We start from the raw sequence: 224,744 nt of genomic DNA, 5'->3' as shown, positions 1-224,744 counted from the left end.
CCCCGATTGCAACGCCTGGCCGCCGCCCGCAAAAGGCACCTGCAGCGCGCCACTCGCAGCGGGGGCGCCCGCGCCCAGGCTTGCGCCAGCTGGCACCGCCGCCGCACCCGCAGCGGCAGGCGGCGCCTGGGCCGCCAGCCAAGGCACCGGGGCACGCAGGGTGAGCGCCAGCCCACGCGGCCCCTCAGGCGTCGCCACCACGCCCTGGCGCACCAGCCAGGTTTGCAGCGGCGGCTGGTCCGCATCCAGCGCGCCACTCTCCAGCGCCTGCGCCATGCCCATCGGCCAGGGCTGCGCGGCCACCACGCGCTGCGGCACCCCGGCCTGCGCGGTGACCTGTGCCACCAGGGCACTCACCATCCGCAGCAGCGGTGCGCTGAGGCCCGACGCGGGCCAGGCCGTGCCACTTGTGGCGGAAGCTGCGGACGCCGCTGCATTGGCGGGCGCAGCCGTGGTGGCACCACGCGGCAGCAGCGCCGACGCCCCTGCTGACGCAGCCCGCCCGGCGCCCTCGCCCCTTGCGCCCGGCCAATTGCCATCGGCCCCACCCGCCCGGCGCGGGTCAAAGCCCGCCGCCAACTGCTCGCGTGCCTGGGGCGAGATGCTGGCCTGGTCTGCCGGTGTAGGCAGCGGCCCGCCGGGCGGGCTGGGTGAGGTGACCGAGGGCGGCGGGGCGCTGGGGTCTGCGGTGTGCAACGGCGCGGGGGCGTTGGGTGCAGCGGGTTTGGGCTTGTCCAGCCCCAGCAACGCCGTCTGCCGCTGCAGCGCCGCCTCGGCCAGGAACTGGGCCACGGGCGGCAATGCCGTGCGGGAAGGATCGATGGGGAGGGTCATGCCGTGCTGCCTGGGGAAGGGATGCCCGATTCTGTAGTGATTCGTGCGGCGTGAACAGGCCATGGTGCGAGCAGGCCTGCCACGCGCATCAGCTATCAACTACATAGCAAAAGGTGCAATAAATTCCGACGCTACCGGCATTTTTTGCCCACAATTCGGCTCCACCACCTGCCCTGCAGCCCCTCGGCGCGCAGCCGCCGCCCCACCATGCCCCCGCACACCACTGCCCGCCCCCGCCCTGTTGATCGCCACCCCACGCCCCACACGGGCGTTGCGGCCGCCCTGCTGACGGCCGTGCTGGGCTTCCTGCTGATCAGTGTGTGGATGTATGCGCCGCAATGGGAGCGCGCCTTCCGCTCGGACGGCTCGCCGGTGTCATGGCTGTCGAGTGCGCTGCTGCTGGCGCTCAGCATCACGGCCCTGCGGATGGTGGGGGACCGCGCCCTGCCCCGACTGCTGGGCGCCTGGCTGGCACTTGCGTTTTTTGTGCTGGCGCTGGACGAGCAGTTCATGCTGCACGAGCTGTGGAAGTTCCGCTGCCACGAATGGACCGACGCCTGCCGCTGGGCCCCCGTGCGCGAAGCCCCCATGCTCGCCGTGGCGGTGGTGGGCCTGTTCACCATGGCCTGGCTGCACCGCGCCTTGTGGCACACCGGCACCCGCGCCCTGCTGTGGGCGGGCCTGGCCGCAGGCTGGCTGGCGATTGGCGTGGACCAATGGCCCGAAGTGCAAGCGCACTGGCCCAGTCTGCCCGAGCTGCCATCCCTTCTGGCCACGCTGGAAGAAGGGCTGGAAGTGGTGGCCGAGGCGCTGGTACTGGGGGCGTTGTTGCGTCAGCCAGGGCAGCGATAAGGGGGAGACGCCGTGCAGATCCGCTGGCAGACGGATGAGAGCCATGCCCGACGTTCAGCAGTACTCAGCTGAACTGCTCATAAAACACATCAATCGGGCTCGCGGCGACCTTGGCCTGGAGCGGAAAAATCTCCCAGGGATTTTCAACGCTCATGTCATCAAGGCGAGCCAACAATTGATCCCGCACAGCCGCTTTCACTTCCTGTCGCCAGTTCAAGACCTGGCCCCAGGTTGAACTCCCATTCAAATGCAATGGAAACCGCACGGCTTGCACTGATGCGCTATAGGCCAGAGGAAAGAGTCGCCTGTAGGCGTGAAGGTTGTAGAGCCACGAAACGCCACGCACTGTTGTAGCCATTGGCGCACTTCGCTGAACATGTGCAAACAAGTCGCGCAGGTCTGACATCCTCGCGCCGACGTTCTCAACGGCCAATGGACTGGACTTGAGTCCACTTGGCGGTAGAAAGTGGATGCGCAAGGTACCGGTGGCATCGGGCGGGTCGTACGAGAAGCAGCCAAACGACCGTTCGAGTTCGGGGTAGGAGTGGGGCCGCTGGTACTCGGCACACAAGGCGAGTTGGGCAGCATGGTCACTGCCTGTGCTTTGAACTCTGGCCAAGAAGCGATGCCATTGAGTCTCGCCGGCGTTGCCCCAAAGGTTCAGCCTGCGTCGCAGGTTAGTACAACGGTCAATGGCCACGTCAATTGGAACCGCCGCTTTCACCGCATAGTGCGCGGCAAACTTCAATTGAAGAGAAAAATAACATTCAAGCATTGAATTGGACGGTGACACTGGCTCGCCGACTGCTGCTCCCAGCCGAACGTTGTCCGGCAGCCTCCCCTCACGTGCACTCCTGATCCACCCAATATCCCGCCGGAAACCACTGGCCGTTGATATTGAGATACCAGCGCCATTCAAAGATGGGCTCAAAGCTCATGCCGCCCGGCGAAGGGGTGTCGATGCGCAGGATGTCCGCCACGCCGTCGCGGTCCAGGTCCATCTCATGCACCATCACGGCGGTGTTCTTGCGCTGGGGCTTGTCCCGAATGGGCGGGTCGGCGGGCTGCATCCAGCTCGTGGCGTAGCGCCGGGTCTTCACCTTCACCGCGTCCGGCGGAAGCTTTGCGGGCAGCACCAGGCGGGTCAGTACCTGGGCACTGTCGGACAGCTTGGCATAGCCGCGCACAGGTTGGGCTTCTTCACCAGGGTCCTTGAACCCACGGCCGGGGTAGTGGCCGCCGCAGTAGTGGTCTTCGTTGCTGATGTCCCAATAGCGCTTGCGGACGGTATGGGCACCCACCAGACCCTTGTGGGTGATGGCATAGAGGGTCAGCGCGGGTGCGAAGGCCTGGTCGGCAGTGCCCACGTCCCAGAAGCCGGTGATGTACTCGATTTCGGGACCACTGTGGCGATTGAACCGCCCCACGGGCACACCGGTAGGGATGACGCTGATGCGGGTGCCCGCCACGGCAGCCAGGCCGTCGGCATCGGTCTCGTGCAGCAGGGCCACGCTGGCGTGGGAGCGAAAGTACGAAGGGGCGATGGCTGGCAGCGTGGGCGGGGCGGCCAGGGGTGCCACGGCAGGGATGTGGTCCACGGCACGGGTGGCCAGCTTCAGGTCATCCAGCGGGTTGACGGGGCGGCCCCGGTCGATTTCCTGCTCGGGCCGCAGCACCACGCCAGCGCGCATGAGCTTCTTGGCGGCTTCCCACTCTGCTCGGGTGGGGTACTGCACCGGCATTTCATGCGCGTGGCTCTTGGCCAGCGCGGGCAGCTGCAGGGCCGGCGGGCGCGGCAGAGCGTTGCCGTAGGCACGCAGGCGATTGGGTGACGGTGCGACCCAGAAGGCTCGGGCGGCGTCCTTGCCTGCCTGGGCCAGGGTGAGGGGCTGGTCGGCCAGCAGGTTGCAGGCCACATGGGCTTGCAGGGGCTCCGCCAAAGGCGGGCCCAGCCGGGCATCGCCTGCGTAGAGCACGGCACACCAGCCGTCGCGCTCGGTGAGCTGTTGCAGCGCGGTGTTGGCGGGCACCTGGGCCACGATGCGGGCCGAGGACTGGGCCGACTCGCGCAGGTTGACCCAAGAGCCCTGCACGTAGCGCTGCTTGGCAGGAGCGACGGCTGGGGCCTGGGCGCTGGCACCGCCAGACAAAGCCACACCAAGCACAGCAGCCGCAACCACCCGGTGGGGGCTGCATTCAAAAAGAGTTGTCATGCGGGAGCCCCGGGGCGTTCTCAACAGAATCAGACTGCCAGCGCAGGCTCTGGCTGGGCGGCAGGCGGTTGCGATTCGATCACCCGCGCCAGCAACGCGCCGCTGTAGCGGGCGGGCAGCGGAATCCACACGCGCACGGGGCTGCCCTGGGCGACCTGCACGGGCTGGCCTTCCACATTGCGCATTTCTTGCAGGCGCACGGTGGTGTTGCCGCTGGGGTGCACGACCTCGATCAGGTCGCCCACGGCAAAGTGGTTCTTGGTTTCCACCTGCACCCAGTCGCCTTGCAGGCCCACATCCGCCAAGCCCTCGGTGCCCAGCACCTCGCCGACGTACTGGCTGCGCTGCGTGACGGAGTGGCCGCTGAGGTAGTTCTGGTAGTCGTTGCTGGGGCGGCGCTCCAGCAGGCCGCCGGTGTAGCCGCGGTTGGACAGGCCTTCCAGCTCGATCAGCAGCTCGGGATTGAAGGGGCGGCCCGCCACGGCGTCGTCGATGGCGCGGCGGTAGACCTGGGCGGTGCGGGCCACGTAGTACAGGCTCTTGGTGCGGCCTTCGATCTTGAGCGAGTCCACACCGATCTGCGTCAGGCGCGCCACATGCTCCACCGCGCGCAAGTCCTTGCTGTTCATGATGTAGGTGCCGTGCTCGTCTTCCATGATGGGCATGAGCTGGCCGGGGCGACCGGCCTCTTCGATCAGGTAGACCTTGTCGGCCTTGGGGTGGCGCTGGCCGCTGCCGGTGGTGGAGGCAAAGGCCTGCTCGGCCTTCTGCTGCGCAGCCTCGAAGTTGAAGTCGCCTTCCATCTTCTGCGCGATGGCTTCGCCGGTGGTGGGGTCGATGTCGGCGTCGTGCGTCGCGTAGTTCCAGCGGCAGGCGTTGGTGCAGGTGCCCTGGTTGGGGTCGCGGTGGTTGAAGTAGCCGCTGAGCAGGCAGCGGCCCGAGTACGCGATGCACAGCGCGCCATGCACGAACACTTCCAGCTCCATGTCGGGGCATTCCTGGCGGATTTTTTCGATCTCGTCCAGGGCAAGCTCGCGCGAGAGGATGATGCGAGACACACCCATCTTCTGCCAGAACTTCACCGTGGCCCAGTTGGTGGTGTTGGCCTGCACAGACAGGTGGATCTCCGTCTCCGGCCACTTCTCCTTCACCATCATGATGAGGCCTGGGTCGGCCATGATGAGCGCGTCAGGCTTGCAGTCGATCACGGGCTCGATGTCGCGCAGGTAGGTGCGGATCTTGTCGTTGTGCGCGATCAGGTTGCTGGTGACGAAGAACTTCTTGCCGCGCGCGTGGGCCTCGTCAATGCCTTGCTTGATCTGCTCCAGGCGGAACTCGTTGTTGCGCGCGCGCAAGGAGTAGCGCGGCTGGCCGGCGTACACCGCGTCGGCGCCAAAGTCGTAGGCGGCGCGCATCTTGTCGAGCGAGCCAGCGGGCAGGAGGAGTTCGGGGGCTTTGAGCGTGGTCATGGGGTGGCCCAATCAAAAAATCGTCGAGGGTCGGGTTCAGCGGGGCATCAGGGGCAGGCCGCCGAGCATGCCCACGGCCTGGGCTGGAAACTCTTCGGCATCAAACGCCTTGTCGCCATCGGCGTCCTGCACACCGTTGGGCACCAAGCCCTTGAAGTCGAACTGGCGCGGGTCCATGAAGTGCGAGGGCACCAGGTTGCGCAGCGCCACGGCCATGTTCTCGATGCGGCCGGGGTACAGCTGCTGCCAGTCGCGCAGCATTTGGCCGATCTGCTTGCGCTGCAGGTTCTCCTGGCTGCCGCAGAGCGTGCAAGGGATGATGGGGAACTGGCGGATCTCGGCCCAACGCGTGAGGTCATCCTCGGCCACATAGGCCAGCGGGCGGATGATGAGGTGGTCGCCCCGGTCGCTCTGCACCTTGGGCGGCATGCCCTTGAGCTTGCCGCCGAAGAACATGTTGAGAAAGAACGTCTGCAGCATGTCGTCGCGATGGTGGCCCAGCGCGATTTTGGTGCAGCCCAGTTCGTCGGCCACGCGGTACAAAATGCCCCGGCGCAGGCGGCTGCACAGGCTGCACATGGTCTTGCCTTCGGGGATGTGCTCCTTGACGACGCTGTAGGTGTCCTGCGTTTCGATGTGGAAGGGCACGCCCACCTGCGTCAAATACTCGGGCAGCACATGGGCCGGAAAACCTGGCTGCTTCTGGTCGAGGTTGACGGCGATCAGCTCGAAGCGGTTGCCGTTGCGTTGCTGCAGCATGCGTAACACGTCCAGCATGGCGTAGCTGTCTTTGCCACCCGACACGCACACCATCACCTTGTCGCCGTCTTCGATGAGGCCAAAGTCGCCAATGGCCTGGGCCACCTGGCGCACCAGGCGCTTTTCGAGCTTGAGCGCGGCGTGGGCGGCGGCCTTGGCGGCCGCTGCGGCTGCGTCGTCGCCCTCCACAGAGGAGGGTGCGGGCGGGGTGGCGGTATCAAGCATGGGGTGGACGGACCAGACGGCGAAACGGGAAGGCGCAATGAAGTGGGGATTGCAAGGTTGCCGCACCCGGCGGCGCCTTGCAATGGGCTGCCGCACTGCGCTGGTACGGCAATCACTACATTTTTTATAGCTTCTTGCGCTTATTGAATAAGCGCTAGAGGCCGATTTGACTCAAATTCAGGCTTCTGCGGGGTAGAACATCTTGCGCGTGGGCACATCGGCCACCGCCTTGGCAATGGCGCCGATGTGGTCTGGCGTGGTACCGCAGCAACCGCCCAGGATGTTGACCAGCCCCTCGGCCGCGAACTCGTGAACCAGGCGGCTGGTGATCTCGGGCGTTTCGTCAAAGCCGGTGTCGCTCATCGGGTTGGGCAGGCCGGCGTTGGGGTAGCAGCTGATGAAGGTGTCCTCGGCCACCCGGTTCAGCTCCTGGATGTAAGGGCGCATCAGCGTGGCACCCAGCGCGCAGTTCAGGCCAATGGCCAGCGGGCGCGCGTGGCGCACGCTGTGCCAGAAGGCGGTCACGGTCTGGCCCGACAGGATGCGGCCGGAGGCATCGGTCACGGTGCCGCTGATGATGAGCGGCAGGCGCTCGCCGCTCTTTTCAAAGAATTCGTCAATGGCGAACAGCGCGGCCTTGGCGTTGAGCGTGTCGAAGATGGTCTCGACCAGCAGCACGTCAGCACCGCCTTCGACCAGCGCTTCGGTCTGCTCGTAGTAAGCAGCGCGCAGGGTTTCAAAGTCGATGTTGCGGGCGCCCGGGTCGTTCACGTCGGGGCTGATGCTGGCCGTCTTGGGTGTGGGGCCGAGGGCTCCGGCCACAAAGCGAGGCTTGTCGGGCGTCGAATACTTGTCGCAGGCTGCGCGCGCCAATTGGGCGGAGCGCAGGTTCATCTCGCGCGCCAGATGGGCCATGTGGTAGTCCTCCTGCGCCACGGTGGTCGCGCCGAAGGTGTTGGTTTCGATGAGGTCGGCCCCGGCCGCCAGGTAGCGCTCGTGGATGTCGCGGATCACGTCGGGCCGGGTGATGCTGAGCAGCTCGTTGTTGCCCTTCACGTCGTACGCAAAGTCCTTGAACCGGTCCCCCGCGCCATCCGGCCCGGTGTAGCCCTCGCCCCGGTACTGCGCCTCGCCCAGCTTGAAGCGCTGGATCATGGTTCCCATGGCGCCGTCGAGGATGACGATGCGTTGGGCGAGGATGTCGGGCAGTTGCGCAGCGCGCGTGTAGTGGAGGGCTTGCATAGGCCCCTATTGTAGAAAGTGCGGCCCCTGCGCCCTTGCAGCGCACAATATGCGCCTGCCGCGCTCAGGGCCAAGCCCTGGCGCGCCAGAAAATACTGGCCTTATCGGCACCAAGCGCTTGATTTATATGCGCTTGCAGCTATCCATTTCAGAGTATCCGCTTGTCCTCTCGCCCGTCTCCCGCGCTGTCCCCTGCCCATGCCGTTTTGCAGGACGTTTTTGGCTACGAGCAGTTTCGCGGCCCGCAGCAGGCCATTGTTGAGCACGTGATCGCCGGTGGCGATGCGCTGGTGCTCATGCCCACCGGCGGCGGCAAGAGCCTGTGTTACCAGGTGCCGGCCATCGTGCGCCAGCGACAGGGGCGCGGGGTGACCATCGTGGTCTCTCCGCTGATCGCACTGATGCACGACCAGGTGGGCGCGCTGCACGAGGCGGGGGTGGATGCCGCCTTTTTGAACTCCACGCTGAGTTTTGACGAGGCGCAGGATGTGGAGCTGCGCCTGCAGACTGGCGACATCACCCTGCTGTACGCCGCGCCCGAACGGTTGAACACGCCGCGTTTTCTGGGCCTGCTCGATAGCCTGTACGAAGGCGGTCACCTCTCGCTGTTTGCCATCGACGAGGCGCACTGCGTGAGCCAGTGGGGCCACGACTTCCGCCCCGAATACCGCGCGCTCACGGTGCTGCACGAGCGTTATGCGGGCGTGCCCCGCATTGCACTCACGGCCACGGCCGATGCGCTGACGCGCGCCGACATCGTGGAGCGGCTGCAGCTGGAGGGTGCGCAGCACTTCGTGAGCAGCTTCGACCGGCCGAACATCCGCTACCGCATCGAGGAAAAGAAGGAACCGCTGGCGCAGCTACTGCGCTTCATCGAGCGCGAGCACCCGGACGACGCGGGCGTGGTGTACTGCCAGTCGCGCAAGCGCGTGGAGGAGATGTCGGCCGCACTGGTGGACGCGGGCCTCAAGTCCCTGCCCTACCACGCAGGCCTGCCTGCTGAGGTGCGCCAGCAGAACCAGGACCGCTTCCTGCGCGAGGAAGGCATCGTGATGGTGGCCACCATCGCGTTCGGCATGGGCATCGACAAGCCCGATGTGCGCTTTGTGGCGCATGTGGACATGCCCAAGAACATCGAGGGCTACTACCAGGAGACGGGCCGCGCAGGCCGCGACGGGCTGAACGCCGACGCGTGGATGGCCTACGGCCTGCAGGATGTGGTGAACCAGCGCCGCATGATCGACGAGAGCCCCGCAAGCGAGGAGTTCAAGCAGGTGATGCGCGGCAAGCTCGATGCACTGCTGGCCCTGGCCGAGGCCACCGATTGCCGGCGCGTGCGGCTGCTGGGCTACTTTGGCGAGCACTCCACGCCCTGCGGCAATTGCGACAACTGCCTGAACCCGCCCGCCGTGTGGGACGGCACGGATGCCGCCCGCAAGCTGCTGTCCACCATCTACCGCGTGCAGCAGGCCAGCGGCCTGAGCTTTGGCACCGGCCACATCATGGACATCGTGCGCGGCAAGGACACCGAGAAGGTGAAGCAGTTTGGGCACGAGAAGCTGTCCACCTTCGGCGTGGGCAAGGACTATTCCGAAGCGCAATTGCGCGGCGTGCTGCGCCAACTGCTGGCCACCGGGGCCGTGGGGCTGCAAAAAGTGATGCTGGAGAGTGGCCACAGCTTCGACACGCTGAGCCTCACCGACGGCTCCCGCCCCGTGCTCAAGGGGGATGTGCCCGTGCTGTTGCGCGAATCCACGGCCAGCGCGCCCGCCAAGCGCACGCGCCGCAGCACGGCACCGCCAGCCGCTGCCGCCAACCTGGGGCCCGATGCCCAGGCGCGCTTCATCAACCTCAAGGCCTGGCGCGCCGAGGTGGCACGCGAGCACAACCTGCCCGCGTATGTGATCTTTCACGACGCCACACTGGCTGCGATTGCAGAGCGCAACCCCGCGTCCCTGGACGACCTGCAGGGTATCAGCGGCATGGGGGCGAAGAAGCTGGAGGCTTACGGGGCGGAGGTGCTGAGGGTGTGCCAGCATGGCTGACGCTCTGCGCTAAAGACCGAGTCCGCAACAAAAAAACCGGCCTCTGGGGCCGGTGAAGGGAGGTGCCCTCAGGCCCTACCGATGGATGGGGAACGGCTGGAGCGCCCAGCCATTGGGCCTATCAATGGCAATCAGCGGTTTCTTCCTCTTCGATGCGTGGATAAAAGTCGTGGTCCTCGCGCTGCATGCGTTCAAACACGCGGCGCAGCACCACATTGGCTTCGCTGCGAAAGCCCTCGGCATTGCGCCGCACGCTGTCGGCCGTGTTCCAGCGCCGCGCGAAGGCGTCGTAGGCGCTGGCGATCGATGCCATCTCGCTCTGGTACTGGCGCCCCATGCGCGCCAGGTCTGCATTGCCGCCGCGCTGCAGTGCGGGGTACAGCACCTGGTCTTCCACGGCCAGGTGCAGCTTGATGGTGCCGCTCATCGCAACGATGCCCTGGGCAATGGCCGTGGCGTTGGCCTCCACACCGGCATGGGCCAGGGCGCGCAAGGTGGCGATGCTGCGCAGGATGTCGGTGTGCTGGTGCTTGAATTTGTCGAGGTTCATGTTCGCTCTTTGTGGGATGAATAAGGGCCTGCGCTGCCGCCGGGGATGGTGGTGGCAGCGCATGGCGCGGGTCAGCGACGGGTTTCCGCCAGGGTGGCGCCCGCAGGGACGGCCGGTGCACGCGAGCCCAACACGCCGCTCACCACTTGCCAGGCCACGGCCAGCGCGCCGACGATGAAGACCACGTCGCCGAAGGTGCGCACCCACCGCAGCGTCTGGATGAAGGGCTGCTGCATGAAGGCCTCGCCCCGGGCGTACCAAAGGCCTTCGCTCACGCTGGCATGGAACTGGAACAGGCCGATGGGCAGCAGGCTGGTGGCAATCATCAGCACCAGGCCCGCGTTGAGCCACCAGAAGCCCGTGGCCATGAGCCGGTCGCTGAACACCAGCTGCGGCCGGATGTAGCGCAGCACCAGCAGCGTGAAGCCCAGCGCCAGGAAGCCGTAAACACCGAACAGCGCGGCATGCGCATGCACGGGCGTGGTGTTCAGTCCCTGCACGTAGTACAGCGAGATGGGCGGGTTGATCATGAAGCCGAAGACGCCCGCGCCCAGCATGTTCCAGAAGGCGACGGCGACGAAGCACATCAGCGGCCAGCGCAGCCGCGCCATCCAGGGCGCGCGGTGCTGCAGGCGCCAGTGTTCCCAGGCCTCGTGGCCCAGTACCACCAGGGGCACGACTTCAAGCGCACTGAAGGCTGCGCCCACCGCCATCACCGGCGTGGTGGTGCCGGCAAAGTACAGGTGGTGGAAGGTGCCAGGCACGCCGCCCAGCATGAAGAGCGAGGCCGAGGCCAGGCTGGCCGTGGTGGCCATGCGCACCGACACCAGCCCCAGCGTGGAGAAAATGAAGGCCAGTGCCGTGGTGGCGAAGACTTCAAAGAAGCCCTCGACCCACAGGTGCACCACCCACCAGCGCCAGTACTCCATCACCGACAGGTGCGTGCGCTCGCCATAGAAGAAGCCGGCGCCGTAAAACAGGCCGATGGCGATGACCGATGCAGACAGCAGCGCCAGCAGGTTCTTGTCGCCAGGCTGGCGGAACGCGGGCAGGATGCCGCGCAGCATCAGCACCAGCCAGAAGGCCACGCCAGTGAACTTGCCGATCTGCCACAGGCGGCCCAGGTCCACGTATTCATAGCCCTGGTGGCCCAGCCAGAAGTTCCACTCGGGCGGCATGATCTGCGCAATGGCCAGGTAGTTGCCCGCGAACGAGCCCACCACCACGACCACCAGCGCCCAGAACAGGATGTCCACGCCCAACTTCTGGTACGACGGGTCTTTTCCGCCGTTGATGAGCGGTGCGAGGAACAGGCCGGCCGCCAAAAAGCCCGAGGCGATCCAGAACAGCGCGCTCTGGATGTGCCAGGTGCGCACCAGCGAGTACGGGAACCACTGCGACACGTCGATGCCGTAGAACTGCTGGCCTTCCACCGTGTAGTGCGCCGTGAAACCGCCCAGCAGCACCTGGAAGCTGAACAGCGCGACGATGAGGAACAAATACTTGCCCAGAGCACGCTGCGAGGGCGTTAGCGGCACGCGCGACAGCGGGTCGTGCTTCGGGGGCGTGGGGTCCTCGTCGTGCTTGCGCAGAAAGGCCCAGCCCCATACGAGAAAGCCCACGCCCGCCATCATCACGACCACGCTCATCACCGACCACACCATGTTCTCTGCGGTGGGCTTGTTGCCGATGAGCGGCTCGTGCGGCCAGTTGTTGGTGTAGGTGGCTGTGGTGCCGGGGCGCTCGGTGGCGGCGGCCCAGGCCGTCCAGAAGAAGAAGCCCATCATCTGCGCGCGCCGCTCGGCGCTGGGCAGGGTGTTCTCCTTCATCGCGAAATGCTCGCGGGTCTTGTGCAGCGCGGGTGCATCGCTGAAAAGCTGGTCGTAATACAGCGCGGTCTTCGCGATCGCATCGGCCCGCGTGGACGACACCATGGCCACGCCCGTTTCGGGGTTGTAGGTGTTGGTACGGTACTCGGTCTTCATGCGGTCGCGCAGCACAGCCTGGGCGGCGGCGTCGATGTCGGCAAACGGTTTGCCGTGCGCGCGCTCGGCCGCGACGTCGAGCCAGTTGAGAAGCTCGCGGTGCAGCCAGTCAGCCGTCCAGTCGGGCGCCTGGTAGGCGCCATGGCCCCAGATGGAGCCCAGCTGCATGCCGCCCACCGACTGCCAGGCGGTCTGGCCGTCCAGGATGCTGTCGTGGGTGTAGAGGACTTCGCCCCCGGCCGTGACGATCTTGTCGGGAATGGGTGGCGCGGTGCGGTAGACCTCGGCGCCGTAGTAGCCCAGCAGGCTGAAGGTGACGATGAGCACGCCGATCAGCGTGAACCAGAGCTTGCGGTAGTTACCCATGGGGGGCCTCCTGCTTCGATGAGACGGCGAACGGGCGGGGCCAGCGAGGGCGGGCCACAGCGAGACAGGCGGCGTGATGGACCGCCCGGAGGGCCAGGCAGGCCGCAGGTGGACAAGATGTGATGATCATGGTGAGGTGACGAGTGAGTCGATCCACCCCCCCTATCGCAAGCGCCGGGCCAACGGCGGGTCCCAATAAAATCAAGTGCTTACGAAGTTCATGGTATTTATTACCCCAACGGATTGGGGTTAAATTCACCCATACGAGGTAAAAATCACCATGGATCACCAATCCCTGCTGGCCGACCTGTCCACCGATCTGCCCCAGGCCGTGCGCCTGCAGCGGCTGGTGGACCACCTGCGTGCCCGCTTTCACTGCGGTGCTGTGGCGCTGCTGCAGCTGGAACAGGACCACCTGCGACCCTTGGCCGTGGACGGCCTGGTGCGCGAGGCGCTGGGGCGCCGCTTTGCCGTCAGCCAGCACCCTCGGCTCGCGGCCATCCTGGCGCGGCGGGAGGTGACCTGCTTTGACCACGACAGCACCCTGCCCGACCCCTACGACGGCCTGCTCGACACCCTGGTGGGCGAGCCCCTGCCCGTACACGACTGCATGGGCGTGAGCCTGCAGGTGGACGGTCAGCCCTGGGGCGTGCTCACGCTCGACGCCCTGCAGACCGGCACCTTTGGCGAGGCCGCGCGCGCTGCGCTGGCCGACTGCAAGGTGCTGGTGGAGGCCGCCGTGCGCATCTCACGGCTGGAGCGCGAGGTGCAGGCGCTGCGCAGCGCCCCCCACACCCGTGGTGCCGAGGATGAGCGCACCACCCGCGCGGGCGAGGGCGACATGGAGATCGTCGGCCAGAGCGAGCCCCTGCTGCGCCTGCTGCACGAGCTGGAGGTGGTGGCGGGCTCGGACCTGCCCGTGCTGCTGCTGGGCGAAACCGGCGTGGGCAAGGAGCTGTTTGCGCGCCTGCTGCACCGCCAGTCGCCGCGCGCTGCACGCCCGCTGGTGCATGTGAACTGCGCGGCGCTGCCGGAGTCGCTGGCCGAGAGCGAGCTGTTTGGCCACGTGCGCGGCGCGTTCTCGGGTGCGGTGACCGACCGGCCAGGTCGCTTTGAGGCCGCCGAGGGCGGCACGCTGTTCCTGGACGAGGTGGGCGAGCTGCCGCTGGCCGTGCAGGCCAAGCTGCTGCGCACGCTGCAGAACGGCGAAATCCAGCGCCTGGGCGCCGACCGGCCACGCCGTGTGGACGTGCGGGTGGTCGCCGCCACCAATCGCAACCTGCGCGAGCAGGTGGCTGCGGGCGACTTTCGCGCTGACCTGTACCACCGGCTCTCCGTGTACCCGGTGCCCATCCCGCCGCTGCGCGAGCGGGGCAACGATGTGCTGCTCATTGCGGGCCGGTTTCTGGAGTTGAACCGTGCGCGCCTCGGTCTGCGCAGCCTGCGGCTGTCGGCCAGCGCGCAAGAGGCGCTGCGCCGATACCCTTGGCCCGGCAATATCCGCGAGCTGGAGCATGTGATCAGCCGGGCCGCCCTCAAGGCGCTGAGCCGGGGTGTGAGCCGCACCGACATCGTGACGCTGGAGCCCGTGCTGCTGGACCTGGACGCCCACGCCGCCAGCGCAGCCCCTGCCCCGCTGGACGCGAGTGCTCCCGCTCAGGCCACAGAGCCACCCGCGACTGCCTCCACGACGGACACAGCCGGCAGCCCGCTTCGGGACGCCGTGGATGCTTGCCAGCGGCACGCCATCACCCAGGCGCTGGCGCGCCACCAGGGCAACTGGGCCCAGGCCGCGCGTGCGCTGGAGGTGGACGCGAGCAACCTGCACAAGCTGGCGCGCAGGCTGGGTCTCAAATAGATCATCAAAATTGATAGCTGCTAACGCATGATCCTCTAGCGCTTGGCGTACTTTTCAGGCTCTTCTAGCGAATAGTAGTGATGGAAATCGCCGCACGTCTGTAAACGACGATTTCGACGTACGACATTTATCGAGTGCATCACTAGCATTCGCTAGAAGAGCCACTTTTCACTCCATTTTTCGGCCTGCACCCGCCGCCGCGCTCCAACGGCGCGCATTGCGCCACAATCGGCCCATGCTGACCCTTCAAGACATCCGCGACGCCGCCACCCGCTTACAAGGCCAGGTGCTGGACACCCCCTGTGTCGAATCCAAGACGCTCTCGCAGATCGTGGGTGCGCAGGTGTTCCTCAAGTTCGAGAACCTGCAGTTCACCGCGTCCTTCAAGGAGCGCGGCGCCTGCAACCGTCTCACGCTGCTGACCAACGAGGAGCGTGCGCGCGGCGTGGTGGCCATGAGCGCTGGCAACCACGCCCAGGGCGTGGCCTACCACGCACAGCGCCTGGGCCTGCGCGCAGTCATCGTGATGCCGCGCTTCACGCCCGGCGTGAAGGTGGAGCGCACGCGCGGGTTCGGCGCCGAGGTGGTGCTGCATGGCGACACGCTGGAAGAAGCCCGCGCCCATGCCTATGCGCTGGCAGACGCGCAGGGCCTGACCTTTGTGCACCCGTATGACGATGAAGGCGTGGCTGCAGGCCAGGGCACGCTGGGCCTGGAGATGCTGCAGGCCGTGCCCGACCTCGATACGCTGGTGATTGCCGTGGGCGGCGGCGGATTGATCTCTGGAGTTGCCACGGCCGCCAAGGCGATCAAGCCGGGCATCGAAATCATCGGTGTGCAGACCGCGCGCTTTCCGGCCATGGTCAACGCCGTCAAGGGCACGCACCACCCGCAGGGCACGTCAACAATAGCCGAGGGCATTGCCGTGGGCACGCCGGGCAAGATCACGCAAGAGATCGTCAAACGCCTGGTGGACGACCTGGTACTGGTGGACGAGGGCGACATCGAGCAGGCGGTGCTGATGCTGCTGGAGATTGAAAAAACCCTGGTCGAAGGCGCTGGGGCTGCTGGGCTGGCGGCGCTGCTGCGCTACCCCGAACGCTTCAAGGGCAAGCGCGTGGGCTTGGTGCTGTGCGGCGGCAACATCGACCCGCTGCTGCTGGCCGCCATCATTGAGCGGGGCATGGTGCGCTCGGGTCGCCTCGCGCGCATCAAGGTCAGCGCGCGCGATGTGCCCGGCGTGCTGGCGCGCATAACCGCCACGGTGGCCGACGCAGGCGCCAACATCGAGGAAGTGCACCACCAGCGCGCCTTCACCATGCTGGCCGCGCAGAACGTAGAGATTGAGCTGGTGCTGCAAACCCGGGGCAAGACCCATGTCGATGAGGTGCTGGGACAGCTGCGCACGGCGGGCATGCAGGCCGACCTGATCTGAGAGCCTGTGCATAGAGACCACAGGGTTTTGCCCCTGTGCAGGTTCTCGCGGCTAGAATTGTGCAAGTTTTAAGCATCTGGAGCTCACCATGTCTGACCACAACACTTCGCACGCCTCTGCAACGCCATCGAACGACCCCGTGGAAAACGTCGTTCACGTGGTCCCCGTGGTGCTGCCAGTGGTGGGCGGCATCATGATGTTCCTGCTGGCGTTCATCGCCGTGATGATGGCCTGACCGCTCCGGCAGGCATCACCCCCACAGCCCCGCAGTGCGGGGCTTTTTTTCGTCCCGCCCCCACATCCCATCCTCGTTTGACCTGGAGAACCCCATGAGACTCGGACACGCACTCGTCCTCTTTTCCGGAGGCCAGGACTCCACCACCTGCCTGGCCTGGGCCCTGGAGCACTTTGCCCATGTGGAAACTATCGGCTTTGACTACGGCCAACGCCACCACATCGAGCTGCAGGCGCGGCAGACGGTGCTGGCGTCGCTGCGCGCGCAGTTTCCGCAGTGGAACGCCCGGCTGGGCGACGACCACATGCTCGACCTGGCGGTGCTGGGCCACATCAGCGACACAGCGCTGACCAGCGACGCCGAGATTCAGATGACCGCGGCCGGCCTGCCCAACACCTTTGTGCCGGGGCGCAACCTGCTGTTCTTCCAACTGGCGGCCGCCGTGGGCTACCGGCGCGGGCTGCACACCCTGGTGGGCGGCATGTGCGAGACCGATTTTTCAGGCTACCCCGACTGCCGTGACGACACGCTCAAGGCGCTGCAAGTGGCGGTGTCGCTGGGGATGGGCCAGCGGTTCACGTTCGAGACGCCCCTCATGTGGCTGGACAAATCCGAGACCTGGGAGCTGGCGCGGACCCTGGGTGGGCAGGCACTGGTCGATCTGATCGTGAACGACTCGCACACCTGCTACCACGGCGTGCGTGACACGTTGCATGCCTGGGGGTACGGATGTGGCACCTGCCCGGCCTGTGCGCTGCGCAAGGCGGGCTTTGAGCGCTGGAGCGGTGCGGCGGCCCGGCCCTAGCGCCACAGCCCGGCGCCCGCCGGGCGTCGGATTACATGCATAACCCTATGTTTTTTTTGCATGGTTTTGAACCCTGTCTGACAGACAAATGGGCGGCAGATTCATAAAATTGACATCCCAGCCGACCCGCGGAATCCGTGGAACTAGCCTCCACCCGTGGGGCTGACACACGCTCCCGCCCGCCGACTGAGCACGAAAGCCGTTTTTTCAAAGGCAGCGCTCAGCACCGCAATTGCGCCAGGCCTCGCCGTGACCCGTTCGGTCCGCTTCCTTTGGAAAAACGTTTTTTCAACTTAGGAAGCTCCCCGATGAACGCACCCACGATGCAGGGCCTGAATCTCAACGCCCCCGCTTACGTCAAAAACGCCCGGCTGCTCGCCTGGGTGGCCGACATGGCCGCCCTGTGCAAGCCCGACAGCATCTACTGGTGCGATGGCTCCCAGGAAGAGTACGACCGCCTGTGCCAGCAACTGGTCGATGCCGGCACCTTCAAGAAGCTGAACCCCGCCAAGCGCCCTGGCAGCTTCCTGGCCTGGTCCGACCCATCGGACGTGGCCCGTGTGGAAGACCGCACCTACATCTGCTCGGCCGCCAAGGAAGATGCCGGCCCCACCAACAACTGGATGGCCCCCGCTGAAATGCGCGCCACGCTGCAGCCGCTGTTTGACGGCTGCATGAAGGGCCGCACCATGTACGTGGTGCCCTTCAGCATGGGCCCGCTGGGCAGCCACATTGCCCACATCGGTGTGGAGCTGACCGACAGCGCCTACGTGGCCGTGAACCAGAAGCTCATGACCCGCATGGGCAAGGCCGTATACGACGTGCTGGGCGTGGAAGGCGAGTTCGTGCCCTGCATGCACACCGTGGGCGCGCCCCTGGCCGAAGGCGAAAAGGACACGACGAGCTGGCCTTGCAACCCCAAGGTCAAGTACATCGTGCACTACCCCGAAACGCGCGAAATCTGGTCCTACGGCTCGGGCTACGGCGGCAATGCGCTGCTGGGCAAGAAGTGCCTGGCCCTGCGCATCGCCTCCACCATGGGCCGCGACCAGGGCTGGCTGGCCGAACACATGCTCATCCTGGGCGTGACCAACCCCGAGGGCAAGAAGTACCACGTGGCTGCGGCCTTCCCCAGCGCCTGCGGCAAGACCAACTTCTCCATGCTGGTGCCGCCCGAGGCGGGCTTTGCCGGCTGGAAGGTCACCACCATCGGTGACGACATCGCCTGGATCAAGCCCCATGCCGACGGCAAGATGTACGCCATCAACCCCGAGGCTGGTTACTTTGGCGTGGCCCCCGGCACCAACATGCACACCAACCCCAACTGCATGCGCAGCCTGGACAAGGACGTGATCTTCACCAACGTGGCCCTGACGGACGACGGCGACGTGTGGTGGGAAGGCATGGAAAAGGACACCGGCAAGCTGCCCGACCACCTGATCGACTGGCAAGGCAAGGACTGGACGCCCCAGATCGCCAAGGAAACCGGCGCCAAGGCTGCCCATCCGAACTCGCGCTTCACCGTGGCTGCCACCAACAACCCGGCGCTTGACCCCCAGTGGGACGATGCCAATGGCGTGGCCATTGACGCCTTCATTTTCGGCGGCCGCCGCTCCACCACCGTGCCGCTGGTAACCGAAGCCCGCACCTGGACCGAAGGCGTGTACATGGCAGCGACCATGGGTTCCGAAACCACCGCCGCCGCCTTTGGCGCCCAGGGCGTTGTGCGCCGTGACCCCTTCGCCATGCTGCCGTTCTGCGGCTACAACATGAGCGACTACTTCCAGCACTGGCTGAACATGGAAGGCCAAATTGCCGCCACCGGCAAGGCGCTGCCCAAGGTGTTCTGCGTGAACTGGTTCCGCAAGGACGAAGCCGGCAAGTTCGTCTGGCCCGGTTATGGCGACAACATGCGCGTGCTCAAGTGGATGATCGACCGCATCGAAGGCCAGGCCGCCGGCCAGGAAACCATGTTCGGCGTAGCCCCGCAGTACGCCGAGATCAACTGGACCGGTCTGGATTTCAGTGCCCAGAAGTTCGACGCCGTGACCAGCATCGACAAGGCCGCATGGACGGAAGAGTTCAAGCTGCACACCGCCCACTTTGAGCAGCTGGCCTACCACCTGCCCCAAGCGCTGCTCGATACCAAGGCGCAACTGGAAAAGCGCCTGGCGGCCTGATACGCCCATTCGATCCAGGAAGCTCCCCCACTCAAAGCCGTCTCGCACTCGCGGGACGGCTTTTTTTCGCCTCCGCGCTGCAGCTACAGCAGCGGCCTGGAGCACCAGGAATGGGGCATGTGGGGCATGACAAACGCAGACACAAAAAAAGCCGTGGCGTCTGCCACGGCTTAAATTCGCTGGATTGCGCAGCGTGTGCTGCGCTAAACCCTCAGTTCAGTAGTACTTGCGAATGCTGTCCACGGTGGGAATGCCCATTGCGTGGTTCAGCTCGGCCATGATGCGGGGGTCCTTCATAGCGACTTGCCAGGTGCGCTGGTCTTCAGCGGCGCGGCGACGGCTTTCGGCCCAAGCCAGCGCGGAACCGCGCAGCGCCACACCGGCGCGACGGGCAGGGCTGGTCAGCAGGGCCAGCGCGGCGAAGGCCACGAGCCACAGCACCATCCAGGCAGCCAGCAGGTGGCCTTCGGTCCAAGTGTCGATCACCTGGTTGGCAACCACCAGCAGCGCGGAGACCACGGCGGCCAGCAGCAAGGAGGCTGCGCCACGCGCGCCGTCAAAATGGGCGGCAGCGCTCTTCAGGGCGGCGGCAGCGTTTTCGGCGCGGACAACGCCGGGGTGTTCGGTGGGGTACTCAACGTGTGCAAAGGCGGTCATTTCGGTTTCCCTTTTCTAACGCTTGTGGCGAGATTGCCGGGCGATGGGGTGATATTAGGGTTTACCCTTTGCATGTTCAAGTTTATATTTTGAATCATTGATATTCATATCAGTGATGAATATGCTGTAGGGTCACCATGACCCCTTTGAACTTCCGCTCCCTGGACCTGAACCTGCTGCGCGTCTTTGACGAGGTGATGGCCGAGCGCAGCCTTACCCGGGCCGCGCACAAGCTCTCCATCACCCAGCCAGCCGTCAGCAACGCCATGCGGCGCCTGCGGGACGTGGTGGGCGATGAACTGGTGGTGCGCAGCGGCCAGGGGGTGGAGCCCACGCCGCGCGCACTGGCCCTGTGGCCGCCGGTGCGCGAGGCCCTGGCCCATTTGCAGGAGTCCCTGGCGCCCGGTCACTTTGACCCGGCAACGGCCGAGTCCACCTTTGTGCTGGCCATGGCCGATGCCACGGCGGCGACGCTGGTGCCCGCCCTGGTGGAAATCATCGAGCGCGAAGCCCCTGGCATCTCCATTCGCGTGCTGCCGCTCACCACGCGCGACCCCCGGCGCCTGCTAGAGGAAGAGGCGGCCGACATGGCCGTGGGCTACTTTCCCGCAGCGCTTGCCGACCTCACCGCGCGGGCGCAATCAGGCGGCGTGGTGGCCTTTGAAAGTCGCCGACTGTACGACGGCGAATACGTGTGCGTGATGCGCCAGGGCCACCCTTTGGCCGACGCCCCGCTGACGCTGGACACCTACTGCGCCGCGCGGCACATGCTGGTGAGTTTTTCGGGCCGCCCTTTTGGCTTCATCGACGAAGCCCTGGCGTCGCTGGGCCGCGAGCGTAAGGTGGTGATCACGGTCAATCAGTTCTTCACGGCAGGGCGGGTGGTGTCGGGCTCGGACCTGCTGACCGTGCTGCCACGCCACTTTGTGCCGGTGACCGGCATTGCCGACGCCCTGGTGCAACGGGCCCTGCCGCTGGACGTGCCCGCCGTGCACGTAGATGCCCTGTGGCGCCGGCGCGGCCCCCAGCAGGCCGCGATGACCTGGCTGCTGCAGGCCCTCGCGCAGTCAGCGCGACGCACCTTCCCCGGGCAGGACCTGCACGGCACGCCGTAGACTGCACCCATCTGCGCCCAATCTGATGAATATCCAGCTTCTCTCCGACCTCCATCTGGAGGCTCACCCGCACTTTGTGCCCGAACCCGCCCCCGGCGCCGATGTGCTGGTGCTGGCGGGGGACGTGGGCTCCTACCAGCAGGGCTCTCAACTGGACGACGACGACTTCGGCCTGGCCCGGTTTTCGACGTTGCCCCAATATGCAGGCTGGCCGACCCCCGTGCTGTTTGTGCCCGGCAACCACGAGTACGACGCCCAGGACTTCGATGCCGCGCACCTGCGCCTGCGCCAGACCTGCGAGCGACTGGGCATTGTGTGGCTGGAGCGCGAAACCCTGGTGCTGCAAGGCGTGCGTTTTGTCGGCACGACGCTGTGGAGCGATTTCGACGCACTGGCCGACCATGAGGGCACGACCGACCTCACGCGCCGGCTCAAGCTGCGGGACAAGGCCTTTCGCGCGGCCAACTTCTACCTGCGCAAGACCGGGGGCACGCGCCACACAGAGCCGTTTCTGGCCGAGCCCATGCGCGAGCAGGCGCTGGTGTGCCAGCAGTGGCTGCGCGATGTGCTGCAGCAGCCTTTTGACGGCCCCACCGTGGTCGTCACCCACTTTGCGCCCAGCCTGCGCAGCGCCGACCCCCGCTACGGTCTGGTGCCTGGCACAGCAGGGTTTTGCAACGCACTGGACGACCTGCTGATGCACACCCCGCTGTGGCTGCATGGCCACCTGCATGCGCCCAGCGACTACACCGTGCAGGGCCAGCGCAGCGACGGATCGCCCTGGCAGTGCCGGGTGGTGGCCAACCCGCTCGGTTACGCACGCAAGGGCGAGCAGGCAGCGTTTCAGCCGCGCTGCGTGGTCACCGTATGATCAGCATGCGGTTCGCACGAATCCGCCACGCGCCGAACAGAACAACATGACCCAGGTCAAGACAACAGGCACCCGCGCAGAGTAGTCTGCCCCATCCATTTTCGGAGAACACCATGAACATCCTGCTTGCTGTCGATGGCAGCGCCTACACCAAGAAAATGCTGGCCTACCTGGCCACCCACGAAGAACTGCTGGGCGGCACCCACACCTACACCGTGCTGACGGTGCAGGCCCCGCTGCCTCCCCGCGCCCGTGCCGCGCTGGGCAAGGAAGTGGTGGACAACTACCACGCCGAAGAAGCCGAAAAAATCCTCGCACCGGTGTGCAAGTTCCTCGGCCGCCATGGCGTGGATGCCAAGCGCAGCGTCAAGGTCGGCGCGGTGGGCGAAACCATCGCCAAGGTGGCAGACACCGGCAAGTTCGACCTGCTGGTTATGGGTTCGCACGGCCATGGTGCCATCGCCACGCTGGTGATGGGCTCGGTGACCACCCAGGTGCTGGCGCACAGCAAGGTACCGCTGCTGATCGTTCGCTGAACTGCCAGCTCCGCTGCGCAACTGCGCAACACCATCCAAAAGCCCTGCCTTGCAGGGCTTTTTTTCATCTCGTTACGACTAAATGGTTATTGAATAACCAATCAGTTTACTTTCGTACCAAATGGTTATACATTCGCGCCACGCCCATCTTGGCGTGTCAATTCCATCGAAACCGAGAGGAACGACCCATGAAGAAGACTCTGATTGCACTCGCTCTGACCGCTGGCGCCACCTTCAGCGCCATGGCGCAAGACATCGTCGATACTGCTGTGAAGGCGGGCAACTTCAAGACCCTGGTGGCCGCCGTGCAGGCCGCCGGTCTGGTGGACACCCTCAAGGGCCCCGGCCCATTCACGGTGTTTGCGCCCACCGACGAAGCCTTCGCCAAAATCCCCAAGGCCACACTGGACGGCCTGCTGGCCGACAAGGCCGCGCTGACCAAGGTGCTGACCTACCACGTGGTGCCCGGCAAGGTCATGGCCAAGGATGTGAAGGCGGGCAAGGTCAAGACCGTGCAAGGCCAGGAACTCACCGTGAGCACCAGCATGGGCGTGATGGTCGACCAGTCCAAGGTCATCGCCACCGACGTGGCCGCCAGCAACGGCGTGATCCATGCGATCGACACGGTGCTGATGCCCAAGTAAGCCACCGGCACCACCGCTCTTTTCACCCACCATCCATTCACGAGGAGAAGCCGCTATGAACACCGTATTCAATCGCCGCACCGTCCTGATGGCTGCCGCCCTGGGCGCCAGTACCACCCTGCTGCAAGCCTGCGGGGGCGGAGACGACGAGCCCCAGCGCAACATTGTCGAGCTGGCACAAAACACCCCCGAGCTGAGCATCCTGGTCGAAGCCGTGGTCGCTGCGGGCCTCGCGCCCACGCTGAGCACGGGCACGCTCACCGTGTTCGCTCCCACCAACGCAGCGTTTGCCGCGTTGCTGACCGAACTGGGTGTGACCAAGGAAGCGCTGCTGGCCAACAAGCCCCTGCTGACTGCCGTGCTCACCTACCACGTGCTGGGCAGCAAGGTGATGCGGGCCGATGTGCCCTTGGGCAAGGCGATCACGCCGGTGTCGGGCGGCTTCTTCAAGATCGAGTCGAACAACGGCCTGAAGATCACCGACGGCCGCAATCGCGTGAGCACCATCACCAGCACCGACATCCAGGCCAGCAACGGCGTGGTGCATCTGGTGGACAAGGTGCTGCTGCCCGCCGACAAGGACATCGTGGCCACGGCCTCGGCCCTGCCGGACTTCAGCATCCTCGTCGAGGCCGTAGTGGCCGCGGGCCTGGTGAGCACACTGCAAGGCGCTGGCCCTTTCACTGTGTTTGCCCCCACCAACGCCGCGTTTGCTGCGCTGCTGACCGAGCTGGGCGTGACCAAGGACGCGCTGCTGGCCAACAAGACCCTGCTGACCCAGGTGCTGACCTACCACGTGGTGCCCGCGCGCGTGCTCAAGGCCGAAGTGCCCGTCAATACCGCCATCACCACCGTGCAGGGCCAGACCTTCACCATCAACGCCAGCTTGGTGATCACCGACCAGAACATGCGCACCAGCAGCATTGTGGCCACCGACGTATTCACCAGCAATGGAGTGATCCACGTGGTGGACAAGGTGATCCTGCCCAAGTGACAGGACCGCAGGTGCTGCCTGGCCCCACCGGCGCAGCACCCACACAGCAAAAAGCCCGGCATGCCGGGCTTTTTGCTGTGTGGCCTATGAAGCTGCCTGGCTCAACGCGCCGCCAGCCCGTCAAAACAGGTGCGCACCACCAGGTCCACGATTTCGGCGTCCGAATACTGCCCGCCTTCCTTGAGGAAGCTCACCACCGGGTCGCACGCACGCGCATACAGGGTGTACAGCACGACCAGCGGTGGCAGCGTGGGGCTGATCACCCCCTGGGCCTGGGCCTGGGTGATCCATTCGCCGATCTGGTCGCTCACAGCCACCAGTCCGTTCAGGTAGTCCTTGTTGGCCATGAGCACCGCACGCAGCGTGGAGTTGCGGCTGGGCAGCAGGGGCATCTCGTTGGTCAGCAGCCGCTCCAGCGACCAGCGCACCAGCGCATGCAGCTTTTCCAGCGGGGGCATGTCGGCCGGCAACCCTGCCAGATAAGCCTGTACGCGCCCCAGGATCTGCACCATGGCGGCGCTGCACAGCTCTTCCTTGCTGCAGAAATGCTTGTACAGGCTGGCCTTGGCGATACCGACGGCGTTGGCCACGTCGTCCATGGTCATGGCGTCGAAGGCTTTTTCGCCCAGCAGGCGGCAAGCGGACTGGAGGATGGCATCCTCGCGGGCCTGATGCATCTGCTCCTTGAAAGAGACTTTGGGTTGCGGCGTTTGCATGGCGTCTATTTTATACATTGCAGTAAAAAAATAAATGACTAAGTTGCAATGCAACTACGTCGTTCACGTTTTTGACAGCACAAACCGTGCCTTGTGCCCCGCATGTGGCGAACAGCAAGGCCGTGTCAGGACACCAGCGCCTGGGCCGCGGCGCCCGTCAGCGCTGCCGACAATGCATCCAGCAGTTCGGACTCCAGGTTCCAGCAATGCCAATAGAGCTGGATCGGCAGTGAGCGGCCTGGGGCCAGGTCAACCATGCTGCCGTCGGCCAGCGCCTGCCGCGCCATCAGCTCGGGCATCACCCCCACGGCCCAGCCAGCGGCCACCGCGCGCATCTGCGCCTCGGAGCCCGGCACAAACAGGTGGTTGAGCGCCACGCGCTTGAGCCCGAACGCACGGGCCACAAACTCGGCCGCCATGTCGTCCTTGCGGTTGAACGACAAAAACGACACATCGCGGAAGTTGTGGGGCGTCAGCCCCTGCGGCAGGTACTGCTCCGCATAACTGGCCGACGCCACCGCCACATAGGGCATGGCCCCGAGCGGCACCATCTTGCAGCCACGCAGTGCCTGCTTGAGCGTGGTCACGCAGCCCAGCACCTGGCCGGAGCGTAGCCATTCCTGGGTGAAGTCCTGGTCGTCCACGATGATTTCGAGCGGCAGGCGCTGGCGCACCAGATCGTGCAGCGCGCCCATGGCCCAGGTGGCGATGCTGTCGGCGTTGATGGCGATCGAGATGCGCTCGTCCTCGCGCGAGCCCCCCGGGGCACTGGGCGCCAGCTCCTGCAGGTCGCGCTCCAGGTCGGCGCGCAGCAGGCGCATCTGCTTGGTGTGCTTGAGCAGTAGCTGCCCGGCCGACGTAGGCCGCAGCGGGCGGCTGCGCACGATAAGCACCGAGCCCACCTGCGCCTCCAGCGCACGCAGGCGCTGCGAGACGGCCGACTGCGTGACGTTCAGGCGCTGCGCAGCGCGCTCGAAGCCGCCCTCTTCAACGATGGCGGCAAGGCATTCCAGGGCGGCGGGATCGTAGGTGCTCATGGTCTCGGACTCGAACAAAAGAGGGTTGTCTCCGCAGCGCTATTCATTAGGTGCGCTGATGTTTTTGGAGTAAGTTTAATTTTGCTTTTAGTTGAATGCAATGTCGCGCACACTGCGCCCCATCGTGTCCCGCACTGGGGCGTGTGGCACGCAAAGGCTCACAAGGCATTCCGCATATGAAAACCATTGTTCTCGGCGCCGGCATCATCGGCATCAGCACAGCGTGGCACCTGCTGGAACGCGGTCACGAAGTCATCGTGATCGACCGCCAGCCCGATGCAGCACTCGAAACCAGTTTTGCCAACGCGGCGCAGATCTCGGTGAGCTACTGCGAGCCCTGGGCCAACCGCGAGGCGCCGCTCAAGGCGCTCAAGTGGATGTTCGACAAAGAGGCGCCGCTGCTGTTTCGCCCGCAGATGGACTGGCAGCAATGGCGCTGGGGCCTGCAGTTCCTGGCGCAGTGCAACGATGCGGCCTTCGAGCGCAATGTGCAACAGATTGTGGCGCTGGGCGCCTACAGCCATGCCGCACTGAAGGACCTGGTGAAAACCACCGGCATCGAATACAACCGGCTCGAACGCGGCATTGCCCACTTCTACACCGACCAGAAATCGTTTGACGCCGCAGGCCATGCCGTGGAGCTGATGCGCAAGCACGGCGTGCAGCGCCGCCTGGTGAGCCGCGATGAGCTGCTCAAGATCGAACCGGCCTTCAAGGCCTACGGCGACAAGATCACCGGCGGCACCTACACCAGCACCGACGAAAGCGGCGATGCACGGGTCTTCACCCAGGAACTGGCCCGCCGCTGCGCGGCACGGGGCGTGCAGTTCCTGTACGGCCACGATGTGCTGCGTCTGAACAAGATTGGCAATGCTATTGATTCAGTAGCAGTCATGCCAAATTCCACTAGCGCAAGCGGCAAAAAAGACTTCATATTGAAGGCGGACGCCATTGTGGTGGCCTGCGGCTCGTACAGCGCGCCGCTGCTGCGCAGCGTGGGCGTGGACCTGCCGATCTACCCCGGCAAGGGCTACAGCGCGACCTTCCCGCTGCTCAAGCCCGAGGGTGCACCCATGGTCTCCACCATCGACGACGGCAAGAAGATCGCCATGAGCCGCCTGGGCAACTTCCTGCGCGTGGCGGGCACCATCGAGCTCAACGGCTGGGACCTGACCCTCGATAGCTCGCTGGCCCGCGCCCGCTGCCACATGCTCTCGCGCCGCATCGAGGCCATCCTGCCCGGCGTGTGCGACACCCGCACGCCCGAGGAAGGCGGCAACCCGCAGTACTGGACCGGTCTGCGCCCCGCCACGCCCACCAACATCCCGTTCATCGGCCGCACCCGCGTGGGCAAGCTCTGGGTGAACGCGGGCCACGGCACACTGGGCTGGACGCACGGTGCGGGCTCGGGCAAGGCCCTGGCCGAGCTGATCAGCGGCGAGCAGCCTGCGATGAACTTCGGCTTTCTGGGGGCCGAAGCCGTGCGCGCGCCGCGCACCGTGGTCGCGGCCTAAGATCGTGAACACGTTCTAAGGGGCGGCTCCCACAGCGCGCCTGCAGACAAGGGCCGGTCCCGCTACGATGCCGGCCATGTCTGCACCCCATTACCTCTTCCTCACCACCTCCACCCGCGAACCCGGCCACCTCGGCAACACCGAATGGCTGGCAAGGCAGGCCGCAGCGGCTCTGCCTGCGGGCACGGAGCAAACCTGGCACCACCTCGCGCGCATGCAGTTGCCGCCCTTTGTGGACCAGCGCCACACCACCGGCACCTACGCACCGCCTGAGGGCGACATGAAAACCCTGCTGGACGCCACGCTGGCCGCCAGCCACATCGTTTGGGTGGCGCCGGTGTACTGGTACAGCATCCCCTCGCCGCTCAAGACCTACCTTGACCACTGGAGCGCCTGGATGCGCGTGCCGGGCCTGGACTTCAAGGACGCCATGGGCCGCAAGACGCTGTCGCTCATCACCACCAGCGGCGACCGCACCAAGGCCCAGCCCATGATCGATTCGGTGGCGCTGTGCGCGCAGTTCCTGTCCATGACCTGGGGCGGTGCGCTGTGGGGCAAGGGCGGCCCCCCGGGCGCCGTGCAGGCCGATGCGCAGGCGGTGGAGGCGGCCAGCCGCTTCCTGGTGGCCCCCGCCGCAGGCTGATTTCAGAGCGTGTTGGCGATCTAGCAGGGGATCGTCCACAGGCTCTCACCGGTCCAGCGAAGCACGCTGAGCCAAAATGCCCAGCCACTCATGCAGCGCCAGGCTGCTGTCGGACAACGCCGAGGCGCGCGGCAGCACGCGATACAGCTTGCGCGCCTGCCCCCCTTTGAAGCCCATGGGCGCCGGCAGCACCTGCAGCCCGGCCTGCTCAAAGTCCCGGGCGGCACGCACCATGTGCCAGCCGTGGGTGACGAGCGCGATGCGCTCGATGCCTGCGGCCTTGAGCAGGACGGCCGACCTGGTGGCGTTGTTGCGGGTGTCGAGGGACTCCACTTCGGTCCAGCGCACCCGGCCCTTGAACTCCCGCTCCACCACATCCTTCATCACCAGGGCCTCGGCCCGTGTGCCGCCCGTGGAGCCCCCCGTGGCCAGGATGGGCAAACCCGTCTGCTGCTGCAGGTAGGCGGCATAGCGCACCCGTTCGCGCGCACCCCGGCTGAGCACGTCCACCCCGTATTCAGGTGCCACGGTGTCGGCACCGCCGCCCAGCACCACGATGGCCTGCACCTTCGCCTCGGGCAGCTGGCGCGGCGTGATGGCGGGGTAGCGCTCCAGGCTGCGCACCAGCGCGTCCGACACCGGCGGCCAGGACAGCACCAGCACCGACAACAGCGACAACACCACCAGCGTGTTGCCCGTGCGGCGGTGGTAGCGCGCCAGCCACAGGCCAAACAGCGCCAGCACGATGCTGGACACCGGCGGCAGCAGCAGCGCAGACAGAATTTTCTTGAGGGCAAACAACATGGAGAAAAAAGGCAGCGTTCATGCCCCGGCGCGGCGGCCGGGCAAAGCGGGGTCCAAAGGGTCAGTGCAGCGTGCGCCGCTGGGCCAGAAAATCGAGCAGCGCTGCGTCAAACCCTTCGGGGTCTTCCAGCTGGGGCCAATGCCCCACATGCGGCAGCAGCACCGTTTGGGCATCGGGCAACACCTGGGCCAGCGCCTGCAGGGCTGCCGGAGGAGTGCACCGGTCCTGATCGCCGCCCACCAGCAGCACCGGCATGGTCAGGTGCGCCAGCGCGGCAGCGCCCCGGTCAAACGTGGGCAGGGCCTCCAGGGCGCGGCGGTAGGCGCCCGGGAACACCTGGCCCAGCGCGTGGCCCGCCAGCCGCACGCCTTCGGGCAGGGCGCCGGTGCCGATGCACCGCGGCACCAGGGTCTGGGCCAGTTGCTCCATGCTGCCGCCGGTATCCAGGGCCTTGAGGGCCTGCTCGCGCGGTGCCACCCAGTCCTGCACGGCCTGGGCATCGAGCGCCGGACCGCCCGCGCACAGCACCATGCGGCGCACCTGGGACGCGTCCCGCACGGCGGCCTCCAGCGCCACCATGGCGCCCATGCCGTGGCCGACCAGCGTGACGGGGCCGCAGCGCAGCGCATCGATCAGCGCCAGGCAGCTTTGTGCCAGCGCCTTGAAGGTGTAGGGCTCCACAGGCGCGCTGCGGCCATAGCCGGGCATGTCCCAGGCCACGGCCCGGTAGCCAGCGGTGGCCAGGGTCTCCACCTGGGGCGCAAAGGTGAGGTGGTCGCCGTCCGCGTCGTGCAGCATAAGCACGGTGGGGCCTGAGCCGAGGGTGGTGAAGGTGGGAAGCAATGCGGCCATGCGGTGAAAAGCAGATGTAAACCCCGCAACAGCGCGGCGGAGGGTGGCGCCTGATAATAGGTCCTGTCGCTTGCCCCCACGCCGCCACCGCTGGCGCCGCTTTTGTGAACCCTTCGCTCCCCCGCCCCGCCCTCGCCCTGCCGCCGAGCTTTTCGACCCGCGAATTCCGCAATGCGCTGGGCATGTTCGCCACGGGTGTGACCATCGTGACCGCCCGCAATGCGGCGGGTGAACTGGTGGGGCTCACGGCCAGCTCGTTCAATTCGGTGTCGCTGGAGCCCCCGCTGGTGCTGTGGAGCCTGTCGCACGGCGCCAGCACCATGCCGGCGTTTGCCAACGGCTCGCACTACGCCATCCATGTGCTGGCAGCGGACCAGAAGGACCTGGCCGAACGGTTCGCCACCCGCGGCATTGACCGCTGGGCCGGCCTGGAGCACCGTCCCGGTATCAGCGGCGCGCCGCTGCTGGCCGGTGCCGCCGCCACGTTCGAATGCTTCAACCGCAGCCAGTACAAGGAGGGTGACCACACCATCTTCGTGGGCGAGGTGGAGCGCTGCGAGCACCGCGAGGGCGCATCGCCCCTGCTGTACCACGGCGGCAAGTTCTACACCGAGCACCCGCTGTGACGGCGCCCGCCGTCGTCGTGCGCCACGTGAACGTTGGCACCGCCCGGCGCCTGAAGGTGGGCGAGCGGTCGGTGCTCACCGCCATCGGCAAAACCTCCGTCACGGGCCCCGTGGCCGTGGGCCCGCTGGGGCTTGCGGGGGACGAGCAGGCCGACCTGAGCGTGCATGGCGGCCTGGCCAAGGCGGTGTATGCCTACCCCGCCGCGCACTATGCGTTCTGGCAAGCCCAGCGCCGCGAGCGGGGCGTGAGCCTGTTCGACGAAGCGCTGCCGCCGGGCTTCATGGGCGAGAACCTCACCATTGACGGACCGCTGGAGCATGAGGTGTTTGTGGGCGACGAGTGGCATTTCCCCGACTGCGTGCTGCGCGTAGCGGCGCCTCGCGAGCCCTGCTTCAAGTTCAATGCCGTGATGGGTTTTGCCCAGGCCGGCCGCGCCATGGCGCTGGCGGGCTGCTGCGGCTACTACCTGGCGGTGGACCGGCCCGGCACCATCGCCGCCGGGCAGACCGCGACGCTGGTCGCAGGGCAACGCGGGCTGAGCATTGCCCAGGCATTTGCGGGCAAGTTCGCCAAACACGCACGCTGACCCGGCTGCGGCAGCATTCGCGCGCCGCACTCCACCCAGGTTATTCCGTGGTCACCAGCTGGCGCGCCTGCGCCTGCAGCTGTGGGAACACCTTGCCCACCAGCTGCAGCTGCGCCGCCATGAGGCTGTGCGCACTGGGCGCTGCCGGTACCGTGCCCCACTCGCGCAGCACCTGGGCCACTGCCGGGGCGCTGTGGGACTTGCGCACCCGGCCTGACTGCTGCGCGCGCTCCAGCTCCAGCGCCAGTTGCTGCAGGGATGCCAGCAGGCTTTGCGCCAGTTCGCGCGTGGCCTCGTCCATGGGCTGGGCCGCCGCACCGCCGCGCTGGGCACCGAGTGCCGACAGGTAGTTGAGCTGGGTGTGCGACAGGCACAGGAAATGCCCCACCACCTCGGCGTTGCCACGTACATGCAAGGGCTCCTTGAGCATGGCGCTGTACGAGTTGGACAGTGCGGCATCCGCATTGTGGGCATTGCGCCGGGCCAAGCGGTAGGCCAGGTGGTCGCACTTGCCACCCTGGTACTGCGCCAGGATCTCCCGCAGGTACAACGCCTGGGTCTGCAGCACCTGGGCGGCCAGCCGGGGCCAGTGGCGCGACTGCCACGACGGCAGCACCAGCCATGAGGCGATGGCGGCGATCATGCAGCCGACCACGGTATCGAGCAGGCGCGCGGAGATCACGCCGCTGGCCGCGCCCATCTGGTGAAAGCTGAGAAGCAACAAGGTGGTGACAGCCGCCGTAGCCAGGGTATAGCGGGTGTGCCGCGCCCCAAAAAACACAGCGCCCCCCAGCACCAGCAAGGCGGCCTGCACCAGCTCGCCCGGAAACAGCTGGATCACCGCCCACCCCAGCGCAAGCCCCATGGCAGTGCCCTTGGCGCGCTCCATCAGCCGCGTCTGCGTGGCCGCGTACTGCGGCTGGCTCACGAACACGATGGTCAGCAAGATCCAGTACCCGTGCGGGTCCGCCGTGGCCTGCATGAGCGCAAAGCCCACCATGAGGGACAGGCTCAGCCGCAAGCTGTGGCGCAGCCAGGGGGACTGCAGCTGCCAGTGCGAGCGCAGGCGCGCCCAGGCATCGCGCAGGCTGCGGGGCTCACGGTCAAACAGGGCGTAGTCCACCGCCGCTTCAGCGGTGTGGGCGGGCAGCGCCAGCGCACCGGCAAACACCCCGGCCAGTGCGGTCAGGTTGTCGGCCAGCGCCTGCAACGACCGCAATGCCCGGGACTGGGCAGGCAGGGACGCAGCACCAATGGACTGCGGCTGGGACGCCAGGTGCGCCACGGCGGCCTGCATGTCCTCGATGGCGCGGGCCGTCACGCCCCAGTGCTGGGGCACCGTCTGCGCCTCGATCGCCACCGACAGCTTGAGCGCCTGTTCACCCAGCAGCGTGAGCACCCGCTGGCAGCGGTACAGCACGTCGCTGTGAAAGAACGACTGGGCAAGCAGGTCGTAATGCTCGTGGGACGAACTCACGCGCTCGTGCACGTCCTGCGCCGCCAGGTACTGGTGCATGGCCGTTTGCAGCCACAGCGGGGGTGCGCCCGCACCCATTCGGCTGATCAGGCTTTCCTTGGTGGCGTTGAGGGCGTCCACCACGCGGCCGTTGTGCAGCGCCAGCGCCATGCGGCGGCGTTCCAGGTCCACATCGCGCACCGGCTCCAGCAACAGCGCCTTCAGGCGCAAGTATTCGCCCAGCATGGCGTAGAGCTTGGCCAGGCGGTAACGCACTGGCGCGCGCGGCAGCACGGCATGCCACAGCACCGACACCACGCCGTACCAGGCTGCGCCCGCAAGCATGCGGGGAATGGCATCGCCCGCGCCCGCACGGCTGCTGTGGGCGGCCAGCCCCGCATAGATGAACAGGATGAGCGACCCAAAGGCAATGGCGCGGTAGCGCTCGCTCAGCGCCCCCAGCATGGTGATGCCAAAGGCCAGCAGCGCCATCACCCCCATCAGCACCCAGGGCCAGGACACCGCCGCCCAGACGGCCCCGGCCATGAGGCCAAAACACGCCAGCGCCAGGCACTGCGCCCGCAGGCGCCCGCGCCAGCTGTCGTCGGTTTCGGTGAGTGCGCTGGCGATCACACCCAGCAGCACGGGCATCAGCTCGGCCCGCCAGTCAGCCCACCAACCATAGGCCAGCACGGCGGCCAGGGCGACCAAGGCACGCGCGCCGCGCGTGACGCCTTCGTGGTTGCGTGCACGCTGCCAGCTGAGTTTCCAGGTTGTGTCCACAGGAGCCTTGTTGCCGAGAGATTAGGGATTACCCTAGTACATCTAGCAATTGTCAGGCCAAATCAGGCCCCACCAGCCCAAAAAAGAAACCCTGCCGCGCAGGTTGCGGGGCAGGGTCTGGGGCGACGCGGGGCGCGACGGGAGTGCGCGGCCCGGTGGCCGTGGCGGCCTATCGCACGGTATCGGGCAGCTCGATCTTGACTTCCAGCACTTCCAGGTTGTCCTGGCGCTCCAGGTGCACCTTGAGGTCGTCGGGGTTGATCTTGACGTACTTGGAGATCACCGCCACCAGCTCGCGCTGCAGTGCGGGCAGGTAGTCGGGCTCGGAGGCATTGCGCCCATTGCGCTCGTGCGCCAGGATGATCTGCAGCCGCTCCTTGGCAACGCTGGCGGTTTTTTTCTTCTCGCCGAGCAGGAAGGACAGGAAAGAAGCCATGGCTATTTGCTCCCGAACAGGCGTTTGAAGAAGCCGGGCTTTTCGGCGTCAATGAAACGCAGCGGCTTGTCCTGCCCCAGGAAGCGGTCGATCACATCCATGTATGCCTCGCTCACATCACTGCCCTGCGCGTGGATGGCGGGCGTGCCCTGGTTGGACGACTGCAGCACCACTTCGGATTCGGGAATCACGCCGATCAGCTTGATGCGCAGGATGTCCTGGATGTCTTCCAGGCTCAGCATCTGGCCGTCCTGCACGCGGCTGGGGTTGTAGCGCGTGATGAGCAGGTGTTCCTTGATGGGCTCGCCGCCTTCAATGGCGCGCTTGGTCTTGCTGCCCAGCATGCCCAGGATGCGGTCGGAGTCGCGCACGGAAGACACCTCGGGGTTGGTCACCAGCAGCGCCTCGTCGGCAAAGTGCATGGCCATCAGCGCGCCGCTTTCGATGCCCGCGGGGGAATCGCAGACAATGTATTCAAAGTCCATCGCGGCCAGGTCCTTGAGGACCTTTTCCACGCCGTCTTGCGTCAGCGCGTCCTTGTCGCGCGTCTGGCTGGCAGCCAGCACGAACAGGTTGTCGCACTGCTTGTCCTTGATAAGCGCCTGGTTCAGGTTGGCCTCGCCCTGGATCACGTTGATCAGGTCGTACACCACGCGGCGTTCGCAGCCCATGATGAGGTCCAGGTTGCGCAGGCCGACGTCAAAGTCGATCACGGCGGTCTTGTGGCCGCGCAGGGCGAGGCCGGTGGCAAAGCTGGCGCTGGTGGTGGTCTTGCCCACGCCACCTTTGCCGGAGGTCACGACGACGATTTTGGCCATGTGTTGCTGATTCTCTGTGGGTTGGTACGAATGAAATGGGGGCTCAGGCGAGCGGCTCGATCAGGAGCTTCTCGCCTTCCAGGCGCACCTGAGCCGGCTTGCCACGCACCTCGGCGGGCAGCTCGGTCTCGGTGGTGCGGTAGATGCCTGCGATGGAGACCAGTTGCGGCTCCAGGCAGGTCGAAAAAATGCGGGCTTCGGTGTTGCCCCGCGCACCGGCAATCGCGCGGCCGCGCAGCGGGGCGTAGACGTGAATGTTGCCATCGGCAATCACCTCGGCGCCAAAGCTCACCACGGCCATCACCACCAGGTCGGCGCCGCGCGCGTACACCTGCTGGCCGGAGCGCAAGGGCTTGTCCACCACAACGGTGCCTGGGCCGGGCATGGGCACTTCGCGTACCACCTCGACCTCGCGGATCACCTCGCGCACCACTTCCTGCACCGGCGCGGGCGCCTCGGCACGCGCGGGGGGCGCATCGGGCGCTGCGGCCAGGCCTGCAGCACGCGCCGCCTCCATCTGGGCGGGGCTGCCGCCGCGCACGGCCACAGGCAGGGTGTTGTGCTGGCGCAGCGCGGCTGCGATGGCGGCAAAGTCGATGGGCGCTTCGGCCTCGCGCACGGGCGCCAGGTCGATCAATACGGGGTCGTTGTCAAAAAAGCCCGGGGCATCGGCCACGCGCTCGGCCAGATCGGCTAAGAACTGGGCGGCGTCGGTGGTCTTGAGCAACACCGCCACCACTGGTAGCGAGGCGCTCTTGAGGTCAAAGCTGGAGCGGGACTGCGCCGCCGTCGTAAGGGCCATGAGGGGGTGTTGAGCAGCCACGCCACCGGGCGCAGCCAAAAGCCCTGAGTGTAGCGGCAGCGTCCGGCCAAGCCGCTACCAGCGGGGCAAACGCTCACATTCGGTGACATGAGGCAGGCCTCTGCGGCCCACGCAGCAGCCCCCCTCGAATTGCAAACGGTACGCAGTTTTGAATAGGTGGCCTTCGTTCGGTCAGATACTTGTGGCAAGTGCGGGTGATTGGCACGGGCGCTGCGAGGTCATCTCGGCGATGACGATGCCCATGCGCACCCCCATAGCGCAACACTCCAGTAACCTCCGCACCGAGGCGATGAAGCACCTCAGATCGGCTTCAAAAACAACGGTGTACAAACGCAAACGCCAACCCGCCGGGGACACTTTGGCAAGTGATATGGCTCGCTTACGTGGAGCCCAACAAAGCGACATCACGTAAGGTCACCGCAATTTGAGAGCCTTCCGAGGGAAACCCATGAGGTTCATGTCGCAAATTTACAAAAACAAACAAGCACAATTCTCGGAAACTACTAGCTGGGAAATCGAGGGAGAAAATCCAATGCGCCTGTTTAAGGGAGCCGCTTGTGCGATCTTGGGACTTGCAAATGCTGGAGCAATAGCCTATCCAGCCGACGCTTGACCGTCAGGGATTCCTGCAGCGCACACTTGGTTTATGTGCAGCAATCCACAAGGTGGCGCGTTTATCGCTTGGGTTGGACGCACACCATACGGTCACTGCAGTGGGGACCTGCGAGACGATATGCCAGCACCCAGCATGGTTTTTCCGATGCTCCAAGACCCCACGGGAAACCGCCATCACATCCAGCGCACAAAAACGGGCCTTCATCTCCGACCTCTGGGCACTACAGAGCCCGTGTTTTAGACCATGCGTGTCGAAACGACGGACCTCATCTGCAGTCATGCAAGGGACGAGTAGTAAGGCGTTGCCCAAGCTGCTTGAGGCGATCCTCCCTTCACGGCCCACCGACAACAGATTCGAGCAGCAACACGCACGCGCTCGTGAGGCACACAGCCACAACAGCCTGGAGACACCAAGCGGCATTAATGCCAGCCCAACCACGTGATTTGCATCACGCTGCAGCCTTGCAGTACCTGGTCATCGCCATTTTTACACAGGAGGATCCATGAAGTTCTTGAAAACAATCTCCACAGCAGCACTCGCCTTGGCGCTGGTCGCATGCTCCAACGGCCCTTCAGACGCTGACGTACAGGCGGTCACTCAACAATCCGTGCAACAGGTGGACCAGCAATTGGCACCGCTAGGATTGCGCTGGAACGACGTTTTCGATACCCAGGTCAAAATCAAGAACAAGGCCAAACAAGAAGATGGTCGCTGGCTTATTGAGGCAGAAACTACCGTCACAGCCAAGAAAGATCTCAAAGAACTCCCAGAGACTGCTCAGGTGCTGGTGTTTACGTTTGCCGGTGATATGAAAAAAGGCCAAGCGATAGGTGGTGGGGCGGTCACCGACAAGTTCTATCTCCAAAAAGGCGATGCGGGCTGGATGGCTGTGCGCTAACACAAGCAGCACGCCCAACATTATTTCAGCCATGCGCATCTACGAGTTCGTCAAAGAGCACGTCATCCCGTTCAACTCGGTGATTGCCATGGCTGTCACCGTCGCAGCGGTACTGGACTTTCTTGCGCCCCAGGCCGCCTATTTGGCATGGCTCAGTTATGCACTGGCGGGTTTGGTGCTGCTGGCCATTGGCATCGAAGTACGCTGTCAACGCACTGCAGCCTCGAGCGATTCCTGGGGTGCCAGTGTCTTGAATCGTTTGCGCGCACCTCCAGGGCCGCTATGGAAGTCTCCTGCATGGCAGGTCATCGGAATCATTGCACTCCTGGCGTTAGCGCTAGGGCAGGCATCCAAAGCCCATTCGAAAACCGGCGGACTGATAGCCAGCGCAATGCCAAATCTGCGCAATGTCCAAGTTTTGCTTTTGGATTTGCGCAGCGATACCCAGCGCATTCAAACCACGCTGGACGGCGTCGACAGCAAAGTGGCTGCCCTTCAAACCTCGCTGGACTCCGCCCTGGACGATCCACTGGAGCGCCTCATGCAAGGGGACTATCCCTATTTCGAGAAAAGGGTGCAGGCGGGCAAAAGTCTCCCCCAGCACAAGCTGACCCTGCTCTGGGGGCTGAACAAAAAAAGAGACGATCGCATTGCACTGCTGCAGCTCTACCAGCGCCAAGGCATGGATCTCCGCGCCGGACTGCCACTTTCAGGTCTGGAATCTGGAGTTGCTATCGATGATGCCCTGACGCTGAAGAACCTGGAAACATTGAGCGCCTACGCCAAGAAGCGCTTTCACAACCCTGTGGTTCAGTTTCTGAGCTTGTGTGCGGACATGGATTTACTCGTCTACGCGCACATTGCCGGCGATGACTTGCTGGCACGCTGGCTCATCGAGCAAGGACTCAATCCGAGCGCAAGTTACGCCTGCGAGTTTGGCGGCCAACGCTGGACCACCTCGGCCCGCGACATCCAAGCCATTCTTGCGCGATGACTTTAAAAGAGCCTGCAGTTCTGTTGCACTACCCATAGTTCCCATGCGGAGCATCCAACCCCGAGCCCGGTAACACCATGCACATCCAACGCAACGCCCACCTCATATTCGTCTTTGTAGCGGCCATCGGGTTTGCCAGCACCAGCTATGGCCAGAGCAGACGAGCACCCGCACCTGCCGCCGCACCCGCACCGATGGTGGAGGAAGCTCCCGCTCCCGCAGCCCCCATGGCGCCCGCCCCAGCAGCTTCACCAGTGGGGCAGGATCTGTGGACAAGCGCTTCCATCGATGGCGCATACAAAGGCGCTTGCGGACGCATACAAGTGCGCGGGGACAACCAATTCATCAGTTATCAGCGAGAGCTGTCCATTGCAGGGGCTGGGACACGGTTTCAAACCACCGACTATTTTTTTCGCAGCCCCGACTGCACCGGCAGTCTGTACGCTGCGTACCAATTCCCCCAACGCACAACCCAGGCTGTAGGCCGCCGCACCGCAGCGCTTCCAGAAAGCGGACAGCCTGTCCAGGGCATTTTGTTGATCCAACCTTCTTCAGCGGGGCAGGTGCAGTACGTGGGGGCCGTCATACCCGCGCCCAACAGCCCGGACTCCATAGGAATCGCCGCGAATGGTGCATTGGTTGCGTTGATTGCACTCAACCAGCATCAGGATGAAGACCGGCTGCTGCTACACCCATCTCGCGAGGGGCTGCACATGGTCAGCCACCGCGAGGCGGGTGCGGCCAACGACAGCCAAGGCATGCCGACGCGGTTCGTGCGCCCCATGGCGATGGTGCGCGTACGCTAAGAGCAGCCCCATCACCCCAACGGCAGGAAGCCCTCTATGTACAACACACAAGACGATGAGCGCCGCCGGTATGACGAGCAACGCCAAGAACAACAGCGCCGTGACGACGAGCAAAGGCGGCTCGACGAAGGGGCCCACTGGCGCAAAAAACAGGCAGAGGAACAGGAGAACGAGAGACTGAGACACACAAAACAAGAAAACGATGCGGCATATGACCGCATTCAACAACAGAAAGATGCAGACGACCGGGAGTGGGACGAGCGACGCAACAGCCAAGCAACGCTAACTCCGTCTTATCCCAGCTACTCGACTCCACACGACAGCGCCCCGGTACCCTACGCATCGCCCGCTTCTCAAAAGCAAGGTCAACAAGACAAGGGTAGTGAAGCACTCGGGCTGCTCATTTGGAATTTGTTAGTTTTCACACTGCCTCTTGTCCTGATCGGTGCTGCCGCTGAGTTGTTGGTCACAAAATTCCCGAAGTTTTCCGCCGATCCTTCGTTTGCAGGGCAGATTGCCAAAGCTTTTGTGCAATGGACGGGAGACTGGCCTAAAGCACTTTATGAAGTGCTGGACAAGGCATTTCAAAGCAAGAGCTACTGGACCCTGTTGCTCTATTGCCTGATCACGTCGGTACTCATTGGCGTTTGCAAATGGCTTTTGGCGCGCTTATTTCGCCTGCATTGGACTTTGGGCTTGACCGTCAGCCTGGGCTTGGCAGGTGTGGTCGGTCTGTTCATCTACGTGGTCGTGCACTTTCAGCGCTAGCGCGGATGTGTGCACCGCATGGCCTTTCATCAGCCGCCCTACCTGCCTGAAAATGGAGGGAGGGATGCCACCTGCAGCTTGGCGGAAATCCCGATGCAAATGTGCACCATCGCTGTAGCCACACTGGCCAGCGATTTGCGCCAACGTGAGATCGGACCACAGCACATACTTCGTTGCAGATGACAAAGCACAGGCCCGCTTGAGGGCCATGGCCGTCACCCCTTCAGCCCGGAAACGACGCTCGGCTGTGCGAGGGTGCAATCCAAGTGCGGCATACATCTGCGACACCTTCGCCCCCGGAAAATCCAGAAAAAAATCGCAGCTGTCGTGAATGACCGACGGTGCGTCAAGAATGCGGGCCAAGTCTTTCAAATCAAATCCCGACCTGGTGACCCGTCCTGAATAGCGTTGACACCCAGGACGGTTAAAAACTCCAGCCGGACTATCCGGCCAATGACGCCCGATGCACTGCATCGGGCGTTTGCATTTTCAGCGACAGATGCGGTCGCTCGCAGTTATAGATGTCGACTGACTGCTCGACCATGCGTCTGGCCTGCCCCAGATCGGCGGGGCGCTGCAGCAAGAACTCACTCTTCAAGATGCCATTGACCCGCTCGGCCAGCGCGTTCTGGTAGCAGTCGTAGCCGTCCGTCATCGAGCAGATCACGCCGTGGCGCTTGTGCAGGGCCTGGTAGTACGTCGCGCAGTACTGGATACCCCTGTCGGAGTGGTGCACCAACTGTCGGCTGCTCTGTCGCCCCGAGAGCGCCATCTTCATGGCCTGCGCCACCTCTTCGGTCTGCAGGCTCTCATGCACGTGCCAGCCGACGATCTTCCTGGAATACACATCCGTGACCAGGCTCAGATAGACGAACTTGCCGTGTGTGGGCAAGTAGGTGATGTCAGCCACCCAGACCTGCTCGCTGCCGCTGGCGTGGATCTGTTGCGGCCCTACCTTGAGAAGGTTCGGATGGCGCCTGAAGCGGTGGTGACTGTCTGTTGTCTTGTGATACGCCCGCCGGGGTGCCACCAGCAGCCTGGCATTGCGCAGGACGTCGAACATTGCATCGCGGCCCAAGTCGATGCCTCGGCGCTGTAGCGGCTCCTGCAATAAGTGGTGCAGCTTGCGCGTGCCTATGCGTGGTTGGCGCATGCGCTGCTCGCATACCAACTCCACCACCGTCTGCGCATTCGCCAAGCGATCGGCCTCGCGGCGCCTACCCTGGTAGTAGGCCTGACGGCTGTGGCCCATATGCTGGCAAGCCCTCTTCACGCTCAACCCTGCGATGAGGTTTTGCGCGAGGACTTGCCCAAAGGCTTTTTTACGATGCGCACCCCATAGTCCTTGCGCAGCACGTCGATGACGGCTTCGAACAGCCCGGCCTTCTCCTGCGCCTGTGCGAGCTGCACCTGCAGCGCCTTGATCTGCTGCTCGGGCGTGAGAGCACCAGTGTTCTTCTTGTCTATCGGCATGGCTGCAGATGATGCCGCAGGACTCCAGCCCAGGCGACCGTGCTTGCGCAGCCAGACCAGAACCGTCGAGCGACCCTGGATGCCGTAGTGCTGCTGCGCCTGTTTGTACGTGAGCTCGCCTTTTTCCACCTGCTCCACCACCGCCAACTTAAAGGCCAGTGTGTAGTCGCGCTGCGTGCGTTTGACACTTGATTCCATGACACATACCCTTTTTGAAAGGTCCTCGTGTCAACGCCAGGTAGGACGGGTCATGGGCGAAAAAAAGGTCTTGGTCACGTTCTTTTGCCTGGCGAGTGACTCTTCCATGGACAAGGTGTACATGTGCAACATGAATCTGTGAATTTTCGAGACAGGTCTGGTTGTCTGGATGCCGTGCTCCGTGTAAGTGCTACGGTCTATGACTTGGGTATAGACGCTGTGCGCGTTAAAAATCTGCGCGATGGCATCTTCTTGGTTGCTGTGCCATAAGACCATACCGGTAGGACTCAGGTCCAACGCGGCAAACTCTCGCCACTGGGCGCTGAATTGCGTCACGGAAGGCAGCTTGTCTTGAAACCGCCCCATCACCTCGCTCTTGTGAGGCAGCGAAACCGTCGACAGCAGAACTTCGCAAAGTGTTCAGGCCATATCTTCGCTGCGGATTTGCGATGCAGGGCACTGAGTGCTCTGATAGGAAGGCTATAGGACATATCAAATGCACAACAAAATCTTGCAGCCCATTCCGCAGAAATCTAGGACTACCGAATCGCATTGACTGGGTATAACTAAATGCATCTTATGAGTCACATCATCGCCGAGTCATGAAGCAGACGCACGGGCTTTTGTCACATACTCACAGAACATTGCGACCCCCAACGCCGGGCGCGAGCCGCAGTTCACATACGCAACCAACTAACTGAATTCGCAAGGCCAGGAGCCCACCACGGGATGGGTCCATAGCCACCACAAGGGATATGCCACACAACGATGCACATCCCGCCACATTCACGAAACCACGCGCTCCAAGCCAGAGCATGGCCTGTGCCACCCACTGTCACCTGGCCAGAATCAAGACATGAACGCCCCCACCACCCGCAAAACCCACATCGACGCCCTCGCCATCTCCCTGCTGCTCGCCTGCTGCATTTTCTGGGGCTTCCAGCAGGTACTGGTCAGGGTGGCGACGGCCAAGCAGCTGCTGTATCAGGTGGGTGTGAGCACGTCGGTATTGACAGTGCTATCGCTGGGCCTGGGTCTGGCACTTCAGCGGCTTTGTCTGGGGTTCGCTGCTGGTGCAGGCACTGGTGGGCGCGTTTGTGAGCTGCCGGCCTGGATGTGGATGCTGGCGCACTACCCGGCGACCTACTCTGGCGAGACGCAGCGCATTGCACGTTATTCACGCAGCAGTGACACATGGACTCTTCAAGGACAGGCCGTGAGCGCTGCTCAGCAGCTGACCCCGTGGGCCCTTGCCAACGACGGGAGTGCGTTGATCTATGGAAACACGCTGTTTACACGCAGTAATGGCACATGGGCTTGTAACTGACCTACTAAACGCGATTGATTGACACGGTGGCTGTGGGAATATGGCGATTGAACATCACTCCGCAGCCACCCCAAACGGACATGCGTGCAGACATGCCTGAAACTAACGCATTGCACGAACCATCACGGCTTTAATAGTTTGATCCGGCTGACAGTTAACGCCTCGACGTCGCAAACAGCGACGCCCACAGGCGCAGCGTGCCGCCGCTGACCAGCGGCTTGCCAAACCACCGTATCCCGGCAGACGATTTGGCGGCGACGCACGCGTTTGAAAATCTCCCGCATGGCCACCCCGCCTGCCCCCGCTGAACGCCGTCCACGCCTTTGCGGCGGCGGCGCGGCACCAGAGCTTTACCCACGCCGCGCTGAAGCTCCACGTCACCAACAGCGCCATCAGTCGCCAGATCAAGGCGCTGGAGCCCCACCCGGGCGTGTGGATGCGTGGGCGAGACCATAGTGGGACGTGCGATTGCCGTGGTGCGTTGCCCTGACTGTAATGCGCGACAGCAGTCGCGCTGCGGCCTCACCATAATGGTGCATGTTTTATCAAGGAAGTACATTGATGCTAGACCAACCCCTCGGAGTGCCCCCACGTTTTTGGCGTGCCGTGCCTCCCCTGCGAACCGCATTGGCCCTAGGCTGCGCAGCGCTGACCTTGATCGGCTGCGGGGGTGGCTCGGGCGACACGTCGCCTCCCCCCCCTCTCGCGGCACCAGTGAACTTCAAGGTCCTTGGAAACGTTGATTCCTTAGAGTGGGCCGCCACACCAGGCGCCACGCGCTACGAACTGCACGTAGACCCGGACGGCACCGGCCCGCTGCCTGAATCCAAGGTGGACGACTACAACGAAGCCTCCGTGACGAGCTTCGCGTATCGCGTCGGATATCCCGAAAACGAGCCCCAGGGGCGTTTTACAGGGTCCATCTTCGGCACCGACCTCAGCATGGCTGCCCGCCTCAACGGCACCTACCGCCTGCGTGCGTGCGACGCCAGCGCATGCGGCGCCTTTACGGCGCCCACCAAGTCGTTGGACATCGTCAATCGCGTGAGCCACGAATTTGCCTCGGGACGTGTCCCGCTCAAATCGTCGGTGGACGTTGACGGCAACCCGCGACTGTCCAAGGACGGACTCACCCTGGCCATCCCGGCACGAAACACAGATTCCGCCGTGTATGTTTTCACCCGCAGCAGCAGCACCCAGCCGTGGCAGCAGCAAGCACTGTTGCGCTCCGGCAAGAACTATTTCGGACAGGCAATCGCACTGTCTGCCGACGGCAACACTCTGGCCGTGCAAGCCAACGAACAATCCAGCAGCGACAGCAATGTCTACTACAAGGGTGTGGTGTACCTCTACCAGCGCAGCGGTAGCACCTGGAACCAGCAGGCATTCTTAGAGAATCCCAGCACCCCTTCGGCATGCCCTCGGCCATGCAGCGCGGACATCACTCCCTACTATTTGGCGCTGTCCGCCGATGGCAACCTGCTGGCAGCGTCCGTGGGCTACCGCACTTCCCCCGTCGATTACACAAACATTGGCGCTGTCGCCACCTACGCCCGCACCGGCGCGACCTGGGCACCGCAAGCCACCTTGGACACGGGCAACTTTACGTCCGGGGTGCTGTCGAGCGACGGCAACACCCTGGCCGTGAATGAGGGCGCATTCAACCCTTACGACAGCACGCAAACGGTTGACACCACCCCGGTTGTCCGCGTTTTTGTCCAACAAGGCAACGGCACGTGGAACCAGCAGGCGCGCATTCCAGCCGGGATTTTTAACTGGGTGACCTTTGGGAGGGTTGTGTACAGCACCATCGCCCTGTCCAGCGATGGCAATACCCTCGCCGTGCACGCACTCAACCAACCAGGGCACCCAACAACCCCAGAACTCGACCTCCAGCCAGCGGACCTCTCGTGCGCAAGCCTTGCGACAGATGCCTGGTACATCGCCCTGTATGCCCGCAAGGGCACCACATGGCAACGGCAAACTGCGATCTCGCGCGGACTGGAAGGCAGTTGGGCGCTGGCCAGCGATGGCAATGCCCTGTTCTACGGAGGTGCCACTTTCACGCGCAACAGCGGCACCTGGGCTTGCCCCTGATCCCCTGACTCTCTGATCTGCAAGCACCCGCGCCATGGCCTTCACCCGTAAAACCCACCTCGACGCCCTCGCCATTTCCCTGTTATTGGCATGCTGCATGTTCTGGGGCTTCCAACAGGTGCTGGTCAAGGCCACGGTGGCCGAGGTGGCCCCTGTGTTCCAGGCGTTTGTGCGCTTTGCGCTGGCCGCCGTCGCGATTGCGGCGTGGTGCCTGTGGAGCGGCGTGCGGCTGTCCAGCGCGGGCGAGCCCGCCGGGGCAGCGCGTGCGGGTTTGCTGGCCGGGGCGCTGTTTGCGGGCGAGTTTGCGTGTATCTACCTGGGCCTGCAGTACACCACCGCCTCCCGGCTCACGGTGTTTTTGTATGCCTCGCCCTTCTGGGTGGCCCTGCTGCTGCCGCGCTTCATCCCCGGTGAGCGTCTGCAGGGCTGGCAGTGGCTGGGCCTGGCCGCTGCGTTTGTGGGCGTGGGGCTGGCGCTGGGCGACGGGCTGCTGGGCCCTGCCAACGCTGCCCTGCCCCAGGCCTGGCTGGGTGACCTGCTGGGTTTGGCAGCCGGCCTGATGTGGGCCCTGACCACAGTGGTCATCCGCACCACGCCGCTGGCACTTGTGGCACCTGCGAAGCAGCTTTTCTATCAAGTGGCGGTGAGCACGGCGGTATTGCCGGTGCTGTCGCTGGGCCTGGGCGAGGCCTGGGTCTGGCAGTTCAGCGGCTTTGCCTGGGGTTCGCTGCTGGTGCAGGCGCTGGTGGGTGCGTTTGTGAGCTATCTGGCCTGGATGTGGATGCTGGCGCACTACCCGGCCACCAAGATCTCGGTGTTCGTGTTTCTCACGCCCGTGTTTGCGCTGCTGTTTGGCGCGCTGTGGCTGGGTGAGCCTGTGACGCCCGGGCTGGTGGCGGCGCTGGTGCTGGTGGCGGCGGGCATCGTGCTGGTGAACCGGAGGCCTGCGGGCTGAGGCACTGCGACCTGCGCAGCAGCCCTAGCGCCATTCGACGCGGTTTCTGCCCGCGTTCTTGGCCGCATACAGCGCCTCGTCGCTGAGTCCGATCTGCGCGTCCAGGGCCCGGGGGGAATCGTCTGGAATGCCGGCGTGCACACCGACGCTGAGGGTGATCGGCACCATGGCGTTGGCCAGCCGCACGGGCGGCGACTCGATGGCCTTGCGCACATGCTCTGCCAGGCGCAGTGCACCGGCTTGGTCGGTGGCAGGCAAGACCGCCAGAAACTCTTCTCCGCCATAGCGGGCGACCACGTCGGCCTGGCGCAGCCGCTGGCGAATGCGCAGCGCCACTTCGCGCAGCACGGCGTCTCCGGCCAGGTGGCCATAGGTGTCGTTGACGCGCTTGAAGTGGTCGATGTCCAGCATCAGGAAAGCCAGCGGCTCCCCCTGGCGCCGAGCGCGCGCGCCCAGCGCTGGCAGCAGGTCTTGCAGGGCACTGCGGTTGTACAGACCGGTGAGGCTGTCGTGCGTGGCCAGGGCGTGCTGCTGCTCCAGGGCAAATTCCATCTGCATCAGCACAAAGCCCATGCTGTTGACCAACAGAACGGCCATCACCGCAAAGTAGGTCAGCCCCTGCACCTGGCCCGGCACGTTGTAGACCGCATCCCAATCAGACGCCCACACCATGTAAGCGGTACGCACGACCAACGTGAGCACCAAGCCCGCACACCCGGCAATCAGGACCCAACGGCCCGTCAGGCGCCGCTCGACCAGCGCGGGGTCCCAGGCCTGGTACAGCAACATGCCGGCCATCACGCTCTGGATGCCGGCGACCAGGATGTTGCGCCAATGGTCGTCCCGCATGAACAACAGCACCACCACCATGTTGACGGCAAGCGGCAACCACACCAGCGCCGAGCGCACAGGCTGCGCGCGGTGCCGCTGAAACGACGCGATCGCCAGCGTGTGCAGCACCAGCGTCAGGCCGCTGAGCAGGTTGGTTGCCAGGATCGACACTTCAGTCCAGCCGAATGCCCGCAGGCCGAACGCCGGGTAGGACAGCGCGTTGACCACCAGCCCCAGCCCCCACAACGCCAGCCCCCGATGCAAGCGGGCACGCAGGGCCACAAACACGATGGGCAGCGCCTGGGCGGTCGCAGCGGCCATGGTGGCGGCCAGCAAAGTGGCAAGGTCGAGCGTCATGGGCAAGGTGCAGGGGTGAGGCCGACCGCTGGGAGAGGCAGCGTGGGCCATTCGATCCGGGCAGTCTAATGCGCGCCGGGCTGGGATACCTTGATCCGACAAGGCCACAGGGCGCTTTGGCAGCCTGCACCGCTGCGGCAGCAACCGCAGAGCGCCCAACCCCGCATGTGAAAATCCCCCGCATGCCACCCCGCCTGCCCCCGCTGAACGCGGTCCGTGCCTTTGTGGCGGCGGCGCGGCACCAGAGCTTTACCCACGCAGCGCTGGAGCTGCACGTCACCCACAGCGCCATCAGCCGCCAGATCAAGGCGCTGGAGGCCCACCTGGGCGTGGACCTGTTCGAGCGCAAGACGCGGCAGGTGCTGCTCACCGCAGCGGGCCACCAGTTTCACGCGCAGGTCGGCCCTGCGCTCGCGCAGATCGGCGCCGCCGCCCAGGCGCTGCGGGGCGACGCCGGGCTGCGCAGCGTCAAGATCAATGTGCGGCCCAGCTTTGCGGTGCGCTGGTTGATCCCCCGGCTGCCCGGCTTTGTGGCCCAGCACCCGGACATCGAACCCCAGGTCATCACCAGCACCCTGGCGCCAGACCATGCCACCGAAGCCTTCGACCTGGCCCTGCGGCGCGGCCCGCGTGGATGGCCGCCGGGCATGCAGGTGCAGCCGTTTCTGGAGGACGAGGCGCTGGTGGTGGGCGCGCCCGCCCTGTTCGCCCAGCGCCCGGCGACACGGCCCGAGGCGCTGTCGGCCCATGTGCTGCTGCTGTCCAAATCGCGCAGCAAGGACTGGGAAGGCTGGAAGAAGCAGGTGAACGCGCCCGCGCTGCAGCCCGCCAGCTGCCTGCAGTTTGACCACCTGCACTTTGTGCTGCAGGCCGCCCTGGACGGGCTGGGTTTTGCCGTGGCCCCGGTGTCGCTGATCACCCACGACCTGGCCTCGGGGCGGCTGGTGTCGCCGCTGCCCAGTTTGCGCCTGCCGCTGACGCGGCACTACCTGGGCATGGCGCCGGACCCATCGCCGGAGACGCTGGTTTTTGTGCAGTGGCTGCAGGACGAAATCAGCGCCTGAGCGGGAGGCCGGGCCGGGAGTACAAGGCCCCCACGTGCCCGTTTTGCCCGATTTCTGCACAAATCGGGCGGTAGCGCTAGTGCATCATGCGCTAACAGCTATATTTTCAATAGCAGAACTCATTCGCTGTCATCCATCCACCGCGCCGTGCCCGACACGCGGATGGAGCTGCCGGGCGCGGGCCCGATCTCGGCCCGCAGTCGCGAACGCATGCCCATGTCCTCGCCTTGCACCACATCGATGGCGCCGCCGTGCGGCCAGCCCAGGTCACGCAGGTAGCCCGCCAGCGCGGCGGTGGCAGCGCCCGTGGCCGGGTCTTCAAGCACGCCACCCGAGGCAAAGGCGTTGCGGGTGTGCAGCAGCCGGTCGGACTCCACCCACACCAGCACGATGGTGACCAGCTTGGCGTTCACCATTAGCGTGCGGCCCGCGTCCAGCGCGTAGTGCATGGCCGCCAACGCCGCACGGCTGCGCAGGGCCAGCACCAGGTGGTCCGCACCGCCGTGGATGAGCGCGGGCGGTATGCGCGGGTCCAGATCGGCCGCGCTGAGGCCAAACAGGGCCAGCGCATCGGCCAGCAGCCCAGCAGGCACAGGCCCGCTGCGCGTGGGGGGCGACTGCAGCGCTGCCTGCACCAGATCGCCCGCGCGACGGCCTTCGACCGTGATCTCGGCCTGGCTCAGCGACAGCGCAAACACGCCGTCGCCCTCGCGCTGCGCGAGCGCGGCACCCAGGGCAATCGTGGCGTGGCCACAAAACGGCACCTCGCTCTCGGGCGCAAAGTAGCGCACGCGCCAGCGGCCATCGCCCAGCGGGGCGGCAAAGGCAGTTTCAGAAAAGCCGACCTCGGCAGCAATGCGCTGCATGTCAGCAGGATTGGGGAGCTGTTCACCGATCCACACACCGGCGGGGTTGCCGCCCTGGGTGCCGTCGGAGAACGCAGCGATTTTTTGAAGTGCCATGGGGTTCAACGTGCAGAAACAGGGGACGCCCCCGCGAGTGACTCAGAGCTTGGGAATGCGAATCCGGCTGATCATCAGCGACCCCGACAGCGCAAACAGCAGCACCAGTGGGTGCAGCGTGAAGCCGCCGATCAGCAGCTTGCCAAACCACAGGTTCTCGCGCACCGCACCCAGCCAGGCGGCCAGGGCCAGCAGGCCCACCAGCACGATGGAGGTGGGGATGGGTGTGCCCTCGAAGTATTTGACCTTGCCGTCGTCGCCCGACAGCGTTTCGGCGGTGACGTTGTAGCGCGCCAGGCGCGACACGCCGCAGGCCACAAAGTAGGCCAGCACGATGCGGTCGTACAGGCCCTGCATGCCGCAGCCATAGGCAATGATGGCCGGGGCCACGCCGAACGAGATCACGTCGGCCAGCGAGTCCAGCTCGCGGCCCATGGCCGAGCTTTTCTGGCGCCAGCGGGCGATGCGGCCGTCCAGCACGTCAAAGATCAGCGCGGCCAGCACCAGGGCACATGCAAAGTACACATGCACCACATTGCTGGTCTCCAGGTACGACATGACCGAGAACAGCGCGCCCACGCCGCAGACCGCGTTGCCCAGCGTGAACCAGTCGGCAAGGTGGAACTCACGGATCATCGAAAAACGTTTGGGCGGTTGCGGAGTGTTCATGGAGGAAGGGCGCACGGCGGCGCGCGCAGTGGCAATCAACAAGGTCCATTATGGGTGTGCCGCATCGCAGGGGATCGTTAACCCTCTCTGACATCTGCGTGACTGCTTTTGCGCGGACACACAGACAGACTGTGGCCACGCGGCGGGCGCGGCAGGGTAGGACGATGCCGCATCCGCCCTGTGACTGACCCGACCTCCCCCACAAGACCCGAGATAAGACCCGAGACACGCCATGCGCCTCCCTCAGATGCCCCCGCTCCACCTGCCTTTTGCCCCCGGTGCCCCGGTGCGCAGCCTGCAGGCTGTGCAGCGGATCGAAGCCCGCCCCCTGGCCGAGGCGCTGCCGGTGCAGAGCACCTACGAGATTTTTGTGAACTCGGCGGCAGCGTTTGGCGACAAAACGGCGCTGACCTTTCTGCCCACCGCCGACCCGGCCGCCGAGCCCATCCGCTGGTCGTACGCGCAGCTTCTCACCGGCATCCACCAGACGGCCAACCTTCTGCACCACCTGGGCGTGGGGCCTGCAGACGCCGTGGCGGTGCTGCTGCCCGGCTGCCTCGAATACCACCTGGCCCTGTGGGGCGGCGAGGCCGCAGGCATTGTGCAGCCGCTCAACCCCATGCTCACCGACGAGAAGATCGCGGCCATGATGACCTTGGCCCGGGCCAAGGTGCTGATTGCCTACGGCGGCGAGGGCGACCTGGGCTACTGGAGCAAGGCCCTGCGCCTGCGCGCCCTGGTACCCACCCTGACCACAGTGCTGCGCGTAGCCCCATACGACGAGGCAGCGGGCGCAACAACCGCCCTGCCCCCAGGCATGCTCGATCTGGCCGCGCGCCACCAGCACCCGGGCGACCACCTGGTAAGCGGCCGCCGCATTGTGGCCACTGACATCGCCGCGTACTTCCACACCGGCGGCACCACCGGTGCGCCCAAGCTGGCCCGCCACAGCCACGGCGCGCAGGTGTTCACCGCCTGGGGCAGCGTGCAGATGCAGGGCATACGGCCCGAGGACGTGGGCATCAACGGTTACCCGCTGTTCCATGTGGCGGGAGTGCTGCCCGGCTCGCTGGCGGCGCTGTCGGCAGGGGTGGAGACCATCATCCCCACCACCGGCCTGTTCCGCAACCGCGAGGTGATTGCGAACTACTGGCGGCTGGTGGAGCGCTACCGCTGCACCTACCTGTCCGCCGTGCCCACGGTGCTGGCAGCGCTGGCCAATGTGCCGCTGGACGGGGCCGACATTTCCACCCTGCGCTACTGCCGCACCGGCGCGGCCATCCTGGCGCCCGAGCTGGCGGCGCGGTTCGAGCGCCTGTTCAACCTGCACATCCACGAAAGCCTGGGCATGACGGAGATGGCGGGCATCTCCACCATCACCCCACCGGGCGTCAACGCGCCCGCAGGCTGCGTGGGCTGGCGGCTGCCGTACACCCAGCTGCGCGTGGTGGCGCTGGATGCGCAGGGCAACGCGTCGGACCAGGACCTGCCGCCCGGCCAGCCGGGCATGGTGCTGTTCCAGTCGCCCAACCTGTTCTCGGGCTTCCTCGACGCAGCCGACACGGCCAAGGCCTTCACGCAGGACGGCTGGCTGGCCACCGGCGACCTGGGCTTTGTGGACGACCAGGGCCGCCTGCACCTGAGTGGTCGCTCCAAGGACCTCATCATCCGCAGCGGCCACAACATCGACCCCAAGGTGATCGAAGACGCGCTGGGCGCCCACCCCGCCGTGCAGCTGTGCGCCGCCGTGGGCGCGCCCGATGCTTATGCGGGCGAGCTGCCCGTGGTCTACGCCACGCTGGTGCCCGGTGCACCGGCTGTGACCGAGGCCGAACTGCTGGCCTTCACCGCCGAACGCGTGGACGAGGCCGTGGCCCGCCCGCGCTGGGTGCAGGTGCTGCAGACCATGCCCGTGACCAACGTGGGCAAGATCTACAAGCCCGATCTGCGCCAGCGCGCGGCCTGCCACACGGTGCAAGCGCTGGTCGATGGGGTGTGCGGACAAGCCACGGACGGCCTCCGTCCCCAGGTACAGCCCGAGGGCGACAACGCCGTGCGCGTGACCGTGGCCCCGGGCCCCGACGCCGACGCGCTGCAGGCCCGCCTGCGCGAAGTGCTCGCGCCCCTGCCCCTCACCGTGCGCGTCACCACCGGCCCCGCCCCAGGGAGCCCCCAGACCGCATAAGCCCATGGCGTGACAGCCAGGCTCCGGCCCACCACCATGTCTGGTGGAGCCAGTTCGATTTCTCATTGCTAATAACCACGACAGGAGACAACGCATGCCCTTCCCCCTGACCCGCCGTTCCTGGCTCGGCGCTGCCGCGCTGGCCGCTGCCACCGCCTGCACCGGCACCGCCGCCTGGGCGCAGGCCGCCTATCCCAACAAGCCCATCAAGGTGGTGGTGCCCTTCGCCCCCGGCGGCGCCACCGACGTGCTGGCGCGCGTGCTGGCCGAGAAGATGGCCGTGGGCCTGGGCCAGCCCATGGTCATCGACAACAAGCCCGGCGCGGCCGGCATCATCGGCACCGACGCGGTGGCCAAGGCCGCACCGGACGGCTACACCCTGCTGCTGGCGCTGAGCAATTCGATGCTCACCAACCAGTTCCTGTACACCAAGCTGCCTTACAGCCCCGAGAAGGACATCGCGCCCATCTACCAGATCGCCATCGCGCCCCTGGTGCTGGTGGCCCACCCCAGCGTGCCGGTGGCCACGGGGCCTGAGCTGCTGAAATACATCGCCGCCAACAAAGGCAAGGTGGCCTATGGCTCGTACGGCACGGGTGCCTACCCGCACCTGGCCGGCGCGTACATGAGCCAGTCGCAGAACGCCGACATGAGCCACGTGGCCTACCGGGGCGAGGCGCCCATGGTGCAAGACCTGCTGGGCGGGCAGATCCAGATTGCCTTTGCGAGTGCACTGCAGGTCAAGGCGCACATCGACGCCGGCAAGCTCAAGGCCATTGGCGTGAGCGGCGAGCGCCGCATGGGCACGCTGCCCAATGTGCCCACACTGGGCGAGCAGGGCCTGAACGACGAGGCCTACCGCGTGGCGGGCTGGCTGGCGTTTGGCGCCCCCGCAGGCACACCGCCCGCCATCCTGGAGCGCATTGCGGCCGAGGTGCGCAAGGCCACCGAGCATCCCGATGTGGCCCAGCGCATCACGGCCATGGGCTTTGACGTGCAAAAGAGCTCACCGGCGTTGTTCACCGCGGCCATGAACAAGGAGCGCCCGGTGTGGGAGCGGCTGATCAAGGCATCGGGCGCGAAGCTGGACTGACCCCCTGGGGCACAGCGCGCCTCGGTGCCGCACGAATCCTTGCATCCAAACAAGGCGCTAGCGCTTATTCAATAAACGCTAGCAGCTATTATTTTTGGAGCGAACTCGCCCGCTGCGCCGCAAACGCCACGTACCAGTCCAGACACCCCGGGTTGGCCATCGCGTCCTTGTTGACCACCTTTTCGATGGGCTGGCCCAGCAGCAGTTTCTTGATGGGCAGCTCCTGCTTCTTGCCGCTCAGCGTGCGCGGCACCTCGGCCACGGCGAAGATGTCGTCAGGCACAAAGCGTGGGCTCAGCGCCGTGCGCACGGCGCCGTTGATGCGCGCACGCAGGGCGTCGTCGAGCGCGTAGCCCGGGCGCAGCACCACAAACAGCGGCATGTAGCTCTCGCGGCCCAGGTACTCCAAGTCCACCACCAGGCTATCGAGCACTTCGGGCAAGGCCTCCACCGCGCTGTAGATCTCGCTCGTGCCCATGCGCAGGCCGTGGCGGTTGATGGTGGCGTCGCTGCGCCCATAGATCACGCAGCCGCCGTTGGCGCCGATCTTGAGCCAGTCACCGTGGCGCCACACCGCACCCATGCTGGCGGGGCCGTCGCCACCGCCCGGCTGTCGGCCGTGGCCTGCGGGGTACATGTCGAAGTAGCTCGACAGGTAGCGGCTGCCGTCTTTGTCGCCCCACAGGTAGAGCGGCATCGACGGAATCGGCTGCGCGCAGACCAGCTCGCCCACCGCGTCCTGCACGGGCCGGCCCTCGGTATCCCAGGACTCCACGGCCGCGCCCAGCATGCGGCATTGCATCTCGCCGGGCACCTGGGGCATCTCGCGGTGGCCGCCGATGAAGGCGCCGCAGAAGTCGGTGCCGCCGGAGATGTTGTTCCACCAGATGTCTTTGGTACCCAGCGCTTCAAACTGCGCCGTTCCCCACTGCTGCACCTCGGGCGACAGTGGCGAGCCCGTGGTGCCCAGCGCGCGGATGCTCGTCAAGTCGCCGTAGTCACCAAGGCTGATGCCCGCCTTCATGCAGTTGGCAAAGAACGCCGCGCCTGCGCCGAAGAAGGTCACGCCCGTCTCGGCCGCAAAGCGCCACAACACGCCCCAGTCGGGGTGGTCCTTGCTGCCACCGGGGTTGCCGTCGTAGATCACGCAGGTGGTGCCCGACAGCAGGCCGCTGAGCTGCGCGTTCCACATCACCCAGCCGGTGGAGCTGTACCAGTGGTAGCGCTCGCCAAAGCTGTTGGGCTCGTAGCTGCAGCCGATGTCGTTGTGCAGCACCTTGAGCTGCAGCGCCACCAGCACCGTGCCGCCGTGGCCGTGCACGATGGGCTTGGGAAGGCCGGTGGTGCCGCTGGAGTAGACGATCCACAGCGGGTGGTCAAACGACAGCCACATGGGCTCGAAAGCCGTAGTTTCAGCATTATTTCGGGCGGTAGCGTTAGTCCAGCTTGCCCATCCAGCTATCGAAACAGAAGCATCCAGATTACCGAGCAGCACCGCATGCTGCACGCTGGGCAGGGCCTCGCGCAGCTCGGCCAGCACACCCGTGCGGTCGTGGTCGCGCCCACCGTAGGTCACGCCGTCCACACCGATCAGCACCTTGGGCTCGATCTGCCGGAAGCGGTCGAGCACGGCATGCGTGCCCATGTCGGGCGCGCAGATGCTCCACACGCCGCCAATGCTCACCGTGGCCAGGAAGGCGATCATCGCCTCGGGCACGTTGGGCAGGTAGGCGGCCACGCGGTCGCCCGGCATCACGCCCTGGGCCTGGAGGTGCAGCGCCAGCGACGCGACCTGGCGGCGCAGCTCGGGCCAGCCCAGCTCGCGGTGCTGGCCCTTTTCATTGCGGCTGATGATGGCGGGCAGGCCTGCGGCGTGGGCCGCGTCCACATGCCGCAGCGCCTGGCGCGCGTAGTTGACCTGGGCGCCAGGGAACCATTGCGCGCCGGGCATGGTGTTCTTGGCGAGCACGGCGGTGTGGGGCGTGGGCGACTGCAGGTCAAAGTAGTCCCACACGCTTTGCCAGAACGCATCCAGCTCGGTGGTGGACCAGCGCCACAGCGCGTCGTAGCTGTCGAACTGCAGGCCGCGCTGGTCGCGCAACCAGTTCTGGTACAGGCGGATCTGGGGAATGTAGGGCGGGGTTGTGTGTGTTGTCTCCATGGCGACGCAGCGTACCAGCGGGCCCATCCACTGACCATGCTGGCACGTCTCCAAATTGACAGCGTCCCTGCGCTTGACTGCGGTATTTCCCGCGGCCGTGGTGGGGTGTTACATAAAATTGCGGCTTCTCCCTCTCTGCGTGCAGCTTCTTTGCTGCCTGACGGCCGCCTTTTCTGGCGCGTTCGTCCGCAGGTAAACCGCCTTGCCGCGCCACCGCTGCGCGCATCGGCATGGAGGCATCCGTACCCGGTCACCCGGGTGTGCGTGGGCTTCCAGGGCCACGCATTGCTGCGTCGGGCCCGCCTTTTTTTCGTGATGTGTTTCGGCACGCTCCTGTCTGCGCCCTTGGCTGCGCGTTGGCGCGCACCAGGCAGCCGGGAGGCCGCCTTTCGTCGTCTTTGGCCGACGGAGTCTGCCGGGTTTTGCCGCTGGTACTGAACAGCGCACGGGTGCCTGATAAGCGACCGGCAGCACATCCTTTGTTGATCTTCGAGAAAGGTGACCCCATGGAACTTCTCATCTCGGCGGGGCTGATCCTCGCCATCGTGCTCTGGGGCGTGGTTGCGCCCGATTCGCTGGGCACCGTGTTCGACACGGCCCTGGCGGCCATCACGCGCAATTTCGGCTGGTTCTACCTGTGGGTGGTGCTCGGCCTGGTGGTGATGGCGCTCATCCTGGCCTTCAGCCGCTATGGCGACCTGAAGCTGGGCCAGGAGGACGACGAGCCCGAGTTCTCCATCGGCGCGTGGTTTGCCATGCTGTTTGCGGCGGGCATGGGTATCGGCCTCGTGTTCTGGGGTGTGGCTGAGCCCATTTCGCACTACGGCACGCCGCCGCCCGGCATCGCGCCCAATACGCCCGAGGCTGCCAACGCAGCCATGCGCTACAGCTTCTTCCACTGGGGCCTGCACCCCTGGGCGGTGTACAGCATCGTCGCGTTGGCGATCGCGTTCTTCCAGTTCCGCCGTGGCGGCTCAGCGCTGGTCAGCACGGCGGTGATGGCGCTGCCCTGGGCGCCGCTGCAGCGCATCGGGCCCGTCGTGAACATCCTCGCGGTGATCGCCACGGCCTTTGGCGTGGCCGCCTCGCTGGGCATGGGCGCGCTGCAGATCAACAGCGGCCTGGCAGCCACGATGGGCGTGCCGGTGAACGAGGCCTGGCAGGTGGGCATCATCGTGGTGACCACGGTGCTGTTCCTCACCTCGGCCGTGTCGGGCGTGGCACGCGGCATCAAGTGGCTGTCCACCATCAACCTGGTCATGGCCGCACTGCTGGCGCTGGCGGTGTTCGTGCTGGGCCCCACGGTGATCATCATCGACAGCTTCACCAACACGCTGGGCAGCTACCTGAGCGAGTTCGTGCGCATGAGCCTGCGCATGACGCCTTTCCGCGACAGCGGCTGGGTGAGCGGCTGGACGGTGTTCTACTGGGCCTGGTGGGTGAGCTGGTCGCCCTTTGTGGGCCTGTTCATCGCACGCGTCTCGCGCGGGCGCACGATTCGCGAATTCATCCTGGGCACCGTGCTGGCGCCCACGCTGGCTGCATTTGTGTGGTTCTCGGTGTTCGGCGGTACGGCCCTGCATCTGGAGATCATGCAGGGCGTGCCTCTGTCGGAAGCCGTCAAGGCTGATGTGTCCACCGCACTTTTTGCCATGTTCAACGCGCTGCCCTGGGGTGCCGTGATGTCGTTCGTGGCCACCGTGCTGGTGCTCGTGTTCTTCGTCACCTCGGGCGACTCGGCCACGCTGGTGCTGGGCATGATGAGCACCGGCGGCAATGAGAACCCGTCGGCGCGCGTCAAGATCACCTGGGGCGTGCTGGTGTCGGGCATCGCCATCAGCCTGCTGCTGGCCGGCGGCGTGAAGGCGGTGCAGACCGCCACCATCGTGTTCGCGCTGCCGTTCACCGCCGTCATCTTGCTGATGGCGCTGGCACTGTGGCGTGGCGTGAAAGCCGACTGGGAAGCCGACGACCGCCGCGACCGCGCCCTGCGCCGCCGCATGCGCGAGATGGTGGGCCCAACGCACCACGCAGGCCACCCGGCCGCCGCCGACACCTCAGCGCCCGGGCCAAACGCTCCACGCTGACGGAGACTGGCCCTCCCTTGCGGCCGGCGTGGAGATGCGGTCTGACACACAACCGCCCCCAGCCGGGGGTGAAGGTGCGTCTATCATCCGCAGCCACATTGGTGGTGCGGCAATGGGCCGCAACACATCCTCGACGTCGCTGCCCATGAAAATGCTCTTGTCCGCCTGGCCCGCCCTGGCCCTGTTGTTGCCCGTGCTGTGGCTGGTGTCGGTCATCGTGTTCCTGACCAAGGGCAACCGGCGCGCGGTGGCGCAGCTGATGGCCTTGCTGGCGTGTTTTCTGATCGGTGCGCTGCTCATGGAGTTCTTCACCTTCATGGGCGCGCTCATGGCCCGCTCGGGCAGCCAGCACGCCACGCCCACGCTAGGCACCGGCACGCGCCAGTTGCTGGAGACCATGGCCAACCCCCGCTCCATCACCGCGCCGCCGCTGTCGCTGGCGGCTTGGGCGGCGTACAGCATCCCGGCGGGCTACCTGTGGCTGCTGGTGGCGTGGGTGCTGCACCTGCGCGGCAAGAAGGCGGGTCCGGCCAAAAAGAAGTCTGCCAAAAGCCCGCGCAAGGCCGCCAAAGACTGAGTTTTATGGGTTTTAGCCCCGAGGCGCTAGAACTATATGCCTGAGTAGCTATTGTTTGGATAGCAGTACCACACCGTGGCTTGACGCAGGGCAAAGCGTGCCCCAGCCCGCCCCCCCACAATGGCGCGCGGCCTCCCCGCCCCGGGGCGGGCACCTTGTCACCCTGCATTCCTCCCGCCATGACCACCCACCACAGCGACGTCCTCATCGTCGGCGCAGGCCCGGCGGGCCTGTCGCTGGCCATCTCCCTGGCGCAAGCCGGGTTCTCCGCCACGGTGGTCGAGCAGCAGAGCGACAGCACGCTGGCCGCGCCCGCGCCGGACGGCCGTGAGATCGCGCTGACCCACCCCAGCCACGACACATTGCAGCGCCTGGGCAGCTGGGGCCTGCTGGCCGCGCATGAAGTGGGCACCATCTGCGAAGCCCAGGTACACGACGGCCCGCTGGGCCAGCACAGCGCGCTGCAACTGAACACCCCGCAGACCCCGGAGGGTGCAGCACTCGGCGCGCTGGGCTTCATCGTGCCCAACCATGCGCTGCGCCGCACCGCCTACGCCGTGGCGGCGCGCACGCCGGGGGTGCAGCTGGTCACCCAGGCCCAGGTCACGCGCGCAGCCACGCTGGCAGGACATGCAGAGCTGGACTATGTGCCGGCCGGTACCGCTGGGGCGCCAGCCCAACGCCTGACGGCCCCGCTGCTGGTGGCCGCCGACAGCCGCTTTTCGGCCACGCGCCGCCAGCTGGGCATCGGCGCGCAGATGACCGACTTTGGCCGCACCGTCATCGTCTGCCGCATGCGTCATGGCCTACCCCATGGCAACGTGGCCCACGAATGTTTTGGCTACGACCGCACGCTGGCCGTGCTGCCCCTGCCCGATGACCCACAGGCAGGACATGCGCTGTGCTCGGTCGTGGTCACGGCGGGCGCAGCCGATGCGGCAGCGCTGATGGCCCAGAGCCCCCAAGCCTTTGCCGCCCAGGTGCAGGCCCAGTTCAACGACCGGCTGGGCCACATGGCGCTGGTGGGCGAACGCCACGCCTACCCGCTGGTGGCCGTGTATGCCCAGCGCTTTGCGGGCCACCGCTGCGCGCTGCTGGGGGATGCCGCCGTGGGCATGCACCCGGTCACGGCCCATGGCTACAACTTGGGCCTGGCAGGGGTGGAGCGGCTCACGGCCGCGCTGGTGAGCGCGCGCCAGCGCGGGCAGGACATTGGCAGCGCCGACGCCCTGGCCCCCTACGCCCAGGGCCACCACCGCCACGCCTGGCCCATCTACCAGGGCACCAACGCCATCGTGCGCCTGTACACCGACGCCCGCCCGGTGCCCCGCCTGCTGCGGCAACTGGTGCTGCAGGGCGCGCGGCGCCTGCCACCGCTACAGGCGGCCATCGTGGGGCAGCTGACGGGCAAGGCGCCCCAATGGATGCGCGCACTGACGCTCAGGCCGTAGCCAACCTCTGCAACGGGCGCGCCCCACGCCAGCGCCACCGTGGAACTGGCTGTGCCAGGCCACCGGTGGCGTCCCCCTCAGGGGGAAGACGCGAAGCGGCTCAGGGGGAGCCGTCCCTTACCCCCAGCGTGGCCAGGCCATACAGCGGCGTACCGAGCCAGGGGCGCCACCACATGTCCATGGCAATACCGGCCCAGCCGTAGCCCTCCGCCACGCTTTGCTCGCGCAGCAGGTGCAGGCGCGGGTGCACGGCCGCCAGCTCTGCCATGCGGCCGACACCCCACCGAAACTCCGCGCCCGTAGGCCCCACGCTGGCGTGGCGGGCCGCGCAACCCACGGCCCGGCGCGTCATCACGTCCAGCACCATGCGCGAGCCTGGCGGCGCATGCTGCGCAAACTCGGCCAGCACAGCGTGCACCTGCGCGGGCGGCAGGTACATCAGCACGCCTTCGCACACCAGCAGCACCGGCGTGGCGCTGTGCTGCGTGGGCAGCCCCAGCCGCTGCCACCAGCCGGGTTGTGACAGGTCCAGATCGGCGTGGCGCGTGCGCGGGCACGGCGGGGGCAACAGCGGCCGGCGCAGCGCCATCACCTCGGGCAGGTCGGCATCGAGCCACTGGTTGGCCCCCCCGTCCAGCCACTGGAAATAGTGGGTCAGCCCACACCCCAGGTTGACGCCCAGGGCCTGCGGGTGCGTGGCAAAAAAGGCGCGCCCCGCCTCCTGAATGGCCCGGGTGCGCCACAGCACATGCAGCACCGTGTGCAGGTCGTCCAGGGTGCTGTTCACATCGGCATCCAGCCGCGCCAGCAGCGCCGGGGCCACGGCATCGTGGCAGTCCAGCCAGGGGAAATAGCGCCCCCCATGGGCACGCGCCGCCAAAGGGATGAGCAGGGTGCTGGGGACGGGCGGCAGCTGTGCGCGCTGCAGTGGCAGGCTGACAGCGCAACGGGTCGCGCCCTCTGATGGCGCAACGCTGCGCGGCGGTCGGACAACACGGCGTCGGGCAAGGGACTGCGGCACGGGGCGCTCCTCCAGTGGCAGCGGGCGCCACGGTTGGGTGGAATGCGGGGGCCCAAGGTCAGGGCAAGGGCCTGCGACCATTCTGAAGGGTCGGCCCCAGTCTGTCGTGAATGACCGCAGCGCGTACTGCGGTATGTCAATGCGCTGGCGGGCCCCTCAGCACGTGTTCACGTTCTCAGTCCTTCATCAGCGCCCACACCAGCGCCACCCCGGCCGACAGCAGATCGCCGGTGAACGAGTGGTCATTGGCGTCGCTGCTGGCCGTGGTAAATGCGCGCTTCTGGCGCTCGCGCTCGGCCCGTGCGCGGTCGCGCTCCAGGGCCACCAGGGCGTCACCAATGTCCACGGGCGATGCTGGCGCCGCCGGGGCCTTGGCGCTGGCGGCGGCATAGCCCTCCATGGCGCGCACCACGGCCTGGGGATCGATGAGGGAGAACGCGGCGCGGCAATAGGGACAGGCGTGGTCTTTGCGGATGTCCACGGGCGCACCGCAGCTGGTGCAGTAGATGGCGCCCACGCGTTGGGCCAGGTCGTCGATCTCGGGGCGCGTCATGTGGCGCACAAAACCCTTTTCGACCATGAAGGACGAGAAGCTGCTGAAGCGGCCATGCTGGCGCCCGCAGCGGTAGATCATGTAGCGGCCGCTGCGCACCACGTCGAAGCCTTTGGCCAGGCTGGTGTTGCAGCGCGGGCAGGCCATGCTCTCGGCCAGGGGCTGGTGCTGGTCGGTGCGGTGCTCGTGCAGCAGGCGGAACAGCTCGACCACCGACTGGGGCGAGAGCTTGAGGTTTTCGTGCCGGTCAAACCACAGGCCCTGGCAGGCAAAACAAATGTCCAGCTCCAGCGTGTGCCCCTGGTTGCTGGTGAACCGGTGCGCCTCCATGGGCTGGCGGCAAGAGGGGCAGGACGGCTGAGGGTGCATGGCGGCGGTGCCTGTGGCAGGCAGAGCAGAGGTTGGCGCAGATGCTAACCCGGCACAAAGCGGGTGGACGCCTGGCAATTGACGCGCAGGTTCACGGCAAGGCCATCCCCATCCACTAGCATTCGCGCCTCAACAACAAGGAACCAACAAGATGGGATTCATGAACTGGCGCGTGAAAAGCGCTGAGGTGTTGCAACAAGGCGGCGTGATCGCGCCGGACGAGCGGCTGCCCTGGCCGCAGACGGCGGTGATGGGCGTGCAGCACGTGATTGCGATGTTTGGCGCCACGGTGCTGGCGCCCATCCTGATGGGCTTTGACCCGAACGTGGCCATCCTGATGAGCGGCGTGGGCACGCTGATCTTTTTCCTCGTCACCGGCGGCAAGGTGCCCAGTTACCTGGGGTCGAGCTTTGCGTTCATCGGCGTGGTGATCGCGGCCACGGGCTATGCGGGCAGCGGGCCCAACGCCAACATTGGCGTGGCGCTGGGGGGCATCATTGCGTGCGGCCTGCTCTATACGCTCATTGGCGCGCTGGTGCAGGCCATTGGCACAGGCTGGATCGAACGCTTCATGCCGCCCGTGGTCACCGGTGCCGTGGTGGCGGTGATCGGCCTGAACCTGGCGGGCATCCCCATCAAGAACATGGCGGCCAGCAACTTTGACAGCTGGATGCAGCTGGTGACCTTTGTGAGCGTGGGCCTGGTGGCCGTGCTCACGCGCGGCATGGTGCAGCGCCTGCTGATTCTGGTGGGCCTCATCGTGGCGAGCATCATCTACGCGGTGCTGACCAACGGCCTCGGCCTGGGCAAACCCATTGACCTGTCGATCCTGGCGAATGCTGCCTGGGTGGGCATGCCCAACTTCGCCGCACCGGTGTTCGAGGCCAACGCCATGCTGCTGATTGCACCGGTGGCCATCATCCTCGTCGCCGAGAACCTGGGCCACATCAAGGCCGTGACGGCCATGACCGGCCAGAACCTGGACCGCTACATGGGCCGCGCGTTCATCGGCGACGGCATTGCCACCATGGTCAGCGGCAGCGCGGGCGGCACGGGCGTGACCACCTATGCAGAAAACATCGGCGTGATGGCGGCGACCAAGATCTACTCCACCGCCGTGTTTTTGCTGGCCGGCGTGTTTGCGCTGGTGCTGGGTTTTTCCCCCAAGTTCGGCGCGCTGATCCAGACGATTCCGCTGCCGGTGATGGGCGGCGTGTCCATCGTGGTGTTTGGCCTGATCGCGGTGGCGGGCGCCAAGATCTGGGTGGACAACAAGGTGGACTTTTCGCAGAACAAGAACCTCATCGTGGCGGCCATCACCCTCATCCTGGGCACGGGCGACTTCACGCTGAAGTTCGGTCAGTTTGCGCTGGGCGGCATCGGCACCGCCACGTTCGGGGCAATCCTGCTGTACGCACTGCTCAACCGCAAAGCGGCGTAATCTGTGGATGTGGCCCGGCCTGATGGCATTTGTAAGGGTTAACCCTTAATTTGTAAGGAACGAAGGCTAGCATCCTGGGTTTTGTCCACAGGGCCATCCGCTCACCGGGCGGGTGGCCTTTTTCTTTTTGCGGAGTTTGTTCATGTCCCTGGCCGATCGGGTGCTGTACCCCGACTTTCTCTCCCGCACCATGACCGCCGACGAGGCGGCCGCCCTGATCCCCGCCGGTGCCCATGTGGGCATGAGCGGATTCACCGGCGCGGGCTACCCCAAGGCCGTGCCCGGCGCGCTGGCGCGCCACATCGAAAGCCTGAACGCGCAGGGCCATGGCTTCAAGATCGGGCTGTGGACGGGCGCCAGCACCGCGCCCGAGCTGGACGGCGCGCTGGCCCAGGTGGACGGCATCGAGATGCGCCTGCCCTACCAGTCCGACCCCACGGTGCGCCGCCAGATCAATGCGGGACAGATGCAGTATGTGGACATTCACCTCTCGCATGTGGCGCAGTTTGTGTGGTTTGGCTTTCTGGGCAAGCTGGATGTGGCGGTGGTCGAGGTGGCGGGCGTGTTGCCCGACGGGCGGCTGATCCCCTCGTCCTCGGTGGGCAACAACAAGACCTGGCTGGACCAGGCCGACAAGATCATTCTGGAGGTGAATGCCTGGCACAACCCAGGTCTGGAGGGCATGCACGACATCTACTACGGCACCGACCGCCCCCCCCACCGCAAGCCCATCCCCATGACGCGGCCCGACGAGCGCATTGGCGAGCCCTACCTGCGCTGCGACCCGAACAAGGTGATTGCGGTGGTGATGACCAACCAGCCCGACCGCAACAGCGTGTATGCCGCGCCCGATGACACCTCCAACCGCATCGCGGGCCACATCATCGAGTTCCTGCAGCATGAGGTGAAGAAGGGCCGCCTGCCCAAGGACCTGCTGCCGCTGCAGTCGGGCGTGGGCAACATCGCCAACGCGGTGCTGGCCGGGCTGAACAACGGCCCGTTCGAGAACCTCACGGCCTACACCGAGGTGCTGCAGGACGGCATGCTGGACATGCTGCGCTCGGGCACGCTGGCTAGCGCCTCGGCCACGGCGCTGTCGCTGAGCCCCACAGCGATGCAGGACTTCAACGACCGCATCGAGTTCTACAAGCAGCGCATCGTTTTGCGCCCGCAGGAGATCAGCAACCACCCTGAGCTGATCCGCCGCATGGGCCTGATTGCGATGAACGGGATGATTGAGGCCGACATCTACGGCAACGTGAACTCGACCCACATCATGGGCTCCGCCATCATGAACGGCATCGGCGGCTCGGGCGACTTTGCGCGCAATGCGTATCTGTCGATCTTCATGACTCCGTCGCTGGCCAAGAACGGCAGCATCTCGTGCATCGTACCCATGGCCTCGCATGTGGACCACACCGAGCACGATGTGCAAATCCTCGTCACCGAACAAGGCCTGGCCGACCTGCGCGGGCACTCGCCCTCGCAACGCGCCGAGATCATCATCGACCGCTGCGCACACCCGGACTTCCGGCCCGCGCTGCACGACTATGTGGCCCGCGCCAAGCGCGGCGCCGTAGGCCAGCACACACCGCACCTGCTGAACGAGGCGCTGTCGTGGCACCAGCGGTATGTGGAGACGGGCAGCATGCGCGCACCTGCAGGCCCTGCCAGCGCTGCTTAAAGCGGTCCGTGTTGGGCCTGCAGGCCTTTGACAGCCAATTGGCAGCCTGGGCAGATAAAATCAGGGTTAACCCTAGGTCTATCGACCTCCCCCTGTCCACCCCCCACCAGCCCCCATCCGGGGCTGGTGGCTTTTTTGCCTGCGAGTTTTTTTGTGACCATGCAACGCCGTCAGTTCACCCAATCCCTCGTGGCCGCCAGCGCCGGCCTGCTGCTTGCCACCTCGTCGCGCGCCGTCGGCGTGCAAGACCCCATGGACGCCAAGAGCGTGACCATTGGCTGCTCGCTGGGCACCACCGGCGCCCTGGCCAGCCTGGGCAAGGAACTCAAGCAAGGGCTGGATGCGGGCATTGCGCAGGCCAACGCCAAAGGCATCCACGGCCGCGAGATCAAGCTGCTGGCCCTGGACGACGGCTATGACGCTGCGCGCTCCGAAGACAACGTGCGCAAGCTGATTGCCGATGCCAACGTGGTGTCGCTGATCTCCTGCATGGGCACGGCCAACAACCAGCGCATCCTGCCGCTGGTGGACGAGGCGCAGATCCCCTACGTGGCCCCGCAAAGCGGCGCCACCTCGCTGCGCAAGGCCGAGTACCGCTCGGTGTTCCACGTGCGCGCCAGCTACACCGACGAAGCCCAGCGCCTGGCGCAAAAGCTGGTGTCCATGGGCATCACCGAGCTGGCCGTCGTGTACCAGGACACCGCCTTTGGCCGCGAGTTTCTGGCCGATGTGACCAAGGCCATGGCCGCCGCCAAGCAGCCCGCACCCAAGGCCTTCAAGCTCGACGCCCAAGGCGCCCAGGTGGCCGACGTGGTGGGCAAGGCCGTGGCCGCCAAGCCCAATGCGGTGCTGCTGGGCACGGCAGGCGACATCACCGCCACGCTGGTCAACGAGTTCAAGAAAGTGTCGCCCAGCACGCCGCTGGCCGCCACCAGCGTAGCGCTGTCGGGCGACAACCTGCGTCAGCTGGGCGGCAAGGCCTCGGGCATTGCGCTGTCGATGGTGCTGCCCGACGCGGCCCGCACCAGCTTTGCCGTGGTGCGCGACTACCAGAAGGCCATGCGCGCACTGGGCTACCAGGAGTTCTCGGCCCGCAGCTTTGAAGGCTATGTGAACGCCCGCGTGCTGGCCGAGGGCCTGGAGCGCGCCGGCCGCGACCTGACCCGCGCCAAGCTGCGCAACGCCCTCGCAGGCATTCGCAGCAACGACCTGGGCGGCCTGTCCATCGACTACGCCAGCGGCGCGCCGTATGTGGGCTCGCGTTTTCTGGACCTGGGGGTGATGGGCGCCAACGGGAAGTTTGTGGGCTGAGGCTAGGAGCCTGTCGGACTTGGAGCGTCGATAGCGAGAATCGGCCCCAGCGAGGACAGTTTTTGCCGGATTTGCAGACCCATAGCCCAGCTATGGGGCAAAAAGACGGTAAAAAATGGACCGCTGCGGCCGATTCGCAGCCGACGACTTCCAAGTCGGACAGGCTCCTAGGCGCCTGCGGCACAGGGCGGGACCACAGGCATTGGCACAATCAGCGGCTTGCACTGACTTGGCCCTGCCCCGTGACCACCATGCCCATCTGGAAAAAACCCATCGACCTGGCCCTGCTGAAGGCCGCCAACCGCAACACCGCCGTAGAGCACCTGGGCATTGAGTTTGTCGAGGTGGGTGACGACTTTCTGCGCGCCCGCGTGCCGGTAGACCACCGCACCATCCAGCCCTTTGGCCTGCTGCACGGCGGCGTCAGCGTGGTGCTGGCCGAGTCCATGGGCTCCACCGGCGCCTACTACACCCTGCCGGAGGGCTACCGCGCCGTGGGCCTGGACATCAACGCCAACCACCTGCGCTCTGCGACCAGCGGCTGGGTGACGGGCACGGCGAAGCCGGTGCACATTGGCCGCACCACGCATGTGTGGCACATCGATCTGCACAATGAAGCGGGTGAGCTGACCTGCGTGTCACGCCTCACCATGGCGATCCTTGCCCCCCGGTAGGGGTCATCCCCCTCCTGAGCGGCTTCGCCGCTTCCCCCTTCTCTCGCATCGCTAGCGCGCTCCGGGAAGGGGGACACCGCCAGCGCGGCGGGGCGGCCCTTGCGCGGCGGTCCTGGTCTGGCAACGCGCCCGTGGCAAAAGCTGGAGGTGTTTTTTGATGAAATCGACCCCAAGCGCTAGATGAATATGCGCTGCCTGCTATTTATTCAGTAGCATTCTGCTGCGCCAAGCGCTCGCTTTTCCAGTACACGTCATCCCCGCCATCCATGCGGTTGAGCACGCGGGCCAGCACGAACATCAGGTCGGAGAGGCGGTTGAGGTACTGGCGTGGCGCGTCGTTCAGCGCCTCTTCGTTGCCCAAGGCGACGACGGCGCGTTCAGCGCGGCGGGCCACGGTGCGGCAGATGTGGGCTTGCGATGCGGCGCGCGTGCCTGCGGGCAGGATGAACTCCTGCAGGCGCGGCAGCGCGGCGTTGTGGCGGGCCAGGGCTTCGTCCAGTGCCAGCACGGCTTCGGCCTTGAGCAATTCAAAGCCCGGGATCGACAGCTCGCCGCCCAGGTTGAACAGCTGGTGCTGCACCTCGACCAGCAGGGTGCGGACTTCATCGGGCATGGGCTCGCACAGCAGCAGGCCAATGTGGGAGTTGAGTTCGTCCACATCGCCCATCGCGTGGATGCGCAAGCTGTTCTTGGAGACGCGCTGGTTGTTGCCCAAGCCGGTGGTGCCGGCGTCGCCGGTGCGCGTGGCGATCTGTGAAAGTCGGTTGGCCATGTGAATGGATGCGGGTCAGCGAACGGAAGATGCCGGATTGTCCCCCGAGCGGCCATCCCCCTTTTGCCGGCACGGTCGAGACGCCAAAGCGCCCCTGCGCGGCGGGACGCAGGGGCGCTTTGGCGTGGGACTGGAGTCCCTACAGGTGGCGGCCCAAAGCCGCTGGGGGTCGTCAGTGGGTTGCCGACGTACGGTTCAATTTATCGATGTCTGCCGTGGACACGCCCGTGTTGGTGGGCTGCATCTGGTTCCAGGCCAGTGCGTGGTAGGCATCCCATTCAGCCCGCGACACCATGCCGTCGCCATTGGTGTCCATCAGCCGCGCGTTCACGCGCATATCGGCCTTGGCAGCGGCCTTGCCGCCGGCTGCGCTGGGGTTGATCTCTGCCACGGGGGCTGCACGGCCATTGCCGGCAGCGGGATCAGCGGGAGCCGCTGCGCTGCGGCTGGCGCGTTGGTCGACCTTGTTCTGCGCCGCAGAGGCTGCCACACCACCCGATGCCGTGGGGTTCACTTCAGAGGGTGGGCGGGCGGTGTTGTTGGCAGGTGCCTGGGCCAGTGCGGCGGTACAGGCGAAGGCAGCGAGTGCGGCGAGAACGGTTTGCTTTTGCATGGAATGGCTCCTTGGTGGAAGTTGAACAACAGCATCCCGAAGGACACATGCAATTCATTGTTGGAAGGAGTGCGGGCAGACGCTGTAGGACACGCACGGGCCTGCCGGTCATCCCCCCATCGTCCCGGCGCGTAGGGCGCAGCGCAGAACGAGGCCCTGGTTTGCGCCTACTTTTGGCTACATCCGCAGCGCGCTCAGACACAAAACACGGCCGCCGCGTTACACAGCGCAGGCAAATGTAGAGGGAGGCAACAGCAGGCAAGAGTGCTGGCGTGGGGCCGCTGGCTGCGGTGCAATGCAAGCCTGTTCAACTTCAAAGGAGCTTCGCTTCATGAAAGCACTGCAACGACGCAACTACTCGTTCGACACCCGCAGCGTGATGCTCTTCGCCGCGCTCTCCCTGGGGGGTGTGGGTGCCCTGCAGGCACAGACCTCCTCCTCTTCCTCTCCTCCCCAATTCGGCCCTGCGAGCAAGAGCACTGCACAGTCAGGCTCAGGTTTTTCGGTGGGGCCCAGCAGTGGCGGCGTCTCCACCGCTGCCGCTGCCGCCTTTGACAAGGCCGACAGCAACAAGGACGGCCAGTTGAGCGCACAAGAGGCCGCTACGCTGCCAGCCATCAGTCAACGTTTCAAGGAACTCGATACGGACAAGAACGGATCGCTGTCCCGCGCAGAATTTGACAAGGGGGTGCAGTCCTGATCCTGCCCCCCCGCTTGCCTGCCCTGAGCCAGAGGCCTGAGTAGGCGCAACTACCAAAATGCAAAGCCTGCCCGCGCTGGAACTCCAGGGCGCGGGCAGGCCTTTGTGCGTACGAACAGCGACAGATCGATTTCAGTCGTGCAGCGACGACAAAAACTGCTGCAGTTCCGGCGTCTGCGGGCTGCCAAACAGCTGAGCAGGTGCGCCCTGCTCATGCACCCGCCCCTGGTGCATGAAGATCACGCGGTCGCTCACCTTGCGGGCAAACGCCATCTCGTGCGTGACCATCATCAGCGTCATGCCTTCCTGCGCCAGCGACTCGACCACGCGCAGCACTTCGCCCACGAGTTCTGGGTCCAGCGCCGAGGTGATCTCGTCGCACAGCAGCACCTGCGGCTCCATGGCCAGCGCGCGGGCTATGGCCACGCGCTGCTGCTGGCCGCCAGAGAGCTGGTCGGGCATGGCGTCAAACTTCTCGGCCAGACCCACACGCTGCAGCAACTGGCGCGCCTGCGCCTCGGCGGCCTTGGCATCACGCGCCTTCACCAGCGTGGGCGCCAGCATGATGTTGCGGCCCACGCTGAGGTGCGGAAACAGGTTGAAGCTCTGGAAGATCATGCCCACCTGCTGGCGCAGCGCGCGCATGGCCGTGGGGCTGTCGTGCAGCAGCTTCTGGCCGTTGACGCTGAGCGCGCCTTCCTGGAACTCTTCCAGCCCGTTCACACAGCGCAGCAGCGTGCTCTTGCCCGAGCCGCTCTTGCCGATGATGGCAATCACCTCGCCGCGCTGCACCTTGAGGTCAATGCCCTTGAGCACTTCGTTGCTGCCGTAGGACTTGCGCAGGGCGGTGATGTCCACGATGGGGGGCTCGCCCACCACGATGCCATCGTGCGCGGGGACCGGGGTGGTTTCAACGGCGGTTGCCATGGAGTTTCCTTTCAAGCGATTGCGCCACCAGGCTCACGGGGAAGCACAGGGCAAAGTACAGCAGCGCCACGCAGGCGTAGACGAGGAAGGGCTGGTAGGTGGCGTTGGAAATCATGCTGCCCGCCTTGGTCAGCTCGACAAAGCCGATGACCGAGGCCAGCGCCGTGCCCTTGATCACCTGCACCAGAAAGCCCACCGTGGGCGGCACCGCAATGCGCAGCGCCTGCGGCAGCACCACATGGCGCAGCTGCTCGCCAAAGTTGAGCGCCAGGCTCTGCGCCGCCTCCCACTGGCCCTTGGGAATGGACGCCACGCAGCCGCGCCAGATCTCGGTGAGGTAGGCGCTGGTGTAGAGCGTGAGCGCCACCGCAGCGGCCGTCCACGGCGAGGTCTTGATGCCGAACAGCGCAATGCCAAAGTACGCGAGGAATAGCTGCATGAGCAGCGGCGTGCCCTGGAACACCTGCACATAGGCGCCCACCGCGCGGTCCACGCCACGCAGCTTGGACAGGCGCAGCACCAGCAGCACCAGGCCTACCAGGCCACCACCGATGAAGGCGATGAGGGACAGGGACACCGTCCAGCGCGCTGCGAGCAGCAGGTTGCGCAGGATGTCCCACAGGGAAAATTCAACCATGATAAGAACGTGTTTACCGCTTATTCGATGCCGCGTTGGCGCGCAATCGGGATGAGTGGATGTTTCGGATGCGCCGCATGGGCTCGCGCCCATGCAAGCAGTCGGGGCGTCCAATCGCCCGATTTCGCTCCAACCCTTCGGGCAAGTGCCTTGCCGGGCGGTCTGCGGCGTTGCGGCGCTTGTTGATAGCCGAGCTATCAACAGCGCACCGCGCCTTGCACCCCATCCCGGCAAGGCACTTGCGCGGCTTCGAATAAGCGGTAAACACGTTCTTTACCTCCCCACCAAAAAACGCGCCCCCACCCACATCAGCAGGCGGCGGGTCAACATGGACAGCACCAGGTACACCGCCGTGGCCAAGATGAACGCCTCGAACGCGCGGAAGGTGTTGCTGGAGATGAGGTTGGCGGCGTAGCTCAGCTCGGGCGTGGAGATCTGCCCGCACACGGCCGATCCCAGCATCACAATGATGATCTGGCTGACCATGGCGGGCCACACCTTTTGCAGCGCCGGCGGCAGCACCACACGGCGGAAGGTCTGGCCTGGCGTAAGCGCCAGGCTGTGTGCGGCCTCAATCTGGCCACGGGGCGTGGCCTCGATGCCCGCGCGGATGATCTCGGCCGAATAAGCGCCCAGGTTGATCACCATGGCCAGCACCGACGCGAACTCGGGCGAGAGCTTGAGCCCCAGCGCCGGCAGGCCAAAGAACAGGAAGAACAGCTGCACGATGAAGGGCGTGTTGCGCACCAGCTCCACATAGCTGGCCACGGCCCAGCGCAGCGCAGTGGGCCGGTGGCCCAGGTTGCGCGCACGCGCCCAGGCGCAGGCCGTGCCCAGCAGCAGGCCCAGCACGGTGCCCACAATGGTGAGGCCAATGGTCCAGACCACGCCGCGCACCAGCAACGGCCACGACGCGAGGACGGCAGAAAAATCGAGCGCAATCAGCATGCTTGTGCCCTGCGCCGCTTGTCGCGCCGCAGGCCCTTGAGTTTCAGTAATTCATCCTGTGCTCCACATCACAGGGGCAGGTCGCCCGCAGGGCGGCCCAGCCACTTGCTGGACAGCTTGTCGATGTCGCCCGACTTGCGCGCCTCGGCAATGATTTCATTCACGCGCAGGCGCAGCTTGTCTTCGCCCTTGGCCACGCCGATGAAGTTGGGGCTGTCCTTGAGCAGCAGCTTGTATTCGGTCTGCAGGTTGGGGTTTTTGACCATGATGGTGCCCGCCGTCGATGCACTGGTGGCAATGGCCTGCGTCTGGCCCGACACAAAGGCCGCAATGCTGGCGGCGTGGTCTTCAAAGCGCTTCAAGTCGACGCCGGGGGGCGCGACCTTGGCCAGCTCCTGGTCTTCCATCGCGCCGCGCGTCACGGCCACCGTCTTGCCCGCCAGGTCGGCAAAGCTCTTGATGTTCAGGCTCTTGCTCGCAAACACGGCCTGGAAGAACGGCGCGTAGGCGGCGGTGAAGTCGATCACCTTCTCGCGCTCGGAGTTCTTGCCCAGCGTGGAGATCACCAGGTCGGCCTTCTGCGTTTGCAGGTAGGGGATGCGGTTGGCGCTGGTCACGGGGATCAGCTCGACCTTCACGCCCAGCTTGGTGCCGATGTAGTTGGCCATCTCCACGTCCAGCCCCTGGGGTTTGAGGTCCGTGCCGACAAAGCCGTAGGGCGGGTAGTCGGTGGGAATGGCGATCTTGATTTCCTTGGCCTTGAGGATGTTGTCCAGCGCGTTCTGCGCGTGGGCGGCAGGTGCCATCAGGGCCGCTGCGAGGCCGGTGGCGACAAGCACGCCCAGGGTCAGGCGGCGGGTGGACGAAGTGACGGTGCGGACGGTGGTCATAGCAGGGCTCCTAGGTAGGTGGATGGGTCGGCAGGTGCGTCTGGGTCAGACGCTGGGGGGATGGAACTGGGGGCTGCGCGGGGCTTGCGCGCGCGGACTGTTGGGGTGGCCTGAGCGGGGCTTTTGCGCACCGGCGCCAGCGCATCGCGTAGCCCGGCCAGCGGGTCACTGCTGGCCTGCAGGCGCAGGGCCGACTGCACGGTGCCGATGTGCTCGGACATGAGTGCCTCGGCGCCGGCAATGTCTCCCGCTTCCAGCGCCTCGACGATGCGCACATGGTCGGCACAGCTCTGCGCCGCATCGTGCGATGACTGGTAGAGCATGGCAATGAGCGTGGTGCGCGCCGTGAAGTCGCGCAGCGTGTCGGCCAGCAGGCTGTTGCCCAGGCATTCAGCCAGGCACACATGGAAGTCCCCCAGCAAGAAGCTGCGCATGCCCACATCGGTGCCCGCCAACGCGGCCTTTTCGCGTTGCAGATGGCTCTTGAGCTGGCGCAGCGCCGTCTTGTCCACCACCTTGAGCTGGTGCAGCAGGCCCAGCTCGATCACGCGGCGCGCCTCGAAGGCCTCGCGCGCTTCGTCTTGCGACGGCTCGATCACATACCAGCCGCGCCGGGCGCTGACGGTGACGATGCCCCGCGTGGCCAGCCGCGTGAGCGCCTCGCGCACGATGGTGCGGCTGCAGTCGAACAGCATGGCCAGCTGCTGCTCGCCCAGGCGGGAGCCGGGCGCGAGCTTTTGCGCCATCACGGCTTCGATGATGCGGTTGCTAATCTCGGTGGCGGTGGTCATTGCCTGCGGTATCGCAGGTTCCGTGCCAACTGGTATACAAGCTCAATGCACCAGCCTGGCGCACGGAGGCTGTGCACCATAGGGGCGGCCTGCCCCGCAACGATGCACAGGACTGCACTAGGTAGATACCAGGGGATACTGGTGCATGGATGTGGTGCAGCCCCCGGCGCGGGCAGGCCGCTCACTGCGTACTACGCCCCAACGGCCACAAAACGCTGTCGCTTTTGTCCAGAGGGAAACAACAAAGCCCTCAGGGCCAGCAAGACGTTAGGCGAGCCCGGTCAGGCGCAAGGCCCAGGACACCGCCAGCCCACCGCCCACTGCGGCCAACACCGCTGGGTGCCACCAAGGCCAGCGCGCCACGCGGCGGCGGCCTTGGGCGCCTTCGACCACCGCCTGGCCCGCCAGCAGCACCAGCCACAGCAACAACACCAGCGCGCCCGGGCTGGCGGCCCAGGCGGCCGCCCAATCGCCCTGGACCAGGGCTGCACAGGCATGGGTGCCGCCGCACAGCGGGCAGGGCATGCCCGTCAGCGCGCGAAACCCGCAACCCACGCCCAGCCCATCCTGCCCCAGCCACCAGGGTGTGGCGGCCATGGCCAGCGGCCAGCCCAGGCCGAACATCAGCCGCAGCCGCCGCGCGCTCCTATCCAGCGGCTGCCAGGAGGGCGTGCCGCCCGCCGGCACCACGGCGGGTCCGGGGTCAGAGGGGAGGCAATGCGACCGGTTCATCGCCCACCAATTGGCGTGCCATGTAGTACGAGCCGATGGTGGACAGCGGCAGCGTCAGCAGCGCGCCCACCCAGCACAGCAGAAAGCCCAGCGAGCCCACGATGCCCAGCACCAGCGAGCAGAAGAAGGCCGAGCCCAAGTTCTTGGTCACGATACTCCAGGCCTGGCTGAAAGCGGCCACACCGTCGCGCTCACCGCGCGCCACCAGAAACAACGCCACCGGGGGCAGCGCCATGATCAGCAGGCCGGGAATGAAACACAGCATGAAGCCCAGCTACACGACCAGCGAGCTGATGAGCCCCGCCACAAACGCGGGCACAAAGTCATCAAAGCCCCGAAAGACATCGCCGATCTGCACCGCTTCGCCGCGCGTCTCGCGCTCGATCATGCGCATGTAGCCCACCATCATGGGCCCGGCCAACAGGCCCGCGCTGATGCCGGCGACCACCATCACCAGCAAGGTGCAAACCACATGGGTGAGCACGTTTTTCTTGAAGGTGCCCCAGGCACCCGACAGGCAATCTCCCACACTGGCTGAAGCCATGGCAATCCCTCTCTCTGTAGTTGGTTGGTCGCGCACAAGCGCCGGCCCAGTGTAGCGAGCCAGCTGCTGCTGTGGTACCCCCTGGCGAGGGATCCCAGTGAGCGGATCGCTACAGCACGCCCTCCCACAGCGCGAACCGCTCAGGCTGCGTGTGGGGCGCACAGAACAGTGTCTCGCCCACATACTCGACCGGCGGCTGTGCGCCGGCATACGGCGCCCATCCAGGGTGGCCATCCCGCGCAAACGCCACCCAGCGCTGCTGAAGCGCCTCGGCCAGCACAGCGGGCGGCGTCGGCCCCGTGAGTTCCTGCCCTGTGGGCGTGTGGAGATTGCCGAACACAAACGGCAGCTCCACACCGTGCGCTGCGCCCAAGCGCCCGCGCCACTGCGGCGAGGGCCAGGTGAACTCATAGCCATAGGCGCTGCGGGCCCAGCGGCTGGCCAGCGCGGCAATGCGCTGCGCGGGCACGCGGTAGTAGTAGTCGGATTGCAGAGCGCACAGCCACTCGCCAGGCGTTTGCTGCGCGGGTGGCAGCATGTTTCGCAGGGCCTGTGCGGCGGAGGCCTTCAAGCCCACGTCCTGCGCAAAGGCATGGACCTGCGCCTCTGTCACCCGGTCAATGGCACCGCCGGGCACGTGGTACAGGCGCATCTCCTGCGCGTTGCTGCCCACCAGCACCTGCAGGTCGGGCGGCTGGTCGGCCCACTGCTGTGCAAGTGCCTCCACGGGCGGTGCGGTGAGCACTTGGCCATCGACCACGGGCCGCAGGGGAAAAAAGTTGCGTCCGCCCAGCCCGTGATGTTGCCGCAGGGCAGGCTCGGAGGCCAGCCGGTGTACGGCGTGCAGCACAGCAGCCGGCTGCGCAGCGCCCAGTGCGGCCAGGGTGGGCTCCACACCCGCCAGCACGGCCACGGCATGGCGCCCCGCAGCGGCCTCCTGCAAGGTCTGGCAGGCGACGCTGGGGCTTTGCAGAATGGCGCGCTGGAACAACCCCCGAGAAGCGGGCATGCCCATCAGGCAGGCCAAGGCCCCGGCACCGGCCGACTGGCCGAACACCGTGGTGCGCCCCGCATCTCCGCCCCAGGCGTGGATATGGTCGCGCACCCACTGCAGTGCCATCAGCAGGTCCAGCAGGCCGCGATTGGCGGGCGCAGCGTGCTCCTCGCCCTCGAAGTGTAAAAACCCGTCAATGCCCAGCCGGTACTGCACCGACACCAGCACCACGCCGCGCCGCGCCAGCGCTGCCCCGTCATACAGCGGCTCGCTGGCCGCGCCGCGAAAGAAGCCTCCGCCATGCACCCAAACCATGACGGGCAGGTGGGCTCCTGGCTCGACGGTTGGCGCCCACACATTGACCGCCAGGCAGTCGTCGCCCCCCAGCATGGGCGCATCGGCACGCGCGGTGCGGGCCAGCTGTGGTGCCATGGGCGCAAACGCGGTGGCATCGCGCACACCAGACCACGGCAATGTGGGCAACGGCGCCGCAAACCGCAGCGCGCCGCGTGGCGCTTGCGCGTACGGCATGCCACGGAACACACGCACGCCCTCCTCCCACAGGCCGCGCAGTTGCCCACCATGGGCCAGCGTGACCTGAGGCTCTGCAGTGCCCGCCGTCATTCCGTGGCCAGGCCCAGCTTGTCGATCAGCGGGCGCCACACGGCCGCATCACGCGCCGCCCAGGTGCGCGCATCGGCAGGTGCGGTGGCAGTGAGCGTGACGTTCATGGCTTCAAGGCGAGCCTTGTACTGCGAATCGCCACCCCGACACTTCTCAGTGACCGCATTGAGCCGGTTCAGCAACTCGGGGGGCGTGCCGGCCTTGGCCACCACGGCAATCCACGCGGGCCGCGCCAGGTCGCTGGCAGCGGGCAAGGCTTCGGCGATGGTCGGCACATCGGGCAGCAACGGGGAGCGCTGCGCACCAAACAGTGCCAGCGGCACCAGCTTGCCCGCCTTGACCTGCGCAGCCGCCGTGCCAATCACCAGCGTCATCGCGTGGATCTGCTGGCCCATGAGCGCGGTGAGGCCCGCGCCCTCGCCCACAAAGGGCACATGGGTGCCAGGCACGCCCAGCTTTTCGATGAGCGCAGAGGTCAGCAGGTGCGCTGGGCTGCCCTTGCCCGGCGAACCGAAGTTGATACCGCCCGGCGTGGAGCGCGCCAGCTTCTGCAGATCCGCCAAGCTGGCAATGCCCTGCCCCGCTGGCACGGCCAGCACCAGCGGCGATGTGCCCAGCACCGCCACGCCATCAAAGTCGCGCTGCGGATCGTAAGGCTGCTGCTTGTAGACGTAGGGCGTGATGGTCATCTGCGACATGCCGATGCTCATCAGGTTGTAGCCATCTGCAGGCTGGGCCTTGAGGTAGTTGACGGCCAGGATGCCGTTGGCCCCGGGCTTGTTCTGCACCACCACGGGTTGGCCCAGCTCGCGCGCGGCGCAATCAGCCCACACGCGGGTCATCGCGTCCGAGCCGCTGCCCGGCGGCTGCTGAGCGATGAGCTGGATGGGTTTCGCCGGGTAGGCTGCGGGCTGCTGCGCCTGGGCGCTGCCAGCAGCGCAGGCCAGTGCGGCGAGCGCGAGGAGGCGCGGTGCGCGCGTAGAGGCTGAGGTCATGGTGTGTCTCCTGTTGATGTTTTCTGCGTGGGGCGCCCGGGTTGAGTAACGTGCAGGCGGGAGATGCCGCACACCCCACGGGCAGACAAAGAGGGGCGTCAGCGGCGGCGTGTGCGCGCCTTTGGAGGCACAGCAGCGGCTTCGCACCGGGTGGCGATCCAGTCGGCCAGGCAGTCCAGTTGCGCCTGCTGGGCGGCATCGGGCACGGTGGGCGGTGCGGGGGCAAACAGCTGCAGCAGCCCGAGCCCGCGCAGCGACGACAGCACCAGGCCCAGCAGGCCATCGCGGTCGGTGGCTGCCGCCAGTTCGGGGAAGGCTTCAAAAAAGCCTTCGTGCATGCGCGCCTGCACGCTCTGGCGCAGCTCGGCAATGTGACCCAGCACCTCGGGCTGGTTGCGACAGCCCAGGTAGATGTTCCAGGCCACGATAAAGCGCGGCTGCGCATAGACCAGGCTCCACACGGCCTGCACAAACTTTGCCGCCCGCTCGCGCGCTGGCAGCGCCGGGCTGGGCCAAAGCTCGCCCGAGCGCACGGTGGACTCGATCAGCTCGCTCAGCACATTCATCATCAGCACCGCCTTCGACTCGAAGTGGTGCTGCACCGCGCCCGAGGTCATGCCCGCCGACTTGGCCAGCTCGTGGATGGACATCTCCTCCAGGCTGCGGTGCTGGATCACCTCGATGGCCGTGGCAATCAGGTGCTGGCGGGTGGCGGCACTGCGCTCGGCATGCGTGCGGCGCACGGCTACTGCCTTGGGGGAAACACGGTGGTTCATGGCGCTTTCACAATATACATTTCAAACGTAATGTATTTAGCCCCACCTGCCCACACAAGCCCGTGAATACCCGCATTCGCCTTCGGGGCCCCGCTGGGCAGCTTTGCGCCTATTGGCAAGCCCGAACCTAGAATGCCTTTCACGCCCACACTGCCATCCCGGAGACACACCATGAACGCCCCTACCGCTGCCGCCCACCTGCTGCCCGAAATCCAACTGCGCGACGTGCCCCAGGCCCTCATCGATGCACTGCAGGCCCGCTTCGGCGCGCAGTGCTCGCTGGCCCAGGCCGTGCGCGAGCAGCACGGGCGCGACGAGGGCTCGCTGCAGGCCCCGCCGCCCAGCGCCGTGGTGTTTGCCGAAAGCACGCAAGATGTGGCCGACGCGGTCAAGCTGGCCAGCCAGTACGACGTGCCCGTGATCCCCTACGGCGCGGGCTCGTCGCTCGAAGGCCACCTGCTGGCCGTGCAGGGCGGCATCAGCATCGATGTGAGCCGCATGAACCAGGTGCTCAGCATCAACGCCGAAGACCTCACCGTGACGGTGCAGCCCGGCATCACGCGCAAGCAGCTCAACGAAGCCATTAAGGACACGGGCCTGTTCTTCCCCATCGACCCTGGCGCTGATGCCAGCATTGGCGGCATGAGCGCCACGCGCGCCAGCGGCACCAACGCCGTGCGCTACGGCACCATGCGCGAGAACGTGCTGGCGCTGGAGGTGGTGACCGCCAGCGGCGAAGTCATCCACACCGGCACCCGCGCCAAGAAAAGCAGCGCGGGCTACGACCTCACGCGCCTGATGGTGGGCAGCGAAGGCACGCTGGGCATCATGACCGAGATCACCGTGCGCCTGTACCCGCTGCCCGAAGCGGTGAGCGCCGCCATCTGCTCCTTCCCCAGCATCGAAGCGGCCGTGCGCACCACCATCCAGATCATCCAGATCGGCGTGCCGATTGCGCGCGTGGAACTCATCGACCACCACACCGTGCGCATGGTGAACGCGCACAGCAAGCTGACCCTGCGCGAGGAACCCATGCTGCTGATGGAGTTCCACGGCTCGCCCGCCAGCGTGAAAGAACAGGCCGAGATGGTGCAAGACATTGCCAGCGAATTTGGCGGCCAGGCCTTTGAATGGGCCAGCACGCCCGAAGAACGCACGCGCCTGTGGACCGCGCGGCACAACGCCTACTTTGCCGCCGTGCAAAGCCGCCCCGGCTGCCGCGCCATCAGCACCGACACCTGCGTGCCCATCAGCCGCCTGGCCGACTGCCTGCTCGAATCGGTGGACGAGGTCGAAGCCAGCGGCATCCCCTACTTCCTCGTCGGCCACGTGGGCGACGGCAACTTCCACTTCGGCTACCTCATCGACCCGAACAGCGCCGAGGAACGCACCAAGGCCGAAGCCATGAACCACACCCTGGTGGCCCGGGCCCTGAGCATGGGCGGCACCTGCACCGGTGAGCATGGTGTGGGCATCCACAAGATGGGCTTCTTGCTGGACGAAACCGGCACCGGCGCGGTGGACATGATGCGCGCCATCAAACGCGCGCTGGACCCGAAGAACATCCTGAACCCCGGCAAGATTTTTGCGATGTGAGGGCATGGGGCCGTCCCCCGGGACGGCGGAACCCATGGCCGATCGAGCCGCAAAAAGATGGCGGGGGTGCCACCGGGTGCATCTCCGCACCATCAATGAACAACAAGAGAGGTCAACGTGGGGGCTTGGGGAGCGGGTCTCTTTTCCAACGACACAAGCTGTGATGTTCGTGACGACTATGTCCGGCACCTGAAGCACGGACTCTCGACCGAGGAGGCTTGCCAGAAAATCCTGGCCCGGTACGGCGATCTGCTCACCAACACGGAAATCGCCTGCCTCGTGTACCTCGCCCTGGCCGACACCGCATGGCGCTATGGGCGACTGGATCAGGCACTGAAAGACATAGCCCTTTCGCTGCTGCAGGCGGGTGGCGATATTGATGTGTGGGAGCGGGATACACCTGACGACGTCGCATTGCGCCGCAAAACCCTTCAGGCACTGGAGGCCCGCCTCCACACGCCCCAACCGCCTGAAAAGCCGATCCAGGTTTCACAACCAAAACCAAAGAAGATCCGGACCACAGCCCCTGTGGGAACGGTTTTCTCTTTGGACCTGCCCCTGGGAGGCTCGGCCCTGCTGGTGCTGGTGGGGTTTGCGGAGCTGGAGAACAGCGTGGATCCCGTCTTTTCGGTCCTCGGCCAGCGCTTTGCCTCGCCATCAGAGATGCCCGCACAGATTACCGTGAGCGATGCGACGCTGGTGCTTTCAAAGACCTCTTATCAGCCCTATCAACACGTCGCCATTCTTCCCAAGGACGAAAGAAAGAACATACTTTCCGGGCTTGGCCAAACCAGTATCCCGGTGGCCGGCGCCATGCCTTACCAACGCGAGCGTACGGTGTGGTTGGCCCTGGGGCGCATTGCCAAAGAAATCGACGCGCACTTGGCTACCGAGCCTGCGCGTGCATAGCACCACGCCTCTGCCCCTGACGTGTGTTGCGTCCGTGCGAGCGCGTTTTGACAGTGCACAGAAAGCCTATGCCATTTGACATGTACGCCAACGACCAGCACGAAGCCATCCAGCACCAGGAAGAGTTCATCTTTGCGCTGGCCCAGGCCAACGCTCCTCAGTTCCCGGCACTTTCAGCGCTATGGGAGGCGTACTACGACGATCCCCGTATCTCATCCGCACAAGCCAGCGCACTGTTGCATGAACTGATTGCGCTGCTGGCTATCAACGGCGGTAGCACCAACAAGTCCCTGGTGAACACCGTCGTTCGTTTGTTGCCATTTTTCAGCATGGCCAGCCAAGGCGGTCATGAGATCAGAACGCAGAGTGACTGAGAAGATGTGCCCGCGCATCTAGAAAGCGCAGAAGCGGGCATGGAGTTGCGCCGGTCACCCGGTCTGCCGCTGCTGGACGAGTGCGGGGCGCTAACGTGAAGGTCACCAAGCGATTCATGTACTTTCGGCCGAATGCAACGATTTACGGCATGCCGGTTTCCAGCGTGGCGCGCGAATCCGGCGGCGCCTCTTCCCGGTCGTGCATGCCGTAGTCCCGTACCACAGCGGCCACACGCAAACGGTAGTCACGGAAAATGCTGGCGCGGCCCAGCCGCTGGGTGTGGCGGTGGGCTTCCATCTGCCGCCAACGGGCCACGGCTTCCTCGTCGCGCCAAAAGGACAGCGACAGCAGACGGCCTGGCTCGGTCAGGCTCTGAAAGCGCTCAATGGAAATGAAGCCATCCACTTGCTCCAGCAGCGGACGCAGTGCTGCAGCCGCTTGAAGGTAAGCGTCCTGCTGGCCGGGCGCTGGTTGAACTTCAAAGATCACGGCCATCATGCAGCAGGCTCCTGGCGGTGGGCGGGCAAGCCCAATGTGCCTTCCACCCCCTGCGTGAACGTGCGCTCCTCGCGCAGGATGAAGCGCTTGTCCTGCGCCAGCGCAAAGTTGGCGCGGCCTTCGGGGTCGGCGCGCAGGCGGGCGCGGTAGGCCTCGTAGGCGGCCAGGGAGTCAAAGCCGATCAAACCCCAGGCCTCGTAGTTGCTGCCTTCGTGCGGCAGGAAGTAGCCCAGCAAATGGCCGCCGCAGCGGGGAATGATCTGGCCCCAGCGGAGTGCGTATTCGGCGAACTGCTCGCGCTGGAAGGGGTCGATCTCGTAGCGGATGAAGCAGGTGATCATGAAGCTCTGGAGTGGTTGGTGGACAAGGGCTTCACGATAGGCGGTTGACGGCACTCGATGGTTCGCCCAAGATCGAACCATGAAAGACGGCCCTCACATCGCGCGCATTGCCGCGCTCATCGGCGACAGCGCACGCGCCGAAGTCCTCACCGCCCTGATGGCAGACCGCGCGCTCACGGCCACCGAGCTGGCCGACATTGCAGGCGTGACCAAGCAGACCATCAGCGCCCACCTCGCCAAGCTGCTGGATGCGGGCCTGATCGCCGTGGAGAGCCAGGGCCGGCACCGCTACTTCCGGCTGGCGGACCGGGATGTAGCCCACTTGCTGGAGTCGCTGATGAACGTGGCGTTTCGCGCCGGTGCCGTGCGGCTGCGCGCCGGCCCCCGGGAGCCTGCGCTGCGCCGCGCGCGCATGTGCTACGACCACTTGGCGGGCGAGGTGGGCGTGCAGTTTTATGAAGCACTGGTACGCCAGGGCATGCTGCAGGCCACACCCCAGGGGTCGGCCATCACGCCCGCTGGCGCGCAGTGGTTTGCGCACGTGGGGATCGACACGTCCACGTTGGGGCAGCAACGGCGCATGGTGTGCCGCCCCTGCCTGGACTGGAGCGAGCGCCGCCACCACCTGGGCGGCGCCCTGGGCGCGGCGCTGCTGCAGTGCCTCTTCGATGGGGGATGGGCCCACCGCGCTCAGGACTCGCGCGTGGTGCACTTCACCCCCAAGGGCGAGCTGGCGCTGCGCCAGTGGCTGGCCACCCATTCGGATGCCGCGAACCCCAGCGCCGCACATGGCCCCGGACCATGCTGAAAACATTGCTGCTTTTTATCGCCACGGCCCTCGCTGAAATCGTGGGCTGCTACCTGCCCTGGCTGTGGCTGAAGCAAGGCAAGCCCGCGTGGCTCCTGTTGCCTGCTGCAGCGAGCCTGGCGCTGTTTGCCTGGCTCTTGACGCTGCACGACACCACTGGCGCAGGCCGCGTGTATGCGGCCTACGGCGGGGTCTATATCGGGGTGGCACTGGTATGGCTGTGGGCGGTAGATGGCATCCGCCCCACGCCGTGGGATGTGGCGGGAGTGCTGGTGGCGCTGGCCGGCATGGCGATCATCATGCTGCAACCTGCGCGCTGACGCAGACTTGCGCCGTGGGCCGGGCGCAGACCAGCACCTCAGGAAGCGACTCAGTTCACCTTGATCAAACGCCAGTCGATGCGGTTGTCCGGCCGCTGCACGAGCTCCACGTTTTTCTTCATGGCCCAGGCCAGCATCTGGTTGTGCAGCGGGATGTGGGCCACGGTGTCGTTCTGCAGCTGCAGGCCTTCGGTCAGCAGGCGGTTGCGCACGGGCAGGTCGGTCTCGGTCTTCACGCGGTCCACGATGTAGTCCATGCGCTCGTTGCTGTAGCGGCCCAGGTTGTAGCTGCCATCGGCACCGGTGGTCTTGGTGCGTGCCAGCGACTGCAGGGTGTACAGCGCATCGAACGTGGGCACACCCCAGCTCAGCAGCGCAATACTGGCCTCGTGCCGCTGGGCCATGGGGTAGTAGCTCACGGCTGGCATGGTGCGCAGCTTGGCCTTGACGCCGATGCGTGACCACATGGCGGTGATCGCCTGGCACAGTTGCTCGTCCTGCACAATGGCGTTGTTGCTGCAGGCAAAGTCCACCTCAAAGCCATCGCTGTAGCCGGCCTGCGTCAGCAGCTCTTTGGCGGCATTGGGGTCGTAGGGCAGACGCTTGTCCACCGCGTCGGTCCACCCGTTGACCAGGGGCGACACCATCGCACCCGTGGGTTTGGACATGCCGCGCATGGTCACGCGCTGCAGTGTTGCGCCATCGATGGCCTGGTACAGCGCCTTGCGCACGCGCAGGTCCTTCAGCGGGTTCTTGCCCTTGATGTTGCTGCCGGGCAGCTCGTCGCGGAACTGGTCCATGGCCAGGTACACGGTGCGGTTCTCCACCATCTCCATGACCTTCAGCTGGGGGTTGGCCTTGAGGCGCCCCAGGTCCTGGATGCTGGTGTCGCGCACCATGTCCACCTCGCCAGACAGCAACGCGGCAATGCGCGTGGCCTCGGACTTGATGGGCAGGTAGGTGATCTCGGTCACGTTGCCTTCCGCCTTGCCCGCGTTCCACCAGCCCGGGTTTGCGGCAAACACGATCTTCTGGTCGGGCACCCATTCCTTGAGCACGAACGGGCCGGTGCCCATGGCATTGCGGTGCGAATAGGTTTCGTCCTTCGCCTTGATGTCCTTGGGCTCCACTGCGTTGTTCTTCTCGGCCCAGGCGTTGCTCATCACGCGCAGCTCGGTCAGCTGGTTGAGCAGCACGGGGTTGGGGTTCTTCAGAAAGATGTCGATGGTCTCGCCATCCACCTTGGCAATGCGGTCCATGCCCTGGGTGTAGATGGCGTAGGTGGACGTCCTGCTCATCGCGCGCTGCAGCGAATAGACCACATCGTCCGCCGTCATGGGCGAGCCGTCGCTGAACTTCACGCCCTGGCGCAGCTTGAAGCGCATCTGCGTGGGGCTGACCGGCTGCCACGACGTGGCCAGCAGCGGCTCCACCCTGAGCGTGCGGCTGTTGAACATCACCAGCGACTCATACACCGCCGCATGGATGCCGTTGCCCAGAGCGCTGTTCTGCGAATGGATGTCCATGGTCTGGATGTCACTGGAGCCGGACCACTTGAAGGGTTTGGCCGACACGGCGGGGGAAACAACGACTGCCAGGGCCAGGGTGGCTGCCGCCGGCAAGGAGAACTTGAATGGCATGAAAACTCCCTCATCAATGAAGCGTTACGAACCGGCAATATGCAGCAGGACGCGCACCAGCCCAAGCGCTTGGCAAGCGGTGTGGTGCCGGTGATTCATCGCTGGCGCCAGGACCATCGCGCAATCACTGCGCCTGGGATACGCGCCGCCAACTGGCCGCGCATGTCACGGCTTTTGCGGCAAGGCCAGCGGGTACCGCGCCGCCGCTGCATCCGTCCCCACCTGCAGCAGGTTGATCACCCCCATCACATCGTCTACCAGCCACACGGCTTTCTCCAGCGCGTCGGACTGGGCCTGCGACTGCACGCATCCCTTGAGCGTCACCAGCCGCCGCTCGCCCAGCACCCACACGCTGGTGTCGTCAAAGCGGCCGTCCTGCTGGATATAGCGCTGCACTCGCGGGATGATCTCGGCGTCGTACAGGTAGGAGTTGGGCAGGCGACAGCGCCCCACGCGATGACAACTGCCGCCATGTTGGGAGCGCACATGCGCCAGCTCGCGCACCTCGGCCTCGGTGTACAGCGGGCCCTCGGGCACGGGGCACTGGGCGATGGCATGGGTCACCTGAACGAAAGGGTCGTTGAAGGCGTTGGTGCGCGGCGAGCCATCGGCCGAGGCCTGGGCGGCGCCCCCTGCAGCGCACAGGGCCATGGCCGATCCGCCCAGCAGGGCACAGAGCGACCGATACGACGGATACAAGCGCATGGATGAATCCCCGGCTGCGGGCCAGCGCCGCAGGCGACGCCATCCTACGGGCGTGGTGTTCTTCAGTAAAGACAGGCGCCGGTACGCAGAACGCGGCGCAGTCCTGCAGACGGCGCAACCCACAACGGGATGATGGAGGGCATGCTCCGGCAGCGGGACGACCCCGCAGACCAAACGCTTCACTATTGATAGCAAATAGGGTATATAACACCGGCGCATGCAGCAGATTGAATGCCCAAAAGGCCTGTAACAGCCCGCCGCGCAAACCCGGGCGGCCCCACCGACTTTGCCTTGCCGCCTACGATGCCACACGCATGCTCCGCAATGACTTGATCGTCCACCGCCCCGAAGGCTTGTACTGCCCGCCTGGCGACTTCTACATCGACCCCTGGCGGCCGGTGGATAGGGCCGTGATCACGCATGCCCATTCAGACCACGCGCGCATGGGCTCGGCGCATTACCTGGCGCACGAGGGCAGCGCGGGCATGCTGCGCAACCGGCTGGGGGCGGACATCGCACTGCAGACGCTGGCCTACGGCGAGACCATCGACCACCATGACGTGCGCCTGTCGCTGCACCCTGCGGGCCATGTGCTGGGCTCGGCCCAGGTGCGCATCGAACACGGCGGCCAGGTGTGGGTGGCCTCGGGCGACTACAAGCTGGAAGACGATGGCACCTGTCCGCCGTTCGAGCCGGTGCGCTGCCACACCTTCATCACCGAATCGACCTTTGGCCTGCCCATCTACCGCTGGCCGTCCCAGCCCGCGCTGTTTGCCGACATCAATGCCTGGTGGGCAGCCAATGCAGCGGCGGGCAAGGCCAGCGTGCTGTACGCGTATGCCTTTGGCAAGGCGCAGCGGCTGCTGCATGGCGTGGATGCCAGCATCGGGCCCATTGTGGTGCATGGCGCTGTGGAGCCGCTCAATGCCGTGTACCGCGCGGCCGGTGTAGACCTACCACCTACGCTGCGTGTAACGGACCCAGGCCTGACCAAGGCGGGCCTGAAACGCGCGCTGGTGCTGGCCCCGCCCTCGGCTGCGGGCACCCCCTGGCTCAAGCGGTTTGGAGAACACTCCGATGCGTTTGCCAGTGGCTGGATGCTGGTGCGCGGCGCGCGCCGCCGCAGGGGCGTGGACCGGGGCTTTGTGATGAGCGACCACGCCGACTGGCCGAGTTTGCAGAAGGCCATCGGCGCCACGGGGGCGGAGCGCGTCATCGTGACCCACGGCAGCACAGCCGTGATGGTGCGCTGGCTGTGCGAGCAGGGGCTGGACGCCCAGGTGTTTGCCACCGAATACGGCGCCGATGACAACGAGGACGATGCGGGGGCTGCGCCTGAGGTTCCAAGCAGCACATCCACACCCGAGGCAGCCGCATGAAGGCCTTTGCCCAGCTGTTCCAGGCGCTCGACGCCACCACCGCGCAGTCGGCCAAGCTCGCGGCGCTGGTGGCCTACTTGCGCGTGGCGTCGCCCGCCGATGCGGCCTGGGCCACGTACTTTTTGGCGGGAGGCAAACCTCGCCAGATGGTGCCCACCAAGCGCCTGAAGGCCCTGGCGCAAGAGGCTGCGGGCCTGCCCGAGTGGCTGTTCGAAGAAAGCTACCAGGCCGTGGGCGACCTGGCCGAAACGCTGGCCCTGCTGCTGCCCCCACCCGCGCAGCCCACCGAACTGACGCTGGCCGAATGGATGGCCCAACTATTGCCCTTGCGCGCGCTGCCGCCCGACGAGGCCGATGAGCGCCTGCGCGCGCAATGGAACATGCTGGCGCCGGAGCAGCGCTTCGTCTACTTCAAGCTCATCACCGGCAACTTCCGCGTGGGGGTGTCGCGCCTGCAGGTCACGCAGGCGCTGGCCACCGTGAGCGCGCTGGACCCCAAGCGCATCGCACATCGGCTGATGGGCTACACGCAGATCGGCCGGCAGCCGCAGGCCAGCGACTACCAGGCGCTGATCGCGCCGGTGGATGACGATGCCTGTGCGCAGGATGCTGCCGATGCAGGCCAGCCCTACCCGTTCTTTTTGGCCCACCCGTTCAACCAGCCCGTGGCCGAGATGCCCACACTGCTGGGCGCACCCGGCGACTGGCTGGTGGAATGGAAGTGGGACGGCATCCGCGCGCAGATCGTGCGGCGCGCGGGCGAGATGTGGGTGTGGTCGCGTGGCGAGGAGCTGGTGACCGACCGCTTTCCCGAGTTGGCCGATGCCGCGATGGCGCAGCTTCCCGATGGCACGGTGGTCGATGGCGAGATCCTGGTGTGGCTGCCGGGCGAACCCCAGCCCCGCCCCTTTGCCGACCTGCAAAAGCGCCTGGGCCGCAAGACCCTGACCCCCAAACTGCTGCGCGAGCTGCCCGTGGTGCTGGTGGCCTACGACCTGCTCGAACACGCCGGGCAGGACCTGCGCCAAGAGCCGCAGCAGGCCCGCCGCGCGCTGCTGGAGGCCACGCTGCAACGGCCTGACGACATCACCATCGCACCCGCACCGCACAAGACCTTACGCCGGAGCGAGTTGCTGCACGGCGCCGACTGGCCGGACCTGGCGCGCCAGCGCGAGGCCGCGCGCAGCATGGGCACCGAGGGCTTCATGCTCAAGCAACGCAGCGCGCAGTACGGCGTGGGCCGCACCAAGGATGTGGGCGTGTGGTGGAAGTGGAAGATCGACCCCATGAGCGTGGACGCCGTGCTCATCTACGCCCAGCGCGGCCACGGCCGCCGTGCCAGCCTCTACACCGACTACACCTTCGCCGTGTGGACCGGGCCGCAGGACGACCCGGAGCGGCAACTGGTGCCGTTTGCCAAGGCCTATTCGGGCCTGACCGATGCCGAGATTGCGCAGGTGGACGCCATCATCCGCAAGACCACGCGCGAAAGCTTTGGGCCCGTGCGCAGTGTGGAAGCAACGCTGGTGTTTGAGCTGGGCTTCGAGGGCATCGCAAAGAGCCCACGCCACAAGAGCGGCATTGCAGTGCGCTTTCCGCGCATGCTGCGCTGGCGGCAGGACAAACCCGTGGCCGAGGCCGATACCCTGCAGACGCTGATGGCGTTGTTGCCAGGGCAGGACGCTGCGGCATGAGCACCACCCGCCGCCCGCGCAAGCTATTGCCCCCGGTGGCACCGAGTGCCGCAGCCGCCTGGATGGCCGCACGCGGCTGGCAGCCCTTTGGCTTCCAGCACGACGTGTGGCGTGCGATGGGCGAAGGCCGCTCGGGCCTGCTGCACGCCACCACGGGCGCGGGCAAAACCTATGCGGTGTGGCTGGGCGCACTGCAGCATCTGGCGCAGGCCGATGCTGCACCTGCGCCCGAAGGAGCCCCCAAAGCACCCAACGCCCGCACCGCACTGCGCACGCGCCGCGCTGCGGCACCACCGCTCACGGTGCTCTGGATCACGCCCATGCGCGCACTCGCCGCCGATTCGCTGCGCGCCCTGCAGGCACCGTTGCCCGACTTGGCCCCCACCTGGACCAGCGGGCTGCGCACCGGCGACACCGCCAGCGGCGAGCGCGCCGCGCAAGATCGCCGCCTGCCCACGTTGCTGGTGACCACGCCCGAAAGCGTCTCGCTGCTGCTGGCCCGCGCCGATGCGCGTGAGCGCTTGGCCAGCGTTCGCCTGGTGGTGGTGGACGAGTGGCACGAGCTGGTGGGCAACAAGCGCGGCGTGCAGGTGCAGCTGGCGCTGGCGCGCTTGTCGGGCTGGAACCCGGCGCTGCAGGTGTGGGGCATGTCGGCCACGCTGGGCAACCTGGAGGAGGCCCTGCACACATTGCTACCTGCATCTGTGCCCGGCGCGCCGCAACCACCGCCCGCCGTGCTGGTGCAGGGCCGCATCGACAAGCGGCTGGAGGTGCAGGTGATGCTGCCCGCGCGGGCCGACCGCTTTGCGTGGGCGGGCCACATGGGGCTGAGCCTGCTGCCGCAGGTGGTGCAGTCGATCGAAGCGGCGGCGTCCACCTTGGTGTTCACCAACACCCGGTCGCAAGCCGAGCGCTGGTACCAGGCGCTGCTGGAGGCGCGCCCAGACTGGGCGGGCACCATTGCGCTGCATCATGGGTCGCTGGGGCATGAGGTGCGCGACTGGGTGGAACAAGGCCTCAAGGCCGGGCAGCTCAAGGCCGTGGTCTGCACATCGAGCCTGGACCTGGGCGTGGACTTTTTGCCGGTGGAACAGGTGCTGCAGATCGGATCGGCCAAAGGCGTGGCGCGGCTGGTGCAGCGTGCGGGCCGCTCGGGCCATGCGCCGGGGCGCAGCTCCAGCATCACGCTGGTGCCCACGCATAGCCTGGAGCTGGTGGAGGCCGCCGCCGCGCGCCACGCGCTGGCGCAGGGCCGCATTGAAGACCGGCACACACCGCGTGCCCCGCTGGACGTGCTGGTACAGCACCTGGTCACCGTGGCGCTGGGCGGCGGCTTTGTGCCCGATGTACTGCTGGCCGAAGTGCGCCGCGCCCCGGCCTACGCGGCCTTGACTGACAACGACTGGCAGTGGGCGCTGCAGTTTGTGCGCCAGGGCGGCGCGTCGCTGGCCACTTACCCGGACTTTCACCGCGTGGTGCCGGACGACGAGGGTGTGTGGCGCGTGCCCGATGCGCGCCTGGCGCGCCGCCACCGCAGCAACATCGGCACCATCGTGAGCGACGCCGCCATGCAGGTGCAGTTTGTGAGCGGCGGGCGCCTGGGCTCGGTGGAAGAGAGCTTCATCGCCCGGCTGCGCAAGGGCGATGTGTTCATGTTTGCAGGCCGGCTGCTGGAGCTGGTGCGCACCCAGCAGATGACGGCCTATGTGCGCATCGCCCCCAAGGGCAGCGCCGCCCTGCCGCGCTGGAGCGGCGGGCGCATGCCGCTGTCGAACACGCTGGCCGATGCGATGCTGGAACAGCTGGCGCAGGCCGAGCGCGGCGCGTTCACCACGCCCGAGATGCGCTGCGCCCAGCCGCTGCTGGAGCTGCAGCAGGCCTGGTCGGCCCTGCCCACACCCAGCCGCCTGGTGGCCGAGACGCTGCACACCCGCGAGGGATGGCACCTGTACCTGTACCCGCTGGCGGGGCGCCTGGTGCACCTGGGGCTGGCCGGGCTGCTGGGCTGGCGCGCGTCGCAGCAGGTGCCCAACACCTTCTCCATCGCGGTCAACGACTACGGGCTGGAGCTGCTGTCGGCCAAGCCCGTGGACTGGGCCACGCTGCTGCCGCGCCTGATTGGCGAGGGCACGCACACCACCATCGGTAGCGGGCTCGAAGACGAAGTGCTGGCCAGCCTGAACGCCACCGAGATGGCACGCCGGCGCTTTCGCGAGATCGCGCGCATTGCAGGCCTCATCTTTCAAAGCCACCCGGGCGAGCAGCGCAGCAGCCGCCAGCTCCAGGCCTCGTCGTCGCTGTACTACGACGTGTTTGCGCAGTACGACCCGGGCAACCTGCTGCTGGCCCAGGCCCGTGCCGAGCTGCTGACGAACGAGCTGGACATGGACCGCCTGGCGCACACACTGCGCGGCATGCAGGCGCAGACCCTGTCCATCCACGCGCTGGAGCGCCCCACACCATTCGCCCTGCCGCTGATGGTGGAGCGCTTTCGCGAGCGCCTGAGCACCGAGACCCTGGCCGACCGGCTGGCGCGCATGGTGCAGGCGCTGGAGCAGGCGGCCGACGTCACCACCGGCACCCACCTTGCGCAGCACGCAGTGCAGCCCACGGACATGGTGTGGGACCTGCCCGAAAGCTCTGGGCCCCGCACACCACGCGCGCGCCAGGCTGCGGCTGGGGACGCCCCCCGCCGAGCCCGCAGACGCCACGGATTCTGAGCATGATGACCACGCTTCCCTTTCACACATCCACCCCCGAGACGCAGGCCGTCCCTGCGCTCCCCATGGGTGCGCATGCCATCACCCTGCCCTGCAGCACGGCCCTGCAGCTGTTGCCCCAGCGCGCGCTGTGGTGGCCCGCGGCGCGCATGGTGATGGTGGCGGATGTGCATTTCGGCAAGGCGGCCACCTTCCGCCGCGCGGGGCAGCCGGTGCCCCATGGCACCACGGCCGATAACCTGGCGCGGCTCGATGCGGTGCTGGCTGCCACTGGTGCTGACCACCTGGTGTTCTTGGGGGATTTTCTGCACGCGCGCAGCGGCGCTGCCGATGCGCTGTGGCAGCAGTTGCTGCCCTGGCGCCAGCGCCATGCGCATGTGGCGATGACCCTGGTGCGCGGCAACCACGACCAGCAGGCGGGCGACCCGCCGGCCGCGCTGGCACTGGCGCTGGTCAACGAGCCCTGGTTGCCCTGTGCCGATGCGCGGGTGCTGGCCTGCCACCACCCGCAGGCGGTGGCGGGCCACACGGTGATTGCCGGGCACCTGCACCCCACGCTGCGGCTGCGCGGCCCGGCGCGGGATGCGCTGCGGACGCCCTGCTTTGGTTGGGGTGACGGGCAGTTGGTCCTGCCCGCCTTCGGGGCCTTCACCGGCACGGCGCCCGACACCCTGCCTGCGCACTGGGCGCAGTTTGCGGTGCTGCCGGGCCGGGTGGTGGCTGTTCCAGGGACTTTTTCGTAGGGTCTGCAGGGGGTGGCGCGCGGGCGCCAAGACGATCAAACTGCAGGGGGCCGCAGGGTGATGACCACCTATTTGGTGAAAAAAAGTGCCCTGGGCTTATGATAATTTTGCATTGTGAGATTCGATTGCAAAAACAGCGGGCTGTGACAGCCCCGAGCAAGGAGAATCAGAGAGCATCCGCGTTTGGCCCCGCTGCGACGCAGCCGGGGGCATCTACCTACTCTGTTTCGTGAGACAAGCCATGACGACCCAGCAACCTTCCATCATCTACACCCTGACCGACGAGGCACCCCGTCTGGCCACGGCTTCCTTCCTGCCCATCATCCGCACGTTTGCGGCGCCGGCAGGCATCAACGTGCTGGAGAGCGACATCTCGGTGGCGGCACGTATCCTGGGTGAGTTCCCCGACTACCTGACCGAAGAACAGCGCGTGCCCAACAACCTGGCCGAGCTGGGCAAGAAGACGCTGCAGCCCGATGCCAACATCATCAAGCTGCCCAACATCTCCGCGTCCGTCGCACAGCTCAAGGCCGCCATCGCCGAGCTGCAATCCAAGGGCTACGCACTGCCCGACTACCCCGATCAGCCCAAGGACGACAAAGAGAAAGAAATCAAGGCCCGCTACAGCAAGTGCACCGGCTCGGCCGTGAACCCTGTGCTGCGCGAAGGCAACTCCGACCGCCGCGCGCCCAAGGCCGTGAAGGAATACGCCCGCAAGAACCCGCACAGCATGGCCGAGTGGAGCCAGGCCTCACGTTCGCACGTGTCGCACATGCACGCCGGCGACTTCTACCACGGCGAAAAGTCCATGACGCTGGACAAGGCGCGTGACGTGAAGATGGAGCTGATCACCAAGAGCGGCAAGGCCATCGTCTTGAAGCCCAAGGTCAGCCTGCTCGACCGCGAAGTGATCGACAGCATGTTCATGAGCAAGAAGGCGCTGCTGGAGTTCTACGAGAAGGAAATCGAAGACGCACGCAAGACCGGCGTGATGTTCTCGCTGCACGTGAAGGCCACGATGATGAAGGTGTCGCACCCCATCGTGTTCGGCCACTGCGTGAAGATCTTCTACAAGGACGCGTTCGCCAAGCACGCCAAGACCTTTGAAGAACTGGGCGTGAACGTGAACAACGGCATGGTGGATCTGTACACCAAGATCGAAACGCTGCCCCAAAGCCAGCGCGACGAGATCAAGCGCGACCTGCACGCCTGCCACGAAAACCGCCCCGAGCTGGCCATGGTCGATTCCGCCAAGGGCATCACCAACTTCCACTCGCCCAACGACATCATCGTGGACGCCTCCATGCCCGCCATGATCCGCAACGGCGGCAAGATGTGGGACGCCAACGGCCGCCTGAAGGACGTGAAGGCCGTGATGCCCGAATCGACCTTCGCCCGCATCTACCAGGAGATCATCAACTTCTGCAAGTGGCACGGCGCGTTCGACCCCAAGACCATGGGCACCGTGCCCAACGTGGGCCTGATGGCCCAGCAGGCCGAAGAGTACGGCTCGCACGACAAGACCTTCGAGATCCCCGAAGACGGCGTGGCCAACATCACCGACCTGGCCACCGGCGAAGTGCTGCTGAGCCAGAACGTGGAGCAAGGCGACATCTGGCGCATGTGCCAGGTTAAGGACGCCGCGATCCGCGACTGGGTGAAGCTGGCCGTGAACCGCGCGCGCAACTCCGGCATGCCCGTGGTGTTCTGGCTCGACTCGTACCGCCCACACGAGGCGCAGCTGATCACCAAGGTCAAGATGTACCTGCACGAGCACAACACCACCGGCCTCGATATCCAGATCATGAGCCAGGTGCGTGCAATGCGCTACACGCTGGAGCGCGTGATCCGTGGCCTGGACACCATCAGCGCCACCGGCAACATCCTGCGCGACTACCTGACCGACCTGTTCCCCATCATGGAACTGGGCACCTCGGCCAAGATGCTGTCCATCGTGCCTCTGATGGCCGGTGGCGGCATGTACGAGACGGGTGCCGGCGGCTCCGCGCCCAAGCATGTGCAGCAGCTGGTGGAAGAAAACCACCTGCGCTGGGACAGCCTGGGCGAGTTCCTGGCGCTGGCCGTGTCGCTGGAAGACCTGGGCCTCAAGAACAACAACCCCCGCGCCAAGCTGCTGGCCAAGACGCTGGATGCCGCCACGGGCAAGCTGCTGGACAACAACAAGAACCCTTCGCCCAAGACGGGCCAGCTGGACAACCGCGGCAGCCAGTTCTACCTGGCCCTGTACTGGGCGCAAGAGCTGGCCGCGCAGACCGAAGACGCCGAACTGGCCGCCAAGTTCGCGCCCCTGGCCAAGCAGCTGACCGAGAACGAGCAGAAGATCGTGCAAGAGCTGAACGCCGTGCAGGGCCAGCCCACCGACATCGGTGGCTACTATCTGCCCGACGTGGCCAAGCTGGACGCCGTGATGCGCCCCAGCGAGACGCTGAACAAGGCGCTGGCTTCGGTGGCCTGATCCTTTTCGGCCGCTCCAACGCAAAGGCCCCGCAGTGCGGGGCCTTTTTTATTTCGGGACCTGGGAGTTAGCGCGACCACCGAGGACCGTGCGCGGCGGCCGATGCCCAGTCCGCCGCGCATCCCCCAGGGACACATATCAGAACGTGTTTGCGATCTTTTCAGGGACGGTCGCGGTCTGCCACGCGGCTGCTCAAGGGCTTGGGCACATAGGCCGGCACAAAGGCGCAGCCCTTGCCAAAACGCGCCTCGTTGGCCGGGCACTGCTGGGCAATGCTGTCGGGCGTGGGCTTGGCGCCCTCGTCCACCCAGCGCAGTAGCGCGGTCATCAGCGTGGGGTAGGTGGGGTCGCTCAGGTAGCTGTGGGTGTTGTGCCGGGTGAAGGTCTGCACCAGGCGCTCCGCGCTGCCGCCTTGCGCCATGGTGGCCCGGAAGGCCGCGTCCAGCTCGACAAAGGCCGTGGGGTCGTCCACGCCCTTGACGGTGAGCACCGGCACGGGGATGCGGCCGGTCAGGTCTGTGTCCTGCGCAAAGCGGGCCACGGCAGCGGGGTCGGCCCGGTAGCGCAGCATGGCGGCGTTCAGCGCGGCGTCGTCAGCCGAACCGCGGTACTGCACCCCCCGGTTGCCAAATGGGCTGGCGCCTCCCGTGCGGAGCTGCACCACGTCGCGGAAGTGGAAGGTGGCCCAGTTCATGTGGCCCTGGATGGAGCTGGCCGGGATGCGGATCACATCCACGATGGTTTTGATCTTGCGCTGCTGCTCGGGCGTGCGCTCGGCCACCGGCTTGTTCAGCGCCAGGCATTCGTTCACGCGCGCGGCCAGGTCCGCCTGCGTCATCGCCGCGTCGGCAGGCAGGCCGATGTTCAGCGGGTACTGCGCCTCGTTGGGCCGGGGGTGGTTGTTGCACAGGTACTGGTAGACCACGCGCAGGTCGGTGCGGAAGTCGTACGAGCGCGTGCCGCCCGCCAGCACGCCGCTGGTGAGCAGCACGGCGTCATACGGGCGCTTGCCGTCGGCCGCGGTGGTGAACATCTCGGCCCCCTTGGCCGCCACGCTGGCGCCCCAGGACTGGCCGTGCAGGATGGTGCGCTGCGGCTGCGCCACATGGCGCACGAAGATCTGGCGCAGCCGCTCGGTGTCCTCGGCGGCGGCACGCACCTCCACACCGCCTTGGCGGAAGGTGCTGCCCGCCCAGGCGTACCCGGCGCGGACCATGATGGCCCAGCGCTCCAGGTCTTCCACCGACCGCTCCATCTTCGGCGCGCCCAGGGCCGGGCCGCCGTGGGCGTGCAGCACCAAGTGGCCGTTCCACTGCTGCGGCACCGCCACCAGGTAATACGCACCGGCCGAGTCCTTGCCCGACAGGCAGCGGGCGATGGGCGCGAGGTCTTTGGGGCACGGGGTAGTCGTTGGCGCAGCATCGGCCGCCGCACTCACCGGCGCAGAGGCGGGCGGTTGCGGGGGCACCGGCGCGCAGGCCGAAAGCAGGCCGATCACGCCGGCCAGTGCCAGGGTCGGCAGGGTACGTGGTGTGGCACGGGGGGTAGGCATGGGTCGGGTCTCCGTTGTCTTTTTTGTCCGCGCTGGGCGTCGTGTCCAATACTACCAATTTGATAGCACCTCAGGCATGTTTCACTGGCGCTACGGGCCATTTTGGCCCATATCTGCATGCCTGGCCCCACACGGCAGCCCCCGGGGCACCTTGGCGCCCCGGGACAGGGCCCAGGGTCAGAACTTGCCCATGTAGTCGCGCTTGCCCAGCTCCACGCCGTTGTGGCGGGCGATGGCGTAGGTGGCGTTCACGTGGAAGAAAAACTGGGGCAGGCCGTAGTGCAGCAGGTAGTGTTCGCCCACAAACTGCTTCTCGCGCGGCGTGCCGGGCTGGATGGTGATCTGGCGCGTGGCGGCCTCGGCAAACGCGGCCTGCGGCAGGCTGTCGATGAACGCCAGCACGGTGCTGATGCGCTCGGTCAGGTCGGCAAAACCGGGGCGCTCGGCGTCGGGCAGCGAAGGCACCTCCACACCGGCCAGGCGCGCGGCCACGCCCTTGGCAAAGTCGCAGGCGATCAGCACCTGGCGGGCCATGGGGAACATGTCGGGGAACAGGCGGGCCTGCAGCAGCGCGTCGGGCTCGATCTTGCGGGCCGTGGCATGGGCCTCGGTCTTGGCCAGGATGTCCTGGAGCGAGCCCAGCATCTGGCGAAAGACGGGAATGCTGGCGTTGTACATGGGGTTCGTCATGGGCGAGGTCCTGGAAGTGTGTTGAAAACAAAGGGCGCCGCTCTAGTGTGGTGTTGCGCGCTGGATGGCACATTGAAAACCGATGGATTTTTGGTCAGGGCAAGGCGCAAACCGCAGCGATACCCGGAGGTATCGCGAGGATTTGCAACGCAGCCCTGGCCGAAAAGACGCGGTTTTTAAGTGCCAGATAGCGTGCAACACCACACTAGGCCCTGCAACCAGGGCCCCGGCGCCACCGACCGCGATTGCAACACAGGCCCGCGCGGCGTGCTGGCCGCCGTGCGTATCCCCTCCCCCCCGGACCCTTCAGGCCGCCGCAGGCACAGGCCGCGCCGCCCGTGCGGCCACGCCCACCCCCACCAGGGCCGCCGACACCACGCTCAGGCCCAGGGTCACGGCCGAGCCGTAGAAGATGCCCGCCGTCATGCCGTGGTCCAGCATGGCGCCAAACACCGGGGCCGCCAGGCAAAAGCCCAGGTCCAGCCCCGAGTACACCGTGCCATACACGCGGCCCGTGGCGCCGGGGGGGGCAGCGCGCTTGATCAGCATGTCACGCGAAGGCCCGGCCAGGCCTGTGCCCAGCCCTGCCACCGAGGCCACCACCAGCGCCACCATGCCCGGCAGCAGCCCCGAGGCCACCACCACCAGCAACGCGGCCGAGCCCAGCAGGCACACGGAGATGATCTTCTCCAGCCGCTGCACACGGCCCACCAGAAAGCCGCCCACCAGCATGCCCGCCGCGCCGCACAGCATGTAGCCCGTGACCACCATGGCCGTCACGCTCAGCGGCAGGCCGTACATGGACTGCAGCGCCGGGCTGGCAAAGCTCTGGATGGCGCTGAGTGCACAGGTGCTCCAGAAGAAGAACGAGAAACACAGCCACACCGAGGGCAGCTTGAGGAAGGCCATGGGGTGCTCGGGCTTCTCCGCCGCCGCACCGCCACCGCCCTTGGCCTGGTGCGCCCAGGCGCCCTGCCGGTCGTCAATCGCATCGCGGTTCCACACCATGATGGCCAGTACCGTGAGGGCCAGCAGGCCGCCGCACAGGCAGGCCGTGCGCCACGAGCCCGTGGCCGTGGCAATGCCCGCCATGAACACCGGCGCCGTCGCCCAGCCCAGGTTGCCACTGATGCCGTGCACCGAAAAGCCATGCCCCAGGCGCTGTGGCGACACGCGCTTGTTCAGAATCGTGAAGTCCACCGGGTGGAACGGCGCATTGCCCAGCCCGGCCAAAGCCGCCGCCAGCAGCAGGCCCGTGTAGCCCTGCGCCGTGCCTGCCGCCAGGCCCGCGGCCGCAAAGCTCGACAGCGCAAAAAACATCACCGGCCGCGCGCCCACGCGGTCCACGAGGAAGCCCGACAGCGCCTGTCCCACGCCCGAGATCACGAAGAACACCGACACCAGCAGGCCCAGCTCGGAATAGCTGAAGCCGAACTCGCCAATCAGCCACGGAAACAGCGGCGGCAGCAGCATGTGAAAGAAGTGCGAGCTGCCGTGGGCCAGGCCGATCAGGCCGATGGTGCGGGCGTCCTGCCGCAGGGGGACGGGGTTGGCAGTGGTGGCGGTAGCGCCGGAGGTGGAAGCAGTCATGGGCTCGATCTTAGGCAGCATGGCCTCGGCAGGTTTACGATAGGCAGACAACTTTTATCGTAAACATGCCAAATCCGCCCACCGAACCCGCTGCGCCCGCCGAACCGGGAGTGGAGCACCTTGCGGCCCCGGTCGTGCCCCGCGCCCCCGCTGGCAAGCCGCGCGGCATGTCGTACGTGGACTCGCTCACACCCGAGTTGTTTGTGCCCACCGCCGCGCGCCCGGTGCGCGCCAAGCTGCGCTGGCTGGCCGCCGACACGCAGGTGATGCCGCACAGCCACCCGTGGGCGCAGGTGGCGATATCGACCACGGGCGTGATCCGGCTCACGGTCAACCACGGCACCTACATCGTGCCGCCATCGCGCGCGCTGTGGATTCCGCCCGGTGTGGAGCATGCCGTGACCATGGTCGAAGACGCCGACCTGCGCACGCTGTACTTCCACCAGCCCCGGGGCCGCTGCGGCCCCGGCGTGCCGCGCGACCAGGAAGACGCCTGGCGCCAGTGCCGCGTGCTGGAGGTGTCCGACCTGCTGCGTGCCCTGGTGCGCGAAATGCCCACCGCGCCCGACGGTGGCCCCGCGATCAGCCCCGCCGACCTGCGGCGTGAACAGCATTTGAGCGCCCTGGTCAGGGGCGAACTGGCCCGCGCCGCCGCCGTGAAGCTGGGCGTGGACCTGCCCCAGGACAAGCGCCTGCGCCACCTCTGCGAAGCCGTGCTGGCCGACCCCACGCGCCACGACACCCTGGCCGACTGGGCGCAGGACACCGGCGCCAGCCCGCGCACCGTGGCGCGCCTGTTCCGCTCCGAGCTAGGCAGCACCTTCACCCAGTGGCGCCAGCAGGTGATCCTGGCCAAGGCCGTGTCGCTGGCCGCCGGGCGCATGCCCATGGGCCAGATCGCCGCCGAACTGGGCTACAGCCCCAGCGCCTTCAGCGCCATGGTGCGCAAGTCGGTGGGACAACCGCCGGGGCGGTTTCTGGGGCAGCAGCAGCCAGCGGCCGTGGTCCCGTAGTCCCGTGCGGTGCGTGCAGCCGTAGCGCCGGGCCTCATGCGCCAAGTTCTGTACAGGCTTTGCAGGCCCATGCTTGCCTCATATCGGCTCATATTGCCGCTATGCGCCAGAAGCACATGCCTGGACAGCTATCAAAAAAAGAGCATCCTGATGCCCCAGTGGCTGCAGTGCGCCGCAACTGCCGCTAAGGTGATGGTCTGTTATCGCCCCACCCTGCCGAGTCCATGACCACGCCACAGCCCCCACGCACCTTCCACAGCTACGAACCCCGCCAGGGCCACGGCCTGCCGCACGACCCGTTCAACGCCATCGTGGGGCCGCGCCCCATTGGCTGGATCTCCACGCAAAGCGCCACAGGCGCCACCAACCTGGCGCCCTACAGCTTCTTCAATGCCTTCAACTACGTGCCGCCCATCGTGGGCTTTGCCAGCATTGGGTACAAAGACACGGTGCGCAACGTGCAGGCCACGGGCGAGTTTGTGTGGAACCTGGCCACCCGCGACCTGGCCGAGGTGATGAACCAGAGCTGCGCCGCCGTGCCACCTGAAGTGAGCGAGTTCGACCTGACCGGCCTCACCCCCCTGCCCTCCACGCGCGTGCGCCCGCCGCGCGTGGCCGAAAGCCCGGTCACCTTTGAATGCCGCAGCACGCAGATCCTGCAGCTGCAGGGGGTGGACGGGGCCCCGGTGGACACTTGGCTGGTGCTGGGCGAGGTGGTGGCCATGCACATCGACACCGCACTGCTGAAAGACGGCGTCTACGACACCGCGAATGCGGGGCACATCCTGCGCGGCGGCGGCCCGGCGGACTATTTCACGGTAGGGCCGGAGCAGTTGTTCAGGATGTACCGGCCCCGGCCCTGACTCCGGCAGGCAAGTAACAGGCTGTCACGCGATGCCCCTGGAATCCCGCTAGGGTTTGCGCTATACCCGACGGTCCGGAGGCTGTTGCCTCCCCCTCGGCCGGAGACCCCATGAAGTTCGCACGTGCAACCCTAGCCTGCCTATCGGCCGCCCTGGTGCCGCTGACCATGGCCGGACCACCGCTCATCGGCAACTGCCCGGTGCTGCCGCCAGATCACCTCTTCAACACGCCCATCGACAACTTGCCGGTACACCCGCAGTCAGCGGCGTTCCTGCAAACCATCAGCAGCACGCCCCGGCGTCTGCACCTGGACCTGGGCCAGACCGAAGACATGCGCAGCCCCGAGTACTGGGGTATCCCGTACAACGTGGTGCAAGGCCGCGGCTTTACATGGCCCTCGGTGCACTTTGACGGCGACGGCGCGCCCGACGAGAGCGACTGCGCACGCAGCGACGGCAGCCTGGCACGGCCCTGTACCGGTCTGCGCGAGCCAGCCCGGCTGCCAATTCCGCTCCAACCGCTGGTAGAGGGCGGCATCAGCGGGAACAAGGCGGTTTACAACGACCACCACATCCTGGCCGTGGACACCGACACCTGCATGTTGTGGGAAAGCTACCTGAGCTACACACGGCCCGACGGCGGCTGGGACATCTACAGCAGCGCCGCCTTTGACCTGCGCTCCAACGCCCTGCGGCCCGAAGGCTGGACCTCGGCCGATGCCGCCGGGTTTCCGATGCTGCCGCTCTTGTTGAAGGCCGATGAAGCCAGCGCGGGCGACATCCGCCATGCGCTTCGCTTCACCATCCAGAGCCACAAGATTCGCACCAGCTACGCCTGGCCCGCCCGGCATCTCACACGCAACGGGGACGCATCCGCCACCAAGCCCCCCATGGGCCAGCTGTTTCGGCTGCGGGCAGACTACCCCGTTCCCGAGACCTACACGGTGCAAGCCCGGGCCATCCTGCGGGCGCTCAAGACCTACGGCATGTACATCGCCGATGGCGGGTCTGACATGTACATCACGGGCGACCCCAGCCACCAGTGGAGCGACGCCACCATCTCGCAGGTGCAAACCGTGCCGCACACCGCCTTCGAGGCGGTGGACCTCAGCCCCATCATGGAGCGGCCCGGCTTTGATGCCGACAGCGCGCGGGTGCCTTACACGGCAGCAACGCCCGCATTTTCAGCATCGGTCTCTGGCCCATCGCAGCAGCTGAATCTATGGGCGGCCATCCAGGTAGCGGCCTCCGATGCCGGACGGCCAGGAGCGCTGTACGTGGCGGCACTGGTGCCTGGCGCGGGGCTGTTCGCGCTCTCGCCCGGAGGATGGGTCCCGTTCATCACAGGGACCTTGCCCGCCACCGGCACGGCCACCCTGGGCAGCCACATGGTGCCCATCCTCATGGCGGCCGACGTGTCGGGCCTGCGCGGTACCCAAGTGTTCGCGGGATACGGCGCATCGTCCAGCGAGATGCTGGAACGGGGCACTTTTGCGCAGATTTACACAGTGCCTTGAGCACCTCTGTCGACTGTCTCACCAGCGATCTTTCGCGGCGGTGTCAAAACACGGCGATACCCGAAATTGCGACGGCGCATCCCGGGGCCTGACAAGGCCCGGTGGGAGTTACTGCGCAGGCGGGGCGCTGCCCCGTGCACCTAGCAGCGGCGCACACAGCCCGGCGGCCGGTTGACGGACCCATTGCTCGGTCCAGGCCCACACCTGCTGCACGCCGTCCATCCCTGCGGCGGCACGCTGCAGGCCGTGGTCGGCACCGTCGATGCGCCGCGCACAGTAGGGCGCGGTGCGCAAGGCGGCCAGCTCCGCAAAACGTGTGTAGGCCACGGCGGGCACCAGCGCATCGTCGCTGCCCCACACCTGCAGCAGCGGCCAGGGACCTTGCAGCAGGGGCAGGGTCAGCGGCCAGTTCCACAGGTCGCGCCAGTAACCCAGGCTGCGCCCCTGCACCACCACGCTGTCGTGCGGGGCACCCGCCACCAGTTGCCCCAGCGCGGCCCAGTCGCCTTCTGCGCCCACGCGGCGGGCCTGCAGCGCCCCAGCGTCCTGCGGGTCCAGGCCGCTGGCGCCAATGAGCACCAATCCGGCCAGGTGCGGCACCTCAGGCGCCAGTGCAGGCAGCAGCTCGGCCCCTTCAGAGATGCCCACCAGCAGCTGCGGCAGCGCGGGCTGCCCCTGGAGCAACAGGGCATCGGCACGCAAGGCCGCACGGGCGTGTGCGAGCCAAGTGGAATGCCGGTCCAGCGAGACAAAGCTGTGCGGGCAGTCGGCGGGGGCGGTGCGGGCTCCGGGGTCTACGCCCGGCTTGTGCAGCACCAGCACCTGCGCGTGCAGCAGGCCGGCAAAGTAGCGGTCCGCGATGGGCCCCATGCCCGCGCAGCCCGAGCCAGGGATGACGATCACACGGTAGCGCAGCGGCGCGGTACGCTCCGCGCGCTGCAGGGTCTTGAGCACAGCGCCGCCCACGCCCGGCACGGCCCGCTGGATAAATCCAGCGCCCGGCGCCAGGCCCTGTTCTATGGCGGGCATCACAGGGTCCGGCTGTGCCGCACTCGCGCCCCCATGTGCGTGGGGGGCCACGCAACCAGCCAGCGTCAAGGCCAGGACGGCAGACGCAAAAAAGGCCAGCGCTGGGCTGGCCTTGGGGAGGGCAGGCACCGCACGGGCCGGGGCCCGCGAGGGCTGCGGGTGCACGGTGGGGCGCACGGCGGCTTACTTGAGGATCAGCACCTGCTCAGGCTGCTGCGGTTGCGGCACGGGCATGGGCTGGCCGCCCTGTTGGTACACCACCGGTGGGCGCACGCCGCGCGCCAGGTTGGCATCGGTGTAGCCCAGTTGCACCGCGAGCTGCTGGTACACGTCCTGCGCCAGCGACAGCGAGGTTTCGCGCATCACTTTGGCCCGGTTGGGGGGCGCAATGTCGCCGCGGATCGAGAGGATCTTGGTGTCGTTGCCTTCGCCCTGGGCGGAGAACGCGGCCTTGATCTCGTAGGTCTTGGTGTTGATGAGCGAGAAGTCGGCCAGCAGCTGCAGGCCGTACTGGCGCGTGGCGCTGGTGGTGCCCTGCAGGGGCGAGAGCGCATCGGTGAACTCGATGCTGGACACCACGCCAAACAGCACGTAGTCGGCGCCGTTGAACTCACCCTTCTTGATGCGGGTGATCACATCGTTGACCTGGGGCTGCGCCTGGGGCGTGGCCATCTTGCCGCCCTGCACCTGGTTGAGCACCTGCTCGGCCTTGCTGGGCTGGGGCTTGCCTGCGTCAAAGCCCTTGCCCTGCACCAGGCGGAAATACGTGCCCTGCAGGATGGCGCCCTTGATGTCGTTGGTGTAGCCACCCAGCTCGCGCTGTTCGATGTAGCTGTAGCGGCCCGCCACATAGGTGCCGCTGGCCTGCTCGGAGGCCTGCATGGACTGCTGGCCGGAGTACGAGCCCCCGCCGCCGTACATGCCGTGGCTATGGCTGCCGCCTTGGCTGCCCTGGGCGCTCATCTGGCTGCTGCGCTGATAGGTGCCGGCCATGAAGTACTCGGACACGCGCTGGGCGTAGGCCAGGTCGGTCACGGCGATCTTGGGCGCGGCGCCGGGCTGCTGCGCCTGGGCGCCCGTGCCCCAGGCCAGCGTGGTGGCCGCAATCACGGCCAGGGCCGTGTGGAGGGTGATTCTGCGTTGCATGGTGTGCTCCTTGTGAGCTAACGGAAAGTCATGAATTCATCGAGCGATGCGGCTTCAGCACCGACATCCTTCGAAACTGGCGCGACCCAGGCCAGCTGCCGCCGTGCAAGGGGCGCCCCGCCGCACTGGCGGCGTCCCCCTTCCCGGCGAAGCCGAGAGAAGGGGGAAGGCGCGCAGCGCCTCAGGGGGATGTCACCGCTTACTTGTCTTGCGGATTTCCTTTTCGTCCTGCCATTCGATCGTGCCTTCCTGCACATCAAACAGCTTCAGCGTGAACTTGTAGTACACGTCCTTGGTCGTGTTGTTCTGCTTGACGATGCTGGTCAGCTCGCCTTCCATGCTGTACTTGGCGGCGGTCATCTGGCCGACCTTGGCGGTGGTGCCCTGCTTGTACAGGCCGCTCTGGTTCTGGCGCTGCAGCTCGTCCACACCGGCCTGCATCTCGTTGATGGAGCGCACAAAGCGCACCTTGCCGGACTTGACCAGCGCAGTCTGGATGGAGTTCATCACGTTGGTCGTGTCGATGTACTCGCTGGTCTTGTTCTTGACGGTGGAAATGGTCACCGTGGGACGGCCCTGGAAGATGCCGGTTTCGAGCAGGCCGCCAGTCATCTTCTCGGCAATCATCTGCAGGTCGGTGGAGCCGAATTCGTTGGTCACCAACTCGACGGCCTTGGCATCGCCGTAGTTGACCTGGCGGTCAAAACGCACGGTGGGCGAGGACAGGTTCTGGCAGGCCGACAGGGCCAGGGTGCTGGCCGCAAAGGCCAGGATCAGCGCGCTGCGCTGGATGCGGTTCTTGGTTGTCATGGTTTTACTCCTCACTCAAACAGGGATTGGCGCGGCGCGATCAGCGCGGCTCCACATTCATTTCCAGGCGCAGGTCCACGGCGGCGCTGGTGGGCGCCACGCTCTTGACGGTCTGCTGGCCCAGGCCCAGCACGGTCATCTGCTTCCAGGACTCGCCGTCGCCCACCTGGTTGCCCACGTTGTCCAGCCACTTGAAGCGGTAGAACACGGTGCGGTCGGTGCGGCCCATGTTGGCCATGTCGGCCTGCACCACCAGGATGTCGTTCTTGCGCACGATGCGCATCTCGCGCACGGCGATGCTGTTGGCCTCGCCGCGCAAGGCCACCTTGGCGGCCACGGCCAGCGGTGTGGCGGGGTCATGCAGCTGGGCGCTGGCGCTGCCAGCCAGGGTCATCAGGGCCGCACACAGCACTGCGGGGATCGCGGCGGGGACAAAACGGGTTCTCATGCCAGAGGCTCCTTGAATGGGATCAGAAACAGGGGTCAGTTCTTGGCGGCTGCAGCGGGCTGGGCGGCCGTGGGCTTGACGGTGGACGACGGGACGGTGCGGGCGCGGTTGTTGTTGGTGGTGCGCACCGGAGCGGCAGGCGCCGCAGCAGCGGCTGCAGGGGCCGGCTGGGGTGCCGCCGCCACCGTGGGCAGCTGGCCCAGCATGGCCACGTCGCCGATCAGCACGCTGTTGTCATACATGCGCAGCGGCACCAGGGCGTACTGGCCGTCGATCTTGATCGGCTGGGGCAACTGGCGGCCGTTGATGGAGACAGTGTGCTCGCCAGGGGGCAGGTAGCCACGGGCCACATACACGCGACCGGGCAGCATGCGCCACATGCGGTCGTCGGCCTGCTCGGTGGCCACCGAGGCTGCGGCGCCAATCAGGCCGCCGATGAGGCCGCCACGCTTTTGCAGCTCGTTCTGCAGCACGCCCTTGGCCACAGCGCGGGTGAAGCCGCGCAGCACCATGCCGGGCATTTCGTCCTTGAGCGCACGGCGGGCCATCACGTTCACGTCCACCACTTTTTCGAGCTTGAGGTCGGTGCCGGCGGCCGACACCACCGTCAGGGGGGCGTCCTTGGAGGGCTCGATCACGGGGTACGAAATGCTGGCGGTGACCATGCCCCGGCCGGTGGGCACGGGGATGGTGAAGGCCTTGGGCTTGCGTGCAGGCGCGTCACCGGCCTCGACGATGAAGAGCACGTCGGTCATGCGCTGGCGGCGCTTCCAGGTGAAGCCGGTGCGGTTGTCCAGGCCGCGCAGGCCTTCTTCCAGCACGGGGGTGTCAGGCTTGAGCTCGATGGCCTTGCGGTAGCCGGGCGCAGCCAGGCCAGGCTCGTTGAGCATTTCGTACAGGAAGCCAGCCAGGTAGTGGGACAGCGCGTTGGAGTAGCCGTTCTTGAGGGCCAGCACTTCGGGGTCGTTGAGCGTTTCGACCGGGTAGCCATTCAGCTCCTTGCCGCCCGAGGTGGCGCCCTTGGACTTGGCCTCTTCTTCGGCCGCCAGGGTTTCCTTGGCGCGGAACTCGGCAATGATGGCTTCGCGCTCGTGCGTGCGCTTGATGTCCACACGGGCGTTTTCAAAATCGCCCACGGCCATGCGGTTGAGCGCCAGGCGCGTGGTCAGCCACACCTTTTCATAGTCCTGGCCTTCGTAGACCTTCAGGCGCTCGCTCACCAGGGCCGCGCCCACGGTGCCCATCAGCTTGGAGGGGTTGGTCTTGGCGGTTTCTTCCCATTCCTTGACCTTGTTGTCGGCCAGCAGGAAGGCGTTGGTACTGTCGGGGTAGCGGCGGTCCATGCGCAGCAGCTCACCGCGCTCCATGTTGAAGAGCAGCGCCGTTTTTTCTTCTTCGGTCTTGGCCGTGCTCTCCAGGCTGGCCAGCGCGGCGGGGATGCCGCCACTGCGCCCGGCGGTCTGCATGTCGGTGGCCGTTTTGTCGTGGCTCTGCATGGTGGCGCAGCCGGTGAGGGCAGCGCTCAGCGCCAGCACCCACAGCAGGCGCGGACGGAAACGGGATGGGTGGGCGGTCATGGATGCTCCTTGCAGATCGGTCGGTTGCTCACCAGAAACACCCCGCGCTTCCCACGCGCAGCCACGCAACAGCCCCGCCCAAAGGAGGGTGCAGCGAATACGGCGTGCGTGGTGGAAGTCCGGTAAAGGCGGGTGCGGCAGCCCGTGCGCCCCCTCCCGGCGCGGTTACGTGCTGTGTGCGACCCCCTCTGGCTGTGAGTTTCTTGGTTGTTGTGTATGGGGTTGTAGCCAGCCGCGCAATGTAGCAAAAGCTTGTATCTTTTCTGTAACCGTGTGGGGCCTGCGACACAGACGGACACAGGTGCGGGCGCATGGATTGCGTGGTGTGCATGTCATCCCTCCTGCGGCTGGCGCGGCATGCGGTACAGCCACACCACCCGACCACCGGGCGCGCGCAGCTGGGCACTGGGCAGCCAGCCGGGCACCGCAAACTCGAGGCTCACCAGCCAGGCGCCGGGCGCCAGTTCGGCCTGGGCCTTGGCGGCCGCGCGGGCCATGCTTTCGGGCCGCTGGAACAGGTACACCATCTGGTAGGCGCTCCAGTCGGCCTTCCACATGTCGGCACGCTGCACCCGGGCCCAAGGGCAGCGCAAGGCACACAGCAGGCGCAGCGGCCAGCTCCACTCCAGTCCGTCCAGCTGGGCGGCCGGGTAGGCATGGCGCAGGGCCTTGAGGCCATCGCCCAGGCCACAGCCTGCATCGAGCACGCGCGCGCCCAGCGGCAGCGGTGCCTGCACGGCCAGAGACTGCAGCGCGTGGCGCGGTGTGGGAAACAGGGGCGCATCGCGCCACGCATTGAGCGGGTAGACCAGCAACAACAACGACAGCGGCACCAGCCACGCCCACGTGGGCAGGCTGGCCGCCCCCAGCAGCGCCAGCGACAGAGGGAACCCGGCGGCAATCAGCCCGCGCCGCCACCAGCTGTCGCCCAGCACACTGGCAGCCGTACCCAGCAGGCAGGCCACCAGAAAGGCGGCCACCGGTGGAACCGCGCGCTGCAGCGCCACAAAGATCAGCCACGCGCAAGCCCACGCCGCCAGTGCGGGCAGGGGCCAGGGCATGCGCAGGGCGAGCATGGTTCTCCGTTCTCAGCGGCCAAAAATGCCGCGCAGCAGATTGACGGGGTTGACCACGTTGCCTGCCTCCGTGCCGCCGTCGCCTGCGGGCGGCTGGCCTGCGGGCGCACCACCCATGCCGCTGGAATAAGCGCCTGTGCCGCCCGACGGTGCAGTGGGTGCTGCGCCCATGCCGCCACGGCGCCCCTGCATCTCCTCGCCCAGCATGGCCATGGTGTGCGACTTCACACGCACGCGCACCGACCATTCAGGCTCCCACGCGGCCTTGGGGTCGGCCGGACGGGGTGGATACACGATGTGGCTCTCGCCACCGTAGGCCATCATGCGCAGCATGGGCGTGGCATCGCGCCCGCCGCCAGCAAAGATGCCCTGGGGGATCGCGCACTGCGTGGTCTCGGGCTGCAGCAGCACTCGCTCCTTGAGCCAGCGGTCGATGGTGGCGGGCGAGAGGTAGTCGAACAGACCCATGCCGGTGTCGGGCGTCTCGGCGCTGGACCACATGATGAGGTCGTCCCCGCTTTGCGACATGGCGTGCAGGTAGTAGGCGCGCGCATTGCGCACTGGCTGCCAGCTGGTGCCCATGCTGTCCTGCGGCTTGCCGGTGGTGCGCAGGTCGATGGCGGGCATCAGGTCCTGCGCCGCGCCCAGCGTGAACTTCATCGAGGCAGGCACACCGTCGCCCCGCACCTGGTGCTCGCCCACCACCGAGCTGTCCCGCGACAGGCTGACCTGGTTGCGCTCGTTGGGGTACAGCGCATAGGCCGGGCCCACGCGCGGGCCCCGGTCGGGCACGGCGCGGCCTGCAAAGGCCTGCGCGTAGTCGGAGGGCTTGGCACGCGCCAGATCGATTACGCGGGGCTGGCCCGCACGCACCGCGCTACCGCAGCCCCAGTACAGCAGGATTCGGCCCTTGGGCTGCTGTTGCTGGTACTCACGGGGCACTTCGCCCGGCTCGGTCTGGGTGGGCTGGGCGCGCGGGGGGATCAGAGGCAGGGACTCGCCCATGCGCATGCCAGGCGGGATGGACTGGCTGGCTTCTACGCCGGGGCGCAGGCTGTTGTGCAAGGCGATATCAATAACGCGCGGCGGCATGATGGACATGGCGCGTGCGTTGCCGTATGACGTGTTGCTGCCGCCCCCCATGCCCGGCGCTGCGCCGCCGCCCATGCCCCCCATGAGGCCGCCGAGCATGCCGCCGCCACCGGGCAGGCTGTCCATCTCGGGCATGCCGGCCATGGTGCCGGTGGACAGGTCCATCCACAGCTGCACCTTGGGAGCCTTGGTGGTTTGGGCGTGGGCGCCCAGGCTGGCAATGCACAGGCCGGCGGCCAGGCAGGCGGGGGTCAGGTAGCGCAAAGGGGTTGTCATCGGGTCTGCTCCAGGAGATACGTGGATCACCCGGCAAACCATCGTGGGCCGCAAAGCGGCTTTGTCGCCGCCCTGTGAAGAGGCCTTGCGGTCAACCCGGGTGTGTTGAACGCAGCGCAGTGTAGGCCCCGCAAGGACGCATTTTGCCCGTGCAAGTTACTTGTGGAAACCGTTTCTGTGCGCTATTTCACGCCATCTTGCGCGGCGACAACGCCGCGCCCCGGAGCGACGAGCGGGTCAGCCGCGCAGGCGGTCGATCAGCCCGTTGAGCGCCTCCAGCGACCCGAACTGGATCGCCAGCTCGCCCATGTCCTCCACCCGGCCGTTGCGCTTGACGCGCTTTTTGACGCGCACTTCGACCTCGGCCATCAGCAGGTCCGACAGCTCTTCTTCCACACGCTTCAAGTCGCGCGACTTTTCCTTCTGGGGCTTTTGCGGCACCAGGCTGAACTCGGCGCCGATCTTCTTGACCAGCGCCTCGGCCTCGCGCACCGACAGCTTCTTGGCCGCGATCTGGTTGCCGGCCGTGATCTGTGCGGCGCGGTCCAGCGACAGCAGTGCGCGCGCATGGCCCATGTCGATATCGCCCGCCATCAGCATGGTCTGCACCGGCTCGGCCAGGTTCAACAGGCGCAGCAGGTTGCTGGCGGCGCTGCGCGAGCGGCCCACCGCCTGCGCGGCCAGCTCGTGCGTGAGGCCAAACTCCTTGACCAGGCGCTGCAGGCCCTGGGCTTCTTCCAGCGGGTTGAGGTCTTCGCGCTGGATGTTTTCGATGAGCGCCATGGCAGCGGCCGACTCGTCGGGCACATCGCGCACCAGCACCGGCACCTCGGCCAGGCCCGCCAGGCGCGAGGCGCGAAAGCGCCGCTCGCCCGCGATGATTTCGTATTTGCCCGCGTGCTCCCCGCCCGTGAGCCGCCGCACCAGGATGGGCTGCATGATGCCCTGGGCCTTGATGGACTCGGCCAGCTCGTACAGCGCGCCCTCGTCCATGCGCGTGCGCGGCTGGTACACCCCCGGTACCAGTTCGGACAGCGGCAGGCTGCTGGGCAGGCCCGCTTCGGCGGCCTGGGCCTGTTCCACTTTGTCTTCGACCTTGGGGCCCAGCAGGGCTTCCAGGCCTCGGCCGAGGCCCTTGGGTTTTTTGGTGACCATGAAATGCGTCTCGCGAAAGGAAAAAGGAAAGGGGGAAGAATCAGCGGTCGATGATGACCAGCGTGCCGCGGCTGCCGGGCGCCACGGCGTGGGGCACGCCTGCGGGCACGATGAACACCTCGCCCGCGTTCACCTCGGTGACCTGCCCTTGCAGGTCCAGGCGCATGCAGCCGTCCAGCACCAGCAGGGCTTCGTCAAAGTCGTGCGACTCGTCGGGGTAGGCCGCGTCATCCATGCGCAGCACCTTGAGGTTGGCACCCGCAGCGCGGCCCACCACCGTGGAGTTCCAGGCGCGGGGCAGTTGGTCGGCAAGGGCAGACAGGCTGATCTTGGTCATGGGTCGTTGGCCAGGGTTCAAAACGTCACAGTGCGGAGCGGCTCGCCACGCGGCGCCGCTTGCGACTGCGCCACAGGCGCAACCACACACCGAAGGCCACCGCGAGCAGCACGAGGGCCAGCATGAACTGCCCCAGCGCGCCCACCACCACCGCGCTGCTGGGCAGCAGCCAGGCAAGCACCACCTGCAAGGCGTCGCCAAGCCAGTAGAAGTCAGCCGTGACCCGCCGAGGTGGAGGGACAGCGCCGTCCGCCATCACCGGCGGGCGCTTGCGCCAAAAAACCCAGCGGCTCATGCCGGAGTGGCGAGCTGCATCAGCCAGCCCCGCCCCTCTTCCCAGTCGCCCAGCCCGGATTCGGCATTGATGTGCCCGCGCTCGCCATAGTCCACAAACCGCGCACCCCAGGCCTGCGCCAGCCCCTCGGCACGCTCGAAGCTGCAGTACGGGTCGTTGCGGCTGCCCACCAGCACGGCCGGGAACGGCAGCGGCTGGCGCGCAATGGGCGCCCAGCCGTGGATCTGCGCGGCCAGGTCCGGCCGCTCCACATCGCCCGGCGCCACCAGCAGCGCGCCGCGCACCTTGGCCGCATGGCGGGTGTGTGCCGCCCACCAGGCCGTCAGGATGCAGCCCAGGCTGTGCGCCGCCAATACCACCGGGCCGTCGGCATCGGCCACGGTCTCTTCCAGGCGCGCAGACCAGTCGCCGCGCAGCGGGCGCATCCAGTCGTGCTGCTCCACGCGCTGGTAGCCGTGCGCGGCCTCCCAGCGGCTTTGCCAGTGGTCGGGGCCAGAGTTCTGCCAGCCGGGCAGCAGCAGGATGTTGGAGGCTTTCATTACTATCAATTTAATAGCTAGCAGCGCATATCATTCAAGCGCCTGCGGCCATTTTGGCCATGGAGGCTGCGGCTGGGGGCATGGTTTTCACACGCGCAACCATCTCCTCGGCAAACTCGACAAACGCCTGGCTGCCCTTGGCGGCCGGGTCGAACACCACACCGGGCAGCCCGTAGCTGGGCGCCTCGGCCAGGCGCACATTGCGCGGAATCACGCTGTTGAACACCTTGTCGCCAAAGTGGCCCTTGAGCTGGTCGCTCACCTGCTGCTGCAGCGTGATGCGCGGGTCGAACATCACGCGCAGCAGGCCGATGATCTGCAGGTCGGCGTTGAGGTTGGCGTGCACCTGCTTGATGGTGTTGACCAGGTCCGTGAGCCCTTCGAGCGCAAAGTATTCGCACTGCATGGGCACGATCACGCCGTGGGCGCTGCACAGGCCATTGAGGGTGAGCATGGAGAGCGACGGCGGGCAGTCGATGAGCACGAAGTCGAAGTCGGCATCCGCCTCGGCCAGCGCGGCCTTGAGGCGCTTTTCGCGGTGCTCCAGCGTCACCAGCTCCACCTCGGCGCCCGCCAGTTCGCGGTTGGCGCCCACCACCCAGTAGCCACACTTCTCCGACAGCACGGCCGCCTCTTTCACCGAGGCAGATTCGAGCAGCACGTCGTACACCGTGAGGTCGAGGCTGCGCTTGTCCACGCCCGAGCCCATGGTGGCGTTGCCCTGCGGGTCCAGGTCCACCATCAGCACGCGTTGGCCAATCTTGGCCAGCCCGGCGGCGAGGTTGACGGTGGTGGTGGTCTTGCCAACGCCACCCTTCTGATTGGCAACGCAAAAGATCTTGGCCATGGGGAGTGTGCGGTCCGTGTGGTGGTTGTCGTTGTTTTACTTGGAGATGGCCAGCTTGATGCCAAAGCCGATCAGGAAGATGCCGGCCACTTTTTCCAGCGCGCGACCGATGCGGGGATTGGCGCGCATGCGCTCGGCCAGAAAGTGCGTGAGCAGTACAGCGACCAGGCCATAGAGAAAGGTCAGCGCCGCCACCGTGGCCGCCATCACGCCAAAGGTCAGCATGCCCTGGTGGCGGGCCGGATCGACGAACAGCGGGAAAAACGCCATGTAAAACACGATGGCTTTGGGATTGAGCAGGGTGATGAGCCCCGCCTGCTTGAAGTAGTGACGGGGCTGGATGTTCAGAATCGGCTGCGCGCCCGGCTTGGCCGTGACCATCTTGAAACCCAACCAGGCCAGATAGGCCGCGCCCAGCCACTGCACCGCATTGAACGCTGCGGGGTAGGTGGCCAGCAACGCGGCCACACCGGCTACCGCAGCCCACATCAGCACCTGATCGCCCGCGATCACACCCATGGTGGCCGCCAGTCCACCGCGAATACCGCCCTTGCTGGTGGAGGTGATGAGCGCCAGATTGCCGGGGCCTGGAATGAGCAGGAACAACACAATGGCGGCGACAAAGGCGCCGTAGTCTGCGATGCCGAACATGATCTCTCCCGGTGTGCTGGATGGGTGCGCAGAATGCATGCACCCGAAGTGAGGAGCCGAGTTTACGCGACCACCCTGCCATGACCGTGAAAAAGCCAGCGACTGGCAGCCAAAGCGCTCAGGCGGGCTTCATCCAGATGATGCAGCGCTCTGCATCCAGGCCCGGCACGGCCAGCTGTTCCACGTGAAACACCGACACATCTGCAGGCAACGCTGCGATTTCGTCATCCGGGTGTTTGCCCTTCATGGCCAGCCACGCACCATGGGGCGCAGCCAGCGCGCTGCGCGACCAAGTGACGAAGTCGGGCAACGAGGCAAATGCGCGGCAGCTGATGATGTCGAAAGGGGATGTCAGGGTCTCGACCCGCGCATGCACCCCATGCAGGTTGCGCAGCTTGAGCGCCACCGCCACCTGCTGGATGAACGCGGCCTTCTTGCCCACTGTGTCCACGCAGCTCACATCCACATCCGGGCAGCAGATGGCGAACACCACGCCGGGCAGGCCACCGCCCGATCCGACATCCAGCAGCTTCACCGCTGCCACCGCACCACCCTGCTGCAGGCCTGCCACATGCCTGCGCAGCGGCGCCACGGCGGCCAGGCTGTCCAGCAGGTGGTGCGTCATCATCTCCTGCGGGTCGCGCACAGCCGTCAGGTTATAGACCTTGTTCCACTTCTGCAGCAGCGCCAGAAAATCCATCAACAGCCCGACCTGCGCATCGCTCAAGCCCAGCGCCAGGGCGTCGGCCCCGGCTTGCAGTTGCTGGCGCAGGCTGTCGTTGCTCACGGACATCGTCATGCTGCCACTTCGCCTTCTGCCTTGGTGGCCGTTGCCGGCGCCACGGCAAACTCCTTGAACCCGCCCTTCTTCAGATGCACCATCAGCAGCGAGATCGATGCGGGCGTGATGCCCGTGATGCGCGAGGCGTGGCCCAGCGTTTCCGGACGGTGGCGATTCAGAACCTGTCGGGCCTCGATGCTCAGGGCCGTGACCTGCATGTAGTCCAGGTCGGGCGGCAAGCGCAGCTTCTCGAAATGCGCGGCACGCTCGACCTCGCCCTTCTGGCGGTCGATGTAGCCTGCGTACTTGGCGGCAATCTCCACTTGCTCCAGCACAGGGTCGCTCAGGTCACCCAGGGTTTCACGTGAAACATCGGCCGATACGTACTTGCCGCCATCCATGGACATCAGGTTGGCGTAGCCCACATCGGGGCGGCGCAGCAGCTCGAACAGGTTGTACTCGTGCTCGATGCTCTTGCCCAGCACCCGCTCAGATTCGGCGGCAGGCAGATTGCGCGGGTTCACCCAGGTGGCCTTCAAGCGCTCTGTTTCACGTGAAACCGCATCGCGCTTGCGGCTGAAGGCATCCCAGCGCGCATCGTCCACCAGGCCCATCTGGCGCCCCACTTCCGTCAGGCGCATGTCCGCATTGTCCTCGCGCAGCTGCAGGCGAAACTCGGCCCGGCTGGTGAACATGCGGTAGGGCTCGGTCACGCCCTTGGTAATCAGGTCGTCCACCAGCACGCCCAGGTAAGCCTCGTCGCGGCCGGGCAGCCAGGGCGCATCGCCCCGGCACTGCAACGCGGCGTTGATGCCGGCAAACAGGCCCTGGGCCGCCGCCTCTTCGTACCCGGTGGTGCCATTGATCTGCCCGGCGAAGAACAGGCCCTGGATCTGGCGGGTTTCAAAGCTGCTCTTGAGCGAGCGGGGGTCGAAGTAGTCGTATTCGATGGCGTAGCCGGGGCGCAGGATGTGCGCGTTCTCCAGCCCCGGCATGCTGCGCACCAGGTCGTACTGGATGTCGAACGGCAGGCTGGTGCTGATGCCGTTGGGGTAGAACTCGTGCGTGGTCAGGCCCTCGGGCTCCAGGAAGATCTGGTGGCTGTCCTTGTCCGCAAAGCGGTTGATCTTGTCTTCCACGCTCGGGCAGTATCGCGGGCCCACGCCCTCAATCTTGCCGGTGAACATGGGGCTGCGGTCGAAGCCGCTGCGGATGATCTCGTGCGTGCGCTCGTTGGTGTGGGTGATCCAGCAGGGCACCTGCTGGGGGTGCATCTGCGCATTGCCCATGAAGCTGAACACGGGCACGGCGTGCTCGTTCACGCCGCCGGGCATGCCGTCACCGGGTTGCTCGGTGCACTTGGAAAAGTCGATGCTCCGCCCATCGATGCGCGGCGGCGTGCCGGTCTTCAGGCGCCCTTGGGGCAGCTTCAGCTCCTTCAGGCGCGCCGACAGCGACACGGCAGGCGGGTCCCCTGCCCGGCCCGCAGCGTAGTTGTTCAGGCCCACGTGGATCTTGCCGTCCAGGAAGGTGCCCGCCGTCAGCACCACGGTGCGCGATCGGAAGCGGATGCCCACCTGCGTGACAGCACCCACCACCCGGTCGCCCTCCACCATCAGGTCGTCCACCGCCTGCTGGAAAAGCCACAAGTTCGGCTGGTTCTCCAGCATGCGGCGGATGGCGGCCTTGTACAGAATGCGGTCGGCCTGCGCCCGCGTGGCGCGCACGGCCGGGCCCTTGGAGCTGTTGAGGATGCGGAACTGGATGCCGCCCTCGTCCGTGGCCAGCGCCATGGCGCCGCCCAGCGCGTCAACCTCTTTCACCAGGTGGCCCTTGCCGATACCGCCAATGCTGGGGTTGCAGCTCATCTGGCCCAGCGTCTCGATGTTGTGGGTCAGCAGCAGGGTTTTGCTGCCCATGCGCGCAGCGGCCAGCGCGGCTTCGGTGCCTGCATGGCCACCGCCGACAACGATCACATCAAATTCCTGGGGGTACAACATGGGGGTGCTCCGGGGCCACGGTGGGCCCGACATTCAAAACCGTCTGCCGTCCTGCGACGGCCCCACAAGAGCGGGTCGCACGGCGGCGGGCTGCGCCACCACCGGCCCATCAAGGCGGCAAGGGTGCAAGGGGAAACCCGCGATTTTCCCACCTTTGCATGCTTTTTGTGCAAAGCCCTGGGCACAGCGGCTGCACCAACCGTCCGCAGTGCGGATGGCTCCCGCTGCCTGGGGCAGATGTTCCACGTGAAACAAGCACCAGCCCCCACACACCGGGGTCAGCAGCTTGCAGTATTCCTGCCCCGGCTTTGTGCTCCAATGGTTCGCATGACCACCCAACTTCTCATCTTCGCGGGCAGCACCCGCCAACAGTCCTTCAACCGCAAACTGGCCCACGCCACTGCCGCCATCGCGCGCGATGCGGGGGCCAGCGTCACGCTGATGGAGCTGTCGGACTTCAACATCCCGCTGTACAACGCCGACCTCGAAGCCCAGGGCACGCCTGCCGATGTGATCCGCCTCAAGGAAATCCTCTGGCAACACCCGGCCTGGATCATCTGCTCGCCCGAGTACAACGGCAGCTACACCGCCCTGCTCAAGAACACCATCGACTGGGCCTCCAGCCCCGTCAAGGGCAATCCTGACTGGCAAGACGGCGGCAAGAGCTTTCGCGGCAAGGTCGTGGGCATGCTGAGCGCCTCGCCCGGCGCCCTGGGGGGCCTGCGTTCGCAAAGCCACTTGGCCCCCCTGCTGATCAATGCCGAATGCTGGCTGGCGCCCAAGGCGTTTGCCCTGGGCTCGGCCGGCAGCGCGTTTGACGACAGCGGCAACCTCATCCAGCCGGCCCACCGCGACCGCGTGCGTGCCGTGGTGGACCAGGTGCTGTGGGGCGCCAGCCGCCTGCAGCCCGCTGTCGGCCAATAAGGCGACCCGCCCGTGGACTGCCGCCCCGGCTGCGGTGCCTGCTGCACTGCCCCCTCCATCAGCTCGCCCATCCCCGGCATGCCGCTGGGCAAGCCGGCGGGGGTGCGATGCATTCAGCTGGGGGACGATGCGCGCTGCCGCATCTTTGGCCAGCCCGAGCGCCCGGCGGTGTGCGCGGGGCTGATGCCCTCTGCCGAGATGTGTGGCAGCAACCAGGCGCAGGCCCTGCACTACCTGTCGCAGCTGGAATCGCTCACTCAACCGGCCCCGCGCTCATAGCCGGTCTTGCGGGGCCCCGAGAAGCAATGCAGGTGTTTCAAGCCCCAAAGTGACCTCAAGCGCTAGTGCCACATGCGCCAGCAGCTATCAAAATAGTAGTTGCAAGCGAGGCTGTCACAAACCGCCGGTATGCGCCGTCTGTGCTTCACTGAAGCACCCCAACGCCGCCATTGCCATGACCACCACCGACCCCTTCACCACCCTGCGCCCTCGCCTCTTTGGCATTGCCTACCGCATGCTGGGCGTGCGGGCCGATGCCGAGGATGTGCTGCAGGACGCCTGGCTGCGCTGGAGCCGCACCGATGCCAGCACCCTGCAGTCGGCCGAGGCCTGGCTGGTGACCATCGTCACGCGGCTGTCCATCGACCGGCTGCGTGCGCTCAAGGCCGAGCGCGAAGCCTATGTGGGCTGGTGGCTGCCCGAGCCGCTGGTGGAGCTGGACGCGCACACGCCCGAGTCGGCCGCCGAGCTGGCGGGCGAGCTGTCGGTGGCCTTTCTGTACGTGCTGGAGCGGCTGGGGCCCGAGGAACGCGCGGCCTTTTTGCTGCGCCAGGTGTTCGACTACGACTACCCCGAGATCGCCGCCCAGCTGGGCAAGACCGAGGCCAGTTGCCGCCAGATGGTGCACCGCGCCAGCGAGCGTGTGCAGCAGGCGCGCACCCGCTTCGAGGTGCCGCAGGCCGTGCACCACCAGTTGCTGCAGCGCTTCATGAAAGCCGCCCAGAGTGGTGACCGCCACGCCATCGAGGCGCTGCTGAGCGAAGACGCCCAGCTCATCGGCGATGGCGGCGGTGTGGTGCCCTCGTTCCCCAAGCCGCTGGTGGGGCCGTTTCGCATCACCAACCTGTACTGGGCGCTGTTCCGGCGCCTGGGCGCACAGGTGGTCTACCGCATGGCGCTCATCAACGGCGAGCCGGGCCTGCTGCGCTATGTGGACGGGCGCATCGAGTCGGCCCAGGCGTTTGTGACCGATGGCGAGCGCATCGTGGCCATCTACGCGGTGCGCAACCCGGACAAGCTGGCGGGCATCCCCGCCACGCTGCCGCTGTAAAGACACGGGGACAGCGCTACTCGCGCGAACCGCTGCGCAGGCAGCCCCGGCAAGCGCGCCAGGGCAGAAAAAAAGCAGGCCTCCTGTCACAACCCGGCACGGCGCAGCGTCTTGATGGGTATGGAAGATGGCAATGCAGCCACATGGCGACATCGCCACAAGGCCCCGCACCAGCGCCGTCTTTCACCACCGTCATCAACAACCCTTTGCCATCACCCAGGAGATTTCCATGTCGCAACACAGCGCCCGCCTGCCCTACCACCAACTGTCGTCCAAGGCCTTCATGGGCCTGGTCAACGTCTCTGAAACCGTCAAGAAAGGCCCGCTGGGCACCCGACTGGCCGAGCTGGTGTTCCTGCGCGTTTCGCAGATCAACGGCTGCGCCTACTGCATGGACATGCACTGGAGCGCGCTCGTCAAGGACGGCGCCGACCCGCGCCATCTCAACGCCGTGGCCGGCTGGCGCGAGGCCCCGTTCTTCAGCGAACGCGAACGCGCCGCCTTCCGCTGGGCCGAGATCATCACCGCGACACCTCATAGCGACGCGAGCGATGACGAATACGCCAAGCTGAAGGCCCTGTTCTCCGACGCCGAGATTTCCGACCTGGGCTTTGCCATCGCCATCATCAACGCTTGGAACCTGCTGAACGCGGGCATGCGCGCCCCGATCCCGCAGGCCGGCTGAGCGCTGGCAGATGTGGGGTACGGACCGGTGGAAGGTACATCGGCCCGTGGAGCCTGCCAAAGGCAATAGACACCTAAAACCGGGTCAAACTGGCTGGTAGCGCTAGTGAATATTGCCTTTAGTGCTATCAATAGTGAAGCATAAAACACCCCACACATGGCCACGGGTGTAGCCTGCCTGACAGACCCGGCCACTGCCTCGCCCTACAGTGGTGTCTTCCCACCCACAACACCGGAGACACCCACCCATGCTCAACATCCCCTCGCTGCAGGGCAGCGTCAGCCCTGACGAATGGCAGCTGCGCTGCGATCTGGCCGCCTGCTACCGCCTGGTGGCGCTCTACGGCTGGAGCGACCTGGTCTTCACCCACATCAGCGCCAAGCTGCCCGAGTCGGTGTCGGGCGCGGGTGAGCACCATTTCCTCATCAACCCCTACGGCCTCATGTTCGACGAGATCACGGCGTCGAGCCTGATCAAGGTGGACATGCAGTGCAACAAGCTGCACGAATCGCCCTTCCCCGTGAACCCGGCTGGCTTCGTGATCCACAGCGCCGTGCATGAAGCCCGGCCCGAGGCGGGCTGCGTGCTGCACACCCACACCCGCGCTGGCGTGGCCGTGAGCGCGCAAAAGGGCGGCGTGCTGCCCATCAGCCAGCAAAGCACCTTTGTACTGGGCTCGCTGGCGTACCACGAGTACGAAGGCGTGGCCTTCCGCGACGAAGAAAAGCCGCGCCTGCAGGCCGACCTGGGCAACGCCAATTTCCTCATGCTGCGCAACCACGGGCTGCTGACGGTGGGCAAGACCATTGCCGACGCCTTCCTGTCGATGTACACCTTCGAGAACACCTGCCGCATCCAGATCGATGCCCAAGCGGGCGGCGAGCTGACGCAGGTGAACCCGCAGATCGTGAGCGGCGTGGCCCAGGCCATGCGCGTGCAGACCGGCGGCCTGGGCGGCGCCTTTGCCTGGCCCGCGCTGCTGCGCAAGGTGCAGCGCGACCTGCCCGGATACAACAGCTGACGCAACCCATCCCCGCTGCACCACGCAGCGGGCGCCGAGGTTGCGCACTGGCGCCTGCAAGAATCTGGCACAGCGCATAGGATCGGCGGTTCCCGACTGTTTTCAAGGACCGATCCATGAAGCTTTACTACTCCCCCGGCGCCTGCTCCCTGTCTCCCCACATCGCCCTGCAAGAGGCCGGCCTGGTCTACACCCCCGTGCTGGCCAGCACCAAGAGCCACAAGCTGCAGGACGGCACCGACTACTACACCATCAATGCGCTGGGCTATGTGCCCGTGCTGGAGCTGGACAACGGCGAGCGCCTGCGCGAAGGCCCGGCCATCGTGCAGTACATCGCCGACCAGGTGCCCGACAAGCAACTGGCACCCGCCAACGGCACCCTGGCGCGCTACCGCCTGCAAGAGTGGCTGACCTTCATCGGCACCGAGCTGCACAAGGGCTTCAGCCCCCTGTTCAACCCCGCCACCCCCGAGGAGTACAAGCCCATGGTGCGCGAGCGCCTGCTGCAGCGCCTGCAGTGGGTGGATGGCCAGCTCGCTGGCAAGCAGTACCTGATGGGCGACCAGTTCACCGTGGCCGACGGCTACCTGTTCACCGTGACCAACTGGACCCAGCCCACCAAGCTCGACATCTCCGGCCTGGCCAACCTGGCGGCCTACCGCGAACGCGTGGGCGCCCGCCCCGCAGTGCAGGCGGCCATGAAGGCTGAAGGGCTGCTGAAGTAAGGCTGAGGCTACAAGGGGCGCTGCCGCCACGCCACCAGCGCCCCCACCCACAGCGCGCAGGCCGAGAACACCAGCCCGCGCGCCAGGCCCCCAGGCCCATCGGCGATCCAGCCCACTACCGTGGGCCCCACGATCTGCCCGGCCGCAAACACGATGGTGAACGCGCTGATACCGCTGGCCCACAGCGCCTGCGGCAGGTTGTGCCGCACCAGCGCCGTGGTCGATGCCACCACCGACAAAAACACCCCGCCAAACAGTAGCCCCGACGCCAGCACCACCGGCCACGCGCCCGTGATGGCGGGCAGGATGGTGGCCACGCCCAGCAGCGCATTCAGGCGCGCCAGCGCCTCACCGCCCCGGCTGCGGTCCAGCAGCCCGGCCCAGATGCGCGACGACAACACCACGGCCAGCCCCAGCAGGGCGTAGAACAGCGTCACCTCGCCCGCACCCCGGCCCTGCTCGCGCAGCAGCGCCACCACAAAGGTCATGTAGCCGATGTAGCCCACGCCAAACAGGCCGTAACCCAGCAGCGCAGGGGTCAACGCCCGCCAGCGCACGTGGTCGGGCGCTGCAGCCGCCGGTGGGGTCCCGGATACAGCAGCCACAGGTGCAGCCAGCCCGCTCAACACGCGCGCCGGCCACAGCAGCGCCAGCGTGGCCGCCACGCAGGCCAACGCCAGCGCCCACCAGGCCCAGGTCCAGCCATGCGGCACAGGCGCCACGCCCAGCACCGCAGGCACCAGCAGCGCCGACAGGCTGATGCCCCAACCCGTGCCGCCGTAGTACAGGCCCAGCAGCAATCCGCTGCGCCCCGGCACCTGCGCACCCAGCCGCGCCGCGAGCAAGCCCCCGGCAATGAACACCAGCGCACTGGCCCCGCCGGCCAGCAGGCGCTGCGCCAGCAAGGGCGTTGGCTGCGTGAAAAACCCGCTCAGGCCCATGAACACCGTGGCCATCACGGCGCCCACCAACAGCACCGCCCCAGGGGCCGCGCGCCGCAACAGCCAGGGCGTGGCCAGAGCGCCCAGCAAGTAGCCCAGCGCATTCGCCGTGTTCATGCCCCCTGCCAGCGTGTACGACCAGCCCAGGTCTTCTCGCATGGGCGGCAGCAGCAAGGCATAGGCAAACCGCGTGATGCCCAGCGAAATGGCGGCCCCCATCGACAGGGCCACGGCGAGCCACAGGCTACGCAACGGAGAGATGGAAAGGGATGCGAGTGGCGGTGGCGAGGGCATGGCGGTCCATTCTCATGCAACCGCATCCGCGCCGCTTGCGCCGCCAGGACAGCACGGGGTTAACACAAAACCGGAGCCCTTGTTGACGCCAGTGTGCTGCACGTTTTGCGCTGCAGCATTAAGCTTCAAGAGCCTGTTGGCGATCTCGCAGGGGATCGCGTTGGAGCGCAATCGGGATGAGTGGATGCTTCGGATGCGCCGCATGGGCTCATGCCCATGCAAGCAGCCGGAGCGTTCAATCGCCCGATTTCGCTCCAACCCTTCGGGCAGTGGCCTTTGCGGGCGGTCTGCAGCGTTGCGGCGCTTGTGGATAGCCGGGCTATCCACTGCGCACCGCGCCTTGCATCCCATCCCGCAAAGACCGCTGCGCGACCCCTGGGAGATCGTCAACAGGCTCTTTGCTGCTTTTTTGGCACATCGCCTTTCTCCAGGACTTCTCACCATGACCTCTTTGTTTGAACCCACCCGCGCGGGCGACCTCCAGCTGGCCAACCGCATTGCCATGGCGCCGCTCACGCGCAACCGCTCGCCCGAGGCCATCCCCACCGACCTGGTCGCCACCTACTACGCGCAGCGCGCCAGTGCCGGTCTCATCATTTCCGAAGCCACGGCCATCAGCCCGCAAGCCCAGGGCTATGCCGATGTGCCGGGCCTCTATGGCACCGAGCAGCTGGACGGCTGGAAGAAGGTGACCCGCGCCGTGCACGACGCCGGCGGCAAGATCGTGGTGCAGCTGTGGCACGTGGGCCGTGTCTCGCACACCGACCTGCAGCCGGGCAACGCTGCACCCGTCGCACCCTCGGCCGTGCAGGCCAACACCAAGACCGTGCTCATCAAAGACGGCGTGCCCACCTTCACACCCACCTCCATGCCCCGCGCACTCGATGCCGAAGAGATCCCCGGCATCGTGCAGGACTACCGCCACGCCGCACGCAACGCGATTGCATCGGGCTTTGACGGTGTGGAAATCCACGCAGCCAACGGCTACCTGATCGACCAGTTCCTCAAGACCGGCGCCAATCAGCGCACCGACGACTACGGCGGCAGCATTGCCAACCGCGCTCGCCTGCTGCTGGAAGTGACCCGCGCCATCGTCGAGGAAATCGGCGGCGGCCGCACCGGCATCCGCCTGTCGCCCGTCACCCCCGCCAACGACATCGTGGACGCCGATCCGCAGCCGCTGTTCGACCATGTGGTGCGCCAGTTGGCGCCCCTGGGCCTTGCCTACATCCACGTGATCGAAGGCGCCACCGGCGGCCCGCGCGAAGTGGAAGGCCGCCCGTTTGACTACGCCGCCCTCAAGGCCGCCTACCGCGCAGCGGGTGGCAAGGGTGCCTGGATGGTCAATAACGCCTACACGCGCGAACTGGCCGATGCCGCCCTGGCCAACGGTGCCGACATCGTGGCCTTTGGCCGCCCCTTCATCGCCAACCCCGACCTGGTGGCGCGCCTGAAAGCCAACGCCCCGCTCAACGAGGTGAACCGCGCCACGCTGTACGGCGGTGGCGCCGAGGGGTACACGGACTACCCGGCGCTAAGCGCCTGAGTCCCCACCGAGCGGCGCAGCCGCTCAAGAGGGTGAACCGAGCCCGATCGGGCTCGGCGCGCGCATCACGATGCGGGTGAACAGCCGGTCATACGCCGCATCGCGCGGCTTGCCCGGGGCCAGCGGGCTGGTGTTGCTGGCAAAGGCCGCGTCGATGGCGGTCCAGTCGCCCGGCTGCAGGGCCTCCTGCGCGGCGGGCAGCACCACGGTTTCTTCCAGGCGCATGTGCTCCAGGTAAAAGCGGATGTAGCGCTCCAGCGCCAGCGCAAACGCCTCGCGGCGCGCATCGCCCATCAGCTCCCAGCCCAGCAGCAGGTGCTGCAGCTCGCGCACCGCGGCCTCGCCGCCGGCATGGTCTCGCTCCAGCTGGGCGATGGCCTCGGCCGCCTGGGGTGAGCGCTCGGCCACCTTGGGGAACAGCCACTGCGACTCCTTGGGGTGGTGCTGCCGCTCGGGAAACTCATCGATGTAGAACAGCATCGCCCGCATCACGTCAAAGAACGCAGCGGGCTCGTCACCCGGGCCCTGGTCCAGCATCAGGCGCAGCGAGTGCAGCACCGCTGCGAGCGACGCATGCTCCTCGCGAATGGTTCGCAGACTGATCGACGGCATGGCGCACTCCCCAGGTTCAACAAGGCCCCAAGGGTGCCACGCGCTCCCCGGTGCGCCCATGACGCAGGTCAATAAACCGCCGGGCAGCGCCGCCCACAAAAAAGCCCCGCAGACCAGGCCTGCGGGGCTCGTCGAAAGGAAAGGCCTGGCGCGGTCAGTGCGTCAGGCGTGCCTGCGCAGGGCCTGCAGCCAGCGCCTGGGGCGCCTGGTCTGCATAGGGGGCAGCCACTGCGCCGCCGTGGCCATAGCCACCGGCCGATTCGGCCAGACGGAACTGCTGCACCACGTGCGACAGGCGCGCGGCCTGCTCGCGCAGCGACTCGGCAGCGGCGGCGGACTCTTCCACCAGCGCCGCGTTCTGCTGCGTCATGCGGTCGATCTCGCCCACGGAGCTGTTCACCTGGCCAATGCCGGCCGATTGCTCGGACGCTGCGGCCGTGATCTCGCCGATGATGTCGCCCACGCGCTGCACGCTGCTCACGATGTCCTTCATGGCCGTGCCCGCTTCTTCCACGTGGCGCACGCCGCCGTCCACGGCCGTCACGCTGCTCTGGATCAGGCCCTTGATGTCGCTGGCCGCCGCCGCACTGCGCTGCGCCAGGCTGCGCACCTCGCTGGCCACCACCGCAAAGCCCCGGCCCTGCTCGCCTGCGCGGGCCGCTTCCACGGCCGCATTCAGCGCCAGGATGTTGGTCTGGAAGGCAATGGAGTCGATCAGGCCGATGATGTCGCCGATCTTTCGGCTCGATGTCGAAATCTCATGCATGCTGGCCACGGCCTGCTGCACCACACCGCCACCGTGGGTGGCCATCTGCGAGGCCGACGCGGCCAGCTGGTTCGCCATCTGCGACGACGACGCCGTCTGTTGCACCGTGGACGTGAGCTGCGACAGAGAAGACACAGCTTCTTGCGCATTGCTGGCCGTCTGCTCGGTGCGTTGCGACAGGTCCTGGTTGCCCGTGGCGATCTCCTGGCTGGCCGTGGCGATGTTGCCGCTGGCATCCCGCACTTGCGCCACCAGTGCGCTCAGGCCTTGCTGCATGTCGCGCAGCGCGCGCTGCAGGTCGGCCACTTCGTCCTTGCCCTCGGCAGCAATGTGCTGCGACAGGTCGCCGCCCGCAATGGCCTGGGCCATCTTGCGTGCTTCTTCGAGGGGCTTGCAGATGGAGTTCATGTTCATCAGCGTGGTGGGCACCACCACCACCACGGTGATCAGCACCGCCAGCACAAACAGCCACTTGGTCTGGTTGGACACCTCGCTCTGCTGCGCCACCGACTTGGACACCTCGGCGCGCAGCACCGAGTCCAGCTCGGCCATCAGCTTGTCGGCCTCGGCAAACTCGGCCACGGCCTTGCCGCTCATGCGGTTGGCAATGGTGGCGGTGTCGTAGCCGCCCGCCTCCAGCTGGCGCGCCACGTGCGCAAACAGCTCGCGATAGCTGTCCAGGCGCTTGACGATGTTGCGCACCACCGCGTTGTCAGAGTCTTCCCCGCCTTCCAGGAACTTGTTGGCAATCTTCTTGGCCTTGTCCTGGCTCTCCACCCACTTGGCATGGGCAGCCTTCACGGCTTCGGGCTTCTCGTAGCCAATGATCATGTCCTTCTCGTACTGGCGGATGGCCCCCATCTCGCCCCGCAGCTCGGCCATGCTGCTCACCTTGGCGAACGAATGGTCCATGAAGTTCTGGCTCATGTCGTTGATACGGAACATGCCCAGCATGCCCGCGCCACCCAGCAGCCCCAGCAGGCCCAGCACCACGCCAATGGCACCCAGCATGCGCAAACGTATGGTGAACTGCCGCATGAGCGAGAAGAGATTCATGATCTGTCGTCCTTGATATAGCTATGCCGATGCGGTGACCGCACCTCCCCCGAGGCCACGGATTCGCAACAAATCGTTGCAGTTTGCCAGACATCGATGACCGTGCTGTACGTATTTATCACATGCGCCACCGCTTGAGTAAGAGGGCATTCGCCATCACGCTGACCGAGCTGAGCGCCATGGCCGCCCCCGCCACCACCGGGTTCAGGTAACCCAGCGCCGCCAGCGGAATGCCCGCCACGTTGTATGCAAACGCCCAGAACAGGTTCTGGCGGATCTTCATCACCGTGCGGTGCGAAATATCCAGCGCCGCTGCCACCAGCATCGGGTCGCCGCGCATCAGCGTGATGCCCGCTGCGTGCATGGCCACATCAGTCCCGTTACCCATCGCCATACCCACATCGGCCGCAGCCAATGCCGGGGCATCGTTAACGCCGTCGCCCACCATCGCCACAATATGGCCCCCACGCTCCGCCGCTGCGCTGGGTCGCTGCCCCCCGATGGGGCTTTCGCGCCTTGGGGCGGCCCGGCGGCGCTCATGGTGCTTGCCATCGGGCCCTTGTTGCAGCGCCGCCACCTTGGCGGCCTTGTCGCCCGGCAGCACCTCGGCCATCACCTCGCCCGCCGCTGGGTCCAGCCCCAGGCGCCGGGCCATGGCCTCGGCCGCGCCCCGGTTGTCGCCCGACACCATCACCGTGCGGATGCCACGCGCCTTGAGCGCCGCCAGCGCTTCGCGCGCACCCGGCTTGGGTTCGTCGCCAAAGGCCATCAATGCCCGCAGCGCCAACCCTTCCGTGACCCGTTGGGCCACGGCGGACACCGTGGCGCCTTCGCGTTGCAACGCTTCCGCGCGGTCTGACAACGGGCCCAGGCCCACACCCAGCTCCTGCATCCAGCGCAGGCTGCCCACCAGGTAGCTCTGGCCGTCCACCTCGCCCTCGGTGCCGCGCCCGGGCACGGCGCGCACGTCCTGCGCGGTGGCCACGTTAATCTGCCGCTCGCCTGCAGCCGCCACCACTGCGCGCGCCAGCGGGTGTTCGCTGCCGCTTTGCACCGCCGCCACGGCTGCCATCACTGCCGCCTCATGAAGACCCGGTACCACCTCAAACGCCGTGAGCCGGGGCTGGCCCACGGTCAGCGTGCCGGTCTTGTCAAAGGCCACCGTGTCCACCTTGTGCGCCAGCTCCAGCGCCTGCACGTCCTTGATGAGGATGCCGTGTTTGGCCGCCACACCCGTGCCCGCCATGATGGCTGCGGGCGTGGCCAGCCCCAGCGCACAGGGGCAGGCAATCACCATCACGGCCACGGCGTGGATCAGCGCCGCCTCCAGCCCAGCGCCCATGGCCAGCCAGCCCGCCAGGGTCACCAGCGCCACCACCAGCACCACCGGCACAAAAATGGCCGACACCTGGTCCACCAACCGCTGGATGGGCGCCTTGGCCGCCTGGGCGTCTTCCACCAGCCGGATGATCTGGGCCAGCACCGTCTCGGCGCCCACGGCCGTCACCGCCATCACGATGCGGCCATCGCCGTTGATCGAGCCGCCCGTCAGCGCCGCGCCCACATCGCGCGCCACCGGCAGGGGTTCACCGGTCAGCATCGATTCATCCACCTGCGTGTGGCCCTCGTGCACCGTGCCGTCCACCGGGATGCGCTCGCCCGGCCGCACCACCAGCTGGTCGCCCACCAGCACTTCCGACACCGGCACATCCACCTCGCCCTGCTTGGTGAGCAAATGCACCACATCGGGCCGCAGCGCATGCAGCGCACGGATGGCCGCCGTGGTCTGGCGCTTGGCGCGCGCCTCCAGCCACTTGCCCAGCAGCACCAGCGTGACCACCACGGCCGACGCCTCGAAGTACAGATGCGGCACATGCCCCGGGTGGTCCGTGGGCGCCGTGAGCCACAGCCACATCGAGAGGCCCCAACCCGCGCTGGTGCCCAGCGCCACCAGCAAGTCCATGTTGCCGCTCAGCGCCTTGGCCGCATGCCAGCCCGCCTTGTAAAACCGTGCCCCCAGGATGAACTGCACCGGCGTGGCGAGCACAAACTGCACCCAGGACGGCAGCATCCAGTGCTGGCCGAACAGGTCGCCGATCATCGGCAGCACCAGCGGCGCCGACAGCAGCAGGCCAATGCCCACGGGCATAAAGCCGGCCCAGGACGACAAGTCCTCAGGCGCGTCCCCCTGCCCCGCCGCACGCGGCTCGTAGCCCGCATTGCGCACCGCGCGCCGCAGCACCGCCTCCATGGCGGCAGCGTCGGCGCCTACCTGCGTGACAAAGGCAATGCGCGCAGACTCGGTCGCCAGATTGACCGAGGCCTCCTGCACGCCCGGCACCTTGCGCAGCGCGCGCTCCACACGGCCCACGCAGCTTGCACAGGTCATGCCAGAAATGCCCAGGTCCAGCGAGTGCACAGACCCGGGCGCGGTGTTGAGGGGGGTGGTGATGGTGTTCATGGCCGGGATGCTGATCCTTGACGTGATGGCAAGGTCAAGCATTGATATTGATCAACCCTCACATCATGAGTGTCTTGAGCGGTGTTTGACTCTGCCACGATGTCAAGCTTCAACATTCGCTTCGGTCGCATCCACGGCCACATTTCCAAACCCAACAAGGACACCCCATGGCAACCACCACCACAACCTTCCAAGTACAGGGCATGACCTGCGGCCACTGCGAACGCGCCGTCACCCAGGCCGTGCAGCAGGTAGACCCCAACGCCCAGGTGCGCATCGACCGCGCCAGCGGCAAGGTGGACGTGGACAGCACCGCCCCCCGCGAAGCCCTGGCCGCCGCCATTGCCGAAGAAGGCTACACCGTCGCGGCCTGAGAGGCCGAAAGTCTTTTGCCTCTGAGCGCCGCGCCGCCACACAACGAGGGCCACACCATGACCACGCCCCAGTCCGTCAATACCGCGCCGACCGCGCGCACCAAGGCCGCAGCGCCCCGCGCCATCGCCTGGCCCGTGCCCATCGGCGTCGCCGCCCGGCGCGCCGGCATCTCGGCACGCATGGTGCGGCACTACGAATCGCTGGGCCTCATCAGCGGCGTGGCGCGCACCGATAGCGGCTACCGCCAGTACACCGAGGCCGACGTGCACGCCCTGCACTTCATCCGCCGCAGCCGCGACCTGGGCTTCTCGATGGAAGAAATCGCCGAGCTGCTGGGCCTGTGGCACGACCGCAGCCGCGCCAGCAGCCAGGTCAAGCGCATCGCGCAACAGCACATCGACGACCTGAGCGAACGCATCGCCCAGATGCAGGCCATGCAGCGCAGCCTGCAAACGCTGGTGTCCTGCTGCCAGGGCAACGACCGGCCGGACTGCCCCATCCTGGACGATCTGGCCTCCGGGCAGGCAGAGCAACACGCACCCCGGGCCTTGCGCAAAACGCTACCAAATCAATAGCTGTTTGGGTATATTCCACTAGCGCTTGGGGCAGTTTTTGCTTGAAACCTGCGCTGCCAGGCCCTTCAGGCGCCCGCCGACCGCGCAGGGGGTTTGGCTTTGCCAACGGCGGCCTTGCGGCGTGCTGGCAGCGCAGGCACAGTCCCCCCCTCGGCCGTTGACACCGGAGTTTGCCCAGGCCGCCGCAACACCCCATCACACAGCGTCGCAATGCACTGCTGCGCCACCTGCTCGGGCGTGTATTCGCCATCGGGCTGGTACCAGCGGCCGATCCAGCTGAGCGCTCCGGCAATCACAAAAGCCGTCATCTTCGGGTCGCAGGGCTGCAGCGATCCTTCGGCCACGCCCTCGGCCACGAGGCGGCGGAACTCCTGGTCGATGGCGGACTTCAGGCGCCGCAGCTCCTTGCGGCTTTCGGGGGGCAGTTGCTCGTCGCCCACGCGGATCAGGCACATACCGAAGTCCATGGTGACGATGCGCGCATACACCTGCATGCAGGTCATGAGCTGGTCAATGGCCTTGCCACCCGCAGCGCGCGAGGCATCGATCCCCTCCAGCATCATCGTGAGCCCCTTGCTCACGCACTGCAGCAGGATCTCGTCCTTGTTCTTCACGTAGTAGTACAGGGTGGGCTTGGTCACGTTCAGGCGCGCGGCGATGTCGTCGAGCGAGGTCGCGTGAAAGCCCCGCTCATTGAACAACTGGGCCGCCGCCTGCAGCACGGCATTGCGCTTGGCCTCGCGCTGGCGCTCGCGGTGTGACACCGGGGGCCACGGAGACGCCGCAGCGGTCGGGACTGGCGCAGGGGCGGGTGGAGCCGAATCAACTTTCGCGGCTTTTTTGACCGGCTTGGCCAACTTGGTCTGTTTGGCAGCGGGTGCAGAAGACGGCGCTGCAGCGGTGGCGGTGGCGCTGCGGCGGCGGGTTGCCACTTTGGCGTGGGGCATGGATGGCAGTTCCTCGGGAAAGTACGGATGCTGATGAGGGTCGCGGCTTCCAGAATCTACTTGCGAGTAAACAGTTTACGCACAAGTAGGAAATTTCTGCTGGGTTCCATCGAAATTTCTGTCTAAAGCTGCAGTCAACCCGTATTAGAAAGCCAATGGAGACAACCCCTTCCGGCCCCGCTGCTGCCACGCCCCTGCTGCAGGTGCAGGGCGTGACCCTGGCGTTCGGTGGCGTGAAGGCGCTGACCGGCGTGGGGTTTGATGTGCAGCCGGGCTCCATCACCGCCGTCATCGGCCCCAACGGTGCGGGCAAGACCTCGCTGTTCAACACCATTTCGGGCTTTTACCGGCCCAGCCAGGGCTCCATCCGCTTTCAGGGGCAAGACATCACCCGCGTGCCCGCGCCGCAGCGCGCCAAGCTGGGCCTGGGCCGCAGCTTTCAGAACATCGCGCTGTTTCGCGGCATGACGGTGCTCGACAACATCAAGCTGGGCCGCCACGCGCACCTCAAAACCAATGTGCTCGACGCACTGTTCTACCTGGGCTGCGCGCGCCGCGAAGAGGCCGAACTGCGCCGCGACATCGAGGAACGCATCATCGACTTTCTCGAAATCGACCACATCCGCCACGCACCCGTCTCGGCCCTGCCCTACGGACTGCAAAAGCGCGTGGAGATGGCCCGGGCGCTCGCCATGCAGCCGCAGATCCTGATGCTGGACGAACCCGTGGCCGGCATGAACCGCGAAGAGACCGAAGACATGGCGCGCTTCATCCTCGACGTGCGCGAGGAATGGGGAGTGACGGTGCTCATGGTGGAGCACGACATGGGCATGGTGATGGACCTGTCGGACCACGTGGTGGTGCTCAACTTCGGCCAGGTCATCGCGCAGGGCACGCCCGCGCAGGTGCAGGCAGACCCCGAGGTCATCCGCGCCTACCTGGGCGCGGGCGACGTGGGCGACCTGCGTGCCAAGCTGCAGGGGGTGACCACCGCATGACTGGCAACTTCGACTGGGCCTATCTGTTTGAGATCAGCCTCACCGGCATCGCCGGGGGCGGTCTCTACGCACTGGCCGCACTGGCTTTCGTCATGGTCTACAAGGCCACGCGGGTGGTCAACATCGCCATTGGCGAGTTGCTGATGGTGGGGGCCTACCTGTTCTTCACCTTTGCATCGATGTTCGCACTGCCGCTGTGGCTCGCCATCCCGGCTGCGGTGCTGGGCACAGGCTTGCTGGGCGCAGTGATCGAGCGCACCATGATCCGCCCGCTGCTGGGCGAGCCGCCGATTTCCGTCTTCATGGTCACCGTGGGCCTGGCCTCGGTGCTGGTGGGCTTGGTGGAAATGATCTGGACTGCCGACCAACGCCGTCTGCCCGACTTCATGCCCACGCAGCCCATCATGGTGGGTGATGCCTTCCTCGCGCCCAAAGTGTTCTGGGGTGCCGTGATTGCCATCGTGTTCATTGCAGCGGTGCTGGTGGTGTTCCGCTTCTGGCGCGGCGGCGTGGCCCTGCGCGCCACGGCCAGCGACCAGGCCGCGGCGTACTCGGTGGGCATCAACGTGCCCCGCGTGTTCTCGCTGGCCTGGGTGGCCTCGGCCATGCTGGCTGCCATCTCCGGGATCATCGTCGGCTCGATTGGCGGCATCTCGTCCAGCATGGGCGTGTTCGGGCTGTCGGTGCTGGTGGTCGTCATCGTGGGCGGGCTCGACAGCGTGCTGGGCGCGCTCGTCGGGGGCATCCTCATCGGCCTAATCGAGGCGCTGGCCGGGGCCTATCTGGGCGGCGAATACAAGCTGCTGGCCACCTTCATCGTGCTGGTCGCAGTGCTGCTGGTGCGGCCGTACGGCCTGTTCGGCACCCACGAAATCGAGAGACTGTAAGGCCGACCCCATGCGCATCGGAACCCTCAAGGAAACCTACATCGCCGACGCGGCGCTGTTCGACTCGCGCACGCAAAAAGTGTGGTTGGCCGTGGGCGCTGCGCTGCTGGTGCTGTTCCCCTTCATGGCCAGCGACTACTGGCTGTACCTGGCCTGCCTGGTCAGCATCAATGTGGCAAGCAGCACAGGCCTCAACATCCTCACGGGCTACACGGGCCTCGTCAGCCTGGGGCAAGCGGCCTTCATGGGCCTGGGCGCCTACACCGTGGCCGTGCTGGAAACCAAGGTGGGCACGCCCTTTGTCCTCAACCTGCTGGCCGGTGGTTTTGTCGCCATGCTGGGCGGCATCGTGGTGGGCATTCCCTCGCTGCGCGTGAAGGGGCTGTACCTGGCGATTGCCACGATTGCCGCATCGTTCATCGCGCACTTCATCTTTGCCAACTGGAAGTTCACCGGTGGCACCGGCGGCCTGAGCGTGCCGCCCGCCAAGCTGTTCGGCATGGCGCTCGACACCTCGTTCCGCCTCTACTGGCTCATCATGCCGGTCACGATCCTGATGCTGCTGGGCGCGGCCAACCTGTTCCGCACGCGCGTGGGCCGTGCGTTCATCGCGATTCGAGACCGCGACATCTCGGCCGAGGTGCTGGGCATTCCGCTGCTGCGCTACAAGCTGCTGTCGTTTGGTCTGTCGTCGTTTTACGCGGGCGTGGCAGGCGGGCTGTGGGCGTACTTCTTTCGCGTGGTCACGCCCGAGAGTTTTCCGCTGCTCCTGTCCATCTTTTTCCTGGCGGCCATCATCGTCGGCGGCATGGGCTCCATCCTGGGCGGCATTCTGGGTGCGGTGTTCATGACCATGGTGCCCGAGCTGCTCAAGCTCGTGGTGGACATGCTGCCGGGTGGCAGCGAACTCACGGTGTTCCTCTCGCCCGTGCGCACGGTCATCTTTGGCCTGCTCATCATCGGTTTTCTCGTCTTCGAGCCCCATGGCCTGGCCGAAGTGTGGCGGCGCATCCGCCGTTTCTTCCATCTCTGGCCCTTCCGCAACTAAATCAAATGGAGACAACTATGGACACACCACGCACTTCCATCCAGCGCCGCCAACTCTTGCTCGGGGCCGCTGGCGCCGCTGCCCTCACCAGCCCGCTGTCGGTGCTGGCACAAGGCGCTGAAGAGATCGTGATCGGCGGCTCCATCCCGCTCACCGGCGTGTTCGCGTTTGCGGGGGTCGGCATCAACGCGGGCATGGGCGACTACGTGAAGATGCTCAACGACGCGGGCGGCATCAAGGGCCGCAAGGTCAAGTACGTGCCCGAAGACACGGGCTACAAGGTCGATGTGTCGGTAGCGGCGTTCAAGAAGATCACCAGCCAGAACAAGGTGAACCTGTACTACGGCGACTCCACGGGCTTCTCCAAGACCATCAACCCCGAGCTGGACCGCAACGGCAACATCCTCATGGCCGGCGCATCGTTTGCCACCGAACTCAACGACCCCAAAAAGTACCCCAACCAGTTCCTGGTCGGCCCCGACTACACCGAGATGTTCGGCATTCTGCTCAAGCACATCGCCAAGGAAAAGCCCGGCGCCAAGGTCGCCTTCGTCTATTCCGATTCGGAATTCGGCCGCGACCCCATCGAGAAAAGCGAGGCCGAAGCCAAGAAGCTCGGCCTGTCGGTGCCCATCAAGATCATGACGCCTGCCGGCAGCGTGGACGTGTCGGGCGAAGTCATCAAGCTGCGCCGTGCCGCGCCCGACTACACCATCTTCCACGGCTACATCCTCGCCCCCATCCCCGAGTTCATCACCCAGGGCAAGCAACAGGGCATGACCAGCAAGTGGATGGGCACGTTCTGGACCATGGACAGCTCCACCGTCATGAAGATGGGCGAGGCCGCCGACGGCTTCATGGGCGTGATGCCCTACCGCTACTACTACGACACCGAAAAGGCGCCCATGCTGGAGAAGATCCGTGCCATGCGCCCCGAGTACCAGAGCACGGCCTACATCCAGGGCTTCCTGGCCGCCATGCTGTTCACCGAATCGGCCAAGCGCTGCCTGGATGCAGGCAAACCGCTCACCGGCCCCAACCTCAAGGCCGCGCTCAACTCCATCAAGGACTTCGACACGGGCGGCCTCATCGGTGTGCCGATTACCATCAGTGGCAACTCGATCCCCGTGGGCCGCGTGTACCGCGCGGACATGAAGGCCCAGAAGATGGTCGCCGCCTCCGACTGGATCAAGCTCTGACCCTGCTGTTGCCATGACCCAGCCAACCCCGGCCCACGTCCTCGAAGTCAACAACATCGAGGTCATCTACAACAAGGTGGTGCAGGCCCTGCGCGGCCTGTCTCTGGCCGTGCCGCGGGGGCAGATCGTGGCGCTGCTGGGCAGCAACGGGGCGGGCAAAAGCACCACGCTCAAGGCCATCTCGGGCCTGCTGGCGCTGGAGGATGGTGTGGTCGAAAGCGGCAGCATCCACTTCAACGGCCAACCCACAGCCGCCGTGGCCCCGCAGCAGCTGGTGCGCAACGGCCTGAGCCATGTGATGGAAGGCCGCCGCGTGTTTGAAGACCTTACTGTCGAAGAGAACCTGGTGGCCGCCACCTATGCACTCACGGGCCGCAAGGATGCGACGCCCGACTTCGACCTGGTCTACAGCTACTTTCCACGCCTGCATGAGCGGCGCAAGGGCCTGGCGGGTTATCTGTCGGGCGGCGAGCAGCAGATGCTGGCCATTGGCCGCGCGCTCATCGCGCAGCCCCAGCTCATCCTTCTCGATGAGCCCTCGCTGGGCTTGTCTCCCAAGCTGGTCGAAGACATCTTCACCATCATCGCGCGCATCAACGCCGAGCGTGGCACCAGCATGCTGCTGGTGGAGCAGAACGCCACCGTGGCACTGGCCGTGGCGCACCGGGGCTACATCATGGAGAACGGCAAGATCGTGATCGACGGCACGGCCGAGCGCCTGGCCAACGACCCCGACGTGCGCGAGTTCTACCTCGGCATGGGTGGTGGTGGCGAAGCCAAGAGCTTCAAAGAGATCAAGCACTACAAGCGCCGCAAAAGATGGCTGTCATAAGAGTACATCCCCCTGAGGCGCTTCGCGCCCTCCCCCTTCTCTCGAATGGCTGTGCCATTCGGGAAGGGGGACGCAGCCAGTGCGGCGGGGCGGCCCTTGCACGGCTGCCCTGGCCTGCGCTGCGCCGGTATCCAAGGCTGCTGGTGGCGCAAGGCGCGTCGGACCATTGACATGATGAAACTCCCAGACCTTACCCTGCCCCAGATGCTGCGTGATCGCGCACGCACCGACGCGCAGCGCATCGCCATCCGGCAAAAGGACTTCGGTATCTGGAAGCCCTTCAACTGGGCGCAGTACCACCAGCGCGCCAGCCACTTCGGCTTGGGGCTGCGCGCTCTGGGCCTGCCTGCAGGTGGGCATGTAGGCGTGATTTCGGAGAACCGCATCGAATGGGTGCTGGCCCAGATGGGCGCGGGCCTGGTGGGCGCAGTGACGGTGGGTGTGTACCCCACCAGCCCCACCAACGAGGTGGCCTATGTGGTCGGCCATGCCGACATCGAGATCATGGTCTGCGAAGACCAGGAGCAGACCGACAAGCTGCTGGCCGCACTGCCCGAGCTGCCGCGCCTGAAAAAGATCGTGGTCATGGAGACCAAGGGCCTGCGCAGCTTTGCGCCCGAGGTGCGCCAGTTCATCACCACCTTTGACGAGGTGGAGCAGCTGGGCGCGGCGTCGGGCCAACAGGCGGTCATCGACGATGCCCTGGCACGCCAGCGGCTCGACGATGTGGGCCTAATGATCTACACCTCGGGCTCCACCGGAAAGCCCAAGGGCGCGATGATTTCGTACCGCAACATCCGGGGTGTGGTGCCCGGCATCATGGACCGGCTGGAGTTGTCGCAAGGCACCACCCACCTGTCGTACCTGCCGCTGTGCCATGTGGCCGAGCAGATGCTGACCAGCTTTGTGCCCGTGTACATCGGCTCGCAGGTGAACTTTGGCGAATCCATACGCACCGTGCAGGAAGACCTGCGCGAAGTCGCACCCACCATGTTCTTGGGCGTGCCACGCATCTGGGAAAAGCTGCACGCCGCCATCCACATCAAGCTGCAAGAAACGGGGGGCCTGCGCCGCGCGTTGTTCCACAAGGCCTACAACGCCTGCAAGCCCCTGGCCGAAAAGCCGCGCAGTGCCTGGAGCACTGCCGACAAGCTCACGTATGCCGCAAGCTACTGGCTGGTGTTCCGCGCGCTGCAGAACTTCATCGGCCTGCGCAATGCCCATGTGGCGCTCACCGGCGCCGCGCCCATTCCACCCGACGTGGTGCGCTTCTTCCGCGTGCTGGGCGTGCCGCTCATCGAGGTGTATGGCCTCACCGAATCGACCGGCATGGTCACGGGCCACCAGCTGGACCATGTGGTGGTAGGTACCGTGGGCGTGCCCACGCTGGGCGTGGAGCACCGCATTGCCGACAACGGTGAACTGCAACTCAAAGGCGACATGGTGTTTGCGGGCTACTACAAGAACCCCGAGGCCACGGCCAGCAGTATCGTGGGCGGCTGGCTGCACACGGGCGACGTGGTGCGCGAGGAGCAAGGCCAGATCAAGATCGTGGATCGCTTGAAGGACATCATGATCACTGCCGGCGGCAAGAACCTCACGCCGTCCGAGATCGAGAACACGATGAAGGGCAGCCCCTTCATCAAGGAATGCATCATCGTGGCCGAGGCGCGCAAGTTTGTCGGTGCACTGGTGATGATCGATTACGAGACCGTGGGCAAGTGGGCCGAGGCGCGGCGCATTCCATTCACGCACTACCGCTCGCTGGTGGAACACCCAGAGGTGCGTGGCCTCATCGATGCCGAAATCAACCAGGGCAACCAGCGCCTCGCGCAAGTCTCGCAGATCCGCAAGTTCCACCTGCTCACCAAGGAGCTGGACCACGACGACGGCGAAGTGACCGCCACCATGAAGGTGCGCCGCGCGAGCATCTACAAGACCTACGCGGCCGAGATCGAGGCGCTGTACCAATAGCCCAGGGCTCAGCGCATGGGGACCTATTCACTGTCAAAACAAGAGCTGATAGCGCAATATCCACAAGCGCTTGAAGCGGATTGGACATGAAAAATACCGCCACAGACCCTGCAGCATCCTCCAATGCACCGTCCGCGCCCGCCCCACAGCAGCCCCTGCTGCTGGAGCGCAACGGCGCCATCGCCACGCTCCGCTTCAACCGGCCCGAGGCGCTCAACGCCATCGACGTGCCCATGGCCAATGCCTTTCTGACCGCTGTGCAGACCGTTGCATCCGACCCCGGTGTACGCGCCGTGGTGCTGTGTGGCAACGGCCGGGGCTTCATGGCCGGGGGCGACCTGGCCACGCTGCGCGCCGATCCGGTGCAGGGCGCCATCGACATCCTCACGCCGCTCAATACCGCGCTGCAGTTGCTCACGCAGATGAATGCGCCGGTCATTGCCCAGGTGCATGGCGCCGCTGCCGGTGCCGGCCTGAGCCTGGTGCTCATGGCCGACTACGTGATCGCCGCCGAAGGCACGCGCTTCAACCTGGCCTACATCAACCTGGGCACCAGCTGCGATGTGGGTGCCTCTTGGGCGCTGCCACGCATCGTTGGGGTGCGCCAGGCGCTAGAGATCGCGCTGCTGGGCGAAGCCTTCACGGCCGACGACGCGCTGCGCCTGGGCCTTGTCAACCGCGTGGTGCCCGGCGCCGAGCTGGACAGCGCCACCGCCGCCCTCGCCCAGCGCCTGGCCAACGGCCCCACGCTGGCCTACGGCGCCATGAAGCGCCTGATGCGCGCGTCGATGGACCACACGTTGCCCGAGCAACTGGCCGCTGAAAAAGACGCCTTTGTGCGCTGTGCGGGCACCGAAGACTTCCGCGCAGGGGTGGAGGCGTTTCACCAGCGCCAGAGCCCGCAGTTTGTGGGGCGGTAGTCCGACGCTCCTCCTCCACAACCCCTGTTGCGCCACGGCCGCCCTGCGCGGGCATTGGTCACGAGTCCAGAACACTCCGTTTGCCCGCCCCGGGTTTATGCCAGCGCCGAGGCCGTCTACAGTTCCCGCAGTGTCACCACTGGGTGCGCAAAAGACAAATCCCCATGATCACCGTCCGCCCCTCCTCCGAACGGGGCCGGTCCTCCACCGGCTGGCTGCACAGCGCCCACAGCTTTTCGTTTGGCGACTACTTCGACCTGCGCCACCAGGGCCATGGCAATCTGCTGGTGCTCAACGATGACACAGTGGCGCCCGGCAAAGGCTTTGGCACGCATGGGCACCGCGACATGGAGATCGTGAGCTATGTGCTCGACGGCGCCCTGGCCCACCAGGACAACCTGCACGAACGTGCCGGCCAACACGCTGGCGGCCCGGTGGCCTCCGGGGCTCCAGGCGATACACCACCAACAGCTCCCACCGGCATCCTGCGCCCCGGTGATGTGCAGCGCATGAGTGCGGGTTGGGGCGTGCAGCACAGCGAGTTCAACGCGCTGCAGGACCAGGACACCCACTTCCTGCAGATCTGGATCAAGCCCCTGTTCACCGGCATCCGCCCCAGCTAAGCGCAAAAACACTTCCCGCCCGCTGACCGCCGGGGCCGCCTGGTGCGCATTGCATCGCGCCGGGGAGAGGACGGCTCGGTGAGCATGAACGCCGATGCCTCCATCTGGGCAGGCTTGCTGGATGGCAGCGAAACCGCCACGCAAGTGCTGAACCCTGAACGCCTGGCCTATGTGCACGTGGCGCGGGGCGCGCTGCAGGTCAACGGTATCGCACTGTCTGGTGGCGATGGCGCCTTGCTGGACGGCGAAACCACGCTGACCCTGCACGACGGCCACGATGCCGAGGTGCTGGTGTTTGAACTGGCGCGGCGTTAAGACGCCTGACACTCCCCCAGCGCACGGAACTATTCGCATGACCCCCGACAACGCCTTCCTCCACCTGCCCGAACTACAAGGCCGGCTGACCCCTGCCCATGCCTCAGGCCTGCGCCTCACCGACGAGGTGCTGGCCGAGTGGGACGCCCAGGCGCGCTGCCAGGGCCTGCCCGCCCACTGGCGCCTGCCAGATAACGAGGTTGAGCAATCCCGCCGCGAGGTGCTTTCCACCATCACCTCCGAGCAGCAGGATCTGTGGGTGTTTGCCTATGGCTCGCTGATGTGGAACCCAGGCTTTCACTTTGGCGAAGTGCGCCGCGCCTGCCTGCCCGGCTTCGCACGCCGCTTTGCGCTGAGCACCACCATTGGCCGGGGCACCCCCGATTGCCCAGGACTCGTGCTAACACTGCAACCTGAACATGGGCATCTCTGCGAAGGACTGGCCTTTCGGATACCGGCCGCACTGGTAGAGGCTGAGTCCCGTCTCCTATGGCGCCGCGAGATGATCAGCGGGGCCTACTGCCCACAACTACTGACCGTACTCACCCCACAGGGTGGTGTAAAAGCCCTAGTGCTAGTCGCAAACACCGCGCATACCCATTATCGGGGTGATCTTTCGATGCAGGCAACTGCAGACACTGTCGCCCATGCCAGCGGGCGCATCGGTACCAACCGCGAGTATCTTGATCAGCTTGTGGCGCAGTGTGGGGTACTTGGCATTGAGGACGTATATATCCGAGAGCTGACAACCCTGGTGACGCTGGTGACGCTGTCGGCCAGTTAAGTCAGTACGTTGGCAGCCTTTGCACCGATAACCGCACCATGTGCATCTGCAGTCTCGGGATGTCTACAGTTCACATTTGCCAACTTCATTCACACAGAAGCGGGCTTGCCCTCCCTCCAAAAACCATGGCACGCGCTACATATCGGGACTACCTCGTACAAATCGCTGTTGATGAACTTGCAGCAGGGTGGAGTACAAACCATGCCAACCTGCCCAAGTAGTTACCATGAAGAGATGTGATTCATGAAAAAATCGCAGCTCGGCATCGAGTGTTTGTAATTTGTATCATGCACCCATACAGGTGCTGCCAAGCCTACCTTTCATTACTCATCCTACAGTCGGTCATCGCATGAAGCCAATGCATGGCCACCTTCACACTACAACATCCATGAAAAAAATTCTCTGCATTGCGGTATTTTTATTTTCTTCGCTTTCTTTTGCGAAAAATACTCCTGAGCCCTCTCCTGTTTCCAGCATTATATTGATGCCATGGGATATCAATCAAAATCAGAATCTACCCAAAGAAATAAAGAAAAATGGATTCAACCACATCACTTTCTACATCAATTGGTCAGATATTGAAAAACAAAAGGGTCAATATGAATTCGACCATTACCACAAATATTTGGATGTGATCGTAGATAGTGGACTTTCCTTGATTCTCGTGCTTGACATGGGGGGGCGCCCCTATTTAGACGAGAGCGGAAAACTGGTGGAAGGCGAAACCACAGTTCCAAAATGGATTTATAAAAACCATCCTGAATCTGCGATGAGGAATTTCTCTGGAGATCGACAGTTTCAGCTCGATTTTACTGATAAATCTATTCAAAAATATTCATCTGAATTTTTACAAGAAACGGTTGATCATTTTCAAAAAAAATATCCCGGAAAAATATTAGGCTTTGCCATCGGCATTCAAGAAGAGCACGAAATTAAATATGGGCAAAGAGGTTACCAATGGCGTGACTACAAAGAGTCCACTCAAAGCGATTTTTTCAACAAATATGGAAAAAATCAACCCATCATCAATTACAACAATAATATCGTCAATGGTGCAGTAAAGTCGGAAAATCTGCTTTACTCTCATAAAGAGTACCGAGAAAACCGACTGCGGGATGCAACATGCGCCTATGCCAAGGCCATCCAGAGCAAGGGCGGGGCGGCCATCGGATATTTTGCGGAAACCTTTACTTCACACGATGCCATCTATGCAACAGGCATCATAGAAAAGCTGTCTGACTGCATTGATATTGCGGTTATAGATTTCAATTTTTTCGACGGCTATAAGCTCGTTCCTGATGCTGATGTGCTACCTGCACTGGCAAATTACATCAATGCATTGGGCTATAAAAAAATAATGATTGGTGCCTATGCAGAGGTGTGGGAACGGAGCAAGAAAACACAAGAATTGATACCCGTCATCAACCGCACCATTGCACAGTCGCTGTCACAAAACAACGTCATCGGTTTTGAAATAGGTGGGCTACAACGCCAAGCACGCATTGATCAGTCAGCCACCATCGATTTGGACAGGCTTAGAACGATTACAACCAACCCAATTGCAGTCCGTCGACCCACGCGTGTCAATAAAGCCAAAATCGGAATTCTAGGATCTGCAACCAACTTCTATGTATGGCACGGTGAACGGAGCGGCAGCAGGAACATCCATAAGGATGCTCTGTTTGCAACGTACAAAATTCTGAGTACACGACCTGAGCTAGAAGTTCATATCATCGGAGAAAAAAATCTTCTCCAGGATGATTCTATTATTAAAACCCTTGATGCGATTTTTATCCCACATCAAGTGGCAATGTCAAAAAACATAAAATTGAAACTCACTGCATTCTGGCAAAATGGAGGAGCACTCATTCAGGATATGCGATTGGGCGAATTTGATGAAAATGGAGAACCTACATACGACTGGATGCATGACGTTTTCGGAATTTCCAAGATCCAATGGAAAAACAAAGGTGGCATCTTCCTCATTAACAATAAAATATACCGCTTAAAAAAATCATCAAGTATCTACATTGGTTACGCTGCCATTACACCCCGACAAGGTTTTAAATTGCTAGCAAACGATATCTTCGATCGTGAAAATGGAATCATGGTCAGAGGGCAACGAACACTTGCTTTCGGGTTCATACCACAGTTGGTTGAAGATCAGACCAAAAAAGATTGGCAGGATCTATTTGTCAATGAGATCATGGATTTAATACCCAAGAATTCCACAAAGTAAATAAATTTCTTTACCCAACGGCAGCGCAGAATCAAAAAGGTGCTGACTCTGGGTCTGTATCTACCGGCCTTTGCGCTGGGCCGGTCACCACACCCTCTGTACCTTCTTTGCGCGCAGACACGGAGGGTGCGGCAGTTACTACCGCATGCGCCGCGCCCGCCACCCCACTCTCCGACTCCCCTCCCAGCGCCTCGATCAGGTCCGGAATCAGCTTGACCAGCTCGCCCGTGGCAATCGCCACGTCAGTGTCAAAGCCGCCGTCGTCTGCCTTGGTGCCTTCAAACACCGTGTCCAGGAACGACACCTTCTTGATCTGCAGGCCTTCGGTGAGCATGAAGCTCACGCGGTCGTCCCAGGTGAGGGCCAGCTTGGTGGGCAGCTTGCCAGCGTCGATGTGGGCCTGCACCTCCTCGATGTCGAGTGGGTGGCGGGCGTAGCGCACCACGGCTTTTTCTTCGTTAGCGCTTTTGAGTTCGCACTCACGGTCCACCGTGAAGCCCACGGGCGGCTCCTGTTCCTTGAGCCAGTGGGCCATGGCGGCCTGGGGGCTGGTCTGGGTGTCGAGCAGCGACACCGACAGACCGGGCAGCGATTCGACCAGCAAGGTCACCACTTCATCGGCACGGCCTTGGGCTGACGTGTCCAGCACCAGCAGGCGCGAGGCCGTGTCGATCCAGATCCACATCGAGCCCTGCTTGGTGAAGGCCATGGGCAGCAGGTCCAGCTTGGCCTCGTCTTTCAGCTCCTTGCTCTCCTTCTTGCCGGGCTTGCGGCCGGTTTCCTTTTCGATGCGTTCGGCCTTTTCCTTGACCTTGCGCGCCAGCACGCTGCCGGGCAACACCTTGGTCTCGACCATGAAACGCAGGATCCACTGCCCGCCCACCGATTCGACCAAGGGGCCATGTAGTTCACCCCGGGGGGGCACCCAGCCCAGCGACTTCTCTTGCGTGGCGCCACATTCCTGGAACGGGGCCTTGGCCAGGGCGTCTTCTACTTGCGTCAGCTCGACCTGCCATTGCGGAGCAATGCGGTACACGATCATGTTCTTGAACACGGAAAACCTTTGGTTGGGGTCGCTGCGAACAACGACACGGACACGGAACCCGCCATTGTCGGCGGTCGCCACCCTGGCGCCGGGCCGCTGGGGCACGGACAGCCCTTGGAGGACTGAAAACGCTACACAATCAATAGCAATCAGGGCATATGGCACCAGCGCATCGTCCACTATTTGCCCCAAATGATTCTGGAGGCGGCTTTGCAAGCGTTCGCCGCAACTTTACACAGCCTCACCCAACGCGCACGGTGGCGATACGTGGGCGGCAGACACTGGACTCCAATCGCTGAAACGGTCGTTTCAGCGAGCTCACCACCGCGAAAGGACTTCCAACATGGCCTCCCGTTTCTCTCACCCCCTCTCCCACCGTATTGCTGCCACTGCCCTGCTCGCCGCCATGGCCTTGCCTGTGCTGGCCCAGCAACCCCCTGCAGCGCCTGCAGCACCCACCGCGCCCGCCAAGGCCGCCGAAGGCCGCCATGAACGCCACCACGGCGACATGGCGCAGCGCCACGCCAAGCGCCTGGCAGACCTGAAAGCCCAGCTCAAGCTGACCCCTGCCCAGGAATCGGCCTGGACCACCTTCACCTCGGCCATGCAGCCCGGCGAACGCCCCGCCCGCCTGGACCGCCAGGACATGGACAAGCTGACCACGCCGGAACGCATCGACCGCATGCGCGCAATGCGCGCCCAGCATGCCGCCGAAGCCGACCGCCGCGGCGAGGCCACCAAGACCTTCTATGCCACGCTGACGCCCGAGCAGCAAAAGACCTTTGATGCCCAGGCCCACCGCGGCCGCCCCATGGGGGGCATGCGGGGTGGTGAAGGCCGCCACGGGCATGGTGACCACCATGGCGGCATGCGGGGGGGCGAAGGCCGTCCGGGCCCTGCCCCCACGCCTGCACCCGCCAAGTAAGGCATAGCCCTGAACTGGGGCGACAGGCGCTGGAGCCTGTAGTCGCCCAGGGACTGTTTCAAGGCCCTCCGCCGCTTCCTCCCCCGCCAACCCGGCGTTCTACAAAGAACGCCGGGTTTTTTCTTGGACGGTCCCGCTCCGGAGGGTGCCTTACGGGGCCATGAGACGAGCCAGGGAGCGCAACTCTATGCCGCTGTGGATAACCCTGGGCACATTTTTGGCACAACCAGGCAGTTATCCACACAAAACGCCGCCGCCCGAAAGTTGTTGTCGGCGAGCCCCGCACTTAGCGCGCGCCGCCCCACATACTTTGCAGCGACGCAAGTGCGCGCCAGCGTTGAAGAAAAAGCGCTTGTCCACACAAACAGGCGTTCTCTACTACTACTGCTATTTATATATAAAGCCTTTAAAGAATAACCAGAACTCCCAATCCGGGCACCTGTCCACCGCCGGTGACCGACCCATCGGCCGACTGGACAACCTGACAGACAGGCGGTTGATGCCGGAATGGGGAAGTAACGGCTCGGCCCGGCGCTCCTGTCCGGTGGATCGCTCACACCCTTGAGAGGCTGCAATAAGAAGTTGCTGCTGGGGTGCGATGCCTTTCACGCCGCACCAGCGGATGCAATCCTTCCGCCACCTGGGGCACCCCATCAGCCCTCAGCCAGGAGGGAGGGCCCTGTCCCACCGGCTTGGCCCGAACCCTTGCAGCCAAGGAGAAGGAGCATGGTTTCCACTCATCTGCTATCAATTAATGAGCATTCAGAGCATGAAGCTTTAGCGCTACCCTTCGTTTTGGGCCCATTTCCTGCCGCCGATGCGCGCGGTGCGTAAAACTGGGGATAGTTTTGGCACAACCGGGTGCTTATCCACAGAAAACTGCGTGGCACCGCTTTTGTCCCCGCTCGGGAGACAACGGGAGCAGGGCGGGGTACACAGGGTTGGCAGCGGACTAAGTGCGCGCCAGCGCTGGCAAAAATGCAGTTGTCCACACGCCGGGCCGCCCTCTACTACTACGACTATGTATTTATAAAAGACATAAGAAGAAGACAGAGGACAACTGGGGCCACGCAAACGGCTGGGTTGGATGAAAGCCGCACCCACATGCCGGGCGTACCAGTGCTGGCCCAGGATCCAAGATGCGATCTGGAACCGCCCAGAAGGCCGTGGAGGGCCTTGGGCGCAAAAGCAGGCCCAGGGGGCCGAAACAGACCCACAGGCCGCTCACGGGCCTCCTGAGGCCCTCAGAAGGGAGTTAGGGGGTTAAGAGGCTTGGGATGTGGACAAGCGCCGGGAACACCCGGCGGGCGCCGCTTACGCCTGCGAGGTGCGCAGGAAGCTGTCCAGGACGTCCACCGACAGCGCCTTGCTGAACAGGTAGCCCTGGTAGAGCTGACAGCCAGCCCGGGCCAGCAGCGCGCATTGCTCGGGCGTTTCCACGCCTTCGGCGATCACTTCCAGCCCCAGGCTGCGCGACAGGCCGATGATGGTGTCCACAATGGCGGCGTCGTTGGGGTCGGTCAGCAGGTCGCGCACAAAACTCTGGTCGATCTTGAGCTGGTCGAGCGGCATGCGCTTCAAGTAACTCAGGCTGGAGTAACCCGTGCCAAAGTCGTCCAGCGAGAAGCCCACCCCGTACGACCGCAGCGCGGTCATGGTGGCGATGGTGGTTTCCATGTCTTCCACCAGCAGGCTTTCGGTCAGCTCCAGCTTGAGCTGGGCCGAGGGTGCGCCGGTGATGGCCAGCACGCGGGCCACGTCGTCCACAAAGCTGGCATGGCGGAACTGGCGCGAACTCACATTGACGGCCATGGTCAGGTGCGACAGGGCCGGGTCGCTCTGCCAGCTGGCCAGCAGCTTGCACGCGGTGTGCAGCACCCAGCGGCCCAGTGGCAGGATCAGACCCGTTTCTTCGGCCAGCGGAATGAACTGTGCGGGCGACACCATGCCGCGCTGCGGGTGGGCCCAGCGCACCAGCGCCTCCACCCCCACGCAGCGGCCCGACTGGTGGATCTGCGGCTGGAAGTGCAGCAAAAACTCTTCCTGCATGAGCGCCGAGCGCAGGTCGGTTTCCAGCCCCGCGCGCGCCGTGACCACGGCCTGCATGTCGGGGTCAAAAAAGCGCAGCGTGTTGCGGCCCGCCGTCTTGGCCTGGTACATGGCCAGGTCCGCCTGCTTGAGCAGCTCGCCCACCGTGGTGTGCTCGCCGGTGAAGGGCGCAATGCCGATGCTGGGCGTGCTGCGGTACTGGTAGCCCTGCAGCGCATAGGGCACGGCCAGCATGGTCAGGATCTTTTCACCCACGCCCCGGGCGTGCAGCGCCAGCTCGTGCGGTTTGGGGCTGAGTTCTTCCAGCATGACCACAAACTCGTCGCCCCCCAGCCGGGCCACCGTGTCCACGCTGCGCACGCAGGTGTTCAGGCGCTGCGCCACCTGTTGCAGCAGCAGGTCGCCCTGGTCGTGGCCCAGGGTGTCGTTCAGGGTCTTGAAGTTGTCAAGGTCAATGAACAGCAGCGCCCCGCCCTGCTGGCGCCGCTGCGCGGTGGCCAGGGCCTGGTGCATGCGGTCCATGAGCAGCATGCGGTTGGGCAGGCCGGTGAGCGCGTCGTAGAACGCCAGGCGCTGGATCTCGCGCTCGCTGGCCTTGCGCTGGCGGATATCGGTGTTGATGGCAAGGATGGACTGAGGCTGGCCGTCGTCGCCCCGCACCAGCGTCTAGCGGCCTTCCACCTCGATGGTGCTGCCATCGCGGTGGCGCTGCACGATCTCGCCCGTCCACTCGCCCTGCTCCAGCACCGTCTGCGTGGCGTGCCGGAAGTGCGTGGGGTCTTCGTACAGCAGCGTCTCGATGGACTGCCCCAGTGCCTGCAGCTGCGACCAGCCGTACAGGCGCTCCGCGCTCTTGTTCCAGAAGATGATGCGGTGGTCCAGGTCCCGCACCAGGATGGCGTCCTGGGCCTTGTCCAGCAGCGAGGCCTGGTGGCGGATGCGGATGTCGGCCAGCTGCCGCTCGATCTCGGCCGACGCACGCGAGGCAAAGATCTGCAGCGTGGAGGTGATGAAGTCCGTGTCGGCAATCGCGTGGCGGAACAGCACGAAGACGATGCCCACCACCTCGCCGTCGGCATTGCACAGCTGCTGGCCCACATAAGCCTGGGCACCCACTGCGCGCAGCACGGGGGCTTCGGGGTACAGCTGCTGCACCTTGTCGGTCACCACATGGGTGCGCTGCGACATCAGCAACAGGCTCGGTGTGCCATCCAGGCTGTATTCGTCGTTGGGCAGCATCTGGCCGTCGAGCACGGCCGCCAGAGTGACCACCCGGGGCGCCTGGCCCTGCGACTGCGGCAGCAGCCGCACCACGCAGCCGCCTTGCGCATCCAGCGCATCGGCCATGTTGCGCACCAGCTGCACAAAAAATTCGGTGCCCGTGCTGGCCGACACGGCGGCCGCCACCTTGAGCACCGAGGCCTGCAGCCGCTGCTGCGCCTTGTGCGCGCGCAGGCTGGTGATGCCGATGGCCAGGTCGTTGGACAGCTCCTGCAGCAGCGCGGCCTCTTCGGGGCTGATCTGCAGCACGTCGGGAGCGTACAGGTACAGCAGGCCAAAGCTGCGCTCTTGTGCATGGTCGCGCGCATGCTCGCGCAGCGGCAGGCAGATCACGCCGTGAAAGCCATGCTCCAGCATGCGCTCGGTCCAATCAGCAAAGTCCCCTTCGGTGCGGATGTCCTGCACGATCACCGGCTGGCCGGTGCGCACCGCAATGCCCGCGGGGCCCCGGCCATAGGGATCGTCGGCCGACCAGCTCAGGTGCAGGTTTTCCAGGTAGTTCTGGTTGTAGCCCGCATGGGCTACCGGGCGGATGGACTTGCGCTCATCGTCCAGCGCAAACCCCACCCAGCCCATGCGGTAGCCGCCGATGTCCACCGCAATCTGGCAGATGGCCTGCAGCAACGCGGTCTCGGACGTGGCGCGCACCAGGGTCTCGTTGCACGCGCTCAGCAGGCGCTGGGCGCGGCCCATGCGTGCCAGCTCGCGCTCGGTGCGCAGGCGTTCGGTCACGTCGGTGGCCAGCACCTGGCGGGCCGGGCGCCCGTTGAAGCTGATGCTGCCCGCCGTGATCTCCACATCCATGAAGCTGCCGTCCTTCTTGATGTGGCGGCTGACGACCGGCGCGTTGCGCTGTTCCATCGGAACGGCGCGGATGTTGGCCTCGACGTTGGGGCGCCGGTCAGCGGGCCACAGATCCAGCATTGACATGGTCAGCAGCTCGGACTCGGTGTAGCCGTAGTGGCGCTCCATCGATCGGTTCACAGCCTGCAGCTGCAGGGTTTCGCGGTCGTACACCCACATGGGATGCGGGTGCTCGTCAAACAGCATGCGGTATTGCTGCTCGGACGCATGCAGTTGCCCGGCCACGTGCCGCAGCTGCACCATGGCACCCAGCGACTCGGTCAGGATCTCCAGGTGCGCCACATCGCGGCGTGAAAACGCATTGACCTTGTCCGACGTGACCTTGAGCGACCCGACGATGGCGTCGCCACTGCGCAGCGGCACCGCCATCACCGACCGCACGCCGTGGCGGTGGGGCATCGACGCCATGTCCCAGCCCTCGGCCTCGGTGTCGTTGCACACCACGGTCTGGCCCTTGCTGAGCGCGGGCCAGAGCAGGCTCTGGTCCACCGCCAGCAGGTTGCCCACCGGGCGCACGTGGTCACCGGCCGACGCCTGCGCCACCAGCTGGCGGCCTTGCAGCAGCTCCACCATGGCGCCACGCGCGTCGGTCTGGCGCAGCACGGTGCTGGCCACCAGCTGCAGCACCTCGGGCAGCGGCATGTCCAGCGACGAGATGCGCTGCTGCACCTGCAGCAGCTCGGCATGGTTCTGTGCGTCGCGCTGGGCGTCCAGGTCGGCCAGCTTTTGCGCGCTGATGTCGGTCATGCCGCCCACCATGCGCACGGCCTTGCCCTGCAAGTCACGGATCAGGAAACCCCGGTCCAGCACCCAGGCATAGCTTCCATCCTGGCGGCGAAAGCGGTACTCATCCGACCAGTGGTTGGCCGTGCCGTCGATGGCGGCATGAATGCCTTCGAGCACTTCTTCGCTGTCATCGGGGTGCAGCCGCAAGGTCCACGAGGTGCTGTCCGGCGGCAACTGGTCGAGCGGCACGCCGAACAGGGTCTGCATGCCCTCGTTCCACCACATGGCATCGGTGTGCAGGTTCCAGTCCCACACCGCGTCGGCCGTGGCGCGTGAGACTAGGTGAAAGCGCTCTTCGCTTTCACGGCGGGCCTGCCGGGCCTGGTGCTGGGCCGAGATGTCCTGAAACGCCCCCTGAACCCGCACGATGCGGCCTTCGGCATCGCGCACCGCCTGCCCGGTGGTGCGCACCCAGAAATGCCGCCCTGCCGGTGTGACGAGTTCGGCCTCCAGGTCAAACGGTGTGCCGTGGCGGATGCAGCTCTCAAACGCTGCCTGCATGGCCTGCCGGTGCGGGGGCAGGTACAGCTCCATGATCTGTTCCACCGATCCCACACGCCCCGCAATGCCGAAGGCGGCAGCGATCTCCTGCGACCAGTTCAGCTGCAGGCTGGGCAGCTCCACAATCCAGCCGCCAATGCGGGCCATCTGCCCGGCCACGCGCAGGGTCTCGCTCTGGGCCAGCAGCTCGGCGTGCATCTTGTCGCGCTGCTGCACCAGGTCGGCCAGCACCTGCTTCTGGCGGCGCAGTTCCAGCTGCACCATGGCCTGCTCGGCCAGTATGCGCAGGCCCTCCAGCTGCTCGGCCTCGATGTGCCGGGGGATGGAGTCCAGCACCGCCAGCGTGCCCAGCGCCTGCCCTTCGGGCGTGACCAGCGGCACGCAGGCGTAAAAGCGCACATGGGGGTCCTGCGTGACCAGCGGGTTGTGGGCAAAAACCGGGTGCTTGTGCGTGTCGTTGACCACCACGGGCTCGCGACTGCCGCTCAGCGCATGGGCGCAGAACGCTATCGCGCGCTCGGTCTCCCTGAACGGCACACCGACTGCGGCCTTGAACCACTGCCGGTCGCTGTCCACGAAGTTGACCACCGCCATGGGGCACTGGCACACGCGCGCGGCCAGCGTGGCCAGCTGGTCAAAGCTGTCTTCCGTCGGGGTGTCGAGGATCGCGTAAGACTGCAGCGCCTGGAGCCGTGCGGCCTCTGCGGTGGCTTGCGCTGGCGGCATGGTCAGTCCACCGTGGCGCCGCTGCGCACGCAGCTGCCCAGCCTGGTCAGTGCGACCAGGCCATGGGTGGCGGGGCGGAGTAGCGTCGGCAAGGCAATCGGGCAGTAGAGGGAGCGTGCAATGCGGCTGCACCGCGCGCTCAGGGTCACAGCGCCACAGGCACTGCGGCAAAGAGTGTGAATGCTACACCGCACCGCCCTTGCTGGCGACCTGCGCCCATGGGGGTTTGCCCCAAAAAAACACAGTGTTCTGACCTTGCGCAGTCACCCAGGCAACCTTCGCGCAACGCGAGGCTTGCTAACGTGGCCCCATGCAGATTTCCGAACTCGCTCAACAGGCCTCGGTGTCCGTCCACGCGTTGCGCCACTACGAACGGCTGGGCCTCATCCGCCCGGACCGCCGGGCCAACGGCTATCGCGACTACCCGGCCCGCATGCGGCGCGAAGTGGTGTTCATTGCCATGTCGCGGCAGCTGGGCTTCAGCCTGCCGCAGATAGCGCTGCGCCTGGACGAATACCGCGCCGGCACCCTGGGCATTGACGACATGGTGCAGGCCTTGCAGGAGCGTGTGGACGCCATCGACCAGCAGATCGCTGCGCTGCAGTCCCAAAAATCCACGGTGCAGGCGCACCAGGCCTGGTTGCGCAACCCGTTGCGCCAGCAGCCGTCGCGGTCGCCATCTGCGGCGCGGCAAACCCGCTCGGGCACAGCCACCACGCCCGCCAGGCCCTGGCCGCGTGTGCGCGGCCCGGCAGCCCGCAAGCCCTAGCCCACGGGCCCGCACAACCCCCTTACCAGGAGACAACCACCATGACTGTTCCACCGATACCCCAGTCCAGCGATACCGAGTCCCACCCACCCCAAGCCATGATGGAAGCCTTGAAAGGCATGGTGCTGGCCATGCCCATGGCCCGCACACTGGGGCTGCGCTTTGTGCATGCCGAGCCCGGGCGGGTGGAGGTGGAGATACCGGTGAGCGAGGCCTTCAGCTTTCGCCCCGGTCAGTTGCAGGCCACGGCCGTGTTTGCGGTGGCCGACTTTGCGGCGGTGGCCGCGGCAGGCAGTGTGTTGCCGCCCGGCTGGACCAATGCCACGGTGGACACCACCCTGAAAATTGTGGCCCCCGCGCAGGGCGAATGCCTGCGGGCGCGCGGCCGTGTGGTGGATGCGGGGCGCCTGCTCACCGTCTGTGCGGCCGATGTGTGGGCGGTGGATGCCGCGGGGCAGGAGCGGCTGTGCGCCACGCTGCTCGCCACGGCGCGCAACATCGACACCGGCGCCCCACGCCCGCCCCGGGGCTGACCGCTGCTGCGGTGCCCGTCAGGCTTTCTGGCGCCGTGCCCGCACGGCCGCCGCCAGCCCTTCGAGCACTGGCACGGTCTGCGCCATGCTGATGCAGGCATCGGTCACCGACACGCCTTGCGCCAGCGGCTGACCGGGCACGATGTCCTGGCGGCCTTCCTGCAGGTGGCTCTCGATCATCAGGCCGGTGATGCGTGCGTCGCCTGCGGCAATCTGCTGCGCCACTTCTGCCGCCACGGTGATCTGGCGCTGGTGCTGCTTGCTGCTGTTGGCATGGCTCACGTCGATCATCACCTGCTCGCGCAGGCCGGCGGCCTTGAGCACAGCGCAGGTCGCATCCACATCGGCAGCGCTGTAGTTGGGCTGCTTGCCGCCGCGCAGGATCACATGGCAGTCCTGGTTACCGCGCGTTTCAAAAATCGCGGCCTGGCCCATCTTGGTCATGCCCATGAAGGCGTGCGCGGCGCTGGCCGCCAGGATGGCGTCACTCGCCACCTTTACGCCGCCATCGGTGCCGTTCTTGAAGCCCACGGGGCAGCTCAACCCGCTGGCTAGCTGGCGGTGGCTCTGGCTCTCGGTGGTGCGCGCACCAATCGCGCCCCAGCTCACCAGGTCACTGATGAACTGCGGCGAGAGCAAGTCCAAAAATTCGGTGCCCACAGGCAGCCCCAGCGCCAGCACATCCAGCAGCAGCGCACGCGCCATCTCCAGCCCTTCGTTGATGGCAAAGCTGCCATCGAGGTGCGGATCGTTGATGTAGCCCTTCCAGCCCACGGTGGTGCGCGGCTTTTCGAAGTACACGCGCATCACGATGAGCAGGTCGTCCTGCAGCGCATCGGCCTGCACCTTGAGCTGGCGCGCATAGTCCATGGCCTGGCCATGGTCGTGGATGGAGCAAGGCCCCACCACCACGATCAGCCGGTCGTCCTGCCCATGCAGGATGCGCGAGATCGCGGCGCGGCTGGATTCGACCAGGGTCAGCGCCGCATCGGGCGTGGGCAACCATTCCTGCAGTAGCGCCGGTGTGATCAGCGGCCGCACAGCCTTGATGCGCGTGTCATCAATGCGGGTGGTGTCGTGGGTGGAGATGGGGGTGGCGGAGCGGTGTGCGTGGGTCATGGTGGCCCCGATTGTCGCGGAGCCCGGTCACAGGCCGAATTGGGCCACCTGCCAGATACCGGCGCGGCCCAGGCCAGAGACGCAGAGCAAGGGCCGCCCCGCAGCGAGTGCGTCGTCCCCCTGCCCGCAGCGCGCAGCGGTGCGAGAGCGGGGGGAAGCGGCGTAGCCGCTCAGGGGGGTGTCCGAATTCAAGGTCTGCGGAACGCCGCATTCTGCCGCGCCCAGTGGCGCGACTGCAGGTGGTCCATGCGCACCGTGCCGCCCGTGGACGGCGCATGCACAAACCGCCCTTCACCCACATAGATGCCCGCATGGCTGGGCTGGCGGCCCGTGCCAAACACCACCAGGTCGCCCGCGCGCAGCTCGCTGCCGTCGATGGGATAGCCCCAGGTATTGAGCTGCGCCACCGTGCGCGGCGGTGGTGTGCCCACCTGGTTGCGGTACACGTAGCCGATCAACCCGCTGCAATCAAAACCCGAGTCGGGCGTATTGCCGCCGTAGCGGTACGGCGTGCCCACCAGGCCCAGCGCGTGAATGGCGATGTCGTGCGCCTGCTCGGGGGTGAGCGGTGGCGTGGTGCGGGAAGGGGCCGAGGCCGATGGAGGAAAAGAAGGTGACGGAGGCCGCGACGTGCCGCAACCGGCCAGCACCAGCAGGGTGGCGGTGCAGGCGGCAGCAAGGCCCCGGGGGTGAAAAGCACGCATGGACCGAAGGGTAACGGATGGGGCGGCACATAGCGCCCTACCCCACCAGCCGCCAGGGGATATTGGTTCAAAGTGCCGCCAGCGCTTGTCCTTCAAGCGCCAGCAGCTATCGTTTTGATATGGCTGTCGCTTATGCCACGACCACGGCTTGGGGCGCCGTGCGCCGTGCCATCAGCCGGTTGGCCACGCTCACGATGGCGTTCACCGAGGCGGTCACGATGTTGTGGCTGGCGCCTGCGCCAAAGGTGGAGCCCGCCACGCCGTCCATGGCCGCTTCCACAATCGCCAGCGCCTGGGCATTGGCGCCCGTTCCGGTGGCGCGTTCTTCGTAGTGGTCTACGCGCAGTGGCAGGCCGAGCGCGTCCACCGTCGCGGCAATCGGCCCGTTGCCCTGGCCGCGCAGGGTCTGGCGCGTGCCGTCGATGGTCACGTCCAGTTCGATGCCCTGGCCGTCTTCATCAATGCGGTGGCTGTGGCAGGTGATGGCGGCCTGTGCTGGGGCCTGCAGATAAGTGCCCTGGAAAAGTGCCCACAGCGCATCGCCCGTCATCTCGCCTTCGCTTGCGTCGGTCTGGCGCTGCACCACGGCGCTGAACTCCACCTGCATGCGGCGCGGCATCACCACGCCGTGTTCGCGTTCGAGCAAGAAGGCAATGCCGCCCTTGCCGGATTGGCTGTTCACGCGGATCACGCTGTCGTAGGTGCGGCCGAGGTCGGCGGGGTCGATGGGCAGGTACGGCACTTCCCACAAGGCGTTCGGGTCCTGCGCGGCAAAGCCCTTCTTGATCGCGTCCTGGTGCGAGCCTGAGAACGCGGTGAACACCAGGTCGCCTGCGTAGGGGTGGCGTGGGTGCACGGGCAAGGCCGTGCATTCCTCGGCAATGCGCGCGACCGAGGTGATGTCCGAGAAGTCGAGGTTCGGGTGTACGCCCTGCGTGTACATGTTGAGCGCCAGCGTCACGATGTCCACATTGCCGCAGCGCTCGCCGTTGCCGAAGAGGCAGCCTTCCACGCGGTCGGCACCGGCCATCATCGCGAGTTCCGCCGCCGCCACGCCCGTGCCCCGGTCGTTGTGCGGGTGTACCGACAGCACGATGTGCTCGCGGGGGCTGAGGTGCCGGTCCATCCACTCGATCTGGTCGGCAAACACGTTGGGTGTGGCGTTTTCTACCGTGGTGGGCAGGTTGATGATGATGGGGCGGCCGGGGCCTGCGCCCCAGGTGGCGATGGCGGTCTGGCAGGCCTTGAGCGACACGCTGAGCTCGGTGGCGCTGAAGGTCTCGGGCGAGTACTGCAAGATCCACTGCGTTTCGGGCTGCGCGTCGGTGAGCTGCTTGAGATAGCCCACGTGGTGGCTGATGAGCTGCATCACCTGCGTCACGTTCATGCCGAACACGATGCGCCGCCAGGCGGGCGCGGTGGCGTTGTAGAGGTGCACGATGGCGCGGGGTGCGCCCTTCACGGCTTCTACCGTGCGCGCAATCAGGTCCTCGCGCGACTGGGTCATGACCATGATGGTCACGTCGTCGGGGATCAGGTTCTCGTCGATGAGGCGGCGCACAAAGTCAAAGTCGATTTGCGACGCGGCCGGAAAACCGACCTCGATCTCCTTGAAGCCGATGCGCACCAGCTCGTGAAAGAGCTTCATCTTGCGCTCGCCGTTCATGGGTTCGAACAAGGCCTGGTTGCCGTCGCGCAGGTCGGTGGAGAGCCACACGGGGGCGCGGGTGATGCTGCGGTTGGGCCATTGGCGGTCGGCGAGCGCAATGGGGGCGATGGGCTGGTACTTGGTGGCGGGCTTGGCAATCATGAGGGGCTCCACAAACGGTGTGTGCGGTGCGCAAAACAAGCAGCACGGTGCACGGGTCAATCGGAATCGAAAGAAATCAAAACGAATGACATCCCCTGCAGCCCTTTGCGTGTGCAAAGGCTGGTTCGCGGGCCGGGGTCAGGGGGAGATCAGGTGCTGCGCTGAACGAATCAGGCAACGAGGGTGGCGAACGCAGGCAGACCCCGGCCAGGCACTAGGCCTAGCGATAGGGTGGATAGGAGCATGCTGCGTTGCATAGGGCGACGAAGATAGCACAGCCCTGCCGCAGCGCGCAACCCTTTGCATGAAATCTGCCTAGGGCGCTAGTCACACATGCCCCATGAGCTATTAAAAACATAGCAAATGAGACTGTTAGCATGGCGCCCTTGCAGTCCCCACCGATGGCGTAGTCCGTGCGGGTGGGCACGACCGGCCCCGATTCAGGAGACCCCATGCCTTACCTGTTGCTCATCATGGAACCCCACGGCCAGCGTGCCGAGCGGGGCCTGGCCGGTGGTCAGGAGGCCTATGCCCGCATGCAGCGTTTTGGGGCAGGATTGCAGGCCCGTGGCCTGTTGCGCGCCAGCGAGTCACTGGCCTCGACCGAACAGGCCGTGAGGCTGCAGGTGCGCGATGGGCAGACCCGCCTGACCGACGGGCCGTTTGCCGAGACCAAGGAAATGGTGGGCGGCTTCTTTCTCATCGACTGCGCCACGCGCGACGAGGCCATTGCCATCGCCCGCGAATGCCCAGCCGCCGAGTGGGCTACGGTAGAGGTGCGCGAGCTGGCGCCCTGCTACCACGGTGCTGTGGACTGAATCAAGCTGATGCACTCGCCTGCAGCGCCAGAAACTGCGGCGCAGGCATGGGGCGTGCAAACACATAGCCCTGCAGCACATCGCAGCCTTGCCGCACCAGGTAGTCGGCCTGCTCCTGCGTTTCCACGCCCTCGGCGGTCACCTGCAGACCCAGGCTGTGTGCCAGTGCGACGATGGCTGTGACGATGGCGCGGCTGTGCTCCTGCCCTGGCAAATCTTTGACAAAGCTGCGGTCGATCTTCAAGCGCCGCATGGGCAACTGGCGCAGGTACGCCAGTGATGAGTAGCCGGTGCCGAAGTCATCGATGGCCAGGTGAATACCCAGCTGGCTCAACCGGTGCAGCGTGTGGGCGCCGGCCTCCATGTTTTCCATCAGCACGGTTTCGGTCAGCTCGATCTCCAGCAGGTGCGCGGGCAGGCCTTCTTCACGCAGGATGTCCATCACGCGTTCCAGAAACTGCGGGTCGCCCAGCTGCCGTGCCGAGATGTTCACGGCCACGCGCAGAGACTTGCCACCCTTCCACTGCGCGGCGTCGCGGCAGGCGGTGCGCATCACCCAGTAGCCCAGCGGGGCAATGAGTCCGCAGTCTTCGGCCACCGACACGGCTTCGAGCGGCGACACGGACCCCAGCTCCGCGTGCGTCCACCGCAGCAGCGCCTCCGCGCCCACCATTGATTGGTCATTGGCGGCGAACACGGGCTGGTAGTGCAGTGCCAAACCGGTGCCCTGCTCCAGCTCGGCTCGCAGCGCCTGCTCAATGGCCTGGCGCCGCACCACCGCCAGGTTCATCGACGCATCAAACCGCACGCAGCGGTTCTTGCCCATCTCCTTGGCGCGGTACATGGCGGTGTCGGCATTGCTCACCAGCGCGTCCATGTCCATCGCATCGTCCGGAAACGTGGCAATGCCTGCGCTGCAGGTCACATTCACCTGCTGGCCGACCTCGGTGTAAGCGGCCTGGAAAACGCTGACGATGCGTTGTGCGTATTTCTCCAGCGCTGCATCATCCATGTCCAGCCGCAGGATGAGCGCAAATTCGTCCCCGCCCAGGCGCGAGATGGTGTCGGTGCTGCGCACCACAGATTGCAGGCGCTTGGCCACCTGGCGCAGCAGCCCGTCTCCCGCCGCATGGCCGAAGGTGTCGTTGACTGTTTTGAAGTTGTCCAGGTCGATGTACACCAGCGCCACCCGGTAGCCTGCGCCACGTGCGCCCTGCAGCTCGGCGGCCAGTTTCTCGTTGAATGCATGCCGGTTGCCCATGCCGGTGACCGCGTCGGTGTGGGCCAGCTCATGCAGGCGGTTTTCGGCATCGCGCACTGCGGCGCGGCTGCGCAGCACCATGGCGGTGGCCATGGCCATCACGCAGATGGCGATCAGCAAGGCAGTGCCAAACCGGATGCCCAGGCGCATGTACAAGGCCGCCATCGACTTTCGGATGTATAGCGTGCCCCAGGTGTTGCCAGACGCCTCGATGGGCCTGGCGATCTCCAGCATGTGCCAGCCTGCGCGCTCTGCGGCGCCATCCAAGCCCGTGGCACGCAGCGTGGTGGGAAAGTCCGGGTCGCGGTCGCGCGCGTAGTGGGCGAACAGCACGCCATCCTTGTCGTACACCGTGGCGCTGATCACCATGGACGATGACCGCAGCGCGCCCAGCATTTCGTTGGCGGTGCTGGTGTCGCGGAACACCACGGCCGCCGAGATGTTGTCGGCCACGATGGCAGCTTCCACCCGGCTGTCTTGCAGCATGGACGCGCGGGTGCTCCAGTAGTCCACGCCGGTGAGCGCCAGCACCACGGTCAGTAGCGCCATGCCTGCGGCAAGGATGCCGGTGACTACCAGGCGCGATGACAGCAGGCGATGTGTCGCCGGGCTTGCGGGCGCTGCGGTGCCGGCTTCAGAGGGGCGTGTTTTCACCGGCCTCCCCTGGCCAGCCGCAGCAGCCGTGAGCTGATGACGAGGCCGGCCTTGTTGGCGGCGTCGGGGCTGATGCCGAACACCACACGTCCTTCCTGCTGGGCCAGGGCGATGACGATTTCGGGATTCACAAAGGTGATTTCGTCCGACACCGTGAGGATGCCGTGGGATGGAGGCAGGGTCCGCAGCAGCCGCAGAACAGGTTCCACTTCCGCGTTGTGGACGATGAGCACGCGGCAGCCACGAATCGCCGGCAGATCCAGCAAGCGCACGCGGACGGTGCGGCCCTTGGTGGCCTGTTTGCCATCAAGGGCTGTCAAGGCGCGCTTGAGCGGGCTGAACGCAGATACACACACCGTGACGTCATTGCCGGGCGCACCATCGCTGTCGGGCCAGTCGATGAACTGGATGAAGTTGAAGATATAGGCGGCCTTGAGGTCCAGGTCGGCCACGGGCTCATTGGCATGCGCTGCACTGGTGCCCAACCCGCACACCCACCACAGGCAGATCGCCAGCAGTGCATGCCATCGCTGGGTGTTGGCCATGGCTCAGAACGCGTAGGTCAGCTTGACGCGATACGTGCGCCCGTCCTGCCGGAGCGCGTCTTCCCGCACCTCAAACGAAGCGGGGTCGGAATATCGGCGGTTGAACAAGTTGTACACCCCCAGCGATACATCCACGTCCGCGATCCGCGTGGAATAGGTCAGATGGGTCAGCACATGCCCGGGCAGGCGGGCGTTGAGCACGGTGTTGCGCGGGCCGATGCCGATGGCCTCGATGGCGTAGCGGCCCGGGTTCCAGCCCCAGTTCGCAGGCGTGTGCAATACGTCGGACCACTGGAGCTTGAGCAGGTGCCGGGGCGAGTTGGTCAGCGCTGCGTCCGTTGACGGGTCCCGCGCCTTTTGCCATCCGTAGGCCACACGCAGGCGCCGCCCGCCCGCCCAGCGTTGTTCGGCCTCGGCCTCCAGGCCATGCACTTTGACGGTGCGGGTGTTGTTGAACGTGAGGCGGTCTGAGTGGCCCAGGCTGTCCAGCGAGATCAGGTCGCTCACCCCCGACCGGAACGCCGTCAGCAGCAGGCGCGTGGCCCCGGTCGGTGCATGCTCCACGGCCAGTTCGGTGGTGCGCACACGCTCGGACCGGATGTTGGTGGTATCCACCACACCGCCGGGCAGGTTCACGCGGTAGTCGCGCTCGTAGGCATTGGCCGGGCGGTAGGCGGTGCCGTGCAGCAGCTTGACGGCGGTGGCAGCGTCCCACCAGTACACCAGCCCCAAGCGGGGGTGCAAGGCGCCCGCGCTGCCCGACTGCTGTCCCCAGCGCAGGCCGGTGTGCAGCGTGAGGTTGGGGCGCAGCGCAAACTCATCCTGCACATAGACCCCCAGCACATTGCCTTTGCGGCGTGTATCGAGGTACTGCGCCGGTGGGTCCAGGTCGTCATTGCGCTGTGCGATGCGGGTATCGCGCCGGTAGTCCAGCCCCCAGGACAGCTTGTGCTGCGCGAAGGCCGTGCTCACCCACTGCCACTCTGTGCCCCACCACTGGCCGGTGCCGACGTCGCGGTTCACCGTCACGGGCGGGTAGTCGTACACGTAGTCGCCCACGTACTGGTAGCGCCCTGCATGCAGGCGCGCAGTGAAGGCCAGCGTGGGCTGCCATTGCGCGGTGTATTCGGCAGCCATGCGCGTGCTGGTGTCGATGTACCGCGAGCGCGGGTCGTTGAAAACCTGCGAAAACGCTGCCGTCGGGATGCCCTTGGTGCGCTCGCCATGGGCCAGTGTCAGCGTCAGCCCATCGCGCCGCATGCGGGCGAACAGCTGCGTGCTGCGGTCATAGTCCAGGCCGTGCGCCACGCCCTGGTGGCTGGCGGGCGCATCGAACGCGGGGTAGTACTGGTCGGCCCCGCGTGCGGTGGAGCGCGTGGCTGCGATCAGCCAGTCCCCTCCCTGTGCATCCGTAGCGCCGACAGAGAAGCGCAGCTTGGCGTGGCCATGGCTGCCGGCCTCGGCACTGACCTGGGGCCCGCCCAGCTGGCGCCCATCGCGGGTGATGACATTGACCACGCCAAAAAAGGCATTGGCCCCATACACCGCCGACCCCGGACCGGGCACAAACTCCACCCGCTCCACCAGGTCCAGGTCGATGGGAAAGTCCGTACCGATGCTGGCTTGGTCGTAGAGGTTGTCGTTAAAGCGCAGCCCGTTGACCAGCAACAGCACCCGCGTGTTGTAGTCGCCCGGCGTGGCAAAACCCCGTGTGCCCAGGTAGTGGTAGCTACGGTCGTACGACACATACAGCCCGCGCATGCTGGCCAGCACGTCGGCCAGTGTGCGGTAGCCAAACAGCTGGATGTCATCGGCGGTCACCACGCTCACGGCCGCCGGGGCTTCCAGGGCCGTCTGCTCATAGCGGCTGGCCGTGGTGACCTGCATCTGCATGAGTTGCTCCAGCGGCAGGTCGGCCATGGCAGCGATGTCGGACTGCGCGTGGGCTGCCGCCATGCCAGCGCACAGCCCCAAGACCACCCCTGGGCGGTACGGCCGTCGTCGACCGGTCGATCCTCGTTTCATGGCAAAGGCACTGCGTGGGGCTGGCGGTGGTCCCCCTTGGGGACTCCGCTGGCAGGGGGCAAGGGAAGGTGAAGTCTCAGGATCGATGAATCAATCTTTACAAATTGTATCGACCAGGGGTTGCAAAACCCAGTGCGGGCGCTCAGTAGTCTCCCTATGGCGGCCCCTCACCCGCCCCGCGCGCCCACCGCCCGGGATAGGTGTTAACCCTTTTTTTACATGGGCTTGCCCATCGGGATGTCGATTTCGGGCGCTCCCATTCGTCGTCACAGTGAAGCACCTGGCAAGGACCGTTGGCGCTTCCGAATTTTTTAACTACCCCGAGGAGAACCCCATGCGCTTCATGATCATCATCCAGGCCACCGCTGAATCCGAACAAGGCTGCATGCCGACCGCAGCCCTGATGACGGCGATGGCCCGCTACCACGAAGAACTGGCACGCGCCGGCGTGCTGCTGGACGCCAGTGGCCTGCAGCCCTCCGCCAAGGGCTGGCGCGTGGGCTATGCCGCCAGCGGCACGCGCACCGTCACCGACGGCCCGTTCACCGAGACCAAGGAGCTGATCGCGGGCTACACACTCATCCAGGTGCGCAGCCGCGACGAGGCGCTGGAATGGACCCGCCGCTTTCCCAATCCACGCGGCGAGGGCCTGGAGGCCGAGATCGAGGTGCGACAGCTGTACGAAATGGAAGACTTTGCCGGCGTGGATGGCGTCGAGCAGTTCCGCGACCTCGAAACCCTGCGCGGCTGATGCGCGGCGTGAAGGACATCCCCATGGTCAAAACCATCGTCCTCGTGTTGCTGGCGGCCCTGGCGCTGCTGCTGGCGTTTGCCGCCACCCGCCCCGACACCTTTCGCGTGGAACGCAGCCGCGTCATTTCGGCCCCGCCCGAGCGCGTATTCGGCCTCATCCACGACCTGCGCCAGTTCAACACCTGGAACCCGTATGAACGCAAGGACCCGGCCATCCAGGGCCAGTACAGCGCCGCCACCCGCGGCCCTGGCGCACGCTACGCCTGGCAGAGCGACAAGGTGGGCGTGGGCAGCATGGAGATCGTCGAGGCCACTGCGCCCCGCCGCGTGGGCATGAAGCTCGACTTTGTGAAGCCCTTTGAAGCGCACAACCAGGTGGAATTCACCCTTCAGCCCGAAGGTGCAGGGGCCACGCGCGTGACTTGGGCCATGCAGGGCCCCGTGCCCTACCTGGCCAAGATCGCCCACCTGGTGTTCAACATGGACCGCATGGTGGGACAGGACTTTGAGGAGGGCCTGGCCAACCTGCAGGCCGTGGCGCAGAAGCCCGCCCCATGAACGCGTGCCACCGCTGCTTCACCTTTGCCAAACCCGTCGTTTCCCTTTACCGTCATCACCCTTCTGGAGAGTCGTCATGCATGCACAGATTTTCGTGAACCTGCCCATCGACAACATGGCCCGCTCGCAGGCGTTCTTTCGCGCGCTGGGCTACGAGTTCAACCCCCAGTTCACCAACGACCAGGGCGCCTGCCTGGTGGTGGGTGAGAACCTCTTCGTGATGCTGCTCGTCAAGAGCTTCTACCAAACCTTCACCGACAAAACGATTGCCGACGCACGCACCACGTCGGAGGTGCTGGTGTGCTTCTCGTGCAGCAGCCGGGAAGAGGTTGATGCCCTGGTGGACAAGGCCGTGGCCGCAGGCGCCACCACGCCGCGCCCGGCGCAGGACCTGGGCTTCATGTACTCGCGCAGCTTTGACGACCTGGACGGCCACACCTGGGAGTTTGTGCACATGGTGGACGCCAGCCAAGCCCTGGGCTGACGGCCGGTGAGCGCGCCCGCCCTGCCCGACCGCGATGCCCTGCACCGCAGCATTGACTCGGTGTGGCGCATCGAGGCTGCACGCATCATTGCCAGCGTGGCGCGCATGACCCGCGACGTGGGCCGGGCCGAGGAGCTGGCCCAAGACGCCCTGGTGGCCGCGCTGGAGCATTGGCCCCAAGACGGCCTGCCCGCCAACCCGGCCGCCTGGCTCATGACCACCGCCAAGCGCCGCGCCATCGACCACCTGCGCCAGCAGGCCCTGCACCAGCGCGAGCACGAGGCCCTGGGCCACGACCTCGAAGCGCTCGAGGCGCAGTACGCGCCCGATGTGGTGGACACCCTGATGCATGCCGAGCAGGACGACATCGGCGACGACCTGCTGCGCCTCATCTTTACCGCCTGCCACCCCGTGCTGCCCACCGAGGCGCGTGTGGCCCTCACGCTGCGGCTGCTGGGCGGCCTCACCACGGCCGAGATTGCACGCGCCTTTCTGGTGCCCGAGCCCACCGTGGCCCAGCGCATCGTGCGCGCCAAGCGCAGCCTCACGGCCGCGCAGGTGCCGTTTGAAGTGCCCGGCGCGGCCGAGCGTGCGCCGCGCCTGGCCTCGGTGCTGGAGGTGATCTACCTGGTCTTCAACGAAGGTTATGCCGCCACGGCGGGCGACGACTGGATGCGCCCCGCACTGTGTGGCGAGGCCCAGCGCCTGGCGCGGGTGCTGGCCAGCCTGGCGCCCGACGAGCCCGAAGTGCAAGGCCTGGTGGCGCTGCTCGAAATCCAGGCCTCACGCCTGCCCGCGCGCACCGATGCGCAGGGCCAGCCCGTGCTGCTCATGGACCAGGACCGCGCGCGCTGGGACCACCTGCTGGTGCGCCGGGGCCTGGCGGCGCTGGACAAGGCCGAACAGCTCGCGCGCACCGGCAAGCCCTGGGGGCCGTATGCGCTGCAGGGCGCCATCGCCGCCTGCCACGCACGCGCCCGGCAGGCGCAAGACACGGACTGGCCCCACATCGTGGCGCTGTACGACGCACTGCTGCAGGTGGCGCCTTCGCCCGTCGTAGCGCTCAACCGCGCCGTGGCCGTGAGCATGGCTGAAGGGCCCGCAGCCGCGCTGGCGCTGGTCGATGCGCTGGCGGGCGACCCCACACTGCGCCACTACCACTGGCTGCCCAGCGTGCGCGGCGACCTGCTGGCCAAGCTGGGCCGGGGGGCCGAGGCGCGTGCGGAGTTCGAGCGCGCAGCCAGCCTCACCCGCAACGCGCAGGAAAAGGCGCTGCTGCTGGCCCGTGCCTGCGGCTGAAGGCCGGTGTTGCGCACACTCTCACCCCGCTGCAAGGACACTCCTCATGCCCCATCCTGTGCCTGGATATCCACTGGAAGGCGGCTGCACCTGTCGCCATGTGCGTTACCGCCTGCTCACGCCTCCGCTGTTTGTGCACTGTTGCCACTGCCGCTGGTGCCAGCGCGAAAGCGGCGCGGCCTTTGCGCTGAACGCGATGATCGAGACCGACCGCGTGGAGCTGCTCGCTGGCATCCCGGCGATGGTGCACACCCCGTCAGAAAGCGGCCTGGGCCAGCAGATTGCGCGCTGCCCGCACTGCCAGGTAGCGGTCTGGAGCCACTACGCAGGCGCGGGGCCCGTCATGGCCTTTGTGCGCGTGGGCACGCTGGATGTGCCGGACCACCTGCCGCCCGACATCCACATCTTCACGGCCTCCAAACAGCCCTGGGTGGTGCTGCCGCCAGGGACACCCGCCGTGGAGGAATATTACGAACGCGAAGGGCTGTGGCCTGCGCAAAGCATCGCCCGTCGCCAGGCGGTGTTGCCGCGCATCCAGGCCTACCGTGCGGCGGCGGGGCTCGACCCGGTGTGACGGGGAGTGCCGGGCGGCGGGGTCAGTGCCTGCGGTGCTTTTTGAGCGTCTGCCCCTGTGGCGTGGCGGCCTTGGGCGCCAGCCCCAGGGCGGCGCGGGCCAGCGTATCGGCTGCACCGTTGCGGTGGCGGGGAATCCACTGGACGTGGGCTTGCGGGAACTGCCGCAGTGCCTCGCGTGCTTCGTCAAACAGCGTTGCCAGCCGGTCAATCGGTGCCTTGGGGTGGCCGCTCAACTGCTCCACCAGCACACTGTTGTCGCTGAACACGTGCACCGGGGTTGAGCTTGCAATGCCCTGCTGCGCCAACCACTGCAGCGCCAACATCAGCGCGCGCAACTCGGCCTCGTTGTTGCAGCCGGTGAAGGTGGTGGCTTCGGAGATCTGGTGCTGCACGGTGCCGTCGGGGCCCGTCAGCACCGCACCCAGGCCCATGCGACCGGGGTTGGGCCAGGCGCTGCCATCGCAGTGAATCACCCAGACGCCGGGGGCGAGCGGACGAGCCGCCCGTGCAGCGGTCACTTGTAGAACGCTTCGACCGTACCCTTGATCTTGATGAGCAGCGGCTGGCCCTTGCGGTCCACCGTCTTGCCGGCGGGCACCTTCACCCAGCCTTCGCTGATGCAGTATTCCTCCACATCAAAACGCTCCTTGCCGTTCAGGCGGATGCCGATGTCGTGCTCGAACACGGCGGCCACGTGGTGCGGGCTGCGGGGGTTGACCGACAGGTGATCGGGCAGGGGCGGCTGGGCGGGGGTGTTGGGGGTGGTGGCTTCGGTCATAGAGGTCTCAGCGAGAAAGGAAAAAACGCAAAGCGCGGATTCTCCGGCATTTGCGCTGCGGGTCGTCCCGGCGTTCGATCACCGCCCCAGCGGCGCCACGCCGATCAGCCACGCATGGGCCCAGAACGCAAAGCCCGCCCAGGCCACGGCGCCCACCACCACAGCCGCTGCCGTGCCCGCAGCGCTGCCCGTTGCGTACACGGTGCCCTGCGCCCGGTCGCGCTGGCGCGCGGCGCGAAAGCTCAGCACGGCCCACAGCAAAAAGCTGCCAAACAGCAGCACGTCGGCCAGGTTGCCGTTGGACAGCAAATGCGCCAGCGCCCACACCTTCACGCCCAGCACCATGGGGTGGTGCAGCCGGGCCTTGATCGCATTGCGCGGCACATAGGTGGCGGCCAGCAGCACAAAGGCGATCAGCGTCAGCAGCGCTGCGGCGTGCCGCATGCCGATGGGCGGCACCCACAGCACCACGGGCTGCTGCCGCGCCAGGCCATAGCCCCAGACGATGAGCGCCAGGCCCACGGCCGACACCAGCGAATACAGCCCCTTCCACGGCATCTCGCCCATGCGTGCCAGCGTCTCCGTGCGCCAGCCATCGGCCACGATGCGCACCGAGTGCACGCCCAGAAACAGCACCAGTCCCAGTACCAGATACCCCATGGCCAAGCCTTTCATGTTGTCGTCGTGAACAGGTTATGAGGACGAAGGCGGGGCTGCGCCAGCGGTGGTACAGCTCCGTCGTGCAAGTCCTGATCGATTATCGGCAGAGCAGGCCATTGCAACCGCTGCGGAGGGACTTGCGCGGCCCTTTAGACGCATGCTCTGGAGAACGGTCGTCAGCCCTGGATTCAAGTCAAAAGTGCTGCAAGCGCCAGTGAAACATGCGCTAGCAGCTATCAATTCAATAGTGGCTGAGCAGCGGCATCCCCAGCGGGCAGGTTGGATCAGGCGCCCGCATGCTGCGCCAGCAGCGCCCCCACCTTGGGCTTGGCGCAGCGCTGCAGCGTTTGCAGCAGTGTGTAGCTGGGCTCGGCCACCCGCCAGCGCGTGCGCAGGTCGTGCTGCATGTGCGCGAGCAGCGCGGCAGCCATCTCGGCGTCGGCCAGCGCCCGGTGGGCCTGGCCCGTGCGCGGCAGGCCATGGTAGTCCACCAGCGTGCCCAGTTGGTGGCTTGGCGCCTCGGGGTACAGGCGCCGCGACAGCAGCACCGTGCACGCAAACGGCTGCGGTGCGGGCAGTCCCGCCAGGGCCAGTTCGGCCTGCCAGAACTTGCTGTCGAACGACGCGTTGTGCGCCACCATGGGCGCATCTCCCACAAAGCGCGCGGCGTCCTGCATCACCTGCGCCGCGTCGGGTGCGGCGTTCACCATCGCGTTGGTGATGCCGGTGAGCTGGGTGATGAACGACGGAATCCACACCCCAGTTTTCATCAGGCTCTGGAACCGGTCCACCACCTGGCCGCCCTCCAGCAGCACGATGGCCACCTCGGTCGCACGGGCGCCCTGGCCGGGCGAGACGCCGGTGGTTTCAAAGTCGATGACGGCGATGGGGGACATGGGCTGGCGTGCAAAAAGGAAGGATTGTGCCGCCGCCCCGCAGGCCATGCTGTGCGCCCAGGGTGTCTGTGTGCCTCTGTGCTTATCCAGTGCGTGGCCTACACTGCCCCACTCCTTCTCTGGATGCATGGAGCCGAGCACACCATGAAGAAAAACGCCACCCCACCGGCCTGGCTGCGCGCGGCGCTGGACTATCTGCCGCAATGGCTGGACTTGCAGCTGGAGCGCTACCGCCAGCCCGGGTGTTCCGTGGCCATTGCGCGCGGCGGCGAGACCGTGGCAGAGCTGGCGTTGGGGGTGGCCGACATGCGCACCCACCAACCCCTCACGCCCCGGCACCGCCTGCGCATTGCTTCGCACTCCAAGACCTTCACGGCAGCGGGCGTCATGCTGCTGCGCGAGCAGGGCCAGGTCGGGCTGGACGATCCCATTGGCCGCTATGTCGATGGCCTGCACAAGGACCTGGCCCGCGCCCGCATTGGCGAGCTGCTGTCGCACAGCGCGGGCGTGACGCGCGACGGCCCCGATGCCGGCCAGTTTCTGGACCGGCGGCCGTATCTCTCGCGTGCCGAGCTGCTGGCGGACCTGCGCGCCAAGCCGCCGCTGGAGGCGGGCGTGCAGCTCAAGTATTCCAACCACGGCTACGGCCTGCTGGGGCTGATGATGGAGCAGGTGACCGGCACGGACTACGCCACCTGGATGCAGCGCCACGTGATTGCCGCCGCAGGCCTGGAAGAGACCGCGCCCGACATGCCCCACCTGCCCCGGCGCGCGCCCCTGGCCGTGGGCCACAGCAGCGAGTTTCCGTTCGGCCAGCGCCTGATCGTGCCGGGCGACAACCGGTGCGACGCCATGGCCCCGGCGGCCGGGTTTGTGTCCACCGCGTCGGATGTGGCCCGCTTCTTTTCGCAGCTGGCGCCAGACAGTCCGCGCAGCATCCTGTCACCCGCCAGCCGCCGCGAGATGGCGCAGCGCCGCTGGCGCGACCCCTGCAACCTGTTCGAGTCCCACTACGGCCTGGGCACCATGCTCAGCGCGCCGGGCCCGCGCGAATGGATGGGCCACACCGGCAGCCTGCAAGGGTTCCTGTCGCGCACGGCGCGCTACCCCGCGCTCGACCTCACGGTGACCGTGCTCACCAATGCGCAGGACGGCTTGTCCACCGAATGGGTGGAAGGCATTGCCAGCATCCTGTTCGCGTTCCAGCAGCATGGCGCGCCGGGCAAAAAGGAAGCCGCCTGGGCGGGGCGCTGGTGGAGCCTGTGGGGCGCCAGCGACCTGGTGCCCATGGGCAAGGTGGTGTGCCAGGTGGCGCCCGCCATGTTCGTGCCCTTCACCGCGGCCACCACCGAGCTGGTCGTCACTGGGCGCGACACCGGTGTGGTGCATAAAGCCTCGGCCTACGCCAGCCCGGGCCAGCCGGTGCGCCGCGTGCGCGACGCCAGCGGCACGCCGACCGAGCTGTGGGTGGGCGGCACTCAGCTCTTGCCCAAGGACGCCATGGTGGCCGAGGCCACTCGGCGTTATCGCAAGGCGCGCAATGCGCCGCGATAACGCTGGCTGCGCCTTTCGGTCAAGGGGGTGCTATTGATTGTGTAGCTGCAAGGGCATGATGCACTAGCGCTACGGGCCGATTTAGCTGATAAATCCTGTGCGGGAACCGGTGCGGGGGCGCGGCGTACCAGGTCCCACACTGTCGCTCCGCGCCGCTCAGGACAAGGTCAGTTCCTTGTGCTCGCCCAGGTGGCGCGGGGGCTCCCCGGTGATCGCAGCCTTGGCCATCTGGAACAGCTGCACCATCTTGCTTTCGTCCACATTCCAGTACTCGGCATGGCGGATGCGCACTGCGAGCAGCGCCAGGTCCGGGTCGGACACACCGCCCGGAAACCAGGCCTTGGCCATGGGCGACCACAGGGCTTCCTTCAGCGCGCGGTCCTCCACAAACCGCGCCTGGCCGGACACGGACACATAGCTGTCTTCGTCCGGGTCGGCGTACGACACGTTCACTTCGCCGTCGGTCAGCAGGCGCTCGTACAGCTCGCCCGACTGGGAGATGAAGAAGTACAGCTCGGCCTGCTCATCCAGCTGCCGGTTCTGGGTAGTCAGCGGGTGCGCGTGCAGCATGCCCGTGGACGTGCGGTGCGTGAGCATGCCAAAGCGGATGTCCTTGATGAGCTTCCACAGGGTCTCGTGGGCGGGGGATTCAGTGTGCATGGGGCCTCCAGCAGGGGGTGGGGAGTCGAAAGGGTCCGCGCCATCCCGGTGATTGCGCGGCCATTCATGCACTCTAGGCACCCTCCCTGCGCCCCGGCGTCGGCGTGCAGCGCCGATGCCTGTGGGTGCTTGTCTGACAAGGGGCGCTGCGCCCCGCGCCGCTCAGGCCTTCTTGAGAAACTCTGACTTGAGCAGCATGCTGCCCAGGTCCGTCTTGCAGTCCACGTTGTGGCCGTCGGCACCATCCACCAGGCGGATGCTTTTGATCTTGGTGCCCTTTTTGAGCGTGGACGACGAGCCCTTGACCTTGAGGTCTTTCACCAGGATCACCGCGTCGCCATCGGCCAGTGGGTTGCCATTCGCATCGCGCACGATGCCGTCGCCTGCATCGGCGTCGGCGTCTGCTGCATCGGCCACTTGCGGCCATTCAAACGCGCAGTCGGGGCACACGTAGTTGCTGCCATCGGGGTAGGTGTTTTCCAGGCCACATTGGGGGCAGGCAGGTACGGTGTGGGGCATGGGGGTCCTCTCTGGGGTTGTTGTAGTGGTTATGGAATCGAAGGGGGCAAAGTATCACCGCTTCACAGCGGCGCACGTTGCTCCAGCGCAAACGGCGGCAGCCCTTTGAGCAGGCGCTGCCCGTAGCTGGTGCGCGTCAGGCGCTTGTCGTAGCAGTACACATGCGCCATGTCTTCCTCGGTGCGGATCGCGCGGCCCACCCATTGCGCCAGGCGGATGGCGGTGGCGGGCACCACCAGTTCGCTGAAGGGGTCGCGGCCCACGGCGCGCAGCCACTCGGCGCGGGCCTCGCCCACCGGGTCGTCGGGCGGGGCAAAGGGCAGTTTGGTGATGAACACCGATTCGCACAGCCGCCCCGGCAAATCCAGCCCCTCGCCAAACGACTGCATGCCGAAGATGACCGAAGGCTCGCCGTTCTCCACCCGCTCGCGGTGGCGCTTGAGCAGTTGCGTGCGCGGCAGTGCGTTCTGCACCAGCACCACGCTGCGCATGGCGGTGGGCAGTGCATCCACGGCCTGGCGCATCTGCTCGCGCGAGGTGAACAGCACCAGCGCGCCGTATTCCACGCGGGCAATGTCGTGCAGAAGCGCATCGACCATCTCGGTGGTGAACTGCGCGGCGTTCTTGGGGTCGGCGCGCGTCTCGGCGGCGATCAGCGTGCCCTGTGCAGCGTAGTTGAAGGGGCTGGGCACTTCCAGCGTGGTGGTGGCCTCATCGCCATGCAGACCCGCCTCGCGCAAGAAGAAATCAAAGTGCCCGCAGCTGGTGAGCGTGGCCGATGTGAGCACCGCACCGCGCACCGCGCTCCACAGGTGGTTGCGCAGCGTGGTGCCGGGTAGGATGGGGCTGGCGTGCGCCTTGACCACAATGAAGTCGCCATCCACCTCCAGCGTGAACCATTTGGCGGCGGGCACCGCCCCTTCGGGCGCATCCTGCAGCAGCAACTGGGCCGTGGCGTGCAGCTCTTCCAGGCGCGGGGCCAGCATGCCGATCTGCGCGTACAGCGTGGACAGGCGCTTGGCCTCGTCCGGCTTATCGCGCATCTCGGCACGCAGGGCTTTGCTGATGGCGCGCAGCGCGTCGAGGAAGCCTTCGGCACTGGCGGCCAGCAGGCCCAGGGGGGCAATCAACGGCTCGGGCAATTCGCCCCGGGGCACGCGCACGCGCGCCGGGCCCCAGGCGCTGGGCTGGCTCTTGAGCTGCTCGCCATACACCTCCATCACGATGCGCGCCAGGTCCTGCAGCGTTTGCCGCAGTTGGGCGGAGTGTTTGGGGATGTCGGCAATCTCTTCGACCTCCAGCAGCGCACCAATGCGCAGGCCCCGGCTGGCAAGGCGCTCGATCCAGGTGATGCGCGACAGGTCCATGCTGCAGGCAAATTGCTGCAGCGCCGTGGTGGGAAGGTGATGGGCTTCGTCCAGCACCAGCAGGCAGTTGTCCAGCTCGGGCAGCACGCGTGCGCCCAGGGACGACAGCAGCAAATCATGGTTGGCCACAATCACCTGCGCGCCCACCAGCTCCTTGCGCTTGTCGTAGTAGGTGCACTGGCTGAAGGCCGGGCAGTGCTTGCCGGTGCACGATGCGCCCTCAGCCGCCACGGGGCTCCACACCTCGGGCTCGGGCGGTGTATCGAGGCTGTCGCGGTCACCATCCCACGCGCCCTTAGCGAGCGTCTGCGCCATCGTGGAATAGAACTGGATGCGCGCCTCGGTCTCGTGCCGGGGGCGCTTGGCGCGGGCGGCGGCTTCTTCCTCGGCAAACAGGTCGTCGTCGGCCTCTTCCTCGGCCTCGCCCGTGCCCGCCAGGCGGTCGAGCTTGAGTTTGCACACATAGCGCCCGCGCCCCTTGGCCAGCGCAAACTTGAAGGGCTGCGGCATCAGCGCGGCCAGCGCGGGCAGGTCCTTGTTGACCAGCTGCTCCTGCAATGCCACCGTGGCGGTAGAGATCAGCACCCGCGTGCCGCGCGACAGCGCCAGCGCAATGGCGGGTGCGCAATACGCCAGCGACTTGCCCACGCCCGTGCCCGCCTGGATCACGGCGATGGACCGCGTGGGTGCGTCTTCACCGCTTTCTTCATCCACCTTGCCCAGCGTGGCACTGCTGAACGTGCGCGCCACCTGCTCGGCCATCAGCCGCTGGCCAGCGCGGCTGCGAAAGCCCTCTGTGGCCTGCACCACCGCATCGAAAGATTCAAGGGCCTGCGCGGCCCACACCTGTTGAGACATACAGTAGTGTCGCATGGCTTGGAGGGCCCATCGCGTCAAGGGCTTATGCACGCAATCTCCATCGCCCTTCTGGTAGATGGCCTGTGTGCCTACAAGACGGTGACAGGGGCGTTTTTACGATCCATGGGACGTGACCCGCTGCGGTCCCAACCCAGGAGACCCCCATGCCCCACAACACAGACCCCGATGAACCCACTTCGGCCCCTACCGGCCCCGAACCTTCGGTCGACACCACCAAGCGCCAGGCCCCCGGCCCCCACACGCAGGGGCCGTTGAAAGCGGGCCCTGCGGCCGCCAAGGAAGAAAAGCCCAAGCTGCCCCATGAGCGTGACGAGTCGGTGGACATGACCCATGGCAAACCCGACGCTCACATCGAGCAGGCCTACCGCGATGTGCAGCGGGGGTTGCAAGACACCGACCGGGGGCCGCCGGCCGACAAGGCTTACCAGAAGCAAAAGCGTTGATCGGATTCTGGTTGCTTCACTTTTGATAGCTGACGGTGCATATTTAACCGGCGCTATCGGCTATTTTTGCTTGAAAGCAGCCGGCGCATCGCCCGTTGTGTTCATCCCCGCTCGCGCAGTGCGCGCTCGATCCGGTCCCGCCGCACCGTGGTCTTGGGCACCTTGAACGGGAACCACATGCGCACGTCCTCTTCCAGGCCGATGCCGTGCATGTAGTTGTAGATGGCCTTCTTCAGCGCGCCGCCCAGCGCGTCGTGGTCCACCCCCGTGGCGTCGATGAAGGCCACGTCGTTCTTGGCAAAGTCACCCGGGGGCAGCGGGGCCAGCGTCACGCCGTATTCCTCGGGGTTTTGGCCCACGGGGGAATGCACGGTGCAGGCAAAGCGGTGGAAGAAACCACTCTGGATGCAGCCGTTGGCGAACAGCTGGCGCACGTATTCGAGTGCGTCCACCGTGTCTTGCACCGTCTGGGTGGGAAAGCCGTACATCAGGTACGCGTGCACCAGGATGCCGGCGTCGGTGAACGCCTTGGTCACGCGCGCCACCTGGTCCACCGACACGCCTTTTTTCATCAGTTTGAGCAGCCGGTCTGATGCCACCTCCAGCCCGCCGGAGATGGCGATACAGCCGCTGTCGGCCAGTAGCTCGGCCAGATCGGGGGTGAAGGTTTTTTCAAACCGCACATTGCCCCACCAGCTGATGCCCGCGTTGCGCGCAATCAGCTCCGTGGCCAGGGCCTTGAGCGCCTTGGGCGGTGCGGCCTCGTCCACAAAGTGAAAGCCGGTCTGCCCCGTCTCGCGCACGATGGCTTCGATGCGGTCGGCCAGCACGGCAGCGCTCGCGCCTTCGTAGCGGCTGATGTAGTCCAGGCTCACGTCGCAGAAGCTGCATTTCTTCCAGTAGCAGCCGTGTGCCACGGTGAGCTTGTTCCAGCGCCCGTCGCTCCACAGGCGATGCATGGGGTTGAGCATGTCCAGCAGCGACAGATAGCGCTGAAGCGGCAGGCCGTCCCAGGTGGGCGTGCCCACCTCGGCAAAGGCGATGTCGGCTTCCATCATGTTGATGTACTGCACTGCGCCATCGTCGCCGCGCACAAAGGTCCGCACCAGCCGCTGGCGGCCGCGCTCGCCGCGCAGGTGCTCCAGCAGTGCCAGCAATGGGCGCTCGCCCGCATCCAGCGTCACGTAGTCGAAGTGGTCGAACACGCGCGGATCGGCCAGCTCGCGCAGCTCAGTGTTCACAAAACCGCCACCCAGCACGGTGGCTATGTGCGGGTGCCGCGCCTTGATGGCCTGGGCGATGCGAAACGCGGCGTACACCGAGCCAGGGAAGGGTACCGACAGCAGCACCACCGTGGGCTGGTGCTTGGCAATGGCCTCGTGCGTGAGCTGCTCCAGCATTTCATCGACCAGCGTGGGCGGCGCTGCGAGTGCGTTGGCCAATGGGTCGAACGTGGGCTGGCTACCCGCCAGTGATTCGGCATAGCGCACAAACTCAAAGCGCTCGTCCACCGCGTCACGCAGCACGTCGGCCAGGTCGTTCAAATACAGCGTGGCCAGATGCTTGGCCTTGTCGGTCAGGCCCAGCGCACCAAAAGCCCAGCCCAGCGGGTCGCCACCTTCGTCGTCCACGTACACGTCGAGTGTGGCAAAACGCGGACCTTCGGGCAGGTAGTTGCGGCCCACGATGCGGTGGGCCAGCGTGCTGTCGCGGCCTTGCAAGAAGGCAATGGCGGGGCCGATGGTGGCCAAGTAACGGTCCTTTTGCGCCGCAAAACTTTGCACGGCGGGGCTCTGCTTTTTGGCGGGCAGTGCATCCACCTTGGCGGCCACGGCCTTCAACCCTTCGGGCGAGAGCAGGCGCAGCACCAGGGCCAGCGCCAGGTCTTCCTGCACCGCCGTCATGCCGCGCGAGCGCAGAAAGCCCGTGAGGTAGGCGGTGGAGGGGTACGGCGTGTTCAGCTGCGTCATCGGGGGGATGACGGAGAGCACGCGCTGGGCAGTGGAGGCGGGGGCGACGGCAGACATGGTGGAAACAGGCAATGGGGCGATGCGGTGCCGCCGCAAGGGTCGTGGAACCCCCGATTATCCCGGCCCGGCTTTATCCCTGGTGGGCTGGGGGCGCAGGGGGTACCGGAGCCCCTTGGGGCGTGCCCGCCAAGTAATTGTTCTTCACCCGCACATAGTGCTCGGCCGAATACTTGAGGTACGTAATCTCCGTATCGGTCAGCGCGCGCTGGCGCACTGCGGGGCGGCCGATGTAGAGGTAGCCGCTCTCCAGCACCTTGCCCGGCGAGACCAGGCTGCCCGCGCCCAGCATCACGCGGTCTTCGATGATGGCGTCATCCATCACGATGGAGCCCATGCCGATGAGGCATTCGTTGCCGATGCGGCAGCCGTGCAGGATCACCGAATGGCCCACCGTCACGTAGTCGCCGATGACCAGCGGCGAGCCCTCGGGCTTGCTGGCGTTGCGGTGCGACACATGGCCCATGGTCAGGTCCTGCACGTTGCTGCACACGCCCACGGTGATGCGGTTCACATCGCCGCGCAGCACGGCGTTGCACCACACCGAGCTGTCGCGGCCCAGCGTGACGTCGCCGATGACCTGCGCAGAGTCGTGGATGAAAACGCCGGTGTCCAGGACCGGGGCGGTGTCGAGGTAGGGAGCGAGGGGCATCTTGGTGTCAGGCTGTGTGGAAAGAACAAGCGAGCGTAGTGCAAATCGCTCCTCACGCTGGCTTGCTGGCCAGGGTGGTGGCGTTGGTCAGCGCGCTGGGGCGCGGCGAGGTGCAGGTTTCGCAGAGGTTGCAACAGGGGCTGCCGCTGCCTTGCCCGTGCTTCCAGCCTGGGATTTTTTTACGGGGGCCTTGGCCTTCTGGGTGGGCGCGGCGTAGAACCCCAGGAACATGTCCACCGCATCCCCCACCACTTGCGCTTGCTGTGCGGCGCTCAAGGGCGGCTGGCCCATGGCCAGCTGGGGCCAGAACGCAAATGCCTTGATCATGCCCTGCAGTTGCTGCGCGGCGTAGGGAACATCCATGGTGGCGCGCAGGCGGCCATCTTGCTGGGCCGCGCGCAACCAGCGCGGCAGGCCCTCTTCCTTGGCCGAGAGCTTGGCGGTGATGCCGCGCGCGCGCTCGGGGGTGTGCATCATGTCGGCCATGGCCACGCGGCTCAGGTCGATGAAGCTCGCGTCGTTGAGCAAGCGCATCTTTTGCGCCAGCAGCTCCAGCAGCTGGTCGCGCAGCGGGCGCGTGGGGGTGTAGGCCAGTTCGTCGGGTGACTGGCTGCGCTCCCACATCAGCAGCAGGATGGCTTCGAACAGTTCTTCCTTGCTTGGGAAGTGGTTGTACACCGTGCGTTTGGACACATCCGCCGCTGCGGCCACGCGGTCCATGCTGGTGCCGTTGAAGCCGTGTTCGCGGAACTCGCCGATGGCGGCCTGCACGATGGCATCGCGCTTGCGGTCGGTCAGGCGAGGGGTGGGCTGGGAGGCGATCATGCGCAAATTTTACACCGGGTAGTTTACTTTTCTAAAAAGTGAACTACACTGTGCAGTGTAATTTCCATGTCGCAGATCCGGTGTCACTCTCCATCGCCCGCCGCCGCCGTCTGCTCCCGGCACTTTGTGTCGCCTTCGTTGTACTGATCGCCATGGCCTACAGCCTCTTTTCCCGCGCCGCCCAGCCGGTGGCCGCCTATGAACAGTCGCCGCAGTTTGCGGGTGGCAAATTTCGCAACGTGGCACCCCGCCATGCGCTGGGCGCCCTCAAGACGCTGCAGGTGATGTGGCGCTTTGCCACCGGCAAGCCCGACGACTCGGTGCCGCGCCAGCCCGTGCCGGTGTACGCGGTGATGCGGTCAGACCTGCTGGCCGCGCCCGACCTGAGCCTGTGGCGCCTGGGGCACTCCACCCTGCTGTTCAAGATCAACGGCCAGTTCTGGCTGACCGACCCGGTGTTTTCCGAGCGCGCCTCGCCGTTCCAGTTCCTGGGCCCCAAGCGCTTTCATGCGCCGCCCATCACGATTGACGAGCTGCCGCCCATCACTGGCGTGATCCTGTCGCACGACCACTACGACCACCTGGACTACGCAGCCATCCAGAAGCTCGCGCCCAAGGTGGAGCACTTCATCACGCCGCTGGGCGTGGGCGACCGGCTCATCGGCTGGGGCGTGCCGGCGGCCAAGGTGCAGCAGTTTGACTGGTGGCAGGGCACCACCATCGGCGGGCTGCAGCTGGTGGCCACGCCTGCGCAGCATTTCTCGGGCCGGGGCCTGTCGGACGGCAACAGCACGCTGTGGGCCTCGTGGGTGCTGATCGCGGGTCAAGGCGCCGACCAAGTCCGCGTCTTCTTCAGTGGCGACACGGGCTACTTCGACGGCTTCAAGGCCATTGGTGAGCGGTTCGGCCCCTTCGATCTGGCGCTGATCGAAACGGGCGCCTACAACGCCGACTGGCCCGACATCCACATGCACCCCGAGGAGAGCCTGCAAGCCCATCTGGACGTGAAGGGGCGCCATCTGTTCCCCATCCACAACGGCACGTTCGACCTGTCACTGCACCCGTGGGTGGAGCCGTTCGAGCGCATCACCGCGCTCGCGGCAGCAGCGCAGGTGCCGCTGGTGGCGCCCATCATGGGCGAGCGGCTGGACATTCGCGCACCCGCGCTGTCCACGCACTGGTGGCGCAAGGTGGAGCCGCAAGCTGTGGTTCAGACGGAGGGCCTTGGCACGGCCCTGGCCCCGCAGCCCGGCGCGTGGTGAAGCACCAGCGCCCGCATCACCGCTGACGCACGAGGCCGCCCACCACGCGAGCGGCCGCGCGGATCTCTGCATCGTCAAACCCCGCATAGCCCAGCAGCCAGCCCCGGCGCGCCGACTGCATCGCATAGCGCGACAGCGGCGCCAGCATCACGCCCGCCGCCAGCGCCTGGCGGCTCAGGGTTTCGTCGTCGGTGCCGGGTGCTACCTCGTGCAGCAGGTGCATGCCGCGATCGCTGGTGGCCAGTTGCCAGGCGCCGTTGCTGGCCTCGGCCAGTGCGGCGCGCAGCGTGTGTTGCCGCTGCAGGTACAGCTCGCGCATCTGCCGCAGGTGGCGCAGCAGGTGGCCTTCGGCAATGAAGCGTGCCAGCACCGCCTGGGTGTCGCCCGGTGCATGCCGATCGGTGATGGCGCGGGCCATGGCAAAGGCCTCCACCAGCGCGGGCGGCACCACCACAAAGCCCAGGCGCAGGCCGGGGTGCAGCGTCTTGCTGAAGGTGCCCACGTACAACACGCGCTCCGAGCCCGGCAGGCTGCACAGGGCGGGCACGCGCTGGGCCTTGCCATCGTTCTTGCCGTACTGGAACTCGCCGTCGTAGTCGTCCTCGACCACCCAGGCGTCATGCGTGCGCGCCCACTGCAGCAGCGCCTGCCTTCGCGCCAGGCCCGTGCACACGCCGGTGGGGAACTGGTGCGTGGGTGTGACGACCGCCATGCGCGCGTCTGGCCATTGCGCCGCAGCGGTGTCGATGTGCAGGCCGTCTCCATCCATGTCCACCGGCCGCGCCAGTGCGCCGTGGCCCAGCAGGCTGGCGCGGATGCCAGGGTAGCCGGGGTCTTCCACCAGCACCTCGTCGCCCACGTCCAGCAGCAGCCGCGCAATCAGGTCAATGCCCTGCTGCGAGCCCGAGCACACCACCACCTGCGCCGCATCGCAGCGGATGCCGCGCGAAGCCCACAGCCATTGAGCCACGGCCTGGCGCAGGTCGGGGTCGCCGGCCGGGTCCAGGTACTGCGCGCGGTGGCTGCGCTGGCCTGAACTGGCCTGGCGTGTCAGGCGGTCCCACAGCGCAAACGGAAAGGTGGCGACTTCGGGCGCACCAATGCGAAACGCCTTGGCCGCCGCCAGGGGCGGGCGCCAGCGCGCCGCCGTGTCGGCTATCAGCTGCCCCCGGCGCGACAGGCCCCGGGGCGGCGCCACCAGGCCTTGCGGGGCAGGCAATGTGGCGGCCACGGCCTGCGACACATAGGTGCCGTCGCCCACGCGGGCTTCCACATAACCCTCGGCCTGCAGGCGCTGCACGGCCCACAGCACGGTGTTGCGCGACACGCCCAGGCTGGCCGCATGCTCGCGCGAGGGCGGCAGGCGGGTGCCTGCCCGCAGGCTGCCCTGCTCGATGGCGCGGCGCAGTTGCGCATACACCTGCTGGCGCAGGGTGGCGGTGGTTCGATTGGCTCCGGGGCTGGGCAAAAATTGGCCCTTTCAATACGGGGATGTACTCATAAACTGAAGAACCATTGTAGAAACCCGGGCCCCCTAACGGGTCCGATCCTCTTGAAAGCACCCCATGGCCGAGCACACCGCCACCATCACCTGGTCCCGTGGCACCGACGACTTTCTGGACAAGCGCTACCACCGTGCCCACACCTGGCAGTTTGACGGCGGCGCCACCGTGGCCGCGTCGTCGTCGCCCCATGTGGTGCCGCTGCCGTACTCCGACGCGGCGGCGGTGGACCCGGAAGAAGCCTATGTCGCCGCGCTGTCGAGCTGCCACATGCTGTGGTTCATGGACTTCGCCAGCCGTGCGGGCTATCGGCTCAACCGCTACACCGACGCGGCCGTGGGCACCATGGCCAAGAACGCAGAGGGCCAGCTGGTGGTCACCCATGTGCAGCTGAGGCCCGTCACGTGCTTTGACGCAGCGCACGCGCCCAGCGCTGCCCAGCTGGAAGACCTGCACCACCGCGCCCACACATCGTGTTTTCTGGCCAACTCGGTCAAGACGCAGATCGACTGCGCCCCGGTGCTTGAAGTGGAAGGGGGCTGACATGGCCAACCCCAACCGGCAGTTTCAGGTGGCCGATGCCGCTGCCCAGCAAGCCCTGGTACGTGCCCAGCCTTTGGCCACACTGGTCATTGCGCACGAAGGCGCGCAACACGTCAATCACATCCCGCTGTACCTGGACCCGGCGCGCGGCCCGCAGGGCACGCTCATCGGCCATGTGGCGCGCGCCAACGCGCTGTGGCCGCTGTTGCCCCAGCAGGCGGTGGCGGTGTTCCACGGCCCGCAGGCCTATGTGTCGCCCTCGTGGTATCCATCGAAAGCCCTGGACGGCAAGCAGGTGCCCACCTGGAACTACGCCACCGTGCACGCCCACGGCGCTTTGAGCGCGTTTGACGACCCCGCACGCCTGCGTGGCATCCTGCACACCTTGAGCGAGCAGCACGAGGCCCACCGCCCCGACCCCTGGCGCATCGACGACGCGCCGCCCGACTACATCGACAAACTGCTGCGCGCCATCGTGGGCATCGAGCTGGCGGTGGAGCGCTGGGAGGGCATCTGGAAGGTGAGCCAGAACCGCACCGATACCGATCGCGCCGGTGTGGTGCAGGGCCTGATGGCGGAGGGCACCAGCGCGGCCGAGGACATGGCCGCGCTGGTGCTGGGCCGGTTGATGGCGTGATGGCTGCGACCGGAAGGGACTATCAAAATTGATAGCATCCCAGGCATGATGCACTAGCGCTACCGCCCGTTTTGGCGCCAAAACCTCGTGCTAACACATTTTCAGGCGCCCTTCACCCTTCCAGCGTCTCCACCCGCAGCGTGACCACCGGCCCCGCCACTGCAGGGTGCGCCGCCAGTGCAAACACGGCCAGGTCCACGGTGGACTGCGCCACGGCATCGGTCAGCACCAGTACCTGGGGGCCGCTGCCGGGGGGCAAGGCCTTGTCATGTGCCAGTGCCACCTGCAGCACCGGCACGTGCTGCGCAGCCAGCCAGGCGCCCACGGCCTCGATCTGCTGGGCGCTGTGCACCGGCACGCGCAGATAGTGGCGGGTGTGGACGGCCGCGCGGGGCAGTACCGCCAGTTGCTCGTCCACGGCCTGGGGGTGGAAGCCCAGGTGTGGCACGCGCTGCGCCGCGTGGGTGCCATCGAGCCGCGCCACATCCACCAGGTCGGCAATCACGGCCGATGCGGTCTGCTCCGACCCCGCGCCCGCGCCGTAGTACATCGTCACGCCCGACGCATCGCCGTTGACCATCACGGCGTTCATCGACCCGTTCACATGCGCCAGCAAATGGGTGGCGGGCACCAGCGCGGGCTGCACGCGCAGCTCCACGCCGTCCACCTCGCCATCCTTGCGCCGCTTGGCCACGCCCAGCAGCTTGATGCGAAAGCCCAGTTGCTCGGCACAGGCCACGTCCAGGCCCTGCAGTGCGGTGATGCCCTCCACCTGCGCATCGGCAAAACGCACCGGCATGCCAAACGCATTGGCGGCCAGCAGCGAGATCTTGTGCGCGGCGTCGATGCCCTCGATGTCGAAGGTCGGGTCGGCCTCGGCGTAGCCCAGCGCCTGGGCCTGGGCCAGCGCTTCGGCAAAGCCCACGCCTTCATCGCGCATCTTGCTCAGGATGAAGTTGGTGGTGCCGTTGATGATGCCCGCCACCCACTCGATGCGGTTGGCCGTGAGGCCCTCGCGCAGCGCCTTCACGATGGGGATGCTCACCGCCACCGCGCCTTCGTAGGCCACGGCCACGCCGTGCTGGCGCGCGGCGGCAAAGATCTCGTTGCCATGCTCGGCCAGCAGCGCCTTGTTGGCCGTGACCACATGTTTGCCCGCACGGATGGCGGCCAGCACCCAGTCGCGTGCGGGGCCGGTGCCGCCAGCGGCCTCCACCAGCACATCCACGTCGGGGTGCGTGGCGACCTGCATGGGGTCGTTGGTCAGCGCCACGTCCTTGCCCACCACGCTCATGGCGCGGGCCAGGCTGCGGGCGCAGACCACCACCAGCTTGATGCCCCGGCCCGCACGGCCCGCAATCAGCGCCTGGTTGCGCGCCAGCACGCGGAAGGTGCCTGCGCCCACGGTGCCAATGCCAATCATGCCCACGCGCAGGGGGCGCATGGCCGTGGTAGACGACGGCAACAACGGGGCTTCGAGGGACTGGACGGGATCGCGGTACATGGACTTCTCCGGCTAACGAACAAACAAAAAAAACCCAGCTGCCAGAGCTGGGTTTCGTGCATTCGTCTTGGGGGAGAAGAGAGCGATCACCAGGTGGCTGCCGAAACGGCCACCTGCGCGTGCTCAGGTGGCCGCGGTGGTAATGGTGGTAATCATTCGTGCACCCAGTGCCCGCTGTTCACCATTGGCCCGCGTGGAGGCGGGCGGCATCATGCCCATGCCTTGGAAGGCAGCGGCGCGTGCGGTGGTGATGGGGAGGGAGGTGAACGACATGAAGGGCGCAGTGTACCGGATGCGAGCCAGGGCCTGTCAACCTGCCCGTACGCGCCTTTGTTAGCCTGTGGCGCAACGGCCTCACCGCCCCGGGGTGGCCGCCACCCGCACCATGCGGATCGCATCGAATGGGCAGCGCACCGCACACAGCGCGCACCCGGTGCAGCCCGGCGCGTCGTGCAGGGTGGAGCACTTGGGGCCCCAGGGCCCCGTACCCAACACCTGCAGCGACAGCACATGCGGCGGGCACACCGCCACACACCAGCCGCAGCCGGTGCAGCGCTGGGGGTCGATGGTGGGCAAGGCCTTGGGGGTTGTGGTGGTCATGGGGTGCCTGGTGCTGGCAGTGTGCCCCTGGAGCGGGCTCCCCACAAGGAGCGCGCTACAGTGCCCCCCATGAACGCAGAACCCCATTCCACCATCACCCGCCATCTGTTGATCACCGGCCATGTCCAGGGCGTGGGCTACCGCTGGTCCATGGTGCAGGCCGCCGCGCGCCTGGGCGTGACGGGCTGGGTGCGCAACCGCCAGGATGGCCGCGTGGAAGCCTGCGCCTGGGGCCTGGAACCCGCCGTGCTGGCCCTCATCGACTGGGCGCACCAGGGGCCGGAGCATGCGCGGGTGGACCGCGTGGTGGTGGGCAACGTGCCCGATGGTGGCGAGGCGCCGCAGGGATTCACACAGCGCGAGACGGTGTAGCGCCCAGCTGCCTGAGCAACTCCATCGCCCCTGCCGGCGCCCGCTCTTTGGCGCCGTTGATGAAGTACACAAACACATCGCGTGGCCGCGCGCCGCTGGTCCAGGTGCGCACGCCCTGCGCCCATTGCGCAATCGCATCGGCGGTGTAGCCCGTGGGTACATCAGCCTGGCCACGCATCAGCCGCAGGTAGGCAAAGTCGGCCTCGGCATCTGCGATGGCCGGAAATTGGTCGGAGTCGGTGCACACAGGCACGCAGCCATACCGGCGCGCCAGCGCCACAAACGCGGGCGTCGCAAAACTCGGGTGGCGCACATCCAGCGCGTGGCGCAGCCGCAGGTCGTCCACCTGCTGCGGCAGCAGGGCCAGAAAGGCCTCGAAGTCGCCCGGCTCAAACGCCTTGGTCGGCATGAACTGCCACACGATGGGCCCGAGCTTGTGCTTCAGTTCCGAGATGCCGCTCTCGACAAACCGCGCGATCGAATCGCCCGCGTCTGCCAGCACACGGCGGTGGGTCGCAAAGCGGTTGGCCTTGAGCGAGAACACAAAGTCCTCGGGCGTTTCATCGCGCCATTTGGCAAAGGTGGGTGGTTTGAAGGTGCTGTAGTAGGTGCCGTTGACCTCGATCGCGGTGAGCTGTCGGCTGGCGTATTGCAGCTCCTTGCTGTGCGCCAGCCCTGCGGGGTAGAAGCTGCCGCGCCAGGGCTCGAAGGTCCAGCCGCCGATGCCGACGCGGATGCGTGGGTTGCTGGCGCTGATCTCGCTCTGCGGGGTGCTGACAGGTGTGTCCACGGCGTTGCCCTTTTGAGAGTCCACGGAGCGGCCACTGTAGCAGCGGCGCTGGTGCGCATGCCTATGCCGGGAGCGCTTCTGGCAGCTCTACCCGCGCCTCCAGCCCCTGCGCGCCGTCCGCGCGTGGACCCAGTATCAGGCGGCCGCCCAGGGCCTTGGCCAGCTCGCTGGCAATGGCCAGGCCCAGACCGGTGCCACCGGTGCCCCGGTTGCGCGAATCTTCCAGCCGCACATAGGGCTGCAGCACGGCGGCGAGGTCCGCCGGGGGGATGCCAGGCCCATGATCGATGACGCGCACCAGGCACTGGCCTGGCCTTTCTGCTTCCAGCGTCAGCTCGGCGGCACCCGCAAACTTGAGCGCGTTGTCCACTAGGTTGCACAGCAGGCGGCGCAGGGCCTGGGGGCGGGTGTCGCAGGTCACATCCACTGCCTGCAGCACTTGTACCGGCAGGCCGGCATCGGCGTAGTCGCGCGCAATGCTCTCCACCAGCGCGCGCAGGTCCACGCGCTGCGGGGGCTCGCGCACGGCCTGCGATGAGCGCGCGTAGGCAATGCCCTCTTCCACCAGCGACTGCATTTCGGCCAGGTCGGCGTGCAGCTTGTCGCGCAGCGTGGTGTCGTCCAGCAGATCCGCGCGCAGGCGCAGCCTGGTGATGGGTGTTTGCAGGTCGTGCGAGACGGCGGCCAGGATTTGCATGCGTTCCTGAAGATGCGCCTGGATGCGCTGCTGCATATGGTTGAAGGCAACAGCGGCGCGTTGCACCTCGCGCGGGCCGTCTTCAGCCAGGGGCACGGCGGGGCGGTCGGCCCCCAGCGCATCGGCCGCATCGGCCAGCGTTCGCAGGGGCCGTGTGGTCGCGCGCACGGCCCAGGCGCACAGGCCCACCAGCAGCGCCAGCTGCAGCGCCAGCGCGCCCAGCACCCAGGGCGATATCTGCAGCCGGGGCTCGTCCATGTCCACGGCCAGGGGCGTACCGTCGGCCAGGCGCAGCTGCAGCCGCAGTTCGGTGCCCGGAACATGGGGGGCGATCACCTGCACGGCCCGGTCGGCAGGCAATGTGGCTGCCACAGCGCTGGCGACCAGGCGTGCGAGCTGAGACGGGTCTGCGGGAGCGTCCAGCGGCTCGATCAGTGCAAAGCGGTAGTTGCGGCGCGCCAGCCGGTCCACCCACTGCGCGCGCTCGGTGGCGGGCAGGCGCTCCAGCATGGCCACGGAGCTGGCCACGTCACTGGCGAAATACGACACCATGGCCCGCCGCATGGTCATGCTGCGTTCGGCGAACGCGAGCACAAACGTCAGCGCATGTGCCAGCGCCAGGCCCAGTGCCATCACCAGCAAGATGCGCCCAAACAAAGAGCGCGGCCACCAGCGCAGCGTCATGGCGCAGCTCCTGCGGGTGCTGGTGCTGCTTGCACATCAGCGCAGAACACATAGCCCTCGTTGCGCACGGTCTTGATGTAGCGCGAGCCGCGCGCACCATCGCCGAGCCGCTGGCGCACGCGGCTCACCAGCAGGTCGATGGAGCGGTCGAACACATCGGCATCGCGCCCCTGGGTGAGCTGCAGCAGCTGGTCGCGCGTGAGGATGCGCTGCGGGTGGTCCAGCAGCACGCGCAGCAGCCGGTATTCGGCGCCCGACAGCGCCACCGCCGCGTCCGTGGCATTGAGCAGGTGGCGTGCCGTGGTGTCCAGCCGCCAGTCGCCAAACGCAAGGTGGCGCGCGGGCTCGGCCACGGCCAGGTTGGGCGGCAGCATGCGCGTGCGCCGCAGCACGGCGTGGATGCGTGCCAGCAGCTCGCGCGCGGCAAAGGGTTTGGTCAGGTAGTCGTCTGCACCCAGCTCCAGGCCCAGGATGCGGTCCGTCTCGTCGCTGCGCGCGGTGAGCATGATGATGGGCAGCGGCGGCGCGCCCGGGCTGCGCAGCTCACGGCACAGGGTGATGCCGTCAGTACCCGGCAGCATCAGGTCCAGCACCAGCAGGTCGATGCGCTGCGTGGCCAGCACCTCGCGCATTTGCCGCCCGTCGGCGGCCACGCTCACCTGCAGGCCCTGGCGCTGCAGGTACTCGGCAGCCAGTTCGCGGATGCCGGCGTCGTCATCGACGATCAGGATGTGGTCGGGAGCGGGCGTCGTCATGGTGGCCATTGTCCGGGCTTTGGTGGTGCAGCGGTATGGGCTGGGTGGGCAGATATGTATCTCAACTTGTCTGCCCGATGCATCGACAAGCGCGCATACCAAAAGCCCCTGGCCAGACAAATCGCCGATACCTGCGCTGGCTTCAATGAGGTCTTCCTGAACTTCACGAGGACCTTGCCATGAAACCATCCATCGCCGTGACCGCCCTGCTGACCCTGGGCCTAGCGCAGGCAGTCAGCGCGCAAGAGGCTGCGGCAGCGCCGCCAGCCGCTGTGGCACCAGCGCCGGGCACCGCTCACCCCAAAGCCCCCCTGGGCCGCTGGATCACCGAAAGCGGCAATCTGGAAGTGAACATCGCACCCTGCAACCCTGCCGGTGGCAACGCCCTGTGCGGCAAGGTGGTGCGCGTGCTGGCCAACCGTTCCATGAGCGCGCCGGGCGCTGACATGGCGGCAGCCGACGCGCGGCCTGCACTGGGCATGACGCTGCTGTCGGGCTTGCGCCTGGCGGAGGGCGGCAGCAGCGAGTACCAGGGCGAAATCTACAACCGCGAGAACGCCAAGACCTACCGAGTCAACCTGACGCCAGCCGAGCCGGAGCAACTGCTGGTGCACGCGTACGTGGGCATCCCGCTGTTCGGCAAGACCCAGGTGTGGCGCCGCCCAGCGGCCGAGCAGGGGAGCGGGCAATGACCATGGCCACCACCTCGCCCTGGCTGGCCGTGGCCGCCGGCATGCTCACGGTGGGCGCGCCCTGCGTGTTGCCCATGCTGCCCGTGGTGCTGGGGGCCTCGGTGAGCGGTGCCGACTCAGCACAGCGCACACGACCGCTGTTCATTGCCCTGGGCTTTGCACTGTCGTTCGCGGCCGTGGCACTGCTGTTCAGCAGCTTCACGCAGGTGCTGGGTGTGTCGCAAGAAGGCCTGCGCCGCTTTGCCGCCGTGATGCTGCTGGTGTTTGGCGTGCTCACGGTGTGGCCCCGGCCATTCCAGTGGCTCAGCCAACATGCGGGCGGTGTACTCAACCGCATGGCCAGCCTGGGCATGGGCAGCGGGGGCGGCAACTGGGGCGGGCTGCTGCTGGGCCTGAGCCTGGGCGCGGTCTGGACGCCGTGCGCCGGACCCGTGCTCGCCTCCATCCTCACCCTCATCGCCACGGAGCCTGCGGGCGTGGGCACTGCCGTGCTGCTGCTCGCTTATTCCACCGGCGCCGCGCTGCCCATGCTGGCCATTGCCTATGGCGGCCAGGCTGCCGCCACCCATGTGCGCCGCATTGCCCGCCACGCGCACCGGGTGCAGCAGGTGTTTGGCGTGGTGGTCATCGCTATCGCGCTGGCCATGCTGTGGGAGGTGGATGGGCAGATCACCGCCTGGCTCACGCAGTTTTATCCCTCGGGCTGGGGCGGCCTGTAAGGGGCGGCATCTCAACGATTGCAAGGAGCTTTCACCATGACATTGCACCCCTCTTCCCTGCGCTTTTCCGAGCGCCGCGCTTTCCTGGCGTCGATGGCCGCTGCACTGGCGGCCCCTGGCTTGGCGTACGCAGCGGGCCCCGCCAGCCCGGCCTTAGCGCTGCCCGACCTGGGCGCTGCGCCCGAGTTCACCGGCATCGAGCGCTGGCTCAATTCCGAACCGCTGAGCCTGGCGCAGTTGCGCGGCCGCGTGGTGCTGGTGGACTTCTGGACGTACGCCTGCATCAACTGCATCCGCACCCTGCCCCATGTGAACCGCTGGGCCGAGCAATACACGCCCCAAGGGCTCACCGTGGTGGGCGTACACACGCCAGAGTTTCCGTTCGAGCGCCCGACCGCCAATGTGGAAGCCGCCATGCGCCGCCACGGCGTAAAGCACCCCGTGGCACAGGACAACCGCTACGGCACCTGGAAAGCCTACGGCAACCAGTACTGGCCCGCCACCTACCTCATCGATGCGCAAGGCCGCATTCGCTACAAGCACTTTGGCGAGGGCGAATACGAGCGCACCGAGGGCGTGATCCGCACGCTGCTGGCCGCGCGGGGCTGATCGGCCCGGCCGAATCCATTTCCTTTTTTGTTCTTCCCATCCCGCGTTTCTTGACCGAGGCCTTTTCACCATGCACTCTTTTCATCGCCACATCACCTCCTCCTTCACCGCTGTCGCCCTGGCTTGTGCCCTGCTGGGGTTTGCGTCTGCCAGCCAGGCCCAGGCTCCGCAGCTGCCGCCGCCAGACGCCACCAGCCCCGTGACCCTGCAGCTGATGCAGGGCTTCCCTCCGGCGCCCGACAAGATCGTGCGCCTGGCCAACATCCTCAAGTACCCCAACGTGCGCTGGGCTGCTCAGCACCTGCGCGAACTGGGGCCCACGGCCACCATCTGGCGGGGTGCAGCAGCGCCCAGCGCACTGCCCGCCGCGCCGCGCGCCTTGCCCGATACCCTGGCGTTTGCCGACGACAAGGGCGCCACCACCACGCTGGCCGACTGGCAGAAGGCCACGTACACCGACGCCCTGCTGGTACTGCACCGGGGCCGTGTGGTGTACGAGCGCTATCACATCGGCATGCAGCCGCAGCAACCGCATGTGCTGTGGTCCATGAGCAAATCGCTGGTGGGGCTGCTGGTGACGGAGCTCATCCAGGAAGGCGCCATCGACGCCAGCGCGCGCATCGTGCGTTACCTGCCCGAGCTGGCCAACAGCGCCTGGGCCGATGCCACCGTGCAGCAGACCCTGGACATGACCACCAGCGTGAAATACGCAGAAGACTTTGCGGACCCCACCTCCGGTGTCTTTCAGTACCTGGCCGCTGCGGGCCTGCAGCCTGCGCGCCCCGGCAGCAATGGGGCCAAGAGCATGGCCGAGCACCTGCCCACTGTGCAAAAGGACGGCGAGCACGGCACCGCATTTGCCTACAAGTCGGTGGACACGGAAGTGCTGGGTTGGCTGCTGCAGCGCGTGACGGGCAAGAGCTACGCCACGCTGCTGTCCGAGCGCATCTGGTCCAAGCTGGGCACGCAAGAGGACGCCTATGTGTTTGCCGACGCCAACGGCGGCCAGGCCACCAGCGTGGGCGTGAACGCCACCCTGCGCGACCTGGGCCGCCTGGGCGAGATGCTGCGATCCAACGGCCGCTTCAACGGCCAGCAGATCGTCTCGCCCGCCACCATTGCCGAGCTGCGCAAAGGGGCCGACCCCGCCCAGTTCAGCAAGGCCCCGGGCACGGCCATGCGCGCGGGCTACTCGTACCACAACCAGTGGTGGATACCCCACGATGCCGATGGCACCTTTGAAGCCAAAGGCCTGATGGGCCAGCACATCCACATCAACCCGGCGGCCGAGCTGGTGGTGGTGAAGTTCTCCACACACCCCGTGCCCAACACCGCCTTCACCCACGCGCTGGACCGGCAAGCCTTCGCCGCACTGGCCAAGGCCGTGCGCTGAGCCTGCCTGCACATTGTTGCTCCACCCTCATTGAGGACCGTTTCACCATGTCCCCCCAACCCTGGCTGGCCAGCTATGGCGCCATCCCTGCCCACATCGATCCCGACAGCCATCCCAGCATCGTGCACCTGCTGTGTGCCGCCATGCAGCGTTATGCGCACCGGCCCGCATTCACCTGCCTGGGCCAGACGCTGACCTATGCGCATGTGGACCAGCAATCCCGCGCGTTTGCGGCCTACCTGCAGAACGTGCTGCGCGTGCGCAAGGGCGACCGCATCGCCGTGATGTGCCCGAACCTGATGGCGTTTCCCATCGCCATGCTCGGCATTGCGCGCGCAGGCTGCGTGCAGGTTAACGTCAATCCGCTCTACACCCCGCGCGAGCTGGAGCACCAGCTACGGGACGCAGGCGCCCGGGTGATGGTGATCTATGCCGGGTCTACCGCCACCCTGACCGCCATCCAGGACCGGGTGGAACTGCACAGCGTCATCACCGTGGCGCCCGGCGACGGCACCGCAGCCGACCTGCCTGGGCCGCCGGTGGATGCCCACCTGCACACCACCATCTCGTTCGCGCGCGCCCTGGCCGAAGGCGCCACCCTGCCCTTTGCGCCGCCCGTGCTGGAGGGGAGCGATCTGCTGTTCCTGCAGTACACCGGGGGCACCACAGGCCTGTCCAAGGGCGCCATGCTCACGCACCGCAACCTGGTGGCCAATGTGGAGCAGTTCAAGGCCTTCGTACCCGATGCCCTGCGCCCCGCGCAGGAGGTCGTTGTTACGGCCATTCCGCTGCATCACATCTTCGCGCTGATGGTGAACCTGATCAGCTACTTTGCGGTGGGTGCACGCAACTGGCTGGTGCCCAACCCGCGTGACCTGGACGCGCTGATCCATGTGCTGAACGCCGCGCGTCCCAGCGTGTTCATGGGGGTCAACACGCTGTACGCCGGGCTGGCAGCGCACCCCGGCACGCAGGGCGTGGACTTCTCCAACTTGCGGCTGGCGGGCGGCGGTGGTGCCGCCATCCTCCCCTCGGTATCCGCCCGCTGGCAGGCCATCACCGGCCAGTTCATCCGCGAAGGCTACGGCCTGAGCGAGACCAGCCCCGTGGTGGCCTTCAACCCCGCATCGGTAACTGCTTTCAGCGGCAGCACCGGCCTGTCCCTGCCTTCCACCGACGTTCTGCTGCTGGACGACCAGGGCCGCCCCGTGCCCCTGGGCCAGCCCGGCGAGGTCTGTGTGAAAGGCCCCCAGGTCATGGTCGGCTACTGGCAGCAGCCCGAGGCCAACGCCACCGCCTTCACACCCGACGGCTACTTCCGCACTGGCGACATCGGCCAGCTGGACGAGCGCGGCTTTCTCAAGATCGTGGACCGCAAGAAGGACATGGTCATCGTCTCAGGCTTCAACGTCTTTCCCAACGAAGTCGAAGCCGTGGCCACCGCCTGCCCCGGCGTGCTGGAGTGCGCCTGCATCGGCGTGCCGGACGAGAAAACGGGCGAGGCGCTGCGGCTGTATGTGGTGCGCGCGGCGGGCACTGCGCCACCGGTGGATGCAGACCAGATCGCAGCACATTGCCGCGCCGCACTCACCCCCTACAAGGTGCCCCGGCAGATCGTGTTTGTAGAGGCCCTGCCCAAGTCCAGCGTTGGCAAGATCCTGCGCCGCGAGCTGCGCGACATGGCATGAGCGCAGGGAGCGGTGGATTCTGAGGTGGCGGGCTTGCGCAGATCAGATTTGCGAGACACCTTAGCGCGTGTCTGTCATCAGCCCCGCCGCTGCAAATCCCGCGCCCCATAGGCGCAGTAGCCCGGCTTGGGGCTCTTCTTCTGCGGGTGCAGGCGGCAGGTCTCGGGTCGCTTGTCATACACCGTGCACAGCCGGGTCTTGGGGTCGAGAAAGTTGCAGTCCCCACTCGCCCGCCGCGCCATCGTGAAGACCGCGTTCTTGTGATTGAAGTGGTCGATCAGCCGCGCCTTCTGCAGCCGTTTGGCAATGTGGCGGATTTCCTCATGCTCGGCCTCGAACGGGTCCACCAGTTCCAGCCGCACCAGGTCCGAGAGCTGCACCTCCAGCGGCATCGTGCAGCAGTTGGCCGCGCAGGTGTCGCACAGGCCTGCGCGGTAGCGGGTCCAGGTGTCCAGGCGGTCTACGTCAACGATGGCGATGGGGGAGCGCATGGTGTGGGATTGTGCCTAAGCCTTGCTCGCCCAGCTTTGTACCGCGCGGTGCACCACGTCGGCTGGAAGAAACTCTTGTTCCAGACGGCCATTCTCCAGAGTGCGCAGATGGCCGTCCAGCCCACGTTCTGTGAGCAGCAGTGAGCTGCCTGGCAAGGGCGGTGGTGCGTGGGCGGGCTCCGGCACGGCCCGGTCCTGGTGGGCGTCGAAGGTGGCGCGGTCCATCAACAACGCATGCAGTTGTGGCCGGTGGCTGCGCGCCATGGCCAACATGTGCAAGCCCCAGGTGTCCAAGTCGCCCCAGTAGGCTACGTCGCGCGCTTGCAGCCAAAGCGCAGACAGCCAGCCTAAGTTGAGGCCTGCGCCCAAGACGGCAATGGTGTCGGGCAAGGGCTGCGGCAGCTGGTGCAGGCAGCGCTCGTTCTCCACCAGCAGAATGCGGTGGGCGGGCAGCGGTGTCGTGAGCAGTTCGCTGGCGCGTACGCGCTGGCGTGCGAAAGACAGCAGACCCGGGGCGAGCGGAGCGATCAGCAGCCAGTGGTCGTCCTCCGGCAGCGCGCCGAGAAAGCCGACCAGCCCCTGGCGGCTGGCTTCGCCGTCAAAGCGCTCGTCCAGCAAGGCGGTGAGCAGGCTGGCGTGGCGCTCGAAGAATTTGCTGTCGTTGCCTTGGACCGCCAAGGCACGCAGGGGTCTGCCTTGGGCGCAGCCGGGCTCCAGTTGCAGCGCCATGCGTGCGGCGGCGATGACCGCCTCGGCGGGGGTGTCGCGCCACTGCACGAGGCGGCGCACCAGCAGGCGCTGAAAGCCGGTGCGCTCCACCGCCGCGATGAGGGCACCGAGCCGGGCGTAGTCGCTCTTTAGCTGCGCATGCCCCGGCACTTTGTAATGAACGATGGCCGCCACGCATTGCGAAGGCTTGGCCAGTTGCCAGTGCGTGGGCACAGCAATCGCATCGCTGCTGCCCCGGTAGCGCCGCTCCTGCCACTGCACACTGCCCAGGCCGTGCTGTTCTACGGCGCGCCATTGCTGCAAATGGTTGCGCAGCGCGGTGGCGTTGTTCAGAAACACGGCAGAGTCAGGCTGGCCGATGGACAGGGTCAGCGGCCATGCTGCGGCGGTGCCCAGCAGCTGGCGTTCGCGCCAATCCGCACTGTTCCATTGCTGGGCGAGCCGGGCGGCCAGTTCCTGGGGCGACTTCATGCTTCGATGCCGGTAGAGGCGCTGAGTGTGCCGGGGGTGCCTGGGGCACTGCGGCGAAATGCATCAATCTCCTCCCAGCGCAGCGACGCCAGCGTGGCCTGCGCGCCGCGCCGGTGCACCACCACCGCGCTGCGGGTGTGGTTGCGCAGCAGGCGCACTTCCTTGTTGGGCGTGACGAACAACGCGTGCAAGCCAAACTCGCGCAGCGCCTGGATGATGCGCGCGGCCACGGCCTGCGAGCTTTTGGAGAACGCCTCGTCCAGCACGATGGTGCCGAACACCGGGCGGCTTGCGCCATCGGGGCACAGCGCGTAGCTCAGCGAGGCGGTGAGCACGTAGCTGGCGATGATCTCCTTCTCGCCCCCGCTGCCGCCTTGCGAGCCGGTGCGCCGCTCCAGCATCTGGCCGCTGGCCCGGTCCAGCACCAGCACCGCAAACTGCAGGCGGTAGCGCGCGTCCAGCAGCGCTTGCGCGGCCTTATTGCGGCGGTTGCTGGCGTGGGTTTGCAGAATCTCCACGATGGCGCGCAGTGCGCGGTAGTGGCTTTGGCCGCCGTCGTCGCGCAGGCTCTCGGTGCGCAACTGAGCCTGGGCGCGGTTCAGCTCTTGCAGGCTTTGGTGCACAACGGCACGCGGCTCGAGTTGCAGGTAGCGGCCGGGTTGAAAGTCCACGCGCTGTAGCGTTTGGTTGAGCTGGGCAATGCGCTCTTCAATGTCCGCCACCTGCGCGGCGATGCCATTGAGCAGCGTGTCAACACCTTGCTGTGAAGTGTTGTTGAGGTATTCCTGAAACCGCTGGCGCTTGTGCGGCAGGGCCTCTTCTTCCAGCACCTGCAGGCGCTGCAGATAGTGGGGCAGCGCGTCCACCTCTTGCGCGTGGTCGGCCAGTGCGCCGCGGTCTTCGTGCTTGGCCTTGCCCATCTGGCGCACGATGTCGGTGTGCAGGGTGCTGAGCTTTTTGCTGGCCTCAGCGGTTTTGGTTTGTACCGCAGTGCCTGCGTCGCGCTCCTGGGCTGCGAGGCTGTCGCCATCGAGCGGGGGCAGGCGGTGCCCGGCGCTGGCCAGTTGCGCGGCAAAGTCGGCGTCGATGGAGAATGTGTCGGTGCTGCGCGCTTGGTACGCGGCGTGTTGCTTCTGCGCTGCCGCCCGCAAGGTTTCGTCTTGCGTCTGTGCCGTTTGCAGATCGCGCAGTTGCCCCTCTGCCGCGCGGGTGTGGGTTTGCGCGGCCTCCCAGCGCTGCTGGGCCTGTGCGGTGTCGGAGTCGGGGTGGAGCAGCGCCTGCAGCTGCTGCTCTTTGTGCTGCAACTGCGTTTGGGCGGCGGTGGTGTCCAGGTCTTCGGTCCGCAGTGCCTGGAGCGCTGCCCACAGCTGGCGCTGCTCTTGCGCGCGCCGCTGGGCGTGCAAAGTTTGGGTCTTTTTGGCCTCCAGCGCTTGATGGTCAAGCGCTAACAGCTCCATTTGTTGTAGCAAATGCACCAGCCGGTCACGGTTGTCAAAACCCGTCATCCAGTCCTGGTCCAGCCGCTTCTGGTCTTGTTTGTCGAAGTGGCCGGATTGGCTGGACATCAGCCCCTGCGCCGTCATGGCGTGGGGCGTGCGCTCCAGCGTTTGCACATCGGGCACGCAGTGGCGGTCCAGGCCGTGCAGCAGATGGCGCAGCGTGTTCAGGTGGGCCGTGGGCGCTGCGGGCTTGAGGTTGAGCTTGCGCGCAAAGCCGTCGGCCAGGAAGGCCGCGGGGGTGGCATCGCGCACTTCCAGCAGGCGCACATGCAGTCGGTTGTGCCGCTGGTTCACCCACTGCAGGGCGGTGTGCATTGCTGGCTGGGGCACCAAAATGCGCAGCCGGTGGCTGCCCAGTGCGCGCTCGATGGCGCCGCGCCACGCCTGTTCGGCCTTGCGCACCTCCACCAGTTCGGCGGTGAAGGGCAGATCGTTTTCCGGCAAGCCCAGGTGGTCGGCCAACTCGGCACGAAAGCGCTGGTGCTCCATCGGCAGGTTGGAGCCCGGGCGCTGGCGCACGGCGTCGTATTCGGCCTGGATCTCGTTCAGGCGGGTGTGGGCGTTGTGGGTTTGGGCGATGGCGCGTTCGGCGTCGGCCTGTAACCCGGCCTCTTGGGCGTCGATCTGCGCCATCGCCGCCTTAGCTTGGGCCTGGTGGCTGACCAAGTGGTCGGCCCCTGCGTGGTCCCCCAGCCCCAGGTTGCGCGTCAGGGCCTGGTATTGCGCCAGATTGTTCTGGACGCGCGCCAGCTCCTTGCGTGCGTGGTCAATGTTTTCGCGCAGCACGTCGATGTTGGCACCGCCGGCTTGCAGGTATTGGCCATGCAAGTCTTGCTCGACCTTTCGCGTGGTGTTGACGTGCTCCTGCGCGGCATGCAGTGCGCCACCCCGCGCCGCCATCTGGGCCTGCAGTTGCGTGATGCGTTCGCCCCACCATTGCACGCCCTGCGCCGCAAACCATTGCGGCAGCTGTTGCTGCAGCGCCTGCAAGTGGGCCAAGTGCTGGGCTTGCTGATGCTCGCGCGCAGCCAGATCGCGCAGCGGCAGCAGCGACACATACTGCGCGTTGGCCAGCTCCAGGTCGGCGTGGATGGAAGCCAGCTCGGCAAACCCATCGACCACCTTTTGTGCGTCCTCAAACGCCGAGTGATCGTCCAGCACCAGCTCGCGAAAAATCTCGTCGATGCTGTTGAGCTGCTTGAGGCCTGCCGCTCGGTTGAGCAGCGTGAAGGCGTTCGGCCCCACTTCAAAGAAGCTGTGCAGTTTGGCCAGGTACGGCGCCTTGCTGCTGAACATCTGCAGGCCTTCGCTGTCCTTGGCCAGCCGCGTCAGTGCCCGCGCGCCGCCGCTGTGCTGCTCCTCCAGCCACAGATCCAGGCTGTGGCCCGCGCCCTGCGCAAAGAACCAGCGCTTTTGCATGTCGGCGGCGGATTGGCTGCTGCCGTCAAACCACAGCAGCGCGCCAAGCCAGACCGATTCAGCCCCGCGCACCAGCCGTGCTGCGATGCCGGTCGCGCAGCGCCCGGCCCGCGCAATGTGGTCGCCGCTGTCGTTGCCCTGGCCGCTGGCACCGCGCACATAGCTCACCAGGTCGCGGTCGCTCTCGTGCCCGCCCGTGGAGGCCAGGTTGTAGCGCGGGCTGGCGCACAGCAGCGTCATCAGCGCATCGACCAGCGTGGTCTTGCCGCTGCCCGTGGGGCCGATGATGGCGCTGTTGCCGGGGTCGATGCCCACCTGGTGGCGGCCCGCGAATGCGCCCCAGTTGTACAGGTGCAGCTCTTGCAGGATGAAGGAGGGGTCGGCGTTCATTGCGCGACCTCCGCGTTACCTGCGTCGTCTGGTTCCGCCGCCGCACGCAGGCGCAGCAGCAGTGTCTGCAGGTTCTCGGGGTTGAGCAGGTGCACGATCATCGGGCGGATGGTGATGCAGTCTTGCGCATCCACCTCCGAAACCATACCGTGCGCGCGCAGGTTCTCCAGCAGCTGGCCCAAGCGCTTGCGCTCTTGCATGTCGCTGCCGGTTGCCCCGAGGTAGGTTTCGAGTTGCGGCAACAGGCTGTCCACGGTGATGCGCACTGCCGTGCCGGTGCCGCTCTCCTGTTCGCGCTGCAAGAACTCGCGCCGTAAAAGGGCGAGCAGCAGTGATTGCTCCAGCGTCAGTCGCTGGCGCTTCATCAGGGGGTGCGTCCAGTCGTCCTGCTCGCTCTCGTCGGTATCGTCGCCCGCGTAGTCGGGCACCACGGCCAGAAAGGCCAGGCCGCGCACGTCGTCCACCACCACGCGCAGGTCCAGCGGCTCCAGCAGTGCATCGAGCAGTGTGGTTTGCGCTGCAATCAGGTGGAACAGCTTCGGCTTGGTCGCAGATTCGAGCCAGCCGTGCGCTAGCAAAAACTGTAGCGCCTGACGCACGTTTGGCGGCGTTCTTAAAGCGCATTGTGCTGCCATGCCGCTTTCAGTCAGCGTGGGAAGCTCTTTTTTTGATAGCGATTGTTCTGCTTGCCCACCCGCACCCTGCGCGGCCATGCGGTCAAAAATATCCGGCTCCTGCTGCATCACAGCTCCCACTCTCTTTGCGCCAGTTGCGCGCCGTCCAGCGCCACCCGCGGCACGGTAAAGCGCCAGTGCTGATAGCTATCCTGTGTTTCGATCTGCTCCTCGCCTGGCTGCAATTCCACGCCGGCCTCGCGCGCCATGGCCAGCCACAGCGCAAAGGTCTCCAGGTCATGCTCGCCCGGAGGCAGTGCTGCGGCCAGCTCGGCCAAAGTCATCGGTCGGCCCCGCTCGGCCAAGGTTTGCAAAGTGCGCTGCACCAACGCGTCGCGTTCCAGCCCTTCAAAGGCCTGCCAGAACTCACCGTCCATCTCGCCCAGGTCGGCGTAGGCGGTGGTGAGCAGCAGCGCGGCCTGGTCGCCGCCGTCCAGCGATTTGGCGCGCAGCCGCTCCACCAGCGGCACGCTGCCCAGGGCCACGCCCAGCGGCGGCAGCGGCGTGCTTTGGCGGCGCATGGCTTGGCGTTGCCAGTCGATGCGCAGGGCCTGCTCCAGCACGTCGTTGAGCAATTGGCCCACGCGCTGGTTCTCGGCCGCCTGGCCGGTTTTCATGAACTGGCTGACCTCGCGCTCGCTGCGCGCGCGCACGGCCTGCACCACCTTGGCCTCTTTGATGAGCTGCTGCACCAGCAGGTGCAGTGTGCTGCGCTGCAGGTGATCCAACGCGTGTTCGGTGGCCGGGTGCGCCAGGATCTGGCGGATGCGCTGGCGCATCTCGGTCAGCTCGGTCTGGTGCGAGAGCTGTTGGTGGAAGCTGTCGAACACCCGGCCCTCCTGCGTATTCAGCAGGTTCGCATGGCCGTCCAGCAGCTGGTCCATAACCGCGCCGCGGTGATGACGGGCGCTGATGATGGCCTCGCGCAGCGCACGGTCCGCCTCGCGCCAGGAATCCTCCACCCGGCGAAAGTCGGCCCGCAGGCTGACCGAAAGCGCATACACCTCGCGGATGCCTTCCACTGCCTGCTCTGGCGTCAGTTCAGTGATGCGGCCTGCCCGCACGTCGTCAAGCTGCTGCTGCAAGTCGGCCATGCGGCGCTGCAGATGCTCGGCGCGGCTTTGCGGATCGGGGTTGAGCGCGGCGGCCAGATTGTCGATTTCGCGCTGCACCACCGCCAGGCGCGACGCCGTGGAGGTCATCATGCGCCCATCGAGTTGGGCGATGAAGCGCAGTGCGGTCTTCAGCGCATCGGTCTCGAACACGCGGCCTTCGCGCTCCACCACCAGCCCGCGCCGTATCCACTCACGCACCTCGCGCCGGGCCTGGCTCAGGGTGTCGTCGCTGTCGATTTCAAAGTCCACCTCGTTGGCATGCGCTGCCAGCATGTCCGCCAGCGCTTGGACGGCCGCGTCGAAGGGTACGCCATCGCGCTGGTGCTCAAACAGCGCGTCCAGGCAGCTCAACACCAGCGGCGCCCGCCGCGAGGCCAGCAGCAGCCAGGCCGGGTGCTGCTGCCGGGCGGTGATGTATTTGTGGGTGCGCTGCTGGTTGAGGGTTGGCATGTGCGACGCCGGAGGTGTTCCAATGGCTTGCGCCAAGTATTCAACACTTTTTGCGCGGGAGGACATACAAGATGGCAAATCAAATGGGCGATGCCGAGTCGCGTGTCGCGGTGCTGGTGGACTGTGACAATACGACCCCTGAAATTTTGGAATACGCTTTGCGCGTGGTCGCGCAGTTTGGGCGGGTGGTCTTGCGGCGGGGTTATGGCAACCACAGCACGTTGGCGAACAAGTGGCAGGAAGCGCTGGTGCGCCTAGCGTTCACCCCATGCCTGCAGTATCAGTATGCGGCGGGAAAAAACACGTCCGACCTTGCATTGGCGCTGGATGCGATCGAAGCGCTGTTCGACGGCCGCGCCACGACGTTCTGTATCGTCACCAGCGATTCCGACTTTGCCTACCTGTGCCGCAAGCTTCGCGAGCGCGGCGCCACGGTGCACATCGTGGGAGAAGCCAAGTCGCCCGATGCGCTGCGCAACGCAAGTGATCAGTTCTTTGAATGGACGAAGCCGTTGCTGGAGGCGGAGCCTGCATCGGCTGAGTCCGCAGTGACCAAGTCCACCCAGAAGGTGGAAGCCGTCAAACCCGTCCCAAAGCTGCGTCCCAGGTTCATTGTGGAGGCTGTCACGCTATTGGCAGCAGACACCGCAGAGGGCAAAGTCAGCGTGGGCGGGCTGGGCTCCTACCTGAAGCGCGCCGACCCGTCGTTCTCACCCAAGAGCTATGGCCACTCCGGGTTGTTGGACATGCTCAAGACTTACGACCTGCTCAAGGTTCAGCAGGAGACTGGCGGACATTGGACGGCGCGACTGGCCGATAAGCCGATGGCGTGAGCAGCAGCGGCCACGATGAGAATTCCTTCGAAGTATCAATATTTCTTGATCGCTGGGCACTTGTCTCTATGAGGTCTCGCTACAGCTCTACCTCATCCCCTGCAGCGTTTTGAACAATAGGCCCACCGCACGCATTGTTGATCTGCACGTGCGGCAACTGGAGTCTGTGGGGCCACTGCGGTTTTCGCTGCTGTTCTGGGTTCACCTTGCGCCAAGCCGCCCTAGCGCTGGCGATGGATATGCAGGACTGCTGGTCAGCGCATTCGTGGAGCACTCCTGTCACTTTAGTTGGCTAGTAATTTACTAAATGTGAATAAACTTAAGTAAATTATTATCAAGGAATCCGAATGAGCACAAAGTCACTGATTGCTCTGGCAATCGCCCGTCAGGGCTGCAGCCATAAAGAGTTGGCGCTTCGTCTTGGTGTTTCGCCCGCACAGATCAGCAAGTGGAAAAACGGCGAGTACATCTCGATGGACATGCGCACAAAGCTGGTTGAGTTGGCTGACATCGGGAGCAACCATCCCGACTTTGTGCTCTTGGCGGGGTCTGTGCGCGACGCTGAGAAATGGGCGTTACTGCTGCGATATTTGGCCGATATGGCGGCCCAGCAGGCGGAAACGGGATATCACACCTATCGACTAGAAGAGGAGGAGGAAGCCGATCTTTTGTATTGGCACACGTTCTACGTTCTTCAGCAGATGGGTGTCGAGATTCCCAATCCCTTCCCACCAGCGCTGGAGTTTGACTACCAGGACAGTGATGCGCTGGATGAGTGTCTGGATGACATGTTTTGCCAACCACATGTCGCGCTCATCATGGCGATCTATAAGTCATACACGGATGTCTATGGGTTCTACGCAGCCTACGTCGACCATCTCATTGAAGAACTGGAGCTGTACGACTCCCCCGCATGCGACATCGAGCCTTGCCTTATGGAACTTGCTGCGTCCAAAATCGAAGAGCCTCCTGCCCTCGCGACAAGGTTCAGTGAGTTTAAATACGAAACAATCAAGTCCTATACGGAATGGCTGACTTTCGTGAAGGAGAAGGCGTTCCAAGCGGGGCTTCCTCTGCGGGCAGAACTGCTCGAACTTGTCTATGGAACGCATGACAGCTTAGGAGCAGAAGCAGAAGCTGAGAGCCTCGGGTTCCATGAATCGCGACTACACCCGGACATCTACATGAACGAATTGCTGGTCGGCATGCGCGTCATTCACCAAGTTTTGCCAGCGATCATGGACAAATTGGGTATAGACAAAGTCGAGCTTGACCCATCGAAGCTGCGGCTTTGATGAAGTCTCACAAACCTACAAGGAGCCTCCCCGTTACTGACCGGGCTCACGCAGTTGCTTGAGGAAGCCTGTGCTGAACCCTTTCAGATACTGGGTATACCTCTGCTCATCTTCGCGACTGTGCGATGCCGCTTTCGCTCGGATGATCTGGTCGATCAACTCCTGTTGCAACACTTCGTTTTCGAGGATGGCTTTGGCGATAGCTGCTGTGTCGTTTCCAGACTGCAAAGCAGCATCCTTGCCGAGCAAGTAAGCGCCTGCCAATTCAGGGTTGTAGTCGGCGGCCTCCATCAGCTCCGGCTCCCTATCGTAGAGCCGATCCATGTTTTCGGCGGCGGCGTAGTTCTGTGCGATCAGCAGCAGATCGGTGGCGTCCTTGTTGGAAAAATTTCGACGGTCCTGCCATGCGATCAGTTTGAGCACTGCCAGGGACGGAAGGGCACATGTCTTGATGACTAGTCCCTTACCGAGGTCTACTACCAGCGCACTCCGAAACGCATCCTCGAAACCTGCCACGTTGAGTACCATCTCATTGCCTGGAGGCCACGCAATCTCGCCCGCAGGGTGCTCTATCCGGCCAAACGGGATCAGGTCTAGGGGGATACCTTTTGGAGACCCATAGTGCAGCCGGTGAGGCTTGTCATCTGCAGCGTGGAACAAGCCCGAGCGCACCAGCGCATCCTTCAGGTGCTGAAAGCGATCCCAGCCGTCAAGGTAGAGCCCGAGGTCCACGTCGCGTGTTGCGCGCGTCACCTCCTGCCCGAAGACGTGGGTCAATGTGATGTCCCGAGCCATGGCGCCGCCCACAAAGAACGGGATATCCAGAGCTTCTGTGGCGCTGCGCGCCTCTTCTAGGATCGCGCGCAGGGCAGGGTCTATGTCGCGGTCAGGAAGTCGTTTCAGCATCGAATATTTCGTTTCTCAGCAGGCTTGCCACCTCGCGATTGCGGCTATCCAGGCTGGTCATGAGGTCCGCGTAGATCAGCAGGACAGGTGCGATGGGCTCAGCGCTAGAACTGGAAGGCGCCCAGAAGGCGTCGAGGATTTCCACGGTGCCGTTGGGATCGGGCCGCAGCCGATGTTGCATCAACAGCCTTGCTCGGTCCGTCCAGCAATAGATCGTGGCCTGCTCGGGTTGCAGATATGAGGTCTTGAGCGCGGCCCCCACCTCGCCCCCCCAAGCTGCTTCTTCCGACTGCAGCTTGGCATCCTTCCACCACCATTCATTCTGAGGTGAGTATCGCTGAGGTTGGAGCTTGTTGCGCAGTGCAATAGGGTAGTTGCGGGCCCACTCCGTCTTCAGGGCGTCAACGGCGAGAAGTCTGCGGCTTTTGGTCTCACCGGGGCTCAAGTGGCCAAGACGTCGAAGGCCGTCCATGGCCTTCGCTGCGGAGCCCAGTGATACCCCCGCCTTGGTGGCGATATCGCGTATCGTGCTTTGGGGCATGTCGGGTTCTGTCAGCAAAGTGAAGATGACCCGCAAGGCGCTTGCAGACCCCATGACCTCATGGCCAGATCCAACGGACTCTCGTTCAGGCCTTTGCTTGCCAGTGATAAAGACATAGCAACCGGGAACGTCGATGAAGGCGTTCCCTGCGGTGTCTATGAAGTTCAACCCGGCCTCCTGGCAAAGGGCGGCATTGTTCTTCGACATGTAGGGAACAACAACAAGCCAATTCGGTTGACGAGAGATTTTCGAACCACGGGCTACCTGTGCTCTGAGGGTTTCAATACGCACAACGGTTTTTACTTCCACTGCGAACCGGTGAGCTGGGCCTTCCTTAAGGTGTAGTGTGAGGATGGCATCCGCATCGCTTGGTGATGAAAGAGCGTCTTCTTCAAGAACCTCCCAGCTCAAGGGGGGGCTTGTGGCCTCAATTGCCTGAGTGAGAATACCTCTGTCGTTCATTTGTGCACCACGTTCATTCATAATGAACATAAATAATAAATGAACAAAGACTCCACAGAAAATCACCTACAAAACATTTCAGCCGCTCATCCGCTCAAGTAAGCTGGTACGTCGCTGTCTGAGATACACCAGCGGTTGATCTGTTCAGGTTCCCGAAGATGCACGGCCCGTACATATTTTTCCAAAGAAAAAGGCGCTCAATTTGAGCGCCTTTTTCTTTTCTCTAGCACTTTGCACTAACTTGGCAGAGGCAGCACTTTTTCTGTCATTTGACAAGATCAGACGTCAATATTCCCCGCCCGCAGCGCATTCGTCTCAATGAAATCCCGCCGCGGCTCCACCTCATCCCCCATCAGCATCGTGAACACGCGGTCCGCCTCGATCGCATCGTCGATCTGCACGCGCAGCAGGCGGCGCACGTTGGGGTCCATCGTCGTTTCCCACAGCTGCTCGGGGTTCATTTCGCCCAGGCCCTTGTAGCGCTGGCGGCTGGTGGTGCGTTCGGCTTCGGCAATCAGCCACTTCATGGCCTGGCGGAAGTCGCTGACCTTTTCTTCCTTCTGCTTGTCGCCTTCGCCCCGCATCGCCTTGGCGCCTTCGGCCAGCAGGCCGCGGAAGGTTTCGGCGGCTTCGGCCAGGGCGGCGTAGTCGGCGCCGTGCACGAAGTCCTGCGTGATGACGCTGCTCTTGATGTTGCCGTGGTGGCGGCGGCTGATGCGCAGCAGAGGCTTGTCGGTGCGGGCGTCAAATTCACCGGCCACTTCGGCGGGGGCGCCGGTGGTGTTCAGTTCGCGCAGCTTGGCTTGCAGTGCCACGGCGCTGGCCGCGGCATCGGCCACGGTGTCGAGCTTGAGGCTCACGCCGTCGGCAATGGCGCGCAGGGCTTCGGCGTCCATGAAGTTGCCCAGGCGGGCGATGACGCTTTCCGCGATCTGGTGCTTGCGCGCCAGTTCGGCCAGGGTCTCGCCGGTCAGGGTTTGCGGGTTGGCGCCGCCGGTGGTCACGCTGGCGTGGTTCAGCGCAATGCGCAGCAGGAAGCCGTCGAGCGCGGGGGCATCCTTCAGGTACAGCTCTTCCTTGCCAGCCTTGACCTTGTACAGCGGTGGCTGCGCGATGTAGATGTGGCCGCGCTCGACCAGTTCGGGCATCTGACGGTAGAAGAAGGTGAGCAGCAGGGTGCGGATGTGGGCGCCGTCCACGTCGGCGTCGGTCATGATGATGATGCGGTGGTAGCGCAGCTTGGCCACATCAAAGTCGTCGCCCCCGGTGGTGCCACCGGCCTTGCCGATGCCGGTGCCCAGGGCTGTGATGAGCGTGAGGATTTCGTTGCTGGTCAGCAGCTTTTCGTAGCGGGCTTTTTCCACGTTCAGGATCTTGCCGCGCAGGGGCAGGATGGCCTGGAACTTGCGGTCGCGGCCTTGTTTGGCAGAGCCGCCGGCGGAGTCACCCTCGACGATGTAGATCTCGCACATCGCTGGGTCTTTTTCCTGGCAGTCGGCCAGTTTGCCAGGCAGGCCCATGCCGTCGAGCACGCCCTTGCGGCGCGTCATTTCGCGGGCCTTGCGGGCGGCTTCGCGGGCCTTGGCGGCCTCGACGATCTTGCCGCAGATGATCTTGGCGTCGTTGGGCTTTTCTTGCAGGTAGTCCGTCAGCAGCTTGCCCACGATGTCTTCCACCGGCGCGCGCACTTCGCTCGACACCAGCTTGTCCTTGGTCTGGCTGCTGAACTTGGGCTCGGGCACCTTCACGCTCAAGACGCAGCACAGGCCTTCGCGCATATCGTCGCCGGTGACTTCGACCTTGGCCTTTTTGGCCAGCTCGTTTTCTTCGATGTACTTGTTGATGACACGGGTCATCGCGGCGCGCAGGCCGGTGAGGTGGGTGCCGCCATCACGCTGGGGGATGTTGTTGGTAAAGCACAGCACCTGCTCGGTGTACGCGCTGTTCCACTGCATGGCCACTTCCACGCCGATGTGCGTGCCGGGGATGCCGCCGTAGCTCTCTGCCGGGCGCTCACCTGCGGCGTAGAACGAGGTGGGGTGCAGAACGGTCTTGCCCTTGTTGATGAACTCGACAAAGCCGCGCACGCCACCGGCGCCGGAGAAGTCGTCTTCCTTGCCGCTGCGCTCGTCCTTCAGGCGGATGCGCACGCCGTTGTTCAGGAACGAGAGTTCGCGCAGGCGCTTGGCCAGGATCTCGTAGTGGAAGTCGTTGTTCTCTTTGAAGATCTCGGTGTCGGGCAAAAAGTGCACTTCGGTGCCGCGCTTTTCTGTCTCGCCGGTCACCTTCATGGGGCTGACTTCAAAGCCGTCCACAGTGGCCAGCAGGCGGTCTTGCACAAAGCCGCGCGCAAATTCGATCTGGTGCACCTTGCCTTCGCGGCGCACGGTCAGGCGCAGCCATTTGGACAGTGCGTTCACGCAGCTCACGCCCACGCCGTGCAGGCCGCCCGACACCTTGTAGCTGTTCTGGTTGAACTTGCCGCCGGCGTGCAGTTCGGTCAGGGCAATTTCTGCCGCCGAGCGCTTGGGCTCGTGCTTGTCGTCCATCTTCACGCCGGTGGGGATGCCGCGGCCGTTGTCGGTCACGCTGATGGAGTTGTCGGTGTGGATGGTGACGACGATGTCGTCGCAGTGGCCGGCCAGGGCCTCGTCGATGGAGTTGTCGACCACCTCGAACACCAAGTGGTGCAGGCCGGTGCCGTCACTGGTGTCGCCGATGTACATGCCGGGGCGCTTGCGCACGGCTTCCAGGCCTTCGAGGATGGTGATGGCGCCCTCGCCATAGCTTTCGCTGGCGCCGGCCTGGTTGGTGTCGATCTTGTTGACGGTGGGCTCCACATGGCCGGAGACGCCGGAGGATTCGGGCTCGGAGGGAATGTTGTTGTCAACGGTCATGGTGGGCCTTGGGATCCGTGGAAACCGGGGTTTCCAATATGTTCAATGGTCTAATTGGGCGCAAGCGCATATTGAATATGCGCTTGCAGCTATCAATAAAATAGCGTTCGCGAAGTGGCGCTGCGACTGTGGTGCACGGCGGGTGTCACGCAGCCTCAGATGCGCATGGGCATCACGACGTACTTGAAGCTGTCGTTGTCGGGGATGGTCAGCAGCGCAGAGCTGTTGCCATCCGAAAGCTCCACCTTCACCATGTCCTGGCCCATGTTGGCCAGGGCGTCGATGAGGTAGGTCACGTTGAAGCCGATCTCGATGGTGTCGCCACCGTAGTCGATGTCGAGCTCGTCCACGGCCTCTTCCTGCTCGGCGTTGTTCGATGCTACGCGCAGGGTGCCGGGCTCCAGGTTCAGGCGCACGCCCTTGAACTTGTCGCTGGTCATGATGGCCGTGCGCTGCAGGCTGGCCAGCAGCGGGGCGCGACCCAGGGTGATGCTGTTCTTGTGGTTCTTGGGGATCACGCGGTTGTAGTCGGGGAACTTGCCCTCGACCAGCTTGGTGACGAACTCCATGCCGCCGAAGGTGAACTTGGCCTGGTTGTTGGCGAACTGCATCTCGATGTGGGGCTGGTTCTCGCCACCCGCGTCACTCAGCAGGCGCTGCAGCTCGATCACGGTCTTGCGCGGCAGGATGACTTCCTGCTTGGGCACTTCCACATCCAGCGTAGCGCTGGCAAAGGCCAGGCGGTGGCCGTCGGTGGCGACGAGGCTCAGTGTCTTGCCCTCGGCCACGAACAGGATGCCGTTCAGGTAATAGCGGATGTCCTGCACCGCCATCGCAAACGACACCTGGCCCAGCAGGTCCTTCAGCGTCTTTTGCGGCACGGCGAACACGGGGCCGAAAGCGGCGGACTCTTGCACCAGCGGGAAGTCCTCAGCCGGCAGGCTTTGCAGCGTGAAGCGGCTCTTGCCGCCCTTGAGGATGAGCTTGGACTGGGCCGATTCGAGGCTCACGGTCTGGTCACCGGGCATGGTGCGCAGGATGTCGATGAGCTTGCGCGCGCCCACGGTGGTGGTGAAGTCGCCGGTGTCGCCGCCCAGTTCTGCGGTGGTGCGGATCTGGATTTCGAGGTCGCTGGTCGTCAGCTGCAGGGCATTGCCCGTCTTGCGGATCAGCACATTGGCCAGGATGGGCAGCGTGTGGCGGCGCTCGACGATGCCAGCCACGGACTGCAGAACCGCGAGAACCTTGTCTTGTGTTGCCTTCAGGACGATCATGTCATCAACCTCTTGTGGATTTTCTAAACCGGTGCGTCGGCAGCGGCACGGGTGGTGCCCCCCCTGCTGCCCAATCCGTCATTTTGCCCTGTAAGCGGCTGTTCGCCTTCGTGGGAGCGCAATGAACAAGTTCTTACAGACACCCGCCTCAGGGAGCGCATGCGGCATCAGCCTTTCAGCGTCTGCTCCAGCACGTGCAGCTGCTGGTTCAGCTCGGTCAGCTGCTGGCGCTCGCCCGCAATCTTGCGCACAGCATGCAAAACGGTGGTGTGGTCGCGCCCGCCAAACAATTCTCCGATCTCGGGAAGGCTCTTTTGCGTCAGCTCCTTGGCCAGGTACATCGCAATCTGGCGCGGGCGGGCAATGCTGGCCGGGCGCTTCTTGCTGTACATGTCGGCGACCTTGATCTTGTAATAGTCGGCCACCGTCTTCTGAATGTTTTCCACAGAAATCTGCCGGTTCTGGATGGACAGCAGATCTCTGAGGGCTTCACGTGCCAGCTGGATCGAAATCTCTTTCTGGTTGAAGCGCGAGTACGCCAGGATCTTGCGCAGCGCGCCTTCCAGTTCGCGCACGTTGGAGCGCACGTTCTTGGCGACGAAGAAGGCCACTTCCTCGGGCATCTCGGTGCCTTCGACGCGCGCCTTGTTGATCAGGATGGCTACGCGCATTTCCAGCTCGGGCGGCTCGATGGCCACTGTCAGGCCCGAATCGAAGCGCGAGACCAGCCGCTCGTGGATGTTGGCCAGCCCCTTCGGATACGTGTCCGACGTCATCACGATGTGCGACTTCTTGGCCAGCAAAGCTTCGAACGCGTTGAAGAATTCTTCCTGCGTGCGGTCCTTGTTGGCGAAGAACTGCACATCGTCGATGAGCAGCAGGTCGAGCGAGTGGTAGCGCTCCTTGAACTCATCAAAGGTGCGGCGCTGGTAGGCCTTAACCACATCCGACACGAACTGTTCGGCATGGATGTAGAGAACTTTGGCGTCGGGCTTGTCCTGCAGCAGGCGGTTGCCCACAGCGTGCACCAGGTGGGTCTTGCCCAGGCCCACGCCACCGTAGATGAACAGCGGGTTGTACAGGTGGCCGGGCATGCCCGCCACGTGCATGGCGGCCGAGCGCGCCATGCGGTTGGCCGTGCCTTCCACCAGCGTTTCGAACGTGAGGGCGGCGTTGAGGCGGTTGCGGAACGCGCCCGCCGTGGCTTCGTCGCTGCTGCTGGAGGGGGCTTCGGCCGGTGCTGCGGGGCTGGCGGGCTCTTGCGCGGCGGGCCGCACATAAGTACGGGCAACGGATTCGCGCTGAGCGAGCGCTAACTCCAGTGTGACTGGCTGGCCGTACAGGCCTTCAAGCAGCGCGGCAATGCGTCCTGCGTACTGGGCGCGGATCCAGTCGAGCTTGAAGCGGTTGCCCACGAGCAGCGTGACTTTGGAGAAGTCTTCGGCCACTTGGGCCACCAGGGGCTTGATCCAGGTGTTGAATTGTTGTTCTGGCAGGTCTTGTGCCAGTTGCTCTACGCAGGCTTGCCACAGGCCCTGACCGGCATCTGCGCCGGGCGAATGGGGGGAGCTGCGGGTGGGTTCCTCGATCATTGCGGGGGAATTCTTATTGTGGATAGGAGGAACGGTGTGAGGCGGCGGATTGTAGCTTGTCAAGGAGTTATCCACAATTTGACGGCGGCTGTCATCCGGGGCAATCCGGGGTTGCCAGGGGCGGCCGATGGGGCCTGAAACGGCGGGGCGCTGCAGCCTCTGCGGCGCGCCGATAAAGGCCTGTCTGCCGAAAGGCATTGCCAGTCGGCCACAAGCCTGCGATAATTTTGGGTTTCCCTGAATGTGTTCAGGGTGATTTGACCCGGCGCGCCGTTATTTCTGCCCCGTGGGTCTGTCGTCAGGCGGTGTTTCATACACAGTGTGGTGTGCAGATTGCAGGGGGTTCAAGAGCAGCAGTCCGGAACTGAACCTCAAGGAATAGCACCATGAAACGTACTTACCAGCCCTCCAAGACGCGCCGCGCGCGCACCCACGGTTTCCTCGTCCGCATGAAGACCCGCGGCGGCCGTGCCGTTATCAACGCACGCCGCGCCAAGGGCCGCAAGCGCCTGGCCGTCTAAGGCCGTTACGGTCTACGGCCTGCTCCCCGCCTGTTCCCGGTTTGTACCGCCAGGTTCCAAACGGGGCGCTTGCATGCACAGGCTAAAAACCCGGCCGCAGTTCCAGGCTGCCATGGCGGGAGGCACTGTCTCCCGCACGGCACATTTTGCGTTGCACCGTTTGGCACTGGATGCCAGCAGCACCGCAATGGCCAGCCAAGCAGCTACTGTTGCACCCACAGGGCCCGGCTCCTTGCCGCACACGCAAGGGCCGCAGGCCCTGTTTGTCGTTCCTGGCGTCTGGCTGGGTGCCATGGTGCCCAAGCGCTGGGCGCGCCGTGCCGTGACGCGCAACGCCATCAAGCGGCAGATCTACACCGTGGGCGCCACGTTCGAGGCGCGTTTGCCGCAGGCCGCCCATGTGGTGCGCCTGCGCTCGGCGTTTGATCGCAAGCAGTTTGTGAGCGCCACGTCCGACCAGCTCAAGCAGGCGGTGCGCGCGGAGCTGCTGCAGCTGTTTGGCTACGCCACCCGGCATGCGGGCGCCGCAGTTGCAGCACCTGTGTCTGTACCTGCACCTCCGGTGGCAGAGCCGGTGACCACCCCATGATGCAGCGCCTGCTGATCGGCGTGGTCAAAGGCTACCGACTGTTCCTCAGCCCCTGGCTGGGCTCGGCCTGCCGCTTTGAGCCGACCTGCTCGGTCTATTCGCTGCAGGCGCTGGAGCAGCACGGCGCTGCGGCAGGCAGTTATCTGACGGTGCGCAGGCTGGTACGCTGCCACCCCTGGTGCGAGGGGGGCCATGATCCGGTCCCGCAAGATCTGCCGCGCAGCCTGCGGCTTTTCTCCCGGCTCACCCCTTCCACCACTCCCCCATCCTCACCAAAGAAGTCTTCATGAACGACATTCGCCGCACCATCCTGTGGGTGATTTTTGGCTTTTCCATGGTTCTGCTGTGGGACAAGTGGCAGCTGCACAACGGCAACAAGGCCACCTTTTTCCCGACCACGCCCGCAGTGACGGCCCCTGCTGCCGCAGCAGCAGGGGCAGCTTCCGGCGCGACCGGGGCCGCCAGCGTGCCCGCTGCTACTGCGGCCGCGCAGGGCGCAGCAGCGGTGCCCGGTCAGCCCGCCCCAGCGGCTGCCCCCGCCAAGCGTGAGCGCATTGAGGTCAAGACCGACCTGTATCGCCTGGTGTTCGACAGCGAAGGCGGCTCGCTCACGCAGGCCGAGCTGCTCAAGCACGCCGACATGACCGACAAGGCGCGCAACTTCCTGTTGCTGGACGAGAGCGCCCAGCGTGTCTACGTGGCGCAGACGGGTCTGGTGGGCGGCACCTTCCCCACGCACAAGACCGCGATGACGGCCGTGCCCGGCCCGCGCGAACTCAAGGACGGTGAAGATTCCATCAGCATCCGCTTCGAGTCGCCGGACCAGGGTGGCGTGAAGCTGGTCAAGACCTGGACCATCAAGCGCGGCGCTTACGACATTGCCGTCAAGCACGACATCGTCAACACCGGCAGCGCCGCCGTGTCGCCCCAGCTGTACCTGCAACTGGTGCGTGACGGCAACAAACCTCCAGGCGAGTCGTCGTTCTACTCCACCTTCACCGGCCCAGCGGTCTACACCGAAGCCAAGAAGTACCAGAAGATCGAGTTCAAGGACATCGAAAGCGGCAAGATCGACATTCCCAAGGACTCTGCCAATGGCTATGCAGCCATGGTCCAGCATTACTTCGCCACTGCCTGGCTGCTGGCGGATGGTGTGCAGCGCGAGCCCTTCGTTCGCAAGGTGGACACCAACCTGTACTCGGTGGGCATGCTGACCTCCCTCGGCACCATCGAGCCCGGCGCCACCAAGACCATCGACGCGCGCCTGTTCGCCGGTCCGCAGGTCGAGACAATGATGGAAAAGCTGTACCCCGGCCTGGAACTGGTCAAGGACTACGGCTGGCTGACCATTCTGTCCAAGCCACTGTACTGGCTGCTCGACAACCTGCACAAGCTCCTGAACAACTGGGGCTGGTCCATCGTGGCCCTGGTGCTGTTGCTCAAGATTGCCTTCTATTGGCTCAATGCCAAGGCCTACGCCAGCATGGCCAAGATGAAGTCCATCAACCCCAAGATCATGGAGATGCGCGAGCGTCTGAAGGACAAGCCGCAGCAGATGCAGCAGGAGATGATGCGCATCTACCGCGAGGAAAAGGTCAACCCCATGGGGGGCTGCTTCCCGATCATGATCCAGATCCCCGTGTTCATTGCGCTGTACTGGGTGCTGCTGTCCAGCGTCGAGATGCGCAATGCGCCCTGGATCGGCTGGATCCACGACCTCTCTGCGCCGGACCCGTTCTTCATCCTGCCGCTGCTGATGACGGCCAGCTCGTTGCTGCAAACCGCGCTGAACCCCGCACCACCAGACCCGATGCAGGCCAAGATGATGTGGTTCATGCCGCTGATCTTCAGCGTGATGTTCTTCTTCTTCCCGGCCGGCCTGGTGCTGTACTGGCTGACGAACAACATCCTGTCGATTGCGCAGCAGTGGATCATCAACACCCGCATGGGCGTGCCACCGCAGTTCAATCTGCCCAAGTTCAAGTGATCCGGCAGCGGCAACGCTGACATCCACGAACTGACCCCTCAAAGGCCGCGCAAGCGGCCTTTTTTCTGCCCACCTTGTAAAGTCCCTGCCCATGCTTGCCCGCCACCACGACCCCATCGTTGCCATCGCCACTGCCCCCGGGCGCGGGGCCGTCGGCATCGTGCGGGTGTCGGGCAAAGGGCTGGAGGCCCTGGTGCAGGCGCTGTGCGGCCGCACCCTCAAGCCCCGCGAGGCGACGTACCTGCCGTTCAGGGATGCGCAGGGCCAGGCCATCGACCAGGGGCTGGCGCTGTACTTCCCCGGCCCGCACAGCTACACCGGCGAAGACGTGCTGGAGCTGCAGGCCCACGGTGGCCCCGTGGTGCTGCAGCTGTTGCTGGCGCGCTGCCTGGAGGCAGGCGCCGCCGCGGACCCGGCCACGGGCCAGCCCTGCCTGCCAGGCCTGCGCGTGGCCCAGCCCGGAGAATTCACCGAACGCGCTTTCCTCAACGACAAGATCGACCTAGCCCAGGCCGAGGCGATTGCCGACCTGATCGACGCCAGCACCGAGGCCGCAGCCCGCAGCGCCAGCCGCTCGTTGACCGGTGCGTTCTCCGCCGAAATCCACAGCCTGCGCGACGCGCTCATCCACCTGCGCATGCTCGTGGAGGCCACGCTCGATTTTCCTGAAGAAGAAATCGACTTCTTGCGCAAGGCCGATGCGCATGGCCAGCTATCGAATCTACAGCAAACCCTGGCCTCGGTGATGCAGCGCGCGCGCCAGGGCGCCCTGCTGCGCGAGGGCATCAAAGTGGTGATTGCCGGACAGCCGAATGCGGGCAAAAGCTCGCTGCTCAATGCGCTGGCAGGGGCCGAGCTGGCCATCGTCACGCCCATTGCCGGCACCACGCGCGACAAGGTGCAGCAGACCATCCAGATCGAGGGGGTGCCCCTGCACATCATCGATACCGCCGGCCTGCGCGACAGCAGCGACGAGGTCGAGCGCATCGGCATCGCCCGCGCCTGGGACGAGATCGCAGGGGCGGACGCCGTGCTGTTCCTGCACGATCTGTCGCGGCAGAATGCTCCTGAATATGTAGCTTCCGACGCAGATATCGAAAGCGCCTTGGGGCAAAAACTGCCCAAAAACATTCCTGTGATCGATGTCTGGAACAAGCTGGACTGTGCGGCGGGTGAGGCCGCCCCAGCCCGCCCTGAGCGCCCGGCGGTGCGCCTGTCGGCCCGCACCGGGCAAGGTCTGGACGGGTTGCGGAAGCTGCTGCTGGATGTGGCGGGCTGGCAGTCGGCGCCCGAGGGCATCTACATTGCCCGGGCGCGCCATGTGCAGGCGCTGCAGGCGGTGTCTGCCCACCTGCAGGAGGCCGCCGACCAGCTGCAAGCCCAGGGCCCGGCGCTGGACCTGCTGGCCGAGGAGCTGCGGCTGGCGCAGAACGCGCTGAGCGCCATCACTGGCGAATTCACCTCCGATGACCTGCTCGGCGTGATCTTCTCCAGCTTCTGTATCGGTAAATAACGACCGTTGGTCGCCCTATCTTGTAAACGGACGTAAACAGCGCTTGTGTCCGATCTGTAACAGGGTTACTTTCGGCGGACCATGAATGTTCCCATGCCCGTTGCCTCCAAGGTGGACCTCAAAGGTCTGATCGACGCCATTGCCCAGACCACGGCGGAGGACAGCATGACCAACCCGCTGACGGCCGCCCAGTGGGAGGTGCTGTCGTCCTACCTGCTGCCGGTGGTGCTGCCTGCCGGCCAGGTGCTCTTCAGCCAAGGCGCCACGGACCGCACCCTGTACCTGGTCGAAAGCGGCAGCCTGAGCGTGCACTACCAGGACGAAAAAGAACGCCTGCGCCTGGCGATTGTGGGCGCTGGCTCGGTGGTCGGCGAAGGCGCTTTCTTCTCACACCGCGCACGCAGCGCCACCGTGCAGGCCAGCGCGCCCTGCAAGCTGTGGAGCCTCACGGCCATCCGCTTCACCGAGCTGACCAACCGCCAGCCTGCCATTGCCCTGGGGCTGGCCATGGCTGCAGGGGCTGTGCTGGCCAAGCGCCTGGGCAACCGCCGCCGCCGCGTTGCGGCCACCTGACAGGCAGGCCCTGTCGGGGGTTTTCCTCGGGCTTCTCCCGCCTTCTGCGGGGGGATGGCGCGTTACACTCGATTTGGATTTTGTCCAGGCACCATCCGAAGAAAGCAAGCCATGTCCCTGTTCAGTTGGTTCAGCCGCAAACCCGCTCCCGCCAAGCCCCGCGCAGCGGCCGAGCCCTCCGGCCTGTTCAACGCCGACGCCACCGTGCCCCTGCAACCCGGGCGCCAGGGCAAGCCACTCGTGGAACCCCAGCCGCCCGAGCACGCCGCCAACCGCAAGAATGAGCGCATGGAGCGCCGGGAGCTGCTCTACACGGTGGTGCGCGATGCCATGGTGCGCGCGGGCGTCCTGTCGGCCAGCTACAAATTCAAGGTGCTGTCGCTCGACCAGCGCGGCCGCCAGTTCCTGGTGATGATGGACCTGGCCCGCGAATACGGCGGCGAGACGGTGCGCCTGAGCGAGATCGAGGCCCTCATCGCCCAGACCGCCAAAACCCGCTACGACATCCTGGTGACGGCCGTGTACTGGCGCATCAACGACCATGTGGCGGTAGGCATTCCGCAAAAGGGTGTGGCGCCCCAGGGCGCTGCGCTGCCACTGCAAGCGGCTTCCACAGCGGTGCGCCGCCCGCCCGTTGCGGCGACGGCCCCGGCACCCCTGACCCCATCGCCCTCCCCCCTGGCAGGTGCACGCCCCGCCGTGGCTGCACCCGCACCGGTGGCTCCAGTTCCTTTGGCGCCGGCAGCGGCCCCGCTGGCTGCGCGCCGCCCGCTCGGCGCGGTGTCGGCCCCCGCGCCCCTCGTGTCAGCACCCGCACCGCTGGCCGCAGCGCGGCAGCCCTCTTCTGCCCGCTTTGAACCCATTGAGGCCGACGAGGTGGCCGCGTTCAAGCGCGCGCTGGCCAACGCAGCAGGCTCGTCAGCGGCCACTGCCGCAGCCGCCAAGCCGGGCGTGCCCGTGCGTTCAGGCCCGCTGCTGCCCCCGTCCCAGCCCACGGGTTTTGAAGACACCGAAATGCCTGGTGCCGACGGTCCCGCCCCCGACCTCAGCAGCACGCAGTACGGCGAACTCAACTGAGCCAAAGGTCACCAAAGGTCATGTGGTGCACGCCCTGTGAGGGCCGTGCACCCATGCCAAGGCCCCGGGTCAGTGCCCTGCAAAGTCCACCAGGGTGTACAGCGGCAGGCCTGCATCGCGCAGGCGCTGTGATCCGCCCAGCTCAGGCAAATCGACAATGGCGGCGCCTTCGGTGACGGTGGCTCCCAGTTTCTCTAGCAGCTTTTTGCCGGCCATCATGGTGCCGCCGGTGGCGATGAGGTCATCGATCAGCAGCACGCGGTCGCCGGCCTTCACGGCGTCGGTGTGCAGCTCCACCGTGGCGCTGCCGTATTCCAGTTCATAGGTTTCCTCCACCGTGGTGAAGGGCAGCTTGCCTTTCTTGCGGATGGGCACGAACCCCACGTTCAGCTCATAGGCCACCACGGCGCCCAGGATGAAGCCCCGCGCGTCCAGGCCCGCCACCACATCGGGGCGCAGCGCCTTGTCCATGTAGCGGTGCACAAACGCGTCGATCAGCACACGGAACACTTTCGGGTCCTGCAGCAGTGGCGTGATGTCGCGGAACTGCACGCTGGGCGCGGGCCAGTCGGGGACGGTGCGGATGTGCTGGCGGAGGTACTGGTTGACGCTGAGGGGCTGCATGGTGGGTGTGGAAGTGATGACGGTGAGGCGGCCCGGACGAGGGCCTGCGCCCGGGCGCGCGGCAGGTGCTGGCCGGTGGCGCGGGGCTCGGAAAGTGCGAGAGTGTAAACAGCCCGGCCGTCCCCGCGCGCGCCTGCACCAGACGCCATAATGTGTTTCACTGGCGTTACAAACTCGCGCCGCCTGCTGCGGGCGGTGCCCCAACCCCCACGACGATCGGCCCATGCCCATCTCCGTCCTGCTGATCGAGAGTGATCACCCCCACGCACAGGCCGTGGCGGGGGCGCTGGCCGACCCCTGGTCGGGCTGGCGCGTGGACGTGGTGGATTCGATCGCCCAGGCGCGCGACCACCTGCTGCGCCACCGCCCCGACATCGTGCTGGCCGCCCAGCGCACCCTGGACGGTTCGGCCTTTGACCTGCTGCAGCTGCTCGACGGCGTTCCGGCCATCATCATCGTGCGCATGGGGGCAGAAACCCACGCGGCGCAGGCCATGCGCCACGGGTTTGACGATTTCACCGTGCAAGACCCGGGGCTCGATTACCTGCTCACCCTGCCCGCGCAGATCGAGGCGGTGCTGGAGCGCAGCTCCAGCGCCCGTGCCCGCCGCGCTGCCGAGGCCATGCTGGCGCGCCAGCACCGGCTGCTGCAGGCCATCTCGCGGGCCCAGGGCATGTTCATTGCCAGCTCCGGTCCCCGGGCGGCGTTCGAGGCGCTGCTGGGCGAGTTGATGACGCTGACCCAGAGCGCGTTTGGCCTGGTGGGCCAGGTGCAGCGGGCCGATGACGGGCACCCCTACCTGCGTGTGCACGCGATGACCGACATCAGCTGGGACGAGGCCTCGCGCCAGCGCTACGCCCAGCATGCCGAGGACGGCATGGTGTTCGACAACCTGCATTCGCTGGTGGGCGCAGCCCTGGTGTCGGGCGAGCCCGTGATCAGCAACGATGCCAGCCACGACCCGCGCAGCGCGGGCACGCCGCCCGGCCACCCCACGCTGCGCACCTACATGGGCCTGCCCATCCATGCCGCAGGCGAACTGGTGGCCATGGTGGGCCTGGCCAACCGCAGCGGCGGTTACACCAACGCCGATGTGCAGTTTCTGCAGCCCTTGCTGAACACCATTGGCCAGCTGGAGACCGCCCGCCGCGCCGAGCTGGCCCGCAGCCATGTGGAGGCCGAACTGGCCCGCACCAGCGCCCTGCTGGCCGAGAAGACCCGTGCCCTTGAAGGCACCCTGGACAACATCTCGCAGGGCATCACCAACGTGGACGCCGAGGGCCGCATCCGCGTCTACAACCAGCGCTACCTGGAGCTGCTGGACCTGCCCGAGTCCCTGCTGGCCACGCAGCCCCTGGTGGAAGAGGTGGTGCGCTTTCAGACCGAGCGGGGCGACTTCGGGCCCGAGTTCCAGCTCATCGAGCCCATGGCGCGCAACTATGTGGCCTCGGAATACGCGGCGCATGGCGGCCGCCTTAACATGCCGCAGAGCTACGTGCGGCGCACCCGGCAGGGCCGCTACATCGAGGTGCGCACCCGTGCCCTGGAGCCCGGCGGGCGCGTGCGCACGTTCACCGATGTCACCGACTACCTGAGCACGCTGGAGGCCCTGCGCCAGAGCGAGGCGCGCTGGCGCAGCCTGACGGACCTGTCGTCCGACTGGTACTGGGAGCAGGACGACCAGTTTCGTTTTGTGCGGCTGGACGGCAACCCGTACCACACGGAGGGCGTGCCCGATGAGATGCACTACGGCCTGACCCGCTGGGAGCTGCCCGATACCTTCGTCCCCGAGGGACAATGGCGCGAGCACCGCGCGCAGTTGGAGGCGCACCAGGTCTTTCACGACTTTGAGATGCAGCGCCTTTCCAAGGACGGCAAGCCGGTGTGGGTGGCGATCAGTGGCGAGCCCATCTTTGACGAAGAGGGCCGCTTTACCGGCTACCGGGGCGTGGCGCGCGACATCACCGAGCGCAAGCTGGCCGAGGCCGAGATCCAGCGCCTGGCGTTCTACGACGAACTCACCGGCCTGCCCAACCGCCGGCTGCTGATGGACCGGCTGGAGCGCGCTGTCGCCACCACCCAGCGCGACGGCAGCCATGGCGCGCTGCTGTTCCTGGACCTGGACAACTTCAAGGGCATCAACGACACCATGGGCCACGAGTGGGGCGACCGCCTGCTGGTGCAGGTGGCCGCGCGCATCGGGGTCTGCGTGCGGGCCACCGACACCGTGGCGCGGCTGGGTGGCGACGAGTTTGTGGTCGTGGTGCAAGGCCTCCACAGTCAGGAGGTCGAAGCCGCCGCCGAGGCCGAGGCCGTGGGGCAGAAAGTGCTGGTGGCACTGAACCAGCCCTATGTGGTGGACGGCTGCGACATGCACAGCACCCCCAGCATCGGCATTGCGCTGTTCCAGGACGCGCAGCAGCCCGTGCAAGAGCTGCTCAAGCGCGCCGACCTGGCCATGTACCAGGCCAAGGCGCAGGGGCGCAACACCCTGTGCTTTTTTGACCCCGCCATGCAGGCCGCTGCGTCGGCGCGTTCGGCACTGGAGGGCGACATCCGCCAGGGCTTGGCGCGCAACGAGTTTCTGTTGCACTACCAGCCGGTCGTGGACGCCACCGGCCACCTGCTGGGAGCCGAGGCGCTGGTGCGGTGGCAACACCCGCAGCGCGGCATGGTCTCGCCCGCTGACTTCATCCCGCTGGCCGAGCAGACGGGGCTCATCCTGCCCCTGGGCCGGCAGGTGCTGGCCCTGGCCTGCCGCCAGCTGGCCCAGTGGGCCACCGCCCCGGCGACGGCTGCGTGGACGCTGGCCGTGAACGTGAGTGCGCAGGAGTTCCGCCAGCCCGATTTTGTGGAGCAGGTGCTGACCGCGCTGCGCGATGCGGCCGCCAACCCGCGCCTGCTCAAGCTCGAACTGACTGAAAGCCTGCTGCTGCACGACGTGGAGGACAGCATCCTCAAGATGCAGGCCCTGCGCACGCTGGGGGTGGGCTTTTCGCTGGACGACTTTGGCACCGGTTATTCATCGCTCAGCTACCTCAAGCGCCTGCCGCTGGACCAGCTCAAGATCGACCAGAGCTTTGTGCGCGACGTGCTCACCGACCCCAACGACGCCACCATCGCCTGCACCATCATCACGCTGGCCCGCAGCCTGGGCTTGGATGTGGTGGCCGAGGGGGTGGAGACCGAAGGGCAGCGTGCGTTCTTGCTGCGCAACGGCTGCCGCCAGTTCCAGGGCTACCTGTTTGGGCGGCCTGGGCCTGCGGAGTTGTTGTAGTTTGCTATTAAATATGTAGCTTTTGGCGCATATTGCACTAGCGCTACAGGCCGATTTCATTCAAATGGGGTGCCCAACCACCTGCTGAGGTGCCAGCGGCGTGCCCCAGGCTGGTCAGCCGGTCAGCCCTTCAGCAGCTTGTCTTCCGCCAGCGCCAGCGCGGCCGGGTGGCCCGACAGCACCAGCGTGTCACCTTCGGCCAGCAAGGCCTCGTCCACCGCCGCGCTCACATGGCCATTGCCGCGCCGCAGGTTGACCACGCGCACACCCATGGCCGGCAGGGCCAGCTGGCCCAGGCTGCGACCGAGGGCCGTGGAGCCGGGGGGCAGGTTGATGGTGGACAGGCGCTCCTGGTCGCGCTCGTTCACCGTGTCGTCGTCCGCGCCGTGGAAGTAGCCGCGCAGCAGGTTGTAGCGCGCATCACGCTGGTCCTGCACCAGCCGCAGCACGCGGCGCATGGGCACACCCACCAGGGCCAGGGCGTGGCTGGCGAGCATGAGCGAGCCCTCGATGGCCTCGGGCACCACCTCGGTCGCGCCGGCCTCCTGCAGCTTGTCCAGGTACAGGTCGTCCTGCGTGCGCACCACCACCGGCACCTGCGGCGCGTGTGACCGGGCGTTGGCCAGCACCTTCAGCGCGGCGGGCACGTCGATATAGGTCACGGCCACGGCGCTGGCGCGCACCAGGCCCGCCGCCATCAGCGCCTGCAGACGGGTGGCGTCGCCATACACCACCGAGTCGCCCGCCGCCGCGGCCTGGCGAACGCGGTCCGGGTCCAGGTCCAGCGCCATGTAGGGGATGCCCTCGTGCTCCAGCATGCGCGCCAGGTTCTGTCCGCAGCGGCCGTAGCCGCAGATGATCACGTGCTTGCTGGTGTTGATGGATTTGCGCGCAATCGATGTCATCTGCAGCGACTGCTGCAGCCAGTCGCTGGCCACCAGCTTCATCACGATGCGGTTGCTGTACATGATGAGGAACGGCGTGGCGAGCATCGAGAGCACCATGGCCGCCAGGATGGGGTTCATCAGCGCCGGTTGCACCAGCCCATTGCTTTGCGTGAGCGACAGCAGCACAAAGCCGAACTCTCCCGCCTGCGCCAGGTACAGCCCGGTGCGCAGCGCCACGCCGGTGGTCGCACCCATGCCCCGCGCCAGCACCAGGATGATCCCCAGCTTGAGCACCAGCGGCACGGTGAGCAGCATCAGCACCAGCGCCCAGCGGTCCACCAGGATGTGCCAGTCCAGCATCATCCCGATGGTGATGAAGAACAGGCCCAGCAGCACGTCGTGAAAGGGCCGGATGTCCGTGCCCACCTGGTGGCGGTACTCGGTTTCGGACACCAGCACCCCTGCAATGAAGGCGCCCAGGGCCAGGCTCAGGCCCGCCAGTTCGGTCAGCCAGGCCAAGCCCAGCGTGATCAGCAGCAGGTTCAGCATGAACAGTTCGTCGCTCTTGCGCCGCGCGACCAGCGTGAGCCACCAGCGCATCAGCCGCTGCCCGCCCGTGAGCAGCAGCCCCACCAGCACCGTGGCCTTGATCAGCGCCCAGCCCAGAGATGTCAGCAGCTGGTCTGGCGACGAACCGAGGGCCGGAATCAGCACCAGCAGCGGCACCACGGCAAGGTCCTGGAACAGCAGGATGCCCATCACGCGCCGGCCGTGTTCGCTCTCCAGCTCGGCCCGCTCTGCCATGAGCTTGACCACAATGGCCGTGCTGCTCATCGCCATCACGCCCGACAGCGCCAGTGCCGTCTGCCAGCCCATGTCCCACACCCCGCCCGCCCAGCGCGACAGCACCAGCGCCAGGCCGGACACCACGGCCATCGTCAGCACCACCTGCATCAGCCCCAGGCCAAACACCTGCTTGCGCATGGCACGCAGCTTGGGCAGGCTGAACTCCAGCCCAATGGCAAACATCAGGAAAACCACCCCAAACTCGCCCAGATGGCGCACGCCTTCGGAGTTCTGCGCCAGCGCCAGCGCATGCGGCCCGATGAGCACCCCGGCCGCCAGGTAGCCCAGCATGGGCGGCAGCTTGAGGCTGCGACAGGTCACCACGCCCAGCACCGCGGCCAGCAGGTAAAGCAGTGTGAGGGCAAGAGAAGACATGGGTTCGATGCTATCCGAGGCTTGAGTTGTGTAACACAGGATTCAAGCAAGCCATTGCCCGGCGCTGCAGGCCGCTGCTGCGTGGCCGTGCGCGCAGGTCTCGCGGCCTCGGGGGCGGGGCAAAGGCTTTGCGGGCTGGATGCACGGACCGTGCCAGTGGACTTGGGAGGTTGCACGGCCCGGCCAGCATGCCCGATCGATAGAATCCATGCATGACTCCCGCCCCCGCCGCGTTGCCCCCTTTTGACGCTGACCAGGCCCTGCGCCTGGCCCGCGAGACTTTCGACATCGAGGCGGCGGCCTTAACCGCTCTGTCAAACCGCGTGGACAAGGTGTTTGCCCAGGCGGTGCAGATGGTGCTGCAGACCCGGGGCCGTGTGGTGGTGATGGGCATGGGAAAAAGTGGCCATGTGGGCCGCAAGATTGCGGCCACGCTCGCGTCGACTGGTACCCCCGCGTTTTTTGTGCACCCCGGCGAGGCCAGCCATGGTGACCTGGGCATGGTCACGCCGAGCGACGTGGTGCTAGCACTGTCCAACAGCGGCGAAGTGGGTGAAGTGACCGCCATCCTGCCCGTGATCAAGCGGCTGGGCGTGCCTTTGATTGCGATGACCGGTGGGCTGCAGTCCACGTTGGCGCGCCATGCGGACATCGTGCTCGACTGCGGTGTGGAGCGCGAAGCCTGCCCGCACAACCTTGCGCCCACAACGAGCACCACGGCCCAGATCGCCATGGGCGACGCGCTGGCTGTGGCCCTGCTGGACGCCCGGGGCTTCCGCCCCGAAGACTTTGCCCGCTCGCACCCCGGCGGTGCGCTGGGCCGCAAGCTGCTCACCCATGTGAGCGATGTGATGCGCTCGGGCACCGAGGTGCCGCGCGTGGCGCCTGACGCCTCGTTCAGCGACCTCATGCGCGAGATGAGCGCCAAGGGCCTGGGCGCCTCAGCCATCGTCGATGCAGCAGGGCAGGTGCTGGGCATCTTCACCGACGGCGACCTGCGCCGCCGCATCGAGGCCGGGGCAGACCTGCGGTCTACCACCGCCGCTCAGGTCATGCACGCCAACCCGCGCCGCATTGCCCCCGACGCCCTGGCCGTGGACGCCGCCGAAATGATGGAAGCCCACGCCATCACCAGCGTGCTGGTGGTGGACGCAGCGGGCGTGCTGGTGGGCGTGGTGCACATCGGCGACCTGATGCGGGCGAAGGTGATCTGACGATGGCGCTGTCCCCGCAGACCTCTCCCTCTCCGGCCCTGCAGATCGACCCTGAGCTGCTGCTGCGCGCCCAGGGCGTGCGCGTGGCTTTTTTCGACGTGGACGGTGTGCTCACTGACGGCGGCCTGTACTTCAGCGAAGCGGGCGAAACCATCAAACGCTTCAACACCCTGGACGGTCACGGCCTCAAGCTGCTGCAAAAGGCAGGTATCACACCCGCCGTGATCACCGGCCGCGACTCTGCCCCACTGCGCGTGCGCCTGAAGGCCCTGGGCGTGGAACACGCAGTGTTCGGCACCGAAGACAAGCGCCCCGCCGCCGAGCAGATACTGGCCACCCTGGGCCTGACCTGGGCGCAGGCCGCAGCCATGGGCGACGACTGGCCCGACCTGCCCGTGATGCGCCGCAGCGCCTTCGCGTGTGCGCCTGCCAACGCCCAGACCGAGGTGCGCCACGCGGCCCACTTCGTCACCCAGGCGCGCGGGGGCGACGGTGCGGCGCGCGAGCTGTGCGATCTGCTGCTGGTGGCCACGGGCCGCTATGCGGCACTGCTGGCGGACTACACCGCATGATCCGCGTGATCCGCCAGGGCTGGGACCAGCTTTCGATCTACCTGCCCGTGGTGCTGATGGGCCTGCTGGCGCTGGGCACCTGGTGGCTGGTGCGCAACGCGCCCATGCCGCAGTTGCCGGCCATTGACCGGCCTGTGAAGCACCAGCCAGACTACTTCATGAAGTCCTTTTCGGTGAAGACCTTCGATGCCACAGGCCGCCTGCAAAGTGAGGTGCAGGGTGACGAGGCACGCCACTACCCCGACACCGATACGCTAGAGATCGACCAGGTCCGCATGCGCTCCGTCAGCCTCGATGGCCGGGTCACCGTGGCCACGGCCAACCGGGCCCTGAGCAACGCTGACGGGTCGGAGGTGCAGTTGTTCGGCAACGCCATCGTCACGCGCGAACCCTTGCCTGCCAAGCCGGGGGCGGCGGCGCAGCCCCGCATGGAGTTCCGGGGTGAGTTTTTGCACGCCTTCACCAACACCGAACGGGTGCGCTCGGACCAGCCCGTCACGCTCACCCGCGGCAACGACCGCTTCACTGCCGACAGCATGGACTACGACAACCTCGACCAGGTGCTGCAACTGCGCGGGCGCGTGCGCGGCATGATCCTGCCGGGCACCACGCGATAGCCCCACGACACCCCGCCTTGCCGCCACAGCCGGAACGCACATGACCCAACCCCTTGTCTTCATCACCGGCGCCTCCAGCGGCATCGGCCAGGCCTTGGCCCACCGCTACCACCAAGCGGGATTCCGCCTGGCGCTGGTGGCTCGGCGCACTTCCGAGGTCAAAACATGGGCAAGCGCACAAGGAATAAGCCCTGATAGCTATGAAATTTATAGTGCCGATGTGTCGGTGACTGACAGCATCGTCGCTGCGGGGCGTGACTGCATCGCACGCCAGGGGGTGCCGGATGTGGTGATTGCCAACGCGGGCATCAGCGTGGGCATGGACACGGCCGTGCTGAGCGACATCGATGTCATGGCCCGCACCTTCGCCACCAACAACATCGGCATGGCGGCCACTTTCCAGCCATTTGTGGATGCCATGGTGCAGCGCGGCAGCGGCACCCTGGTGGGCATTGGCAGCGTGGCCGGCATCCGCGGCCTGCCGGGTCATGGAGCCTATTGCGCCAGCAAGGCGGCCGTCATCAGCTATTGCGAGAGCCTGCGCGGTGAATTGCGCCCCCATGGCGTGCGCGTGGTGACGGTGTCGCCGGGCTACATCGACACCCCCCTCACGCAGCAGAACCGCTACAGCATGCCGTTTTTGATGCAGCCTGCCGATTTTGCCGACCGGGCGTTCCGCACCATTCAGGCGGGCGTGAGCTACCGGGTCATCCCCTGGCAGATGGGCGTGGTTGCCAAGCTGCTGCGCATGCTACCCAACCCCTTGTTTGACAAGGTGCTGGCGGGCCGCCCGCGCAAGCGCCGCCAAAGCGAAATGCAGTGAGGGCCAGGGCTTGCACCAGGAGCCTCAGGGCGCCAGCAGGGGCGATGGATGGCTACCTCGACGTGCCGTCACCATGAAAAAGGGCCCCTGAGGGCCCTTTTGACTGAAAGAACGGGTGTGATTCAGTAGCCGCCGTTGCCGCCGCCACCGTAGCCGCCACCACCGCCATTGCGACCGCCTCCTCCGCCGTTGCGCGAGCCCGAACCGTAGGGGCTGCGGAAGCCACCTTCGCTGCGGCCACCGCCGCCGTAGCCGCCGCCACCGTCACGGCCACCGCCGTAACCACCGCCACCGCCCTCGCGGCCACCACCATAGCCACCGCCGCCGCCTTCACGGCCGCCGCCGTAGCCACCACTGCGGCCACCGCCGCCGTAGCCGCCGCCACCAAAACCACCACTGCGGGGTGGGCGTGGCTCCATGGGTCGGGCTTCGTTGACCACAATGCTGCGGCCGCCGAGGGGCTGGCCGTTCATGCCGTTGATGGCAGCCTGGGCTTCTGCGTCGCTGCCCATCTCCACAAAGCCGAAGCCTTTGGAGCGACCCGTGTCGCGCTCCATCATGACCTTGGCGCTGGTCACGGCACCGAACTGGCCAAAGGCCTGTTCCAGATCACCGTCGCGCACCGAGTAAGGCAGGTTGCCGACGTACAGTTTGTTGCCCATCGAGGGACTCCTCAAAAACACATGGATAAAGCGATGGAGTCCCCAAAACGCAGCCAGCTAATCTCAATGACGCTCTCAGCGCGAAACTGACGGATCACCGCAAACTTGAAACGCAGGCAAAGCCCGCAAAGCCATTATGCGCCACACTTTTACGGAAAAAGCAAGGGGCTTTGCGTGCTGTGGCGCCCATGCTGCGCCAGAACGCAAAAAGGAGCCCGAAGGCTCCTTTTCATGCCGTCAGCAGACCCTGGGGGAATGCTGATGAGGACTTATTAGTAGCTGTTACGGCCACCGCCGTAACCACCACCGCCGCCACCACCGTAGCCGCCGCCGCTACGGCCACCGCCGTAACCGCCGCCGCCGCCGTTGCCACCGCCGAAGCCACCGCTACGGGGAGCACGGGGTTCCATCGGACGGGCTTCGTTGACCACCAGGTCACGGCCGCCGTAGTTTTGGCCATGCACGCCTTGGATGGCGGCTTGGGCTTCAGCATCGCTACCCATTTCGACGAAGCCGAAACCCTTGGAGCGGCCGGTGTCACGTTCCATCATGACCTTGGCGCTGCCAACCGAGCCGTACTGACTGAAGGTCTGCTGCAGATCTTCGTCGCGGAAAGAGTAGGGCAGGTTGCCCACGTAAAGTTTGTTGCCCATGAAGGACTCCTGAAAAAACACAAAAACGCGATGGAGCCCGACGCAATCAACAAACCTGTGACGACTTCAAAGACGCGAAACTGACCATTCACCGCTAAGCTAACTGCCATTCTGCGAACAGAAAAGCGAAACCATTATTAATCACTTTATGGTGCCCGTGGGGGTTTATTTCTGGGTAAATGAGCCCAAAACAGCGGGCAAGCGTGGTTTTTCGGTGAATTTCAGGGCAAACCATAGGGTAAAATCCGCCCGTCTTTGGGGAGTAGCCCGCCCGGCCGCGCAATGCGCCGGGGGCATGCGTCAACACACTTGGGTTCTTGGAAACCTATGGCGTATGCGGCTTTTGAGCTGGGCGAGACCATTGACTGCAAACCGATCCACATGGCCGGAGTCGGGGTGCAGTCAATGCGTTTTCCACCCATCCGGCCGGATAGGACCCCCTCCCCCATGGAAGCCTTCTTCATTTCCACCGCCATCGTCGCGCTTGCCGAGATGGGCGACAAGACCCAGTTGCTCGCGCTCGTACTGGCAGCCCGTTTTCGTAAACCCTGGCCCATCGTGCTGGGCATTCTGGTCGCCACACTGGTCAACCACGGCCTGGCTGGCGCTGTCGGCGCGTGGGTGACCACCTTCCTCGGCCCGCAGGTACTGCGCTGGATTCTGGGCGCCTCGTTCATCGCCATGGCGATCTGGATGCTGATCCCCGACAAGCTGGACGAAGGCGAAGCCGACGGCTCCCCGCGCTGGGGCGTGTTCGGCACCACGGTGGTCGCGTTCTTCCTCGCCGAGATGGGCGACAAGACCCAGATCGCCACCGTCATGCTGGCCGCCAAATACAACGCCTATCTGTGGGTGGTGGCGGGCACCACGCTGGGCATGATGCTGGCCAATGCGCCGGTGGTCTGGCTGGGCGAGCGCATCACGCGCAAGGTGCCCATTCGCGCGGTGCACCTGGTGTCTGCCGCGATCTTTCTGGTGCTCGGCCTGCTGGCCATTTCTTCGTCGGCAGCCTGATCTGAACCGATCAACGGGCTGGGCGACGCGGCGCTGCTTTGGTATATTTGCCAGATGCGCCGATTTGCCACAGCTTGCGGGCGCTTTATAAATTCTGCTAAAGACCCGTCCGACACACCTGCCCGGCCTCGTTTTTAGCGACGCCGGGTATTTTTTTGCCGAGGTTTGCCCTCGGCGACAGCGGCTCCCCAGGGGGCTGCGGCGATTGCAAGCGGTGGAACGTGAGGGCTTACCCGTTCCAACTATGTCGTTCATCGCCACACCCCAGTCCATGCATTTCCCGGAGGTGCTCCCGCTGCAAAGCGGCGCGTCGATCCGCGACTACCACCTGGCCTACGAAACCTACGGCACGCTCAATGCCGACCGCTCCAACGCCGTGCTTGTGTGCCATGCGCTCAACGCCTCACACCATGTAGCGGGCGTGTACGCGGGGCAGGACAAGAGCGAGGGGTGGTGGGACAACATGATCGGCCCCGGCAAGCCCGTGGACACCGACCGCTTTTTTGTCATCGGCGTGAACAACCTGGGCTCCTGCTTCGGCTCCACCGGCCCCATGCACACGCACCCCGACACGGGCGAGGTCTATGGCGCGGACTTCCCCGTGGTCACCGTGGAAGACTGGGTCAACGCCCAGGCCCGCCTGCTTGATCGTCTGGGCATCACGCAACTCGCTGCTGTGCTGGGCGGCAGCCTGGGCGGCATGCAGGCGCTGAGCTGGACGCTGCAGTACCCCGAGCGCATGCGCCACGCCGTGGTGGTGGCCAGCGCGCCCAACCTCACGGCCGAGAACATCGCTTTCAACGAAGTCGCCCGCCGCGCCATCGTCACGGACCCGGACTTCCACGGCGGGCACTTCTACCGCCACGGCGTGATCCCCAAGCGCGGCCTGCGCATCGCCCGCATGATCGGCCACATCACGTACCTCAGCGACGACGTGATGAACGAAAAATTCGGAAGGCAACTGCGCGAGGGCCTGGAGCTGAAATACAGCACGCAGGACATCGAGTTCCAGATCGAAAGCTACCTGCGCTACCAGGGTGACAAGTTCAGCGACTACTTCGACGCCAACACCTATTTGCTGATCACCCGCGCGCTGGACTACTTCGACCCCGCCCGTGCACATGCTGGCAACCTCACGCGCGCCCTGGCCCGCGCCACCGCGAAGTTCCTGCTCGTGAGCTTCACCACCGACTGGCGCTTTTCGCCCCAGCGCAGCCGAGAGATCGTCAAGGCCCTGCTCGACAACCGCCGCAGCGTGAGCTACGCCGAGATCGATGCGCCCCATGGGCACGATGCCTTTTTGCTGGATGATGCCCGCTACATGGGCGTGATGCGCTCTTACTTCGATAGCATTGCCAAGGAGTTGCAAGCATGACGGACAAAGCGGCAATGCAAGCCCTGGCGCGCCTGGTGCCCCCCGGCTCGCGCGTGCTCGACCTGGGCTGTGGCAACGGCGCCATGCTCGACTACCTGCAGCGCAGCAGAGGCTGCAGCGGCTACGGCGTGGAGATTGACGACGCCAACGTGCTGGCCTGCGTGCAGCGCGGGGTGGATGTGATCCAGCTCAACCTCGACGAGGGGCTGGCCATGTTCGACGACAACAGCTTTGATGTGGTGCTGCAGATCGACACGCTGCAGCATTTGCGCAATGCCGAAACCATGTTGCGCGAGACGGCCCGCGTGGGCCGCACCGGCGTGGTGGCCTTCCCCAACTTTGCGCACTGGCCCAACCGCCTGTCCATCCTGCGCGGGCGCATGCCTGTGACGCGGCGCCTGCCCTACCAGTGGTACGACACGCCCAACATCCGCGTGGGCACGTACAAGGATTTTGAAGTGCTGGCGACCAAGAACAGCCTGCGCATCCTCGACTCCTTCGGGCTGCAGGACGGGCAGGAGGTGCGCTGGCTGCCCAACGCCCGCGCGGGCACCGCTGTCTTCCACTTCGAACACGCATAGCCCTTGTGGGTGTGTGCGCCCCGGCGACACACCGCTGT

The 224,744-nt window shown here is 65.9% G+C and carries 207 protein-coding genes, 3 pseudogenes and 1 riboswitch (1 of these 211 cut by a window edge); of the genes and pseudogenes, 105 read left to right on the top strand and 105 right to left on the bottom strand.

Annotation, left to right across the window (positions count from 1 at the left end):
* Nucleotides 1-834 carry the 5' portion of a hypothetical protein gene (locus ACODSU_RS02590; protein WP_488839831.1) on the bottom strand. The gene continues 336 nt to the left of window position 1, outside the view, so the window shows 834 of its 1,170 coding nt (coding positions 1-834); the start codon lies at nt 832-834; the stop codon falls past the left edge of the window.
* A gap of 207 nt (nt 835-1,041) precedes the next feature.
* Between ACODSU_RS02590 and ACODSU_RS02585 the strand changes: the two genes are divergently transcribed.
* The gene (locus ACODSU_RS02585) at nt 1,042-1,686 is read left to right on the top strand and encodes a hypothetical protein (protein WP_488839829.1); all 645 of its coding nucleotides are present in this window, start codon (nt 1,042-1,044) and stop codon (nt 1,684-1,686) included.
* Between the two features lie 64 nt (nt 1,687-1,750).
* Here the strand turns inward: ACODSU_RS02585 and ACODSU_RS02580 are convergent, their stop codons facing one another.
* The 5 genes from ACODSU_RS02580 to ACODSU_RS02560 form a co-directional block, all read right to left on the bottom strand.
* Complete coding sequence (locus ACODSU_RS02580) at nt 1,751-2,461, bottom strand: hypothetical protein (RefSeq protein ID WP_488839827.1); 711 nt, start codon at nt 2,459-2,461, stop codon at nt 1,751-1,753.
* 67 nt (nt 2,462-2,528) lie between these two features.
* Nucleotides 2,529-3,899 carry an SH3 domain-containing protein gene (locus ACODSU_RS02575; protein ID WP_488839825.1) on the bottom strand — a complete coding sequence of 457 codons (1,371 nt, stop codon included), beginning with the start codon at nt 3,897-3,899 and terminating at the stop codon, nt 2,529-2,531.
* A 29-nt stretch (nt 3,900-3,928) separates the two neighbouring features.
* The gene (gene trhP, locus ACODSU_RS02570) at nt 3,929-5,368 is read right to left on the bottom strand and encodes a prephenate-dependent tRNA uridine(34) hydroxylase TrhP (RefSeq protein ID WP_488839823.1); all 1,440 of its coding nucleotides are present in this window, start codon (nt 5,366-5,368) and stop codon (nt 3,929-3,931) included.
* A gap of 36 nt (nt 5,369-5,404) precedes the next feature.
* Nucleotides 5,405-6,352 carry a tRNA 2-thiocytidine(32) synthetase TtcA gene (gene ttcA, locus ACODSU_RS02565; protein WP_488839821.1) on the bottom strand — a complete coding sequence of 316 codons (948 nt, stop codon included), beginning with the start codon at nt 6,350-6,352 and terminating at the stop codon, nt 5,405-5,407.
* Between the two features lie 177 nt (nt 6,353-6,529).
* On the bottom strand, nt 6,530-7,594 hold the full coding sequence (locus ACODSU_RS02560) for a homocysteine S-methyltransferase family protein (protein WP_488839819.1): 1,065 nt from the start codon (nt 7,592-7,594) through the stop codon (nt 6,530-6,532).
* Between the two features lie 185 nt (nt 7,595-7,779).
* On the opposite strand from ACODSU_RS02560, the gene recQ reads away from it, so the two are divergent.
* Nucleotides 7,780-9,639 (top strand): DNA helicase RecQ, encoded by a 1,860-nt coding sequence (recQ, locus tag ACODSU_RS02555; protein WP_488839965.1) that lies wholly within the window; start codon nt 7,780-7,782, stop codon nt 9,637-9,639.
* 121 nt (nt 9,640-9,760) lie between these two features.
* On the opposite strand, the gene ACODSU_RS02550 is transcribed toward recQ, so the two are convergent.
* Nucleotides 9,761-10,189, bottom strand: a complete 429-nt coding sequence (locus ACODSU_RS02550; RefSeq protein WP_488839817.1) for a hemerythrin domain-containing protein — start codon at nt 10,187-10,189, stop codon at nt 9,761-9,763.
* 71 nt (nt 10,190-10,260) lie between these two features.
* Complete coding sequence (locus ACODSU_RS02545; protein ID WP_488839815.1) at nt 10,261-12,540, bottom strand: nitric-oxide reductase large subunit; 2,280 nt, start codon at nt 12,538-12,540, stop codon at nt 10,261-10,263.
* A 280-nt stretch (nt 12,541-12,820) separates the two neighbouring features.
* On the opposite strand from ACODSU_RS02545, the gene norR reads away from it, so the two are divergent.
* The 5 genes from norR to ACODSU_RS02520 all read left to right on the top strand — a co-directional run bounded on the left by norR (nt 12,821) and on the right by ACODSU_RS02520 (nt 19,053).
* Nucleotides 12,821-14,398, top strand: coding sequence for a nitric oxide reductase transcriptional regulator NorR (gene norR / locus ACODSU_RS02540; protein WP_488839813.1), 1,578 nt, complete (start codon nt 12,821-12,823; stop codon nt 14,396-14,398).
* A 235-nt stretch (nt 14,399-14,633) separates the two neighbouring features.
* The gene (locus ACODSU_RS02535; protein WP_488839811.1) at nt 14,634-15,833 is read left to right on the top strand and encodes a threonine ammonia-lyase; all 1,200 of its coding nucleotides are present in this window, start codon (nt 14,634-14,636) and stop codon (nt 15,831-15,833) included.
* A gap of 88 nt (nt 15,834-15,921) precedes the next feature.
* Complete coding sequence (locus tag ACODSU_RS02530; protein WP_203422270.1) at nt 15,922-16,068, top strand: hypothetical protein; 147 nt, start codon at nt 15,922-15,924, stop codon at nt 16,066-16,068.
* 94 nt (nt 16,069-16,162) lie between these two features.
* Nucleotides 16,163-16,873, top strand: coding sequence for a 7-cyano-7-deazaguanine synthase QueC (gene queC, locus ACODSU_RS02525; protein ID WP_488839809.1), 711 nt, complete (start codon nt 16,163-16,165; stop codon nt 16,871-16,873).
* 308 nt (nt 16,874-17,181) lie between these two features.
* On the top strand, nt 17,182-19,053 hold the full coding sequence (locus tag ACODSU_RS02520) for a phosphoenolpyruvate carboxykinase (GTP) (RefSeq protein ID WP_488839807.1): 1,872 nt from the start codon (nt 17,182-17,184) through the stop codon (nt 19,051-19,053).
* Between the two features lie 216 nt (nt 19,054-19,269).
* Here the strand turns inward: ACODSU_RS02520 and ACODSU_RS02515 are convergent, their stop codons facing one another.
* Nucleotides 19,270-19,710, bottom strand: coding sequence for a hypothetical protein (locus ACODSU_RS02515; protein WP_343734168.1), 441 nt, complete (start codon nt 19,708-19,710; stop codon nt 19,270-19,272).
* Between the two features lie 137 nt (nt 19,711-19,847).
* Between ACODSU_RS02515 and ACODSU_RS02510 the strand changes: the two genes are divergently transcribed.
* The 5 genes from ACODSU_RS02510 to ACODSU_RS02490 all read left to right on the top strand — a co-directional run bounded on the left by ACODSU_RS02510 (nt 19,848) and on the right by ACODSU_RS02490 (nt 23,870).
* Nucleotides 19,848-20,825 (top strand): LysR family transcriptional regulator, encoded by a 978-nt coding sequence (locus tag ACODSU_RS02510; RefSeq protein ID WP_488839805.1) that lies wholly within the window; start codon nt 19,848-19,850, stop codon nt 20,823-20,825.
* A gap of 25 nt (nt 20,826-20,850) precedes the next feature.
* Nucleotides 20,851-21,696: a metallophosphoesterase gene (locus ACODSU_RS02505; RefSeq protein WP_015012000.1), complete on the top strand. Its 846-nt coding sequence runs from the start codon at nt 20,851-20,853 to the stop codon at nt 21,694-21,696.
* A gap of 113 nt (nt 21,697-21,809) precedes the next feature.
* A complete protein-coding gene (locus ACODSU_RS02500; protein ID WP_015011999.1) occupies nt 21,810-22,232 on the top strand; it encodes a universal stress protein in 423 nt (140 codons plus the stop codon).
* Nucleotides 22,233-22,420: 188 nt separating this feature from the next.
* Nucleotides 22,421-22,876, top strand: coding sequence for a fasciclin domain-containing protein (locus ACODSU_RS02495; RefSeq protein WP_110960543.1), 456 nt, complete (start codon nt 22,421-22,423; stop codon nt 22,874-22,876).
* 55 nt (nt 22,877-22,931) lie between these two features.
* Nucleotides 22,932-23,870, top strand: coding sequence for a fasciclin domain-containing protein (locus tag ACODSU_RS02490; RefSeq protein WP_395457445.1), 939 nt, complete (start codon nt 22,932-22,934; stop codon nt 23,868-23,870).
* 101 nt (nt 23,871-23,971) lie between these two features.
* On the opposite strand, the gene ACODSU_RS02485 is transcribed toward ACODSU_RS02490, so the two are convergent.
* Both ACODSU_RS02485 and ACODSU_RS02480 read right to left on the bottom strand, forming a co-directional pair.
* The gene (locus ACODSU_RS02485) at nt 23,972-24,586 is read right to left on the bottom strand and encodes a TetR/AcrR family transcriptional regulator (protein WP_056057714.1); all 615 of its coding nucleotides are present in this window, start codon (nt 24,584-24,586) and stop codon (nt 23,972-23,974) included.
* Between the two features lie 125 nt (nt 24,587-24,711).
* Entirely contained in the window at nt 24,712-25,623 is a 912-nt protein-coding gene (locus tag ACODSU_RS02480; RefSeq protein ID WP_476016464.1) for a LysR family transcriptional regulator ArgP, read from the bottom strand.
* A 176-nt stretch (nt 25,624-25,799) separates the two neighbouring features.
* On the opposite strand from ACODSU_RS02480, the gene ACODSU_RS02475 reads away from it, so the two are divergent.
* Both ACODSU_RS02475 and ACODSU_RS02470 read left to right on the top strand, forming a co-directional pair.
* Nucleotides 25,800-27,137 (top strand): D-amino acid dehydrogenase, encoded by a 1,338-nt coding sequence (locus ACODSU_RS02475; RefSeq protein ID WP_343734165.1) that lies wholly within the window; start codon nt 25,800-25,802, stop codon nt 27,135-27,137.
* A gap of 67 nt (nt 27,138-27,204) precedes the next feature.
* On the top strand, nt 27,205-27,780 hold the full coding sequence (locus tag ACODSU_RS02470) for a flavodoxin family protein (RefSeq protein ID WP_209816613.1): 576 nt from the start codon (nt 27,205-27,207) through the stop codon (nt 27,778-27,780).
* Nucleotides 27,781-27,825: 45 nt separating this feature from the next.
* Here the strand turns inward: ACODSU_RS02470 and ACODSU_RS02465 are convergent, their stop codons facing one another.
* Nucleotides 27,826-28,584, bottom strand: a complete 759-nt coding sequence (locus ACODSU_RS02465) for a YdcF family protein (protein ID WP_488839803.1) — start codon at nt 28,582-28,584, stop codon at nt 27,826-27,828.
* 61 nt (nt 28,585-28,645) lie between these two features.
* Complete coding sequence (locus ACODSU_RS02460; protein ID WP_476016466.1) at nt 28,646-29,437, bottom strand: alpha/beta fold hydrolase; 792 nt, start codon at nt 29,435-29,437, stop codon at nt 28,646-28,648.
* Nucleotides 29,438-29,541: 104 nt separating this feature from the next.
* Here ACODSU_RS02460 and ACODSU_RS02455 point away from each other — a divergent pair, with 104 nt between their 5' ends.
* Together ACODSU_RS02455 and ACODSU_RS02450 are read left to right on the top strand one after the other, a co-directional pair.
* Complete coding sequence (locus ACODSU_RS02455) at nt 29,542-30,063, top strand: flavin reductase family protein (protein WP_015011990.1); 522 nt, start codon at nt 29,542-29,544, stop codon at nt 30,061-30,063.
* Nucleotides 30,060-30,650 (top strand): MOSC domain-containing protein, encoded by a 591-nt coding sequence (locus ACODSU_RS02450; RefSeq protein ID WP_488839801.1) that lies wholly within the window; start codon nt 30,060-30,062, stop codon nt 30,648-30,650. The genes ACODSU_RS02455 and ACODSU_RS02450 overlap by 4 nt, the downstream gene beginning before the upstream one ends.
* 40 nt (nt 30,651-30,690) lie before the next feature.
* Here ACODSU_RS02450 and yccS read toward each other — a convergent pair whose 3' ends face one another.
* From yccS to minC, 4 genes are all read right to left on the bottom strand, one after another.
* The gene (yccS, locus tag ACODSU_RS02445; protein WP_488839799.1) at nt 30,691-32,889 is read right to left on the bottom strand and encodes a YccS family putative transporter; all 2,199 of its coding nucleotides are present in this window, start codon (nt 32,887-32,889) and stop codon (nt 30,691-30,693) included.
* 169 nt (nt 32,890-33,058) lie between these two features.
* Entirely contained in the window at nt 33,059-33,325 is a 267-nt protein-coding gene (minE, locus tag ACODSU_RS02440; RefSeq protein ID WP_015011987.1) for a cell division topological specificity factor MinE, read from the bottom strand.
* 2 nt (nt 33,326-33,327) lie between these two features.
* Complete coding sequence (gene minD / locus ACODSU_RS02435) at nt 33,328-34,143, bottom strand: septum site-determining protein MinD (protein ID WP_488839797.1); 816 nt, start codon at nt 34,141-34,143, stop codon at nt 33,328-33,330.
* 43 nt (nt 34,144-34,186) lie between these two features.
* Complete coding sequence (gene minC, locus ACODSU_RS02430; RefSeq protein WP_488839795.1) at nt 34,187-34,945, bottom strand: septum site-determining protein MinC; 759 nt, start codon at nt 34,943-34,945, stop codon at nt 34,187-34,189.
* A gap of 478 nt (nt 34,946-35,423) precedes the next feature.
* Between minC and ACODSU_RS02425 the strand changes: the two genes are divergently transcribed.
* The 5 genes from ACODSU_RS02425 (at nt 35,424) to ACODSU_RS02405 (ending at nt 39,048) form a co-directional block, all read left to right on the top strand.
* Nucleotides 35,424-35,579 carry a hypothetical protein gene (locus ACODSU_RS02425; RefSeq protein ID WP_488839793.1) on the top strand — a complete coding sequence of 52 codons (156 nt, stop codon included), beginning with the start codon at nt 35,424-35,426 and terminating at the stop codon, nt 35,577-35,579.
* Between the two features lie 505 nt (nt 35,580-36,084).
* Nucleotides 36,085-36,480 carry a hypothetical protein gene (locus tag ACODSU_RS02420; RefSeq protein WP_488839791.1) on the top strand — a complete coding sequence of 132 codons (396 nt, stop codon included), beginning with the start codon at nt 36,085-36,087 and terminating at the stop codon, nt 36,478-36,480.
* A 31-nt stretch (nt 36,481-36,511) separates the two neighbouring features.
* A complete protein-coding gene (locus ACODSU_RS02415; RefSeq protein WP_488839789.1) occupies nt 36,512-37,474 on the top strand; it encodes a hypothetical protein in 963 nt (320 codons plus the stop codon).
* 227 nt (nt 37,475-37,701) lie between these two features.
* On the top strand, nt 37,702-38,280 hold the full coding sequence (locus ACODSU_RS02410) for a hypothetical protein (RefSeq protein WP_488839787.1): 579 nt from the start codon (nt 37,702-37,704) through the stop codon (nt 38,278-38,280).
* A 36-nt stretch (nt 38,281-38,316) separates the two neighbouring features.
* A complete protein-coding gene (locus tag ACODSU_RS02405; protein WP_488839786.1) occupies nt 38,317-39,048 on the top strand; it encodes a hypothetical protein in 732 nt (243 codons plus the stop codon).
* On the opposite strand, the gene ACODSU_RS02400 is transcribed toward ACODSU_RS02405, so the two are convergent.
* From ACODSU_RS02400 to ACODSU_RS02390, 3 genes are all read right to left on the bottom strand, one after another.
* Nucleotides 38,950-39,327, bottom strand: a complete 378-nt coding sequence (locus ACODSU_RS02400) for a helix-turn-helix domain-containing protein (RefSeq protein ID WP_488839963.1) — start codon at nt 39,325-39,327, stop codon at nt 38,950-38,952. The two genes, ACODSU_RS02405 and ACODSU_RS02400, sit on opposite strands and share 99 nt — an antisense overlap.
* 163 nt (nt 39,328-39,490) lie before the next feature.
* Nucleotides 39,491-40,719, bottom strand: a protein-coding gene (locus tag ACODSU_RS02395; RefSeq protein WP_488839784.1) for an IS3 family transposase whose coding sequence is annotated in 2 segments (ribosomal slippage) — nt 39,491-40,372 and nt 40,375-40,719 — 1,227 coding nt in all. Because the reading frame shifts where the segments join, the coding sequence is not laid out codon by codon here.
* Nucleotides 40,720-40,749: 30 nt separating this feature from the next.
* Entirely contained in the window at nt 40,750-41,055 is a 306-nt protein-coding gene (locus ACODSU_RS02390; protein WP_488839782.1) for a hypothetical protein, read from the bottom strand.
* A gap of 520 nt (nt 41,056-41,575) precedes the next feature.
* On the opposite strand from ACODSU_RS02390, the gene ACODSU_RS02385 reads away from it, so the two are divergent.
* The 4 genes from ACODSU_RS02385 to ACODSU_RS02370 all read left to right on the top strand — a co-directional run bounded on the left by ACODSU_RS02385 (nt 41,576) and on the right by ACODSU_RS02370 (nt 45,098).
* Nucleotides 41,576-42,046 carry a hypothetical protein gene (locus ACODSU_RS02385; RefSeq protein WP_488839780.1) on the top strand — a complete coding sequence of 157 codons (471 nt, stop codon included), beginning with the start codon at nt 41,576-41,578 and terminating at the stop codon, nt 42,044-42,046.
* A 295-nt stretch (nt 42,047-42,341) separates the two neighbouring features.
* Nucleotides 42,342-42,536 carry a LysR family transcriptional regulator gene (locus ACODSU_RS02380; protein WP_488839961.1) on the top strand — a complete coding sequence of 65 codons (195 nt, stop codon included), beginning with the start codon at nt 42,342-42,344 and terminating at the stop codon, nt 42,534-42,536.
* A gap of 224 nt (nt 42,537-42,760) precedes the next feature.
* Nucleotides 42,761-44,143 carry a hypothetical protein gene (locus tag ACODSU_RS02375; RefSeq protein ID WP_488839778.1) on the top strand — a complete coding sequence of 461 codons (1,383 nt, stop codon included), beginning with the start codon at nt 42,761-42,763 and terminating at the stop codon, nt 44,141-44,143.
* 34 nt (nt 44,144-44,177) lie between these two features.
* The gene (locus ACODSU_RS02370) at nt 44,178-45,098 is read left to right on the top strand and encodes a DMT family transporter (RefSeq protein ID WP_488839776.1); all 921 of its coding nucleotides are present in this window, start codon (nt 44,178-44,180) and stop codon (nt 45,096-45,098) included.
* A gap of 24 nt (nt 45,099-45,122) precedes the next feature.
* On the opposite strand, the gene ACODSU_RS02365 is transcribed toward ACODSU_RS02370, so the two are convergent.
* Nucleotides 45,123-46,286 (bottom strand): GGDEF domain-containing protein, encoded by a 1,164-nt coding sequence (locus tag ACODSU_RS02365; RefSeq protein WP_488839774.1) that lies wholly within the window; start codon nt 46,284-46,286, stop codon nt 45,123-45,125.
* A 182-nt stretch (nt 46,287-46,468) separates the two neighbouring features.
* Here ACODSU_RS02365 and ACODSU_RS02360 point away from each other — a divergent pair, with 182 nt between their 5' ends.
* Nucleotides 46,469-47,350, top strand: coding sequence for a LysR substrate-binding domain-containing protein (locus ACODSU_RS02360; RefSeq protein WP_488839772.1), 882 nt, complete (start codon nt 46,469-46,471; stop codon nt 47,348-47,350).
* 119 nt (nt 47,351-47,469) lie between these two features.
* Here ACODSU_RS02360 and ACODSU_RS02355 read toward each other — a convergent pair whose 3' ends face one another.
* Both ACODSU_RS02355 and pssA read right to left on the bottom strand, forming a co-directional pair.
* Nucleotides 47,470-48,312 carry a PhzF family phenazine biosynthesis protein gene (locus ACODSU_RS02355; protein ID WP_488839770.1) on the bottom strand — a complete coding sequence of 281 codons (843 nt, stop codon included), beginning with the start codon at nt 48,310-48,312 and terminating at the stop codon, nt 47,470-47,472.
* A 42-nt stretch (nt 48,313-48,354) separates the two neighbouring features.
* Complete coding sequence (gene pssA, locus ACODSU_RS02350) at nt 48,355-48,981, bottom strand: CDP-diacylglycerol--serine O-phosphatidyltransferase (RefSeq protein ID WP_043565028.1); 627 nt, start codon at nt 48,979-48,981, stop codon at nt 48,355-48,357.
* Between the two features lie 232 nt (nt 48,982-49,213).
* On the opposite strand from pssA, the gene ACODSU_RS02345 reads away from it, so the two are divergent.
* Nucleotides 49,214-51,166 (top strand): AMP-binding protein, encoded by a 1,953-nt coding sequence (locus ACODSU_RS02345; protein WP_488839768.1) that lies wholly within the window; start codon nt 49,214-49,216, stop codon nt 51,164-51,166.
* A 94-nt stretch (nt 51,167-51,260) separates the two neighbouring features.
* Nucleotides 51,261-52,259, top strand: coding sequence for a Bug family tripartite tricarboxylate transporter substrate binding protein (locus ACODSU_RS02340; RefSeq protein ID WP_488839766.1), 999 nt, complete (start codon nt 51,261-51,263; stop codon nt 52,257-52,259).
* A gap of 88 nt (nt 52,260-52,347) precedes the next feature.
* On the opposite strand, the gene ACODSU_RS02335 is transcribed toward ACODSU_RS02340, so the two are convergent.
* Nucleotides 52,348-54,420 carry an acetoacetate--CoA ligase gene (locus ACODSU_RS02335; RefSeq protein ID WP_488839764.1) on the bottom strand — a complete coding sequence of 691 codons (2,073 nt, stop codon included), beginning with the start codon at nt 54,418-54,420 and terminating at the stop codon, nt 52,348-52,350.
* Nucleotides 54,421-54,926: 506 nt separating this feature from the next.
* On the opposite strand from ACODSU_RS02335, the gene ACODSU_RS02330 reads away from it, so the two are divergent.
* The 3 genes from ACODSU_RS02330 (at nt 54,927) to ubiM (ending at nt 58,535) form a co-directional block, all read left to right on the top strand.
* A complete protein-coding gene (locus ACODSU_RS02330) occupies nt 54,927-56,507 on the top strand; it encodes a BCCT family transporter (protein WP_488839762.1) in 1,581 nt (526 codons plus the stop codon).
* A gap of 145 nt (nt 56,508-56,652) precedes the next feature.
* Complete coding sequence (locus ACODSU_RS02325) at nt 56,653-57,084, top strand: hypothetical protein (RefSeq protein WP_488839760.1); 432 nt, start codon at nt 56,653-56,655, stop codon at nt 57,082-57,084.
* 179 nt (nt 57,085-57,263) lie between these two features.
* Nucleotides 57,264-58,535: a 5-demethoxyubiquinol-8 5-hydroxylase UbiM gene (gene ubiM / locus ACODSU_RS02320; protein WP_488839758.1), complete on the top strand. Its 1,272-nt coding sequence runs from the start codon at nt 57,264-57,266 to the stop codon at nt 58,533-58,535.
* A 100-nt stretch (nt 58,536-58,635) separates the two neighbouring features.
* On the opposite strand, the gene ACODSU_RS02315 is transcribed toward ubiM, so the two are convergent.
* Nucleotides 58,636-59,556 (bottom strand): class I SAM-dependent methyltransferase, encoded by a 921-nt coding sequence (locus ACODSU_RS02315; RefSeq protein ID WP_488839756.1) that lies wholly within the window; start codon nt 59,554-59,556, stop codon nt 58,636-58,638.
* Nucleotides 59,557-59,731: 175 nt separating this feature from the next.
* Nucleotides 59,732-60,478 carry a zf-TFIIB domain-containing protein gene (locus ACODSU_RS02310; RefSeq protein WP_488839754.1) on the bottom strand — a complete coding sequence of 249 codons (747 nt, stop codon included), beginning with the start codon at nt 60,476-60,478 and terminating at the stop codon, nt 59,732-59,734.
* Between the two features lie 151 nt (nt 60,479-60,629).
* On the opposite strand from ACODSU_RS02310, the gene ACODSU_RS02305 reads away from it, so the two are divergent.
* From ACODSU_RS02305 to ACODSU_RS02290, 4 genes are all read left to right on the top strand, one after another.
* Nucleotides 60,630-61,919 carry a solute carrier family 23 protein gene (locus ACODSU_RS02305; protein ID WP_476016483.1) on the top strand — a complete coding sequence of 430 codons (1,290 nt, stop codon included), beginning with the start codon at nt 60,630-60,632 and terminating at the stop codon, nt 61,917-61,919.
* 142 nt (nt 61,920-62,061) lie between these two features.
* The gene (gene scpC, locus ACODSU_RS02300) at nt 62,062-63,603 is read left to right on the top strand and encodes a succinyl-CoA:acetate CoA-transferase ScpC (protein ID WP_488839751.1); all 1,542 of its coding nucleotides are present in this window, start codon (nt 62,062-62,064) and stop codon (nt 63,601-63,603) included.
* Nucleotides 63,604-63,762: 159 nt separating this feature from the next.
* Complete coding sequence (locus ACODSU_RS02295) at nt 63,763-64,914, top strand: ABC transporter substrate-binding protein (protein ID WP_488839749.1); 1,152 nt, start codon at nt 63,763-63,765, stop codon at nt 64,912-64,914.
* A 251-nt stretch (nt 64,915-65,165) separates the two neighbouring features.
* Nucleotides 65,166-65,588 carry a hotdog fold thioesterase gene (locus tag ACODSU_RS02290; protein ID WP_108500132.1) on the top strand — a complete coding sequence of 141 codons (423 nt, stop codon included), beginning with the start codon at nt 65,166-65,168 and terminating at the stop codon, nt 65,586-65,588.
* Between the two features lie 202 nt (nt 65,589-65,790).
* On the opposite strand, the gene ACODSU_RS02285 is transcribed toward ACODSU_RS02290, so the two are convergent.
* Together ACODSU_RS02285 and ACODSU_RS02280 are read right to left on the bottom strand one after the other, a co-directional pair.
* Nucleotides 65,791-66,360, bottom strand: coding sequence for a cob(I)yrinic acid a,c-diamide adenosyltransferase (locus ACODSU_RS02285; RefSeq protein WP_488839747.1), 570 nt, complete (start codon nt 66,358-66,360; stop codon nt 65,791-65,793).
* A gap of 172 nt (nt 66,361-66,532) precedes the next feature.
* Nucleotides 66,533-66,973, bottom strand: a complete 441-nt coding sequence (locus ACODSU_RS02280; RefSeq protein WP_488839745.1) for a hypothetical protein — start codon at nt 66,971-66,973, stop codon at nt 66,533-66,535.
* Between the two features lie 331 nt (nt 66,974-67,304).
* Between ACODSU_RS02280 and ACODSU_RS02275 the strand changes: the two genes are divergently transcribed.
* Nucleotides 67,305-67,673, top strand: coding sequence for an EF-hand domain-containing protein (locus tag ACODSU_RS02275; RefSeq protein WP_015011962.1), 369 nt, complete (start codon nt 67,305-67,307; stop codon nt 67,671-67,673).
* A 132-nt stretch (nt 67,674-67,805) separates the two neighbouring features.
* Here the strand turns inward: ACODSU_RS02275 and ACODSU_RS02270 are convergent, their stop codons facing one another.
* The 11 genes from ACODSU_RS02270 to ACODSU_RS02220 form a co-directional block, all read right to left on the bottom strand.
* Nucleotides 67,806-68,600 carry an amino acid ABC transporter ATP-binding protein gene (locus tag ACODSU_RS02270; RefSeq protein WP_488839743.1) on the bottom strand — a complete coding sequence of 265 codons (795 nt, stop codon included), beginning with the start codon at nt 68,598-68,600 and terminating at the stop codon, nt 67,806-67,808.
* The gene (locus tag ACODSU_RS02265; RefSeq protein ID WP_015011960.1) at nt 68,584-69,237 is read right to left on the bottom strand and encodes an amino acid ABC transporter permease; all 654 of its coding nucleotides are present in this window, start codon (nt 69,235-69,237) and stop codon (nt 68,584-68,586) included. The genes ACODSU_RS02270 and ACODSU_RS02265 overlap by 17 nt, the downstream gene beginning before the upstream one ends.
* A gap of 273 nt (nt 69,238-69,510) precedes the next feature.
* Nucleotides 69,511-70,185 carry an amino acid ABC transporter permease gene (locus ACODSU_RS02260; protein ID WP_488839740.1) on the bottom strand — a complete coding sequence of 225 codons (675 nt, stop codon included), beginning with the start codon at nt 70,183-70,185 and terminating at the stop codon, nt 69,511-69,513.
* 68 nt (nt 70,186-70,253) lie between these two features.
* Nucleotides 70,254-71,075 (bottom strand): transporter substrate-binding domain-containing protein, encoded by an 822-nt coding sequence (locus ACODSU_RS02255; RefSeq protein WP_488839738.1) that lies wholly within the window; start codon nt 71,073-71,075, stop codon nt 70,254-70,256.
* Nucleotides 71,072-71,866 (bottom strand): GntR family transcriptional regulator, encoded by a 795-nt coding sequence (locus ACODSU_RS02250; RefSeq protein ID WP_309827615.1) that lies wholly within the window; start codon nt 71,864-71,866, stop codon nt 71,072-71,074. Before ACODSU_RS02250 ends, ACODSU_RS02255 begins: the two co-directional genes overlap by 4 nt.
* A 267-nt stretch (nt 71,867-72,133) precedes the next feature.
* A complete protein-coding gene (locus ACODSU_RS02245; protein ID WP_488839736.1) occupies nt 72,134-72,556 on the bottom strand; it encodes a DUF2752 domain-containing protein in 423 nt (140 codons plus the stop codon).
* A 13-nt stretch (nt 72,557-72,569) separates the two neighbouring features.
* Entirely contained in the window at nt 72,570-72,863 is a 294-nt protein-coding gene (locus tag ACODSU_RS02240) for a hypothetical protein (protein ID WP_488839734.1), read from the bottom strand.
* Between the two features lie 9 nt (nt 72,864-72,872).
* On the bottom strand, nt 72,873-73,142 hold the full coding sequence (locus ACODSU_RS02235) for a hypothetical protein (RefSeq protein ID WP_488839732.1): 270 nt from the start codon (nt 73,140-73,142) through the stop codon (nt 72,873-72,875).
* Nucleotides 73,143-73,251: 109 nt separating this feature from the next.
* Entirely contained in the window at nt 73,252-74,760 is a 1,509-nt protein-coding gene (locus tag ACODSU_RS02230; RefSeq protein ID WP_488839730.1) for a carboxylesterase/lipase family protein, read from the bottom strand.
* Nucleotides 74,757-75,755 (bottom strand): Bug family tripartite tricarboxylate transporter substrate binding protein, encoded by a 999-nt coding sequence (locus ACODSU_RS02225; protein WP_488839728.1) that lies wholly within the window; start codon nt 75,753-75,755, stop codon nt 74,757-74,759. The genes ACODSU_RS02230 and ACODSU_RS02225 overlap by 4 nt, the downstream gene beginning before the upstream one ends.
* A gap of 98 nt (nt 75,756-75,853) precedes the next feature.
* Entirely contained in the window at nt 75,854-76,531 is a 678-nt protein-coding gene (locus ACODSU_RS02220) for a TetR family transcriptional regulator (protein WP_488839726.1), read from the bottom strand.
* Between the two features lie 171 nt (nt 76,532-76,702).
* Between ACODSU_RS02220 and ACODSU_RS02215 the strand changes: the two genes are divergently transcribed.
* The 3 genes from ACODSU_RS02215 to ACODSU_RS02205 all read left to right on the top strand — a co-directional run bounded on the left by ACODSU_RS02215 (nt 76,703) and on the right by ACODSU_RS02205 (nt 79,410).
* On the top strand, nt 76,703-78,127 hold the full coding sequence (locus ACODSU_RS02215) for an FAD-binding oxidoreductase (protein WP_060987008.1): 1,425 nt from the start codon (nt 76,703-76,705) through the stop codon (nt 78,125-78,127).
* A gap of 117 nt (nt 78,128-78,244) precedes the next feature.
* Nucleotides 78,245-79,036, top strand: coding sequence for a hypothetical protein (locus tag ACODSU_RS02210; protein WP_488839724.1), 792 nt, complete (start codon nt 78,245-78,247; stop codon nt 79,034-79,036).
* An 80-nt stretch (nt 79,037-79,116) separates the two neighbouring features.
* Nucleotides 79,117-79,410 carry a hypothetical protein gene (locus ACODSU_RS02205; RefSeq protein WP_488839722.1) on the top strand — a complete coding sequence of 98 codons (294 nt, stop codon included), beginning with the start codon at nt 79,117-79,119 and terminating at the stop codon, nt 79,408-79,410.
* 142 nt (nt 79,411-79,552) lie between these two features.
* On the opposite strand, the gene ACODSU_RS02200 is transcribed toward ACODSU_RS02205, so the two are convergent.
* Together ACODSU_RS02200 and ACODSU_RS02195 are read right to left on the bottom strand one after the other, a co-directional pair.
* On the bottom strand, nt 79,553-79,909 hold the full coding sequence (locus ACODSU_RS02200; RefSeq protein WP_488839720.1) for an antibiotic biosynthesis monooxygenase family protein: 357 nt from the start codon (nt 79,907-79,909) through the stop codon (nt 79,553-79,555).
* The gene (locus ACODSU_RS02195; protein ID WP_488839718.1) at nt 79,906-80,250 is read right to left on the bottom strand and encodes an NIPSNAP family protein; all 345 of its coding nucleotides are present in this window, start codon (nt 80,248-80,250) and stop codon (nt 79,906-79,908) included. Before ACODSU_RS02195 ends, ACODSU_RS02200 begins: the two co-directional genes overlap by 4 nt.
* A 79-nt stretch (nt 80,251-80,329) precedes the next feature.
* On the opposite strand from ACODSU_RS02195, the gene ACODSU_RS02190 reads away from it, so the two are divergent.
* Together ACODSU_RS02190 and ACODSU_RS02185 are read left to right on the top strand one after the other, a co-directional pair.
* A complete protein-coding gene (locus tag ACODSU_RS02190) occupies nt 80,330-81,058 on the top strand; it encodes an ArsR/SmtB family transcription factor (protein ID WP_488839716.1) in 729 nt (242 codons plus the stop codon).
* The gene (locus tag ACODSU_RS02185; RefSeq protein WP_488839714.1) at nt 81,052-81,378 is read left to right on the top strand and encodes a YnfA family protein; all 327 of its coding nucleotides are present in this window, start codon (nt 81,052-81,054) and stop codon (nt 81,376-81,378) included. The genes ACODSU_RS02190 and ACODSU_RS02185 overlap by 7 nt, the downstream gene beginning before the upstream one ends.
* A 50-nt stretch (nt 81,379-81,428) precedes the next feature.
* On the opposite strand, the gene ACODSU_RS02180 is transcribed toward ACODSU_RS02185, so the two are convergent.
* The gene (locus ACODSU_RS02180) at nt 81,429-83,018 is read right to left on the bottom strand and encodes an ABC transporter substrate-binding protein (RefSeq protein WP_488839712.1); all 1,590 of its coding nucleotides are present in this window, start codon (nt 83,016-83,018) and stop codon (nt 81,429-81,431) included.
* Nucleotides 83,019-83,183: 165 nt separating this feature from the next.
* Nucleotides 83,184-83,669, bottom strand: coding sequence for a BON domain-containing protein (locus ACODSU_RS02175; protein WP_488839959.1), 486 nt, complete (start codon nt 83,667-83,669; stop codon nt 83,184-83,186).
* A 368-nt stretch (nt 83,670-84,037) separates the two neighbouring features.
* Between ACODSU_RS02175 and ACODSU_RS02170 the strand changes: the two genes are divergently transcribed.
* The 5 genes from ACODSU_RS02170 (at nt 84,038) to ACODSU_RS02150 (ending at nt 92,735) form a co-directional block, all read left to right on the top strand.
* Nucleotides 84,038-85,102, top strand: a complete 1,065-nt coding sequence (locus ACODSU_RS02170) for a ligase-associated DNA damage response exonuclease (RefSeq protein ID WP_488839710.1) — start codon at nt 84,038-84,040, stop codon at nt 85,100-85,102.
* On the top strand, nt 85,099-86,796 hold the full coding sequence (locus ACODSU_RS02165) for an ATP-dependent DNA ligase (protein ID WP_488839708.1): 1,698 nt from the start codon (nt 85,099-85,101) through the stop codon (nt 86,794-86,796). The genes ACODSU_RS02170 and ACODSU_RS02165 overlap by 4 nt, the downstream gene beginning before the upstream one ends.
* Nucleotides 86,793-89,516, top strand: coding sequence for a ligase-associated DNA damage response DEXH box helicase (locus ACODSU_RS02160; RefSeq protein WP_488839706.1), 2,724 nt, complete (start codon nt 86,793-86,795; stop codon nt 89,514-89,516). Before ACODSU_RS02165 ends, ACODSU_RS02160 begins: the two co-directional genes overlap by 4 nt.
* 5 nt (nt 89,517-89,521) lie before the next feature.
* On the top strand, nt 89,522-90,259 hold the full coding sequence (pdeM, locus tag ACODSU_RS02155) for a ligase-associated DNA damage response endonuclease PdeM (RefSeq protein ID WP_488839704.1): 738 nt from the start codon (nt 89,522-89,524) through the stop codon (nt 90,257-90,259).
* Nucleotides 90,260-90,500: 241 nt separating this feature from the next.
* Nucleotides 90,501-92,735, top strand: coding sequence for an NADP-dependent isocitrate dehydrogenase (locus tag ACODSU_RS02150; protein WP_488839702.1), 2,235 nt, complete (start codon nt 90,501-90,503; stop codon nt 92,733-92,735).
* A 160-nt stretch (nt 92,736-92,895) separates the two neighbouring features.
* Here the strand turns inward: ACODSU_RS02150 and ACODSU_RS02145 are convergent, their stop codons facing one another.
* The 3 genes from ACODSU_RS02145 to ACODSU_RS02135 all read right to left on the bottom strand — a co-directional run bounded on the left by ACODSU_RS02145 (nt 92,896) and on the right by ACODSU_RS02135 (nt 96,567).
* Entirely contained in the window at nt 92,896-94,287 is a 1,392-nt protein-coding gene (locus ACODSU_RS02145) for an alpha/beta hydrolase (RefSeq protein WP_488839700.1), read from the bottom strand.
* A gap of 177 nt (nt 94,288-94,464) precedes the next feature.
* Nucleotides 94,465-94,977, bottom strand: a complete 513-nt coding sequence (locus ACODSU_RS02140; protein ID WP_488839698.1) for a DUF1993 domain-containing protein — start codon at nt 94,975-94,977, stop codon at nt 94,465-94,467.
* 306 nt (nt 94,978-95,283) lie between these two features.
* Nucleotides 95,284-96,567, bottom strand: coding sequence for an MFS transporter (locus ACODSU_RS02135; protein WP_488839696.1), 1,284 nt, complete (start codon nt 96,565-96,567; stop codon nt 95,284-95,286).
* Between the two features lie 65 nt (nt 96,568-96,632).
* On the opposite strand from ACODSU_RS02135, the gene ACODSU_RS02130 reads away from it, so the two are divergent.
* The 3 genes from ACODSU_RS02130 to ACODSU_RS02120 all read left to right on the top strand — a co-directional run bounded on the left by ACODSU_RS02130 (nt 96,633) and on the right by ACODSU_RS02120 (nt 99,960).
* On the top strand, nt 96,633-97,580 hold the full coding sequence (locus tag ACODSU_RS02130; protein ID WP_488839694.1) for an AraC family transcriptional regulator: 948 nt from the start codon (nt 96,633-96,635) through the stop codon (nt 97,578-97,580).
* 224 nt (nt 97,581-97,804) lie between these two features.
* Nucleotides 97,805-98,443 carry a flavin reductase family protein gene (locus ACODSU_RS02125; RefSeq protein ID WP_488839692.1) on the top strand — a complete coding sequence of 213 codons (639 nt, stop codon included), beginning with the start codon at nt 97,805-97,807 and terminating at the stop codon, nt 98,441-98,443.
* 110 nt (nt 98,444-98,553) lie between these two features.
* Nucleotides 98,554-99,960 (top strand): hypothetical protein, encoded by a 1,407-nt coding sequence (locus ACODSU_RS02120; RefSeq protein ID WP_488839690.1) that lies wholly within the window; start codon nt 98,554-98,556, stop codon nt 99,958-99,960.
* 108 nt (nt 99,961-100,068) lie between these two features.
* Here the strand turns inward: ACODSU_RS02120 and ACODSU_RS02115 are convergent, their stop codons facing one another.
* From ACODSU_RS02115 to mnmG, 15 genes are all read right to left on the bottom strand, one after another.
* Complete coding sequence (locus ACODSU_RS02115; RefSeq protein ID WP_488839688.1) at nt 100,069-100,989, bottom strand: alpha/beta hydrolase; 921 nt, start codon at nt 100,987-100,989, stop codon at nt 100,069-100,071.
* Between the two features lie 183 nt (nt 100,990-101,172).
* Nucleotides 101,173-102,135: a hypothetical protein gene (locus ACODSU_RS02110; RefSeq protein WP_056056992.1), complete on the bottom strand. Its 963-nt coding sequence runs from the start codon at nt 102,133-102,135 to the stop codon at nt 101,173-101,175.
* Nucleotides 102,136-102,327: 192 nt separating this feature from the next.
* Nucleotides 102,328-102,945: a penicillin-binding protein activator LpoB gene (lpoB, locus tag ACODSU_RS02105; protein WP_110960591.1), complete on the bottom strand. Its 618-nt coding sequence runs from the start codon at nt 102,943-102,945 to the stop codon at nt 102,328-102,330.
* 40 nt (nt 102,946-102,985) lie between these two features.
* Nucleotides 102,986-103,393 carry a YcfL family putative periplasmic lipoprotein gene (locus ACODSU_RS02100; protein WP_015011927.1) on the bottom strand — a complete coding sequence of 136 codons (408 nt, stop codon included), beginning with the start codon at nt 103,391-103,393 and terminating at the stop codon, nt 102,986-102,988.
* Nucleotides 103,394-103,428: 35 nt separating this feature from the next.
* On the bottom strand, nt 103,429-104,970 hold the full coding sequence (locus ACODSU_RS02095) for a COG3014 family protein (protein ID WP_060984338.1): 1,542 nt from the start codon (nt 104,968-104,970) through the stop codon (nt 103,429-103,431).
* A 332-nt stretch (nt 104,971-105,302) separates the two neighbouring features.
* Complete coding sequence (locus ACODSU_RS02090) at nt 105,303-106,046, bottom strand: class I SAM-dependent methyltransferase (RefSeq protein WP_488839685.1); 744 nt, start codon at nt 106,044-106,046, stop codon at nt 105,303-105,305.
* Nucleotides 106,047-106,058: 12 nt separating this feature from the next.
* Complete coding sequence (locus ACODSU_RS02085; protein ID WP_488839683.1) at nt 106,059-107,414, bottom strand: hypothetical protein; 1,356 nt, start codon at nt 107,412-107,414, stop codon at nt 106,059-106,061.
* Nucleotides 107,415-107,651: 237 nt separating this feature from the next.
* On the bottom strand, nt 107,652-108,569 hold the full coding sequence (locus ACODSU_RS02080; RefSeq protein WP_110960593.1) for a ParB/RepB/Spo0J family partition protein: 918 nt from the start codon (nt 108,567-108,569) through the stop codon (nt 107,652-107,654).
* Nucleotides 108,570-108,609: 40 nt separating this feature from the next.
* Nucleotides 108,610-108,906 carry a cupin domain-containing protein gene (locus ACODSU_RS02075; RefSeq protein WP_116748482.1) on the bottom strand — a complete coding sequence of 99 codons (297 nt, stop codon included), beginning with the start codon at nt 108,904-108,906 and terminating at the stop codon, nt 108,610-108,612.
* A gap of 25 nt (nt 108,907-108,931) precedes the next feature.
* Nucleotides 108,932-109,201, bottom strand: a complete 270-nt coding sequence (locus ACODSU_RS02070) for a hypothetical protein (RefSeq protein WP_110960595.1) — start codon at nt 109,199-109,201, stop codon at nt 108,932-108,934.
* Nucleotides 109,198-109,740: an RBBP9/YdeN family alpha/beta hydrolase gene (locus ACODSU_RS02065; RefSeq protein ID WP_343734109.1), complete on the bottom strand. Its 543-nt coding sequence runs from the start codon at nt 109,738-109,740 to the stop codon at nt 109,198-109,200. Before ACODSU_RS02065 ends, ACODSU_RS02070 begins: the two co-directional genes overlap by 4 nt.
* Nucleotides 109,741-109,774: 34 nt before the next feature.
* Nucleotides 109,775-110,587 carry a ParA family protein gene (locus tag ACODSU_RS02060; protein ID WP_488839681.1) on the bottom strand — a complete coding sequence of 271 codons (813 nt, stop codon included), beginning with the start codon at nt 110,585-110,587 and terminating at the stop codon, nt 109,775-109,777.
* A 36-nt stretch (nt 110,588-110,623) separates the two neighbouring features.
* Nucleotides 110,624-111,238, bottom strand: coding sequence for a LysE family transporter (locus tag ACODSU_RS02055; RefSeq protein WP_291471770.1), 615 nt, complete (start codon nt 111,236-111,238; stop codon nt 110,624-110,626).
* Between the two features lie 118 nt (nt 111,239-111,356).
* Complete coding sequence (gene rsmG / locus ACODSU_RS02050; protein WP_488839679.1) at nt 111,357-112,037, bottom strand: 16S rRNA (guanine(527)-N(7))-methyltransferase RsmG; 681 nt, start codon at nt 112,035-112,037, stop codon at nt 111,357-111,359.
* Nucleotides 112,034-114,019, bottom strand: a complete 1,986-nt coding sequence (gene mnmG, locus ACODSU_RS02045; RefSeq protein WP_488839677.1) for a tRNA uridine-5-carboxymethylaminomethyl(34) synthesis enzyme MnmG — start codon at nt 114,017-114,019, stop codon at nt 112,034-112,036. The genes rsmG and mnmG overlap by 4 nt, the downstream gene beginning before the upstream one ends.
* 327 nt (nt 114,020-114,346) lie before the next feature.
* Between mnmG and ACODSU_RS02040 the strand changes: the two genes are divergently transcribed.
* The 6 genes from ACODSU_RS02040 to gstA all read left to right on the top strand — a co-directional run bounded on the left by ACODSU_RS02040 (nt 114,347) and on the right by gstA (nt 118,704).
* Entirely contained in the window at nt 114,347-114,943 is a 597-nt protein-coding gene (locus ACODSU_RS02040; protein ID WP_488839675.1) for an NADPH-dependent FMN reductase, read from the top strand.
* A gap of 12 nt (nt 114,944-114,955) precedes the next feature.
* Nucleotides 114,956-115,222: a YkgJ family cysteine cluster protein gene (locus tag ACODSU_RS02035; RefSeq protein WP_015011915.1), complete on the top strand. Its 267-nt coding sequence runs from the start codon at nt 114,956-114,958 to the stop codon at nt 115,220-115,222.
* Between the two features lie 175 nt (nt 115,223-115,397).
* Nucleotides 115,398-116,273, top strand: coding sequence for an RNA polymerase sigma-70 factor (locus ACODSU_RS02030; protein ID WP_116748474.1), 876 nt, complete (start codon nt 115,398-115,400; stop codon nt 116,271-116,273).
* A gap of 229 nt (nt 116,274-116,502) precedes the next feature.
* Nucleotides 116,503-116,958, top strand: coding sequence for a carboxymuconolactone decarboxylase family protein (locus ACODSU_RS02025; protein ID WP_488839672.1), 456 nt, complete (start codon nt 116,503-116,505; stop codon nt 116,956-116,958).
* 247 nt (nt 116,959-117,205) lie between these two features.
* Nucleotides 117,206-117,979, top strand: coding sequence for a class II aldolase/adducin family protein (locus ACODSU_RS02020; protein ID WP_488839670.1), 774 nt, complete (start codon nt 117,206-117,208; stop codon nt 117,977-117,979).
* A gap of 116 nt (nt 117,980-118,095) precedes the next feature.
* Nucleotides 118,096-118,704 carry a glutathione transferase GstA gene (gene gstA / locus ACODSU_RS02015; protein WP_488839668.1) on the top strand — a complete coding sequence of 203 codons (609 nt, stop codon included), beginning with the start codon at nt 118,096-118,098 and terminating at the stop codon, nt 118,702-118,704.
* A gap of 8 nt (nt 118,705-118,712) precedes the next feature.
* On the opposite strand, the gene ACODSU_RS02010 is transcribed toward gstA, so the two are convergent.
* Nucleotides 118,713-119,939: a YbfB/YjiJ family MFS transporter gene (locus tag ACODSU_RS02010; protein WP_488839666.1), complete on the bottom strand. Its 1,227-nt coding sequence runs from the start codon at nt 119,937-119,939 to the stop codon at nt 118,713-118,715.
* Between the two features lie 442 nt (nt 119,940-120,381).
* Between ACODSU_RS02010 and ACODSU_RS02005 the strand changes: the two genes are divergently transcribed.
* Nucleotides 120,382-121,485, top strand: coding sequence for an alkene reductase (locus ACODSU_RS02005; protein WP_110960607.1), 1,104 nt, complete (start codon nt 120,382-120,384; stop codon nt 121,483-121,485).
* A 24-nt stretch (nt 121,486-121,509) separates the two neighbouring features.
* Here the strand turns inward: ACODSU_RS02005 and ACODSU_RS02000 are convergent, their stop codons facing one another.
* From ACODSU_RS02000 to ACODSU_RS01990, 3 genes are all read right to left on the bottom strand, one after another.
* Nucleotides 121,510-122,097: a hemerythrin domain-containing protein gene (locus ACODSU_RS02000; protein ID WP_488803999.1), complete on the bottom strand. Its 588-nt coding sequence runs from the start codon at nt 122,095-122,097 to the stop codon at nt 121,510-121,512.
* Nucleotides 122,098-122,251: 154 nt separating this feature from the next.
* Entirely contained in the window at nt 122,252-123,919 is a 1,668-nt protein-coding gene (locus ACODSU_RS01995; protein ID WP_110960609.1) for a methyl-accepting chemotaxis protein, read from the bottom strand.
* A 118-nt stretch (nt 123,920-124,037) separates the two neighbouring features.
* Nucleotides 124,038-126,380, bottom strand: a complete 2,343-nt coding sequence (locus tag ACODSU_RS01990) for a heavy metal translocating P-type ATPase (RefSeq protein ID WP_488839664.1) — start codon at nt 126,378-126,380, stop codon at nt 124,038-124,040.
* Between the two features lie 167 nt (nt 126,381-126,547).
* On the opposite strand from ACODSU_RS01990, the gene ACODSU_RS01985 reads away from it, so the two are divergent.
* Both ACODSU_RS01985 and cueR read left to right on the top strand, forming a co-directional pair.
* Entirely contained in the window at nt 126,548-126,754 is a 207-nt protein-coding gene (locus ACODSU_RS01985) for a heavy-metal-associated domain-containing protein (RefSeq protein ID WP_056742486.1), read from the top strand.
* A 57-nt stretch (nt 126,755-126,811) separates the two neighbouring features.
* Complete coding sequence (cueR, locus tag ACODSU_RS01980) at nt 126,812-127,330, top strand: Cu(I)-responsive transcriptional regulator (protein ID WP_291443518.1); 519 nt, start codon at nt 126,812-126,814, stop codon at nt 127,328-127,330.
* A 65-nt stretch (nt 127,331-127,395) separates the two neighbouring features.
* Here cueR and ACODSU_RS01975 read toward each other — a convergent pair whose 3' ends face one another.
* A complete protein-coding gene (locus ACODSU_RS01975) occupies nt 127,396-128,277 on the bottom strand; it encodes a TetR/AcrR family transcriptional regulator (RefSeq protein ID WP_488839661.1) in 882 nt (293 codons plus the stop codon).
* A gap of 155 nt (nt 128,278-128,432) precedes the next feature.
* Between ACODSU_RS01975 and ACODSU_RS01970 the strand changes: the two genes are divergently transcribed.
* The 10 genes and pseudogenes from ACODSU_RS01970 to ACODSU_RS01925 all read left to right on the top strand — a co-directional run bounded on the left by ACODSU_RS01970 (nt 128,433) and on the right by ACODSU_RS01925 (nt 140,096).
* A complete protein-coding gene (locus tag ACODSU_RS01970; RefSeq protein ID WP_488839659.1) occupies nt 128,433-129,275 on the top strand; it encodes an ABC transporter ATP-binding protein in 843 nt (280 codons plus the stop codon).
* Nucleotides 129,272-130,162 (top strand): branched-chain amino acid ABC transporter permease, encoded by an 891-nt coding sequence (locus ACODSU_RS01965; protein WP_056056932.1) that lies wholly within the window; start codon nt 129,272-129,274, stop codon nt 130,160-130,162. The genes ACODSU_RS01970 and ACODSU_RS01965 overlap by 4 nt, the downstream gene beginning before the upstream one ends.
* Before the next feature lie 10 nt (nt 130,163-130,172).
* Nucleotides 130,173-131,210 (top strand): branched-chain amino acid ABC transporter permease, encoded by a 1,038-nt coding sequence (locus ACODSU_RS01960; RefSeq protein ID WP_488839656.1) that lies wholly within the window; start codon nt 130,173-130,175, stop codon nt 131,208-131,210.
* 17 nt (nt 131,211-131,227) lie between these two features.
* Entirely contained in the window at nt 131,228-132,409 is a 1,182-nt protein-coding gene (locus ACODSU_RS01955; protein ID WP_488839654.1) for an ABC transporter substrate-binding protein, read from the top strand.
* A gap of 13 nt (nt 132,410-132,422) precedes the next feature.
* Complete coding sequence (locus ACODSU_RS01950) at nt 132,423-133,241, top strand: ABC transporter ATP-binding protein (RefSeq protein WP_015011891.1); 819 nt, start codon at nt 132,423-132,425, stop codon at nt 133,239-133,241.
* Nucleotides 133,242-133,412: 171 nt separating this feature from the next.
* A complete protein-coding gene (locus ACODSU_RS01945; protein ID WP_488839652.1) occupies nt 133,413-135,215 on the top strand; it encodes an AMP-dependent synthetase/ligase in 1,803 nt (600 codons plus the stop codon).
* Nucleotides 135,216-135,301: 86 nt separating this feature from the next.
* A complete protein-coding gene (locus ACODSU_RS01940; RefSeq protein ID WP_488839650.1) occupies nt 135,302-136,135 on the top strand; it encodes an enoyl-CoA hydratase/isomerase family protein in 834 nt (277 codons plus the stop codon).
* Between the two features lie 164 nt (nt 136,136-136,299).
* Nucleotides 136,300-137,073 (top strand): annotated as a pseudogene (locus ACODSU_RS01935) (pirin family protein).
* Between the two features lie 37 nt (nt 137,074-137,110).
* Nucleotides 137,111-137,857: a gamma-glutamylcyclotransferase gene (locus ACODSU_RS01930; RefSeq protein WP_488839649.1), complete on the top strand. Its 747-nt coding sequence runs from the start codon at nt 137,111-137,113 to the stop codon at nt 137,855-137,857.
* A gap of 388 nt (nt 137,858-138,245) precedes the next feature.
* Nucleotides 138,246-140,096 carry a beta-galactosidase gene (locus ACODSU_RS01925; protein ID WP_488839647.1) on the top strand — a complete coding sequence of 617 codons (1,851 nt, stop codon included), beginning with the start codon at nt 138,246-138,248 and terminating at the stop codon, nt 140,094-140,096.
* A 31-nt stretch (nt 140,097-140,127) separates the two neighbouring features.
* Here the strand turns inward: ACODSU_RS01925 and ACODSU_RS01920 are convergent, their stop codons facing one another.
* Nucleotides 140,128-141,150, bottom strand: coding sequence for a recombination-associated protein RdgC (locus ACODSU_RS01920; RefSeq protein ID WP_488839645.1), 1,023 nt, complete (start codon nt 141,148-141,150; stop codon nt 140,128-140,130).
* A gap of 334 nt (nt 141,151-141,484) precedes the next feature.
* Between ACODSU_RS01920 and ACODSU_RS01915 the strand changes: the two genes are divergently transcribed.
* Nucleotides 141,485-142,066: a Spy/CpxP family protein refolding chaperone gene (locus tag ACODSU_RS01915; protein ID WP_488839643.1), complete on the top strand. Its 582-nt coding sequence runs from the start codon at nt 141,485-141,487 to the stop codon at nt 142,064-142,066.
* 1,314 nt (nt 142,067-143,380) lie between these two features.
* Here the strand turns inward: ACODSU_RS01915 and ACODSU_RS01910 are convergent.
* Nucleotides 143,381-148,273, bottom strand: a pseudogene (locus ACODSU_RS01910) (EAL domain-containing protein).
* Nucleotides 148,274-148,583: 310 nt separating this feature from the next.
* On the opposite strand from ACODSU_RS01910, the gene ACODSU_RS01905 reads away from it, so the two are divergent.
* Together ACODSU_RS01905 and ACODSU_RS01900 are read left to right on the top strand one after the other, a co-directional pair.
* Nucleotides 148,584-149,042 carry a MerR family DNA-binding transcriptional regulator gene (locus ACODSU_RS01905; RefSeq protein WP_488839641.1) on the top strand — a complete coding sequence of 153 codons (459 nt, stop codon included), beginning with the start codon at nt 148,584-148,586 and terminating at the stop codon, nt 149,040-149,042.
* 101 nt (nt 149,043-149,143) lie between these two features.
* Entirely contained in the window at nt 149,144-149,575 is a 432-nt protein-coding gene (locus ACODSU_RS01900) for a PaaI family thioesterase (RefSeq protein ID WP_015011881.1), read from the top strand.
* Between the two features lie 18 nt (nt 149,576-149,593).
* Here the strand turns inward: ACODSU_RS01900 and ACODSU_RS01895 are convergent, their stop codons facing one another.
* The 3 genes from ACODSU_RS01895 to leuA form a co-directional block, all read right to left on the bottom strand.
* Nucleotides 149,594-150,694 (bottom strand): 3-deoxy-7-phosphoheptulonate synthase, encoded by a 1,101-nt coding sequence (locus tag ACODSU_RS01895; protein WP_488839639.1) that lies wholly within the window; start codon nt 150,692-150,694, stop codon nt 149,594-149,596.
* A 188-nt stretch (nt 150,695-150,882) separates the two neighbouring features.
* Complete coding sequence (locus ACODSU_RS01890) at nt 150,883-151,398, bottom strand: C40 family peptidase (protein ID WP_488839637.1); 516 nt, start codon at nt 151,396-151,398, stop codon at nt 150,883-150,885.
* Between the two features lie 130 nt (nt 151,399-151,528).
* Nucleotides 151,529-153,208 carry a 2-isopropylmalate synthase gene (gene leuA / locus ACODSU_RS01885; RefSeq protein WP_488839635.1) on the bottom strand — a complete coding sequence of 560 codons (1,680 nt, stop codon included), beginning with the start codon at nt 153,206-153,208 and terminating at the stop codon, nt 151,529-151,531.
* A gap of 452 nt (nt 153,209-153,660) precedes the next feature.
* Between leuA and ACODSU_RS01880 the strand changes: the two genes are divergently transcribed.
* Nucleotides 153,661-154,026 (top strand): YciI family protein, encoded by a 366-nt coding sequence (locus tag ACODSU_RS01880; RefSeq protein WP_488839633.1) that lies wholly within the window; start codon nt 153,661-153,663, stop codon nt 154,024-154,026.
* Nucleotide 154,027: 1 nt separating this feature from the next.
* On the opposite strand, the gene ACODSU_RS01875 is transcribed toward ACODSU_RS01880, so the two are convergent.
* Genes ACODSU_RS01875 through ACODSU_RS01865 form a run of 3 tightly spaced genes read right to left on the bottom strand, consistent with a single transcriptional unit; the run spans nt 154,028 to nt 158,442 of the window.
* Nucleotides 154,028-155,941 (bottom strand): putative bifunctional diguanylate cyclase/phosphodiesterase, encoded by a 1,914-nt coding sequence (locus tag ACODSU_RS01875; protein WP_488839631.1) that lies wholly within the window; start codon nt 155,939-155,941, stop codon nt 154,028-154,030.
* Nucleotides 155,938-156,486 carry a YfiR family protein gene (locus ACODSU_RS01870; protein ID WP_209816696.1) on the bottom strand — a complete coding sequence of 183 codons (549 nt, stop codon included), beginning with the start codon at nt 156,484-156,486 and terminating at the stop codon, nt 155,938-155,940. Before ACODSU_RS01870 ends, ACODSU_RS01875 begins: the two co-directional genes overlap by 4 nt.
* Before the next feature lie 3 nt (nt 156,487-156,489).
* Nucleotides 156,490-158,442, bottom strand: a complete 1,953-nt coding sequence (locus tag ACODSU_RS01865) for a TonB-dependent receptor plug domain-containing protein (protein ID WP_488839629.1) — start codon at nt 158,440-158,442, stop codon at nt 156,490-156,492.
* Between the two features lie 403 nt (nt 158,443-158,845).
* Here ACODSU_RS01865 and ACODSU_RS01860 point away from each other — a divergent pair, with 403 nt between their 5' ends.
* The 5 genes from ACODSU_RS01860 (at nt 158,846) to ACODSU_RS01840 (ending at nt 162,179) form a co-directional block, all read left to right on the top strand.
* Nucleotides 158,846-159,262 (top strand): YciI family protein, encoded by a 417-nt coding sequence (locus ACODSU_RS01860; protein ID WP_209816697.1) that lies wholly within the window; start codon nt 158,846-158,848, stop codon nt 159,260-159,262.
* Between the two features lie 23 nt (nt 159,263-159,285).
* Nucleotides 159,286-159,822 (top strand): SRPBCC family protein, encoded by a 537-nt coding sequence (locus ACODSU_RS01855; protein ID WP_043565848.1) that lies wholly within the window; start codon nt 159,286-159,288, stop codon nt 159,820-159,822.
* 76 nt (nt 159,823-159,898) lie between these two features.
* Entirely contained in the window at nt 159,899-160,306 is a 408-nt protein-coding gene (locus ACODSU_RS01850; protein ID WP_015011867.1) for a VOC family protein, read from the top strand.
* A gap of 6 nt (nt 160,307-160,312) precedes the next feature.
* A complete protein-coding gene (locus tag ACODSU_RS01845; protein WP_488839626.1) occupies nt 160,313-161,605 on the top strand; it encodes an RNA polymerase sigma factor in 1,293 nt (430 codons plus the stop codon).
* 46 nt (nt 161,606-161,651) lie between these two features.
* Nucleotides 161,652-162,179 (top strand): GFA family protein, encoded by a 528-nt coding sequence (locus ACODSU_RS01840; RefSeq protein ID WP_488839624.1) that lies wholly within the window; start codon nt 161,652-161,654, stop codon nt 162,177-162,179.
* Between the two features lie 22 nt (nt 162,180-162,201).
* Here ACODSU_RS01840 and ACODSU_RS01835 read toward each other — a convergent pair whose 3' ends face one another.
* The 4 genes from ACODSU_RS01835 to ACODSU_RS01820 all read right to left on the bottom strand — a co-directional run bounded on the left by ACODSU_RS01835 (nt 162,202) and on the right by ACODSU_RS01820 (nt 164,515).
* A complete protein-coding gene (locus ACODSU_RS01835) occupies nt 162,202-162,699 on the bottom strand; it encodes a ribonuclease HI family protein (protein ID WP_488839622.1) in 498 nt (165 codons plus the stop codon).
* Nucleotides 162,696-162,959: a DUF3297 family protein gene (locus ACODSU_RS01830; protein ID WP_056742544.1), complete on the bottom strand. Its 264-nt coding sequence runs from the start codon at nt 162,957-162,959 to the stop codon at nt 162,696-162,698. The genes ACODSU_RS01835 and ACODSU_RS01830 overlap by 4 nt, the downstream gene beginning before the upstream one ends.
* 78 nt (nt 162,960-163,037) lie before the next feature.
* Entirely contained in the window at nt 163,038-163,619 is a 582-nt protein-coding gene (locus ACODSU_RS01825) for an NnrU family protein (protein WP_488839956.1), read from the bottom strand.
* A gap of 284 nt (nt 163,620-163,903) precedes the next feature.
* Nucleotides 163,904-164,515 (bottom strand): 3'-5' exonuclease, encoded by a 612-nt coding sequence (locus tag ACODSU_RS01820; RefSeq protein ID WP_488839620.1) that lies wholly within the window; start codon nt 164,513-164,515, stop codon nt 163,904-163,906.
* Between the two features lie 144 nt (nt 164,516-164,659).
* Here ACODSU_RS01820 and ACODSU_RS01815 point away from each other — a divergent pair, with 144 nt between their 5' ends.
* Nucleotides 164,660-166,069 carry a serine hydrolase domain-containing protein gene (locus ACODSU_RS01815; RefSeq protein ID WP_488839618.1) on the top strand — a complete coding sequence of 470 codons (1,410 nt, stop codon included), beginning with the start codon at nt 164,660-164,662 and terminating at the stop codon, nt 166,067-166,069.
* Between the two features lie 156 nt (nt 166,070-166,225).
* Here ACODSU_RS01815 and ACODSU_RS01810 read toward each other — a convergent pair whose 3' ends face one another.
* The 3 genes from ACODSU_RS01810 to dinG form a co-directional block, all read right to left on the bottom strand.
* On the bottom strand, nt 166,226-166,729 hold the full coding sequence (locus ACODSU_RS01810; RefSeq protein WP_015011857.1) for a pyridoxamine 5'-phosphate oxidase family protein: 504 nt from the start codon (nt 166,727-166,729) through the stop codon (nt 166,226-166,228).
* Between the two features lie 162 nt (nt 166,730-166,891).
* Nucleotides 166,892-167,248 (bottom strand): zinc ribbon domain-containing protein YjdM, encoded by a 357-nt coding sequence (locus ACODSU_RS01805; RefSeq protein ID WP_295940946.1) that lies wholly within the window; start codon nt 167,246-167,248, stop codon nt 166,892-166,894.
* A gap of 62 nt (nt 167,249-167,310) precedes the next feature.
* On the bottom strand, nt 167,311-169,473 hold the full coding sequence (dinG, locus tag ACODSU_RS01800) for an ATP-dependent DNA helicase DinG (RefSeq protein WP_488839616.1): 2,163 nt from the start codon (nt 169,471-169,473) through the stop codon (nt 167,311-167,313).
* A 164-nt stretch (nt 169,474-169,637) separates the two neighbouring features.
* On the opposite strand from dinG, the gene ACODSU_RS01795 reads away from it, so the two are divergent.
* A complete protein-coding gene (locus tag ACODSU_RS01795) occupies nt 169,638-169,937 on the top strand; it encodes a hypothetical protein (protein ID WP_343734070.1) in 300 nt (99 codons plus the stop codon).
* 101 nt (nt 169,938-170,038) lie between these two features.
* Here the strand turns inward: ACODSU_RS01795 and ACODSU_RS01790 are convergent, their stop codons facing one another.
* The 3 genes and pseudogenes from ACODSU_RS01790 to ACODSU_RS01780 form a co-directional block, all read right to left on the bottom strand.
* Nucleotides 170,039-171,907: a B12-binding domain-containing radical SAM protein gene (locus ACODSU_RS01790; protein ID WP_488839954.1), complete on the bottom strand. Its 1,869-nt coding sequence runs from the start codon at nt 171,905-171,907 to the stop codon at nt 170,039-170,041.
* A gap of 130 nt (nt 171,908-172,037) precedes the next feature.
* Nucleotides 172,038-172,616, bottom strand: coding sequence for a gamma carbonic anhydrase family protein (locus ACODSU_RS01785; protein WP_488839613.1), 579 nt, complete (start codon nt 172,614-172,616; stop codon nt 172,038-172,040).
* 210 nt (nt 172,617-172,826) lie between these two features.
* A pseudogene (locus tag ACODSU_RS01780) lies at nt 172,827-173,441 on the bottom strand (TetR/AcrR family transcriptional regulator); the annotation flags it as partial.
* A 152-nt stretch (nt 173,442-173,593) separates the two neighbouring features.
* On the opposite strand from ACODSU_RS01780, the gene ACODSU_RS01775 reads away from it, so the two are divergent.
* Nucleotides 173,594-174,703: an MBL fold metallo-hydrolase gene (locus tag ACODSU_RS01775; RefSeq protein WP_488839611.1), complete on the top strand. Its 1,110-nt coding sequence runs from the start codon at nt 173,594-173,596 to the stop codon at nt 174,701-174,703.
* Nucleotides 174,704-174,719: 16 nt separating this feature from the next.
* Here the strand turns inward: ACODSU_RS01775 and pdxR are convergent, their stop codons facing one another.
* Nucleotides 174,720-176,171, bottom strand: coding sequence for a MocR-like pyridoxine biosynthesis transcription factor PdxR (gene pdxR, locus ACODSU_RS01770; RefSeq protein ID WP_488839609.1), 1,452 nt, complete (start codon nt 176,169-176,171; stop codon nt 174,720-174,722).
* Nucleotides 176,172-176,268: 97 nt separating this feature from the next.
* Here pdxR and ACODSU_RS01765 point away from each other — a divergent pair, with 97 nt between their 5' ends.
* Both ACODSU_RS01765 and ACODSU_RS01760 read left to right on the top strand, forming a co-directional pair.
* Complete coding sequence (locus ACODSU_RS01765) at nt 176,269-176,748, top strand: OsmC family protein (protein ID WP_260665720.1); 480 nt, start codon at nt 176,269-176,271, stop codon at nt 176,746-176,748.
* 1 nt (nt 176,749) lies between these two features.
* Nucleotides 176,750-177,385, top strand: a complete 636-nt coding sequence (locus ACODSU_RS01760; RefSeq protein WP_436076667.1) for an FMN-binding negative transcriptional regulator — start codon at nt 176,750-176,752, stop codon at nt 177,383-177,385.
* Nucleotides 177,386-177,497: 112 nt separating this feature from the next.
* Here ACODSU_RS01760 and ACODSU_RS01755 read toward each other — a convergent pair whose 3' ends face one another.
* From ACODSU_RS01755 to ACODSU_RS01745, 3 genes are all read right to left on the bottom strand, one after another.
* A complete protein-coding gene (locus ACODSU_RS01755) occupies nt 177,498-178,889 on the bottom strand; it encodes a homoserine dehydrogenase (protein ID WP_488839606.1) in 1,392 nt (463 codons plus the stop codon).
* A 123-nt stretch (nt 178,890-179,012) separates the two neighbouring features.
* A complete protein-coding gene (locus ACODSU_RS01750) occupies nt 179,013-179,162 on the bottom strand; it encodes a hypothetical protein (protein WP_158276453.1) in 150 nt (49 codons plus the stop codon).
* Nucleotides 179,163-179,243: 81 nt separating this feature from the next.
* Nucleotides 179,244-179,489: an ATP-binding protein gene (locus ACODSU_RS01745; RefSeq protein ID WP_108498467.1), complete on the bottom strand. Its 246-nt coding sequence runs from the start codon at nt 179,487-179,489 to the stop codon at nt 179,244-179,246.
* A 69-nt stretch (nt 179,490-179,558) separates the two neighbouring features.
* Here ACODSU_RS01745 and ACODSU_RS01740 point away from each other — a divergent pair, with 69 nt between their 5' ends.
* Complete coding sequence (locus ACODSU_RS01740; protein WP_488839603.1) at nt 179,559-179,861, top strand: acylphosphatase; 303 nt, start codon at nt 179,559-179,561, stop codon at nt 179,859-179,861.
* Here ACODSU_RS01740 and ACODSU_RS01735 read toward each other — a convergent pair.
* From ACODSU_RS01735 to ACODSU_RS01725, 3 genes are all read right to left on the bottom strand, one after another.
* Entirely contained in the window at nt 179,839-180,651 is an 813-nt protein-coding gene (locus ACODSU_RS01735) for a DUF72 domain-containing protein (RefSeq protein WP_488839952.1), read from the bottom strand. The genes ACODSU_RS01740 and ACODSU_RS01735 overlap by 23 nt on opposite strands.
* A 61-nt stretch (nt 180,652-180,712) precedes the next feature.
* Nucleotides 180,713-182,032 (bottom strand): ATP-binding protein, encoded by a 1,320-nt coding sequence (locus ACODSU_RS01730; protein WP_488839601.1) that lies wholly within the window; start codon nt 182,030-182,032, stop codon nt 180,713-180,715.
* Nucleotides 182,029-182,787 carry a response regulator gene (locus tag ACODSU_RS01725; protein ID WP_488839599.1) on the bottom strand — a complete coding sequence of 253 codons (759 nt, stop codon included), beginning with the start codon at nt 182,785-182,787 and terminating at the stop codon, nt 182,029-182,031. Before ACODSU_RS01725 ends, ACODSU_RS01730 begins: the two co-directional genes overlap by 4 nt.
* A gap of 179 nt (nt 182,788-182,966) precedes the next feature.
* Here ACODSU_RS01725 and ACODSU_RS01720 point away from each other — a divergent pair, with 179 nt between their 5' ends.
* The 5 genes from ACODSU_RS01720 (at nt 182,967) to ACODSU_RS01700 (ending at nt 187,888) form a co-directional block, all read left to right on the top strand.
* The gene (locus ACODSU_RS01720) at nt 182,967-183,479 is read left to right on the top strand and encodes a DUF2147 domain-containing protein (protein ID WP_488839597.1); all 513 of its coding nucleotides are present in this window, start codon (nt 182,967-182,969) and stop codon (nt 183,477-183,479) included.
* On the top strand, nt 183,476-184,198 hold the full coding sequence (locus ACODSU_RS01715) for a cytochrome c biogenesis CcdA family protein (RefSeq protein ID WP_488839595.1): 723 nt from the start codon (nt 183,476-183,478) through the stop codon (nt 184,196-184,198). The genes ACODSU_RS01720 and ACODSU_RS01715 overlap by 4 nt, the downstream gene beginning before the upstream one ends.
* 36 nt (nt 184,199-184,234) lie before the next feature.
* Nucleotides 184,235-184,807 carry a thioredoxin family protein gene (locus ACODSU_RS01710; RefSeq protein ID WP_488839593.1) on the top strand — a complete coding sequence of 191 codons (573 nt, stop codon included), beginning with the start codon at nt 184,235-184,237 and terminating at the stop codon, nt 184,805-184,807.
* A 70-nt stretch (nt 184,808-184,877) separates the two neighbouring features.
* The gene (locus tag ACODSU_RS01705; RefSeq protein ID WP_110960652.1) at nt 184,878-186,200 is read left to right on the top strand and encodes a serine hydrolase domain-containing protein; all 1,323 of its coding nucleotides are present in this window, start codon (nt 184,878-184,880) and stop codon (nt 186,198-186,200) included.
* 47 nt (nt 186,201-186,247) lie between these two features.
* Complete coding sequence (locus ACODSU_RS01700) at nt 186,248-187,888, top strand: AMP-binding protein (RefSeq protein WP_488839591.1); 1,641 nt, start codon at nt 186,248-186,250, stop codon at nt 187,886-187,888.
* Nucleotides 187,889-187,965: 77 nt separating this feature from the next.
* Here the strand turns inward: ACODSU_RS01700 and ACODSU_RS01695 are convergent, their stop codons facing one another.
* The 5 genes from ACODSU_RS01695 to ACODSU_RS01675 form a co-directional block, all read right to left on the bottom strand.
* The gene (locus ACODSU_RS01695; protein ID WP_099731681.1) at nt 187,966-188,379 is read right to left on the bottom strand and encodes a YkgJ family cysteine cluster protein; all 414 of its coding nucleotides are present in this window, start codon (nt 188,377-188,379) and stop codon (nt 187,966-187,968) included.
* 15 nt (nt 188,380-188,394) lie between these two features.
* Complete coding sequence (locus tag ACODSU_RS01690) at nt 188,395-189,579, bottom strand: Wadjet anti-phage system protein JetD domain-containing protein (protein ID WP_488839589.1); 1,185 nt, start codon at nt 189,577-189,579, stop codon at nt 188,395-188,397.
* A complete protein-coding gene (locus ACODSU_RS01685; RefSeq protein ID WP_488839587.1) occupies nt 189,576-192,887 on the bottom strand; it encodes an ATP-binding protein in 3,312 nt (1,103 codons plus the stop codon). The genes ACODSU_RS01690 and ACODSU_RS01685 overlap by 4 nt, the downstream gene beginning before the upstream one ends.
* Nucleotides 192,884-193,486 (bottom strand): DUF4194 domain-containing protein, encoded by a 603-nt coding sequence (locus tag ACODSU_RS01680; protein ID WP_488839585.1) that lies wholly within the window; start codon nt 193,484-193,486, stop codon nt 192,884-192,886. Before ACODSU_RS01680 ends, ACODSU_RS01685 begins: the two co-directional genes overlap by 4 nt.
* Before the next feature lie 143 nt (nt 193,487-193,629).
* A complete protein-coding gene (locus tag ACODSU_RS01675; protein ID WP_110960656.1) occupies nt 193,630-195,126 on the bottom strand; it encodes a DUF3375 domain-containing protein in 1,497 nt (498 codons plus the stop codon).
* A 71-nt stretch (nt 195,127-195,197) separates the two neighbouring features.
* On the opposite strand from ACODSU_RS01675, the gene ACODSU_RS01670 reads away from it, so the two are divergent.
* Both ACODSU_RS01670 and ACODSU_RS01665 read left to right on the top strand, forming a co-directional pair.
* Nucleotides 195,198-195,959, top strand: a complete 762-nt coding sequence (locus ACODSU_RS01670) for an NYN domain-containing protein (protein WP_110960657.1) — start codon at nt 195,198-195,200, stop codon at nt 195,957-195,959.
* Nucleotides 195,960-196,306: 347 nt separating this feature from the next.
* Nucleotides 196,307-197,254 (top strand): helix-turn-helix domain-containing protein, encoded by a 948-nt coding sequence (locus ACODSU_RS01665; protein WP_488839583.1) that lies wholly within the window; start codon nt 196,307-196,309, stop codon nt 197,252-197,254.
* A gap of 33 nt (nt 197,255-197,287) precedes the next feature.
* Here ACODSU_RS01665 and ACODSU_RS01660 read toward each other — a convergent pair whose 3' ends face one another.
* From ACODSU_RS01660 to dnaA, 5 genes are all read right to left on the bottom strand, one after another.
* On the bottom strand, nt 197,288-198,160 hold the full coding sequence (locus ACODSU_RS01660) for a nucleotidyl transferase AbiEii/AbiGii toxin family protein (RefSeq protein WP_488839581.1): 873 nt from the start codon (nt 198,158-198,160) through the stop codon (nt 197,288-197,290).
* The gene (locus ACODSU_RS01655; protein WP_488839579.1) at nt 198,141-199,193 is read right to left on the bottom strand and encodes a type IV toxin-antitoxin system AbiEi family antitoxin; all 1,053 of its coding nucleotides are present in this window, start codon (nt 199,191-199,193) and stop codon (nt 198,141-198,143) included. The genes ACODSU_RS01660 and ACODSU_RS01655 overlap by 20 nt, the downstream gene beginning before the upstream one ends.
* Before the next feature lie 248 nt (nt 199,194-199,441).
* On the bottom strand, nt 199,442-202,060 hold the full coding sequence (gene gyrB / locus ACODSU_RS01650; protein WP_488839577.1) for a DNA topoisomerase (ATP-hydrolyzing) subunit B: 2,619 nt from the start codon (nt 202,058-202,060) through the stop codon (nt 199,442-199,444).
* A gap of 155 nt (nt 202,061-202,215) precedes the next feature.
* A complete protein-coding gene (gene dnaN / locus ACODSU_RS01645; protein ID WP_056056813.1) occupies nt 202,216-203,334 on the bottom strand; it encodes a DNA polymerase III subunit beta in 1,119 nt (372 codons plus the stop codon).
* A 167-nt stretch (nt 203,335-203,501) separates the two neighbouring features.
* Nucleotides 203,502-204,926 carry a chromosomal replication initiator protein DnaA gene (dnaA, locus tag ACODSU_RS01640; RefSeq protein ID WP_488839574.1) on the bottom strand — a complete coding sequence of 475 codons (1,425 nt, stop codon included), beginning with the start codon at nt 204,924-204,926 and terminating at the stop codon, nt 203,502-203,504.
* Nucleotides 204,927-205,312: 386 nt separating this feature from the next.
* On the opposite strand from dnaA, the gene rpmH reads away from it, so the two are divergent.
* From rpmH to ACODSU_RS01605, 7 genes are all read left to right on the top strand, one after another.
* The gene (rpmH, locus tag ACODSU_RS01635) at nt 205,313-205,447 is read left to right on the top strand and encodes a 50S ribosomal protein L34 (RefSeq protein WP_005798102.1); all 135 of its coding nucleotides are present in this window, start codon (nt 205,313-205,315) and stop codon (nt 205,445-205,447) included.
* Nucleotides 205,448-205,520: 73 nt separating this feature from the next.
* Nucleotides 205,521-206,036: a ribonuclease P protein component gene (locus ACODSU_RS01630; RefSeq protein WP_110960663.1), complete on the top strand. Its 516-nt coding sequence runs from the start codon at nt 205,521-205,523 to the stop codon at nt 206,034-206,036.
* Nucleotides 206,033-206,326, top strand: a complete 294-nt coding sequence (yidD, locus tag ACODSU_RS01625) for a membrane protein insertion efficiency factor YidD (protein ID WP_015016412.1) — start codon at nt 206,033-206,035, stop codon at nt 206,324-206,326. Before ACODSU_RS01630 ends, yidD begins: the two co-directional genes overlap by 4 nt.
* On the top strand, nt 206,323-208,023 hold the full coding sequence (gene yidC, locus ACODSU_RS01620) for a membrane protein insertase YidC (protein WP_488839571.1): 1,701 nt from the start codon (nt 206,323-206,325) through the stop codon (nt 208,021-208,023). The genes yidD and yidC overlap by 4 nt, the downstream gene beginning before the upstream one ends.
* Nucleotides 208,024-208,114: 91 nt before the next feature.
* Nucleotides 208,115-209,536 (top strand): tRNA uridine-5-carboxymethylaminomethyl(34) synthesis GTPase MnmE, encoded by a 1,422-nt coding sequence (gene mnmE, locus ACODSU_RS01615; protein WP_488839569.1) that lies wholly within the window; start codon nt 208,115-208,117, stop codon nt 209,534-209,536.
* 81 nt (nt 209,537-209,617) lie between these two features.
* On the top strand, nt 209,618-210,109 hold the full coding sequence (locus ACODSU_RS01610) for a Crp/Fnr family transcriptional regulator (protein WP_043565827.1): 492 nt from the start codon (nt 209,618-209,620) through the stop codon (nt 210,107-210,109).
* Nucleotides 210,110-210,220: 111 nt separating this feature from the next.
* Nucleotides 210,221-211,186: a hypothetical protein gene (locus tag ACODSU_RS01605; RefSeq protein ID WP_488839567.1), complete on the top strand. Its 966-nt coding sequence runs from the start codon at nt 210,221-210,223 to the stop codon at nt 211,184-211,186.
* 69 nt (nt 211,187-211,255) lie between these two features.
* Here ACODSU_RS01605 and ACODSU_RS01600 read toward each other — a convergent pair whose 3' ends face one another.
* Entirely contained in the window at nt 211,256-211,810 is a 555-nt protein-coding gene (locus ACODSU_RS01600) for an adenine phosphoribosyltransferase (RefSeq protein WP_488839565.1), read from the bottom strand.
* Between the two features lie 223 nt (nt 211,811-212,033).
* Here ACODSU_RS01600 and ACODSU_RS01595 point away from each other — a divergent pair, with 223 nt between their 5' ends.
* The gene (locus ACODSU_RS01595; RefSeq protein ID WP_488839563.1) at nt 212,034-215,087 is read left to right on the top strand and encodes an EAL domain-containing protein; all 3,054 of its coding nucleotides are present in this window, start codon (nt 212,034-212,036) and stop codon (nt 215,085-215,087) included.
* Nucleotides 215,088-215,209: 122 nt separating this feature from the next.
* On the opposite strand, the gene ACODSU_RS01590 is transcribed toward ACODSU_RS01595, so the two are convergent.
* A complete protein-coding gene (locus ACODSU_RS01590) occupies nt 215,210-217,195 on the bottom strand; it encodes a monovalent cation:proton antiporter family protein (RefSeq protein WP_110960669.1) in 1,986 nt (661 codons plus the stop codon).
* Nucleotides 217,196-217,407: 212 nt separating this feature from the next.
* On the opposite strand from ACODSU_RS01590, the gene ACODSU_RS01585 reads away from it, so the two are divergent.
* From ACODSU_RS01585 to ACODSU_RS01570, 4 genes are read left to right on the top strand one after another with little or no spacing between them, the layout of a single operon-like run.
* Nucleotides 217,408-218,409 (top strand): KpsF/GutQ family sugar-phosphate isomerase, encoded by a 1,002-nt coding sequence (locus tag ACODSU_RS01585; RefSeq protein WP_488839561.1) that lies wholly within the window; start codon nt 217,408-217,410, stop codon nt 218,407-218,409.
* 2 nt (nt 218,410-218,411) lie between these two features.
* On the top strand, nt 218,412-218,981 hold the full coding sequence (locus ACODSU_RS01580) for a KdsC family phosphatase (RefSeq protein ID WP_295936382.1): 570 nt from the start codon (nt 218,412-218,414) through the stop codon (nt 218,979-218,981).
* Entirely contained in the window at nt 218,978-219,598 is a 621-nt protein-coding gene (gene lptC / locus ACODSU_RS01575; RefSeq protein WP_015016402.1) for an LPS export ABC transporter periplasmic protein LptC, read from the top strand. The genes ACODSU_RS01580 and lptC overlap by 4 nt, the downstream gene beginning before the upstream one ends.
* Before the next feature lie 40 nt (nt 219,599-219,638).
* Nucleotides 219,639-220,421, top strand: a complete 783-nt coding sequence (locus ACODSU_RS01570) for an SDR family oxidoreductase (RefSeq protein WP_488839558.1) — start codon at nt 219,639-219,641, stop codon at nt 220,419-220,421.
* A 122-nt stretch (nt 220,422-220,543) separates the two neighbouring features.
* On the opposite strand, the gene rbp (ACODSU_RS01565) is transcribed toward ACODSU_RS01570, so the two are convergent.
* Both rbp (ACODSU_RS01565) and rbp (ACODSU_RS01560) read right to left on the bottom strand, forming a co-directional pair.
* The gene (gene rbp / locus ACODSU_RS01565; protein ID WP_488839556.1) at nt 220,544-221,083 is read right to left on the bottom strand and encodes an RNA-binding regulator; all 540 of its coding nucleotides are present in this window, start codon (nt 221,081-221,083) and stop codon (nt 220,544-220,546) included.
* Nucleotides 221,084-221,355: 272 nt separating this feature from the next.
* Nucleotides 221,356-221,736, bottom strand: coding sequence for an RNA-binding regulator (gene rbp, locus ACODSU_RS01560; protein ID WP_488839554.1), 381 nt, complete (start codon nt 221,734-221,736; stop codon nt 221,356-221,358).
* Nucleotides 221,737-221,981: 245 nt separating this feature from the next.
* Nucleotides 221,982-222,174, top strand: a riboswitch (yybP-ykoY riboswitch).
* Between the two features lie 9 nt (nt 222,175-222,183).
* Between rbp (ACODSU_RS01560) and ACODSU_RS01555 the strand changes: the two genes are divergently transcribed.
* From ACODSU_RS01555 to metW, 3 genes are all read left to right on the top strand, one after another.
* Nucleotides 222,184-222,750 (top strand): TMEM165/GDT1 family protein, encoded by a 567-nt coding sequence (locus ACODSU_RS01555; protein WP_488839552.1) that lies wholly within the window; start codon nt 222,184-222,186, stop codon nt 222,748-222,750.
* Between the two features lie 244 nt (nt 222,751-222,994).
* A complete protein-coding gene (gene metX, locus ACODSU_RS01550; protein ID WP_488839550.1) occupies nt 222,995-224,125 on the top strand; it encodes a homoserine O-succinyltransferase MetX in 1,131 nt (376 codons plus the stop codon).
* Nucleotides 224,122-224,706 (top strand): methionine biosynthesis protein MetW, encoded by a 585-nt coding sequence (gene metW / locus ACODSU_RS01545; protein ID WP_488839549.1) that lies wholly within the window; start codon nt 224,122-224,124, stop codon nt 224,704-224,706. Before metX ends, metW begins: the two co-directional genes overlap by 4 nt.
* Nucleotides 224,707-224,744 lie beyond the last annotated feature (38 nt).

This window comes from Acidovorax sp. FG48, assembly GCF_057809085.1.
This window is presented reverse-complemented; position numbering and strand designations above follow the sequence as displayed.

Bases quoted from the DNA above. Each gene is read 5' to 3' on its own strand.
- ACODSU_RS02585 (WP_488839829.1), top strand. From the start codon at position 1,042: ATGCCCCCGCACACCACTGCCCGCCCCCGCCCTGTTGATCGCCACCCC.
- ACODSU_RS02580 (WP_488839827.1), bottom strand. From the start codon at position 2,461: ATGCTTGAATGTTATTTTTCTCTTCAATTGAAGTTTGCCGCGCACTAT.
- ACODSU_RS02575 (WP_488839825.1), bottom strand. From the start codon at position 3,899: ATGACAACTCTTTTTGAATGCAGCCCCCACCGGGTGGTTGCGGCTGCT.
- trhP (WP_488839823.1), bottom strand. From the start codon at position 5,368: ATGACCACGCTCAAAGCCCCCGAACTCCTCCTGCCCGCTGGCTCGCTC.
- ttcA (WP_488839821.1), bottom strand. From the start codon at position 6,352: ATGCTTGATACCGCCACCCCGCCCGCACCCTCCTCTGTGGAGGGCGAC.
- ACODSU_RS02560 (WP_488839819.1), bottom strand. From the start codon at position 7,594: ATGCAAGCCCTCCACTACACGCGCGCTGCGCAACTGCCCGACATCCTC.
- ACODSU_RS02550 (WP_488839817.1), bottom strand. From the start codon at position 10,189: ATGAACCTCGACAAATTCAAGCACCAGCACACCGACATCCTGCGCAGC.
- ACODSU_RS02545 (WP_488839815.1), bottom strand. From the start codon at position 12,540: ATGGGTAACTACCGCAAGCTCTGGTTCACGCTGATCGGCGTGCTCATC.
- norR (WP_488839813.1), top strand. From the start codon at position 12,821: ATGGATCACCAATCCCTGCTGGCCGACCTGTCCACCGATCTGCCCCAG.
- ACODSU_RS02535 (WP_488839811.1), top strand. From the start codon at position 14,634: ATGCTGACCCTTCAAGACATCCGCGACGCCGCCACCCGCTTACAAGGC.
- ACODSU_RS02530 (WP_203422270.1), top strand. From the start codon at position 15,922: ATGTCTGACCACAACACTTCGCACGCCTCTGCAACGCCATCGAACGAC.
- queC (WP_488839809.1), top strand. From the start codon at position 16,163: ATGAGACTCGGACACGCACTCGTCCTCTTTTCCGGAGGCCAGGACTCC.
- ACODSU_RS02520 (WP_488839807.1), top strand. From the start codon at position 17,182: ATGAACGCACCCACGATGCAGGGCCTGAATCTCAACGCCCCCGCTTAC.
- ACODSU_RS02515 (WP_343734168.1), bottom strand. From the start codon at position 19,710: ATGACCGCCTTTGCACACGTTGAGTACCCCACCGAACACCCCGGCGTT.
- ACODSU_RS02510 (WP_488839805.1), top strand. From the start codon at position 19,848: ATGACCCCTTTGAACTTCCGCTCCCTGGACCTGAACCTGCTGCGCGTC.
- ACODSU_RS02505 (WP_015012000.1), top strand. From the start codon at position 20,851: ATGAATATCCAGCTTCTCTCCGACCTCCATCTGGAGGCTCACCCGCAC.
- ACODSU_RS02500 (WP_015011999.1), top strand. From the start codon at position 21,810: ATGAACATCCTGCTTGCTGTCGATGGCAGCGCCTACACCAAGAAAATG.
- ACODSU_RS02495 (WP_110960543.1), top strand. From the start codon at position 22,421: ATGAAGAAGACTCTGATTGCACTCGCTCTGACCGCTGGCGCCACCTTC.
- ACODSU_RS02490 (WP_395457445.1), top strand. From the start codon at position 22,932: ATGAACACCGTATTCAATCGCCGCACCGTCCTGATGGCTGCCGCCCTG.
- ACODSU_RS02485 (WP_056057714.1), bottom strand. From the start codon at position 24,586: ATGCAAACGCCGCAACCCAAAGTCTCTTTCAAGGAGCAGATGCATCAG.
- ACODSU_RS02480 (WP_476016464.1), bottom strand. From the start codon at position 25,623: ATGAGCACCTACGATCCCGCCGCCCTGGAATGCCTTGCCGCCATCGTT.
- ACODSU_RS02475 (WP_343734165.1), top strand. From the start codon at position 25,800: ATGAAAACCATTGTTCTCGGCGCCGGCATCATCGGCATCAGCACAGCG.
- ACODSU_RS02470 (WP_209816613.1), top strand. From the start codon at position 27,205: ATGCCGGCCATGTCTGCACCCCATTACCTCTTCCTCACCACCTCCACC.
- ACODSU_RS02465 (WP_488839803.1), bottom strand. From the start codon at position 28,584: ATGTTGTTTGCCCTCAAGAAAATTCTGTCTGCGCTGCTGCTGCCGCCG.
- ACODSU_RS02460 (WP_476016466.1), bottom strand. From the start codon at position 29,437: ATGGCCGCATTGCTTCCCACCTTCACCACCCTCGGCTCAGGCCCCACC.
- minE (WP_015011987.1), bottom strand. From the start codon at position 33,325: ATGGCTTCTTTCCTGTCCTTCCTGCTCGGCGAGAAGAAAAAAACCGCC.
- minD (WP_488839797.1), bottom strand. From the start codon at position 34,143: ATGGCCAAAATCGTCGTCGTGACCTCCGGCAAAGGTGGCGTGGGCAAG.
- minC (WP_488839795.1), bottom strand. From the start codon at position 34,945: ATGGCCCTTACGACGGCGGCGCAGTCCCGCTCCAGCTTTGACCTCAAG.
- ACODSU_RS02425 (WP_488839793.1), top strand. From the start codon at position 35,424: ATGTCGCAAATTTACAAAAACAAACAAGCACAATTCTCGGAAACTACT.
- ACODSU_RS02420 (WP_488839791.1), top strand. From the start codon at position 36,085: ATGAAGTTCTTGAAAACAATCTCCACAGCAGCACTCGCCTTGGCGCTG.
- ACODSU_RS02415 (WP_488839789.1), top strand. From the start codon at position 36,512: ATGCGCATCTACGAGTTCGTCAAAGAGCACGTCATCCCGTTCAACTCG.
- ACODSU_RS02410 (WP_488839787.1), top strand. From the start codon at position 37,702: ATGGCGCCCGCCCCAGCAGCTTCACCAGTGGGGCAGGATCTGTGGACA.
- ACODSU_RS02405 (WP_488839786.1), top strand. From the start codon at position 38,317: ATGTACAACACACAAGACGATGAGCGCCGCCGGTATGACGAGCAACGC.
- ACODSU_RS02400 (WP_488839963.1), bottom strand. From the start codon at position 39,327: ATGTATGCCGCACTTGGATTGCACCCTCGCACAGCCGAGCGTCGTTTC.
- ACODSU_RS02385 (WP_488839780.1), top strand. From the start codon at position 41,576: ATGAACGCCCCCACCACCCGCAAAACCCACATCGACGCCCTCGCCATC.
- ACODSU_RS02370 (WP_488839776.1), top strand. From the start codon at position 44,178: ATGGCCTTCACCCGTAAAACCCACCTCGACGCCCTCGCCATTTCCCTG.
- ACODSU_RS02365 (WP_488839774.1), bottom strand. From the start codon at position 46,286: ATGACGCTCGACCTTGCCACTTTGCTGGCCGCCACCATGGCCGCTGCG.
- ACODSU_RS02360 (WP_488839772.1), top strand. From the start codon at position 46,469: ATGCCACCCCGCCTGCCCCCGCTGAACGCGGTCCGTGCCTTTGTGGCG.
- ACODSU_RS02355 (WP_488839770.1), bottom strand. From the start codon at position 48,312: ATGGCACTTCAAAAAATCGCTGCGTTCTCCGACGGCACCCAGGGCGGC.
- pssA (WP_043565028.1), bottom strand. From the start codon at position 48,981: ATGAACACTCCGCAACCGCCCAAACGTTTTTCGATGATCCGTGAGTTC.
- ACODSU_RS02345 (WP_488839768.1), top strand. From the start codon at position 49,214: ATGCGCCTCCCTCAGATGCCCCCGCTCCACCTGCCTTTTGCCCCCGGT.
- ACODSU_RS02340 (WP_488839766.1), top strand. From the start codon at position 51,261: ATGCCCTTCCCCCTGACCCGCCGTTCCTGGCTCGGCGCTGCCGCGCTG.
- ACODSU_RS02335 (WP_488839764.1), bottom strand. From the start codon at position 54,420: ATGGAGACAACACACACAACCCCGCCCTACATTCCCCAGATCCGCCTG.
- ACODSU_RS02330 (WP_488839762.1), top strand. From the start codon at position 54,927: ATGGAACTTCTCATCTCGGCGGGGCTGATCCTCGCCATCGTGCTCTGG.
- ACODSU_RS02325 (WP_488839760.1), top strand. From the start codon at position 56,653: ATGAAAATGCTCTTGTCCGCCTGGCCCGCCCTGGCCCTGTTGTTGCCC.
- ubiM (WP_488839758.1), top strand. From the start codon at position 57,264: ATGACCACCCACCACAGCGACGTCCTCATCGTCGGCGCAGGCCCGGCG.
- ACODSU_RS02310 (WP_488839754.1), bottom strand. From the start codon at position 60,478: ATGCACCCTCAGCCGTCCTGCCCCTCTTGCCGCCAGCCCATGGAGGCG.
- ACODSU_RS02305 (WP_476016483.1), top strand. From the start codon at position 60,630: ATGGGATTCATGAACTGGCGCGTGAAAAGCGCTGAGGTGTTGCAACAA.
- scpC (WP_488839751.1), top strand. From the start codon at position 62,062: ATGTCCCTGGCCGATCGGGTGCTGTACCCCGACTTTCTCTCCCGCACC.
- ACODSU_RS02295 (WP_488839749.1), top strand. From the start codon at position 63,763: ATGCAACGCCGTCAGTTCACCCAATCCCTCGTGGCCGCCAGCGCCGGC.
- ACODSU_RS02290 (WP_108500132.1), top strand. From the start codon at position 65,166: ATGCCCATCTGGAAAAAACCCATCGACCTGGCCCTGCTGAAGGCCGCC.
- ACODSU_RS02285 (WP_488839747.1), bottom strand. From the start codon at position 66,360: ATGGCCAACCGACTTTCACAGATCGCCACGCGCACCGGCGACGCCGGC.
- ACODSU_RS02280 (WP_488839745.1), bottom strand. From the start codon at position 66,973: ATGCAAAAGCAAACCGTTCTCGCCGCACTCGCTGCCTTCGCCTGTACC.
- ACODSU_RS02275 (WP_015011962.1), top strand. From the start codon at position 67,305: ATGAAAGCACTGCAACGACGCAACTACTCGTTCGACACCCGCAGCGTG.
- ACODSU_RS02270 (WP_488839743.1), bottom strand. From the start codon at position 68,600: ATGGCAACCGCCGTTGAAACCACCCCGGTCCCCGCGCACGATGGCATC.
- ACODSU_RS02265 (WP_015011960.1), bottom strand. From the start codon at position 69,237: ATGGTTGAATTTTCCCTGTGGGACATCCTGCGCAACCTGCTGCTCGCA.
- ACODSU_RS02260 (WP_488839740.1), bottom strand. From the start codon at position 70,185: ATGCTGATTGCGCTCGATTTTTCTGCCGTCCTCGCGTCGTGGCCGTTG.
- ACODSU_RS02255 (WP_488839738.1), bottom strand. From the start codon at position 71,075: ATGACCACCGTCCGCACCGTCACTTCGTCCACCCGCCGCCTGACCCTG.
- ACODSU_RS02250 (WP_309827615.1), bottom strand. From the start codon at position 71,866: ATGACCACCGCCACCGAGATTAGCAACCGCATCATCGAAGCCGTGATG.
- ACODSU_RS02240 (WP_488839734.1), bottom strand. From the start codon at position 72,863: ATGCTGTGTTTCATTCCCGGCCTGCTGATCATGGCGCTGCCCCCGGTG.
- ACODSU_RS02235 (WP_488839732.1), bottom strand. From the start codon at position 73,142: ATGGCTTCAGCCAGTGTGGGAGATTGCCTGTCGGGTGCCTGGGGCACC.
- ACODSU_RS02230 (WP_488839730.1), bottom strand. From the start codon at position 74,760: ATGACGGCGGGCACTGCAGAGCCTCAGGTCACGCTGGCCCATGGTGGG.
- ACODSU_RS02225 (WP_488839728.1), bottom strand. From the start codon at position 75,755: ATGACCTCAGCCTCTACGCGCGCACCGCGCCTCCTCGCGCTCGCCGCA.
- ACODSU_RS02220 (WP_488839726.1), bottom strand. From the start codon at position 76,531: ATGAACCACCGTGTTTCCCCCAAGGCAGTAGCCGTGCGCCGCACGCAT.
- ACODSU_RS02215 (WP_060987008.1), top strand. From the start codon at position 76,703: ATGAACGCCCCTACCGCTGCCGCCCACCTGCTGCCCGAAATCCAACTG.
- ACODSU_RS02205 (WP_488839722.1), top strand. From the start codon at position 79,117: ATGTACGCCAACGACCAGCACGAAGCCATCCAGCACCAGGAAGAGTTC.
- ACODSU_RS02200 (WP_488839720.1), bottom strand. From the start codon at position 79,909: ATGATGGCCGTGATCTTTGAAGTTCAACCAGCGCCCGGCCAGCAGGAC.
- ACODSU_RS02195 (WP_488839718.1), bottom strand. From the start codon at position 80,250: ATGATCACCTGCTTCATCCGCTACGAGATCGACCCCTTCCAGCGCGAG.
- ACODSU_RS02190 (WP_488839716.1), top strand. From the start codon at position 80,330: ATGAAAGACGGCCCTCACATCGCGCGCATTGCCGCGCTCATCGGCGAC.
- ACODSU_RS02185 (WP_488839714.1), top strand. From the start codon at position 81,052: ATGCTGAAAACATTGCTGCTTTTTATCGCCACGGCCCTCGCTGAAATC.
- ACODSU_RS02180 (WP_488839712.1), bottom strand. From the start codon at position 83,018: ATGCCATTCAAGTTCTCCTTGCCGGCGGCAGCCACCCTGGCCCTGGCA.
- ACODSU_RS02175 (WP_488839959.1), bottom strand. From the start codon at position 83,669: ATGGCCCTGTGCGCTGCAGGGGGCGCCGCCCAGGCCTCGGCCGATGGC.
- ACODSU_RS02170 (WP_488839710.1), top strand. From the start codon at position 84,038: ATGCTCCGCAATGACTTGATCGTCCACCGCCCCGAAGGCTTGTACTGC.
- ACODSU_RS02165 (WP_488839708.1), top strand. From the start codon at position 85,099: ATGAAGGCCTTTGCCCAGCTGTTCCAGGCGCTCGACGCCACCACCGCG.
- ACODSU_RS02160 (WP_488839706.1), top strand. From the start codon at position 86,793: ATGAGCACCACCCGCCGCCCGCGCAAGCTATTGCCCCCGGTGGCACCG.
- pdeM (WP_488839704.1), top strand. From the start codon at position 89,522: ATGACCACGCTTCCCTTTCACACATCCACCCCCGAGACGCAGGCCGTC.
- ACODSU_RS02150 (WP_488839702.1), top strand. From the start codon at position 90,501: ATGACGACCCAGCAACCTTCCATCATCTACACCCTGACCGACGAGGCA.
- ACODSU_RS02145 (WP_488839700.1), bottom strand. From the start codon at position 94,287: ATGCCTACCCCCCGTGCCACACCACGTACCCTGCCGACCCTGGCACTG.
- ACODSU_RS02140 (WP_488839698.1), bottom strand. From the start codon at position 94,977: ATGACGAACCCCATGTACAACGCCAGCATTCCCGTCTTTCGCCAGATG.
- ACODSU_RS02135 (WP_488839696.1), bottom strand. From the start codon at position 96,567: ATGACTGCTTCCACCTCCGGCGCTACCGCCACCACTGCCAACCCCGTC.
- ACODSU_RS02130 (WP_488839694.1), top strand. From the start codon at position 96,633: ATGCCAAATCCGCCCACCGAACCCGCTGCGCCCGCCGAACCGGGAGTG.
- ACODSU_RS02125 (WP_488839692.1), top strand. From the start codon at position 97,805: ATGACCACGCCACAGCCCCCACGCACCTTCCACAGCTACGAACCCCGC.
- ACODSU_RS02120 (WP_488839690.1), top strand. From the start codon at position 98,554: ATGAAGTTCGCACGTGCAACCCTAGCCTGCCTATCGGCCGCCCTGGTG.
- ACODSU_RS02115 (WP_488839688.1), bottom strand. From the start codon at position 100,989: ATGCCCGCCATAGAACAGGGCCTGGCGCCGGGCGCTGGATTTATCCAG.
- ACODSU_RS02110 (WP_056056992.1), bottom strand. From the start codon at position 102,135: ATGCAACGCAGAATCACCCTCCACACGGCCCTGGCCGTGATTGCGGCC.
- lpoB (WP_110960591.1), bottom strand. From the start codon at position 102,945: ATGACAACCAAGAACCGCATCCAGCGCAGCGCGCTGATCCTGGCCTTT.
- ACODSU_RS02100 (WP_015011927.1), bottom strand. From the start codon at position 103,393: ATGAGAACCCGTTTTGTCCCCGCCGCGATCCCCGCAGTGCTGTGTGCG.
- ACODSU_RS02095 (WP_060984338.1), bottom strand. From the start codon at position 104,970: ATGACCGCCCACCCATCCCGTTTCCGTCCGCGCCTGCTGTGGGTGCTG.
- ACODSU_RS02090 (WP_488839685.1), bottom strand. From the start codon at position 106,046: ATGCTCGCCCTGCGCATGCCCTGGCCCCTGCCCGCACTGGCGGCGTGG.
- ACODSU_RS02085 (WP_488839683.1), bottom strand. From the start codon at position 107,414: ATGACAACCCCTTTGCGCTACCTGACCCCCGCCTGCCTGGCCGCCGGC.
- ACODSU_RS02080 (WP_110960593.1), bottom strand. From the start codon at position 108,569: ATGGTCACCAAAAAACCCAAGGGCCTCGGCCGAGGCCTGGAAGCCCTG.
- ACODSU_RS02075 (WP_116748482.1), bottom strand. From the start codon at position 108,906: ATGACCAAGATCAGCCTGTCTGCCCTTGCCGACCAACTGCCCCGCGCC.
- ACODSU_RS02070 (WP_110960595.1), bottom strand. From the start codon at position 109,201: ATGAGCCGCTGGGTTTTTTGGCGCAAGCGCCCGCCGGTGATGGCGGAC.
- ACODSU_RS02065 (WP_343734109.1), bottom strand. From the start codon at position 109,740: ATGAAAGCCTCCAACATCCTGCTGCTGCCCGGCTGGCAGAACTCTGGC.
- ACODSU_RS02060 (WP_488839681.1), bottom strand. From the start codon at position 110,587: ATGGCCAAGATCTTTTGCGTTGCCAATCAGAAGGGTGGCGTTGGCAAG.
- ACODSU_RS02055 (WP_291471770.1), bottom strand. From the start codon at position 111,238: ATGTTCGGCATCGCAGACTACGGCGCCTTTGTCGCCGCCATTGTGTTG.
- rsmG (WP_488839679.1), bottom strand. From the start codon at position 112,037: ATGACGATGTCCGTGAGCAACGACAGCCTGCGCCAGCAACTGCAAGCC.
- mnmG (WP_488839677.1), bottom strand. From the start codon at position 114,019: ATGTTGTACCCCCAGGAATTTGATGTGATCGTTGTCGGCGGTGGCCAT.
- ACODSU_RS02040 (WP_488839675.1), top strand. From the start codon at position 114,347: ATGACCACCCAACTTCTCATCTTCGCGGGCAGCACCCGCCAACAGTCC.
- ACODSU_RS02030 (WP_116748474.1), top strand. From the start codon at position 115,398: ATGACCACCACCGACCCCTTCACCACCCTGCGCCCTCGCCTCTTTGGC.
- ACODSU_RS02025 (WP_488839672.1), top strand. From the start codon at position 116,503: ATGTCGCAACACAGCGCCCGCCTGCCCTACCACCAACTGTCGTCCAAG.
- ACODSU_RS02020 (WP_488839670.1), top strand. From the start codon at position 117,206: ATGCTCAACATCCCCTCGCTGCAGGGCAGCGTCAGCCCTGACGAATGG.
- gstA (WP_488839668.1), top strand. From the start codon at position 118,096: ATGAAGCTTTACTACTCCCCCGGCGCCTGCTCCCTGTCTCCCCACATC.
- ACODSU_RS02010 (WP_488839666.1), bottom strand. From the start codon at position 119,939: ATGCCCTCGCCACCGCCACTCGCATCCCTTTCCATCTCTCCGTTGCGT.
- ACODSU_RS02005 (WP_110960607.1), top strand. From the start codon at position 120,382: ATGACCTCTTTGTTTGAACCCACCCGCGCGGGCGACCTCCAGCTGGCC.
- ACODSU_RS02000 (WP_488803999.1), bottom strand. From the start codon at position 122,097: ATGCCGTCGATCAGTCTGCGAACCATTCGCGAGGAGCATGCGTCGCTC.
- ACODSU_RS01995 (WP_110960609.1), bottom strand. From the start codon at position 123,919: ATGAATCTCTTCTCGCTCATGCGGCAGTTCACCATACGTTTGCGCATG.
- ACODSU_RS01990 (WP_488839664.1), bottom strand. From the start codon at position 126,380: ATGAACACCATCACCACCCCCCTCAACACCGCGCCCGGGTCTGTGCAC.
- ACODSU_RS01985 (WP_056742486.1), top strand. From the start codon at position 126,548: ATGGCAACCACCACCACAACCTTCCAAGTACAGGGCATGACCTGCGGC.
- cueR (WP_291443518.1), top strand. From the start codon at position 126,812: ATGACCACGCCCCAGTCCGTCAATACCGCGCCGACCGCGCGCACCAAG.
- ACODSU_RS01975 (WP_488839661.1), bottom strand. From the start codon at position 128,277: ATGCCCCACGCCAAAGTGGCAACCCGCCGCCGCAGCGCCACCGCCACC.
- ACODSU_RS01970 (WP_488839659.1), top strand. From the start codon at position 128,433: ATGGAGACAACCCCTTCCGGCCCCGCTGCTGCCACGCCCCTGCTGCAG.
- ACODSU_RS01965 (WP_056056932.1), top strand. From the start codon at position 129,272: ATGACTGGCAACTTCGACTGGGCCTATCTGTTTGAGATCAGCCTCACC.
- ACODSU_RS01960 (WP_488839656.1), top strand. From the start codon at position 130,173: ATGCGCATCGGAACCCTCAAGGAAACCTACATCGCCGACGCGGCGCTG.
- ACODSU_RS01955 (WP_488839654.1), top strand. From the start codon at position 131,228: ATGGACACACCACGCACTTCCATCCAGCGCCGCCAACTCTTGCTCGGG.
- ACODSU_RS01950 (WP_015011891.1), top strand. From the start codon at position 132,423: ATGACCCAGCCAACCCCGGCCCACGTCCTCGAAGTCAACAACATCGAG.
- ACODSU_RS01945 (WP_488839652.1), top strand. From the start codon at position 133,413: ATGATGAAACTCCCAGACCTTACCCTGCCCCAGATGCTGCGTGATCGC.
- ACODSU_RS01940 (WP_488839650.1), top strand. From the start codon at position 135,302: ATGAAAAATACCGCCACAGACCCTGCAGCATCCTCCAATGCACCGTCC.
- ACODSU_RS01930 (WP_488839649.1), top strand. From the start codon at position 137,111: ATGACCCCCGACAACGCCTTCCTCCACCTGCCCGAACTACAAGGCCGG.
- ACODSU_RS01925 (WP_488839647.1), top strand. From the start codon at position 138,246: ATGAAAAAAATTCTCTGCATTGCGGTATTTTTATTTTCTTCGCTTTCT.
- ACODSU_RS01915 (WP_488839643.1), top strand. From the start codon at position 141,485: ATGGCCTCCCGTTTCTCTCACCCCCTCTCCCACCGTATTGCTGCCACT.
- ACODSU_RS01905 (WP_488839641.1), top strand. From the start codon at position 148,584: ATGCAGATTTCCGAACTCGCTCAACAGGCCTCGGTGTCCGTCCACGCG.
- ACODSU_RS01900 (WP_015011881.1), top strand. From the start codon at position 149,144: ATGGAAGCCTTGAAAGGCATGGTGCTGGCCATGCCCATGGCCCGCACA.
- ACODSU_RS01895 (WP_488839639.1), bottom strand. From the start codon at position 150,694: ATGACCCACGCACACCGCTCCGCCACCCCCATCTCCACCCACGACACC.
- ACODSU_RS01890 (WP_488839637.1), bottom strand. From the start codon at position 151,398: ATGCGTGCTTTTCACCCCCGGGGCCTTGCTGCCGCCTGCACCGCCACC.
- leuA (WP_488839635.1), bottom strand. From the start codon at position 153,208: ATGATTGCCAAGCCCGCCACCAAGTACCAGCCCATCGCCCCCATTGCG.
- ACODSU_RS01880 (WP_488839633.1), top strand. From the start codon at position 153,661: ATGCCTTACCTGTTGCTCATCATGGAACCCCACGGCCAGCGTGCCGAG.
- ACODSU_RS01870 (WP_209816696.1), bottom strand. From the start codon at position 156,486: ATGGCCAACACCCAGCGATGGCATGCACTGCTGGCGATCTGCCTGTGG.
- ACODSU_RS01865 (WP_488839629.1), bottom strand. From the start codon at position 158,442: ATGGCGGCAGCCCACGCGCAGTCCGACATCGCTGCCATGGCCGACCTG.
- ACODSU_RS01860 (WP_209816697.1), top strand. From the start codon at position 158,846: ATGCGCTTCATGATCATCATCCAGGCCACCGCTGAATCCGAACAAGGC.
- ACODSU_RS01855 (WP_043565848.1), top strand. From the start codon at position 159,286: ATGGTCAAAACCATCGTCCTCGTGTTGCTGGCGGCCCTGGCGCTGCTG.
- ACODSU_RS01850 (WP_015011867.1), top strand. From the start codon at position 159,899: ATGCATGCACAGATTTTCGTGAACCTGCCCATCGACAACATGGCCCGC.
- ACODSU_RS01840 (WP_488839624.1), top strand. From the start codon at position 161,652: ATGCCCCATCCTGTGCCTGGATATCCACTGGAAGGCGGCTGCACCTGT.
- ACODSU_RS01830 (WP_056742544.1), bottom strand. From the start codon at position 162,959: ATGACCGAAGCCACCACCCCCAACACCCCCGCCCAGCCGCCCCTGCCC.
- ACODSU_RS01825 (WP_488839956.1), bottom strand. From the start codon at position 163,619: ATGGGGTATCTGGTACTGGGACTGGTGCTGTTTCTGGGCGTGCACTCG.
- ACODSU_RS01820 (WP_488839620.1), bottom strand. From the start codon at position 164,515: ATGTCCCCCATCGCCGTCATCGACTTTGAAACCACCGGCGTCTCGCCC.
- ACODSU_RS01815 (WP_488839618.1), top strand. From the start codon at position 164,660: ATGAAGAAAAACGCCACCCCACCGGCCTGGCTGCGCGCGGCGCTGGAC.
- ACODSU_RS01810 (WP_015011857.1), bottom strand. From the start codon at position 166,729: ATGCACACTGAATCCCCCGCCCACGAGACCCTGTGGAAGCTCATCAAG.
- ACODSU_RS01805 (WP_295940946.1), bottom strand. From the start codon at position 167,248: ATGCCCCACACCGTACCTGCCTGCCCCCAATGTGGCCTGGAAAACACC.
- dinG (WP_488839616.1), bottom strand. From the start codon at position 169,473: ATGTCTCAACAGGTGTGGGCCGCGCAGGCCCTTGAATCTTTCGATGCG.
- ACODSU_RS01795 (WP_343734070.1), top strand. From the start codon at position 169,638: ATGCCCCACAACACAGACCCCGATGAACCCACTTCGGCCCCTACCGGC.
- ACODSU_RS01790 (WP_488839954.1), bottom strand. From the start codon at position 171,907: ATGACGCAGCTGAACACGCCGTACCCCTCCACCGCCTACCTCACGGGC.
- ACODSU_RS01785 (WP_488839613.1), bottom strand. From the start codon at position 172,616: ATGCCCCTCGCTCCCTACCTCGACACCGCCCCGGTCCTGGACACCGGC.
- ACODSU_RS01775 (WP_488839611.1), top strand. From the start codon at position 173,594: ATGGCCTACAGCCTCTTTTCCCGCGCCGCCCAGCCGGTGGCCGCCTAT.
- ACODSU_RS01765 (WP_260665720.1), top strand. From the start codon at position 176,269: ATGGCCGAGCACACCGCCACCATCACCTGGTCCCGTGGCACCGACGAC.
- ACODSU_RS01760 (WP_436076667.1), top strand. From the start codon at position 176,750: ATGGCCAACCCCAACCGGCAGTTTCAGGTGGCCGATGCCGCTGCCCAG.
- ACODSU_RS01755 (WP_488839606.1), bottom strand. From the start codon at position 178,889: ATGTACCGCGATCCCGTCCAGTCCCTCGAAGCCCCGTTGTTGCCGTCG.
- ACODSU_RS01750 (WP_158276453.1), bottom strand. From the start codon at position 179,162: ATGTCGTTCACCTCCCTCCCCATCACCACCGCACGCGCCGCTGCCTTC.
- ACODSU_RS01745 (WP_108498467.1), bottom strand. From the start codon at position 179,489: ATGACCACCACAACCCCCAAGGCCTTGCCCACCATCGACCCCCAGCGC.
- ACODSU_RS01740 (WP_488839603.1), top strand. From the start codon at position 179,559: ATGAACGCAGAACCCCATTCCACCATCACCCGCCATCTGTTGATCACC.
- ACODSU_RS01730 (WP_488839601.1), bottom strand. From the start codon at position 182,032: ATGACGCTGCGCTGGTGGCCGCGCTCTTTGTTTGGGCGCATCTTGCTG.
- ACODSU_RS01725 (WP_488839599.1), bottom strand. From the start codon at position 182,787: ATGACGACGCCCGCTCCCGACCACATCCTGATCGTCGATGACGACGCC.
- ACODSU_RS01720 (WP_488839597.1), top strand. From the start codon at position 182,967: ATGAAACCATCCATCGCCGTGACCGCCCTGCTGACCCTGGGCCTAGCG.
- ACODSU_RS01715 (WP_488839595.1), top strand. From the start codon at position 183,476: ATGACCATGGCCACCACCTCGCCCTGGCTGGCCGTGGCCGCCGGCATG.
- ACODSU_RS01710 (WP_488839593.1), top strand. From the start codon at position 184,235: ATGACATTGCACCCCTCTTCCCTGCGCTTTTCCGAGCGCCGCGCTTTC.
- ACODSU_RS01705 (WP_110960652.1), top strand. From the start codon at position 184,878: ATGCACTCTTTTCATCGCCACATCACCTCCTCCTTCACCGCTGTCGCC.
- ACODSU_RS01700 (WP_488839591.1), top strand. From the start codon at position 186,248: ATGTCCCCCCAACCCTGGCTGGCCAGCTATGGCGCCATCCCTGCCCAC.
- ACODSU_RS01695 (WP_099731681.1), bottom strand. From the start codon at position 188,379: ATGCGCTCCCCCATCGCCATCGTTGACGTAGACCGCCTGGACACCTGG.
- ACODSU_RS01690 (WP_488839589.1), bottom strand. From the start codon at position 189,579: ATGAAGTCGCCCCAGGAACTGGCCGCCCGGCTCGCCCAGCAATGGAAC.
- ACODSU_RS01685 (WP_488839587.1), bottom strand. From the start codon at position 192,887: ATGAACGCCGACCCCTCCTTCATCCTGCAAGAGCTGCACCTGTACAAC.
- ACODSU_RS01675 (WP_110960656.1), bottom strand. From the start codon at position 195,126: ATGCCAACCCTCAACCAGCAGCGCACCCACAAATACATCACCGCCCGG.
- ACODSU_RS01670 (WP_110960657.1), top strand. From the start codon at position 195,198: ATGGCAAATCAAATGGGCGATGCCGAGTCGCGTGTCGCGGTGCTGGTG.
- ACODSU_RS01665 (WP_488839583.1), top strand. From the start codon at position 196,307: ATGAGCACAAAGTCACTGATTGCTCTGGCAATCGCCCGTCAGGGCTGC.
- ACODSU_RS01660 (WP_488839581.1), bottom strand. From the start codon at position 198,160: ATGCTGAAACGACTTCCTGACCGCGACATAGACCCTGCCCTGCGCGCG.
- ACODSU_RS01655 (WP_488839579.1), bottom strand. From the start codon at position 199,193: ATGTTCATTATGAATGAACGTGGTGCACAAATGAACGACAGAGGTATT.
- gyrB (WP_488839577.1), bottom strand. From the start codon at position 202,060: ATGACCGTTGACAACAACATTCCCTCCGAGCCCGAATCCTCCGGCGTC.
- dnaN (WP_056056813.1), bottom strand. From the start codon at position 203,334: ATGATCGTCCTGAAGGCAACACAAGACAAGGTTCTCGCGGTTCTGCAG.
- dnaA (WP_488839574.1), bottom strand. From the start codon at position 204,926: ATGATCGAGGAACCCACCCGCAGCTCCCCCCATTCGCCCGGCGCAGAT.
- rpmH (WP_005798102.1), top strand. From the start codon at position 205,313: ATGAAACGTACTTACCAGCCCTCCAAGACGCGCCGCGCGCGCACCCAC.
- ACODSU_RS01630 (WP_110960663.1), top strand. From the start codon at position 205,521: ATGCACAGGCTAAAAACCCGGCCGCAGTTCCAGGCTGCCATGGCGGGA.
- yidD (WP_015016412.1), top strand. From the start codon at position 206,033: ATGATGCAGCGCCTGCTGATCGGCGTGGTCAAAGGCTACCGACTGTTC.
- yidC (WP_488839571.1), top strand. From the start codon at position 206,323: ATGAACGACATTCGCCGCACCATCCTGTGGGTGATTTTTGGCTTTTCC.
- mnmE (WP_488839569.1), top strand. From the start codon at position 208,115: ATGCTTGCCCGCCACCACGACCCCATCGTTGCCATCGCCACTGCCCCC.
- ACODSU_RS01610 (WP_043565827.1), top strand. From the start codon at position 209,618: ATGAATGTTCCCATGCCCGTTGCCTCCAAGGTGGACCTCAAAGGTCTG.
- ACODSU_RS01605 (WP_488839567.1), top strand. From the start codon at position 210,221: ATGTCCCTGTTCAGTTGGTTCAGCCGCAAACCCGCTCCCGCCAAGCCC.
- ACODSU_RS01600 (WP_488839565.1), bottom strand. From the start codon at position 211,810: ATGCAGCCCCTCAGCGTCAACCAGTACCTCCGCCAGCACATCCGCACC.
- ACODSU_RS01595 (WP_488839563.1), top strand. From the start codon at position 212,034: ATGCCCATCTCCGTCCTGCTGATCGAGAGTGATCACCCCCACGCACAG.
- ACODSU_RS01590 (WP_110960669.1), bottom strand. From the start codon at position 217,195: ATGTCTTCTCTTGCCCTCACACTGCTTTACCTGCTGGCCGCGGTGCTG.
- ACODSU_RS01585 (WP_488839561.1), top strand. From the start codon at position 217,408: ATGACTCCCGCCCCCGCCGCGTTGCCCCCTTTTGACGCTGACCAGGCC.
- ACODSU_RS01580 (WP_295936382.1), top strand. From the start codon at position 218,412: ATGGCGCTGTCCCCGCAGACCTCTCCCTCTCCGGCCCTGCAGATCGAC.
- lptC (WP_015016402.1), top strand. From the start codon at position 218,978: ATGATCCGCGTGATCCGCCAGGGCTGGGACCAGCTTTCGATCTACCTG.
- ACODSU_RS01570 (WP_488839558.1), top strand. From the start codon at position 219,639: ATGACCCAACCCCTTGTCTTCATCACCGGCGCCTCCAGCGGCATCGGC.
- rbp (WP_488839556.1), bottom strand. From the start codon at position 221,083: ATGGGCAACAAACTGTACGTCGGCAACCTGCCTTACTCGGTGCGCGAC.
- rbp (WP_488839554.1), bottom strand. From the start codon at position 221,736: ATGGGCAACAAACTTTACGTGGGCAACCTGCCCTACTCTTTCCGCGAC.
- ACODSU_RS01555 (WP_488839552.1), top strand. From the start codon at position 222,184: ATGGAAGCCTTCTTCATTTCCACCGCCATCGTCGCGCTTGCCGAGATG.
- metX (WP_488839550.1), top strand. From the start codon at position 222,995: ATGTCGTTCATCGCCACACCCCAGTCCATGCATTTCCCGGAGGTGCTC.
- metW (WP_488839549.1), top strand. From the start codon at position 224,122: ATGACGGACAAAGCGGCAATGCAAGCCCTGGCGCGCCTGGTGCCCCCC.